This is a genomic window from Ruegeria sp. CF4, assembly GCF_056537345.1.
In genome coordinates this window covers 171,574-354,203 of sequence record NZ_JBQFRJ010000003.1, presented here as the reverse complement: position 1 = coordinate 354,203, position 182,630 = coordinate 171,574, and the positions used below count along the sequence as shown (strand labels likewise).

Genomic DNA, 182,630 nt, shown 5'->3' with positions numbered 1-182,630 from the left:
GTCGCCTTGATTTCCACCAAAACCTCGCCCGCCTTGGGGCCTTCAAGGTTCACATCCATAACTTCCAAAGGTTTGCCAGCCTGAACGGCAACGGCGGCACGCGTACGCATGGTGCTTATCTCCCTGTCTAATTTGACCCGACCCTGCGTCAAATACAGGGTGTTTTCAACTGCGCTTTCGTGACAGGTTGGCTAAATCTTTGATATTGCAGAAACGACATTGCCGAAAGAGGAACGCCAATGCGCCGATTTATTCCGATCCTGTGCCTTCTGAGCGCCTGTGCTGAGACCGCCCCAGTTGAAGACATCATTCCGACAGCCGACACCTCGCCGGTCGATCTGGCCTTTTGCAAAGGTGAGCCGTTTGCTGATGCAATCGGCCAGCCGGTTTCAGACATTCAGGCCCAACTGCCCGAGCGGTCTCGCGTGCTGGGTCCGGATGATATAGCGACACAGGATTATCGCATCGATCGGCTGAATGTTTATGTTAATGGTGCTGGCGTGATCCAGAGGCTCACCTGCGGCTGACCTCATTTCCCGCGATAGACCAAGATATCCGGCAGGTAGTCGATCAGGCGCACAACCCATGAAAAGGGTGCCGGGAAATCAGTGCGAAAGCGGCGGCGCGACATGGCGCGCAGGACGCGATCGGCTGCGTCCTCGGGCGTCATCAACATCGGCATCCTGAAGCTGTTTTTATCGGTTAGACGGGTCTTGATAAAGCCAGGATTGACGATGCGCACCGTCACACCAGAGCCCGCCAGATCGTGCCGCATTGTTTCGGCCAGTGAAATCAGCGCCGCCTTACTGGCTCCGTATGAGATTGCGTTGGGCAAGCCATGATATCCGGCCAGAGACCCGATCAGAGTGACATCTCCGCTGCCATCACGCACAAATTCAGGCACCGTTTCCCCCAGCACCCGTAAAGCCCCGGAATAGTTGACGTCACTGATGGCAAGTGAGGCCTCGGTATCCCAGTTCTCTGTGCGGATCGGCTCATAGACCCCAGCGTTATAAACCAGCGCATCTACTGCTCCGGCCTCGGCCACAGCCCGGCGCACAGTATTGAGGTCGGTCACATCCATCTGAATAGCGCGCGCGTTGGGCAGCGTGTTGCAAATCTCGGTCAGCCGCCCCACGTTACGGGCAGACAGGATTAGATGCGCGCCTTCGCGGCTCAACTTTTCGGCCAAGACGCGACCCAATCCTTCGCTGGCGCCGATGATCCAGTAGGTTTTTCCGTCGAAACTGCTCATATCCGGGCCATTTGAGTTCTGTTGGGAAGTGTACGACCCAGTGACAATGTTGGATCACGCAGCCCCTGTGTTACGGTGCAGCATGTAACCAGACATCACAACATAGTGCGGCAGCGAAAAACTTCTAATCTGACTGATCCAGTGCCCCATATCCTGCGTATCTCATTGTAAAATGCCGAATAACGAGGATAGAATGTTCGACGAAACCCGGGGTGTACGTAAGAAAATCGCAGTCATAGGCGCAGGCATTTCAGGTCTCTCCGCAGCTTATTACCTTTCTGAAAACCACGATATCACCGTGTTCGAGGCCGAGCCTCGACTGGGCGGCCATGCCCGTACGGTCTTGGCCGGCCGCAATGGCGATCAGCCCGTCGACACCGGGTTCATCGTCTTCAACTATGTCACCTACCCCTATCTGACCCGGTTGTTCGATGAACTGAACGTGCCGGTCACCAAAAGCGAAATGAGTTTCGGGGCCACCATCGATAACGGCCGAATCGAATACGGGCTGAACAACCTGCGCACTCTGACCGCGCAGAAACGCAATCTAGCCCGTCCAGCCTATTACAAAATGATCGCCGACATCCTGCGCTTTGGCAAAGAGGCCCCCGAAGCCGCGCAGGACGATGACACCACGATCGGAGAGTTGGTGGATCAGCTGCGCCTCGGCCATTGGTTCCGGCATAATTATCTGATGCCCATGTGCGGCGCGATCTGGTCAACGCCGGTTGAGTTCGTCGATCAGTTCCCTGCCCGCTCGCTGGTACAGTTCTTTCGCAACCACGCACTGCTGGCCTCGGGCCGGGCCAATCAGCACCAATGGTACACGGTGAAGGGCGGCAGCATCGAATATGTGCGCCGGATCGATGCCGCGTTGCGCGCACGTGGCTGTGACATTCGTCTGGCCTCGCCCGTTCAGCGGATCGAACGGCATGATCTGGGCGTTACCGTTCATGCAGGCGGCGAGGCCGATCTGTTTGACGAGATCATTCTGGCCACCCATTCCGATCAATCGCTCGCCATTCTTGGTGATGCGGCGACCGAAGATGAGAAAGCGGCGTTGGGTGCGATCAGATATCAACCAAACAAAGCCATCCTTCACTGCGATCCCCGTCAGATGCCTCGTCGGCGCGCCTGCTGGTCCAGTTGGACCTACAGGTCGCAAAAGGGCAATGTTGGGGTCACATATTGGATGAATCGGCTTCAAAACATCCCCGACAGCGACCCGCTGTTTGTGACGCTGAACGCCGCCTCAGATATTCCTGCGGACAAAATCTATGATGAAGTCGAATTCGCCCATCCGGTGTTCGACAAAGCCGCCCTGCGAGCTCAAGCACAAATCCGCGGGATGCAGGGACAGAACCGAACCTGGTTTGCCGGGGCGTATAACCGGCACGGTTTTCACGAAGACGGGATTGCCAGTGCGATGTATGTCGTTGAGCGCATCACCGGCATTCCACAGATTATCGGAGCTGACAATGGCGTTTCTGAGAATGATCAGGCCGTTCCTGCCTCGGCTTAACGCTGGCGCGGCGCTGGTATCGCTGATGCTGCTGATACCCGGAGGGCTGGCAGCCTCGCCCGTGTTTGGCGTTCTCAACAATGCCGAGTTGCGTGGCACGGCAACCTACCGCTATCTGGGTTTCCCGCTTTATGATGCGCAGCTGTTTACGCAAGGCGGTGCACCTTTGAACTGGAATCAGGATTTCGGACTGGAGCTGCGCTATCGCCGAAATGTGACCAAGAAGGCGCTAATCAACTCGACACTGGACGAGATGAAGCGGATCGGGCGCGCTGCCCCGATACGTGATCAGCTTGAGACCTGCTTTGCCCCTGTTTCAAAGGGTGATCGTTTTCTGGCGGTGTCGGACGGTCCGAACAAGGTCGAGTTCTGGCTGAATGGTCGCAAAACCTGCTCCATGTCCTATCCGGACATCAAACGCAGCTTTATGTCGATCTTTCTGGGCGAAAACACCCGCTCTGCAGCCTTTACGCAGGCGTTACGAGGGAACTGATGCTGTATCCGAGGGTCAGCCTCTACGCGCTGATGCTTGCTGCGGCGGGTATCCCGCTTTACATTCATCTGCCGCGTTTTGCCGCGGTCAATCTGGGTATCGGGCTGGGCGTGATCGGCACTGTCCTGCTGGTGATCCGGCTGATTGATCTGGTGCAGGACCCGCTGATCGGCTGGGCGATAGACCGCTGGCCCGATGGGCAGATGCTGTTTGCCGCCGCCGCCGCGCTCGGCTTGGCGATCGGGTTTCCCTTGTTGTTCGGCCTGCCTGAAGGGGCCAGTATTTCCGCATTAGTGTCTATTCTGGTCCTGTTATTCTCAGCCTACAGCCTAGGAACCATCCTGCTTTATGGACGCAGCGCAACGCTTGCGAAGCAGGCCACCTCAAAAGAGCTGATGCGACTGGCCGCCTTCCGCGAAGGCGGGCAACTGACTGGCGTCGTCATCGCCGCCGCCGCGCCCGCCTTATTCGTTGCGCTTGGTGCTGGGGCGCAAGGGTACCCGGCCTTCGGGCTATTCCTTGGAGTTCTGGCCGTGGTGACTCTGGCGGTGACTTTGCCGATGTGGCGGCGAAGGCCGATCACCGGGCAGGCGCTGTCATTTGCCGGGCTGGGACAAGCGGGGGCGCTGCGGTTGCTGGCTCTGGCGCTGGTCAACAGCCTGCCAGTGGCGATCACCTCGACCCTGTTTCTGTTCTTTGTCGAGGACCGACTTCAACTGCCGGGCAAGGCCGGGCCACTGCTGATCCTGTTCTTCCTCAGCGCGGGACTTAGCGTGCCGTTCTGGGCAAAGCTAAGCAACCGAATTGGCCCGAAACAAACTCTGATAATCGCGATGCCGCTGGCCATTCTCGGCTTTGTCGGCGCCGCCCTTTTGGCCCCAGGAAATCTGACTGGATTCGCAATCATCTGCCTTGCATCCGGCGCCGCTTTGGGTGCGGACATGGTTGTCCTACCCGCCATGTTCTCGGTCGTTCTGACACGGGCCGGGCTGAACGCCTCTGCCGCCTTCGGCATTTGGTCCTTTGCAGGCAAGCTGGGCCTAGCTCTGGCTGCCTTTTTCACCCTGCCACTGCTGGAACGCAGCGGCTTTACACCCGGACAGGCCAATTCGGCTGAGGCATTGAATACACTCACCCTCGCCTATGCTGTGCTGCCCTGCATTTTGAAACTCGGAGCGTTTGGCTTGGTCCTGACACTCCCGACAGAGGTCTCTGCCGAATGAAAACGCTCCTGTTCTGTCTGCTCGCCATATTTGCGGTGTTCGCTGTGAAGAATCGCTTCCTCAGTTTCCGCTCGCAATCACCGTCCGACTACAGCGGGACCGGGCCTGAGTTTTCGCTGAAGAAGAACCTGAATGGAGAGATCCTGTCCGAAGGGCTGATCTATGGCCCGAATGGCAAGATGTCGAACAGCTTTGTCGCGCGCATGGTCGGCGAATGGGACGGCAATACCGGGACGCTGTCCGAGTATTTCACCTATTCCAACGGCAAGCAAGTGACCCGCAAATGGTATCTGACCTTGGGCACGGGCAACACGTTTACCGCGACAGCGGATGATATCGTGGGCGAGGGCAAAGGCGTGATCTCGGGCGCAACCGTAAAACTGACCTATCGCATCATCCTGCCCGAAGATGCGGGCGGACATACACTGGATGTAACCGACTGGATGTATCTGACGGAAAACGGGGTGATCATGAACCGGTCCGAGATGCGTAAGTTCGGGATCAAGGTTGCCGAGCTGGTCGCCACGATGCGCCCCGCGCCCAAGGTGAAGTCGGCCCATCTGCATGGCGCAAACGGTCACGATGCAGACTCTGAGCTGAGGGTTTTACAATGATCGCTCGCCGAACCCTTGTCGCGGTCGTCGCGATCGCGGGGCTGGCGATGCTCACCGCATGCTCGGCCAAACCACGTATACCAAAAACGTTTCTGTCAGATCGCCAGTTGAACCTTGAAGAGTTCTTCGAAGGTAAGACCGTCGCTTATGGTCAGTTTCAGGATGTGCTGGGTAATGTCCCGCGTCGCTTTCAGGTCGACATTGACGGCACATGGGACGGAGAGACTCTGACGCTAGTTGAAGATTTCGTCTATGACGACGGTGCGACCGAGCAACGGATCTGGACCCTCACCAAGACCGGCGAAGACACCTGGACGGGCACCGCTCCCGGTGTGCTGGGCACAGCCAGCGGAGTCGAAAGGGGCGATACGTTTAACTGGAAGTACAAAATCGACCTGCCCGTCAAAGATGGCACCATGCGAGTCAATTTCGATGACTGGATGTGGCTGTTATCCGATGATCGGCTGCTGAACCGAGCCTATGTTTCGCGTTTTGGTGTAAGGCTGGGTGAGGTCATTTTGTACTTCGAGAAGAAGTAGTCACCCCGCCAGCGCAGCCAGCGGGGCGAAAGAGTATCAGACGGTTCCGCCCAGACTACCTTCAAGCTCGACCATCTCCTGACCACCGGCCATCAGGTCCTGCAGCTCTTCCGGGGTGATTTGACCTCGCTGCGCCGTACCCAGCGTCTGGCCGCGATTGAGAACCGTGAACCGGTCACCCACCGCCAGCGCATGGCGGACGTTATGGGTGATAAAGACCACCGCGATCCCCTGCTTACGCACCTTGTCGATGGTTGCCAACACATTGGCTGTTTGGCGCACACCAAGGGCCGAGGTCGGTTCGTCCAGAATCAGCACCTTGGCCCCGAAATGTACCGCCCGTGCGATGGCAACAGTCTGGCGTTCACCACCCGATAGCGTGCCAACCGCCTGATCGGGTCCGCGCAGGTTGATACCCATCTTCTTCATTTCTTCCATCGTGACATTGTTTGCATAGTCATGGTCGAAGAAATTGATCGGTCCAACTTTCTTCACCGGCTCATTGCCCATGAAGAAATTGCGCGAGACCGACATCAGAGGGATCATGGCAAGATGCTGGTGCACCGTCGCAATCCCGGCCTCAATCGCATCGCGCGGGTCGGTGAAGTGCATGGGTTTGCCTTCAAACAGGATCTCTCCATGCGTGGGTTGGTGAACACCCGACATGGTTTTGATGAAGGTCGACTTACCCGCGCCGTTGTCACCGAGAAGACAGTGGCATTCACCGGGGAACACATCGACCGAGACCCCCGCCAGCGCAATTACGCTGCCGAAATGCTTTTCGATATTCTTCATCTGGATGATGGGTGCATGTTCGGGATTCATATCAACGCTCCCCCGTGATGATGCGGCGGATATAGGTGTTGAGGATCACAGCCCCCAGCAGGATCACGCCCAGGAACACGCGGAATAGCGAGCTTTCGACGCCGGCAAAGAACAGACCCTGTTGCACCACGCCGAAGATCAACGCACCCAGCGCCGCACCCAATACCGAGCCGTAACCGCCGGTCAGAAGCGCGCCGCCGATGACCACGGCGATGATCGCCTCAAACTCTTTCAGCAGGCCCCGGTCGGCACCGGCCGATCCGAACTCCATCACCTGACAGACAGCGAAGACCGTGGCGCAGAAGGCGGTGAACATGAACATCAGGATCTTGACCCGGTTCACAGGCACACCCGAGTTACGAGCGGCCTCGGCATCGCCGCCCGACGCGAAGATCCAGTTCCCGAACCGGGTCTTGGTCAGCAGCACATGGCCAAAGATGATCAATGCGATGGCCCAAACAATCAGCATTGGCACGCCGTCCACCACCGGCTGACCCTGTCGCGTGCCACGTTCGAACACCGCTATGATCCCAGCGTCGCCCAGCCACTGGAACAGGCCCTGCAGGATTTTGCCACCGAAGATCGGAGCCAGCCAGTCGCCCTCGGCTGCGTCTTTGACGCCGCCAATGATGGTTTTGCGCTCGATTACCTGCGGCAGGAAGATGGTGAAACCGCGCAAGATGAACAGGAAAGCCAACGTCACGATAAAGCTGGGCAAACCGGTCCGGATCACGATCCAGCCGTTAAGCGCTCCGATCGCGACGGCCATGGCGAAGGTGACAAGGATGGCCATCCAGACCGGCCAGCTGAGCGTGACCGAGAAGATGGCGATCATCATACCGGAGAAGCCGATCATCGAGCCGACGGACAGGTCAAACTCACCAGCGATCATCAGAAGGCACGCGCCCACGGCGATGATCATGAACTGTGCTGAGACAACCGACCAGTTCATCATGCCTTGTGCGTTGAACATGCCGCTGTCGAAAGCGAACAGCAGGAAGAAGGTGAATACGGCAACGGTGCCGACCATCCCGCCAAGCTCGGGCCGGATCAAGGCCTTGCGCAGCGGAGAGATCTCTTTGATCCGTTCGTCGGTTAAAGTGGTGTTTTGAGCAGACTCGCCCATGAGAGCGCTCCTCCGATAAAAACAGTGATTTTGAGTCAGAAAGCTGTCGGCGGGCGCCCTGCGTCAGGACGTCCGCGCTTCAAGAATTAGCGGTACTCGCCAGCGAATTCTTCGATCTTGGTCAGGCCATCAGCGGTTACGAAACCGGGACCCGAGTTGATGTTGTTGCCAGGCAGAACGCCGTAACGGTGGTAATTTGTCATGACAACAACCGGCAGATAGGCCTGCAGGAAGGGTTGCTGATCAATGCCCCACTGGATCACGCCGGATTTGATGCCTTTGACGATCTCACCACCCAGATCGAAGGTGCCGAAATAGATGTCACCGGCCATGCCGTTTTCTTCCAGAGCCAGAATCGTCGGATCAGCCGAGGTCGGACCCAGTGTCAGAACCGCATCCGTATCCGGGTTTGCCGACAGATAGGCCAGCACACGGTTTTTGATCTCAGCAGGGTCCTGACCAGCGTCGATCATCTGATCCCCCAGTTCGATCCCCAGACCATCCGCAAAGCCCTGGCAACGTTCCTGGCTGGAGGGCTGAACGATATAGTGGTTCACGCACAGGAATGATCCGATGCCATCGCCCTTGGCCCGCTGGCCTGCTGCGAATCCGGCATCATATTCAGGCTGACCCACATACATCAGAGCACCAACTTCACGAGCCTGATCCGGAGTACCGGTGTTCATGATGATCACGTCAACACCTGCATCCACGGCTGATTTGATCGGGCCGCTCAGCACATCATAGTCCGCCAGCGTGGTGATGATCCCGTTTGGACCCGAAGCCGCCGCCTGATCGATGATCCGCGCCATGTCAGCCAGATCGCCAGTGGGCGGGTTGCGGTATTCAACCTCAACACCCATTTGTTCGCCCGCCAGCGCGATGCCGTTCTTGATGGTGTTCCACCAGCTGTCGCTGTCCGGTGCGTGGCTGACCAGAATGTATTTCTCACCTTCCGCCGCAGCGCTTGTGGCTGCGATCAGCGGCGTCGCAGCAACCACGGCCGCCAGCGCCAGCTTCTTCGTCAGTGAAGTCATGATGTCCTCCCAAAACTCATATTATCGCGGATTGAGGCTGTCCTTCGCACCTCTCCGAGTCGTGTTAGAACATATCTGCTTAAATTTTGCAACCGGTTGCAAACAGCATCTGAAGTGTTTCATACTGTATCTGCCAGAGAATACAGGTAAAAGGACTGCCACTAAACGCAGGAAGGTCGGACGGGTCATGGCTGTCACATTGAAAGAGGTTGCAGAACGCGCGGGCGTATCACGCTCGGCTGTGTCGCGCACTTTCACCGATGGGGCCTCGGTTTCCGACAAGATGCGCCGCAAGGTCGAGAAGGCCGCGCGAGAGCTGGGATACAGCCCAAATGCGCTGGCCTCATCGCTGACAACGGGACGGACCAAGTTGATCGGGCTGGTGTCGAATAACTTCCACAACCCGATCTTTCTTGAAGTTTTCGACCTCTTTACCCGCGGTTTGCAGGACCGCGGCTTACGCCCGCTGCTGGTGAACCTGACCGACGAAGTTGAACCCGAGAATTCGGTACGAATGCTGCGCCAATACTCAGTCGATGGCGTTGTTGTTGCGTCGTCGACATTGCCGCCGGGCTTTGCCAAAGCGTTTCGCGATGCGGGCGTGCCAGTGGTGCACAGCTTTGGCCGATCCTCCTCTTCGCCACAGGTTCATGTGGTCGGGATCGACAACGTGGAATGCGGACGCATGGCGGCCCGCCAGCTGGTCGCGCGTGGTTATAAAACAGTGGCCTTTCTCGGCGGGCCTGAGGCGGCGACCTCGACCCAGGATCGCCATGCGGGATTCATGTCGGAAATGGCGTTGCACCCGCAGATCGACGTGACCTGTTCGTTTGCCGAGGCCTACTCGTTCGATGCAGGCCGCAAGGAAATGCTGTGCCTGTTGAAATCAAAACGGGCCGAGGCCTATTTCTGCGGCGACGACGTTTTGTCCATCGGGGCCCTGTCGGCGATTTTAGACAGTGGCCTGAAGGTACCCGAAGATATCGGTGTCATCGGCCTGAACGATATGGAGATGGCGCGATGGGAGAATATCGATCTCACCACCATCCATCAGCCGATCCGGCAAATCGTCAGTTCTTCGATCGAGCTGATGGTGGCAACGCTGAACGAACCCGACCGGTATCCCGAGGCACGGATATTCCCATGCTCGGTGGTGGAACGGGGCACATTGCGCCCCGTATCTGAGAGTTAACGGAACATCGGCGGTCGCGCGTCCATCCAAGCACTGCCCTGCTTTGCGGACTCGACCGCTGTATGCACCGCCGCCATCGATCGCACACCGTCTGCCGCATTGGGCAGCCCGTCGCGGGTTTCCCCGGCAATGGCGTCCGCCAGATCGCAATAGATGTTCGCTACCGCCAGCGGGAACCCTTCGGGATGCGCAATCGCCACACGGCTGAGGCGTTGCGCATCTTCGTGCAGCCCACCCTCGCCTTTTTCGATGATCTGCAAGCGCCCACCAACGGGTGTATAGATCAGCTGGTTCGGTTGCTCGGACGCCCAGCGCAGGCCGCCGGTTTCTCCGAAAACCTGAATATCGAACCCGTGCTGGCGACCGATGGCCACCGAAGACGTCCATAGCCGGCCAACGGCGCCTTTGGCCGTGCGGAAGTTGACCATGGCATCATCTTCAAGCTCACGGCTGCCAATGGTTGAGGCAAAATCTGCGGACAGGGTCTCAACCTCGTCATCCGCAATGAACCCGGCCATGTGCATCGCGTGAATCCCGCAATCAGCGAACTGGCCGGAAACACCCGCCATCGCCGGGTCATAGCGCCAGCGGACGCGAGGATTGTCGGCGTCTGTCGCGTCTCCGTGATGGCCGTGACTGAAGTTGGTGACGACCAGACGGACCTTGCCGATCTCACCTGCACGCACCATAGCGCGGGCCTGCCGCACCATGGGATAAGCGGAATAGCAGTAGTTGACCGCGCAAATCTTGCCGGATTTCTCAGCGACATTGACGATCTCTTCACCCTCTTCCACCGTCATGGTCATGGGCTTTTCGCACAGCACATTGAACCCGGCCTCAAGGAACGCTTTGGTGATCTCGAAATGCGTCGCATTCGGCGTGGCCACCGTGACCAGATCAATCCGGTCGTCGCGGCCGCGTTCACCTTGCAGCATCTCGGTCCAGTCGCCATAGGCCCGGTCCGCCGCGATGCCCAGCTTTTGCGCGTATTCGCGACCAACATCGGGCCGGTGATCCAACGCCCCGGCAGTGAATTGGAAATGCCCATCTGCCAGCGCTCCCAATCGGTGCGCTGGTCCGATCTGGCTGCCTTCGCCGCCGCCGATCATGCCCCATTTCAGCTTGGTCATGGTCTCGACCTCCTTAACTGAAACCAATGGATTCGAGATATTCGCGGTTCTTCCGCGCGTCGCCTACAGGGTCGGGATCAAGAGTCGGATCGCAATCCTGCTCAACCGTGCACCAGCCGGTAAAGCCTGCATCCAACAGCACTTGGCGAACCGTAGGAAAGTCCACGTCGCCTTCACCCAGATTGCAGAAGATCCCCTGCCCGCAGGCATCATAGAAGCCCGTCCGGTTGGCGATCACATCTGCCTTCACGTTCGGCGAGATATCCTTGAAGTGCATGTATGAGATCCGGTCAACGTAGCGCTGCATGAAGCCGACAGGATCGAACCCGGCATAAGAGTGATGGCCGGTGTCGAAACAGATTTTCAGAAGGTTTTCATCAACCTCATTCAGCAGGCGTTCCAGCTCGGGCTCAAAATCCATGAAGCCCGCAGCATGGGCGTGCATTCCGACGGTCAGCCCGTATTCCTCAGACCCGATCCGCGCGCTTTCAGCAAGGCGATCCCGAAACGCTGCCCACTCGGACTTGTCCATCTGCTCAGCCTCATCGGCGCGACCAGCGGTTGGTGCGCGACGGGGAGAGATCGCGTCAATCAGCACCAAATGCTGCGCCCCATGCGCCTTCAAAGCGCGGGCGGTGCGATGGGTGGCATCGAGCACATCCTCCCAGGCGTCGGGGTCATGGTAATTACGGAACACCACGCCGCCGATCAGTTCCAGATCATGCTCAGCCAGCGCATCGGCCAGTACTGCAGGGTCTTCGGGCATGAAGCCCACCGGGCCCAATTCGATGCCTTTATACCCGGCCTCGGCACACTCGCTGAGAACAGTTTTCCAATGCGGGTTGCGCGGATCCTGCGCAAATTCCACGCCCCAGGAACAGGGCGCATTGCCAATTCTGATGCTCATCTTGTCTTGTCTCCGATGCTCAGAAATCTTCGATATTTTTCCAGCTTTCATCCGCTGACGATGCCAATGCCGCAGCGACGACCCGGTTGACCTCATGCCCGTCGTGGAAGGTTGGCCAGACCGGTTTACCTGTCTCGATCGCGCGCAGGAAATCTCGCGCCTCGATGATGATCTGATCCTGATAGCCCGTGCCATGACCCGGCCCCTGACAGAACGGCTCATAATCCGGATGAGCGGGGCCGGTCAGAATCTTGCAAAATCCACGCTCAGCCTCGGGGCCATCCATGCGATAAAGCCACAATGCGTTCTGATCCTCCTGATCAAAACGTATCGCACCTTTGGTGCCGCTGACCTCATATGCGTAACCCATCTTACGCCCGGTCGCGATACGGCTGAAATACATCGATCCCATCGCGCCGTTCGAAAAGCGCACCATCATCTGAGCGTGGTCGTCGTTATCAACCTCACCACCCGGGCGGCTTTTGTGCACGGTTTCGACCTCTGCCATCACGCGCTTAATAGGCCCAATCAGCGCCAACGCCGCGTTGATCATATGAGGCGCCAGATCGCCAATCGTTCCGTTCGACATTCCCGTCGTGCGCCATGTCGCCGAGGCCTGCGGGTCGGCATAGAAATCTTCGGTATGCTCGCCCCTAAACCATGTTACGTCACCAATCTCTCCATCGGCGATCAACTGGCGGGCATATTGGCTGGCGGGGGTGCGAATATAGTTGAAACCAACCATGTTGGCCATGCCCGAGACCTCGGCCGCTGCTGACATCGCGGCGCCATCTTCCATCGACGCGCCCAATGGTTTTTCACACAGCACCGACTTGCCTAACGCAAAGGCCGCCAGAGCAATTTCGCGATGCGTTTCCTGAGGGGTGGCAATCACGATGGCCTCGACCTTCGGGTCATTCACAAGCACACGCCAGTCATCCGTCGCGCGTGCGAACCCATAGGCCTGACGATACCGTTCAGCGCTTTCTGGCGAGGATGCACACACCATCTCCAGCCGTGGACGCAAGGCCGTGTTGAACACCGCCCCGACCGAGGACATGGCGACCGCATGGGCCTTACCCATATATCCGCCGCCCAGAATGCCAATGCCGATTTCTGCCATTCCGACGCCCTCCCTCGCTTTTTCTTGAAAACCATTTGCAACCGGTTGCAAAACTTGTATCGTGAGAATAGGACTCTCGCAAGCTGCATTCGGCACTGCATCTCAATTTTCCTAAAGGAGCCCGCAGACATGTCCGCGCAACACGACACTGTTTACCTGACAACGGCGCAGGCGATCATTCGCTGGCTGTCGAACCAGTTCATCGAGATCGATGGTCAGGAATATCGCCTATGTGGCGGGGGTTTCGGGATTTTCGGCCATGGCAATGTGACCTGTCTGGGCGAGGCGCTGAATACGGTGCGGGATGAGCTGCCGCTCTATCGTGGACAGAACGAACAGAGCATGGGATTCGCCGCCGCCGGATATGCCAAACAGTGGCTGCGTCAGCGATTCATGTTCTGCACCGCCAGCGCAGGACCCGGCACTGCGAATCTGCTGACCGCCGCCGGACTGGCCCATGCCAACCGTCTGCCGATGCTAATGCTGTGTGGAGATACCTTCATCACGCGCCTACCTGACCCGGTTCTTCAACAGATGGAGAACTACTACGACCCGACTTTCGGCGTGAATGACGCTTTCAAGCCGGTCAGCCGCTATTGGGATCGCATCACACATCCGGCGCAGGTCATTCAATCTCTGCCCGCCGCCATTGCGACGATGCTGGACCCGGGCGATTGCGGGCCTGCGTTCCTCGGGTTACCGCAAGACGTGCAAGGGTGGACCTATGATTACCCGGTGAAGTTCTTCGAGAAAAAAGTGCATCGCATTCGCCGGCAAGCGCCTGATGCGGATGAAATTGCAGACGCGGCAAGTGCTCTGGCTGGGGCGAAACGCCCGATGATCATTGCAGGTGGTGGCGTTCAGTATTCCAAAGCTGTGGCCGAGCTGACCGATTTTGCCGTGAAACATCAGATTCCAGTGGTCGAAACCATCGCGGGCCGTGCCAATATGCTGGCAACCCATCCGCTGAACATTGGCCCGATCGGTGTCACCGGTTCGGACAGCGCCAACGCAATTGCGGAACAGGCGGATGTGATCGTTGCCATCGGAACCCGGCTACAGGATTTCACAACTGGATCTTGGACGGCCTTTGCGAAGGACGCTCAGTTCATCTCAATCAATGCCGCACGACATGATGCGGGCAAACATATGTCTTTGCCGATTGTTGGAGATGCCAAGTTGTCGATTCAAGCTCTAACGCAAGCAGTTGACTATGCGGCCTCATCCGATTGGGTCTCGCTCGCGCAGGAGGAACGGCGCAAGTGGGACGCCTATGTGGCCGAGAATGTGTCTTACGGGAACCGTCAGAACTCTTACGCGCAAGCCATCGGTGTAGTGAACGAATTGTGTGACACGCGCGACCGCGTGGTCGCCGCCGCCGGGGGCCTGCCGGCAGAAGTCACCGCCAACTGGCGTACATTGGATATCGGCACGGTCGATGTGGAATTCGGCTTTTCCTGCATGGGCTATGAGATCGCAGGCGCCTGGGGCGCGCGCATTGCCCAATCCGAGCGGGAGCCGGAGAAGGACACCATCACCTTCTGCGGTGACGGCTCTTATCTGATGCTGAATTCGGACATCTATTCTTCGGTTCTAAGCCGTAAGAAGATGATCGTTCTGGTGCTCGACAATGGCGGCTTTGCGGTCATCAACAAGCTGCAGAACAATACCGGCAATGAAAGCTTCAACAACCTACTGGAAGATTGCCCGACGATCCCCGAAGCCTTCGGCGTCGATTTCGTGGCCCACGCGGCCTCGATGGGGGCAACCAGCGAAAAGGTTGCGAACCCGGCAGAACTATCTGAGGCCTTCAAGCGCGCCAAGGCCAGCGACAAAACCTATGTGATCGTGATGGATGTGGACGCCTATGAAGGCTGGACCACTGAAGGCCACGCATGGTGGGAAGTTGGTACACCCCATACCTCGTCGGATGAGAGAGTTCGCGATGCGCATGTCGAGTGGGAATCCACCCGCGAAAAACAACGCAAGGGCATCTGATGAAACGGTTCACGGCAGAAACATCTAATCCTGAGGTCATCGTCGATGAGCTGCTGAATGGTGGCGGAGCTGTTACCATCTCGGGCCTGTTCACGCCCGAGGAAGTCGCCGAAGCCCGCGCGATCATCATGGAACATTCGGAAGCTGCGGCTGAGAAGGTGACCCACTTTCAGGGGGCAGCCGAAGAAGATGGCAAGCTGAACCTACAACGAAGGGTTTGGAATCTGTTGGCCAAGGGTGACGTATTTTCCCGCATGGCCGCACATCCGGTTCTGATGGATATCCTCCGCAAATTTCTGGGAACAGAGTTCATCATGGGCTCGATCGCTGCCAATCGCATCCTGCCGGGCGGGCCGGGGCAGGAGCCGCATGTCGACTATCCCTATTGGGACTTTCACAGCCCCGAAACGCATCCCGTCGGTCTGAATGGTTCATTTCCAATGAATGCACAGGTCTCGGTTTTGCTGGACCCGTTCACCAAAGAAAGCGGCGCGACGGGCTATGTGCCGGGATCGCAGAAAGAGCTGCGGTATCCCACGCCCGAAGACAAGTTCTATGACAAATGCGAGCAGATGACCGGTGAGCCTGGCGATGTTGCTCTGTTCTATGGCGTGACGTGGCATTGCGCGATGCCGAACAAAGCGGATCACGACCGCAGCGCGATTCTGATCCAATACCTGCCCAAATGGGTCAAACCGATGGAAGATATGCCCGCTGCGCTACCGCAGGATTTCCTCGATCAGGCAAGTCCCGATATGCGGCAGTTGCTGGGTCTGCACTATCCCTACCCCGAGGTGCTTGATGCCGCCCGGGCAGGCAATACTGAGGGACGCACGTGACTCTGATCGAAGGGATAAAAGGCAATCGCTTTGCCGTGTTTGGCCGAGCCGGGATGGACATGTTCGCAGATCCGGTCGGGACCAAAAGCGAAGATGCTAAGGTCTTTCGCGCCGATCTGGGCGGTTCGAGCGCCAACATTTGTGCGGGACTGGTTAAACTGGGATCGCAAGCGGCGCTGGTCACATCAGTCTCGGATGACGCAGTGGGGCGGTTCTGCGTGAACCGTCTGCAGGACTATGGCGTAGAAACGCGATATGTCCGCGCTGTGGGTGGCGAGGCGCGCACCTCTCTGGCTGTTTACGAAAGCTGCATCGAGGATTTCCAGAACGTCATCTATCGCAACGGTGCCGCCGATTTCCAAGTGACCGAGGCGGATATGGATGAGGTGGACTACAGCGCCTTCTCAGCCCTGATCACGGCGGGCACGGTGTTTGCGGCGGAGCCTTCACGCTCGGCCACGTTCCGCGCGTTTGAAAACGCGCGCACCGCAGGTCTGCCAGTGATCTTCGACATCGATTACCGGCCTTATAGCTGGCCGTCGCCGGAAGTGGCCTCGGAGGTTCTGACCCGCGCAGGTAGCGAAAGCGATCTGATCGTCGGAAATGACGAAGAGTTCGGCTTTATGGCGGGCGGCATCGAAAAGAGCCTCGACAAAGCCCGCGAGCTGGCCGCCAATGGAAAAACGGTGATCTACAAGATGGGTCACGAAGGGGCCATCACGCTGACCGATGGGCAGGAGATTCGTACCGGTATCTATCCGGTCACCGCGGTGAAACCCAACGGCGCAGGCGACAGTTTTCTGGCCGGCCTGCTGGCCTCAATCGCGGCGGGGCATGACCTGCGCGAAGCTGTGCTGCGCGGTTCGGCCTGTGCCTCGATCGTGGTCTCGCAGCCCGGCTGCGCCGGGGCCATGCCCACCACGCCCCAGCTTGACGATTTTCTGGCCCAGCACCCGGGCCCCACGGATACCTGAAAGGAGACGCAGATGCATATCGCGCCCCATGACAACCAGAACAAACCCATCGTTGATGCCGACCATGATCTGGTGCCGCTGAACTATTTCAACATCGTCAAACTGAAAAAGGGCGAGGTGTTCGAATATGCCGTACCGGGCTATGAGACCTGCATCGTGCCCGCCACCGGCACCGTGGATGTCGATGTGGATGGGGCAGTGTTTACCAATCTGGGCAACCGCACCATCGACGTCTGGGATGGTGAACCCGAAGGCGTCTATGTTCCCGTCGGCGCAAAGGTGCGTATCACCTGCGTGACGAATGAAACCGAAACTTTCATCGCGGGCGCAAAATTCGACCGTGTGCTTGAACCTTTTGACGTCCGCGTGCCCGAGCTGGATCTGGTACAATACGGCTCGGACGACACCAAAACCCACCGCAAGATCAAACATATCCTTGGGGCAAACCATCACGACAAGGTGGGCCGCCTGCTGGTGTCCGAGCTTTACACCGTCGGTCAGGGCGGCTGGTCCGGATTTCCCAGCCACAAGCACGACACCGACCGCAAAGGCGACGATGGCGATATGATCGAGACTCGCCATGACGAGACGTATAACTTCCGCTTCCGTCCGAACTATGGCTCGGGTGTTCAGATGCTGCAGCGCGAGGATAACAAGCCGGGTGATGCTTATCACATCATGGATGGCTCAACGATCCTACTGGACAAGGGCTATCACCCCTGCGCGGTTCTGCCGGGGTACGAGATGTATTATTTCACCATCCTCGGCGGGCTTAGCCAGCGCTCGCTAAAGCAGTATTTCCAGCCGACCCATGCGGATCAGTTGCACACGATCCCGGGTATCATGGACATGGTGGCCAAGTTCAAATGAGCCTCGTGACATTATCGGACGTGCTGCAACCCGCGCTGCGTGACGGATATGCCGTGGCCGGTTTGGTAACGCTGGGTTGGGAGGATATGCGTGCCTATGTAGCCGCGGCCGAAGCCGAAGGCGTGCCCATCATCCTGCAAGCCGGACCATCCTGCCGCGAACACACGCCGCTGCCAGTTCTGGGCAAAATGTTCCGCCATCTGGCCGAAGGAGCCAGCGTTCCTGTCGTGGCCCATCTGGACCATGGCTACACTCATGAGGAGTGCCGCGTCGCCATCGACAGCGGCTTCACCTCTGTCATGTTCGATGGCTCGCGCAAGCCTTTGGAACAGAATATCGCTGAAACCGCTGCGATTGCCGAGATCGCCCATACCGCTGGTGTCTCCTGCGAGGGGGAAATCGGTTTTGTCGGCTATTCGGGTGGTGAAGGTTCGGACGGGACCACTCCGGAGGAAGCCGCGCAATTCGCCCGAGAGACCGGCGTGGATGCAATGGCGATCTCGGTTGGAAATGTCCATCTGCAGCAAAACAAGGAAGGCGGTCTGGACGAAGCCCGTATCCGCGCGATAGAAGCCGTGACCGAGATACCTCTGGTGATCCATGGCGGCTCGGGCGTGCCGGTTGCGCAACGTGCTGCACTGGCACGTGGATCGAAAATCTGCAAATTCAACATCGGAACCGAATTGCGGATGGCCTTTGGGAATGCCCTGCGCGCTGCCGTAAACGCCGACCCGGACAGGTTCGACCGAGTTCTTATTCTTAAAGACACACATGAGCCGGTTGTCGAGGCGACCCGCCGGGTTCTGCAAGCGTTCAAAGGGGCATGACATGCTGAATATCGGGCTATTGGGGTGCGGACGCATCGGGCAAGTCCATGCACGCTCAATCGGGCAGATCGACGGAGCTCGGGTCAGCGCTGTGGCAGACGCATTTGCGGAGCCGGCCCGGATGCTGGCCGACAAATCCGGCGCACAGGTTCTGCCGGCAGAAGACCTGATCGAAAGCGCTGATGTCGATGCGGTGATCATCGGAACCCCAACCGACACGCATTACGAACTGATCCATCAGGCCGCGCGTGCAGGCAAGGCGATCTTCTGTGAGAAGCCTGTGGAAATGTCCGCCGACCGTATCCGCGACTGCATCAAGGTGGTCGAGACCGCAGGCGTTCCCTTCATGACCGCCTTCAACCGCCGCTTTGACCCAAATTTCGCCAATATTCAGTCCCGAATCGCTGCTGGTGAGATTGGTGACGTCGAAATCGTGACCATTCTGTCCCGCGACCCCTCGCCGCCGCCGATCAGCTATATCGAAAGCTCGGGCGGGTTGTTCCGCGACATGATGATCCACGACCTGGACATGGCGCGCTTCCTGCTGGGCGAGGAACCCGTCAGCGTCTATGCGGTCGGCTCTTCTCTGGTCGACCCCGAGATCGGCAAGGCCGGAGACGTCGACACTGCCGCCGTCACCCTGACCACCGCCAGCGGCAAGATCTGCCAGATATCCAACTCGCGCCGCGCCAGCTATGGCTATGACCAGCGGATCGAGGTGCATGGCGAAAAAGGCATGTTGCGGGCTGAAAACATGTTAGAAAACACGGTCGAGAGCGCCACTCCGGCAGGCTTCCGAAAAGCGCCCGCGCAGCATTTCTTTCTTGAGCGCTATGAGGCTGCGTATCGCCACGAGATGGCTCATTTCATCGCCGCAGTAGGCGGAGCTGAAACGCTATCACCCGGAATCATTGACGGCTTGCGTGCTCAGATACTGGCCGACGCAGCAGACGCATCTTTGAAACAGGGAACAGTAGTGAGCCTCACCTGAGACACCAACCATGCCGTCAGGTTTAAAGGTACGGCGCGCCAAAACTCGTACCCCCTCAAGAAATCGTCAGACATCTTCTCGACGCGCCGCAGTTGCTTGGTATCTGCATGAGATGTCCGGAATGTGTCTGACAGATTAAATTTCTTGAAGACGCGAAGTGTATTTGATTGTTGGTGCGCATTGCATATGGAGCAACGCTATCGTACCAAACTGGGTGCATGAGGTACCTGTCACACTCTCAGCATGTTCAATGGAAGACCGTTGAGCGGAACCTCTGCAAGAGCGGTGACAACAGGCTTACGACCCTGCATCGTACGATCATGAAACTCTATATGCAGGCCACCATCAGGACTGATGCAAAATTCGAGAGCGTGACTTGACTTTGAAACCTATATCCGGGCTTTGGGTTGGCGGACCTCTTACGTATCTCGAGAAGCTGTGTCTGAAATCATTCCTCACTGCTGGACATGAGTTTCACCTTTATACTTACGGGCCGGTTTCAGGTGTGCCGGACGGCGTAGAGATCAAAGATGCCAAGGCGATCCTGCGGCTCGAAAGCGATCCTGCCGACTATACCTATAACCAAATTGAGGTTCTTGCGGATCGATTTAAATATCAGCTACTGTTGCAGGCTGCGACGATCTGGGCGGATCTGGATATGTATTGCCTCAAGCCCTGGGATTTTCCATCGGGGCTGATTTGCGCCTGGCAGAAGAGTGAGAGGGTCGTCGGCGCTGCAGTTTTAGGTTCAGACAAAGAGAGCACCCTAATCTCTGAACTTAATCGATTTGCGCAACAAGAGGCTCCCACTCCTCCTTGGATGAATGAGCACGACATCCAGGATATCAGAGAACGGCGCGTGAGCGGGCAAAAGGTCGATGCCGCCGATCTGAAACGCGGTTCGCTCGGCGTTCATGCATTGAGTTACTTCGTCAAGAAACTGAGCCTTACACAAGAAGTGATGGCGAGGAACAGCTTTTACCCGGTCGAATTCAGCGACCGCGGTCTTCTCACCCAACCCGAAGACACCCTGACCGATTTGCTTGGCGAAGAAGTTTATGGCGTACACCTTTGGGGCAGACGGCTTAGGCGTAGTATTTCTTCAGGTGAGATGCGAATCCCGCCAGCGACGTCTTTCGTCGGAAAACAGCTTGAAAACCACCAGATCAGCGTAGATGAGGCGACGACCGATAACGCGACCGATGCGGGATTGATCAAGCAGAATACTGATGTAAGCGCGCTTGATATCATCGAGCTAAAGCGCTCGATGGCGGAGCTGGAGAAGAAGGCCGCTCGGAAATTCCCAAAGCTTGCGCCGCCCGAGCAGATACCGAAAGCTGATCCGGAGATTCTTGTGATCTCATCGATGAAGAACGAAGGTCCATTCATCCTGGAATGGATCGCCTATCATCTGTCCGTCGGCGTGACTAAATTCCTGATCTACACGAACGACTGTAGTGACGGAACAGATCAAATTCTTGATCGCTTGCAAGCGCTTGGCATCGTTGTTCACCTGCCGAATCCCTATAAGAAGGACAAAGGGCAAAAACCGCAGCGCGGTGCCTTGAATGATGCCGTTCTGCAACCCTGTTACGCCCAGGCGGACTGGACGGTCTGCATAGATGTTGATGAGTTCATCAATATTCATACCGGCGATGGCACGATCCCGGAACTGATCGAAGCTTCGGGTTATCCAAATGTTATTTCAATGACGTGGCGGTTCTTTGGCAACCAGAACGTCCCGAAGTATATGGATGAATTCATAACCGAGCAGTTTACAAGATGCGCCCCGGAGTATCTGCCAAAGCCCCGATTGGGTTGGGGGTTCAAAACGTTGATCTCGAAAGGGGCGCCCTATCAGAAACTGGGTGTTCATCGTCCTTTGCAGATCGAGCCGAACAGCGTCGAAAAAGTCCGGTGGACCAACGGCTCTGGCCGTGTCATGCCCGAGATGCTGCTGACTGGTAACGGTTGGAGATCAACCAAGCGGTCGATCGGCTATGACCTCGTGACGCTGAATCACTATGTCCTTCGCTCTGCTGAGAGCTTTCTCGTGAAACGTGAACGCGGCAGGATCAATCATGTAGATCAAGACCAAGGACTCGAATATTGGCGCGCCCGAAACTACGTCACGGATTTTGATGATCGAATTATTTCCCGGTTACCGAAAGCAAAAGAGACTTGGCGTCAGTTGATGGAAGACTCTGAGCTGGCTGCGCTTCACGATGCCGCAACCGCGTGGCACGCAAACAGGATAGCGGACTTGCTTCAACAACCGGACTATCAAACCTTGTTCGATGCTATTGCTTCAGACAACTCAGGCGCACCCGAATCTGAGATGGGCTAAGTCACTAAATGTACCGAGTTACCAACAGAGACACTTGCTCCCCAACCAATACCACGATGCGGGAGTAGTCGAATTCTCTACTCTTTATCATCAACAACGTAGGGAAGAGATAGAATTGGAGCGAAGCTCACTGCAATCGCGACCACTTTGGGAATCCGAATACAACGAACGGTTCAATGAAACACTGCGACGGGAGTTCTTGAATACCCTGTGGTTTGCAACGACGCAACAAGCTCAGATCGTCATCAATCGCTGGATCAAGCAGTATAGTCACACCCATCCGCACCAGGCGCTCAACCTGTTCGTGACTGTGGGACAGATTAGCGATTACATCGGGCATGGGCATTGTTGAATAGCCTGCTGGATGTAGAGCGGTTACATGGGGATCGCGGCTATAACGCGGATTGGTTCAGAGAAGCATCAGGCGGCAAAGGTATGTGCGCGTGATCCCTCGTAGCAAACAGCCCAAGGCACCGGTGACGCACGAAAAGCGCAGTTGTAAATGGCGCAACTGGATTGAGATCATGTTCAGCAGGTTCAAGGATTGGAGGCATGTCGCAATCCGCTACGACAGGTGCATTAAAGTGCTCCTGCCCGCCCTCATCATTTTCTAGTTACGGGTTGTGAGCCCGGGCATTCTATTTTTCAAATTTGCTTTTAATTGGAAAGTAGGACTCTAAGAATGAGCTCACCATTTGGTCAACTTTGTCTTTCCTTTCTTCGGGCACAGCCGCATCATTCAGGCATATATATTTTTTACGTTTTTCTACCTTCATTTGCTCACTAAGAGAGAGTTCCAATTTTGGCGAAAAGAGTGGTATATAGCAATGATCAGCCTCACAACAAACAGCCCGCCCAGTCATCAGTGCATAGTGGGAATAAAGGAAAGAGATTGGTGGTATATCACTTGGTTCTCTAAATTTGTTTGACGAAGTCACCGCAAACTCTTCCACATATCGCTGCTGCAATTCGTACATAACAGAGCGCTGAGTAGCATAAGGTACATGCTTAATCATGGAGGAAGGAGAAACACCAAAGTCTCTCCGGAAAATCTTTACGACTTTGGCACTCGCCTTGATGAAGCTGTGATCCCTATCTTCGAGGAGTTCTGGGATCACAAACATGTTATCCGTATAAACCTTCGCAATCCCATTCGGATCAAAAAAATCATCTTGCGAAGCTAGCTTTCCAGCCATCATGTCGTCATTAAAGTAGATAAAGTGCTCCGAAAGATCTTCAATCTCATGGAGATGAGATTCAATACTATGGGAGTTAAAAGTTGGAAGGTGATCTATATCGGAGAAGATCTCTTCGTGGTTAACCAGCCTGACACGATTATAATTCGTGTCTAACCAATCTGGTGTCTGCCCTGCAGTGACAATAAATACTTTCCGCACAAATGGCATAAACATCTCGATTGACCGAAGTGCGTATCGAAGCTCATCGCGACTTTTGAACCTCTCGCCTATTGCCCCCGGATGAGCACCGTGCTGAGCGGCATACTCTGCCTTTTGTTTCCTCCATTCACTATCGTCTCCATCCACCCACGTAAATACGACATCTACCGGGAAGTTAGGTTTAGTCGTATCGGTAAACTCGCTATTGATATTATCAATCGTGTCCAAACCCTTGAACAAACCAAAATGTGGAACGCGGGAGACAACGCTAGAAGGTCGATTTACTGAGAGAAATTTTCGTCCATATCGCTCCATCTCGCGCCAGATTGCAATTTCAACCAATGAAACATAGTCGTGCAAATCGTCGGAATACCTAATAATCGCGACATCATATGCCACCCGCATCCCGCGTTTTCTTAGTTTACGGCCTGAAATGGGTTTGTTTTCTTTGTATAAAAATCGAATACTCTCATCATCCGCACAGTCTTTCAAAACCACTGCTAGGAATTTTTCGGCCTCACTCTCTGGTATATTTATTCTAGAGACACCTTCCTCCACAGCCCCACCCAAAATCGGGTTTAGATTCCGCACTCGCGCGAGACCAACTAATCTTTCGGCCATGTTCTTATTTTGCTCGGAGTCAGCTATTACTACCACAGGTTTATTTTTATTGAATATTCTTAATTTAGGTGGTTTCATGAGGATAAAAATCTTTGTGCAGATTAAATCGGTCAAGCGCACCGAGTTGGCGACTTTGCGGCTTCGCCCTATTTGACGTATCCGCCTGTGAAGTTCAAGCCAAAGCATGAGGGGTGTCGAACGGATATGAAACCTAGAATGTAGATATGTACGGACTCTCGGGAGCTTCCGATAACATCCCAGTTTTGGGAAGGAGGGAGTTTTCATGACAGGCGATCAACTAGAGATTCAGCGTAAGCTTCGTGTTCTGCAGTGTGTCTAAAAGATCAGATGTGTGAGCAAGACCTGCCGGTATTTTGGCATTGGTCAATCCAGCTTTTATCGATAGCGTGCGACATACCGAGAATTTGGAGAAGAAGGGTTGAAGAGTGGCAAAACCATTCCGAAGTATCCTGTCAATCAAACACCGCCAGAAATTGTTGAGAAGGTTCTTCACCTGCGGCGGAACTACCATCTGGGACCAATTCACATCGTTTGGTACCTGGCTCGTTATCACGGCATCAAGATCTTCGATGCAGGCGTCTATCGCTTTCTCCGGCGCTATGACCTGAACCGGCTTCCACAAAGAACTAGGGGACGCGTTTCGGTGGGCTCTGCACTTCTGGCCACACAAGGTCTCGGATCTTTCCCTCTGATACCAATCTGAGCGTGAAACTCAACATCTCAGGTGCCCTGCGCTACAGATGACGTAAGTTTGACTATTCGCGTGGGTCAAACTGCAGCCATTTGATGTTTTGTCTTCCGACAATGGCTCTGGGCTAACCCCACGGCTTGCGAAGCCTTTGCATAGTAGATGGCTATTGATGAGGGAGTAAAATCAAAACGAACGTCAAAAAACTGACCACTGAGTTATTGACTCCAACAGAAAATAGAGCAAACGAATGTGCTCCTGCAGGCACACTTCAAACTTTGTCACAGTGCTTCCGGTAAGCTACACGTCATGAAGCGCACTCTACACATGAATTCTCAAACAATTGTTTTCATTGAAAAAAGTGGTGAGCCGTGCAGGATTCGAACCTGCGACCCACTGATTAAAAGTCAGTTGCTCTACCAACTGAGCTAACGGCCCACTCTTTTGTTCGGATCTTAATGATCCGTGGCGCTCTGTAAGGCATTTTCCCAACCGGGTTCAAGACCTTATTTGCACCGCGTTTCGCCGGTTTCCTAGACAGGATCGGCGTCCCGATAGGCGGCCTAATTAGGCAGGTGGCGCAGGGGGGTCAACCCCTTTTTTCAGGAATCTGCGCGATAGGGTGGATTCATCTTCTGACCGGGGTTATATGCCCGCCATGCAACGTATTAACGACACCGGTTTGCCCTTCATGAAGATGCACGGGCTGGGCAATGACTTTGTCATTGTGGATGCGCGCGCGCAGGCGGTTTCGATCACTCCTGCACAGGTTGAGGGAATCGGGCATCGTCAATTCGGTGTCGGCTTTGATCAGCTGGCCGTGATTGAAAACGGCCAGGCCGATGCGCATCTGGTGTTCTACAATTCCGATGGCTCGACCTCGGCCGCCTGCGGAAACGCGACCCGGTGCATTGCACGGTTCCTGATGGATGAGACAGGCAAATCCGAGTTGACCCTGACGACCGAGCGTGGAACGCTCTATGCGCGGGATGCAGGCGACGGCCTGACCTCGGTCAATATGGGACATCCGCAAACGGACTGGCAGGACATTCCCTTGGCCGAGGATGTGGATACGCTGGAATTGCCCATCGAAGGCGGCCCGACCGCCACAGGTATGGGTAACCCGCATTGTACCTTCTTCGTTGAAAATGCCGAAGCGATCCCGCTGGCCGAATTTGGCGCGCGGTATGAATATCATCCGCTTTATCCCGAGCGGACCAATGTGCAGGTCGCGCAGGTAATCGGCCCGGACCATATCCGCATGCGTGTCTGGGAACGCGGCGTTGGAATTACGCTCGCCTCCGGCTCGTCCTCTTGTGCCACTGCGGTGGCGGCTGCACGGCGGGGTCTAACCGGGCGGAAGGTGCAGATCGATCTGGATGGCGGCACCATCTGGATTGACTGGCGCGAGGATGGTGTTTGGATGACCGGACCAACGGCTCATGTCTTCTCGGGCACGCTGACGCCGGAGTTTCTGGGGTCGCTGGGATGAACCCGCCAAAGTTTGCCACTCTGGGCTGCCGCCTGAACGCCTACGAGACCGAGGCGATGAAAGAGCTGTCGCAGCAAGCCGGCTTGACGGATGCAGTTGTCGTCAACACCTGTGCCGTGACCGCCGAGGCGGTCCGCAAGGCCCGTCAGGAGATCCGCAAGCTGAGGCGCGAGAATCCCAATGCACGACTGATCGTCACGGGGTGCGCCGCACAGACCGAACCTCAGACCTTTGCCGAAATGGATGAGGTTGACGCAGTTATTGGCAACACCGAAAAGATGCAGCCTGAGACCTGGAAGGGCATGGCCGCGGACTTCATCGGCGAGACCGAGACGGTACAGGTCGACGACATCATGTCCGTCACGGAAACGGCGGGCCACCTGATCGATGGCTTTGGCACACGCTCCCGCGCTTATGTACAGGTCCAGAACGGATGTGACCACCGCTGCACGTTCTGCATCATTCCATATGGCCGAGGAAACTCGCGCAGCGTCCCTGCGGGCGTCGTGGTGGATCAGATCAAACGGCTGGTGGACAAGGGTTACAACGAAGTGGTCCTGACCGGCGTGGACCTGACCTCCTGGGGTGCCGATCTGCCCGCGCAACCCAGACTGGGCGATCTGGTGATGCGGATCCTTAAGCTGGTGCCCGACCTGCCGCGCCTGCGTATCAGCTCGATCGACTCGATCGAAGTGGATGAGAACCTGATGCAGGCCATCGCGACCGAGTCCCGACTGATGCCCCATCTGCACTTGTCCCTGCAACATGGCGATGATTTGATCCTGAAACGGATGAAACGCCGCCATCTGCGCGACGATGCGATCCACTTTGCCGAAGAGGTCCGCAAGCTGCGCCCCGATATGACCTTCGGTGCCGATATCATTGCAGGCTTCCCCACTGAAACGGACGCACATTTTGAGAACTCGCTGAAACTCGTCAAAGAGTGCGACCTGACCTGGTTGCATGTCTTCCCGTATTCGAAACGCGAAGGCACCCCAGCGGCCCGCATACCGCAGCAGGTCAACGGAAACATCATCAAAGAGCGCGCCGCCCGCCTGCGCGCCGCCGGAGAATCTCAGGTTACCAAGCATCTGTCCGCCCAGATCGGCAAAACCCACAACATCCTGATGGAGAACCCGATGATGGGCCGCACTGAACAATTCACCGAAGTGACCTTCGACACGGCCCAACCCGAAGGCCAGATCATAACCGCCACGATCCAGGGGCACACGACCACGCAATTACGAGCCTGATCCGCCCTTCATTTGGCTAAAAATATCTCGGGGTTGAATTGGCCGCAGGCCAAGAAGGGGCTGGCCCCTTCAGCATCGCCGCAACAAAAAAACCCCCGCCACCCAAAGGGCGCGGGGGTAATCAGCTTAAATTTCCTGAACTCAGTCCAGACGCTTACCCTTTACAGGTGCCCACAGACGCTTGTTCACAAGGTACAGCAGCACCGACAGAACGGTCAGGAACAGAACACCTACGAAACCGGCATTCTTACGCTCCATCATCTTCGGTTCGGCAGTCCACATCAGGAAGGCCGCGATGTCCTCGGACATGGCTTCAACCGTGGCCGGGTGACCATCGGCGAACTCAACCTGATCCTCAGACAGCGGCGGAGCCATCGAAATCCAGCCTCCCGGGAAGGCCGTGTTTTCGTACAGGATGGTACCTGCTTCTTCCTTTTCCTTACCGGTATAGCCATCCATCAACGAGGCGATGTATTCCGCCCCGCCCATGCCTTTGACCAACTGGTTGATGCCCAGACCATAGGGACCGTGGAAGCCCGCACGAGCCTTGGCCATCAGGCTCAGGTCCGGTGCGCCAACACCGTCATTGGCCGGGAAGTGGTCAGTTGGAATCGCCGGGCGGAAATCGTCCTGCTCGGAGTCGAACACTTCGAAGTTGCCGGCCGCATAAGCGATCACTTCTTCTTCCGAATACCCCAGCGCTTCCAGATCGCGCAGCGGCACATATTTCAAGCCGTGGCAAGCTGCACAGACTTCGGTGTAAACCTGAAGGCCGCGCTGAAGCTGGTTCTGATCCCAGGTGCCAAAAGGCCCTTCGAACGAAAACTGAAAGTCTTCGATGTGCTGCTCATATGCGCCTGCCGCCTGTGATGCGGCAGGAGCGATAGCCAAAGCAAGGGCGGCACCGATTGCAAGTTTCTTGAACATGTTTCCGGTCCCTCTTCTTACTCGGCCGGCGTGGCGTCGGCGTCAGCCTTGCCATAATGCGCGTTGAAGTCTTCTTCGATGGTTTCCGGCTGCGCCTCGGGTTTTTCTATGACACCCAGGATCGGCAGGATCACGAAGAAATAGGCGAACCAGTAGGCGGACGCGATCAGCGAGAAAGTCGCATAAGGCTCTTCCGCGGGCATCGCACCCAGCCACATCAGGGCAAAGAAGTCGATGATCAGCAGGTAGAACCACCACTTGAACATCGGACGGTATTTGCCCGAGCGCACGCTCGAGGTGTCCAGCCAGGGCGCCAGAGCCATGGCCAGGATCGCACCGAACATCGCAATCACACCAAAGAACTTGGCGTCGACGATGCCGCCGGTGATGAAGCTGGCGAACTGCACGACCCAGACCTCACCGGTGAAGGCACGCAGGATCGCATAGAACGGCAGGAAGTACCATTCGGGCACGATATGTGCGGGCGTAACCAGCGGGTTGGCTTCAATATAGTTGTCCGGGTGGCCCAGATAGTTCGGCATGAAGCCGACAACCGCCCAGAACACCACCAGGATCACGGCCAGTGCGAACAGGTCCTTGATCACGAAGTAGGGCCAGAAGGGCAGCGTGTCTTTCTCGGCCTCGGCTTTCGAACCACGGCGCACTTCAACACCTGTCGGGTTGTTGTTGCCGGTGGTGTGGAAGGCCCAGATGTGCACGATCACCAGCGCCGCGATGACAAACGGCAGCAGATAGTGCAGCGAGAAGAAACGGTTCAGCGTCGCGTTGTCCACTGCAGGTCCGCCCAGCAGCCAGGTCTGGATCGCTTCACCCACAAACGGGATTGCGCCAAACAGGCCGGTGATCACGGTCGCACCCCAGAAAGACATCTGACCCCAGGGCAGAACATAGCCCATGAAGGCGGTGCCCATCATCATCAGGTAGATCAGCATCCCGATGATCCACGTGATTTCACGCGGGGCTTTGTACGAGCCGTAGAAAAGGCCGCGGAAGATGTGAATGTAGACCGCAACAAAGAACAGCGATGCGCCGTTCATGTGCAGGTAGCGCAGCATATAGCCGCCATTCACGTTGCGCATGATGTGTTCGATGCTGGCGAAAGCCAGATCAACATGCGGGGTGTAGTGCATCACCAGAACGATACCGGTGACGATTTGCAGCGCCAGGCAGAACGCCAGGACGATGCCCCAGATCCACCACCAGTTCAGGTTCTTGGGGGTGGGGATCATGATGGTGTCGTAAATCAGGCCGACGATGGGCAGACGGCTGTTCAGCCACTTCTCGCCGTTTGTCTTCGGCTCGTAATGATCGTGGGGAATTCCGGACATACGTGGGGTCTCCCTTAGCCGAGTTTAATGGTTGTTGCGTCGACCCATTCGGCGGGCGGAACAGGCAGGTTTTCAGGCGCGGGTCCTTTGCGGATCCGACCAGCCAGATCGTAGTGCGACCCGTGGCAAGGGCAGAACCAGCCACCAAAGTCGCCAGCATCGCCCAGCGGCACGCAGCCGAGGTGTGTACAAACGCCCATCTGAACGATCCATGCACCCGCCGCTTCGCCTTCGGGTGAAGGCATCACGCGGTTTGCATCCGTTGCCGGCGCGTCTGCGTTGATGTTGAAGTTGCGAGCGAGCGGGTCAGGCAGGTTGCCCACCGCTTCTTCGTCCTGCTGCTGCGCTTCGGCAATCTCGGCGCCGGTGCGGTGACGGATAAAGACCGGTTTACCCAGCCACTTAACGGTCAGCTGCGTTCCTGGCTCTACCCCGCTCACGTCGGTGCGGATCGAGGACAGCGCCTGAACGTCTGCCGACGGGTTCATTTGGTTGATCAGGGGCCATACGGCTGCACCGGTCGCAACAACACCTGCGCCGCCAGCGACGTAATACAGGAAATCTCTGCGGGTGCCTTCGTGGTCTTCTGCGTGGGACACGAGGTTTTCTCCGATTGTCTGGCGCCCGCGGACGGGCAAATAGCTCGCGCACCGCACGAATGCGGTGTCTTAACCGCGCTGTCTATCGGGGAGATTAGTGTTCGTCTAGCGGTCATAAACGCGCAATACGCCGCATCTGGGTTTTTTATCACAGCGCACCTGACATTTTTGATGTTTCAGCGCCGCATCTTTTCCCGAGCCTTCGAATCGAAAGGTTTGATTCGGGCGTCGGCGTAATGCCCAAGCAGAATCAGGGCTGAGGGCGTTCAGATGGCATCCGTTGCACTGGATTGACGCGGAACCGTGCAAAATCCAGGGCACAGAATCGATTTTGTTCACCCGTAAATGACAGGTCTGAAATAGATCATTATTTCCGGAAGGTATTAAGCCATTTCCTGTTGCACTTTTTACGCGAATGCCGGAAATCGCGGCGCGCGCGAACGTTGAACAGGAGATCCCGATGTCAAAGACCCCCTTGGCCGCCGTTCTGTTAACAATTGCACTGTCCACGCAGGTCGCCGCCGCCGGAGACCCTGCCAAAGGCAAACAGCTTTATAACCGCTGCTCATCTTGCCACGCGATCATCAAAGATGGCGAGGTTCTGGTAAAAGGCGGCATTACCGGGCCGAATCTCTATGGCGTGGTCGGTCGCATTGCCGGAACGGAGTACGACTACCTGAACGGCAGTGAACGCCTGCCTATCGGGATGTTCACGGATGATATGATCCGCGCCGGGCAAGAAGGTCTTGTCTGGACCGAAGAAAATGTCGCCAGCTATTCCGAAGATCCTGTCGGGTTCATTCAGGATTATCTGGGCGACGAAACTGCGCGCCCGAACATGAGCGTCAAACTGAAAAAAGGGGCAGCGGATATTGCGGCCTACCTGGCCACTTTCAGCACGCCATAAGCACCACGCAGGCTCAGCCTGGTGGCCGCGTCGCTATCATGCTGGGCCGTTCACTGAAGGCGGTATACCAAGTCGCCAGCGCATCATTGCCTCTGCGCCACCCTCGCGCGTCGTGGCGCAAGTCGAGATAGCCCAGCGCGCACCCAACCGCGATCTGACCCATATCCAACGGGCCTGAAAGATGCGCCATCCAGCGCTGGTTCAGCGTAGCGCAGGCGCGTTCGATCTTGCTCCACTGCGCGTCGACCCATTCGTCCCACTGCTTGTCCTCGGGCCGCAAACTGCTTTCATAAGTCATCAGCAGCGCCGCATCGAGAATTCCATCCGCCAGCGCCTCAAGCGTCAGCACATCCCAATGCCGGGATCCCTCGGGATAGAGCCCCGCTTGCGCCCGCGCATCCAGAAAAGCGCAGATCACCCGGCTGTCGAACAGCGTTGGCCCATCGGGACGCTCAAGCGCGGGGACCTTGGTCAACGGGGCTTTTCCGATCAGCGGCTCAGCCGGAGAGACAGGCGTGCTCGCAACAGTTTCCAACATGACATCCTCAATCTGGCCAGTCTCATGCAACAGCACCGTGACTTTGCGCACGTAAGGTGAGGTCGGGCTGTGGTAAAGCTTCATGTCCTGTCTCCTTGTTTGCGGTGCAGACTACAGAAGCCAGATCAAACAAAACCCGTCAGAATTCGGCTTCGCCCTTCATCAAATCCCTCAGCGCGTGCAGTTCAGCCCCAAGCCCATCCTCGGCAATACGGTCTGCTGCGCTCAGGCGGGCCGCATCAGGCTTGTTCTGGTTCAGCTTCCACGTCCCGTGGATCTCGCTGATCCGCAACCGACAAGGCACGATCATCCTCAGGAACCGCTCCATCACATCGTCGGACAGTTTCGAGACTAACCAAGGTGGTTTCGGCAGCAACCGGTTCTCAAAGAACGCACTCTGTCGATCCAATAGATCCCGCAACTCCTCCTGCGAGCGCAGCTCAAGCTCACCTGTCAAATGAACCGCCACATAATTCCATGTCGGCACCTGATCTTCGATCCCGTACCAGTCAGGTGAGACATACCCATCCGGCCCGGAAACCGCGATCCGCGCCGCTTGCGGCTGTTTCAGCGCCCGCACGATTGGGTTCGAACGGACCAGATGCAGCTCAACCCAGGACGCATCCGCACTTAGCAGAAACGGCACATGGCTCATGAGCGGGGCGGAATCGGTCGATACTGCCAACACCCCGAAGGAACGGTCGCGGGCAAAGGCAATGTGACGCTCAGCGGCTTCGGCCCGAAAGGCGGGATTGGGGTGCATGATGATCCTCCTGCCAATTTCTCTTGCAGAAGCGACGCGCCCTTGGCAAGGTCCGCGTTGTTCTCAGGGCGGGGCGAAATTCCCCACCGGCGGTATGCGGGCCACGACCCGTAAGCCCGCGAGCGGCTCGGCCGTGTCCACGATCCGAAGAGCGGGAAGCGGTTTTCGGACAAATTGTGGAACCACGTACGAGTGACAGCAGATCTGGTGAGAGGCCAGAGCCGACGGTTACAGTCCGGATGGAAGAGAACGTGCAGCGTGCCGCAAGCCGGTGCGCCTGCTCGTGATCGCCTTGGGTGACGTGTCATGCCGGGCTGGCAGCGAAAAGTGGGAACCGGTTTTCGCGATTGCCAGCAGGCCACCAAACTGAAAGGAGATCATGATGACACACACCCGCTATGCTTTTATCAAAGCCAACTGGCATTCCGATATCGTTGATCGCGCGCTGGACGGGTTTCTGGAGCTTATCCCCGCCGAGCAGGTTGATGTGTTAGACGTGCCCGGTGCATTTGAGATGCCCCTGCTGGCGCACGACCTGGCCCAGACCGGACGCTATGCCGCCGTGGCCTGCGCTGCCTTCGTTGTGGATGGGGGCATCTATAGACATGATTTCGTGGCCCAAGCCGTGGTCGATGGCCTGATGCGCGCCAGTCTCGATACTGGCGTTCCGGTCCTGTCAGTCTCACTGACGCCGCATCAGTACCAGGAGACCGAGCATCACAACGCGATCTACCGCACCCATTTCGTGGAAAAGGGGCGCGAAGCTGCACGCGCCGCGCTGAAAATCATCGAGACCCGCACGACACTGAGCCGTGCAGCGTAAGCACAACAGGTTGGGGCACCCCTGCCCCAACCGCAAATCCGCTTGAGACTGCGGCCCTTGCCCGCTAATCACATCGCGCAAAGGAGCACGCCCCATGTCGATGAACAGCTTTGGACACCTCTTCCGCGTCACCACCTGGGGCGAAAGCCACGGGCCTGCATTGGGTGCCACCGTCGACGGCTGCCCTCCGGGCGTGACGATTGACGAGGGCATGATCCAGCACTGGCTGGACAAGCGCAAACCGGGGCAGAACAAGTTCACGACCCAGCGGCGCGAACCCGATCAGGTGAAAATCCTTTCGGGCGTGTTCGAGGGCCAGACCACTGGCACCCCCGTGCAACTGATGATCGAGAACACCGATCAGCGTTCGAAAGACTACGGCGATATCATGGACAAGTTCCGCCCGGGTCATGCCGATATCACCTATTGGCAGAAATACGGCATCCGTGATTATCGCGGCGGCGGGCGCAGCTCGGCCCGGGAAACCGCCTCGCGTGTCGCGGCAGGCGGGCTGGCACGCGAGGCCATCAAACAGATCGCACCGAATGTGCAGATCACCGGCTATATGACCCAGATCGGCCCGCACAAAATCGACCGCGGTAATTTCGATTGGTCGCAGATCGAACAGAACCCGTTCTGGACCCCGGATGCGCAAGCTGCCGAGGGCTGGGCCACTTACCTGGATGACCTACGCAAGTCCGGGAACTCGGTCGGCGCCGTGGTTGAGGTCGTCGCACGCGGCGTTCCTGCTGGGCTTGGTGCTCCTGTATATGCCAAGTTAGACACTGATCTGGCTGCCGCAATGATGTCGATTAACGCTGTCAAAGGCGTTGAGATCGGCGAAGGGATGGCCGCCGCTGAACTGACCGGCGAAGCCAACGCGGACGAGATCTTCATGGGGCAGGACGGCCCCCAATACAGCTCCAACCACGCGGGCGGCATTCTGGGCGGCATTTCGACCGGGCAAGACGTCGTGGTACGGTTCGCGGTCAAGCCGACCTCGTCGATCCTGACCACGCGCAAAACCATCACCAAATCCGGTGAAGAGACCGAGATCATCACTAAGGGCCGTCACGACCCCTGTGTTGGTATCCGTGCCGTCCCGGTGGGTGAGGCAATGATGGCCTGCGTGATCCTCGATCACCTGCTGCTGCATCGCGGTCAGATTGGCGAGAACCGTGGACATATCGGCTGATCTGCGCACGCGGCTGCGCAGCATCGTCGCGCAGCATATGCAGACCGACCCGGCGCATGATCTGGCCCATCTGGATCGCGTCTGGGTGAACGCGCAAGCCATGGCGGACGAACAGACCGACAGATCGGTGCTGCTGGCCGCCTGCTATCTGCACGATCTGGTCAACCTGCCCAAGGATTCGCCTGATCGGCATCTGGCGTCGCGCCAATCCGCTGCTGAATCAGAGTCTATTCTTCAGGATTTGGGCTTCAACCCAACCAAGATCAGTGCCACACAACACGCCATCGCAGCGCATAGCTATTCGGCCAACATCCCGCCCGAAACGTCCGAGGCACGGATACTGCGCGATGCCGACCGGCTGGATGCGCTTGGTGCGATCGGCATCGCACGCACATTCTCGGTGTCGGGCGCATTGGGCCGGGTTCTTTACGATCCGGCCGATCCCTTTGCGGATGCGCGGCCCCTGGACGATCTGCGGTTCTCGCTGGACCACTGGAAGGTTAAGCTGCTGAACCTGCCAGATGAGATGCTGACAGACACGGGCCGCCAGATCGCGCGACAACGCGCTGACCGCATGATCCGGTTTCTGGAAGAGTTTGGCGACGAGATCGGTCACAAGCTGCCCGGCCACTGGAAATCGACCTGATTGGTACAATCCTGTCGTTGATCTTTTGCCGCCAAAGGCGCAGGGTCGCGGCCAATGGCAAAATCGTTAACATCGCATCGACCCGTACTGGCCGTGGGTCTGAAACTCAGCGCGCTGATGTTGTTCACATCAATGTCCGCGCTGGTCAAAGCGTTGTCGACCGATTTTCCTCCGGGCGAGCTGGTGTTTTTCCGGTCGCTCTTCGCCATTCCGGTGATCATCGCGTGGCTCGTCTGGCGTGGTGAACTGGCACAAGGCTTTGTGGTCAAGAAACCGATGGGTCATTTCTGGCGCGGCGTATTGGGCACCAGCGCCATGGGGCTGACCTTTACAGGCCTCAGCCTGCTCCCCCTGCCTGAGGTTACTGCCATTGGCTATGCCACGCCGATCTTCACCCTGATTCTGGCAGCGGTGATCTTGGGCGAACGCATTCGCATGATCCGAATCGGAGCGGTGGCATTGGGTTTGCTCGGGGTGCTGATCATGATCTGGCCACGGCTCGGCAGCACGCAGATGGAAGTGGCGGCGACCATGGGTGCATTATGCGTGCTCGCAGCGACCTTCGCCCGCGCCTTTGTTCAGATCCATATCCGGCAGTTGGTCAAGGTCGACCACCCCGCCGCAATCGTTTTCTATTTCTCAATGACTGCTACCTTGCTTTCAAGCCTGACGGCATTCTGGGGGTGGACAATACCCACGATAAATCAGGCTCTAATACTGGTCACTATGGGGTTGATTGGTGGAATCGCGCAGATACTCGTCACCTCGTCTTATCGCTTCGGGCAGGCCTCGATGTTGGCGCCTTATGACTATTCGACCATGCTGTTTGCAATTGTCATTGGCTATGTCTGGTTCGACGAACTGCCGACGGTGGCGATCCTGATCGGGGCGGTGCTGGTGATCGCGGGCAATGTTGTCGTGATCTGGCGCGAGCATCAGTTGGGGCTGGAACGAGGCAAGGCGCGCGCCGTCACCGATCCCAAAGCCTGACCTTTACCTTTCGCAGACTTCGCCTAGGTTGGGCCGGGCAATGAAAGAGGTTTCCAGATGAGCGACGCGCAGGATCACAAGGAAAAGATGCAGAAGGTGCAGGCCCAGCACCGCAAGAAAGTGTCCGAGGCCGTTGACCCGGGTCGCGGTCTGGTGCTGATCAACACCGGCAAGGGCAAGGGCAAATCATCTGCCGCCTTTGGTGTGGTGATCCGCGCATTGGGTTGGGGTCAAAAGGTTGCCGTAGTCCAGTTCATCAAGGGCAAGTGGAAAACCGGCGAGCGGCGTTTCTTTGAAGAGCGGGATCTGGTCACCTGGCACACGATGGGTGAGGGCTTCACCTGGGACACCCAAGACCGCGAGCGCGACATTGCAGCGGCCACCTCGGCCTTTGGCAAGGCCTGTGATCTGATGGCCAGTGGTGAGTATGATCTGGTCGTTCTCGACGAAATCAATATCGCCCTGCGTTATGAATATCTTTCTGTAGAGAGTGTTATCGAAGGTCTGAAAGCCCGATCGGACAAGACCAGCGTATTCTTGACGGGCCGCGATGCGCCGCAAGCGCTGCGCGATTATGCCGATCTGGTAACGGAAATGACCGAAGAAAAACACCCGTTCCAAGCCGGGATCAAGGCCCAGCGCGGCGTGGATTTCTAACGCTGAAAACTGTTTTCATTCAGGCTGCGTGTCGATACGCGGCCTGCCAGTGTCGTCGGGGTTTGCAAGTCGAGCCTCCGGCACCTCTCCGCATCGCAGGTTTTGCGATCGAGATAGACCTCAACCTCTGAGCTCAGCGCGTCGCAATCACAAGAAGCGCAGCAAGGATCTGACATCAGCTCTTCGAATCGAGTGCGCATGGGACCTCCGCTGATCGTTTCCAGGACGGCGGCGGGTCTTCACTGTGTTGCTTGCAGAGCCACAGGTCGCCCCGGAACCTAGTGTCTAATATTGTCATCCGGCGTTACTATTATCTGAGTTTTTTCATTAGTCTTTTCAAGCCTGAAAACACTCACCACATCTAGCTTGAACTGCTGATACATAAAACATTGCCTAACAAAGGGAAAACCGCGCGAAATCGCGCGGCTTGATTCTTTCAGGCGACAGAAATAATCAGGCGGTCGCGGTCTGCTCGGGTGCGCTGAGCGAGATCACAGCTACCACCGCAGCACCATTCAGCCAGTAGAACCACGCATCAATCCCCGAGAATCCAAGCAGGCTGGGGGCCAGCAGGAAGGTGATGCCGACGATCAGGTCCACGGCCAGATGAAACTTGTAAGGCAGAACCCGCCAAATGCCCAAGTGATGGTCGGTCAGAACCGTCAGAACAAAAGCTGCGACGCCGGTGACAACCGACAACCAGAGCGCCAGCGGATTGGATTGACCCAATCCCAAAACAAAGGGCAGCACCATCAACGCAATGGCGACCGGATAGTCGAGATACGCATGAACAGTGCGGGTGACGAAACGCAGGGACATCTGAACTTCCTTTCCTCAATCAGTGATGGACTAAGGATAGGTGTCCGACTGCGAACGTAGCAGCCCAGATCGTTTACGAGATATTGCAGATCGTTCAGAAGTTAGGGTGGATCAGTGCATGGCCCTGTAAGCAGCGGGCGACACGCCAACCTGCTTCTTGAATACACGCGAGAACGCGGCTTCTGAGGCGTATCCAACCTCAGCCGCGGCATCGGCCACATTCCAACGGCTTTCAGTTAGACCGTGGCAGGCAATCTGCATGCGCCAATCTGTCAGGTATTGCATCGGGGTGGTGCCCATCTTCTCGGCAAAGAGCTGGGCAAAGGCCGTGCGCGACATGGCCGCCTCGCGCGCAAGGGTCGCGACGCTCCATTCCTGTGCCGGAGACTGGTGGAACGCTGTCAACGCGCGTGAGATGCGTGAGTCGGCAAATCCGGCAAGGGCGGCTTCATCAGGGCTTTGGTGTTCCAGATAGGCACGGATCGCCTGCGCAAACAGAACCTCGGACAATTTCAGGGCAATCAGATCACCGCCGATCCGAGCGCCTGACACTTCCGAGCCAATCATGCGCAGCGTGGCCTCGATCCACGATCCCGCCTCTTCCCCATAGTTCTGAATCAGGATGTAAGGCGGCAGCCGATCAATCAGCATATGCCCCGTGCCACCCCGGCCAGCGGGGCCAATGAATGAGAAATGACCGCAGATCAGCTGCGTATCCCGCTCCTCATCCGCACCGCCATAGACCAATACGCCATCGCCCCGATATCCCGCGATCTCAAGCACCTGTTCCAGTGGCAGCGCATCAAACGGCTGAACTTCAGCGCACAGCAACGCATGCGGCGCTCCATGTGGGATCAGAATCAGATCGCCTTGTTTCAGGCGCAGAGTGTCACCCGTCGTCGGAATATGCACCTTCAACTCGCCGCGCTGGACGAAGTGAAACCGGGCGACGTTTTCGAATCCGGGCACCTGAACGCCAAAGGGCGGGGTAAAGGACGTGCGGAAATAGAAAGTACCGCGCAAAGACAGGCGGGTGAGGATATCGCTGAGAAGGTCCAACATCGTGCAAAGATATCGAGCGGTTCAGACAAGTCCACAGGTTGGAACGATCTGCACAAAGAATTGCACGTTCTGCAACAAAAACCCCCGCCGAAGCGAGGGTTTCAGAAGCTTCTGATTACGAGCGGACCAGTTTCTCATAATCCTCGGCGATCTCGCGGGTCAGGTCGCCAACTTCGAATGTGTATTCGCCGATCTGCCCAACGGGCGTCACTTCGGCGGCGGTGCCGGTCAGCCAGCATTGTTCGAAATCGGCCATCTCTTCGGGCTTGATGCGGCGCTCATGAACGGTGATGCCCTTGTCTTTCAGCATCTTGATCACGGTCTGGCGGGTGATGCCGTTCAGAAAGCAATCGGCCAGCGGAGTATGCACCTCACCATCCTTGACAAAGAACACGTTTGCACCGGTCGCTTCGGCCACATAACCGCGCCAGTCCATGAACAGGGCATCCGAACACCCCTTGGCCTCGGCCTTGTGTTTCGAGATGGTGCAGATCATGTATAAACCTGCCGCCTTGGCGTGAACCGGGATGGTTTCGGGGCTGGGGCGTTTCCATTCCGCGATATCCAGCTTGGCCCCCTGCATCTTTGCATCGCCATAGTAGGCACCCCAGGGCCAAACCGCGACGGCCATACGAACCGGGTTCTTGGCCGAGGCAACACCCATGTCCTCGCCCGAACCACGCCAGACGAGCACGCGTACATAGGCATCTTTCAAGCCGCTGGCTTTCAGCGTCTCTTCCTTGGCCGCTTCGATGTCATCCACCGAGTAGGGCATCGGCATGTCCAAAGCCTCGGCCGACGCTATCAAACGCTTGGAATGTTCGCGGCTTTTGAAGATCTTGCCGTTATAGGCGCGCTCACCCTCAAACACAGACGAGGCATAGTGCATCGCGTGGGTCAGGATGTGCACATTCGCTTCACGCCAGGGCACCAGTTTACCGTCTAGCCAGATGGTACCATCACGATCATCATACCCCGCCATGCGAAACCTCCTGAACCGGGTCAATTTTCCGAATATTGCGCCAGATAGGTCCGCATCGGACACATTGTTGCGCAAAAACTGCGATTCGATACCTGTGCGCTCTTGGAATGTCAATAAGGCTGACATAAACTCGAACCGTATTGCGAATGAGGCCCGTTATGTCCGAAATCCGTCCTGCCCCGGTCTTTGGCGGAGAAAGCCTGTTATTTCTGACGGATGAGCAGTTGCGGCAAGGTATCGAAGCGATGTTCTTTGCCTATCGCGGCTTCACCGCCGATCCCGACCGCATCCTGTCCGAAATGGCCTATGGCCGCGCCCATCACCGGGCGGTTCACTTCATCAATCGCGCGCCCGGCACGACGGTAAACAACCTTCTGGGCATCCTGGGGGTAACAAAACAGTCTCTAAATAGGGTTCTGCGCACCCTGATCGAGGACGGTTTGGTGGAAAGCCGTGTGGGAAAGGTGGACAAACGCGAACGCCACCTATTTCTAACAGACAAGGGCAAGGCGTTGGAGGCTACGCTGTCCGATGCGCAGCGAGCCCGGATGCGCGCGGCATTCAAGGATGCAGGCCCCGAAGCGGTGGCCGGTTTTCGCAAAGTGCTTGAAGCGATGATGGATGCTGATATGCGTCGTGCATATACGAAACTGCGGGATACAACTTCATGAGCGATATGGACGCCCATCTTCTGATCGTCGACGACGACGAACGCATTCGCGATCTGCTCAAGAAATTCCTGATGCGAAACGGGTTTCTGGTAACCGCAGCGCGAGACGCAGCGCATGCAAGGCGGGTGCTGTCGGGGCTGGATTTCGATCTGATCGTGCTGGATGTCATGATGCCGGGCGAGGATGGGGTAAGCCTGACCAAGGCGCTGCGCGAGACCCATACAACACCGATCCTGCTGCTGACCGCAAAAGGCGAAACCGAGCATCGCATCGCGGGGCTCGAAGCCGGTGCCGATGATTACCTCGCCAAGCCTTTTGAGCCGAAAGAACTGCTGCTGAGGATCAACGCCATCTTGCGCCGCATGCCCGAAGCCCCCGCGCAGGAGACAGCCGCGAAATTCCTGACACTCGGCCCGATCCGCTATGACATCGAGCGTGGCGAGATGTGGCAGGGAGAAGATCCCGTGCGTCTGACCGCGACCGAAAGCCAGTTGATGAAGATCTTCTCGGCCCAGCCGGGAGAGCCGATCAGCCGGGCCAAACTGGTTGAGGATCTGGGGCGCGACAAGGGACAAGCGCAGGAACGCGCGGTAGACGTGCAGATCACGCGCTTGCGGCGCAAGATTGAGCAAGATCCGAAGCAGCCCCGGTATCTGCAGACTGTGCGGGGTGCGGGGTATATGTTGGCCCCCGACTGATTTGCCGTTGTGCGGCGACTTTGCCTTCGGCGAAGGTATCTATAGCCAGATGAAGATAGGACCCCGATGACGACTGCCCTTTTGACCCATGCCGATTGTTTAGGCCATGTGACACCTGACGGGCATCCGGAGCGGGTGGCGCGATTGGAGCATGTTTTACATGCGCTGGAAGGCCTGGATCTGAAACGGGTCACTGCTCCGATGGCCGCAGATGATGATCTGTTGCGGGTTCACCCATCCAGTCACATCGATGATATCCGAAGCAGCAAGCCCTCTGAAGGGTTTCGACAAATCGATGGGGACACGTTCATGTCTCCGGGGTCGGTCGATGCTGCTTATCGCGCAGCGGGGGCGGCGGTACGGGCGGTTGATCTGGTTTTGAGCGGTGAGGCCTCGAACGCGTTCTGCGCCATCCGCCCGCCAGGGCATCATGCGGAATCCGAGACAGCGATGGGGTTTTGTCTGTTCGGCAACGCGGCGCTGGCGGCGAAGCATGCGCTGGATCATCACGGGTTGAACCGCGTGGCGGTGGTGGATTTCGATGTACATCATGGCAATGGCACGCAGGATCTGCTGTGGGATGAGCCACGGGCGCTGGTGATTACCAGCCAGCAGATGCCGTTGTGGCCCGGAACAGGGCGCGCGGATGAAACCGGCGCCTATGAGACGGTGCTGAATATTCCATTAGCCCCCGGCACGGGCGGGGCCGAGATGCGCGCTGCCTACGAGGCGCAGGCCTTTCCGCGGCTGCGCGCATTCAAGCCGGAACTGATCATCATTTCGGCGGGATTCGATGCGCATCAGGATGACCTACTGGCCAACCTCAACTGGTCCACGGGTGATTTCGCCTGGATCACAGCCGAGCTGTGCAAGATCGCCGATGAGGTCTGTGCAGGCCGTATCGTCTCGACTCTGGAAGGCGGGTATGATCTGAACGCACTGGCCGAGGCGACACGAGCCCATGTGGAAGAACTGATAAAGGCAGCACGATGACCGATACTCCAGTCGAACAGATGACGTTTGAACAGGCGATGAAAGAGCTTGAGGCGGTAGTGGGCCAGCTGGAACGCGGGGATGTGGCCTTGGATCAGTCGATTGCTCTCTATGAACGCGGCGCGGCTTTGAAGAAGCGTTGCGAAGATGAGTTGAAGCGGGCCGAAGAAAAAGTCGCAGCGATCACTCTGGATGCGAGTGGACAACCGACCGGGACAACGCCTGTCGAAAGTCAGTAAATGTTTCGTGAAAAGCTGGCGCAGGATGCGGCGCTGATTCAGAGCCATTTCGATCTGGTTCTGGGGGCGTTGGACGATCTGGATGTGACACGGGCGATGGCCTATGCCACCGAAGGCGGCAAGCGGCTGCGTGGGTTTCTGGTTTTGGAAAGCGCGCGGTTGCATGGCGTTGACGCGACGCAAGCGATCTGGCCAGCGACCGCGATTGAGGCGCTGCATGCATACTCGCTTGTTCATGATGACCTGCCCTGCATGGATGACGATGATTTGCGGCGCGGGCGCCCGACTGTGCATGTGAAATGGGATGAGGGCACCGCTGTCCTCGCGGGCGATGCGTTGCAGACGCTGGCATTTGAACTTTGCACGCGACCCGAGGCCGGGAGCGCGGAAATTCGCGCAGATTTGGGTCTAACACTGGCAAAAGCGAGCGGCGCACAGGGTATGGTTTTGGGCCAGGCGCTGGATATCGCGGCGGAAACAGCGGCAGAGCCCTTGACGCTGGATCAGATCACGCAGCTGCAAGCGGGTAAAACCGGTGCGTTGATCGAATGGTCCGCTTGCGCGGGCGCACGATTGGCACAGGCCGATCCCGAACCCTTGCGCCAATATGCCCAAGCCCTTGGCCTTGCTTTTCAAATCGCCGATGACATCTTGGATGTCGAAGGAGATGCCGAAAAGGCCGGAAAGCGGCTGCAGAAGGATGCTGAGGCGGGCAAGGCAACCTTTGTCTCGCTGCTGGGTCTGGAGGCCGCGAAATCCCGTGCTGCCGCGTTGGCGGATCAGGCCTGCGCAGCACTGGACGGGTATGGCCCTAAAGCTGAAACCTTGAAGCAAGCTGCCCGCTTCGTTATTGCCCGGGACAGCTAAGCCAGGAACGCCATATGTCTGACCGCCCGAATACGCCTCTGTTGGACCTTGTGAACCGCCCTGCGGATCTCAAGCAATTCTCGGATGCGCAACTACATCAGGTCGCACATGAATTGCGGTCCGAGACGATCTCGGCCGTTTCTGTGACTGGGGGACATCTGGGTGCGGGTCTTGGCGTAGTCGAACTGACCACGGCGCTGCATGCGGTGTTCGATACTCCGCGCGACAAGATCATCTGGGACGTGGGGCACCAGTGCTACCCGCACAAGATCCTGACCGAGCGCCGCGACCGTATCCGCACCTTGCGCATGAAGGATGGCCTGAGCGGCTTCACCAAGCGCAGCGAAAGCCCCTATGACCCGTTTGGCGCGGCGCATTCGAGCACCTCGATCAGCGCCGCACTTGGGTTTGCCGTGGCGCGTTATCTGGGTGGTGTGACACCCGAGGGGCTGGGCGATGCAATTGCGGTGATCGGCGATGGCTCGATGTCTGCGGGCATGGCCTTTGAGGCGATGAACAACGCGGGTCATCTAAAAAAACGCCTGATCGTCATCCTCAACGACAATGAAATGAGCATTGCGCCGCCCGTCGGGGCCTTGTCCAACTACCTGTCGCGCATCTATGCCGAGGAACCGTTCCACGACCTGAAAGCTGCCGCCAAAGGCGCGGTATCGCTGCTGCCCGAACCGTTCCGCGAAGGGGCAAAGCGCGCCAAGGATATGCTGAAAGGCATGGCCATGGGCGGGACGCTGTTTGAAGAGCTGGGCTTTTCCTACCTCGGCCCCATCGACGGGCATGATCTGGATCAGTTGCTGCCGGTTCTGCGTGCGGTCAAGGCGAAGGCAAGCGGGCCGATTCTGATCCACGTGCTGACCAAGAAGGGTAAGGGCTATGCCCCTGCCGAACAGGCCCGCGACAAAGGTCACGCAACCGCCAAGTTCGATGTGGTGACGGGCGAGCAGAAAAAGGCGCCTTCGAACGCGCCATCCTATACCTCGGTCTTTGGCAAGACACTGGTCGATGAAGCAGCGCGGGATGACAAGATCGTAGCCGTCACTGCCGCGATGCCGGATGGTACCGGGCTCAACCTGTTTGCCGAGCGCTATCCGTCGCGCTGTTTCGATGTGGCGATTGCCGAACAGCATGGCGTGACCTTCTCGGCCGCGCTGGCGGCGGGCGGGATGAAGCCATTCTGCGCCATGTATTCGACCTTCCTGCAGCGTGGGTATGATCAGGTGGTGCATGATGTGGCGATCCAGCGCCTGCCGGTACGCTTTGCCATCGATCGCGCGGGTCTGGTGGGCGCAGATGGCGCGACCCATGCTGGATCGTTCGATATCGCCTACCTGGCCAACCTGCCCGGCATGGTCGTCATGGCCGCCGCAGACGAGGCTGAACTGATGCACATGGTTGCCACTGCAGTGGCCCATGACGATGGCCCTATCGCCTTCCGCTATCCGCGCGGCGAAGGGGTGGGTGTTGACCTGCCCGAGCGCGGCGAAGCGCTGGAGATCGGCAAGGGTCGACTGATCCAAAAAGGTGCCCGCGTGGCGCTGCTGTCCTTCGGCACGCGGCTCGCCGAAGTGCAGAAGGCGGCAGAGGCCCTGTCTGCGCGCGGGATCACGCCCACCATCGCGGATGCGCGCTTTGCCAAGCCGCTCGACCAGGACCTGATCCTTGACCTCGCCGCGAACCACGAGGCGCTGATCACCATCGAAGAAGGGGCCGTGGGTGGCTTTGGCAGCCACGTGGCGCAACTGCTGGCGGATGAGGGTGTGTTTGATGAAGGGCTGAAGTATCGCTCGATGGTGCTGCCGGACATCTTCATCGACCAGGCCAGCCCGGCCGATATGTACGCCGTCGCAGGGATGAACGCAGAACAGATCGAGGCCAAGGTGCTTTCGGTTCTCGGCGTACCCTCAATCGGCGAGAAACGTGCCTGATATTTTTGCAGCCTTCAGTCTGAACATCGGAAAAATAAGCAAATTTAAAATGACATAGGTCAAATCCTTACGCACTGTGATACGCTAACACCCGAGTCAGGCAGACCAACTCCTGCCGGACACTCGAGGGTCGCAAGCGAATGAACAAGCTAGCAAGCCGACGCGCTTTCTTGCGTGGCAAGATGCTGCAAGGGGATAGATCAGCCATCCGCCCGCCGGGCGCGGAGGCGGAGTTTCTTGAACTGTGTACACAGTGCGACGAATGCCAGGTGGCCTGCCCCGAAGACATCATCCGTTTTGACGCACAAGGCTGGCCCGTGGTTCAGTTGGACGTTGGTCCCTGCACCCTTTGCGGCGATTGCGCCAACGCCTGCCCGACTGGAGCGCTGAATCCTGAACGCGTAGCCGACTGGCCTTGGCGCGCTGCAATATCTGCATCATGCCTGTCGATGAACGGCGTCAGTTGCCGGATCTGTCAGGACGTCTGTGACCACAGCGCGATCCGCTTCAAACTGCAACCCGGTGGTCGCGCCGAACCCCAACTCGATATCGACAAATGTACCGGCTGCGGAGCTTGCGCCAGCGCCTGCCCCGCCGGTTCCATCAGTTTTGAACGCCACACCCCGCCCACTCAGGAGGTTGCCTTATGAACATCTGTGGTTGCCTCGTCCATGTAAGCCCGGAAACCACCCAAAGCGCGCAGGACGCGATTGCGCGCACAGACGGGGCCGAGGTTCACGCGGCGGCCGAAGATGGCCGTCTTGTTGTTGTGGTCGAGGATACGCCGGAAAAACTGGCGTCCGAGACGATCATGGATCTGCATCAGATCCCGGGTGTGATCTCTCTGACCCTGACCTATCACCATTTCGAAGACCTCGCGGAGACCCGTCCGCACCTTAACGCTTCTCGCCAGATATAAAGCCGGAGACCCATGTCATGACCATCTCTGAATCCCGCCGGACCTTTCTGAAATCAACCGCCGCCGCTGCGACTGCATCAGCCGCAGGTCTGCCATTGGCGACCGGACAAGCCAACGCTCAGGCCGCCACCCCGGACATCCGCTGGGACAAAGCCGCCTGCCGGTTCTGTGGCACTGGCTGCTCGGTCCTGGTTGGCACCAAAGACGGGCGCGTAGTTGCCACGCAGGGCGACCCGGACGCGCCGGTGAACCGCGGCCTGAACTGCATCAAAGGTTATTTCCTGTCCAAGATCATGTACGGCAAAGACCGTCTGACCACGCCGATGCTGCGCAAAACCAACGGCGAATACGACAAGAACGGTGAATTCGAGCCCGTCAGCTGGGACGAAGCCTTCGACGTCATGGCTGCCAAGTGGAAAGAGGCCCTAGCCAAGAAAGGGCCAACCAGCGTCGGTATGTTCGGCTCGGGCCAGTGGACCGTTTGGGAAGGCTATGCCGCTGCCAAGATGATGAAAGCCGGTTTCCGGTCCAACAACATCGACCCCAACGCGCGCCACTGCATGGCCTCGGCGGTTGTCGGCTTCATGCGCACATTTGGCATTGATGAGCCGATGGGCTGCTATGACGATTTCGAGCACGCAGACACTTTCGTGCTCTGGGGCTCGAACATGGCCGAGATGCACCCGATCCTGTGGTCACGCCTGACCGATACGCGCCTGACCAAGCCGGGATCTGAAGTGCATGTGCTGTCGACTTATGAACACCGCTCGTTCGAGCTGGCCGATAACGGCATGGTCTTCGCGCCACAAACCGATCTGGCGATCCTGAACTACATCGCCAATTTCATCATCCAGAACGGCGCTGTGAACGAAGACTTCGTCCGGAACCATGTGAACATCACCAAGACCGCCACCGATATCGGCTATGGCCTGCGTGACAACAACCCGTTGCAGCAAGAGGCTGAAAACCCGAACTCGGGAAAATTGGAACCGATCAGTTTCGAGGAATATGCCGAAGCCGTTTCGGAATACACGCTGGAATATACCTCTGAACTGTCCGGCGTTCCTGCCTCTCAGCTCGAACGTCTGGCGCAGCAATATGCAGACCCCAATCGCAAAGTGATGAGCCTGTGGACCATGGGCTTCAACCAGCACACACGCGGATCGTGGGTGAACTCGCTGATGTACAATGTGCACCTGCTGGTGGGTAAGATTTCCGAGCCCGGCAACTCGCCCTTCTCGCTTACCGGTCAGCCCTCGGCCTGTGGCACAGCGCGTGAGGTCGGTACCTTCGCTCACCGTCTGCCCGCCGATATGGTCGTGGCAAACGACAAGCACCGCGAGATTTGTGAGAGTGCATGGAAAATTCCTGCGGGCACCATCCCGCCCAAACCCGGCTTCCACGCCGTATTGCAGCACCGCAAGCTGAAGGACGGTGATCTGAACGCCTATTGGGTGCAATGCACCAACAACATGCAGGCCGCGCCCAATATCAACGAAGAAGGCTATCCCGGCTATCGCAACCCGGAGAACTTCATTGCCGTATCCGATCCCTACCCGACCGTAACGGCTCTGTCCGCTGACCTGATCCTGCCCACCGCCATGTGGGTCGAGAAGGAAGGCGCCTATGGCAACGCCGAGCGTCGCACGCAATTCTGGCGGCAACAGGTTAAGGCTCCGGGAGAGGCGAAATCGGACCTCTGGCAGCTGATGGAATTCTCAAAACGCTTCACCGTGGAAGAGGTTTGGGGCGAAGAACTGCTGGCCACCATGCCCGAACATCGCGGCAAGACCATGTATGACGTGCTGTTCGCCAATGGCACGATCGACCAATTCCCGCTGTCGGAAACTGCGGAAGGGTTCGACAACGACGAGTCCGAGCACTTTGGCTACTACGTACAGAAGGGCTTGTTCGAGGAATATGCCGAGTTCGGTCGCGGACATGCGCACGATCTGGCACCGTTCGAAACTTACCATCAGGCCCGCGGCCTTCGCTGGCCGGTCGTGGACGGCAAAGAGACGCTTTATCGCTTCCGTGAAGGCTATGATCCTTACGTGCCCGAAGGTGCAGATGTGAAGTTCTATGGCCATAAGGATGGCAAGGCCAAGATCATCTTTGCCCCATATGAACCCGCTGCCGAGGAACCGGATGCGGAATTCGATTTGTGGCTCTGCACCGGTCGCGTGCTGGAACATTGGCACTCGGGCTCTATGACCCGCCGCGTGCCCGAACTGCACCGCGCCTATCCGGCCGCAGTGGTCTACATGCATCCCGAAGACGCGCGTGACCGTGGTCTGCGCCGCGGGCAGGAGATCATTCTGTCCACTCGTCGCGGCGAAGTCACCAGCCGGGTCGAGACCCGGGGTCGGAACAAAGTGCCGCGCGGTCTGGTCTTCATGCCATGGTTTGACGAAGGCCAGCTGACCAACAAGCTGACGCTGGACGCGACTTGCCCGCTGTCGAAAGAGACCGACTTCAAGAAATGCGCCTGTAAGATCGAGCGCGCATAACGGGCTGGCAAGGCAAAGGTAAGACCCATGTCTCGTGTTGGCTCCCCCTTATCGCCGCAGCGGCGCCGGTTCCTGCAGGACTCGGCGCGCGCGGCGGGCGGCTGCGTCGCCGCCGGGTCCTTGCTGGCCTGGCTGGCGCGGGACGCACGGGCGTTGCCGGCCGAAGCATTACGACCCCCCGGAGCCTTGCCGGAAAAAGACTTCTTGTCGGCCTGTATCCGCTGTGGATTGTGCGTGCGGGACTGTCCCTATGACACGCTGAAACTGGCCGAGCTGGGTGTCGATGCCGTGGCCACCGGCACGCCCTATTTCACCGCCCGCGATGTGCCTTGCGAGATGTGTGACGACATCCCCTGCGTCGCAGCCTGCCCGACCGGGGCGTTAGATCCTGCGCTGGAAAATATCGACGACGCCGAAATGGGCGTGGCCGTTCTGGTCGATCAGGAGAATTGCCTGAATTTCCTCGGCCTGCGCTGCGATGTTTGCTATCGCGTCTGCCCCGTCATCGACGAAGCCATCACGCTGGAAACTGAACACAATGCCCGCTCAGGCAGTCATGCAATCTTCATTCCAACCGTTCATGCCGATCACTGCACCGGCTGTGGCATGTGCGAGAAGAGCTGCGTTCTGCCCGAAGCCGCGATCAAGGTTCTTCCCGCCCGGCTAGCCCGTGGCAGCAGCGCCGATCACTACCGCAAGGGCTGGGAAGAGAAAGAGGCAAAGGGCGCGCCGGTCGTAGAAGGCATCATCGACTTGCCCGACCGTCTGCCGGGACCGGGCACAGATAACCTCGCCGCGCCGGGCGGGTTTGAGCCTAGCTTCAAATTGCCGGAGGTCACCCCATGACCGCCCGCACACATATGCCACTGGGGCAAGAGGCCATCGCCACCAAAGGCTGGCTGGGTGCCCATAAATACCTGCTGCTGCGTCGCGTCAGCCAGCTGTTTTTTCTGGTCCTGTTCCTGCTGGGCCCTTGGTTCGGGATCTGGATCGTGCAGGGCACACTGGCCGGGTCGCTGACGTTGGGCGTGCTGCCCCTGACCGACCCGTTTGTCTTTCTGCAAAGCCTGATCGCCGGGCACTGGCCCGAGCTGATCGCCGCCATCGGTGCCGCCATCGTTCTAGTTGCTTACGCCCTGATCGGAGGTCGCGTCTATTGTTCCTGGGTTTGCCCGATCAATCCGGTCACCGACGGCGCGCATTGGTTGCACCGCAAGCTGGGCCTGCAAAAGGGCTGGCAGCCCAAGCGCCGCACACGGTTGTGGATCATGGCAACCGTTCTGATCGTGACCGGCCTGACCGGCACAATCGCGTGGGAGCTGGTTAACCCGATCACCATGCTGCATCGCGGGCTGATCTTTGGCATGGGCTTCGTCTGGGCGATGATCGCCGCGATCTTCCTGTTCGATCTGTTTGTCTCACGCCATGGATGGTGCGGCCATGTTTGTCCCGTTGGCGCGTTCTACGGACTGGTGGGCAATAAAGCGATGCTGCGGGTCAGCGCCACCAATCGCGCCGCCTGTGACGACTGTATGGATTGCTACGCGGTCTGCCCGGAAAACCAAGTCATCTCTCCGGCGCTGAAAGGCAAAGACACCCCGCTGATCCTGTCGCCCGACTGCACCAATTGCGGTCGCTGCATCGATGTCTGCGCCGAAGACGTATTCAAATTCACCCATCGGTTCGACGACCTGACCGTCGCACCACCGGAACCAACCGCCGCGCCGCAGCCGCGCGCCTCAAGACCTTTTTGAAGGAGTGAGAAGATGAAAAAGCCGATCCTAGTGGGCCTTGCCCTGATCCCGCCGCTACTCCTCGGTGGCCTGGCCCTTGCGCAGTCTGCCGGGGTCAACAGCCTGCGCGGTGCCGAGGTTGATGAACCTGCTGTTCTAGATCAGGTTCACCGCACGGTCGAAGGCCGCATGCAGCGAAACTATCGCCAGCAGCCACCGCTGATCCCACATTCGATCGAACAGTACCAGATCGACCTGCGCACCAACCAGTGCCTGTCCTGCCATGACTGGACCAAAGCAGGTGAGCGCAACGCACCAACATTGTCGATGACCCACTATCTGGACCGCGAAGGCCGCGAGTTGGATCAGATCGCAGGTACCCGGTATTTCTGCAACCAGTGTCACGTGCCGCAAGCGGATGCGTTGCCACTGGTCGACAACACTTTTGAACCTTCCTCCGGCAACTGAACTCAGGTCAAAAAGGAGAGCGCGATATGTCCGACTCCCAAGAAAAACAAGGGCTCATCCGACGCCTCTGGACCTGGTTCTGGAGCCCGATCGCCGTCCTCAGCGTTGGTTTCACTTTGCTGGCCGGGTTTCTGGCGGGCATCCTGTTCTGGGGTGGCTTCCACTGGGCACTGGAGCTGACGAATACCGAAGAATTCTGCACCTCGTGCCACACGATGGAGGTTAATCTCGGCGAATACCGTGAAACGATCCACTACAACAACCACTCAGGCGTCCGTGCGATCTGTTCGGACTGTCACGTCCCGGACGAGTGGAACCACAAGATCAAAGCCAAGATCATGGCGGTGAAGGATGTCTATCACGAGCTGGCAGGCACGATCAGCACACCCGAGAAATACGAGGATCATCGTCTCGCCATGGCGACGGCCGTTTGGAAGAAGATGAAAGCATCCGACAGCCGCGAATGCCGCAACTGTCACAACTTCGACTATATGGATTTCACGATTCAGGAAACCCGTGCTGCTAGCGAACACCAGCGCGCAATTGATACCGGCATGACCTGCATTGATTGCCACCAGGGTATCGCGCACAGCCTGCCGCCCAACTATCTGGAAGCATATCAGGAGATCGCGGACGCGGTGGATGGCGAAGTTCTGCAGAAACACGCAGCGGCGTCAGGGGACGATATCCGCTCGTTCCTGAACAAAAGCTCGGATTAAGGCGGGGACAGAGATGTTAGAGATACTTGGAACCATCGGCGGCAACGTATTGGGCCTGCCCGGCATTCTGGGCCTGGCACTGGGCATGATGACCCGCCAGTTGTGGCTTGGCGCCCTGCTGGGTGGCGTAGTTGGCCTGATCGCGCCCCTGCTTTTTGCCGGGTGGCAGTTTTCCCATGTCGGGACGATGGCGCTCGTGATTGCGATTATTGTCGGGGTCTGCGCCGGCAGCCTCGGCACCGCCATTCGCCGCAAAGGCGCAACAGTCTGAGCGACCTGACCCGGCAGCAATGCCGGGTTACCGCCCCCAGTTCTCCGCCGGATCGCTCTCGGCGTAATCCCGCAGCAGTGCGATATCTGAAATCTCGGCATGGTTGCGGTTGATCTTTACGCCCACTGCTTTGAGCCGTGAGAATGCCCGACTCAGGCTTTCGGGCTTCATCCCCAGACGACCCGCGATCAGCATCTTGTCGTAAGGCAGGGACACTTCGCACTCGCCTGCATCGCTGTCACAGAGGTTCAGCAGAAACTCGGCCACGCGCTGCGCGCCGGTTTGCGCCTTGAGTTGCTCAAGCTGAGCGACCAGAGAATGCAGATGGGTAAATGTCGCGGCCAGGATCGAGATCCCGATTTCCGGGTCTTCCTTCATCAAAGAGATCAGGATCGGGCTGGGAATGTGCATCACTTCGCAGGCCGATACAGCCTCGGCTGAGACGGGATAGGGCACGTTGCGCAGTGCCACCGCCTCGCCAAAGCTATCGCCGCGCTTGAAGACGCTTACCACGGCCTCGGCTCCAGTGGGTGTCATGCGGAAGAGTTTAACCCAGCCTTCCAGTACCACGTGAACGGCCTGCGCCTCTTCTTCCTGCAGGAAGATCGTCTCGCCCCGATCGTACCGACGCCAGATCGCGTGGCTCAGCAATGTCTCGACATGCTGATCCGGCAGACTGCGCAGCAACAGCGACTGACGCGCGATTGCCTTTTGTGTTTCATGAGACATGAAAACACCCCCGTTTATTCCTGCCGACACGTTGGTTCGGTCGGTCCATCCCAACCCCACGCTATGCCAAAGCCCGTCAGCTTGCACCATCCTTTTTTACCGGTACGAACTTGACAATAGTCATGTCTGAGGCACCGAGGCTGCCATAAACTCAGCCCATAGCCAGTATGCCGGGGAGCAAGCAAGATGAATTACGAGCGTTTCTTCAGCCAAAGCCTTGAGGACCTTCAGAACGAAGGGAATTATCGTGTTTTCATCGACTTGCAACGTCGCTGCGGGTCTTTCCCCAACGCGCGTCAAACAGACGGCCCTGTGCAGCGGGACGTGCGGATCTGGTGTTCAAACGACTATCTCGGCATGGGTCAACACCCATCAGTTATCGGTGCGATGCACGACGCATTGGACCGCTGCGGCGCGGGGGCCGGGGGGACGCGGAACATATCAGGCACCACTCACGACCACGTGCTGCTTGAGGCCGAACTGGCCGATCTGCACGGAAAAGAAGCCGCGCTTCTCTTTACTTCCGGATATGTTTCGAATTGGGCGGCCCTTGGCACCCTCGCCGCAAAAATTCCTGGCCTGATCGTATTTTCTGATGCCCTGAACCACGCCTCGATGATCGAAGGCATCCGCCACTCGCGGGCGCAGAAGGTGATCTGGAAGCACAACGATCTGGAAGATCTTGAGGCGAAACTGGCCGCAGCCGATCCCGATGCGCCCAAGTTGATAGCATTCGAGTCGGTCTATTCGATGGACGGTGACATCGCCCCCATCAAAGAAATCTGCGATCTGGCCGACAAATACGGTGCGATGACTTATCTGGATGAGGTCCACGCCGTTGGTCTTTATGGCCCGCGCGGCGGCGGCATCGCTGAGCGTGAAGGCCTGATGGATCGCCTGACGGTGATCGAAGGGACGCTTGGCAAAGCCTTTGGTGTGGTCGGAGGCTACATCGCTGCCTCAGCCGCGCTGTGCGATTTCGTGCGCAGCTTTGCCAGTGGCTTCATATTTACCACCGCCCTGCCGCCTTCGATTGCCGCCGGTGCTGCAGCTTCGATCCGGCATCTGAAACAGTCCAATGCCGAGCGCGACCTGCAAAAGGCCCGCGTGGCGCAGGTGCGCGCGCGCTTGGATGCGGAAGGTATTCCCCATATCCCCAACCCTAGCCACATCATCCCGGTGATGGTCGGCGATCCGGTGAAATGCAAGTTCATCTCGGACACGCTGCTGGAGGAGTTCGGCATCTACATCCAGCCGATCAACTACCCCACTGTTCCGAAAGGGACCGAGCGCCTGCGGATCACGCCGTCTCCGGTTCATACCGATGAGGATATCGACCATCTGGTCAGCGCGCTGTCGGCCCTGTGGCAACGCTGCCAGATCGCGCGGATGCCGATGGCGGCCCAGTAATCAAAAAGCGCCCCCTTGCGTGATACCTCGCCGTCTCTCCGGAGGCGGCGTTTTTTCAGATCAAGTAGAGGGCAAAGATGACGACCGCAAAGCCGGTCAGCACCATCGTGAAGCCGCGCAGCCATGTCGGGCTGGTTGCAAGGTCCAGATAGCGGGAAAGAATGACCCGGGATTTTGCAAGCGCAAAAACAAGGATGCCGCCGCCCAACAGCGCGGGTGGGATGGGCAGCACCGTCAGTATCGCGGATGTGACGCTGAGCGCCAAAAGAGCGAGCCAGGCACGTGTGAGCGCGTTCAAGCGCGCTCGGCGGGAGATTCTGGGAAAAGATGAAGGTGCAGGCATCGTCATCATCCCAGCAGGTAGATCACAGGGAAGAGCATGATCCAGACCAGATCAACCATGTGCCAGAACTGTGCGCCTGCCTCGATATTGCGTGGGTCATCGCGCCAGGCGACCAGCAACAGGACGCCGACGCCTGCGAGAACATGCGCGGCATGAAATCCGGTCAACAGGTAGTAGAACAGGAAGAACGGGTGGGTCTCGTAGGTGATCCCCTGCGCGGCTTTACCTGCATATTCCACACCTTTAATGATCAGAAACACGACGCCCAGCGCGGCGGCGGCGATCATCGCTATTCGAGCCGCAGTGCGACGCGCGACCTTCCGCCAATGCAACGCCTGCGCCGCCAGATAACCTGAGGTGACCAGCACCGCCGTATTAAGCGCCGCTCCGGTGCGGTAGAGATGCGATTGCGCTTCGGCAAATCCGGCGGGATCGGTCAGGCGCACACCCATGAAGGCAATCAAGCCTGCGCCGAACACCAGCAGTTCCGAGATGATCAGCACCCACATCAGCAACTCGCCCGGAAGCTCGTCGATCAGAGAGGTCTCGCTCATGCGCCGACCAGCTGGCGGTAGATCTGCGGCAGGGCCATGGTCAGACGGTGCGGATCGGGGATGACAGCGAAGCCACCCTGGCCGAACATGCGCGGAAACCAGCTTTTGCCGGTTTTGTCGATGGTGACGCCGAATACCGATTGCCCTGCGCGGCGCGCCTCGCGGATGGCTTGCCGTGTGTCTTCGATGCCGTGGCGACCCTCATAGTGGTCCAGATCGTTGGGCTTGCCATCGGTGATGACTAGCAACAACCGGCGTTTGCGCGATTGACCGGCCAGATCGGCCGAGCAATGCCGGATCGCAGCGCCGAGTCTGGTATAGTGACCGGGGCGCAGGGACGCGATGCGTTGTTCGACCAATCCCCCCATCGGCTCATCGAACCGTTTGCACCGCTGCACATAAACACGGTGGCGTTTCAGCGAGCTGAAGGCGTGAATGGCGAAATCGTCGCCGCAGGCATTCAGACCCCAGGCGAGCGCGGCCAGCGCCTCGCGTTCGATGTCGATCACGGCGCGGCCTGTGACTGCGCTTTCGGTCGAGCGACTGACATCCAGCAGGATCGATACCGCCAGATCGCGCGCCTCGGGGCGGGATTGCATCCAGATGCGTTCGGTGCCTTCGCCATTGGCGCAGCGATCCACCTGCGCCCGGACGGCGGCCTCGATGTCCAGCTGATCGCCATCCAGATGGCCGCGCGTCATCACACGGCCCGGACGCAACGCCTCGAACTGGCGTTTCACGGCGCGGATGCGGCGGGCAGTGGCGGGGTCCTTGCCAAACTCTGCAGAATCTTCGCGGATGTCGGCATCCGAAGTCAGAACGTTGACATGATCGGGAAGGTATTGCCCTGTGCGCACATCCCATTCGGGATAGAGAACCCGGCCGGACAGACGCTCTCGGTTCACATCCTCCGGAGCCAGGTCCAGATGCAGTTTCAGCTTGGTCGGCGGCGCCTTCGAGATCTGCCCAAGGCCAATCTCTTCCTGATCGTCGGCCGCTTTCTTGGCATTGTCGGGGTCGTCGTCGTCGATGCGGCGGTTGATATTCAGAAACTCGGCCCAGCTGAGGATCGCTTCGAACTTGTGCAGAATGAAACTGTCGCTGCGGGAAGCCTGATCCGATTTGCGGCGGCGGGCGCGATGGGTTTTCTCTCCGGTTTCCTCGGGCGGGCCTTCTGTGTCGGGGTTTTCGACCTCGTTATGTTCGGAAAGTCCGACGGGGCGCAGCGCGGGCCACAACGGGATAGGGCGGAAATGCTGATATCCGCGCGGGGCGGAAAGGTCGTCATCCAGTGTCAGAAGCTGCTCGGCCTGCGATGACAGGGGTGCAGGATCGCCCAGCAAGTGGCGAATGATCTCTTCAACTGCCGCCTCCACGGGTGGCAAACCGGGGATGTCGCGGTAATGCAGAACGCCTTTGCAGAGTTCGGTGTAAAGCGCGCGCAAACCAGGGGCATTGTCTAATGTCGCCTCGACCATGCGTCGGGCGGCGATCAACGCGTGCAAATCGGCGCGCAGCGGGTCGTCTTCGTCGATGCGGGTGCTGGCATGGGCCGCGGCGGCGGCCAGCCAGACGTAAAGCGCACCATTTGCTTCACGTGCAGGAAAAACGGCCAGCCGGTCGGGCAGGCGCAATACTTCGCCATCGAACGACGCACGCGGCATCAGCTCGACTTCGGTCGCCAGACGGCGGCGCCACCCCAGACGGTGGCGTGAAACCTCGGGTGAGACCGGGCGCAATTCTACGCCCGGACTACCCCCAAGCCCTCGGAAGAGGACAGCCAGCCGCCCCGCGACCTCTGAGAGGTCGACCGCGGCTCCATCATGCACCTCAGGTGCATCGAGGCGGCTGGCAAGGGTGTGCCACAGTTTCCCGATCGTTTCTTCGGGTTCCCATGGCTCAAAATCGATCCTGACCATCGGCCGGCCTCACCCAAAGACAGCCGTGACAAGATCGAGGAGCCCGCGTTTGATATCCTCGTCATCGGTCAGAGGTTCGATCATAGCGGCAAGGATGGCGCGGTCGGTGGACATGCCCTGTGCGATCAATGTCGCGGCATAGACGACCAGACGGGTGGAAACGCCTTCCTCAAGGTCCTGACCCTTGAGCCCGCGCAGCTTGTTCGCCAGCCGGATCAGCGGCTTGCAGCGCTCCAGCGGCAGTCCGCTTTCCTGGGCGACAACTTCGGCCTCCATTTCAGGTGACGGGAAGTCGAACTCCAGCGAGATGAACCGCTGCCGGGTCGAGGGTTTCAGGGTTTTCAGGATATTCTGATATCCGGGGTTATATGAAGCGACCAGCATGAAGCCGGGCGCAGCCTCAAGTTCTTCACCCGTGCGGTCGATCGGTAAGATGCGCCGGTCATCTGTCAGCGGGTGCAGCACGACGGTGACATCCTTGCGGGCCTCGACCACCTCGTCGAGATAGCAGATCGCACCTTCACGCACAGCGCGAGTCAGAGGGCCATCGACCCAAACAGTCTCGCCGCCCTTCAGCAGGTAACGCCCGATCAGGTCAGCGGCGGCCAGGTCATCGTGGCAGGCCACGGTATAAAGCGGGCGGCCAAGACGCGCAGCCATATGGGCCACAAATCGGGTCTTGCCGCAGCCTGTCGGGCCTTTCAGCAGAACCGGCAGATCATTGTTGTAAGCGGCGCAGAACACATCGCATTCATCGCCCTGGGCGAGGTAGAAGGGGGCGTTTGCCGCCCCCTCGTTCAGTTTCATGGAGCCATCCATATTCATCACTCCGCAGGGGTTTCGATCTTGCCGGGTTCAATCACCTCTTTCCGGGGCACCCAGATCGAGTAGATGAACAACAGCGCGCCAAGCACCACGACGACACCCGAACCGAAGCGCATCCAGTAGAAGATGGCGATCTGGTCCTGCACGTCCATGTAGTAGTCGCCCACCACACGCTGCATGTGCGTCTGCACGGTTCCGGCAAAGGTCAGCACGAAGGTCATGAACACCATGCCGCCGGTCATCAGCCAGAACGAAGCCATGTTCAGCACCTGATTATACGGATCGCGGTTTTTCAGGATCGGCATGGCATAGCTGAAGATGGCGCAGTTCAGGGCGACATAAGCACCGTAGAAGGCCAGGTGACCGTGAGCCGCTGTGATCTGCGTACCGTGGGTATAGTAGTTCACCCCATGCAGCGTGTGCAGGAAGCCCCAGACGCCGGCACCGAAGAAGGCGAGCGTGGCACAGCCCAGCGACCACAACAGAGCGGCCTTGTTGGGATGGTCACGACGGCCTTTCCAGACCATGACGAAGGCAAAGGCCATCATTGCGAAGAACGGGATCACCTCGAGGCTTGAGAAGATCGAGCCGATCCACTGCCAATACGCAGGCGTACCGATCCAGTAGTAGTGGTGACCTGTACCAAGGATGCCCGAGAACAGCGCGGCGGCGACAATGACATAGAGCCATTTCTCGACGATCTCGCGGTCCACACCCGTCAGCTTCAGCATCAGATAGGCCAGGATCGAGGCCATGATCAGCTCCCACACGCCTTCGACCCACAGGTGGACGACATACCACCAGTATTGCTTGTCCAGAGACAGGTTGCCCGGGTTGTAGAAGGCGAACAGGAACAGCAGCGCCAGACCCCAGAGGCCCAGAACAAGGATATTCGAAATCGCGGTTTTCTTACCCTTCAGCACCGTCATCGAGATGTTGTAAAGGAAGATCAGCGCCGCCACGACAATGCCCGCCTTGACCCATTTGGGCTGTTCAAGGAACTCGCGCCCCTCTTTACCCAGCAGCCAGTTACCTTCGAACAGGTTGAAGGTATAAGTCAGCACCGCACCCAGCGTACCGACCACAAGGATCAGCAGCTGCAGATAAGCCAGCTTGGTCGAGTGGATCTCGCGTTCGGTTTCTTCCGGAACCAGAAAATAGGCCGCTCCAAAGAAGCCTGTGATCAGCCAGACGATCAGCGCGTTGGTGTGCAACATGCGGATGATGTTGAACGGCAACAACTCGCTGAGCGTGTTGGGCATGACATAGACCCAGCCCGCCAGCAGTCCGCCCAGCACCTGGATCGCAAACAGCGCCATGGCCACGGCAAAGTAGGCCAGCGCAATTTTTTGGGATTCGTATTTCATTGCTCTGTTCCTTCCTTAACCGGCTTCGTTCGGTGGCCAGTCCTGAGCATCGATATTGTCGGTCCAGATCAGGAAGTTGGTCAGGTCGCGAAGCTCTTCGTCGCTGAGGTTGAAATTGGGCATCTGCCGACGGCCGGGAATGCCGGTGGGTTGCGCCTCCATCCAGCCCTTGAGCGATTCAAAGGCTGATTCCGGGTCGTCGAGGACGCCCCAGCGGGTCATTACATTGCCGACTTCGGGGGCGAAATAGGCACCTTCACCCAGGATCGAGTGACAGTTGATACAGGCGTGTTTTTCCCAGATGTGCTTACCGCGGACCACACTCTCATCCAGTTTCGCCGAATTCTCGGAATTGACGATGTACCAGTGCGAATGGGCCGACAGGGCCAGGAAAATGAGGATGAAGAACAGTGACCCGCCATAGAATATGTTGCGAGCCATGCTCTTTGTCATGACTTCTCGCATTGCGCTCTCCTTTGCGCAGATTAGCTAGTGTGACGACAATGGCGGCTGGGTGGCTGAGCTGCCTTAACGAAAGTCAAGACAGTCCGCAGGAAAGAGTAAGCTATTTGAATAACTTTATTTTTCAGGCCGCGCGCGGACCTGTCAGTGCCGACCACATGGCGATCAGATAGAGCGCAAACGCTCCGATCCATAGCCCATCGACAACCAGCATCGCCGTCAGGTAGCCGGTGCTCAGATCCGATCCAACCCATCTGAGGATCGCGGCCAGCGCCATCAACCCGTAGGCCACCGCCATCGGCGTCGGCGCAACCAACGCCCGACCGCTATGACCAAGCGCGGCGCGGCTCATGACCGCCAGTGTCATGCCACCGACACAGCCGATGCCCAGCACATGCAGCGCCGCAATCTCATTGCCGATGCCCAACAGGGACAGGCCCCACAAGATCAGGCCAAGCGCAAGCATTCCAAGCCCAACATGCAAGGCTATGAGAATCGGCTGCCGCATGGCCCAGAGCGACCGCCAGCGCGCCATGCGAAGGATCTGCACAACGCCAAGGATCAGCGCCACCAGCCCGGTCACCATGCTGATCCCAATGATCAGCGCACTGATTGGCAGGAGCAAAGCGACGACCATGCCTGCCTTATCGAGTGCGGCAACAGAAACCGGCCACGCCTCTTCCGGCGCACCCTCGCGCTTCATCGCGTTACGGGTGAAAGCCGGCGTGATCCGCCCCCCCAGAATCGCGATCATGGAACATAAGGTCAGCAGCCCAACACGCAGGCCGGTATCGAGCGTGTCATTGGTGATCCCGATCCATTGCAAGTGAGTCAGCAGGTTGGCGATCCAGATCAAGCTGAGCAGCAGCAGAAACACCATGTTCTGCGGTTTAGGACGTCGGATCAGCTGAGTCGCGATCTTCGCGGCCAGGATCGGCACAAAGGCGAGATCAAGCACGGCAACCAGAACAGGCGACAGCGCAGCCGAATACCACATGGCCAGACGCCCCAGAAGCCAAAGACCCGCCGCCAGCATTATGAACCGCGCTCGCGCGTCGGGTGCGCCGGTCCAGTTCGGCACGGCGGTCAGAAAGAACCCGCCCAGCGCGGCGGTGGCATAGCCGAAAATCATCTCATGCGCGTGCCACATCGGTGGGGTCATCGCATAGCTCGTGCCCGAATAAGAAACTGCGCCGGTCTGGACCATCAACCAGACACCCCAGACACCGCCAACGAACAGACCGTATAAACCGGCTGACAGGAAAAAGACCCGAAATCCTTCGCCAAAAACCCGCGCGATGACTGCCGACATGTCTGCTCTCCTCGGCTCTGATGCCCTCTGGGTGAGAACCTAGCGAGCTTCAGTTCCAGCTCACTTAACAGAAATCAAGCAGGCGAAAAGATGCCTCCGAAACCCTTATTTTATTGGCGGAAATATTGCCTTTGGACGCAGTTTGCAGGCCTTCCGTTGACTTTCGTCAAGGATAACAAACGCGTGATGTCTCACCCTTGGACCTGCCTCACCAGCAAATGGAGAGTGATCATGTCACTTGGAATCAGCTACAACAGAACTGGCCGCGCCTTCGGGGTCGGTTTGGCGATGCTGCTGGGCAGCGTCGCTGCGCCAGCCTTTGCAGAAGAGCCAACCCTGAGCAAGGAAGCCTTTGAATCATCAAAACAACTTTACTTTGAACGCTGCGCCGGTTGCCACGGCGTGCTGCGCAAAGGGGCGACAGGCAAAAGCCTTGAGCCTTTGGTTGAAACAAAGAACGACGATGGCACCGTGACCGAGTCCGGCACCCTGAAACTGGGACAGGACCGGCTTGAGAAGATCATCGCATGGGGCACCGAGGGCGGTATGAACAACTTCTCGGATGTGATGTCCGAAGAAGAAATCCGCGATATGGCGACCTACATCCAGATGGAGCCGCCCAAGCCGCCGGAGATGTCGCTTGAGCAGATGATGGCGACCCGCAAGGTCTATGTCGAACCGCAGGATTACCCGACCGAGCCGCTGCATGGCCGCAACTGGGAAAACTTCTTCGTGGTCATCGAACGTGACGTGGGTAAGGTGGCCGTGATCGACGGCGACACCAAGGAAGTGCTGGCGCATATCCCGACCGGTTATGCCGTGCACGTCCTGAAAGCGTCCGAGCACCATAAACTGGAAGAGCCGGAGAATCCGGGCCGCTTCTGGTACACTATGGGCCGCGACGGCAAGATGACCAAGATCGACCTGTGGCAGAACCCCGAGAACATGCTCGTGGCCGAGGTCACCATTGGTTATGACGCCCGCGACGTGGCCGTTTCGGGTGACGGTAAATACGTGATCGGTGGGGCTTATTGGCCGCCGCACTTCGCCATCGTCGACGCCGAAACCATGGAGCCGAAAAAGGTCGTCTCGACCCGCGGTTACAACGTGGACGGGGATTATGTGGAAGAGGCTCGCGTGGCCGCCATCTACACCACTCCGAACGAGCCCACATGGATCGTGGCCGTCAAAGAACTCGGTCAGCTCTGGCAGGTGGACTACTCCGATCTGGACAACCTGCGGATCGACAAGATCGACAGCGCCAAGTTCCTGCATGACGGGTTCTTTGATCCGACCGGTCGTTACTTCCAGATCGCCGCGAACGCGTCGAACAAGATGGTCGTGGTCGATACCGAGACCCACAAGCTGGAAGCTCTGATCGACACCGCGCCGCTGCCGCACCCCGGCCCGGGCGCCAACTGGGATGACCCGAATTGCGGTCCTGTTGCCGGTACAACCCACCTGGGCGAAGGCACGGTCACCGTTTGGGGCAACGACCCCGAAGGTCGCCCGGACGATGCCTGGAAGGTCTGCTATGAGGTGGAAACCGACGGACCCGGCCTGTTCATTCGGACGCACCCGGAATCGGATTACATCTGGGCCGACCAGACCAAGCATCCCGAGCCTGAGATTCAGCAATCGGTGCAGGTCATCGACAAGGCAACCGGTGAGATCGTGAAAACGATCCAGATCACCGAAGAGGAAGGCAATGTCGCCGTCCACTTCGAGTTCAACCAGGACGGCTCCGAGGTTTGGGTTTCCAAGTGGAACCGCTCGACCTCGAAAGAGGCCAATGGTGAGATCGTGATCTTCGACGCCAAGACGCTGGAAGAGATCGGTCGTGTGAAAGGTCTGTTTGCCCCGACCGGTAAGTTCAACGTCTACAACCGGTCGAACCACATCACCTGACGGGTTTGTACTCAGCACCGGAAAGGGCGGGCCCCTCGCCCGCCCTTTCCTCGTTTGACTCATCAGCCAAATCCACAGGCCTGACATCCAGGGCCAGAGAAAGAAGCCAAAACGGAGACCGGATATGACCTCCGAACCGGAAAAGAAAAAACCAATCTGGCGCCGGTATTTCCTGTGGGGAATGCCCGTGGCCGGGATCGCTGCGGCCTTTGCCGCCGGCATCATCTTCTGGGGCGGGTTCAACACCGCCATGGAAGCCACCAACACCAAGGAATTCTGCGTCTCGTGCCACGAGATGCGTGATTTCGTCTATGAAGAATACACCGGCACGATCCACGACGTGAACCGTTCGGGCGTGGGCGCGGTCTGTTCGGACTGCCACGTGCCCAAGGACTGGACCCACAAGATCATCCGCAAGATCAAGGCGTCCAAAGAGCTGTATGGCAAGATGGTCGGCACCATCAACACACGCGAAAAATTCGAAGCCAAGCGCGTGCATCTGGCCATGAACGAATGGGAGCGGATGAAGGCCACCGACTCCCGCGAGTGCCGCAACTGCCATGACTTCGAGTCGATGATGCCCGAGTTCCAGAAACCCCGCGCCCGTCAGCAGCACCTGAACGCGATGACCGTTGGTCAGACCTGTATTGACTGCCACAAGGGGATCGCACACTCGGATGCCCGCGACCGGGCCGATGAAGAATATCTGGAAAAACTTGAAGCGCCGAATCCCGATTTCATTCGCGAAATCCCTACCGAATATCTGGCCAGTCTGGAGCGGATCGAAGCTAAGGAAGCCGCCGATGCTGAGGCTGAGAAAGCCGCGCGTGTTGCCCAGCAAGAGGCCGTACAGGCCCAGATCGCAGCGGCAGTTGACGCAGCTGTCGCGGAAGAGCGTGCCAAAGCCTCTGGCGAAGAAGCTGCAGCCGCTGCAGGTGGCGGAAGCGATGTTGGCACAAATATCGATTGGGCCGCTGTCCCAGGTGCAGATATGAAACTGTTCTACCCCGGTCAGGCCTCGTTCGAGTGGGTTCAGAACGGCAGATCCCACGGTGGTGCGCGTCCGTTGACCAAGGGCGGAGACCAATGCACGACCTGTCACGCTGCCGAACTGGATGCGATCGGCAACAAAATCGTGGCTGGCGGTGATCTGGAACCCACCCCAATCCCGGGCAAACGCGGTGTGATCGATGCATCCGTGCAGGCCGCTCATGATGATGAGAACCTGTACATCCGCCTGCAATGGCCGGATGCGGGCCACAACCCCGCCCCCTTCGTCGATGGCGGCAAGATGGACCCCGACAACCAGATCAAGGTGGCCATGATGATCACTGGCACAGGGATCGAATTGGGTGATCAAGTGGGTTGCTGGGCCTCGTGCCACGCGGACAACTCCTATATGCCCTTTGATCCGGGTGCCGATGCGATTGCCGCGAATGGCGATGTCTCTGGCCGTCTGAGCACGCAAGATACGGTGACCAAATACATCAGCGAAAGCCGGACCGAAGTCGAAATCAAAGGCCGTCGCGGCAAGGCGCTGGGTGGCTGGGACAAGCTGCACGCCGCCGATCAGATCGAGCAGTATCTGGCTGACGGCACCTATCTGGATCTGATGCGTGTCTATGCGGACGGCAGCGCCACCAACGGCTATCTGCTGGAACAGCGCGTGGTCAATGACGGTGAAATCGCTGCCTCGGCCAGCCTGGATGCGGGCATGTGGACCGTGGTCTTCACCCGCCCGCTGAACTCGGGCGCAGCCGGCGATGTGCCGCTTGAGGTAGGTCAGACCTATACCGTCGGCTTTGCCATCCACGATGACTTTGCCGCCGCACGGTTCCACCATGTGACGCTGGATACCAGCCTGGCGCTGGACGACGACAGTGCCTTCATCAACGTGGTCAAACAATAAGGGACAGGGGCCGGGCGATCCGGCCCCTTCCGCTTAGAAGAGGAGACTTGGACGATGAAATCCCAACACCTTCTTCCCGCGCTGCTGCTTCTGGCCACACCCGCCTGGGCGGACGAAACCGCCGAGCTGTGTGCGGAAGCAGAAGAGCGCTATGTCGAGCTGTTTGGTGAGCCCTCATCCGCCGTTGAGGATGCCGAGGTTGTTCTGATGTACAAATACACGTTCTGCCCGGTCGAATTGACCGTGAAACCGGGCACAACAGTGCGCTGGGTGAACGTGGACAAACGCACCAGTCACTCGGTCCTGCTGAAAGACGGCAGCGAACCCGAAAGCGACCGGCTGTTTCCTGAGGAGTCGGTTGACCTGACCTTCCTCGCCCCCGGCCCGCAGGAATACCTGTGCGGGCCACATTGGGAGACACAGAACATGATCGGCATGATCACCGTCGAACCCTGAGCCGAGGCAATCATACAGGCAAGCAAAAAGGAGCGCGGGGCAATTCCCGCGCTCCTTAACTTTAGTCAAGGAGGTTCCTTTTCGATTGCGGCAGTCTGGCCCCATGACACGCCCGGCTCACCCAGCAACGTCACCTGATCGCGCAGGAACTCCGGGTTCCGAAGACATTCAGACCAAGCGAGTTTGCACATGAGCGGTAAGGTTTTTCTGATTGGCGCAGGCCCCGGCGACCCTGAACTGATGACCCTGCGCGCACTGCGGATGCTGCAAGAGGCAGATGTGGTGGTTTATGACCGCCTGGTCTCGGCCGATATTCTCAATCTGCACGCTGATGGCGCACGGCTGATCCCGGTTGGGAAGGCCCCCAAGTGTCATACCGTGCCGCAGGATCGCATCAACGAAATCCTTGTCGAAGAAGCCCGCGCCGGTCACACCGTAGCGCGCCTGAAGGGCGGCGACCCGATGATCTTCGGACGCGGCTCGGAAGAGGCGGCGCATCTGATGGCAAACGGCATCCCGGTCGAATACGCGCCGGGCATCACTGCCGCACAGGGCGCGTCCTGTTCCACCGGCGTGCCGCTGACCCATCGTGGGCTGGCAACCTCGGTACAATATGTCACCGGGCATCGGCAGGCCGACAAGGTGCTGGACCTGGATTGGAAACGTCTGGCCGATCCAGACTCGACGCTGGTCGTCTATATGGGCGTCGCCAATATCGGCCAGATTGCCATGGGGCTAATGACCGAAAACCTGCCCGGCTCGACCCCCGTTCTGGCGGTTGGCAAAGCGACCACGTCGGACGAGCGCCGCATGGTATCCCGACTGGATCGGCTGGCGGCGGATGTCCGCGAGGCAGAGCTGAGCGCGCCAACGCTGTTTATCATCGGCAAGGTTGTATCGCTTTACGCCGAACGGCCCCTGGCTGAATTGCTGGAGCAGGCGCATGGCTAAGCTGGGTTCCAGAAGGCCTACGCGGCGACCGTCTGCGGGAGGGCGCAAGGGTTGGACTGCGCGTGCTGTACTATCCACGGCTGTCCTTGTGGCCACCACGGCTTTCGCCGCCGACACGCTCGATCCAAGCGCGCTGAAGCGTCTTGTCCATCAGGACTGCGGCTCATGCCATGGCCTGTCATTGAAAGGCGGCCTTGGCCCCGATCTGCGGTCCGAAACGCTGGACCACTACGACGCAGAGGTTCTGACCGGCGTGATCCTCGACGGCATCCCCGACACCGCGATGCCCCCCTGGCGGCCTCTGATCAGTGAAGAAGAGGCCGAATGGATCGCACGTTACCTGCTGGCACAGGAGGCACAATGAAACAGCTCGTCCTTACCCTTGCCGCCACCCTGTTGATGACCACCGCGCAGGCTGAGCCCACCGCGACCGGAGACCTCGGTCTCGTGATCGAACGAGCCAAAGGCTCGGTCCTGCTGGTGGATCAATCCGAGCGTGCCGCGCTGGCCCGGATCGAAGGGCTCGGCGATCTCTCCCATGCCTCATTGGTCTATTCCCCCGATGAACGCTTTGCCTATGTCTTCGGGCGCGATGGAGGGCTGACCAAGGTCGATATCGTCACACGCCAGATCGTGAACCGCGTCGTGCAGGCGGGCAACGCCATCGGTGGCGCAATCTCGGATGATGGCAAACTGGTCGCGGTGTCGAACTATGAACCCGGCGGGGTGCGGGTCTTTAATGCGGACACGCTTGAGATGGTGGCCGACATTCCCACCGACAGCAAAACCATCGGTCTGGTCGATGCGCCGGGTCGTCGGTTTGTCTTTACCATGTGGGACACGGGCGAGACCTGGATTGCCGATTTCACCAAAGGCGATCCCGCGATCACCAAGATCCCCGACATGGGCAAAAACCCCTATGACGCGCTGATTACTGCCAATGGCCGCACCTATATCACCGGTCTGTTTGGTGAAGACGGCCTGACCGCGCTGGACCTGTGGGCTGAGACGCCCGAACCCATCCGCGTGCTGCCTGATTACGGGCGCGGGCAAGAGGAAATGCCGGTCTACAAAATGCCTCACCTCGAAGGCTGGGCGTTGACGGGTCGTGAGTTCGTTCTGCCCGCCGTCGGCCATCACGAGGTTCTGTGGATCGACGCCGACACCCTGATTGAGACCGGGCGCACCCAAACCCATGGCCAACCGGTCTTTGCCATGGCCCGGCCAGACGGGCGGCAGGTCTGGGTGAACTTTGCCCATCCGCTGAACGATACGATTCAGGTCATCGACAGCGTCAGTAAGGAAATCATCCACGAATTCAAACCCGGTCCCGCGGTTCTGCATATGGAATTCACCCCGCGCGGGCATGAGGTCTGGATCAGCGTGCGCGACGCGAACAAGGTCATGGTCTACGACACGCAAACGTTTGAAAAGCTGCGTGAGATTGAGGCCGACAGCCCATCCGGCATCTTCTTCACCGCCCGTGCGCACAGAACGGGGCTTTGACATGCAGCACATCACCGATCCCATCGACCGCCGTCTGCTGGACGAGTTTCAGCGCGATTTTCCCATAACCGAGCGCCCGTTTCAGGTTCTGGCGGACGCGCTGGGTCTGGACGAGGCCGAAGTGCTCGACCGTCTGGCCCGGATGCGCAAGACCGGGCGTATCACGCGGGTTGGCGCAACGATTGCACCCGGCGCGGTTTCGGCCAGCACTCTGGCCGCCGTCGCCGCCCCCGAGGCGCGATTGGAAGAGGTTGCGGCCCTGATCGATTCAGAGCCCGGCGTGAACCACAATTACCAGCGCGAGGATGACTGGAACCTTTGGTTTGTGGCCACCGGTCCAGACCGGGCGCATGTGAACGACACCCTCGCAAGGATCTCGCAGCGCTCGGGACTGCGAGTTCTGGATTTGCGGCTGGTTCGACCGTTCAACATTGATCTGGGCTTTCGTATGTCAGGCGAGACCCGCAATACTCTTGGCCCTCGGAAAGTTGATCGTTCGGCCATGCGTGAAGGCGACCGGCCGCTGTTACAAGCCTTAAGTTCCGGGCTGTCGCTGGTTGCTGAGCCTTATGCTGCTCTGGCCCGGACCCTGAACCGCAGCCCAGATGACGTAATGGAACGCATCGCTGCTTTGCACCAAGCCGGGATCATCTCGCGCCTCGGCGTCATTGTGCGCCACCGCGCCCTGGGTTGGTCCGCCAATGCGATGGTGGTCTGGGACATGCCGCCAGAGCAGGTCGACACTGCCGGGCCAGCGCTGGCGGCCCATCCAGGCGTGACGCTTTGCTATGAGCGCAATCCGGTCGAGGATGTCTGGCCCTATCGCCTCTATTCGATGATCCACGCACGCTCGCGCCCCGAGGCGATGGAGGTCCTGGCCGGGGCCGCCGCCCTGCCTGAACTTTTTGGTGCGCAGCGCAAAGTATTGTTCTCGACCCGCTGCTTCAAACAGACCGGTGCATTGATCCAACCGAAGGAGGCCGCCGCATGACGCTGGACGACACCGACCGCGCGATCCTGAACCGGATGCAGGATGATCTGCCTTTGAACTCGCACCCCTACGCGGCGATTGCCGAGGACTTGGGGATCACGGAATCCGACCTGTTGAGCCGTCTGGCACGGATGAAGGACGCACGCGTCATCACCCGCTTTGGCCCCTTCTTCGACGCAGCTGCAATGGGGGGTGCCTTCTGCCTGTGTGCCATGGCCGTGCCGCCCGAGGATTTTGAAACCGTCCTGACCAAAGTCAATGCGCATCCAGAGGTCGCGCATAATTATGAACGCACGCATCGACTGAACATGTGGTTCGTTCTGGCAACCGAAACGCCCGAGGGCATCGCAACCACAGCCGAGGCGATCGAACGGGAAACCGGGATCGCGGTCCTGCAGTTTCCCAAACTTCAGGAATTCTTCATCGGCTTCCGGGTAGCGGCATGATCGACGCAAAGGACAGAGAGATTATCGAGGCGTTGCAAGGCGGCCTGCCGCTAGTGCCCGCCCCTTATGCGCAGGTTGCTAACGAACTGGGCCTGGATGAAGAGACCCTGCTGTTCCGTCTGGCCGACATGAAATCGCGTGGTGTCATCCGGCGCATTGCTGCGGCCCCCAACCACTACAAACTGGGGATGACCTCGAACGGCATGACCGTCTGGGATGTCGCCGACAACCGCGTGGCCGAGCTGGGGGCTCGGATAGGTGCTCTGCCCTTCGTCACCCACTGCTACGAGCGTCCGCGCGCCCTGCCCGACTGGCCTTACAACCTGTTCGCCATGGTTCATGGTGCAGATCGCGAGGAGGTCGAGGAGAAACGCGCCGAGATCGCGGCCATTCTGGGTGAGGCCTGCGGGGCCAAAGACATCCTCTATTCAACACGCATCCTGAAAAAGACCGGGCTGCGCCTGAAAAAGAAAGGCTGAGATATGTTCCGCCTGACTGAATACATGCACCAACTGGTCAAACCGACCCCGATGCGCAAGCGTCGACCCGGACCGGTGAAACCTGTGGTGATCTGGAACCTGACGCGACGCTGCAATCTGAAATGCCGCCATTGTTATACCGTATCGGCGGATGTCGCGTTCCCCGGTGAGCTCAGCCACGAGCAAGCCATGGTAACCCTCGAGGATCTGGGCCAATTTCGCGTCCCGGCCCTGATCCTCTCGGGTGGGGAACCATTGGACCGGTTCGATTTCTTCGACATCGCCAAACGTGCGCGCGATCTGGTGCCGATGCTGGCACTGTCGACCAACGGCACGCGGATTTACGACGAAACCGCCGATATGATTGCAGACGTGGGCTTCAACTATGTCGGCATCTCGCTGGACGGAATCGGGGCCACGAATGACTGGTTCCGAGGTGTCGAAGGCGCCTTTGCCGACGCCCTGCGCGGTGTGCGCGAATGCAAGAAACGCGGCATCAAGGTCGGCTTGCGGTTCTGCCTGACCGAAGGCACGCAACATCACCTGCCTGATCTGTTACAGCTATGTGATGATGAGGGGGTCGACAAGTTCTACCTGTCTCACCTTGTTTACGCCGGGCGCGGCGATAAAAACCGGGGCGAGGATGCCGAGCATCTGCGCACCCGTAACGGTCTGGATCTGTTGCTGGAACGCGCTTGGGAGGCTGCGTCTGGCGGTCGCCCTCTGGACATCGTGACCGGCAACAACGACGCTGATGCGGGGTACTTCCTGAACTGGGTCCGGGCACATTTCGACGATGCCAAAGCCGCGCACGTGCGGGAGCATCTGGCTGCCTGGGGTGGCAACTCCAGCGGGTTGGGTGTGGCCAATATCGACAATCTGGGGCGGGTGCATCCCGACACCTATTGGTCCGACTACACGGTCGGCAACGTGAAGACCAAATCGTTCTCGGACCTCTGGACCGGCGACGACCCAATGCTCGCCATGCTGCGCACTCGTCCACGCCCGTTGAAAGGGCGTTGCGGTGCCTGTCAGTTAAAGGATGTCTGCGGTGGCAACACCCGCATTCGTGCTCTGCAGCTTACCGGAGATCCGTGGGCCGAAGACCCGGCCTGCTACCTGTCAAACCAAGAAATCGGCGTGCAGGACGCAGGTGAGCGTCTGCAGGTCACACCGTTCCGAGGGAAAAGCCATGATCCGGCGCATCAGTTCTTTTGACACCCTGAGAATCGGAACCCTCTGTTCGCTGCTACTGGCCAGCGCCGCTTGGGCGGACGCCCCTTCGGATTATGCCGAGCACTGCGCCTCATGTCATGGCGAGAACCGTCTGGGCGGGGTTGGTCCGGCCCTGATCCCCGAGACCCTGAAACGGATGCGTGGGCCACGCGTTGCGGCGGTGATTGCCGAGGGGCGCACGGCCACACAGATGCCCGCTTTTTCGCATGAGCTCGATGCGTTGCAGATCGAGGAACTGGCAGGTTGGCTGAAATCTCCGCTGGAGACCAACCCCAAATGGGGCGAGGCCGATATCATGGCCAGCCGTACTCTGGACGAGGATTACGCGCCTGTGGACGCGCCTGTCTGGGACAGCGACCCGATGAACATCACGCTGGTGGTGGAAACCGGAGATCATCATGTGAGCGTTCTGGATGGCGATACGTTCGAGGTTCTGGACCGGTTCGAGACGCCCTTTGCCGTGCATGGCGGGCCGAAATTCAGCCCCGATGGGCGCTATGTCTTCATCATGTCGCGTGATGGTTGGGTGCAGAAATACGATATCTGGGCGCTGAAACAGGTGGGTCGCGTGCGTGCGGGGCTGAACAGCCGTAACATCGCCATGTCAGGGGATGGCAAATGGGTGGCGGTGGCGAACTACCTGCCGAACTCTTTAACGTTGCTTTCGACCGAGGACCTGTCGGTGGCGAAAGTCATTGAAGTCAAAAGTAAAAAAGGCGTTCCCAGCCGCGTCTCAGCCGTATATCAGGCGCCGCCGCGCGAAAGCTTCGTGCTGGCGCTGAAAGACGTTCCCGAGATTTGGGAGGTCTTCTACGGGGCCAACCCGCCGCAATTCGGGCTGGGGCATGATTTCCGCATTGAGGGCCAGTTCAAGAACCCTGATCCTTTCCCGGTGCGCAAGATCACAACACCCGACTATCTGGACGATTTCTTTTTCGACCAGAGCTATGAATACGTCATGGGAGCCTCGCGCGATGGCAAGGGCGGGCAGGTGATCGATCTGGTGATCGGGCATAAAGTGGCTGATCTAGACCTGCCGGGGATGCCTCACTTAGGTTCGGGTATCACGTGGAAACGCGGCGATACAACCGTGATGGCGACGCCGCATCTGACCGATGGTACCGTGTCGGTGATCGACATGGAAAGCTGGGAAACCGTCAAGCGGATCAAGACCGAAGGACCTGGCTTTTTCATGCGCAGCCATGAGAATTCACCTTACGTCTGGGCCGATGTGTTCTTTGGACCGAACAAGGATGCGATGCATGTGATTGACAAGCAAAGCCTTGAAATCGTGAAGACTTTGCGCCCTGCACCGGGCAAGACCGTGGCCCATGTGGAGTTCACCAAGGATGGCAGCCACGCGTTGGTTTCGATCTGGGAGGATGACGGCGCGGTGATCGTCTATGACGCGCAAACGCTGGAAGAGGTCCGCCGCCTGCCGATGCGCAAACCGTCTGGAAAGTACAATGTCTGGAACAAAATCACCTTCTCGGAAGGCACCAGCCACTGAGGGCAAATGGCCGGTCTGGAAACTGGCCATCCTGCTTTATCCGGCCACGGCTTTGACCGTGGCCATCAACCTGTTTCTGGCCGGATTGATCCTGCACAGCGCAGGATTCAGCGCCATTGCACCGGTGCCTGCGATCCTTTGGTCGATCCCTCTGGGCATACCGGCGGCGTGGCTGGCCGGACGTTGGGTGCGCGGTCTGATGGATGAGGCAGACAGTTGATTTTTATAGTGAAAATCAGAAATTCACTACACCTAACCTAAGTCAAGTATCGCCCAAACCGAATCCCCTAGAAATCAGGCTCAGCTTCCCGAGTCGGAGTCTCCATGCCTGCCCTGACCCCATTGCACAATCTCCCTGCCCGCGCGGTTCGCGCGGCGGTTGGGTTGGCGGGCATATTCCTTCTGTTGTTGCAGACCTTTGCGCCGGCGCTGGCGAGTCCCGGTGAAAGTGTCTGGGTGGAGATCTGCTCGGAAGGCGGCGCGGTCTGGGTCGAGGTTGATCTTGAGGAGGACACCGAAGACCCGACCGCGTACTGCCCGAAATGCGCCGATTGCGCGCTGTGCGCCGTCACCGGCTCTGCACCTGTGCCTGAGCTGCCGGAGCTGCGGCAAACCGGTTTTGTTCGTGTTGTACGTTGCGAACAGGGCCCATCTTTCGAGTTGTACAACTCGAATTGGCTCTGGCCCGAAACCCGCGGACCCCCGCGCCCGGCCCAAGAAATAACCGAACGCGCCCCGCGCGCGTCCATGGCGTTTACCCTAAGTATCGGAGGTGCGCCGTGGTCGTAAGTCGCGCATTCCACTTTATGCTGGCCCTTGCTCTGTCCTGCCTGATGGCGATCAGTGCCCATGCCGACAGCCTTGCCAGCTTCCTGCCTGAAATTGAGCCCGCCGATCTGGCCCCCGGTGCCGATGCCTTTGGCCCGGTGCGCGAGGACGTGCCCGTTGCGCCCGTCCTGAAGGGGGGCGAAACCGTCGCCTGGGCATTCCTGACCTCCGACTTTGTCGGCACGACCGGTTATTCCGGCAAGCCGATCCATGTGGTCGCCGCGATTGATGGTGATGCGGTGCTGACCGGTGTGCAGCTGGTCAAACACTCGGAACCCATCGTGCTGATCGGCATCCCCAATTCGCGCATGGTCGAGTTGACCGAAGGCTACACAGGTCTGGACCTGAAAGTTGAGGCCGAGACCGGGGGTGAGGGGCATGACCTCGACATCATCTCAGGGGCCACTGTCACGATCATGGTGATTGACGACAGCCTTGTGCGCGGCGGCATCAAAGTGGCGCGGGCATTGGGGCTGGGGGGGTTGTCTCCGCTGCAGGCCGGTGGACCAAAGCGCGAAGTCGATATGGCGCAGGATGCGGTCTATGACTGGACCACCTTGTCGGGCGACGGATCAATTCGGCGGCTGACGCTGGACGTCGGACAGGTCAACGCCGCGTTTGAGGCCACCGGCGATCAGCGCGCGATCAAGCGGCCAGAGCCGGGTGAGCCCGATGACACCTTCATTGACATGCACATGGCGCTGGTCTCGGTGCCGTCCATCGGCAAGTCACTGCTGGGTGAGGCCGAATACCAGAATCTGGTCAACTGGCTGGATGAGGGCGAACAGGCCATTCTGGTGCTGGGTCGTGGCGCTTACAGCTTCAAGGGCTCGGGCTATGTTCGCGGCGGCATCTTTGACCGGATACAGCTGATCCAGGGCGACAGTTCGGTGCGGTTCTTCGACAAACAACAGCGCCGTCTGGGCACGGTTGCCGCGTCAGATGCGCCAAGCTTCACCGAGCTGGATATCTTCAAAATCCCCGCCGATGCCGAATTCGACCCGGCCGAACCCTTCCGCCTGCAGCTGCTGGTGCAGCGTGCGGTGGGCGCGGTTGAGAAGACCTTCCTGACCTTCGATCTGGGCTACAAACTGCCCGAGCGCTATTTGCTGCCGATTGCCGCCCCTGTGGTGGTCGATGATGCAACTGGCGAGGCCGCTGCAAAGGCCGCGCTGTGGCAGCGAATCTGGAAAGACCGTGTGGTCGAGATCGCGGTTCTGGGTGCCATGCTGCTGGTGCTGACAGCCACCTTCTTCTTCCAGTTCCACGCCACGATGAACGCGCGCGTCTTCTACTGGTTCCGCATCGGGTTCCTGACCATGACGCTGTTCTTCATTGGCTGGTACGCCAATGCACAGCTGAGCGTGGTGAACCTGATGGCCTTGGCCGGCAGCCTGCGCACAGGTTTTTCATGGGATGCGTTCCTGCTGGATCCGCTGGTCTTTATCCAATGGTTCGCCGTCGCCGCCGCGCTGCTGTTCTGGGGCCGGGGTGCCTATTGCGGCTGGCTGTGCCCGTTTGGCGCGCTGCAGGAGCTGACCAACAAGATCGCGCGGGCGTTCAAGGTGCCGCAATGGACTCTGCCCTGGGGTCTGAACGAGCGCCTGTGGCCTGCGAAATACATGATCTTCCTCGTGCTGTTCGGGATCAGCTTTGTCTCGATCCCGCTGGCCGAGAAATATGCCGAGGTCGAGCCGTTCAAGACCGCGATCATCCTGAAATTCATGCGCGACTGGCCCTTCGTGGTCTTTGCGCTGGCCCTGCTGGGGATCGGGCTGTTCGTCGAACGGTTCTATTGCCGCTACCTCTGCCCGCTGGGCGGGGCGCTGGCGATCCCGGCCCGAATTCGCATGTTCGACTGGCTGCGCCGCTACAAGGATTGCGGCACGCCCTGTCAGACCTGCGCCAATGAATGCCCCGTTCAGGCGATCCACCCCACCGGTGAGATCAATCCGAACGAGTGCGTCACCTGCCTGCATTGTCAGGTGCTCTACCAGTCCGAGGACAAATGTCCCGTCGTTATCCGCCAGCTGAAGCGGCGGGCCAAGACCGGGTCGGTCAATCCCAAGACCCCCCTCGGACAGCCACCGGCGAACCATCCGAACGCCAAACCGCAAACCGTTTCCTAAAAGGAGGAACGATCATGTCGGAACATGACAAGAAACTGAACGTCACACGCCGCGGCATGCTGGGTGCAACCGCAACCGGCGCCGTGCTGGCCGGGACCGGTCTGGGCTCGACCCTGATGACCGCGAAAGAAGCCAGCGCTGCGGCCAATGCCAACCTGCAGCCCGGTGAGCTGGACGAATACTACGGCTTCTGGTCCTCGGGTCAGACCGGCGAGCTGCGCATTCTGGGCTTCCCGTCCATGCGCGAGCTGATGCGGGTGCCGGTGTTCAACCGCTGCTCGGCCACCGGCTGGGGCCAGACCAACGAGTCGCTAAAGATCATGACCGACGGTCTGCTGCCGGAAACCAAGGAATTCCTCGCCAAGCGCGGCATGAAAACCTATGACAACGGCGACCTTCACCACCCGCATATGTCGTTCACTGACGGCACCTATGACGGCCGTTACCTGTTCATGAACGACAAGGCCAACACCCGCGTTGCTCGTGTGCGCTGCGATGTGATGAAATGCGACAAGATCACCGAGATCCCGAATGCCAAGGCGATCCACGGCCTGCGTCCGCAGAAATTCCCGCGCACTGGCTATGTCTTTGCCAACGGCGAAGATGAAACTCCGCTGGTCAATGACGGCTCCGTGCTGGACGATCCGTCGCAATACGTGAACATCTTCACCGCGCTGGACGGCGACACCATGGAAGTGGCATGGCAGGTGATCGTGTCGGGTAACCTCGACAACACCGACTGCGACTATCAGGGCAAATACGCCTATTCGACCTCGTACAACTCGGAAATGGGTATGAACCTGGCCGAGATGACCGAGAACGAGCTGGACCACGTTGTTGTCTTCAACCTCGCGGAAATCGAAAAGGGCATCGAGGCTGGCGACTATCAGGAACTGAAAGGCGTCAAAGTTCTGGACGGACGTAAGGGTCAGAACAAGAAATACACCCGCTACATCCCGATCCCGAACTCGCCGCACGGCATCAACACCGCGCCTGACGGCAAGCACGTCTGCATCAACGGTAAGCTGTCGCCCACCGTATCGATCATGGATGTGACCAAGCTGGACGCGCTGTTCGAAAGCGATGCCGATCCGCGATCCTGCATCGTGGGTGAGCCGCAGCTGGGTCTTGGCCCGCTTCACACCGCGTATGACGGTCAGGGCAACGCGTTCACCACGCTGTTCCTCGACAGTCAGATCGTGAAGTGGAACATGGACAAGGCGATCCGCGCCTATGCGGGTGAGGATGTCGATCCGATCATCTCGAAGGTCGATGTGCATTATCAGCCGGGCCACAACTCGACTTCGATGGGTGAGACCAAGGATGCCGATGGCAAGTGGCTGATTTCGATGAACAAGTTCTCGAAAGACCGGTTCCTGAATGTGGGTCCGCTGAAGCCTGAAAACGAACAGCTGATCGATATCTCGTCGGATGAGATGAAGGTGGTTCACGACGGGCCGACCTTTGCCGAGCCGCATGACTCGATCATCGTTCGCAGTGACATCGTCAACCCGGTCAACGTGTGGGACCGCAACGACGTCACTTGGGAAGACGCCCGCAAACAGGCCGAAGCCGATGGCATCGATCTGGAAGAAGGCGCAGAAGAGCCCATCCGGGATGGCAACAAGGTGCGGGTCTACATGACCTCGCAGGCGCCGACATTCAGCCTTGAGAAGTTCACCGTCAAACAGGGTGACGAGGTGACAATCTTCGTCACCAACCTGGATGACGTGGATGACGTGACCCACGGCTTCTGCCTGGGCAACTACGGCATCGCCTTCGAGATCGGACCGATGGCAACCGCGTCGATCACCTTCACTGCCGACCGTCCGGGCGTCCATTGGTTCTATTGCCAGTGGTTCTGCCACGCGCTGCACATGGAAATGCGCGGCCGGATGCTGGTCGAGCCGCAGGGAGCATAACCCATGCGTTGGTCCCTGCTCATACCGCTCCTGCTCGGCTCGCCCCTTTGGGCGGCGGACTGGGATGTGCCCAACCGGGCGGGGGCCATCAATGAAACATTGGCGCAGGCGGCGGATGGGGACACCCTCCGCCTGAGCCCCGGTGTTTATACCGAAACACTTGTGCTGGACCGGCCCGTCACTATCGACGGGCTGGGACAGGCCACGATTGACGGACAAGGGGCGGGCAGTGTCATCACCGTAACTGGGCCCGGCGTGACCGTGCGCGGTCTGACGGTGATCGGCTCGGGCTCAAGCCATGAGGGGATCGATAGTGGCATCCAACTGACCAAAACAGCCAAAGCGCCGGTGGTCGAGGATAACGTGCTGCTGGGCAACCTCTATGGCGTCGACATTCACGGGTCCAAGGACAGCATCGTGCGTGGCAACCGGATCGAAGGCCGTTTGGACCAGCGGATGAATGACCGTGGCAATGGTGTCTATGTCTGGAACGCGCCGGGTGCGCGGGTTGAAGACAACGATATCCGCTATGGCCGCGACGGGATCTTTGTGAACTCGTCGAAAAAGAACACCTTCACCGGCAACCTGTTCCGCGATTTGCGCTTTGCGGTGCATTATATGTACGCCGATGACTCGGTCGTCAGCGACAACGTCTCAATCGGCAACGATCTGGGTTATGCGGTGATGTTCACGACCAATGTGACCGTGGCCAACAATGTCTCGATTGGTGACCGCGCACATGGCGTAATGCTAAACTACGCCAACAAAAGCACTATCACCGGAAACGTGGTGAAAGGTGCCAAGGAAAAATGCACTTTCCTCTATAATTCGAATAAGAACGAATTCACCGACAACTGGTTCCAGGGATGCGGCATCGGCATCCACTTTACGGCCGGGTCCGAGCGTAACCGGATCGTCGGCAACTCTTTCATCGGTAACCGAACGCAGGTGAAATATGTCTCGACCAAATGGGTCGAGTGGTCCGAGGACGGGCGCGGCAACTATTGGTCCGATTTTGCCGCCTATGATGTGGATGGCAACGGCATTGCCGATGCCCCCTATCGCCCCAATGACAGTATGGACCATGTGCTGTGGACCCAACCCGCAGCCAAATTGTTGCTCGGCTCCCCTGCCGTGCAGCTGGTGCGCTGGTCGCAATCGGCCTTCCCGGCGCTGTTGCCGGGCGGTGTGATGGACAGCAACCCATTGATGCAAGCCCCTGAACCTCCAGCTATGAAAAAGGTGCCTCATGACGGATAAGGCCCTGTCAATCGACCATGTTCTCAAGGACCGAGGGAAAACCCGCGTTCTTGATGATATCAGCCTGTCTCTTGCCCCCGGTCAGCGCGTGGCGCTGCTGGGCCATAACGGTGCGGGCAAGTCGACCCTGATCAAATCCATCCTCGGCCTGACGCCGATCCATGGCGGAGCCATTCGGATCGGGAGCGCCACCCCCGGTAGTGCTCAGGCACGGCGCGAGACGGCCTATCTGCCCGAGGCGGTGTCGTTCCATCCCGCGCTGACAGGCCGTGAGCAGTTGACCCTGTTCGCGCAGCTTTCAGGCGCGAAAGCCGATGTGCCCGGTCTGCTGGATCGTGTCGGCCTGAGCGATGCTCTGGACCGTCGGATCAGCACCTATTCCAAAGGCATGCGGCAACGTCTGGGTCTGGCGCAGGTTCTGCTGGGTCAGCCGAAAGTGGCTTTGCTGGATGAGCCGACGAGCGGGCTGGACCCGATTTCACGGCAGGACCTTTATGCCATCATCGACGAACTGGCTGCCCAAGGCACCGCCGTTCTGATTGCCTCACATGCGCTGACCGAGGTCGAGGCCCGCACCGACCGTATCGCTATCATGCGCAAGGGTCAGATGGTGGCTGATGACACGCTGAACAATCTGTCGGCTCTAGCCGGTCTACCGATCCGCCTGAAGGTGCGTGCAAGTGCCAATGCCGATGCTTTGGCCGCTGAACTGGGCGGCAGCCGGATCAATGGGGCATCCGTTGAATTGCTCTGCACGCCCGAAGACAAGATGGAGGCGCTGCGCCGGATCGCCGGACTGGGCGATGCGGTAGCGGATGTGGAAATGACCCCGCCCAAGCTGGAAGACCTTTATCGCCATTACGCACAGGAGGATTTGCAATGACCCGCTTCCTCGCCATCACCCGCACTGAAATGCTGATCCTGCGCCGCAACCGCTGGCTGCTGGTCGCCACGCTGATCATGGTACTGTTCGCCTTGGCGCTGACCTTTGCGGGCAGCGCCCCCACCGGCACTTTGGGCGTCGATATGCTGACTGTCTCGGTCGCGTCGATGACCACGTTGTCGGTTTACCTCGCGCCGCTCTTGGCGCTGATGATTGCCTTTGACGCCATCGCAGGCGACGTGGATCGCGGCAGCCTGTCATTACTGCTGTCTTACCCGGCAGGGCGCGGAGAAATCCTGTTGGGCAAGTTTACCGCCCATCTGGCCGCGCTGGCCTTTGCCATGACCATCGGTTTCGGCACCGCGGGCGCGGTGGCCGCGTTCTTTGGCGGCGCGGGGCCGGAAAGTCTGATGGCGCTGGTGCGCCTGATCCTCACCTCGATCCTGTTGGGCGCCGTGTTTCTGGCGCTGGGATACCTGCTGTCCGCTTTGGCAAAGGGGGCCACGGCGGCGGCGGGGATGTCGGCCGGGCTCTGGCTGGTTTTTGTCGTCCTCTATGATCTGGGCCTGTTGGGGGCCGTCGTCATGGATAAGGGCGGCAGCTTCACCCAATCCGTCTTTCCATGGGTGATGGTGGCCAACCCGGCCGACGCGTTCCGTCTGTGGAACATCGCGGCGACTGAAGGCGTTGCCATGGCATCCGGCATGACCGGAGCGGCGCAGGCGCTGCCGGTCTGGGCTGCGCCTGCCTCGCTGCTGATCTGGCCGGTGCTGAGCTTCGCCCTCGCCCGCCTCGCTTTCCGGAGGGTCGAGCCATGAAACGCCTCGCCCTGATCGCACTGGTCACGTTGGCCGCCTGCAAGGAAGAGGTGGCCGAAGCCCCCGATCCGGTGGACCTGACCCCGGATGCGCTGAGCTTTTTCTGCCAGATGAACATCGCGGAACATGGCGGACCCAAGGGTCAGATCCATCTGGAAGGCTACCCTGCACCGCTGTTCTTTGCACAGGTGCGCGACATGGTGGCCTATCTGAAAAGCCCCGAGCGCGATGCCAAGATTACGGCGGTTTATGTCAGCGACATGAGCGTCGCGCCCAGTTGGCAGCAACCGGGGGTTTCCAACTGGATAGATGCAGATGGCGCCAGCTTTGTCGTCGGGGCCAATGTCGCTGGTGGCATGGGCGCGCGCGAAGTCGTGCCCTTTGGCGACCCCACCGCGGCAGAGGCGTTCATCGCCGAATATGGCGGCGCGGCTCTGCCTCTGTCCGACATACCCGATACCGAGGTTCTGGGCCCTGTTGATCTGGGCCTCGCGCTGGAGACACCCGCATGACCATTCTGACCCGCCGCCATTTCCTGACCATCTCGGCCGCCTGCGCCGCCATGCCCGCAGCCGCCGGGAGCTTTGCCCAATGGCGCGGCATCGCGCTGGGTGCACCGGCCAGCCTGCGGCTTGATGGCCTGACGGATACGCAAGCTGCACCGATCTTTGCCGCGGTTGAGGCTGAACTGAACCGGCTTGAGGATATCTTCAGCCTTTATCGCACGCAGTCACAGATCAGCCAATTGAACCGCACGGGTCATCTGAACGCCCCCGCGCCCGAGCTGCTGGAGGTGCTGAGCCTGTGTTCGACACTTCACGACGCCTCGGGCGGTGCGTTTGATCCGACGATTCAGCCTTTGTGGCTGGCGTTTGCCAGCGGTGCGGCACAGCCGATTGTAGAACACGCGCGGCAGGTGATTGGCTGGGACAAGGTTCATGTCGGCGCGGATGAGATCCGGCTACCACATCCCGGACGCTCGGCGATCACCTTGAACGGAATTGCGCAAGGGGCGATTACGGACCGGATTGCAGTGTTGTTGCAGTCATTCGACCTGCGCGATGTGCTGGTGGATATGGGCGAGGTTGCTGCCTTGGGTCGGCACAGGACAGGCGAGCCTTGGCGCGTCGGGCTGGCCGGGCCGAATGGAACGGTCGCCAAACGGATCACCCTGCAAGACCGAGCCGTTGCCACCTCGGCCCCGGACGGCACGCGGCTGAACGCTGAATTGGGCCATATCCTGAACCCATTGGGCGCGGGACCGACGCATCAGACGGTATCCGTCTCGGCCCCGAAGGCGGTCCTTGCGGACGGGCTGTCGACGGCGCTGTGCGTGATGCCTACAAGTGACATCCCGCAAGCTCTGACCCGTTTCCCGGACGCGCGGGTTGAGATGGTGATCTGAGCCGGGTCTTTGGGATGAGCCCACGGCGGTAGAAGGTGGGGCCATCAGCCCCACCCGTTTTCTTACGCCCCGATGATGTTGTGGCCGGGACCATAGGGGAAGCCGGTGATGTTCTCGGCCCCGTCTTCGCCCACCACGAGGATATCGTGCTCGCGATAGCCGCCCGCGCCGGGCTGGCCTTCGGGGATCCACAGCATCGGCTCGATCGAGACGACCATGCCGGGTTCCAGCACCGTGTCGATATCTTCGCGCAGTTCCAGACCGGCCTCGCGCCCGTAGTAGTGGCTGAGGATGCCGAAGGAATGGCCGTATCCGAACGAGCGGTATTGAAGCAGGCCCTCATCCGCGAAGAAGCGGTTGATCTCAGCCGTGATGCCGGAACAGGTCGCGCCGGGTTTGATCAGGCTCAGGCCCAGCTCATGCGCGGCAACGTTGGCCTTCCACAGGCGCAGGCTGTCTGCGTCGGGCTCGCCCAGGAACAGGGTGCGTTCCAGCGCGGTGTAATAGCCCGAGATCATCGGGAAGGTGTTCAGCGACAGGATATCGCCCTTTTGCAGCGCGCGTTTGGTGACAGGGTTATGGGCGCCATCGGTGTTAAGCGCCGACTGGAACCAGACCCATGTGTCGCGGTATTCGGCATCCGGGTAGGCGCGGGCGATTTCCTCTTCCATCGCATCGCGCCCGGCCATGGCGATCTCGATCTCGGTGGCGCCTTCACGGATCGCTGCGTGAATGGCGGCCCCACCCACGTCAGCGGTGCGCGCGCCGCCTTTGATCAGCTCGATCTCTTCTGCGGATTTCACCATGCGAGCGAACATCGTGTCCGGTGCGATATCGATCAGCTCCGGTCCGCCCAGCATGTCCAGCGCCGTGTTACGCGCCGCCAGTGTCATGTGGTCGCCTTCGATCCCGATCCGCTTTGCCCCGCCGATCAGGCTGGCCACGGCGCGCCAGTAATTGTCGCGCTTCCAGTCGGTATAGATGACGTTATCCTCGACCGAGCGGCGCCAGGGCTGGCCTGCGTCGATATTGGCCGAGACGGTGGTGCAGGCGTCCTGCGTGACGACGCAGCCATAGGGCCGACCGAAAGAGCAGTACAGAAAGCCGGAATAATAGGCGATGTTCTGCATCGAGGTCAGCAGGACGGCGGGGATGTCATGCTTGGCCATGATAGCGCGCAGGGCGCCAAGGCGGCGGTCGTATTCACCCTTGCTGAACGGCAGGGGCGCTTTGTCGCCATTGTGGCAGGTGAAGAATTCTGGGCGTTTTGTTGTGTCTGTCATGACTAGGTCTCTCATCTTTGCCGGGCGGCAAACCCGGCCACTTGTCCCGGCGTTCAGGACAGGCGGTCTCGGGGTCCGAGAGCCGAACATCCCAGTGCGTCCGCGACGCCATCGCGGCTGGGATGAACGGATAGATCGTTAGATCAGACCTGCGCTTGCGTCAAGCGGGGGAGAGACCCCGCAGACGCTCGGACCGGCGGCGCAGCAGCTCGACCGTGGTCAGCAGCGCGATGGAGATCACCACGAGGATCGTGGCCACCGCCAGAATGGTCGGGCTGATCTGTTCGCGCAGGCCGGTGAACATCTGCCATGGCAGGGTCTTCTGGCTGGCCGAGCCGACGAACAGCACCACAACCACCTCGTCAAACGAGGTGATGAAGGCAAACAGGCCACCCGAGATCACGCCCGGCAGGATCAGAGGCATCTGGATCTTGAAGAACGTCCGCACCGGACCCGCGCCCATATTCGCCGCCGCCCGCGTCAGCGAGCGGTCAAAGCCCACCAGCGTCGCGGTCACGGTGATGATGACGAAGGGAATGCCCAGAACCGCGTGCGCCAGGATGACTTTCACATAGCCCACGAAATTCTTGTTCATGCCCAGCGTGCCTTCCATGAAGCGACCAATGTCGCTGTAGAAGAAGAACATGCCGGTGGCCGAGATGATCAGCGGCACGATCATGGGCGAGATCAGGATGCCCATGATGGCGCGGCGGCCGGGAACGTGACTCTGGCTGAGGCCGATGGCCGCCAGCGTGCCCAGCGAGACCGAGATGATCGTCGCAATCGGCGCGATGATCAGCGAGTTCTTGAAGCTGCGCTGCCATTCATTGTTGGTGAAGAAGTCGCGGTAGTGCTTCAGCGAGTACCCTTCCGGATCGAGCCGCAGCATTTCCGGCGTGAAGGTAAAGAAGTCCTGCGCGTTGAACGAGAGCGGCAGAACCACGAGGATCGGGGTGATCAGGAACACGAAGATCGCGCCGCAGATCACCCGGAACAGGTAGTGATAAAACACCTGCTTTGCGGTCAGATAGGGCAGCAGTTTCCGGCGATAGCGGCCTTCATAAAGCCAGTAGATGAACCAGACAAAGAACCACCCGCCCAGCAGGCCCAGCACGCCGCCCATCGGGCCGGCGACCAGAAAGCCCACGACGCCGAAGCCTGCGATGTTGATCCAGCGGGCCAGTTTCTCGTTCTTGACGACCGTGATGTAGACCCAGGCCAGAGCGGCGATCAGGGCAGCCCCGGCAATGATGCCAAGAAAGACCGAGCCGTTGCCCGCGCCGACAAAGATACCGGCGAAGGCACCTGCCAGCGCGACGCTTGGCAGGACCATGGACAGGGGTTTGCGGGATATCGGAGTAAGTGCGGCCATGTCGATTATCCCAGCTTCACGTTATCAATGCCCACGATCTTGTCGTAGACCCAGTAGAGCAACAGAACGACGCCCAGCAGGATCGTCCCCAGTGCCGCGGCCAGTCCCCAGTTCAGCGAGGACGAGATGTGATAGGCGATCCGGTTCGAGATGAAGACACCCTTGGTGCCGCCGACGATCTCGGGCGTGATGTAATAGCCGATCGCCAGAATGAACACGAGGATCGAGCCCGCGCCGATGCCCGGAATGGATTGCGGGAAATAGATGCGCCAGAAGGTCGTCCAGTTGGTCGCGCCCATGGATTTCGCGGCACGGGTGTAGGACGGCGGGATGGTCTGCATCACCGAATACATCGGCAGGATCATGAACGGCAGCAGGATATGCGTCATCGCAACGATGGTACCGATCTGGTTGTTGATGATCACCAGTCGGGCGTCATCGGCCACCAGCCCCAGCCAGACCAGCGTTTCGTTGATCACCCCCTGTTGCTGCAGCATCACCTTCCACGCGGAGGTGCGCACCAGCAGCGATGTCCAGAAGGGCAGGAGAACCAATATCATCAGCAGGTTCGACACCCGCATCGGCAGTGTCGCCAGCAGATAGCTGATCGGATAGGCCAGCAAGATACAGGCCCCGGTGATGACCAGCGACATGAACAGGGTGCGCCCGAACAGCTTGATCAGGATTTGCTTGTCTTCGGGTTGAGACTGCGCCCCTTCGGGCGTGCGGCGCATGTCGATCGCGTTCAGGAAGTAACCGTTGGTGACGGCGGGCGCGTGGGTTTTGATGACCGCCCATGTCTTGGGGTCGCCCCAGCCATCGTGAATCTCGATGACCTGATCCTTGAACGGACCGTCTGTTTCGGGATCCAGCTTTTTGATCTGACGGCCGGACCGGCGGAACATCGAAGACATACCGGTTTCTTCGTAGTTCAAACGCGAGCCCAGACGGGTATGGGTCTTGTTGTCGATGGCGACAATCATGTCGCGGACAAAGGCGTCATAGACGGCCTCATCCGGCAATTCACCGCTCGCCTCGTCCCAGCTTTGCAGGGCTTGCACCGTCTGAGGCAGCGTGTCTTGCACGATGCTATTTTCCACCGACCGGAACAGCATCGCGGCAATGGGCACGATGAAAGAGAACATCACGAACAGCAGCAACGGGGCCACCAGCATCAGCGCCCGCAGCTTTTGCCGTCGCAGTGACCGCGCCAGTGATTGCTTGAGCGGCGTTCCGTCAGCGGCCAGCATCGGGCCGGAATTTTGTTGGGTGGCGTCAGTCATCGGTGCCCCTTGGGTACTTTTGGGGCCGGGGGCGAGTGGCCGCCCCCGACGATCTCAGGAAATCAGACGCTTATTGCGCCAGCCACGCCTGGAATTTGGCGTCGATGTCGTCGCGGTAGTCCGCCCAGAACTCGTAGTTATACAGGAACGTGTTCTTGGCGTTTTCCGGATCGGTCGGCATGTGCGGTGCCATGTCGATGCCCAGATCGGCGTGCTGACCCACCAGCGGAGCCGACGAGGCACGGGCCGGACCGTAGGAGATGTACTTGGCCTGATCCGCCAGACGCTGCGTGTCGGTTGCGAACATGATGTAGTCCAGCGCGCGCTGCTTACGCTCTTCGCTCAGACCGGCGGGAATGATCCAACCGTCCAGGTCGAACACCTGCGCGTCCCACAGCATGCCAACGGGCTGGTTCTGCTCTTCGATCAGGCTGAACAGTCGACCGTTATAGGTCGAACCCATTACAACTTCGCCATCAGCCAGTAGCTGCGGCGTGTCGGCACCTGCGGACCACCAGACAACGCTGTCCTTGATGGTGCCCAGCTTGGCCAACGCCTGATCCTGACCTTCTGCGGTGGCCAGAACGTCATAGACGTCATCCTTGGCAACGCCGTCACAGATCAGCGCCCATTCCATGTTGTTGATCGGGCGTTTTTCCAGCGAACGCTTGCCAGGATAGGCTTCCAGATCGAACACGGCGCAGACATCGCTGGGCGGTGTGTCACCGACCAGATCAGTGCGATAGCCAAAGGTGGTCGAATACACGATCTGCGGGATGAAGCAATCGCTGACCAGCAGATCGCCGAAGTCATCCGCTGCCGATGTGCCATCCGGCGCCGGAGCCAGCATGGTGTCAGGGTCGATTTCCATCGCCAGACCTTCGTCGCACAGACGAATCGCGTCCGAGGCAACAACGTCGACCACATCCCATGTGATGTTGCCCGCTTCGTTCATCGCGCGCAGCTTTGCAACCGCTTCGGCCGAGCTGTCGTCGTTCAGGATGGTGATGCCGGTCTTCTCCGAATAGGGCTCGTGATACGCTTTCAATTGCGATTTGGAATAGGCGCCGCCCCACGAGACGATGGTCATCTCTTGCGCGGACACGCCACCAGCCGCGGTCGCCAGAGCAGCAGCGGTCAGTAGTGTTTTGGTTGGTTTCATGTGTTACTCCCAGTACTTCCCGTTTGTTGTATGGTCAGCTGGCGCACGGGTTTTCACCAGCCGGTCCCTCAATAAAGCCGCACTTGTACCGCGCAGCTTGGTCTATGCGTCGAGCGCACGACAATCTTTTGCCAGCCAGCCAATATCGATCTCTTGGCCGGGTTGCAGACGGATGGCATCGGGGGCGTTACGTGTCTTGACGATGAATTCGTCATTGCCCGCGACCGACATGCGGAAGCGGAACACATCGCCCATATAGATGAACTCCTTGACCGTGGCCTTCAGCGTATGCGCATCGGCATGCAGGCGGTCCTTGTTGAACTCGACCCGCTCGGGCCGGATCGAAACCTTGGTGCGTTCGCCCGGATTGTGCACGTTGATCGGCACCGCGTCGATTTCCGAACCATCATCCAGCTGCACCAGACAGGTATCCCCGTCGATGGATTTCACGACACCTTCCAGCGTGTTGTTCTCGCCGATGAATTGCGCAACGAAGCTGTTCTCGGGCTCTTCATACAGCTGATCCGGCGGCGCCAGCTGCTGGATGCGGCCATCGTCGAACACCGCAACACGGTCGGACATGGTCAATGCCTCGGTTTGGTCGTGGGTCACGTAGACAGTGGTAATGCCCAGCTCATGCGCCAGTCGGGTGATTTCGAACTGCATGTGTTCGCGCAGCTGCTTGTCGAGCGCGCCCAGCGGTTCGTCCATCAACACCAGCTCGGGCTCGAACACCAGCGCGCGGGCCAGCGCGATCCGCTGCTGCTGACCGCCCGAAAGCTGCGCCGGGCGGCGATTGCCGAAGGCGCCCATCTGAACCATGTCCAGCGCGCGTTTGACTTTCTCCTCGCGCTCTGACTTGCCCAGCTTGCGGACTTCCAGCGGGAACGACAGGTTCTCGGCCACAGTCATATGCGGGAAAAGGGCGTAGTTCTGGAACACCATCCCGATGCCACGTTTATGCGGAGGGATGTTGTTGATGGGTTTCCCATCCAACAAAATTTCACCGTGAGTGGCTGTTTCGAATCCGGCGAGCATCATCAGACAGGTTGTCTTGCCTGATCCGGACGGTCCGAGCATGGTCAGGAATTCGCCCTTTGGCATCGCCAAGTTGAGATCTTTGACAACGAGATTCTCGCCATCATAAGATTTTTGAACGCGTTCAAATTCGACAAACGCGGCGTCAGTATTTGTGTCGGTCACAAGACCCCCTGTTGCGTCAAATGATTACCCGGTTGGTCCGGATTTCATTGATCTTCTCGTGCAATGAAGCCGAGGCTAACAAATGGTCGCAAGCCCGTAAAGCAAATGAACCCGCTATTACGTCACTTTTGCCTAAATTTGCGACACATTCAGGTGATTCATGTGCCAAGCCAGGCTTTGATTGCTTGACAGAACCGGCTTTCCGATCTGCGCCTCGATCCGGGGGATGGCGGCCAGTGTGCGCAGGTTCGTACAGCTGAGAAACACCGCTTCAACAGCCCTGTCAGCGCCCAGACGTATGGCCGCATTAACCACGGAATCGGCCGAAATACGTACAACCTTGGCCTCTTCCGCCTCGCCAAAGGTGCCGAACACATCCATCGAAATACCTTGTTCCGCAAAGGCCCTTCGCAGCGGTGTGTTCACCTCTTCGATATAGGGCGAAAGCAGCGCGAATTTCGACACGCCCCGATCTGCGGCGCAGGCTGCGGCGGCGCGCAACGGGTTGGTCACGGTCTGAACATCGCAGGTCCGTTTCACCATCTGTTCAACCCGATCCGAACCGATCACCGAGCTGGCCGAGGTGCAGCCATAGCCCACCACCTTATAGGGCCGCGCTTTGGGCAGCAGGTCGGCGGCGGCGGGCAGATCGGTTTCCATCTGCGCCAGCGTATCAGTGTTGACTTCGGCCCCGCTGGGGATGCGGCTGATATAGAGAGGGCTGGGATCATCGGCGAAAAGGCGACGGAACTCGGGCTCGATGGTCTCATCAGTTTGCAGAACGATCAGACCCATCGGCGCGGCGGCGGGATCGTCGGGGTCGAGCGAATAGGGCAGTGTCGTCATAGCGTCGGTATCTCCGGTCCGATACGCGGGCTCAGGAATTCGGGCGCGCCCTCGGTGATCAGGATGTTTTCCTCATGTACAAGGATCTTGCCATCGACGGCGATACCCGGTTCCAGCGTCAGCACCATGCCGGGCTGCAGCTCGGTGTGATCACCGGGGATGAGCGAGGGCCATTCGGTCAGCGACATCCCCAGCCCGTGGCCCAGCCGCCCGGCATCCGTGCCTTCGCCACCATCCGTCAGCACCGCGCTCATGGTGTGAAACAGCTGCGCTGCGGTGGTGCCGGGCCGGGCCTGCTCAAAGGCGGCATCCGAGGCCTCGATCAGCCGCGCATGGGCGGCGCGGACCGGGGTGCTGGCGGGCCCGACCGACCAGTTGCGGTCATAGTCGCAGAAATACCCGTCGCGAACGAGGCCGGTATCCAGCATCAGAACATCGCCCTGCGCAAGAGGGGTCTGCGTTGCCGGTGAGATCACATCCGTGTACCCGCCCTGCTCGGCCGCTCCGGCCAGATAGGGCACCCAATCGGCCCCTTCCTCAAGGCAGAGCATCTGGAACCGTCGGAAGACCTGATCGAGCGGCGTTCCGGCTGCGGCGATTTCCGGCACACGCGCAAAGGCGCGGGCACCGATCTGACAGGCGGTGCGAATCTTGGCGACCTCGGCCTCGGACTTCACCATGCGCAGGGCGCGCAGGATGCCGTGATCACCGGTCAGTCGACGAGCGCCGAGCCCGTCCTGAAGGCGTCTGAAATCGGCCAGAGGCATCCTGATATGTGTCTCATGCCCATCCGGACAACCGATCGCGGACCCGTCCGACGTCAGCTCGGTCAACGTATCGGCCAACAGCGAAACGCCGTCATCTTCCAGATCCGGTGCGCTCCAAGTGCGAATGTCGTCGATCCATGTCTGCGCCATCAGGGCCGCCCCGATCGAGGGGATCACGGCCACCGGCTTGCCCGAGGCGGGCACGATCAGGAACCAGGGGCGCGTCGGGCTTTCCCAGAACCGGGTCAGATAGCCGGTGAAATAACGCAGCTCAGGTTCGGTGGTCAGCAGCAGGGCTGAAAGACCTGTTTCGGCCATTCGCGCTTGTGCGCGGGAAACCCGTGCCTCGAATTCCTGTGGCGCAAAGCCGGTCATGCGGGCTGCTCGCTCAACATGCAGAGGACACGGGATTGCGGCCCGATTCCCATGGCCTGACGTGCCGCCTCATTCATCACCGCCGCAATGCCTGCCCCGCCCGAAGCGCTGGTCTCTAACCCGGCTTCGGCCATCGCGGGCAATTGCGCGGCAACCTCATCATCGCTGATCGTCAGAAACAGATCCGCATCCCGCGCCAATCCATTCAGGGCGATCAGTGAAGGCTCCTTACAATCGAGCCGCCCCATGATGCTGTCCGGGCCATCTGCGAAAACGCAGTGGCCAGCCTCGATACTTGCTTGCAAGGCCGGGGCCGCGTCAGGCTCGACCACGACGATCTGCGGCGCGTCCCCCCAGACCTCGCGCGCATAGGCAGCCACCGCTCCCGCCATACCGCCAACACCAGCCTGCAGCAGGATGTGTGTCGGCGTTTCGGGGCATTGCTCCGCCGCCTCCAACGCCATTTGCAGGTAGCCTTCCATCAGCAAATGGGGCAGGTCGGTATACCCGTCCCACGAACTGTCTGACAGCAAGGTCCAGCCATTTTGCTGCGCCGCCTGCGCGGCGGCCTCCATGCTGGCAGCATAGTCGACCCCTTCTCGCACCACTCGCGCATCTTGCGCCCGCAGACGGTCGGCAAAGCTTTCAGGCACAGTCTCGGCGATATAGACAACCGCATCGGCCCCGAAGACGCGCGCGCCTGCAGCCATGCTCATCCCGTGATTGCCCGCACTGGCGGTGACAAATGTACGTCCCTTGAGGTTCGCATCGGGCGCTTCATCGGCCTGACAGGCAATGACATAGGCCGCGCCCAGCGCCTTGAAGGACCCAAGCCCCATCCGGGGCCGTTCATCCTTGATCCAGAGCTTTGCAACCGGCGCCAGAGTCGTTGCATCCACCAGCGGAGTTTCCTTGAAATCGGGGCAAAACAGACGATGTCGCCCAAGGCCAGATATGTCGACCGACGGATATGGCGCCTGATCCGCGAGCTTTGCCCCATTCCGATACGGGTTTTTGACCGTCTTCATCGCACGCTCCCTTTCTTGATGCGCCGACGTGACCGAAACCGGAAAGCACTGTCAAGCGTGTCCTGCTTTCCCTTTCGCTGCAGCTCATCTGAATGAGCGTCTTTTCAATCCAAATGGTTGGCTGTAAGTGTGTGGCGATCCTGTTGGTTTCGGCCTTACCTGCCGCGCAAACAGGTCTGCGGGCGTGATGGAATGGTAGACATATCGGACTTAAAATCCGAAGGCCTTAGTGCCGTGTGGGTTCGAGTCCCACCGCCCGTACCATTTCCTGACAGTTACAATAGAATACCGGGCATCTGTACCCGACGAATCCGGCGATACTTGGTTGGATTGAGAAGAGTGGTGCCTCAAGAGGGACTCGAACCCCCGACCTTGTCCTTACGAAGGACCTGCTCTACCAGCTGAGCTATTGAGGCATGCGACAGATCGTTTAGCCGCAGGTCGCGACCCTTGCAAGAGGCAGTTCACACACCCCTGCGGTTGACCGGTTCGCATTCCTCGCCCATCCTGCGCGCGGGCGGACCGGAGCCTGCGGGTTCGGGTGGATTATCAGATATTTGGCAAGGTCATTTGAATGTCCGGGATTTCACAGAAGACTTATGTGCTGGACACGCATCGCCTGCGGGACCCTGAGCAGACACTTGCCATCGTCAAACCGTTCCTCAAACAGATGGGGATCACGCGCATTGCCAATCTGACCGGGCTCGACCGGGTCGGGCTGCCGACGGTGATGGTGACGCGACCCAATTCGCGTTCGGTCGCGGTGTCACTGGGCAAGGGATTGTCGCTGAGCGCGGCGCAGGCCTCGGGCGTGATGGAAGCGATCGAGTCGTGGCATGCGGAACGGATCGAATTGCCGCTGCGGCTGTGCAGCCATGCCGATCTGGCACAGGATCACGTGGTGGATGTCTATCGTCTGCCGCGCGTGACCGGCGGGCAGTTTGACCCGCATGGCGCGATGCTGTGGGTGCAGGGGCGTAATCTGAACGCCGATGCCGCCTGTTGGGTGCCCTATGAGATGGTGGATACGGATTACACGACCTCTCCGGTCGCCGGGCAAAGGGCGTTTCCGCGCACAACGAATGGTCTGGCATCGGGCAACGACGTGACTGAGGCCAGTTGCCACGCGATTTGCGAGTTGATCGAACGGGACGCCACGACGTTGTGGCATCACCGGGGTGCGACGCCGCGCGTTGATCCGGACACGGTGGACGATCCGCGTTGCCGTCAAGCGATGGACCAGATTGCAGCGGCGGGGCTGGATCTGGGGATTTGGGACACCACTTCGGATATCGGCATTGCCAGCTTTCGCTGTGTGATCTGCGAGGCCGGAGAGGCCACGGGCCATATCGGCATCGGCGATGGCTGTCACCCCGACCGCGCCATTGCGCTGCTGCGGGCGCTGACCGAGGCGGCGCAGACGCGGCTGACCTATATCTCGGGCGCGCGCGATGATCTGGACCCCGAAGAGTTCTCGGACGAGGCCCGCACGTGGCGCAGCCGATATATCCGTGAGTTGATTGATGGCGCAGCGGCGACCGGGCGTTTCACCGATTGCCCGTCGCATGTCACGGGGTCGTTTACGGAAGACCTTGAGCTGCTGCTGAGTTGTCTGTCGGTGGTCGGTATGGGTCAGGTGGTGACGGTCGATCTGTCCCGGCCTGAATTCGATATCGCTGTGGTCCGCGCGGTTATTCCGGGGCTGGAAGCGCCGCATGACGATCCCGATTACATTACAGGTCCACGTGCACGGGCGGTGACGGCATGAGCGTGGTGGTGTTCGTCGGCCCCACCCTGCGGTCCGAGGCGGTGCAGGAGCATCTGGACGCGACCATTCTGCCCCCGGTCCGGCAGGGGGATGTGTATCGCGTTGCGCGGGACGGGCCGCGCGCCATTGGCATCATCGATGGGTATTTCGATGGCGTGCCCTCGGTCTGGCACAAGGAAATCCTGTGGGCGCTGGAACAAGGCATCCCGGTTTTCGGCAGCGCCAGCATGGGCGCGTTGCGGGCAGCGGAACTTTCCGATTTCGGGATGATCGGCGTCGGACGGGTGTTCGAGGATTACCTCAGCGGCGCGATCATGGATGACGACGAGGTGGCGGTGCTGCATGGCCCTGCCGAGCTTGGGTTTCCCGCATTGAGCGAGCCGATGGTGTCGATCCGCGCCACGCTGGACATGGCGCAGACGGCCGGGGTGCTGTCGCCACAGGATGCCCGGACCTTGTTGGACGCTGCCAAGGCTCTGCACTATCGCGACCGGGTTTGGTACAAGGTGATTGCAGCGGCGGGCACAACCTCCGGTCTGGAAAGCTTTCAGAACTGGCTGCCCGAGGGGCAGGTCGATGCCAAGGGCGAAGATGCCCGTGAGATGCTGGAGCATATGGCACGGTATCTGGAGGCGGACACCGACACCCCCGCCGCGCCGCGCGTCGAACGTACCCTGGCCTGGCGCGAGTTGCGGGCGCGGGTCGATGCCGAGACCGCCTCGCAAGACACCGATGCGCGGGCATTGGTGGATGAGCTACGGCTGGACCCTGCCCTCTATGCCGAGCTGCGTGATCGCGCCGCGCTGAACCTGCTGGCGCGGGACGAGGCGCATCGGGTCGATCACCAGCCGGACCGTGAGATATTACGAAAGCACATGACCGCGCACAGGCGCGCGGCGCGCCTGCCCCGTCAGGCCGATCTGATGGAATGGCTGCAGGACAATGACCTGACCCCCGCGCAATACGAGGCGATGCTGGCTGACCGCGCCCGCAAGGATGCGGCCATCGCAGCGCGGGCGGATGATCTGGATGCCGCCGTGCTGGCCGAGCTGCGCCACGATGGCCATTATGCAGCGTTGCGTGACCGGGCGCGGCGCAAGGCTGACCGTATCGAGGCGCTGGATCGGGTGAATGGCCGCACGAACCGAACGCAGTCGCTGATCTGGTATTTTGAAACACGTCTTGACCAAGCGGTACCGGATGATCTTGAATCCTATGCAATCGCGCTGGGCCTTGAAGGGCGCGAGGCGTTTCTTGATCTGATTGAAGCCGAATTCATCTTTTGCCACGCCGGTGGCGACCCCGAGGATCAGCAGCCCGATACGCGGGCCTAAGGTTAGCCGGGACGATAACGGGAGGGGACATTGACGATCTGGCCCGATTACTCGGAAAACGAAACTCCGGGCACGCGGTTCCTGTTGTATCCGCAATCGCCCTATTTAGAGCCGAATTCGAAACCTGAACTGGTCGAGATCTCGGCCCCGCAGGGCTCGATCGGGCCCGGCCCTTCTGGGCCGCGCATGTATGCGATGTACCCGGTCGACAAGACGACCCCTTATGGTGCGATGATTGAAGGCGAGGACGGCCCCGAGATGTATCTGCCCGCCTGGGACGGCTATATCCTGCCACCGCCTGAACCCGATGAGTTCGGCAATTTCATCCATATCGATCCCGACGATCCGGCCTTTGAAGCCGCCCACCTGTTTGGCGCAGCCCATTTCACCATGGATGTCTGGGAGGGTTATTTCGGCCGCCCGATCCCCTGGCATTTCGAGCGTGATTTCGAGCGGCTGGAACTGTCGCTGCTGCCCAGCCTTGATAACGCGCATATCGGTTGGGGGTTTCTGGAGACCGGCGGCACCCGCGAACATGGGGACGAATACCGCCCCTACAGCCTGAACTTCGACGTGGTGGCGCATGAAATCGGCCATGCCATCATCTACAGCGTCATCGGTCTGCCCTCGGAAGACGACGCAACGGGCGAGTATTACGGGTTCCACGAATCGGCGGCGGATATGGTGGCGCTGCTGGCGTCTCTGCATTTCGGCTCGGTCGTGGATGAGGTGCTGAAGAACACGCGCGGTAATCTCTATACCTATAACCGGCTCAGCCGCTTTGCCGAGCTGTCGCAGAACGCGCAGATCCGCATTGCGGCCAATGACCGGACGCTGTCCGAGTTCTCGCATGGCTGGTCCAGTGAACACGCGCTGTCGGAGCCGCTGACCGGTGCGATGTTCGATATTCTGGTCGATATCTATCACGAACGGCTGGTCGCCCATGACGTGATCGATCCGGAAATGGAGGAGCTTTCGGACGAGCTGGAGGGCACCGATGAATACAACGCGATCATGCAGGACCTGTTCGACGAACATTACGCTGCCGATCCCGAAGGCTTCCGCGTCGCGCTAATCGAGGCGCGGGATTTGCTGGGGTCCTACCTTGCCGACGCCTGGGAAATGCTGGATGCCGATATGCTGAGCTATTTCGGGGTCGAGCGCGCGCTGGTCGTTGTCGATCAGGAGATTACCGGCGGCGCTTTCCGCCAAATTATCGAGGGCAATTTCCGCATGCGTGACATCGGGCTGACACGGCCCGGCCCACGTCTGACCAAGCCGGATGGGTCCAGCCACGCCGCGTCCGTTCGCACGTTGTCACCCGAGATTAAAGAACCTTAAAGTCTTTGTTTTTGCCCCGGTTTTATGGCAGGTTGTGCGCACGGGGTGATAATTTGACAATCGACGTGCAGTGAAATGCGCAAACTGGGACAGGCGCGGCCCGAGGCCCCGTCGACCCCCGATAGGGAGAAAGTGATATGTCTGAGTCGTTACTCAGTTTTTCCGAGGTATTACTGTTCGGACGAGAATTAAGTGATCTTAAACTGAGACAGAAGTCAGTCCGGCTCGCAATTGAGGTGGCGACGGGTTATGATTTTACGCAGGAGATCACCAAAATTGATGGTGTGGCTGTGCGGGAAGATGACCGGATCCTTGTGCAGGCTGGAGACAGTGCAAACGACGAGTCAGGGATCTACAAGATCTACAAGGACAAGAACGACGGGAACAAACTGAAGCTGGGTAAGCGCAAGAAAGTCCCGTTTGAATCATTTGTCTACATTCGCCGGGGTCGCGTTTTCAAACACACGTTCTGGCAGCAGACGGCTGACAGGCATAGCGAGCAGCTATTCATCGAACAAGATGATCGCAGAAGGGGTCGTGGCGTCAACAACTTCATCGGGGACCAGTTCGGAGGCGATGCCCGGCTGGCCCGGATCTATGGCTTCGCATATGATGGCACCTACTACGAGATGCCCGAACCGACGATCTTCCTGGTCCATGGCGAAGGCGACAGCGCCACCGGCGGCAACTTGCCTTACGGCTTCAAGCTTGAAGACCCCGGGAAAGACACGACGCGGCAGGCCGCACGTGCGCCGCTTGATCCATCCAAATCCGGCGTTGCAGCGGCGGATTACCAGATGGCGAATGATATCCGCGTCTGGAACTATGATCAGGCCGATTACACCATCCGTATGGATATCGCAGCCGGTCAGATCGAAGAGGTCCTGCTGGACGTCTATTTCGAATACGACGCCCCGATGATGGCCGGAGCCAAGGTGAGTGGCGCGAAGGTCAGCGGTGCCAAGGTCTCTGGCGCCAAAGTCAGTGGCGCCAAGGTGAGCGGTGCCAAAGTCAGCGGTGCCAAGGTCAGCGGCGCGAAGGCACGCGGCGAATAACAGCTGATATATCCGAGAATGGGGCGCGTCGATCACGCGCCCTTTTTCTTGCTCAGAACCCGGCCTTCTTGAGGCCTTCGAGGAAGTGCTGCGTGTCATCTTCCAACAGATCCGGCTGAACCTTGGCCCAGCGCGCCAGGGAAAAGTTGGGATGCGCCGCCCGGTGCTTGTCAGCAATCTGGCGCGCCATATCCATATCGCCCTTATGCGCATAACTCGCGGCCAGAACCCGTTGCCCTTCGGTCGGGTTGTTCATCTTGTTGACCGCAGAAATCACATCGTCATAGCGTTTGAGATTGTAATACGCGCCGCCCAGATGCCAGAGATACTGATCCGGGAAATAGGGGTTCAGGCGCATCGCTTGCTGAAGGTGTTCGATCGCTGTCTCGTTATCCCCTGAATGTGCCAACGCATCGGCATAATCCGAATGCATGTCGGCATCATTGGGGTTCAGCGACAGCGCGCGTTTGTAGGATTCAAGCGCGGTCGCATGTTCCTTGCGATAAAGCTGCACATAGCCCAGTTCGCCAAAGCCTCGCGCATCGGTCGGGTCCAGTTCGACCGCACGCAAAGCCAGAGACAGGGCTTTGTCGAGCGCGCCGCCTGGATCTTCGGTCCAGGAATAGCGCCAGTCGATATTGAGCGTCCGCGACAGGGCGGCTGCCGCGCGGGCATATCCTCCGTCCCGTTCGAGCGCCGATTCATAACAATGCTGCGCCTTCCGGTTGTCGTTGCGCGTATATTTGAAGATGTGATGCTGGCCCTGCAGAACCGAGCCATAGGCGCGAAGGTCTGACGGAATGGCCTGCACCATCCGCTGCTTTTCATGCGATTCAATCATCACCGCCATGGCCGCGACGATGCATTCCGTGACGTCGTCCAGAATGTCGAAAATATCGTCGAGCTTGCGGTCGAACCGCTCGCCCCAGATGGTCCGTTCGGTATTGGCGTCCAGCAACTCGGCAGTGACGCGGATGCGGCTGGAGGAACGGCGGACGCTGCCGCGTGCCACATAGCGCACGTTCAACCGGCGCGCGGCCTCGTGCGGGGACATCGACTGCGTCTTGAAGAAAAAGGACGAGTTGCGGGCAATGACAAAAAGGTTTCTGAACTTCGACAGGTTCATGATGATGTCATCGGTCAGCCCTTCGGCGACCCAGCTGTCATCCTCATCCCCACCCTGGCTGGCAAAGGGCAGTACAGCAACCGAAGGGATATCGGGCCGCTCCAGCACTTCAAGATGCATATCGGGCCGCAGGGTCGCGGCCATGGTCGCGCCCTCAACCTCGCTGCGGACGCAATAGGTTGCCACCGGCGACATGATGTTCTTGAGCTGCTTGGGTCCAAGAAATTCATAGCCATAGCGCAGGCGATTGCGGATCTGCTCATAGACCGCGGCGCTGACATAGACCCGCTCCGGTTCCGCAATTTCCTGCAGGCGGGCGGCGATGTTGACGTTATCGCCATGGATGCCGCGATCATCCTGCAGCACCTCGCCCATATGGACACCGGCGCGGAACTTGATCTGTTCATGTGCCATCCGCGCCTGATTGTGCTGCGCAGCAATCCGATGCAGTTCGATGCTGAACTCAACCGCGCTGGTGGCGGTTTCAAACAACGCCAGAATGCCATCGCCGCGTACTTCGATCACCCGGCCCTGATACTGCTGGCAAATCGTCTCAAGCTGAGACAGCAAAGATTTCAACGCGTTATACGTATCCATCTCGTTCTCGCTCATCAGACGGGAATAGCCCACAACGTCGGCAAAAAGCACCGCGCCGAGCTTCTGTCTGAGTGAGGGGTCTGAACCGGTTGTATTCACTGGCAATACTCGAATGTCGTGTCGCGTCGAATCCGACGAGTGTACTCTAGCAAAATCTGCCTCGATACAGGCGTTATTTCAGTCATCGCAATCCGCCCGAGGCGGCCAGCTCCAATCGGCCGAACCGAAACTGACCACAGTATCGGAATGCAATTCCTGCGCCAGAACCTGTCGCCGTGTGGTCCAGTCCTGCTGCAACATACCAACAACCACCATGTCGTGGAACTGTCCGTCTGCGAACCACGCCTGTCGCATTGTGCCCTCGATCTGGCAGCCCACCTGACTGATCAGATCGCGGCTGCTGTGATTATCGGCCCGGTAATACGACGTGATCCGGTTGAGCCCCAACTGCCGGAACGCAAAATCCAGCAGCAGCGCAATCGCCCGGACAGCGACGCCATGGCGGCGCACGGATTTGTCGATGAAGATCGGGATCACGGCGTCGCGGTTGACCTGTGAAATCGCTTCGAGCCCGATCATACCCACCGCGTCACCGCCTTCGGATTCGATGATGAACCAGCACTTCCTGCAATCGGGCGCGGAGCTGAGCGCCTCTTCCCACATCTGTTCAGTTTGCATCAGATTCAGCGGAACGCGTGACGTCCGGTCAAACAGTGCAAGGTCATGCACATCCTGAAACCAGCGCGCAGCCGTTTCCATGTCCGACTTCTCGAGCGGACGCAGCCGGAACAACCGGGGTGTAGCATTGGGCAAAGGCAAAGCCTCCGAATACAAATACAAAAATCTATCCGCGCGATACTAGCACAGATGATTCAAAAACGAGAAATAACTTGTTCACACAAGGATTCAGATAAGCCGAGACCCGCTGAGTGGGCCGGTTTCTCAACAACGTGCGCGAGGTCCTAGCGGTTTTCAGCCCGGATCAGGAAAATGTTGCGCAGATAGATCGACAGGCCCATCGACTGACCGAGAATGAAGACGGGATCACGGCGATAGATCGCATAGCTGAGCAGGATCAGCCCGCCGCCGATGGACAGATACCAGAAGGCCATCGGAATGACCGACTTCTTGGCCCGTTCCGAAGTGATCCACTGAACGATGAACCGGGCGCTGAACATCAGCTGACCCGCAAGGCCGATGAAAACCCACAACGCTTCGGTCGGGCTGTCGACATGCAGGATTTCGAGGATGGTTTCAATCACGAGCGACCCGCCTCTTTTGCCGAGACCGATTTGGCGCGGCGCATCAGCCAGACGACGCCGAACAGATCCCAGATGCCGACCATCGCACGGCCGAAATTGGTATATTTAGATTGCCCCGACAGACGCTGCTGATGTGCGACATCGACCAGCGCGACCTGCCAGCCGTAGGCTTTGAAAAGCGCGGGCAGATAGCGGTGCATGTGATCGAAATAGGGCAGGTTCAGAAACGCCTGCCTGCGGAAGGCCTTGAACCCGCATCCGGTATCGCGGGTGCCGTCCTTCAGCATCCATCCCCGCAGCGCATTCGCCGCGCGCGAGGCCAGTTTTTTCGAAACGGTGTCCTTCCGCCCCAGCCGCTGCCCGGCCACAAGACCGATCTGCCCGCTGTCATCCGCCAACAGCGGAGACCAGATCTTTGGCAGCTCCTCGGGCGGGTTCTGGCCGTCACCGTCAAGCGTACAGCAAATCTCGGCCCGCGCGGCCTGGACGCCCGAATGAACAGCGGCGCTTTGCCCTCCGGCAGGTTTGTGCTGCAGGATACGCAGTTGCGGGCAGGATTGTTGGAACGTCTTCAGCGCCTCATAGGTGCCGTCTGTCGAGCCGTCATCGACAGCGATGATCTCGAACGCCGGCAAATCCGCAGCGGCAGCACAGATGCCTTGCAGCAGATCAGCCGCGGCGCCTTGCTCATTATGCATGGGGATGACAACAGACACGGTGGGTCGGCTATCGGACTGAGGCTGAGTATCGCTGGGCATGACGAATTTGTGTTCTTGATTCAGACACCATGGCTTGTGATTGATCAGGAGCGTAAATTCAAGTAGCCAGCCAGCCGAAAAGCGGGTTTCAGCACAACTGATCGAAAGGTGGGCGTGGTGAACGTCAAATCGACCGAACGCCTTCTGGCGCATGACTGGGCGCCTTACATCGTGACGGGCATCGTCATCGCGATTCTGTGGTGTTGGTACACGATCGGGCTGGGACAGGACGGGCTGTCGAAGATCGATGAGTTCTTCACCTATGACCGCAGCCTCGGCTTTGCCCGCAACGGCGATTGGTTCACGGTCTTTTCACAGAACGAACCCAGCCTGAAGAAACCTCCGCTGCAATACTGGATGACGGCGGCGATGATCGAGATGGGCCTGTCACATATGACAGCACTGCACCTGCCTTCGATGCTGTTTGCGCTGGGCACGTTGATCGCGACCGCTTGGCTCGCACGGGTCATGGTGCCGGATCATCCCTGGCTGATGCTGCCTGCGGTGCTGCTGGTCTCCAGCTCTCAGAATTTCTGGGGTCACGCCACTTCGGCCATGCTGGACAATGGCGCGATGTTCTTCTCGACCCTTGGCGTCGCCATCATGCTGGCCGCTTTTGAGCGTCCGCGCCTGTGGCCCTGGTTCGCCGTTACGGTGTTTCTGTCCGGGATGCAGAAAAGCCCGACACCGCTGGCCTTTCTGGCGATCGCTTTGCTGACCTTGATCCTGACGCAGCGTTGGCAGGACCGTCCCACAAGTGAGATCTGGAAAAACCGGACATTCCTGTGGAGCATGGCGGCCTGTCTGCTGCTAGCTTTCTTCTGGCCACTGTTTCAATATCTGCGCTTTGGCTTCGGGGCCGAGTTTCAGGGCAGTGTGCGTACCGAGATGCTGGACCGTTTTGCACCCAGCGTTTCCGACCGTAGCCTGAAGAAACTCTCGGAGATCATTCTGGGCAACGCGCCGGGATTGCGGCTGGTGGGATTGATCGGGCTGTTCTTCCTGCCCTTCAAATTTGGACGCCCCCGCCTGCTGGCCGCAACCGGGATTGCCGTGGTTTTCTTCCTGGGCATGTGGATGGCATCGGGGAAGGTCTATGACCGCTATACGCTGCTGATCTTGCCGATGCTGATGGTTGGTGCCGCGGGCGGTATCATGCTGATCTCGAAACGGCTTTGGGTGCGCGTGCTGCTCATCGCTGTGCTTTGTCTGTCCGAAAAAGGCCCACTGAAACGATCCGTCGACTATAGCCACCCCAACACGGCCGAACAGTTCGGCATTGACCTGCAGGACCTGCTTGAACCGCTGCAATCCATGGTTCAGCCCGGCGAAACACTGGTGGTATGCGGCTTTGACAACCGGCACCGTCTGCCGCTGGGGGCAGCCTCGGTCTACGCGTCACCCGATCAGCGTTTCGTTTATATCAGGCGCCCTGATCTGCGCGGTTATCTGGATCGGTTTGGCTATGTTTCCGGCCCGTTGCGCGGTGTTTGCCGCGCGAAAGAGCTTGATCAAATTGCCGATGACCTAGACGGTCTCGCCCGGCAGCCTGTTAACGGGACAAAATTTGTCTATTGGACAGCGGACAACTTGATCAACCAATAGGACCTTGACCGTAATGGCTGTATCGCCTCGGGGCTTTGCAACCCTAGACTGGGCCTTCGATTCTTCCAGGCATTCCTGAACATCGCCTCTGGCAGCGTTGGGTATATTTTATTTTTTCGTTGCCGAAACCGGTTTCGGTACGAATTAATAGGGAATGATAACGAATCCAACACTGCAAAGGCGTCAGTCTTCACCGCATCGCCTCTCGTCCCCCAAAAGGGTAAAGCTGGACGAGCTGGCAAAGCATCTCGGGCTTTCCAAGAGCACCGTGTCGCGCGCCTTGAACGGGTATCCGGATATTTCTGAGGCCACGCGAAAGCGCGTTGAAGTCACAGCGCGTAAGATGGGGTATCGTCCGCTCAGCCATGCGCAGGCCATCCGAACCGGGCGGGTGCGCGCCATTGCAATGGTGATCAACAGCGAAGAACCAGACCGGCATAATCCGTTTCTTCAGGATTTTCTGGCAGGCGCGTGCGAAGCGGCGAGCGCGTTAGATTGGACAATGACAATCTCCACGGCGAAGTCCGAGAAAGACATGCTTGAAGTACTGGGGCGGCTTGTCGAAGAACGCAAGGCCGATGGGTTCATCCTACCCCGGACCGAGGTCGACGACCCGCGCGTGAAATACCTCAGAGAGCTGGGAGTTCCGTTTATCCTTTATGGACGTACCGGATACGGGCAAGCGGGCGCGCAGCATGACACATCCTGGTTCGATATCTCCGGTGAAACGGCGATCCGGGATGCGGTTGATCGACTCGTCCGCTTTGGCCATACGCGCATCGGCTATGTCGGCAGCGATCCGAAATTCAACTACAGCCATCTGCGCCGCGACGGGTATCTCGAAGGTCTCAAGGCCGCAGGTCTGCCCGCCAATCCTGAGCTGATCCGGGAAGGCGCGCGCACGCGCGAAGAAGGTGCTGTTGAGGCGCGCGCGCTTTTGACATTAGGTCGCCCGCCAACAGCGATCGTGTTTGCAACGGATCTGGCCGCGCTGGGGTGTTATCCGGTCTGCACAGAACTGGGCCTTGAGATCGGGCGCGACGTTTCAATCCTGGGATATGACGGCATACCCGAATGCCAATATGTCAGTCCCGGGCTGACTACCTTCAGCGTGGACTCTCAGCGTGCCGGTGAACGCCTTGCAACCATGTTGATCCGCCAGACTCGCGGTGAAGCACCCGCTGATCTGCGCGAGCTGAGCGAGGCTGTGCTGATCGAGCGCGAATCCGACGGGCCACCGCGGCTGACCCCCGAGGAGCTGGCCCGGAAAATCCAACTTTAGAACGTTCATAACCGGGGAGGAGACCGACTATGAAAATTGCACCTGCAGCATCGCGAATGATGCTTGGAACATCGCTTGCGCTGATACTTACGGCGGCGTCGGCACATGCGGATACGATCCGCTTCTGGACCACCGAAGAACAGCCCGAGCGGCTGGCCAAGCAACAGGAAATGGCCGATCAGTTCAAGGCTGAAACCGGCACCACGGTCGAGGTGATTCCGGTCACCGAAACTGATCTGGGTACCCGCGCCACAGCCGCCTTTGCCGCTGGCGATCTGCCGGATGTGGTCTATCACCCGCTGCAATACGCCCTGCCATGGGCCGAGGCAGGCATTCTGGACACCGAAGCCGCGACCGAAGTGATCGAAGAGCTGGGCGCTGACACATTCGCCCCCGGCGCGCTTGGCATGGCGGCGTTCAACGGTGAAACCGCATCGGTGCCGGTCGATGGTTGGACCCAGATGGTTGTGTATCGCAAGGACCTGTTTGATGAGGCCGGACTTGAGGCCCCGAATTCCTTCGCTAATGTCCTTGCCGCGCTGGAGCAGTTGCACAACCCGCCCGAGTTGTATGGCTTTGTCGCCGCCACCAAGGTGGACGAAAACTTCATGAGCCAGGTGCTGGAGCATGTGTTCCTCGCCAATGGCGTGACGCCGGTGGGTGCGGATGGTTTCCAGCCACTGGATGAGGCCGAAACGACCGAGGTTCTGGATTTCTACAAGGCAATCTCGAAAGCCTCGCCTCCGGGTGAGCTGTTCTGGAAGCAGTCGCGCGAACTGTATTTCGATGGCAAGGCCGCGATGATCATCTGGTCTCCGTTCATTCTGGATGAACTGGCCGGTCTGCGTGACAGCGCCCCGCCCACCATCAACGATGATCCGACCTCGCGCGATCTTGCGTCGAAAACCGGTATCGTGACCAACTTCGCTGGCCCGTCCAATCCGGATGGCGCGGCTTGGGGTGACGTTCGTTACTTTGGCATCACCAACGACGCGGATACCGACGCGGCGATGGAGTTTGTGAAATACGCCATGGATCAGGGCTATACCCAGACGCTGGCCATCGCGCCCGAGGGTAAGTTCCCGGTCCGTCGCGGCAATGCTGACAACCCAACCGCCTTCTCCGAAGCCTGGGCCGAATTGCCCGTCGGTGTCGATCGCAAGGCGCCGTTGGGCGAGCTGTACGATCAGGCGATGATCGACGAGATCGTTGGTGGTCTGGACGTGGCGCAGCGCTGGGGCGTCGCCGAGGGTCAGCTGGCGTTGGCGTCCAAAATGATCAATAGCCAGGCCATCAACCGGGTCGTGCGTCAGTATATCGATGATGAAATTGATGCAGCCGCTGCGGTGGCCGCGATGAACGACGAACTCGCCAAGGTTCAGTAACCTTGTGACATCTGCAGCGGCGAATGCGCCGCTGCACCCAACCCTTCGAGGTATCCCATGACTTCGGCCACCCCACCGACAGGAACCGGGGCGTTAGCCAAACGCGAGGCGCGTCTGGCCTGGACGCTGCTGGCTCCGACCGTGATCAGTGTATCGCTTGTGGTGATCCTGCCCTTGCTGGCGATCATCTGGATCAGCTTCAAACCGTTCACCCTGTCTGACCTGCGCCCGCCTGCACCGGTCGTTCGTGAAAGTCTGCGCGGATCCGGCGACGATCTGCGGATCGAATACCGTCTGCGCAACTCAAGCCAGGAGATCGCCGTTGGCGGCGTCACCCTGACCGATGTTCTGCCAGACGGCGTAACGGCGCGCGAGGTGACAAGCCCCTGCGTTCTGGACGGGCAAAACCTGTTCTGTGATTTTGGAACTCTGGAAGGCGGGCAGCGCGAACGTATCCGCATCCCCGTTACAGTGGACGGTGATCCAGACGCGTTTGAGGACCTGATCGAAGGCTCCGAACCCGACCTGACCGGCAGCGGGCCCAGCGTGCTTACCAACTTTGAATTCAGCCTGGAAAACTTCGCCCGTGTCTTTGACGGTGACGAGTTCTGGGGCGTTCTATGGGTCACGTTGTTCTACACCGTTGTCGGCACCATCGGGGCTTTGGTGATGGGCCTGTTTGCAGCCTTGTTGCTGAACAAAAGCTTCAAAGGACAAGGGTTCATACGCGGCCTCTATCTGTTCCCCTATGTGGCGCCAGTCATCGCTGTGGCCTTCACATGGGTCACCTTGTTCGACCCGTTCTCAGGTTCTGCCAACGCATTGTTGGTGCAGATGGGACTAAGCAGTGAACCGATCAACTTCTTCGGGGAACGCCCTTTGGCGCTGATCATGGTGACAGTGTTCGAGATCTGGCGCTATTTCCCGCTGTCCTTCCTGTTCATTCTGGCGCGGATGCAATCCATCGACTCTAGCATGTATGAAGCAGCGGATATGGATGGAGCCTCACCATTCCAGAAGTTCTGGCTGCTGAGCATCCCGCAACTGCTGGGCATCCTGTCGGTACTATTCCTGCTGCGCTTCATCTGGACGTTCAACAAGTTCGACGACATCTTCCTGCTGACCGGCGGCAACGCGGGTACCCGCACGCTGACGGTGAATGTCTATGAACAGGCCTTTGCGATTTCAAACATCGGCGCAGGCGCGGCGGTGGCTGTAGTAATCCTGCTCTGCCTGATCGCATTCAGCTTCGTCTTCTTCCGCTTCATCAGCCGTGAGGAGGGTTTGTGATGCGCAAAGGGTATATAACCGCGCCGTTGTTGGGCGCGCTCTGGCTGGTGGTGATCGCCACAACTGTCGCCATCACCATGTCATTTTCAACCGGGGCAGCGTTCCGACCTCAGGTCCTGCTCTGCCTGATCTGGGGGGCTCTGGCCGGTCTGATCTATGTCCGCTTCCCGGCGCAGCGCGCACCGGCTCGTCTGGGTATATCCGCGCTGCTGGGCCTGTCCTGCCTGACCGGGTTCGGGCCGGTTCTGATCGGGTCGGACACATCGCTGCAGGCGGTCTTGGTCACCGTGATCGCGATGGCTGTCGTGATGCACCTGTCCATGGCAGCAATCCTGCAAGAGACGCCGTTCGGAGAACTCACGCGTCATGAATACGAAGCGGCGGTGATCCGGTTCTGCACGGGTTTCGGCTATATCTTCTTCACCGCGATTGTGATCATCCCGTTCTATGTGATGGTAATGACCAGCCTGAAATCGCAGCAGGCCCTGTTGCAGAACCCGCTGGATTTCTCGGTCGATCTATCGCAAGGCACCGCGCTGTTTCGCAGCTATACCGAGCTGTTTCGGGATTTCAACTTCGGCACCTATCTGTGGACCTCGCTTTATGTCTCAGTCCTGACGGTGTTCATCACGTTGTTGTTCAGCGTCCCCGGCGCCTATGCGGTGGCACGGTTCCGGTTCCAAGGGCAAAAGGCGTTCTCACGCTCGATCCTGCTGATCTACATGGTGCCAATGATTGTTCTGGCATTGCCGATCTATATCGCATTCTCACTGACCGGGCTGCGCAACTCGATCCTTGGCATCGTCATGATCTACCCGGTCACCACGATCCCGGTCGCGCTGTATATGCTGCAAGGCTATTTCCGTGGCCTGCCGACGGAGGTGGAAGAGGCCGGTCTGATGGATGGGCTGTCGCGGCTGGCGGTGATCTGGAAGATCACCCTGCCACTCAGCTTGCCTGCGCTGGCTTCGGTGTCGCTCTATGTCTTCATGATCGCGTGGAATGAGTTCCTGCTGGCCTTCATGCTGCTGGACGACCCGTCGAAATTCACCCTGACCCGAGGCGTCACGATGCTGAATTCCTCGGAAATTCCCCGACAGCATCTGATGGCCGGTGCGGTGATCGCCACCGTTCCGATCATGGCGCTGTTCCTGGGACTTGAACGTTTCATGACCAAGGGCCTGACTGCGGGGTCCGTCAAAGGATGACTGAGATGAACCAACATACAAACCCCGACCGCGAGGCGCGCAACATACTGGTTGCCAATGATCGCGGCGGCTACACCATCCCGACCGAGGGGCTGTACCCCTATCAATGGAACTGGGACAGCGCGATTGCGGCGCTTGGCTTTGCCGAGTTCGACATAGACCGGGCATGGGTCGAACTGGAAACACTGTTCTCAGGCCAGTGGGACGATGGACTGGTGCCGCACATCCTGTTCCACAAACAGGATGACGGATATTTCCCTGGTCCGGATGTCTGGGGCGGCCATGGGCCGATCCCGTCCTCTGGCATCATTCAGCCCCCAGTGGCTGCAACTGTGGCGCGGAAGATCTGGGAAAAAGATGGCGATGCGGGCGCGGACCACGTTCGTGCTCTCTTCCAGTCTCTGCTGGCGTGGCATCGCTGGATCATGAGATGGCGACTCGACGAACACGGCGCGGTTTGCACCACACATCCGTGGGAAGCTGGCCGGGATAACGCGCCCGACTGGGACAAGGCGATGAAAGGCGTCGACCCCACAGGCGTTGGAGACTATCAGCGGCGTGACACAAGCCACGTCAACAGCGCCGATCGACCGACCAAGTACGACTATGATCGGTATATCAAACTGGTTCAGATCGGGTGCCAGGTCGGCTGGGATCAGCAGAAACTGCTGGGCCTGAACCCATTCCGGGTCGCCGATCCCACTATGACGTTCATCACCCTGCGCGCCGCGCGCGATCTGCTCGTGATCAGCGAAAGGCTTGGTATTGCGGCGGATGGGCTAAGCGATGACATTCAGAAGCTCAACGCCGGCGCTCGATCATTGTGGAACGAAACGCTGAACTCGTTCGACTCGCGCGATGCGCTGACTGGTGAATGGGCAGGAAGCGTCTCTAACGCGTCGTATCTTTGCTGGTATGCGGGCCTCGATTCACAGCCCATGCTGGAACGGTTGCAGGCGGCGCTTGCGAATGTGCCATATCCGGTTCCCAGCTATGACCCAGCGATGCCCAACTTCGACCAGCGCAGGTATTGGAGAGGCCCAACATGGGGTTTCATGAACATGCTGATTGGGTTCGGACTGGCTGACATGGGGCACCTGTCAGAAGCCGAAGCACTACGTCTGAAAACCGCGCAGCTGATCGCAACGAACGGCTTCGCGGAATATTACGATCCACTCACCGGTAGCCCCGCCGGAGGAAATTCATTCACCTGGACTGCGGCTGTCTGGCTGCACTGGGCAGGGAGGAACTAATGGGCAGCATCGAACTAAAATCAGTCGAAAAATGGTTCGGCACGGCTCAGGTCATCAAAGGTGTCGACCTTAAGATCGAAGAGGGCGAGTTCATTGTCTTCGTGGGCCCGTCCGGCTGCGGAAAATCCACGCTGCTGCGCATGATTGGCGGGCTTGAAGACATCTCGCGTGGCTCGCTTTTGATCAATGACAGCGACGTCACGGACCATCCGCCGTCCAAGCGGGGGCTGACAATGGTCTTTCAATCCTACGCGCTTTATCCGCACCTTACGGTCGCTGAAAACATGGGCTTCTCGCTAAAGGTGGCCGGGGTCCCGAAGGCTGAGATCGCTGAGCAGGTCAACAAAGCCGCCGAAGTACTGAAGCTGGGCCCCTTCCTGGAACGTCGGCCCAAGGACTTGTCCGGCGGTCAGCGTCAACGCGTCGCCATTGGCCGGTCCATCGTACGTGATCCGACGGCGTTTCTGTTCGACGAGCCTCTCTCAAACCTCGACGCAGCCCTTCGGGTCGAAATGCGGTATGAGATTGCAAAGCTCCACCAAAACCTGAAGCGGACGATGATCTATGTGACGCACGATCAGGTCGAAGCGATGACCTTAGCTGATCGCATCGTCGTGCTGGAATACGGTAAAATCGCGCAAGTCGGCACCCCGCGAGAGCTTTATGAACGCCCGGCCAATCTGTTTGTGGCGCAGTTCATCGGCAGTCCGAAAATGAACATACTACCCTGCACTGCTCAAGACGGTAGCTACACTCTGGACCGTGGCAGAGGTGGCAGTTTTTCTGGGTCTGGAATTGCCAACAGGCTTGGCATCCGACCCGAACACATCGAAGTGGTCGCGGCAGGAGACGGCCAAAGCGATGGCGTCATAGAAGTGATCGAATACCTCGGGGCAGACACGTTCCTGATCGTGGATTGCGGTACGGAAGAGAAAGTGACCGTTCGCCTGAACGGGGACACAGACCTCAAACCGGGGGCAAATATTGGCCTGCAATTCCCGACTGATATGTTGCACTTCTTCGACGAAAACGGCGACGCGCTGAGTCTGGAATAAATTCGGCTGACCTTCTGCTTGAAGCTGTTCAGTCAGTTCAAATGAATGGGTCACACCTCGACCGTAATGAAAAGCCGAGATGCCCCTGAACCACAACAATTGCTGGCCCACACCCTGTGCGGCCAGCACCCTCGCAACATTTTCCTAATGATATCAGTCAGGCTGGCGACCCCGGCAGGATTCGAACCTGCAACCTGCCCCTTAGGAGGGATGCGTTCATAGCGCTATTCCTTTTGTGATTTCTTACTGTTGGGTGCTTGTACAGTGTCATCCTGTACGTGGTTTGTACGAAAACGGGCCCTAATGTCGGCCTCATCGGTCTCTGCGTGGGCATAAATCCGCATGGGCAAATTGGGGTCTGACCAACGTCCAGCCTTGGCTGCTGTGACGGGATCGACGCCCTGACGGACAACAAGCTCCGTGAAGAACCCGTGCCGCCCTGCCGGGTGGGCTGAAAGGTACGAGATGCCCGCGCGTTTGCAGATCGTCTTCCAGCGCGTGTTGTAACCGGTGGAGCTCCCATAGCCGAAGATGCGCGCCTTCATGAGCTTGCCGGTCTTGCGGTTCTTGGGACGTTTGGGAGGCAGCGCGAGTAGCTCGTCCATCATCTGAGGCGAAACGGTGATCCAGCTTTCCGGATGCCCCTTCTGAGCTTTCACGCGGACTTTGTTTTCGTGCGGCCTTAGGTCATCGGGCTCCAAGGACACGGCTTGATCAATCCTTGCAGCCGTCTCAAACATAAAACGCACCAGTGCGGCATTGTATGGGTCGGCGGCACGACAAAATGCCTCGATCCATTCCTTATCAGCTGGTGTGCGCTCGACGCGGCTGAGCTTCCCTCGCCGCTTGTCCTGAGCGATCCGCTCGAACTTGTCGTAGGGTTTCACGCGGATCAGCGGCGTGCCTTCCAGCTCATGCGCGTTGTTGATCACCGCACTCGCGGGCGTCACGATCTCGCGCCACCAGGTATCCGTCGACGCTTTGGGTTTCAGCTTCGGCCCAAGGCTTTTCAGTAACGCGCCAGATATCGCACCTAACGACAGGTCGCCGATCACTTCGACAATCGGGATCAACTGCTTCGCCGCCTTCGGGGACGCGTTGTAGAGCATGATTGCATCAGAGAACGTCTTGCTCGGTTCGTCGCCCACGACATAGCGACGGATCTGACGTTCGGTCTCATGGTTTATCCAGTCCCGTGCGCCCTCTTCTGTAGATGCCTTAGTGCTTCGCCGGTATGGGCCGGCGATTGGCCTGCCGTTGTATTCGATCCACCCCTTGGCCCAGTAGACACGGCCCCTCTTGTAAATTTGGAGCGGCATGACTGGCCTCCTTCAAAAATCGTATCAATCTGCGCGGGCGTGATCAGCATGGTTCGCCCAAGGCGATAAAATGCACCCGTCTCATTGGCGCGTTCACGCAACGTGCGTTCTGAAATATCGATCCCCATCCCGGCCATAACTTCGACCCACTGCGCGGGTGTTTTCCCGAGCCCCAGGATCTGCGAGCTGTCTGAATAGTTGGTCTCTGCCATTTCACTCGTCCTTGTCCACTTAAGTTGAGTCAGCGACACGCATGGAATCGCTTGTTCTGCACCTTCTGACGTGGTCAGATGTGATTAACTGTAAATGTTCGTCATTTTTTGCAAAGTTCGCGAATTTCGACGAAGTAGTCAATTGGAAAATTCAGATGCCGCAGAAACATGCTGATCTTTTTGCTGCAATGGGTGCTCGTCTCACCATTGCTCGCAATGAAATCGGCTTCTCACAAGCGGCCATGGCGGAAGCTATCGGTGTCTCACCGCGCGCGTATCACAGCTACGAAAAGGGCCAGCGCGGAATGCCTGTAGAGGCCTTGGTCGCGATGGGTGAGCGGTTCGAGGTGGACGTGCCCTGGCTACTTCTGGGCACCAAATCCATTCGGGCGGGGCATGACTTCGAAGCCCTCAAACACATTGAAAGCTCGCTGGATCAGCACCTCACCGATGAGGGCATAAGAATCAAAAGTGAAAAGCGCGGGGCCATCGTCACCCGTTGGTATCAATCGCATGTCGAAGGTCGCGAAGTGACGGATGACGACGTGCACACATGGATCGAGCTGGTAAGGGAGTAATCTGGTGAACAAGGCAAGCAAACGCTGGAACATGTTGCGGCACTCAGTCTTGGAGCGTACCCGCCGAGAGGTGATCGAACCCTTTGGGCCGCTTTACATAATCTTGCTTGGAACCAGCGTCTTCTATTTGATTGGTTTGGGCCAACTATCGTTGGCGCAACAGCCTGCCGAATACTCGGTGTTTGCTGCCATCCTGATTTTTGCGATCGCCGCAGCTGGCTTGGCGCTTCCATTTTTGACAGGTGCGGTACTGACCCTACGCGCGGCCGATCGAAAACTGGAACGTCTTCAACGCGGGTGATGCGATGGCCTTCGGTATCTTCATCCATCGCAGCGACTCGGTCTACGAAGACATTCCCTCGGAGCGGTATCAATTTCCAAAGCAATACCTCTCGCGTGCCCAACAGTGCGAAGGGGACTGGATCGTCTACCTGGAGCCAAGCAAGGTCAAAGAGACCAAAGGCTATTTTGCTGTCGCTAAGGTCCAGGAGATCATTCCGGATCCTAGGAAACCGGAAATGTTCTTGGCGGTGATTAAGCCGGGGACCTATCTTGATTTCGGCGACCCTGTTTCATTCCGAGACGAGAATTCAGTCATCGAAAGCGGATTGCTGAACGATCAAGGCAAGATATCTGGACGCGCGCAAGCTGCGGTAAGAACCCTTTCAGCTGAAGACTTTGCCCGAATTGTCGAACGTGGTCTTGGACGGGACGAGGACATCCTGCCTCGCGTTGGTGACTCGATGCAGCTGCCAGGTTTTCAAGACGCGCAAACACCTTTCCGACACATGCCCGCACGGGAACGCGTCAACCAACTGACCAACCGGGCGGTTCGCGATCGTAATTTCAGAAAGAACGTCCTGCGCGCCTACGGCGAGCGCTGCGCCATCACTGGTTTACGTCTGATAAATGGCGGTGGCCGAGCTGAAGTGGAAGCCGCTCACATCAGACCTGTAGAGCATGACGGACCCGACATCGTCAGCAACGGGCTCGCCCTGTCCGGAACCGCGCACTGGATGTTTGATCGCGGTCTCGTTGGTTTAGCTGACGACGTGACAATTCTGGTTTCCCGTCAGAGCAACGACATCGAAGCCGTGACGTCGATGATTAACTCGTCCGGCAAGATCTTGGTGCCGGACCGCCTCGCCAACCGGCCAAGGGCAGAGTTTGTAACCTGGCACAGAGAGAACTGTTTCAAGCATTAACGATACTCAGTGCGGACCTTGGTGCAAAACGCAGCTAACGGCCGGAAAGAGCCCAAACTCACCAATGCTGCGGCCAGGATCAAGGGACGTGAACTGGTGTGAAGCTGCCATTCGAACTTGCTGGCCATGGGTGGGTGAGCGAGAGATTGCGGTCCGTTTAATCCCATAAAAGCTTCTCTCGGCGGCAATCAACTTGGGGCAGGAAAAGCCTGCCTTCGATACCATTCGCCCAAAATCGAAGCGAGATGGACGCAGAGCATAAGGGCGAAATACGACGTTTCGCTCGGCTCTGAGGCTCCGAAAGCGTGGGGTTTGACTCCTGCGCTGTCAAAAGAATCCTTGACCAGTTCCAGTATCAGCACTAGTTGAAATGAAATGACGTTTTGTCTAATGAAACGTTAAGGCAAAAGATGATGGGATCGCCCATGTCGCGGACCCGCAAGCCAACCAACAGTTAGGGAGGAGCCTGACATGACGAAAGATAACGGAAAATTGACGCTCACTGCGGGTCTCGTAGCCGGTAGTCTGGTCATTGCCACGTCTGCCTTCGCCGAAGGCGAGGTGGTGTTTTCGTCCTGGGGAGGTTCATTCCAAGATGCGCTTCGGGAGTCCATGCTGGACCCAGCGGCGAAAAAGCTGGGTCTTACCATCAAAGAAGACACGACAAACGGCATTCAAGACGTGCGTGCGCAGATCACTGCGGGTGCGGTTGCTTGGGACATTACCGAACAGGCGTTGTCCGACTGTGCCCGTTTGAAGCAGGAGGGGGCGCTGGAACCCATCGACTATGGCGTGGTCTCGACCGATGGCATGCCGTCCAGCCTTGTGGACAGCGAGTGGGTTGGCATGCTGACCTATTCACTGGTCATCGGCTGGCAAGCAGAGAAGTTTGGTGAGAACGGCCCACAGTCCTGGGCGGATTTCTGGAACACCGAAGCCTACCCTGGGACACGCGCGATGTTCAACTCGGTGTCGCATGCGCTGGAGGCGGCATTGATGGCGGATGGTGTCGACCCGGCGGATGTAAACACCGCTCTGCGGAGTGAAGGCGGCGTAGACCGGGCCTTTGCCAAGCTTGAGGAGATCGCGCCCGATATCACGGTCTGGTATCGGGGAGGCTCGCAAGCGGCGCAGTTGATGGCAGATGAAGAGATTGACTTCATTCATATCGGCAACGGCCGCGCAGAAGCGCTGAATGCCGATGCAATAACGGTTGGGTATACCTGGAACCAGGCCACGACCGACGCGGATTGCCTGTTGGTACCCAAGGGCGCGCCAAATCGCGAAAACGCCATGCGGGTTCTCAATGAGATGCTGTCGGCCGAAGCGCAGGCGCGCATGGCGGTGGCCATCTCCTACGGCCCTGTCAATGCGCATGCATTTGAAACCGGGCTGATCTCGCCCGAACTGGCAGCCAAAAACAATGCCGCCCCTGACAATATGAAGACCCAGGTGGTTATTGACGCAAGCTTCTACGTCGAAAACTTCGCAGAACTGCAAGAGCGGTTTGACACTCTGGTTCAGCAGTAGGCCCAAATTGATGCGCTCCAGTCCTTCATCCGATCCGGCAGAACCTTTGAACGTCCTTTTCGTTCATGGCTGGGCGTGCGGGTGGCAGGATTGGAGCGGTGTCTCCCCGCTCCTTCCAGACAGTGCCCACATTGGGCTTGCGAAGCTTCCGGGATGCCCCGATGCCGTGCCGCTGGGGGGAGCGATCAGTCTCAGCGACTGCGCGGCCCATGTGATTGCCCAGGCAAATGATCTGGGTTTTGATCGCTTTGCCCTTGTCGGGCACAGCATGGGTGCCCGGATTGCCATCGAACTGGCTGCGACTTGGCCAGGACGCGTCTCTCATCTTCTTTTGCTGGATGGCAGCAACGTTCCTGAAGACCCCGAAGAAGCCGTTGCGCGTCTGGCAGAGCAGCTTGCGCAGCTTGGTCAGAAAGGATGGGCGGAGGCGGCAGTCGGTGGGATGATGGTCAACAACCTCGATCCAGATCAAAAACGTGATATTGTGAACCGGGCTGCGCAATATCCGGCAGACGTTTTGAAGGCGTATTACCATGCGATGGCTGCATGGGATCGCGATAAATTTGTTCCGGCCATCGACCGGCTCACCTGCCCGGTCACAATCCTGCAATCAACGTCGCTGGACGAACACGAAGTTCGCCGATCGGCGACGACCCACCCCGCATCGCTTTGGCTGGATGCCTTGCGCGCGCGGGTTCCCGGGGCGGTGATCAAGTTGGTGCCGAATACCGGCCATTTCATCATGTACGAACGGCCGCAACTGATCGCCGACTGGGTGGAAGAGACATTGCAAGTCAACCACGGCGTTCACCACGAAAAACCCAACCAAATAACGAGAGAATATCAAGGGAGAAACTGACATGAAAAAAGTAGAGAGAAAACTGTCGCTTGCGACCAGCCTCGTTGCCGGCAGCCTGGCAATGGCTGCGCCAGCCTTCGCCGAGGGCGAGGTGGTGTTTGCATCCTGGGGCGGGTCCTTTCAGGACGCATTGCGCAGCGCCATGCTGGAACCTGCCGCCGGCGCGCTGAATGTCACGGTCAAGGAAGATACCACAAACGGTATTCAGGACGTGCGCGCACAGATCACAGCGGGTGCCGTCGCCTGGGATGTGACCGAGCAGGACTTGCCCTCGTGTGAAACACTCAGCCGTGAGGGCAGCCTTGAGCCGATTGATTACTCGATTGTCGACACAACGGGCATCCCCGAAGAGCTGATCCACGAAAACTATATCGGCTTCATCAACTTCACCAAGGTGATTGCGTATCGCAAGGATGCCTTTGGCGACAATGGTCCGTCCAACTGGGCAGAGTTTTGGGATCTGGAAAACTTCCCAGGCAAGCGCGGCATGCACGGCAAGGTGAACTACAACCTTGAGGCCGCCCTTATGGCCGACGGTGTGCCGATGGCCGATATCTACGACACATTGGCCACGGACGAAGGCAAAGCGCGCGCCTGGGCCAAACTGGGAGAGATCGCACCAGAGGTCACCGTTTGGTATCGTGGCGGGTCGCAGTCCGCGCAGCTGCTGCGTGATGGAGAGGTGGACGTGATCCACATGGGCCATAACCGCGTGGAAAGCGTGATCGCATCCGGCATTGAAGTCGCCTATGCCTTCGATGGAGGGACGATGGATGTCGACTGTCTGCTGGTGCCCAAAGGTGCCCCGAACAAAGACAACGCCATGCGCCTGATCAATGAGCTGCTGAGTGCCGAAGCGCAGGCACGGCTGGCGGTCACGATGCCGCTGGGCCCGGTGAACACCGGTGCGTTTGACACTGGTATTATCTCGGGAGAAATGGCGGTTAAGGTCAACACCCATCCCGACAACTACGGCAAGCAGCTTCTGGTCGATCCGAACTTCTACATCGGCCAGCTGGGTGAGTTGACTGAAGAGTTCGACACTCTGATCCAGCAATAATCCATCTGGGCGCAGCGCATTTGGCACTGCGCCCACTTTTCAAGTCAGGAGCTAGCATGTCCTCTGCCACCCAATCCCTTCCCATCGACATATCCAGCCTGTGCAAAGCCTACGGATCAGTCAAAGCGCTCGATGATGTATCGCTGAATATCGCTGCAGGCGAATTTCTGACACTGCTTGGGCCGTCGGGCTCCGGCAAAACGACGCTCCTGATGGCGCTGGCCGGATTTGTGCGTCCTGATGGCGGGTCGATTCGGTTTGGCGAACGCGAAATGATTGCAACGCCGCCGCACAAACGCGGCCTTGGCATGGTTTTTCAAAGCTATGCGTTGTTTCCATTCATGACGGTGGCTGAAAACGTAGCCTATCCGTTGAAAATCCGCGGAGTTTCCAAAAGCGATCAAAAGACCCGCGCCGAGCGTGCGCTGGATACCGTACAGCTGGGCGGCTATGGGGATCGGCGCATCACCCAATTGTCCGGCGGCCAAAGACAGCGTGTGGCTCTGGCCCGCGCCATGGTTTTCGAGCCGCAGATCATCCTGATGGATGAACCCCTGTCCGCGCTCGACAAAAAGCTGCGCGAGCACATGCAGATTGAATTGAAGGCGCTCCATCAAAAATTGGATGCAACCATTGTCTATGTAACCCATGACCAGCGCGAAGCCCTGACGATGTCGGATCGCATTGCGGTGGTCAATCATGGGCGGATCGAGCAGGTCGAGACCCCTGAGCGGCTGTATCGCCAGCCTCACAGCTTCTTTGTGGCGGATTTTATCGGTGAATCCATTTCGGCGCCGGTGAACGTGGCCAATAATACGGCGCATCTTGGCGAACGCGTGCTGAAATCCGATTTGCCTATTGCTCCGGGGAGCGGCGGCCATCGCCTGGTGATCCGGCCTGAGCTGCTGGAGGTCACCTCAGGTGCTGTGCCTGAAACAGCCAATGATTTGTCCGGCCGGGTCGACGCCATCATTTATCAAGGCGACAGCGTGCTGGTTATCGTTCAGCACGACAGCGCAGGCCAGATCAATGTGCGCGTCCCTGCCAATCGCGCGGGCCAGACGGGTCTGCCTTCCAAGGGAGAGAAAATTGGCCTGGCCCTGCATCCCGAAGACACGATCATCGTACCGGAGAATGTATCATGAGCATCGCCGAGTCCTTTGGGGCCGCTCAGACGCTTCGGAACGCAAGCACGCTCAAATCCGAAGAGCGCCGTGAACGCCTGACGTTTTTGGGGCTTTCGATGCCCGCGGTTCTCGCAATTCTGATTGTCGTGTTTCTGCCGATTTTCTGGCTGTCTTCGCTCTCATTTTACAATGCGGCGGGTGAGTTGAGCACGGAAAACTATGCGCGTATCTTTGAAAGTGCTTTGTATCGGCGGACCTTTGTTGTCACCTTTCAGATCAGCATCGCCGTGACGGTGATTTGTGTCCTGCTCGGATATCCGCTGTGTTACTGGCTGACCAGGATGCCGAACAGAACGGCTGCCATTTTAATGGTTTTCGTGCTGGTCCCGTTCTGGACGTCGGTTCTGGTGCGGACCTACGCCTGGCTGGTGCTGTTGCAGCGCAATGGCATCATCAATTCGTCGCTGATGTCGCTTGGCATCATCGAGGAACCGCTGCAACTGGCGCACAACCTCACGGGATCAATCATTGGCATGGTACATATCATGCTGCCGTTTCTGGTTTTGCCGCTTTACGCCACCATGCGCAACATCGACACCGACCTGGTTCGGGCCGCCGTTGGGCTTGGCTCCAGCCCGCGCGGCGCATTCTGGCGGGTGTTTTTCCCGATGTCCTTGCCGGGCCTTTTTGCCGGCATCGTGCTGGTCTTCATCCTGTCACTTGGGTTCTTCGTCACACCTGCTTTGCTGGGCGGTGGCCGGGTGCAGATGCTGGCGCAGCGGATCGAAAGCACGATCACAGTCTATTCCAATTGGGGGGCTGCATCCGCCCTGGGCGTTGTCCTGTTGCTGCTGGCACTGGCGATGATCTGGCTGATGAACCGTGTGTTCGGTCTCGACAAACTCTTCATGCGCTAAGGATCTGAGAATGGAACAAGTCGGACAACGTAAAATTGACGGTCTGTGGCTGACGGTGGTCGGTATCGCGGTGCTGTTCTTTCTGATCCTGCCCACGCTGATCGTGATCCCGATGTCGTTTTCGGGGGCCTCATTTCTGGAGTTCCCGCCGACGTCGTTCTCGTTCCGCTGGTACACGGCCTATTTCACCTCTGCGGAATGGATGAGCGCCACGAAGACCTCTCTGATCGCGGCAGTGTTGACCACGGCGATCGCGACGCCTTTAGGCTCTCTTTGTGCCTATGGGCTGCATTGCTCCACCCCACGGATCAGGAACACTGCGCAGATCCTCGTGATCATGCCCATTGTCGTGCCGGTGATCCTGATCGCCGTCGGCGTGTTCAGCCTTTATGCCAAGCTGGGGCTCAATTACACACTGACCGGTATTGTGATCGCCCATACCGCGCTGGCCCTGCCGTTTGTAATCGTGACCGTGATGTCGGGCTTGCAGAACTATGACTTCGATCAGGAACTGGCGGCGCGCAGCCTGGGTGCGTCCCGAGCTTACGCGCTGTGGACAATAACAGTACCCCAAGTCAAATTCTCGATCCAGACCGGGGCCTTTCTGGCCTTCATCACATCGCTGGATGAGGTGGTGATTTCGATGCTGGTCTCGGGCGGGGAAAATGCCACAATTACCCGCCGCATGTTCAATTCACTGCGCGATCAGCTTGATCCGACCATTGCCGCGATTTCCACCTGCCTGATTTTCGTATCAATCACGGCGCTCATCGGCGTTCAGTTGATTGGCCGCAACAAGAATGCTGACAAATGATGGGCTCTTTATATCACACCAATCTCGGCCCGGATCTGGCGGGCGGCATCAAGCACCGCAGCGCGATAGCCTTCGACAGCGGTTTCATTGAAGCGAACGCGCAGACCCGACAGGCTGACGGCACCCAGCAGCTCGCCCTCAGGCCCAAGAACCGGAACAGACAACCCGGCAACGTCCGGATCACGTTCACCAAGGCTGAGATAATACCCGGCCTTGCGGATGCTGCTGGCCTTTTTGCCATGCCCGATGGAATAGGCATCCAGCACCCGGCCCGACGAGCCAGTGCTCAGCGGAATTATCTCGCCCTCCTGGATATGATCCCGCGCAAGCCTGGGCGAATTGACACGGTAGAGGCAAACGCCGGAGTTGCCGCGTTGCACGTAAAACGACGCGCTTTCCCCCGTCGCATTCACCAGGTTCGCCAGCACCGGGCGCACAATAGGCCCCATGCGCAGATTCTGGCGAAATACGGATCCAAGACGCCACAAAGACGGCCCCAGATGAAACAGCCCTTCGGCGTCGCGCGTGATATGGCCAAATTTCTCAAGCGAGACGCTCAGACGCAGGATTGTCGCTTTGTTGACACCACTGCGGTCCGCGACCTCTTTCAGAGAAAGCCCCGCATCTCCGGGCTCAAAGCTGTCCAGAACACGCAATGCACGTTCAACCGCTTCGACACCACCATTCGTGTCGGGGGTTCGGGGCTTGTCGGGCATGGGCAGACCTTTCGACGCAAATCCGTCACTTTTTATAGCTGGTTTGAACGCAATTGGAAATCGCAAATAATGAAGGCATCTGGCAATGCATAGCGCGCAGAAACAAATGATAACAACTGGTTATGCTGGCCTGCCATTTGGCGAGATTTCGCAATGCGATGCAGGATCTGTCGGGCTTTTGGGTGTTCCAAGCGAAGTCGATAGCGGGCCACGTTCCGGCGCCTCCTTGGCACCGGATGCGCTGCGCAAGATGACCGGACAGCTTGGAACTAGCCTGCCTGTAAATGGTCGGGATCTGGGTAATCTGGACCTGTCGGGCGATTGGTCCGGCGTATTGAAACAGCTTGTGGCGCAAATGGTGGATCGCGGCATTGTGCCCGTCGTTCTGGGTGGCGCGTCTGATGTCGCCTCTGCTGTACTGGGGGCCTTGCCTGATCTGCCGGTTGTCGCGGCCATGCCACTGGCTCGGCGTGATCTTACAGAACGACCATCAAACACGATTTGGGTGGGTTTGAATGGCGGGCAACCTGCCGATGTTTGGGATCAGATCGCTCAGCGCACGATGGATTGGCGTACCGCCCGGTGGTTGGATGAAGGGCACGCAGACTTTTCTGACACGCCCGAGCGCGCTGTTCTCTGGATCGACATATCGGTCGTTGATCTGGGGCATGCAGCCGGTGCTATCGGCCTTAACCCAGGCGGAATGAAACCCGAAACCTTGGTTTCTGTCATTGGGGCAATGTCCTGCCGCTGGCAGGCGATTGTGATCACTGGCCTTGCGCCTGCCCGCGACACGCGTGGCATGTCGGAATTGGCGGCCATTGAAACCCTGAACGCGGCTTTGCGTCATGGGTGATGCGGCGCAAATACAGTTTGACGGGATCCCCAGTTTTCTGGGCATGCCTGTTGGCGATCTGGAAGACCTCGTGCCTGGGCAAGTCGCGGTAGCAGGATATTTTTGTGACAATCTCGACCGACCAGCAGCAGAGCAACGCTACCTCGCAAGGCAATTACGATACGCCTCCCAACCCGGAAAGGCCCCCGCGAATGCCATTGACCTAGGGGACGTGAATGTATTTCCGCTTGAGCCGGATAAGCATTTTTCTGCAGTTGTCTCGCAATGCGAGGCGGTTCTGAAAACCGGCGCGCGGATGGTGCTGGTTGGCGGAGATTCCAGCGGACTGAAGGCGCTTGGAATCGCGACACAAAAAGTCACAGGTGCTGATGTTCCTGTCATTCAGGTCACAGGGGGCGTTGCAGGCCAATTGTCTCACGCTCAACCGGTCATCCTTTCTGTGGATTTACAAGAGCTTGCGGGCAAATGGGTGTCGCACCCACGTCGCCTGACCGGGATGTCACCTGCACAGATGATCGCGCAAATTGACACTACCCCAGGCAATGTCACCGCCGCAGCAGTTTTCGGACTTGCCCCGGCATTAGACGATCGTGGCAGAACGGAATCCTGCGCCGCGCTGGCGATCTTGCAGGCAGTGACTGAGCGTCTAGAGAAAGGAGCTGGCTGATGCCTTTACGATCGGCCCCATTGCCGCGCATGGCAGGGCAACTGTCGTTTATGCGCGCACAAACCAAAGCAATTGAAGATGTCAGGCCCGGTGATCTGGCAGTGCTGGGCGTCCCGTTTGAAGACACCAGCGCGCCGCATGCCGGGCAGTCCCTGGCGCCGCGTGCGTTGCGCGAAACCTCGGTCTATTTCGGTTGGCACGCAAACCCACAATTCAGTCACCCGGTAGATGTCGATGCACGTCAGGACATCAGTACCGACGGTCTGCACGAGCGGCTCTGTGACCTCGGAGATATAGCGGCAGGATCTGAGGACGCGATCCACGCGGCATTGAAGGCCGCGACGCGTCAGATCAGCCGCAATGGTGCCTGCGCCATAATATTGGGTGGGTCAGATTGCCTGTCCAAGACAGTGCAGAGCGAGCTGCCTGAGTGTCAGACTGTGCAGCTTGGCGGTACGCCAGATGATGCGCGCGACTTTCATGTATCGCCCCTGCCAAACGGGGGTGGCACGACCTGCAGCCAAAACACTGCCGCGCAGCTTGCCGCGTTTTCCAGGTGGCGGGATGTATCAAAGCCGCTGTTTGTGCAGTTTGATCTGTCCGTGTTTGAAACATCGCTCAGCGCGCTTTGTGATCGGCCCCGTTTGGGAGGCTGCGACCTTGATACAGTGGTGCAATGGCTCAGCGCCCTGGGACAGCACGAGGTCAGTGCCATCATGTTGACCGGTCTGAACCCGAGCAGGCCCGGAATGGGTGTGGTGAAGGTTGGCCAACGACTGATGGTCACGGCTCTTTTGGCATTCATCTATGCGCGCCTCGGTTTTGGGATTGACCGACCGGTGCGCCCAATTCCCAAGGAAAATGTACTGACATGACTGCAGCTAATACCACATTTCACCCGCCTCTGTCACAACCGGGATATCGGCTGTTTGATGGGCCTTTGCGCGACGTGGCCGAGGTCGGTCCCGATAAGATCGGCGTGGTCGGCATGCCGAGCGACTGGACACATTCCAGCCGCCTTGGCACAAGGTTCGGCCCCGAAGCATTGCGCAGGGCGACAAGTCTTCTGCAATCTTTGCGTCCGCAGGGAGCCAGCTTTGATCCCGATACAAGCCGCCGTACTGTGCCTGCAACCGATTGGCTGATCGATTGCGGCGACGCAGAGATCACAGCGCAGGACGTTGACGCAACAACCGAAGCCATCGCTGCAATGACCGAAACGCTGACCGTTGCAGGGGCAATCCCACTGGCACTGGGTGGTGATCACTATAACAGCTTCCCGGCCTGTCTGGGCTATTCCCGTGGGCTGACCAAACGTTCGCCAAACGCGCGCTTCGGATATATCCAAATCGATGGTCATCTCGATTTCTCCGACCGGCTGGGGGCGTGGGGCAGCCACAACCATGCAACCAACGCGCGCCGGATTTCCGAACTGCCCAACATCGATGTCTCCAATATGGTCTGGATCGGCATCACGGGCTGGGTCGATGGCGGCGATCTCGCGCTCATTGAAGAGCAGGGCGGACGGGTATTTTCATCTGGCGAGGTGCAAAAACTCGGCGCGGCCGAGGTGATGCGTCAGGCCCTTGCGCATGCCATGCAGGGGTGCGACGAGCTATATCTGTCGATTGACATTGATGCGATGGACGCCGGCTACCTTCCCGGCACGGGTTCCATCGTGCACAGCGGCATTACACCGCGTCAGTACTACGACCTGCTGGATGGATTGGCCGAGGCCCCCTTGGGCGGGTTGGATATTGTCGAGGTCTCACCTCCGCTTGATCCTTCAGAACGCACGGAGTTCCTGGCGGCGGAAATGCTGTTCCGGGTCCTGCGGCGCTTCCGCACGCGACCGGTGTAAGAGCTATGATGAAATATATCGGAACCCGGCAATTGGGTGGGCTATCACATGCAGGACAGATCCTTGCCCCGGCAACCCGGCCCTGGATCACGGATCTTGCAGCGCTTTGCCCCTACGAGGGTCTGCAACCCGGTAACCTCCCGGAATTTGAACGTGACCCGGATTGGGACAACTGGGCGCTCACTGACAGCCCCAAAGACCCGACCAAACGCCTGAACTGGCATGTGTTTCAACAGGGAGGCACCCGGTATCTGGTGGCCGACCGGATGCTAATGAGCCGCGTTAGCTGGCAGGATCTGGACGATGCCGGGTATGTCTATGGCACAGAGGTGTCCATCGATGGCACTACGTTTCGATGCCGGTTGCTGACCGGTGGTGATACGCCCCGAAATGACCCCTATCAGGGTGCGACTGGGCCCAATGAATGGGATGCGTTGGTGGGCGGTGCCGCCGTGTCAAACGCGCCCCAACCGGACCCAGCCAATGGTGCAGCCCCGCTTCGCCCGGATCACCTGACCTCACCTCATAACCGTTTGTGGAATTGGTTCGGGGCGGTCAGCTGGACCGCCGAACCTGTCGCCAACCGTGCCGATGGGCGGGTATGCCGGGGCTATCACGGCCCGACCTATTTTTATGTGAACACTGTAGACCACCGGCATGAAGATATCGGGTGGCGACCAGTTCTTGAGGAAGTACTATGACCGCAGATCCCTTTTCCAACTATATCGCCGGAACATGGGCCGCTGGCAGTGGTGCAGTTCCAAACATCAACCCATCTGACCTGAACGACACAATCGGGGATTATGCGCAGGCCAGTGCCGCGCAGACTGCCGATGCGATCGAGGCCGCGGCTGCCGCTTTTCCGAAATGGCGCGCAACATCGCCACTGGTCCGGTTCGAAGTGCTGGACCGGATCGGGTCGGAAATCCTCGCCCGTGTGGACGAGCTGGGCGACATGCTGGCCCGCGAAGAGGGCAAAACCCTACCTGAGGCCAAGGCCGAAGCACATCGCGCCGGGCATTTGTTCAAATACTTCGCGGCCGAAGCCTATCGTGCCACCGGCGACGCTTACCAATCACTGCGCGAAGGTGTGTCGCTTAAGGTTCTGCGCGAACCCATTGGCGTCGTGGGCGTAATCACGCCCTGGAATTTCCCGCTGGCGATCCCGGCATGGAAAATTGCGCCCGCTCTGGCCTATGGCAATACGGTCGTGTTCAAACCTGCCGAACTGGTGCCCGGTTCTGCGTGGATGTTGTCCGACATCATTGCCCGTGCGGGGCTGCCCGAGGGTGTGTTCAACCTTGTGATGGGCAAAGGCCGTGAGGTCGGGGAGGCAATCGTGTTACACCCCAAGGTTTCCGGGGTCACGTTCACCGGCTCCACACCAGTCGGTCGCAATATGGGGGCTGCGCTGTTCGCCCGCGGGGCAAAAATGCAGCTTGAAATGGGGGGCAAGAACCCGCTGGTTGTGCTGGATGACGCGGATCTGGATCTGGCAGTTCACTGCGCCATACAGGGCAGTTTCTTCTCAACTGGCCAACGCTGCACAGCGTCTTCGCGGCTGATTGTTGAAGACGGAATTCATGATCAATTTGTCAGCGCGATGACCGCGGCGATGAAAAAGCTTCGGATCGGGGATGCGCGTGCGCCTGACACCGATATTGGCCCGGTTGCGAGCGCCGACCAATTGCGGATTGACCTTGATTATATTGCGAGAGGGCAGGCCGAAGGCGCGGAGCTCATCAGCGGTGACCAAATTACTCTGAACACGCCGGGGCACTATTTGGAGCCAGCCTTGTTCGTGGGGGCCGAGCCGCAAATGGATATCTCTCGGCATGAAATTTTCGGGCCAATCGCCGCTGTGTTGCGCGTGCCGGACTATGAGGCCGCCCTTGCCAGCGCCAACGACTGTGAGTTCGGCCTGTCAGCGGGCATCATCTCGCGGGATGCGGCCAAGATCGACCATTTCTCGCAGAACGCCGAGGCAGGCATGGTACAAGTCAATCTTCCCACGGCAGGCATGGATTTTCACGCGCCATTCACGGGCCGAAAAGGATCATCCTATGGCGCGCCGGAAAAAGGCAGCTATTGCCGCGAGTTTTTCACAGTAGCCAAGGTTGTACACGAGGGGCGCGGACAATGACGCAGGCACCTTTGAAGGGCATTCGCATTCTTGATCTGACCAATGTGCTGGCCGGTCCGTTCTGCTGTCATCAGCTGGCCCATATGGGGGCCGACGTGATCAAGGTCGAAACCCCGGGCACCGGTGATCTTGCGCGCCAGCTGGGGGCTGATCCCGCGCGCAACGCCGACCTTATGGGCGTTTCCTTTCTGGCGCAAAATCCGGGCAAACGGTCGATCACCTTGAACCTGAAATCGGCATCCGGAAAACGCATCCTGAAGGAGCTGGTGCAAAAGGCCGATGCCCTAGTCGAAAACTTCCGCCCCGGGGTGATGGCGCGCTTGAACCTTGACTATGAGACGCTCCGTCAGGAAAACCCGCGCCTTGTTTATTGTGCGATCTCCGGATTCGGCCAAGATGGCCCGCTGGCGAAACTGCCCGCTTATGACCAGATCGTGCAGGGGATGAGCGGCGTGATGTCGATCACCGGCGATGCCGACACCGCGCCCTACCGGGTGGGCTACCCGATGGCCGACACCATCGGAGGGATGACGGCCGCCTTCGCCGTCGCCGCTGCGCTTGCTAACAAGGCCGAAGACCGCGGCACGTTCATTGACGTCTCGATGCTCGAGGCCGTCATTGCGACAATGGGCTGGGTGGTGTCAAACCATCTGATCGCCGGGAAGGCACCCACTCCAAACGGCAACGATAATTTCACCGCCAGCCCATCCGGCACCTTCAGAACCGCCGATGGCGTGATGAATATCGCCGCCAACAAGCAAGAACAGTTCGAGGCCCTGTGCGGGATCCTCGACAACCCGGCCCTTGCGCAGGACCCACGCTTTGCCGACCGAAAGAACCGACTGGCCAATCGGCCCGCCCTGACCGCCGAACTGGAAGCGGCCTTTGCCACGGCCCCCACCCATGAGTGGGTCGACAAGCTGACAGCACAGGGCGTTCCCGCAGGGCCTGTCTGGTCGGTGCCTGAGGCGTTGACGCATCCGCAGCTTGCCGATCGGGGCCTGCTGCAAACCCACCGTATAGGATCTGAGGATCTGCAACTGGTCGGGATCGGCGCCAAGCTTGATGGCACGGCCCCTGGTGTCGATTCGCCGCCCCCGACCTTGGGTGCACATACAGCCGATATCCTGAGCGAACTTGGCTATAACAATGCCCAGATCTCGGACCTGAAAAAGGAAGACGCGATATGACGGCCCCCTCAGAACGCAAAGAGGTCGATGACATGCGCCACTGGTGGCGCACCGCAATCATCGACATGGCTCCAGGGCGGATCGCCTTTCGCGGCCACCCGATCCAGGACCTTATAGGTTCTGTTAGCTTTGCTCAGATGATCTGGCTCATGGTGCGGGGCGATATGCCCACGCCAGAACAGGCGGCGCTTTTCGAATGTGCGCTGGTGGCGGGCGTGGATCATGGTCCGCAAGCGCCTTCGATTGCCGCCGCCCGTATGGCCGCGACCTGCGGGCTGGGGCTCAACAACGTCATGGCAACCGGGGTCAATATGCTGGGTGACGTGCATGGCGGCGCCGGTGAACAATGCGCAGAACTTTATTTCGACATCGCCAAACGGATCGATGACGGCGCTGAACATGAAAGTGCCGTCCGCGACGGTATCGCCGCCTGGCGTGAGGAAAATGGCAAAATTGTCTCGGGCTTTGGCCACCGCTTCCACAAGCCCGTCGATCCCCGCGCACCAAGGTTGATGGCGTTGGTACGCGAGGCCGCGAAGTCCGGTACGGTGGATGGGCGGTTTGCCGACATTGGCGAGGCTATTCAGGCGGAAATCGGACGCAAGCGCGGCACTGAGATCGCAATGAATATCGATGGGGCCACGGCTGTTATCTTTTGCGAGCTGGGCTTTCCGCCCCCACTCTCTCGTGGTCTGTTCTGTCTCTCCCGCTCGGTAGGCGTCTTGTCTCATGGCTGGGAACAGATGCAGCAGGGCGGCCGGAACAAAGGGCCAATGCCACCGCGCTATCTGCCGGAATACATTGGTGTTAAATCGGAGAGCTAAACCGACGAAACCTCTTAAGGCCGGAGCTATCGTTTGCGGCTGCATCAGCGGCATCTATTTCAAAACACTGGAAAAATATGACGCAATTGAGGTTATGGCCTGTGCCAGACTCGCACCGCAGATCGAGGGGTATTTGTCAGATATCAAAAGTCGCGCAATCCCGATGAACATCGATGGCGCGACCGCCGCAGTTTACGTCGAGCTTGGCTTTAAAGCCTCACTCGCGAGTGGACTGTTCTGCCTTTCTAGGTCAGTGGGCATCCTGGCACACGCCTGGGAGCAGACCCAACAAGGCGGTCGTAACAAAGGTCCATTACCTAAAGATCGTCTTTGGACATATCTCACCCCAAGTGAGAAATGATACGAATTTCACACTTGTTCTGACGTCAGCGAAGAGCAATCAAGCGGCCATTGGTGCAAGCGCCGCGAACTTGCACTTTGTCCGGATAGTGTTGAAAAAGTCGACGTTGGAACTGCCGATGAGCGATGGCAAAAGCCGCTTGGGATGTTCCTCTCAGCCTGTTGGTTCTGGTTGCGGGGCTAGTTTTGCGAGTTTCCTTAGGTTTTGAGCTGTGGCTGCGAGTTGGAACTGCTCATATGCACCTTTGGGTCCTCGAAGTCGCATCATCGGCACGCCGATGTATCGCTTCAGGTGGGCAAACAGCATCTCGACTTTCCGTCTTTGAATGAACGAGGTCATGTAGGCGTCTGTTTTTCGGATATCGCGGGCGGCGTCGCGTGCTGCTTCGTGGACGGAGCGAAGCACGTTTCGAGCTGGCTGTTTTGGACAGCAATTTGCCTTCAATGGGCATGCGTCGCAGTCGTGCTTTGACGCTCGATATTTGATGAACCCGTCTTTGCCGCCGTTCGGCTTTCGCGGTTTGGAGAAGTTCCGGCGATATGTTCGCAGCTCCTTGTTGCCAGGGCATGAGTAGCTGTCGGTCGCGGGGTCGTAGATGAAGTCTTCGCGTGAGAATGTGCCGTCCGTCCGTTTGGATTTATCCCAGACCGGGATGTGCGGGGCGATGCCGCGTTCTTCGACCAGCCAGCCCAGCATCTCTGCCGATCCGTAGCCTGTATCGCCAACCAACTTGTCTGGCGTCATGTCAAAGCGATCCGTGATGCGGTCGATCATCCGTCGCGCGGCAAAGGCCTCCGCGGTTCGGATCGGTACGGATGGTTCCACATCCACGATGACTGCATTGTCCAAATCCACCATGTAGTTGGTGGAATATGCAAAGAATGCGGCCCCTCCATCGGCGCCTGTCCAGCGCGCCGCAGGGTCCACCGGCGAGATGTATTTGGGGACGACTTTGGTGGACGCGCCGAATGCGGCGTCATCCAGCGTTTCGAGATATTCCTCAACCACGCGGGTGGTCAGTTCGGGGGGCAGACCTTCCTTGCTTTCAATCCCGCGTGTCTGGTTGGCATTCGCCGGGATCAGGCTGGCATCGACACCAAAACTCTCGCCGCCAACCAAACCCTCATCAATACAGCGTCTCAGAACGGTTTCGAAGAGATGTCGGAACAAACCGCTCTCCCGGAAACGCCCATGCCGGTTCTTCGAGAAAGTTGAATGGTCAGGCACCGGGTCAGTCAGGTCGAGCCTGCAAAACCATCTGTACGCCAGATTGACATGCACCTCTTCGCAAAGGCGGCGCTCGGACCTGATGCCTTGGCAGTAGCCCAACAACAGCATCCGGATCATCAACTCAGGGTCAATCGAAGGACGACCATGCGCGCTATAAGACGGTGCCAGAAGCGGTCGAACGTCTGACAGGTCAAGGAAACGATCAATGCCGCGTAGAGAGTGATCGGCAGGAACAAACTCGTCAATCGAGAACTCATAAAACAGCGCACCCTGCGCCACCTGCCTCGGTCCCATCATTGCTAAGTCCTCCACTCTCAAAACGAGTGAATCAGCGCCAGACCAACCAATCAACCGACTTTTTCAACACTATCTCCGCATTGCAGACCTTGATGTGGCGTGCGGCGAAGGTCCGCTGAGCGGAGAGGCTGTGTGGAAACGGGCTAGGTTCGTGCAGCTTTCCCCGGGGTTGGGTGTTGGAGCGTATTTTTTCGATTTGTCCTCTTTGATCTTTCAGATTTGGCCAGAGTGCCGTTTCTGAGGCCATCGGGACGATTTAGCTTCTTCGGGATGCTGTTTTTTGGCCAAGGAGGCGCCTTTTAGGCTTTCATCGCGGCAACCAAAGCCGGGATGCCGATGATCTTCATGACACGGGTCAAGTTGTAGGCAAGAACGTGCAGGGCCATCTCCGTGGCAACGTTTTTCAACCGTCTCATCTTGAAGTGTGTAGCTCCCATCCACGATTTTATCGTGCCGTAGGGGTGCTCGACGGTCATGCTGCGAACAGCCAGTTGGGTGGGGTCCTGGTCCAGCCGATGCTGTACGCGTTCCAGCACGTCTTCATGTTCCCACCTGCGAATGCGGCGCTGTTTGCTAGTGGTGCACTTGTCCTTGATGACACAGCTTTCGCAATTGCTCGACCAGTAGACCCTGATAGCTTTGCCGTCCTGTGGCCCCGTGAACCGGTAGCTCAGTTGCTCGCCAGCGGGGCAGATATAAACGTCGTTCTCCGCATCATAGGCAAAGTCGGCTTTGTCGAACTGGCCCCGGGCTCCGGCATTCGAGGTTTGAGGCTTGGGAACGACGACAGAGATACCGGCTTCTTCGCAAGCAAGGATTTCCTCGCTCTTGTAATACCCCTTGTCGGCTATGGCCTCGATCCGATCCAAGGCCATCGCATCGCGCGCAGCCGCCGCCATCATCGACAAGGCATCCCTGTCATATCCATGCATGGTGACTTCATGCGCGACGATCAGGTGGTTCTCGGCTTCAACCGCCGTCTGTACGTTGTAGCCAACGACGCGGGGCATGCGGGGCGTTGTGGCCATGGATCGCGCGTCAGGATCGCTCAGAGACACCTGCGTTTCGCCGGTTTCATCCATGCGTCTCTCGATTGATCTGTAGCGCGCCGCTTCCTTTTGCAGATGTTCCAGCTTTCTCAGCGTGCGTTCCATTCGTGCCGCGGGCAACACGGTGCCGGTCTGTTCAAACACCTCGTCCGCGCGATCCAGTTCACCCAGATAGCGCTCAATGGCCTTGTCGATCTCACCCAGCTTCTGGCGCAGCTTGCCGCGCGTGTAGTTCTTGGCCTTGGCATTCACCGCCTTGAACCGGCTGCCATCGATGGCGACCAGGTTTCCATCCAGCAGATTGATGTCACGGCATAGAGCGACGAACTGTTGGCATACCTTGCGGATCGCCGGACCGTTATCCTTGCGGAAGTCGGCAATCGTCTTGAAGTCGGGCTTCAATCGGCCCGTCAGCCAAATGAGTTCCAGGTTGCGGCCGCACTCCCGCTCTAGCCGCCGCGAAGACTGAATTTGGTTCAAGTATCCGTAGAGATAGACCCGCAGCATAAGTCCAGGATGATAACCAGGCCGACCGGTCGCGGCTGGTGAGGTTTGGAAACCCAAATCCGCCAAGCTGAGCATATCGATGAATGCATCAATCGCTCGGACGGCGCTGTCTTCGTCAACATAATCGTCCAGACATTCGGGCAACAACATCGCCTGATGTCGATCCACGCCTTCGATAAACTGCCCCATGGAATGCCTCCACATCCAATGCCGAAAGCATACCATCTCTCCGGCAACAGCGGGAGTTTTCACACAGCCTCCGGACAAAGCTGACCTACGTACAGTTTTGGTGCATGGCTGCTCTCAGAGACTTCATTGAAAACACTTTTTTGCTAACACAGAAAAAAATGACGCCAGATGCCCATTTCGCCCGGCGCCCAAGCCAAATTATCAGTCGGAAATATTCTCCACATCTCCAAGCATCCAGCCAGTTTCCATCCAGCCCGGCGTCGGGCTGTAAAGACGGAAGAGCAGGAAGTAGCTTTCTGTCGTCGGGATCCAGTTGCTTTCTTTGCCCTCCGGCGCTTCGGGGCCGAAATAGATGTCATAAGAACCATCATCATTGACCTGCATCGTGTCTTCATTTCGCGACGACAAACCGACAGGATCAACATTGCGGATAAAGCTCTTCGTCTCCATTGAGTAAACAATGACTGACCACAGGTTGTCCGCAGGCGTATCCGCAGGAACGTTCAGCTTGTAGGTCTTGTTATGGTCGTACATCTCGCCGTCGCTGTCGCGCAGACCCGTAAGGTAGAAGGTTCCGCCACCCAGTTGTTTGGGCAGGTATGTGATCCAGAAATAGGTACCACCAGCCCGGTCATCGACCAAAACCTCGGTGTCTGTCTCATACGGGAAACCTGCCTGTGGTTGCCCTTCTGCAAAATCCCAGACCAACCACTGGTTCTTGAGCGAGCCATCCTCGTTCTTCCACAACGGGATAGTTGCAAGGCCAGGCTCGACAAAATACCGCTGCATAGAGGCATAGGCCAGAACCAAACCTTCGTTCATCGCCTTCATCTGACGCTCCGTCGGCTCGAACGGCTTGCCCTTTTCGATGCCCAGATCCTTCAGGAAATTGATCATGATCTTGTCCTGCGGACGGATCGGGTTGTTCTGAACATAGTCGTTCAGATCCTGAAAGTAGGTCTCGTTGTAATAGGGCAGTGAGTCATAAGGCACTTCAGATGCCTCGTGATAAGTAGTCGGAGGCGGGTTGTCGGCCTCGGACAGGTAGTAGATTTTGATGGTCTGGGCATATTCCGCCGCATCAAGATCCGTGGCCCCGTTGTAAAGGCGTGGACGAAAGGAGAAGCCGGATTCAAAGGTGTCCGTCTCAAACGGGAAGTAGCCAGCAGCTTCCAGCTCTTCCAAGGACTTCTCGTTATATCCCGGGGGCAGCAGCAAGTATTTGCCGCCCTTACCCTTGTCGAACCCATCTGGCCCAACATCAGCAATAGGCTGATCCCATGCATTTACGATAGACCCGAAATAGTCGACCTTGTCGTTGGCTGCAGGAACCTCGATCACCAGCGGACCGGGCGCGGACGTCATTGAAGCCCATGAATAGGCCGTCACGTCGTTGGCGGTTAAGAAACCATGTCTGGAATCAAATGGTTTGTTCAAATAGACAACATCATTGTAATCGCCGCCGAGGTCGCGCCTGATCCCTTTCAGGAAGTCAATCATACCCGCCGCTGGCATTCCCCAAAGGGCAGTCTGCGTCGCACGCTGAACCATGATCTGATATTCGATATCTTCGACCTGTGCAGATCTCGCAAGAATATCACCTGTATCATCAAATGTCTGTTGAGCGTTGACACTCGGGACCACGGCGCCAGAGCCCAGTAGACCGGCAAGGGCCGCAGAACGTACAAAGGTTTTTATTGGCTTGAACACGGTTGTGTCTCCTCAGATTAGGGGGCGCAGAACCCCAAAAGAATTGGGTATCACCGGCATTCCTTTCCGATAGGGATTGCCAGGTGGATTCTCATATTGTCGAATTAGTTTTCGAACACCTCGAGCAAAATCTTACCACCAGCCCCCGTCGGGGCCTTGATCCCCAGATATGCAGCAATGGTAGGGGCAAGATCGACGGTTTCGACGCGGCGAACCACACGCTGAGCTTCGATGTTTGGGCCAGAAACGATGATGGGCACATAAGAGTCATACGGCCAGGGCGCACCGTGCGAGCCGGCGACAATCAGTCCATCCAGATCGGCAACGAACCAGTGCGGTTCAAAAACGATATAGATATCGCCGGACCGATCAGGGTGGAAATTCGCCTCGACCGCCCGGTTTACAAGTGTATCGCCGACCAGTCCGTTGCGCAGTTCGGTTGCGCCGACAGCAAAGGCAATCCCTCGGATCTTTACCAGCTCTTCGGCAACAGCACGCTCAACTTCCAGCTCATTCAACCCGCGCTCTCTGATCAGTTCCTTGTTCAGGTACAGATAAGGCTGTGAGAAGTTTGCGATCAGTTCCTTGGAAACACCAAATTGTTCCTTCAGCCGGTTAAAGCCCGGTTCTCTATCAATTGCGTTAAAATCGAAATACTCCGCTTCAATCCCGATTTCGGCCAAGGAACCCGGAGTTTCCGACGCGCCGTGATCCGCAGACAAAACGATCAGCACATTATCCAGACCAATCGTCTCATCAACATAGGTCAGGAAAGCGCCCAGTTCCTTGTCGAGATGTTTCAGATTGTCCTCGGATTCAAGGCTGGAGGGGCCAAAGATATGGCCCACGTAATCCGTCGAAGACAGGCTGACTGCCAGATAGTCGGGCACATCATCCTGACCGATGTCTTCCGCTTCGATCAGGGCCTTGGCAAAGTCCAACGTCAGCGCGTCCCCCGCTGGGCTGATTGTCAGCAATGTTGTGTAATAATCTCCGTCAGCCGGTCCAAACGAATGGGGGAAAACACGGCCGAACTCGCCCATGATGGTTTCCCATTCCTGATTGTCCCGGTTCGCAAAGAGATAGTTTTCTTCTGGCAACAGCAGGTTCCAGTCGCGGAACTCATAAGAGCGGACCTTCCCGGAATCGTTCCACTCTTCGACCCAATCAGGATAATCTTCCCGGTAGTAGGTGGAGGTTACAAAGCCATAGTCAGATTTCGAAAACCAATAGGCCTGCCCCGCATGCCCTGCCATCGAAATCGCGCCGCGGTCCTTGACCGACACACCAAAGATCTTGGCCTCTGGCCCGTAATGCAGCGCGATTTCGTCGCTGATGGTCGAGGTAATAATCGAGCGCGGCGACCGGCCATCGGTGGTGGCTGCACGTTGCGTCGGGTCGATCTCGCTGTCCTTGTCAACGCCACTGGCACCAACAAGCGGGTAATCGGCATCCTGCACGTTATAGAATTGCTGCCCGGTCACCCGATCAAACCAAAGATTGGCCACCATACCATGCACCGAGGGGTCCGCCCCGGTTGCGAGTGTCGTGTGGCCGACGATGGTTTCCGTGTTCGCGTGGCGATGATGGGCATCTGCATAGTGAACGCCCTCGTTAATCAGCCGAAAGAAGCCATCTTCGCCCATACCCTTGCTGTAGCGTTGAATCAGATCACCGCGAAGCTGGTCAACCGTAAGCTGAAGTATGAGCTTGGGCGCCTCCTGTGCAAGAGCAGGTGCCGTAATGGTCATCGAAAGAGTTATTAACCAGAACCGCAACATGACTTTTCCTCCTGATGGTTCACGCGCGCTACGTTGCGCAGTTAAAGTTCGCCCACCTTGTAGTTGATAGCGCATTCATGCTGAATGCGAGTGTCATTTCACGACAGGTTTCGCAGGAGCTCGATTTGTCACTGCCGCCCATGATCGCCGCCAAAGCTCTTGGCCCCATGCCAGACTTTGTTCTGGAGCAATTTGGCGCGCGCACTCTTGGAAAGGCCCTTGCTGCCTCTGCCCTTACCCAAGAGTTAATTGATCACAAGAAGGGCTATCTGCCGGAAATGTCCTTCGCGAACTTTGTTGCCAGGATCTGTCAGGAAGTTGGCGGCAAGAATGTTGGTCTGATGTGGGCACCCAACCTAACCGTTCGGGACTATGGCTTATGGGGCGAATACGTCCTCTCGGCACCGACTTTAGGACAAGCATTACAACGGGCAGGTTCGATAATGCCGCTGCACTCTTCTGCCGACCGAACCACACTTCGGTATAATGGAAACCTTGCTTGCTATGGGTACAGGTTTGGTCTGCGCCAGCATCACGTGTATCCAGAGATTGCTTATTCAGCACTTGGTTCCATGCTCAGCATCTTTCGCCACTATCTTGGGCGTAAGTGGACTCCGAGTGCAATCAAATGCGATTTTCCGAAACCGAGAGTTGCCGATGATGCAGAAATCACATTCGGCTGCCAGGTGAGCTGGAACACAGGACGTCTGGAAATCTGCTTCCCAAAAGTTGACATGGCGACGTCTTCAGGGCCGTGTCCGGGGAAACCGATCACAGTTTACGATCTACATCGCGAAATCGCACCAATTGCGCCTAAAAGCTACGCGGACGTTGTCATTGCCGTTTTGAGGCAGCATCTCGATTCCCAAAAAGTGTCGCTGGACCGCACGGCACTGGCGCTCGACATAGGACCTCGCACTCTACAACGCCGGCTGCTTGCCGAGGGGGAGAGCTTTCGGTCGGTGGTGAACCGAGCCAAAGTTGACCGAGCGAAAGAAATACTGGCTACCAAACAGTTCACCGTTCAAGAAGCCGCCTTTGAGCTCGGGTACGAAAACCCTCAGAATTTTTCCCGTGCTTTCAAAAATCAAACCGGCATCACGCCGAGTCAGTATTCGAGGGTCAAGGGAAACTGAGCCAGCTTAGAGAAGAAAAATCTGTTCATTTCTTCTCAGCTATAAAGCGCAAAAGGATGTTCGCGGGTCGTTTCATCAGCTCTATCTAACCACTGCCAGACATGCTGCCCGAAGCCGGCTATTCAGCAATTCCTGCCATTTGTGCAAATTGCAGCATCTGTCGTACTAGGCTCTTTCGAGCTCTTCGCTGCATTCTACATGAAGTTCCGGTTTATCCGCATACGCACCCAGCAAAGAAATCGCAGACGTGTGGTGAATTGCTGCAGAACGAATCTAAGATTCCCACTGCAGACCCTCGAACCACGCCAACATTTGCAGTTAGATCAAAGCGAATGTCCGGCGCTGCGGTGGCTATCTCTCGCGTCTAGCTCTCGGTCAACCGCTTCTCGGCGTCTTTCGCTAGTTTCCAGCTGGTCTCTAACCCCGCCTGCAGCGTCGCGTAATTCTGCTCCTCGCGCAGCAAGTCGGCCAATGTGGTGACGGACGTGAGATGTGATTTCATCAATAGCGCCACGCAATGCGCCAAGCCATTCACCTTGCTTTCGATCCTGCTGGTCGAGCGCTTCTCCAAGGCGTGCAATTCCTTGGCTGAACTCTCGCAGGCCGTCACCAACCGCTCGACGGATGCGAGCAATTCGCGTTCCAATGCTGTCAGGGTCTGTGTCATCTAGGGTTCCTTGATCTCGATACAGATGACCGGCGTCCCGGCCATGGTGCAGGTCTTCAATTCGGTCCGGTCGGGGTCCAGCGTCACCCATGTCTGCCCAGCCTGTTCGATCCGTGTCAGGCCAAGCCTCGTCATCTCCGAGCGCGTGATCAAACCCGTCCAAAACCAACTCGCGATCAGCACTGTCGCGATCCAGGATGAGACCATCACCACGATCACCCAGGGTGAGATCGTCAACCAGCGCCTGATCGTCTCGCTCCGCCTCTCCAACTCGCTCCTGCTGTCGCTCAGAAAGAACCTGATATCGGTCTCGATTGTATGCAGCGCGCTGGTCGCAATGCTGCTGAAATCGCTCCTGAAGCTCTCCAGTTGAGATGCCATCAAGGCGGCGTGGTCGCTGCGTACTGTCTCCAGGTCCGCGTTCAATTTCTCGGCGAGGCGGTTCGGCTTGCCAGTCGTCATGGAAAATCTCTCCTTTCAAACGCCAGCGCTCGCCGGTGTCAGGGTCTTTGGCGGTGATGTAATTCTTGCTGGCACGGGGGATATCAAAGCCTGCATCGGCCAAAGCATCGATCATGCTGGCGCGGTCGGTGATGGTGCCGACGCTGATCTGATCGAGGATCCAATCGTGCAGCGCTTCGCGACCTTGCGCGCGCGTCGGCGCTTCAATCGTCGCCCTCACTTCGCGAGTGCGATCTGGCTCCAAAGGGTCTGCCCAACCGTGCGTCTTGTTCATCAAATCACGCAGGCTGGAAAAGGCGTTTTCATGGCCTGGCGGTGCGATGTTCAACGCCTTGCCCGTGCTCAGCTCAAGGCGTGGCGTGCAGAAGTGCAGCTCGACATTGCCTTCATGCGAGTGGCGCACCCAGAGACAATCGTATTGATCCCTGTCCAGCCCAGCAAAGGCCAGAGCCTCAAATAGCTCAATGGCCTCTTGCTGGGCGGCGGGACTGGGATCGTCGCTGTCGGCAAAGCTGATCACACCTGCCGTGTAGCTCCATTTGTTGGAGCTCGCATCGATAAGGTCGCGGGTTTGGTCGGGGTTACCGTGCAGCACCTCAGGCAACGGGTCGCGGATCTTGGTTTGCGGTTTACTGGTGTCGTCGCGGATGAGGTGGCGGTTCTCGTCATAGGCAAGAACTTCACGCGCTGTCAGGTAGTCGACGGGTGCGGCTCCGCCGCCTGTGCCGGTGGAAAAGAACGAGATGATCATTCGCCACCGCCCGTGTGTGCCGCCACGATCTGCGCCATCTGCCGTTCGATGGCCACTAGCTGCACCGCGACCTTGAGCGCGTCGATCTGGCTCGCGCGGCCGGATTTGACCGCGCCGTTGATCCAGCGGGAGAGCTGATTGAGGTTGCCGCCGACGCGGGCAATCGCAAAAGTCAGCTTCGGGTCAACTCGCGGGACGGGCTTGCGCCGACGTGCCTCGGTTAGCCCCAAGGCCTCACGCATCAGCGTGGCATTGGGCAGGCCAGCCGCGCGCGCCTTGGCCACAAGCGCTGCCTTTTCCGACGGTGTGCATCGAAAGATCACGCTCTCGGAAAGGCCCTCTTTGACGCCGCTTGCGTGCGTCTGGTTGGGGTTTGAAGGGGAGGCTTGCCGCCCCTCACAAGACCCGCCGATGTAATCGGTGGGTAACCTTGCTCTCTGCTCTTTGTGGGGGTCTGTCGCACTCATGCTCTGAGCCCCGCCGCTTCGATTTCAGCTGAGCTGACTAGGTTCGCGGCTAGCAAAGCGGTCACTTGGCCGGGTGTTATGTGGCGGCAAAGGGGATGCTTGTCCGTGACCCAGTCGGCCAAACCTTTCAGCAATTCCACCTCTTTGGCTTTGCCCGCTTCTCGCGCCTCCTCAACCTCCTGAAGGTATTTCAACCAACGGCCAGAGGAGAACCAATTGTCGGAGAAGCACACCTTGGAGCGGGTGAAGCCTTCGCTCTCGGTCGCATAGGTCCGCACGGCGTCCTCGAGGTCTTTGGCGTCCACTCCGTCGGCCAGCGCTTGGCGGATCTGCGAGTTACAAACCGCTTTGCCGCGAACGCGATCCTCGGGATAGGCGGACAAAATCTTTTCTGAAACCTCATCCTCCACCGCTACCTTCGCGTGCGAAGGATTTGGTTTTTGATATGGTTTATATCTGTTCTTATAGGATTTGCCCTCTGGGGCAGATGGCTTGCCCTCAGGGGCAAATGCATCATTTTCCCTTTCGGTCGGATCGATTTGCCCATTTGGGCAAATGGAGTTGCCCAGGGCATACCAACAGGTCCGGTCATAGCGATCATCGCTGAAATTGCCCTTGATGATCAGCTCTGCACTGACCAGCTTTTCGAGCGCTGTTCGGATCTGCTTTTCGCTCAGATAGGGGAACAACTCACTAAAGGCCGAGATCGAATTGTAAGTCCAATACCGCCCGTCTCGATGGTTGCGGCGATTGGCTTGGTTCTTCTCGATCCAGAAGGTGATGTTCTGGAAAATCACCGCCGCGTTCAGGCCAACACGTCCCGCGATTTCGGGATCAAAGCTATGGCGGCTCATGATTGGCCCCCGAAATACGCACAAACGTGCGAATTTTGTACAGGTTTTGTACGAGAAATCGGTCGTTTCAGTCGATTACGGCCCGAAAGCTGACGGGACTTTTTGCAGTCTTCCGCACAACGTCCTGTAAATAAGCCATATTTTTCAGGTGGTTTTGGCGACCCCGGCAGGATTCGAACCTGCAACCTGCCCCTTAGGAGGGGGCTGCTCTATCCAGTTGAGCCACGGGGCCGCGCGACGTTTTCTGTAGCGGGGTTTTTTTGGATTGTCATGGGCTTTGCACAAGTGTTGAACAGATTGCCCTGTTCACGCTACCATCGGCGAAACAACAATGCAGGTATCCCGGTGACAACAGAAACTAAACGCCCGCTTACCCTTCGTGATGTGTCAGAAGCGTCCGGAGTGTCTGAAATGACGGTCAGCCGGGTGCTGCGCAATCGAGGGGATGTCTCGGACGCCACCAGAACCCGTGTTCTGGCCGCCGCGAAAGAGCTTGGGTATGTGCCCAACAAGATCGCAGGCGCGCTGGCGTCCAGCCGGGTGAATCTGGTGGCGGTGATCATCCCGTCTCTGTCCAACATGGTCTTCCCAGAGGTGCTGACTGGTATAAATCAAGTGCTGGAGGATACCGAGCTGCAGCCAGTGGTCGGCGTCACCGACTATCTGCCCGAGAAGGAAGAGAAAGTACTGTACGAGATGCTCTCGTGGCGGCCTTCGGGCGTGATCATTGCCGGGCTGGAGCACACCGAAGCCGCGCGCGCCATGCTGGATTCGGCCGGCATTCCGGTGGTCGAGATCATGGACACCGATGGCAAGCCCGTAGACGCGATGGTGGGGATTTCGCATCGACGCGCCGGGCGCGAAATGGCGCAGGCGATCCTGAAGGCCGGATATGAGCATATCGGCTTTATGGGCACCAAGATGCCTCTGGACCACCGCGCCCGGAAACGGTTCGAGGGTTTCACCGAGGTTCTGGGCAAGCACGGGGTCGAGATCGAAGATCGCGAGTTCTACTCGGGTGGCTCGGCGTTGGCCAAGGGGCGCGAGATGACGCAAGCCATGCTGGAACGCTCACCCGAATTGGATTTTCTGTATTATTCCAACGACATGATCGGCGCAGGCGGGCTGCTGTATCTGCTGGATCAGGGGATAGATGTTCCTGGTCAGATCGGCCTTGCCGGTTTCAACAATGTGGAGCTGTTGCAGGGTCTGCCGCGCAAGCTGGCCACTATGGATGCCTGCCGGACCGAGATCGGGCGTACCGCTGCCCAGATCATCGCGGCAAAGCTGGCTGATCCGGAGGCAGAGGTCGAAACCCGCGTCACCCTGACCCCCAAGATCAGCTATGGTGATACGCTGAAACGGCGCTAAGACGTCATGGCGCTGCAACGACTGGACAATCGGGCGGCGCGTGCCCTGTTCATGGACCGCCATGCGCTGCTGGAGCAACCCGCAGGCGGCTCCAAGGGCGAGGATTTGTTGCAACTGATCCATCGGTTAGGGTTCGTTCAGTTGGATAGCATCAACACCGTCGCCCGCGCCCATGACATGATCCTATATGCGCGCAGACCCAGCTATCGCGCGCGTCACCTCAAGCGGCTTTATGAACGCGACCGGGCGTTGTTCGAGCATTGGACACATGACGCCGCGGTGATTCCGATGGAGTTTTATCGTCATTGGCATCTGAGATTTCTGCGCGATGCCGACATGCTGAAAGCGCGTTGGAAGAACTGGCGGCGCGACGGGTTTGAGCAGAAGTTCGAAACGGTCCTGCAACATATCCGCGATCATGGCCCGGTTGGGTCCTCTGATGTTGGAAAGGACGAGAAAAAGGGCTCGGGCGGTTGGTGGGACTGGCATCCGTCCAAGACCGCGCTGGAATATCTTTGGCGGTCGGGCGCACTGACGGTTGTGGGCCGGGACGGGTTTCAGAAACGCTATGACCTGACCGAGCGCGTGATCGACACTCATCTCTGCCCCGGAGGCTCATGCGATGCCGAAGCCACGGTGGATTGGTTGTGCAACGCAGCACTCGACCGATTGGGATTCGCGACATCCGGTGAGCTGGCAGCCTTTTGGGATACGGTCAGCGCCGCCGAGGCCAAAACATGGTGTGAACAGGCTCTAACACAGGGTCATATCGAGGAAATAGCTATCACTTGCGCAGACGGGAATGCGCGGAAGGTTTTTGCACGCCCCGGCCTTTGCGATGAAGCCGCTGCTTTGGAGCCTGCCCCTGGTCGGATCCGGGTGCTCAGCCCGTTTGATCCAATGTTGCGCGACCGGAACCGCGCCGAGCGGCTATTCGGTTTTCATTACCGGATCGAGGTTTTCGTACCCGAGCCCAAACGCGTCTACGGTTATTACGTATTTCCGTTGCTGGAGGGCGACCGGCTGATTGGGCGGGTCGACATGAAGGCGCAGCGGGATCGGGACCTGCTGCATGTCCGGGCAGTGTGGCCCGAGCGCAAGCTGCGCTGGTCAGATGCGCGCACCCGACGGCTGCAGGCCGAGCTGGACCGGGTACGCCGATTTGCAGCGCTCGGGGATGTGGAATTTGCGGAGAACTGGCTGAAAGACCCTAAATAGGGTCTATTTAGTCCAGAAAACCCTGCTGCTTGATCAATTGTTGAAGTTCCGACAGCGAAACCTCAACCGATCGGCCCGAGGTATCCATCTGAGCATCCGCACGACCATAAAGCGCCTCACGGCTGGCCAGGATACACTTCAACTGTTCCATCGCTTCCGGGTTTCCTGCCATGGGGCGTTCATCGCCCTGCGCACGTACCCGATCCATATGCTCGGACGGTGAGGTGCGCAGCCAGACCGTATGAAACCGATTGAGCAGGTTCGTATAGGTCGCGGGTTCGGACACGATCCCTCCGGCCACTGCCAGAACCAGCCTGTCATATGAGTTGATCACCCTGTCCAGCGCCTGCGCTTCGAGGTTGCGATACCCATCCTGACCGAAAAAGGCCATGACCTCGGGCAAAGGCATGCCTGCCATCTCTTCGATCCTGGTCGTCAACTCGACAAAGGGCAGGTCGAGTTCAGCCCCCAACAACGCACCCAAAGTCGACTTTCCAGCCCCTCGCAACCCGATCAGGCAGATCCGTTGCGCCTGTGCGTTCCAGTCTGGTTGCGGGCGCAAGGCCTTCATTACGACTTCTTTGACGTCGTCGCTGGCTTCGCGATACAGCTCGGTCATCTGCAACGCGTCCGAATCCCAAGGATCATCCTCTCCGACCAGCCATTCGACCTTGTAGTCCAGGGCCTTGGCAACGCGCTGCAACAATCCGATTGAGATATTGCCCTCGCCCGCTTCAAGCTGCGCAAGATAGCGGGGCGAAACTTCGGAGCTTTCGGACAGAACCCGGCGCGGAATGCCACGCATCTGCCGCGCGCGCCTGACACGAGCGCCGACGCGGGCGCTCAGATCCTGGGGGTCGGTCTCATTTTCCGCATTTGGCGGCGTGGAGGCATCCATTCCGGTCAAACCGTTTGTGTAATATAATGCACAGGCTACGACGCGATATCCAAACGGGCAACGATTTTGGTAAATTCACCGGCCCTTGAGCAAATTTTATCAGAGAATTTCATCCGAGGTTTATTCCGAAAACCCTTGAATAGAGCCTTTTTTACATGCCTTGGCTACGGGTCCAGATCATACAACTCACCCAGCAGGTCCAGCAGCATCTCGTGCCGGTCTTCACCCAAAAGCTTGCGCATATGTGCCGCCTGTTCGAGGATTGCGGTCAGATTGGCCTGGATAATCGCCAGCCCTTCGTCGCTGATTTCAACAATCTGGCGGCGACGATCCTTAAGGTCCTGGCGCCTGACGATCAGCTTCTTATCTTCCAGCTTCTTCAGAATCCGGGTCAGGCTGGGCAACAACAGACAAGCCCGCTCCGCGATCAGAGTAGGCTCTTGCGGGCCTTCTTCCTGCAAGACGCGCAACACACGCCATTGCTGTTCCGTCACGCCTGCATGGGCCAGAACCCCACGAATGGGCCCCATTACCTTTTCCCGCGCACGAAGCAGCGCAATCGGCAAGGAACGAGAAGTCAGGGGTAAGTCGTCAGCCATAAGGAATTTTGGCGCAATTTCAGATATTTCGCAAGGGATCGCCGACTATGACCAATCATGTGGTCTGGACTTTACTTAACTTGTTTAGTATATGAACGTTGAAACGCTGACAGAAGAACATCCGAAGGGGATCATGATGAAGTGGAATGAATTCTCCGACTGGGGCAAGAAGGTTGCTGAATGGACGCAGGATTATCACCTGACGGTCGGAGACAAGCCCGTGCGCGCCCGGACCGAGCCCGGCGATATCCTGAACGCTCTGCCTGCTCATCCGCCCGAGAATAGTGAGCCGGTCGAGGATATCTTTCGCGATTTCGAAGACATCGTGATGCCCGGCATCACCCATTGGCAACATCCCCGGTTCTTCGCCTACTTCAACTCGAACGCCTCGGCCCCATCGGTTCTGGCCGAGTTCCTAGCCAGCGCCATCGCGCCGCAATGCATGCTGTGGCAGACCTCGCCCGCCGCGACCGAGATGGAAACGCGGATGATGGAGTGGCTGCGCGAGGCGCTGGACCTGCCGGAAGGGTTTGCTGGGGTCATTCAGGATTCGGCATCATCCGCGACGCTGGCCGCTGTGCTGACCATGCGCGAGAAGGCGATGAATTGGCAGGGCAACAGCCAGGGTCTGTTTAGTCAAAAACCACTGCGCATTTATTGTTCGTCCGAGGTCCATACCTCAATCGACCGCGCCATCTGGGTTGCCGGGATCGGACAGGATAATCTGGTGCGCATCCCGGTTCAGGGAGATTGGCGCGGCATGGATCCCGAGGCGTTGGATGCAATGATTCAGTCTGATTTAGAGTCTGGATTTCAGCCAACAGGCGTCATTCTGTCCGTGGGCGGCACTAGTATCGGGGGCACCGACCCGGTCGAGCGTTGCCTGAAGGTGGCGCAGAAACATGGGCTTTATTCCCATGTCGATGCGGCCTGGGCAGGCTCGGCGATGATTTGCCCTGAATACCGCCATTACTGGGAGGGCGTCGAACAGGCCGACAGTATCGTGTTCAATCCGCACAAGTGGTTGGGTGTTCAGTTCGATTGCTGCGCGCATTTCCTGAAAAACCCCGATGATCTGGTGCGCACATTGGCAATCAGCCCTGAATTCCTGAAAACCCATGGCAAGGACGGGATCATCAACTATTCGGAATGGTCCGTGCCACTGGGCCGACGGTTTCGGGCGCTGAAGCTGTGGTTCGTCATTCGGACCTATGGGCTGGAAGGGCTGCGCGCACGGCTGCGCAATCACGTCAACTGGTCTGTGGCGCTGCATGACCGGCTGGCAGCAGAACCGGATTTTCGGATCGTGACGCCGCCGATGTGGTCACTGTGGACCTTCCAATATGCACCACAAGGGGCAACCGATCTGGACGATCTGAACCTGCGACTGGTGAATGCAATCAATGATGACGGGCGGATCTACCTGACCCAGACCCGTGTGGACGGCGATCTGGTCATCCGCTTTCAGGCCGGCCAGTTCGAAACCACCGAGCAGGACGTGATGATGGCCTATGACGTCATCACCGAGGTCGCGCGCGGGCTTTAAGCCCGCATGTCGGCTGCGGCCTGGGCATAGCCGCCCGAGGCTCCGTCAACGAAATGAACATGATCGTCGCGCATGGCCGAGGGCACAAAGCAGGTCATCATCGCCTCTTGCTGGGCATGCAGACCGTATCGGATTTTGCCCTGCGCTTGCGCGTCTTCCAGCATCCGGGTGATCTGCTCCAACGTGGCCGGGTCACAATCCAGCGTCATCTTCAGCCCGTCATCGAACTTGCGGAAATCGGCGTTGCGGCTCACCATCTCTTTGTAGTGGTTGGGTTCGAACTGCCCCAATCGCATGCCAGTTTTGAACAGCAGCCCGATCATCATATTCCCAATCGTCAGCCGTATCTTCTGCAACAACAAATTGCGCCCGGCGCGTGAGACATGGGCATCGATATCGACACCGGGCGGAGGGAAACTCATTGGTGGTCCCTTGGGGGGAACCGGGTGTCCGGCGCGCTCCAACCCTTCGGCGAGGGATAAAACGGATTGGGTGAGGGCGGCGAAATCTGCCTCATTAGACTCTAATGTGGGTTGAATAACGACTGAAACGATCTGCCCATGCCGCGCCGGGCTATTGGACCATCGGCAGGACAGGCCGGTCAGGTCAGGCGAGGCATCTGGCCCCGCTGGTTGAATGGCGAAGTGCCCGGATTTCATCTGTGCCTCGGCCCAGGCCAGACCACCGCCCGAGAACATCGCATAATCGACACCGGTCGAGGGTGCATAGCGGGCCACGCGCAGATCGCGCCCAGCGGTGCGAAGATCGGCAACAGCGACCAGCGCCGTACGCAGTGTGATGGCGAATTCAGCCTCAGCCCAGCTTTGCAATGCTGCCAGTGTTACCCGCGCGGTTTCGGCATCCTCACCCGGCACGGCGAACCCGGCCCCATCGCCACCGAAGACATATGGAAAGACACGACCGTCCAGTGCATTGATCATGCCTGAAATCACCGCGGCCCCAACCATGTTGACGGTCTTGTACCGGCCCCGCGCGATCTCGCCGGTCGAATCCACGATGTCGGCAACGCCCAGAAACCAGGTGTCGGGCACCGGTGTGAACCGCGCGGGATCGCTGAGGCTCAGGAAACTTTCTGAAATGGGAACTGAATCATAAAATACAGGGTCTGAGGGGGCCATGGTGCTCTCTGAAAATCTTAAAGCTGATCTGAACATAGCCCAAAAGTGAAGAATGTCCGCCCCTGATGGGACGTCGCGCATGCTTGTGCAGGCCAGCATGACGTGCCAAGCATCGCTGCAAAGCATTCAGGCGAAGGGGCAGTAGATGCAGGCAGGATTGATCGTTTTGTGTCTGGCTTATGTCCTGAGCCAGTTTTTTCGCGCATTCCTCGCCGTCCTGACCACCGATCTGGGCCGGGATATCGGGGCCACGCCCGAGGACCTCGCCTTTGCCTCGGGCCTTTGGTTTCTGATCTTTGCCGCGATGCAGATACCCGTCGGCTGGGCGCTGGATCGTGTCGGTCCAAGGCGCAGTTCCGCGGCGTTGTTGCTGATCGGAGGCGCAGGCGGGGCTGGCCTGTTCGCTGTCGCCACCACTCCGTTCCATGTGGCACTCGCCATGGCGCTAATCGGGGTTGGATGTTCGCCTGTCCTGATGGCGTCCTACTACATCTTCGCCCGAGAGTTTCCGCCCGCCAAATTCGCCACGCTTGCCGCAGTGATGCTGGGGGTGGGGTCTGTCGGCAATCTTGTGGCCTCTTACCCGACCGCATTGGCGGTCGAGCTGATGGGCTGGCGCGCCACGCTGGCAGGGCTCGCGATCATCTCAGGTGTGGTGGCCGCGGGGATCTGGCTGACGGTGCATGATCCCAAAAAGGTCGAAACCGAGCAAAAAGGATCGGTTCTGGACCTGCTGAAAGAACCTGCGCTGTGGGCCATTCTGCCGCTCATGCTTGTGGCCTATGCGCCCTCGGGGGCGACCCGAGGGCTCTGGGCCGGTCCGTATCTGAATGACGTGTTCGGGCTGAGTACTTCTCAGATCGGGACGGCAACCCTGATCATGGGGGCCGCGATGATTGCGGGCACTTTCGCCTATGGGCCGCTGGACCGTATCCTGGGCACCCGGAAATGGGTGATCCTGGGCGGAAACCTGATGGGAGCCACGGCGCTGGGTCTGCTGTGCCTGTGGATCGACCGCGGCGTATGGACCTCAGTTCTGTTGCTCGCCGTGATCGGCTTCATGGGCGCCAGCTTTCCGGTGATCATGGCCCATGGCCGGGCTTTTGTACCCCCGCATCTGGTCGGGCGGGGCGTCACGCTGCTGAACCTCTTTGGCGTCGGCGGCGTTGGGCTGGCGCAGTTTGCCACCGGACGCATCCATGCGGCCAGCGCCGGGATCAGCCCAGCCGCGCCCTATACCGCGATCTTCGGCTTTTTCGCCGCCGCCCTTGCCATTGGCTGCATGATCTATCTATTCAGTCGGGACAGCGTGGACTGAAACCGGAGACCGCCCGTGCAGGACATTGAGGTGATTGCGCCCAATCTGAAGCATTCCCTGTCGGGCGTGACAACCACGGTGATCCGGCTGCTGCCAATCCAGCAGAAGATGATCAGCATCCGCGCCACCGGGCCCGGCCTGCCTGATGATTTGCCCCATATCAGACTCTGGAAACTGCTGTTTCTGCGTAATCGCAAACGGGTCTGGCATGCGCGCCGCAACACCGAGATGCTGATGGGTCTGGCCCTGCGCACTGTGCTTCGGCGCAATTACAAGCTGCTGTTCACATCGGCCGCGCAACGGGATCATTCCGGGTTCACCAAGCGGCTGATCTCGAAGATGGATGCGCTGATTGCGACGACCCCTCAGGCGGCCTCGTTTCTGGAACATCCCGCAACCGTCATCATGCATGGTGTGAATACCGAACTGTTCCATCCCGCCGAGGATAAGCACGCCCTGCGTCAGAAGCTTGGCCTGCCAGACGGGCTGTTGATCGGCTGCTTTGGCCGTATTCGCCCTCAGAAAGGGGTCGATCTGCTGGTTGAGGCCGCCCTGCAGGTCCTGCCCAATCACGCGGACGCCCATGTGATCTTCACCGGGCGCGCCACCAAGGAATTCGAAGCGTTTCAGGCTGAACAGGAACAAAAGCTGCAGGATGCCGGGCTTGGCGACCGCGTGCATTTTCTGGGTGAACGCCCCTGGGATGAGATTGTCGAGACCTACCGTGCGCTCGACCTGTTCGTCGCCCCTGCGCGACACGAAGGTTTCGGCCTTACGCCGCTGGAGGCGATGGCCTCGGGTGTTCCTGCCGTTGCCTGCCATGGGGTTGGCGCGTTCAGCGCGCAGATCAAGGATGGTGAGACCGGACGGCTGGTCGAAAAGGACAATGCCCGAGCGCTGGCTGAGGCGCTGGAGGATATGCTGCAGGATCGCACTGCGCTCGCTGCTGCAGGGAAGGCCGCGCGAACCCATGTCGAACAGAATTTTCGAATCGAAGGCGAGGCTCAGGCCATCGTCGAGGTTTACCGAACGTTGCTGAAACAGGACTGAATCGCTCTGAACTGCGTCAAATCGCTGTGGCAGAGTGAAATAAGCCGAAACCCCTCTTTTTTCTTTGCCGCAACGCGGCTATGAACGCGCGTCCTTAACTTTGGAGACATGAAATGGGCTATCGCGTCGTAGTCGTCGGCGCCACGGGCAACGTGGGCCGCGAAATGCTGAACATCCTGGCGGAACGCCAGTTCCCCGTCGATGAACTTGCCGCCCTGGCAAGCCGTCGTTCGCTGGGCACTGAGGTGACTTTTGGCGACAAGACGCTCACTACCAAAGATCTGGACACATTCGATTTCACTGGCTGGGACATGGCGCTGTTTGCTGTGGGTTCCGAGGCTACCAAGGTCTACGCCCCTAAGGCGGCGGCAGCTGGCTGCGTGGTGATCGATAACTCGTCGCTGTATCGCTATGACCCGGAGATTCCGCTGATCGTGCCGGAATGTAACCCCGAGGCGATCCACGACTACAAGAACAAGAATATCATCGCCAACCCCAACTGCTCGACCGCGCAGATGGTTGTCGCGCTGAAGCCGCTGCATGACCGTGCGAAGATCAAGCGCGTTGTGGTGTCGACTTATCAGTCGGTTTCCGGTGCCGGTAAGGAAGGCATGGATGAGCTTTGGGATCAGACCAAGGCCATCTACAACCCGACCACTGAGGTTGAGCCGAAGAAATTCCAGAAGCAGATTGCCTTCAACGTCATTCCGCAGATCGACGTCTTCATGGAAGACGGCTCAACCAAGGAAGAGTGGAAGATGGTTGTCGAGACCAAAAAGATCGTCGATCCGTCGATCAAGGTCACCGCGACCTGCGTGCGCGTTCCCGTGTTTGTCGGCCATTCCGAGGCCGTGAATATCGAGTTCGAGGAATTCCTGGACGAAGACGAAGCCCGCGACATCCTGCGTGAAGCACCGGGCATCATGGTCATCGACAAGCGCGAAGCCGGTGGCTACGTCTCGCCCATCGAATGCGCGGGCGATTTCGCCACCTTCATCAGCCGCATCCGTCAGGATTCGACCATCGAGAACGGCCTGAACCTGTGGTGTGTATCCGACAACCTGCGCAAAGGTGCGGCTTTGAATGCGGTACAGATCGCCGAACTGCTGGGCCGTGAGGTTCTGAAAAAGGGCTGAGCCGTTTCAACAACTTGAATGCGAAGAGGTCGTATCGAAAGATGCGGCCTCTTTTCTTTATTGAGGCTTGTCAGAGGCTGAATTGCCTGCAACCCTTGCGGGAAGATGACACCGTTTCTTTTGCGAGATTTCATGCGACAGCTTCTATATCTTCTGGCCCTCGCCCCAACTCTTGCTCAGGCCGACACCTTTGCAATCGACACCAAGGTCAGTGAGGTCACTGTTTACCCTGAAGGGGCCGAGGTGATCCGAACCGGGTTGCTGGATATTCCGGCCGGGCGTCACCGATTGGTCTTGTTGGGGGTCCCGGCCAACGATACCGACACTCAGCTTGCGACGATGCAGGTCCATGCTGAGGGTCTGACACAGACCGCGCTGGTGGTGCGCGGAGATGATGTACCGTGGCACGATTACGCAAGCGACGATATCAAACAGGCCGAGCAGCGCATCGAGGATATCAAAGACAAGATTATTGAAGTGCAGGATCGTGCTGATGCGGCGTTGCTAAAGGCTGATGCCGCGCGGCACAAAATTGCGTTCCTGGCCAATCTGGGCAGCAACGAAGGGTTGGCCGGATCAGATGCCAACAGCCTGCGCGAGATCGCCCGCATGGTCGGTGACGAAGGACTGTCTGCTGAAGAAACCGTTCAGTCCGCCGAAATCGAAGCACGGACAATCCGCAAAGAGCTGGGTGATCTGAAGCTCGAACTTGAAGCCGCCCAAGATGATCTGGCCGCTTTGGTTCCCGAAACCGAGGAGCGTCTGTTTCTGGCCGTCGATGTGGTCGCAGACAGCGCCATCAACAGCACCGTATCGGTGTCTTATCTGGACTTTTATTCGGCCAACTGGGTACCGGGTTATGAGTTCGACCTGACCACCGGCGACGCGCCCGAAGTCACAATCAGCCGGCAGATTCGGGTCAATCAGAGCACCGGAGAGAACTGGAAGGACATCACCTTGCATGTCTCGACGCTGCAGCCGGTGGGCCAAAACAGCGCCTCACCGCTTTATCCGCAGCGCAGATCGATCCGGGAAGAACCAAAGGCCCAGGACAGATTTGCGAGCCTGGCAGAAGGCGTGGTTGAAGCGCCCGTGGTCGTCGAAGAGACCTCTCAATGGGCCCCCAGCGCTGCGTCGGTGCAGGGCACCGGGATTACCTATACGCTGCCGCAACCGGTCTCGATCGCCAGTGATCATGAACTGGCCGAATTCGAACTGGACAGCATGACGCAATCCGCCGAGGTCTATGCCCTCGCGATACCGTTGCGGGATAAAACAGCCTTTCGTACGGCCCGCTTCACCAACCCTTACAAGCAGAACCTGCTGACGGCACCCTTGGCGCGGTGGCGTGTGAATGGCGTATTGGTGGCCACTGAATATTCTCCTGAAATTGGGCCATCCGAGCAAGTGGAGATGGGTTTTGGCCCGCTCTATGGCGTGACCGTTGACCGCCGAATTCTGGATCGCAGCAGCGGTGACACCGGCCTGATTTCCCGCTCGAACCAGCGTGTGGAACGGGCACAGATCACTGTGGAAAACCTGACAGATCGCGCCTGGCCTTTGCGGCTTGTTGATCGCGTGCCTTATTCCGAACAGGAAGATCTTGAGATCAGCTGGACCGCAAATCCCCGACCGACCGAAGAAAACGTCGACGACAAGCGCGGTATTCTTGCGTGGGATATGGATCTGGCGCCGGGTCAGCCCGAAATCATTCTGCTGGATCAGGAAATCAACTGGCCTGAAGGGATGGTGCTGGACTGATTATCCCTGCCCCGTCAGACCGGGCTGCTGCGGCATTGGAACCGACTATAATGATGATTGATCTAGTGCTGCATTAGCATCGGAGGCAATCCCCCAAGTGCCACAGGTGTCGCAGAGACCCCGTCTGCAACCTTGAAAAAATCATAGACCCGGCTGCCGTCCGGGGCGAAGAACTGATCTTGCCATTGCGCCTGCAGTCCAGGGCCACATTCCCTGAATCCATCGCGGACACAATCCGCCATGATCTGCGCGGATTCTTCTGTCCATCCGGCAACATAATCAGCATGCGCGGACATGCCCTTGGGCACATTGTGCATTTGGTCAGATGAGAAAGACCAGCCCGAGTCGAATGGCACGCCAGCCCAGTTCACATTCTGAGTCAGCTGCGGGATCGTATAAGGATGCGAGAGCGGGCAATCGCCGTGTGAATAGGCCATGTGGTCAGTTCCGCCCGGACTGGACAGAACCGGGTCCCCATTTTCATCAACGGCGATACAGTCGGGGAAGATCACCTCGAGCGTGAGCCCATCAGTCGGGGAAATTCGGATGGATGCTGTCCATCGTTCCTCGTCAATCTTGCTGATAGCGATCCCGCCCGAGCCCTCTACGTCTGCATTGGTCAAAATCTCAAGGCCCGCCGGAATTGGTTTGATTTTACTCCGATCATTCACCCAGCTTTTATAGTAGTTGTTGATCAGGGTCGGCAGCACAACTTCTCCGTCTTCGTTATAGAGCGCCGGTATCCAATAGGCCGATCGGTTGGTGATCCCCCCGTCGCAGGTCGTTCGCCCTGAATTGGCGATTTGATCACCGGTCGAATGAGCGTCGACCTCTGTGTTTCCAAAGAACATATGCAGATGCGCTGCCCCTTCCTGACCCGGAAAGACAACCGGATCGTGATAGGAATAATGCGACGGGACGCAGAAGAAGCGAAAACCGTGGTGGTCCAGAACATCATTGCCACCTTGCGGTGCCGGCATAGAGCTTTTCTCGGTTCCGCGCGTCACCACATAGTTGAATTCTGGCGCGACGTGCTGTGCGTGCGCCGATTGTGCTGTGCCATCAATTACAACACCGAATGTCGAGACCAGACACCACGTCAGCACCGATCGCCCTCCGCGCGATTGAGCCGGGGTGCCCGGGTACCGGAAGCAAGCCGTCTGAGAAATCCGTTGTGTCATCTGCGCTTCTTCTTTCACCTATCCGAGTGCTAGGTCGAAGTGGTGCGGCGTCGAATTGATTTAACCAACACCTGATCCAGCTGTCAAAAGCCTGAGCGCAGATGTGATCAAGCAGATGCTTCCAACCGTCGGATACTTGGCAAGCGGTCCGAAGACCGGATGCGACAGGTTCATACCTTCGTCTTACGTAGTGGGCGCGTTATCCTCAATCAATCAGCTCTGCCCTTCGACCAGCGCCTTCAGGTTATCCAAGCCGCGCTCATAGTCGCTACCGACCCAGTGATCCATCATCAACCCCATCCAGCGAGTCATCGGGTTCATACCCAAATCGGAGGTGAACCCCCAGGTAACCTCGGTTCCCGCCCCTTCGGGCTGCAGCACAAATGACGCCGAGGCCGTGCCCATCGGCCCGAAATCGAGCGAAGTTCTGACCTTCTGGTTTTCGACACTTTCGACGATTTCCTGCGACCCGGAGCCAACCTGCGGATGCTCCGAGCTCCAGTTCAGGGTGTTACCAACCCCGGTTTCGGGCCCGCTGTAGGTCAGCTTTGTTTCAGGGTCGCGTGACAGCCACGGAGACCATTTCTCGGTCTCCTGCATCGAATTCACATAAGGAAAGATCGCTTCGGGTGGGGCATCTACCGTGATGCTGCGCGACACTTCGGCCTTGCCGGGCAACAGATAAGATACCCCGGCGAGGGCCACAACAATCACGATCAGAGTGACGATAATACGTTTCAGCAATCGCATGAGAATGATCCAATTCGTAAAGCTACGTTAGGATCATATCAAAAAATGGCGGTAGATCAGAGGCTGATCTACGCTGCCCTGCGTTTTGCCCGGTCAAACGGTAACGAACTGCTTCTCATGCGGATCGTAACATTCCAGCCCACCTTCACCGATATCGGTCCACAACCCATGTAAGCTGAGCGCGCCTTCTTCAACGGCCGAGGACACGAAAGGGAAGGTCATCAGGTTCTCGAGCGAGGCCACTACCGCATAGCGTTCAAACTGACGTGCCTGATCGGCGCTGTCTTCGATATCGGCAACCAGATCGAATTTCGGCTTCAGGATTTCCATCCAACGCCCCACAAAGCTTTCCTTGGCTTCCAGTTGTGGTGCCTGCCCCTTGCACATGTCGATGCAGCCCTGCACCCCACCGCACTGCGAATGCCCCAGCACAATGAGATGCGCCACTTTCAACGCGGTGACCGCATATTCGATGGCCGCGCTGGTGCCGTGGTGATCGCCATCCGGCAGGTAGGGCGGCACAAGGTTTGCGATATTGCGGTGGATGAAGAAATCGCCCTGATCCGCCCCGAACATCGAAGTGACATGCACCCGGCTGTCACAACATGAAATCACCATCGCCCGTGGACGCTGACCTTCGGTCGCGAGCCGTCGGTACCAAACCTGATTTTCCGAGTAGGTTGTCGCTTTCCAACCATGATACCGTTTGACCAGATAGCTCGGCAAAGGTTTGGCAAGTTTCATTCTGATATTCCTGTGGTCTGACTGTTCTGCTCTCTAACCCAAATTCGCACAAAATTCGAGACATTATCCCGATACAGCGCAACGATTTGCAAAGGTATGTGATGACAGGGTGACCCTATGCCGTGGGGGCATGAAATTAGGGGTGAATGTGGTGGAAAAGATAATCACGCTTGAACAGAAGGAATCCGTGCGTCTGGACCCGGACCGGCTGAGCAGCCTGTATCATCAGCTGGGCGACGCCAACGCGCTGGACGTGCTGTGCCGCACAGTCGAGGAACTGGCGGTGCGTCTGTCGAATTGCCAACGCTTCTGGCGGCAGCGGGACTGGGCGGCATTGCGCAAATGCGCAAGGTCACTGGTGGCAATCGCGGGTCAGATCGGGATGACGGCGCTGGCCCGCGTCGCGGGCGATGTTGCGCATGCGGTCGATACCGGCGATGTGGTGGCCACAGGGGCGACGCTGGGACGTCTGATCCGAGTCGGCGAACGCTCGCTGACTGCGGTCTGGGATCAGCAGGACCTTTCCGTCTGAGGGGGGTTGCGGGCGGATCGCAGGCGGCTAGTCTGGGCGCAACAAGATCCAGTCGAGACACCTATGACCCTTTGCTTTGCCCCGCCTTCCGATCCTGCGCTTCCGCTCTACGTACTCGACCAGTCCGAGCTTGATGGATGGCTATCGGATCAACCCAGCCCGGTGCAGAATTGGGTGGCGGCGAATGGCTTTTCCGCTGCTTTGGGGCAGACCTTGTTGATCCCGGGACCAGAGGGCGCACCAGAGGTTGCACTGGCGGGCTACGGCAACGCAGCCAAGCGGGCGCGCAAGCGCTTTCCGCTGGCAGCAACGGCCGAGGCTTTGCCCGAAGGCACCTATCGCATCGCGTCCGGTGTACCGGCCGACGTGCTGGAGGCCGAATGCTTCGGCTGGCTAATGACCGGCTATGTTTTCGATCGATACGCCCCGAGCAGCCCGGCCAAGGCCAAACTGGTCGCCCCTGAAGGCATCGATACAGCGCGGATCGAAACTCTGGCCAATGCCGAGCTTCTGATCCGACATCTGGTGAATACGCCAGCCTCGGATATGGGGCCTGAGCAGTTGCAGATTGCGGCAGAAGTTCTTGCCGAGGAATGTGGCGCGCGCTGTTCGGTCATCACGGGCGATGCTCTGCTGGAACAGGATTTCCCGATGATCCACACGGTCGGTCGTGCCGCCGCACAAGCGCCGCGCCTGATCGAGCTGAACTGGGGCAGAAGTGGGCCAAAGCTGACGCTGGTCGGCAAAGGGGTTTGTTTCGACACTGGAGGACTGAATCTGAAGCCCGGCGCCTCCATGGGCCTGATGAAAAAGGATATGGGCGGTGCCGCCAATGTGTTGGGGCTGGCGCAGATGATCATGAAGCTGGGGTTGGATGTGCAGCTGCGCGTGCTGATCCCGGCGGTTGAGAACGCGGTTGCGGGCAACGCCTTCCGGCCCGGAGATATCCTGACCGCGCGCAACGGGTTGACCGTCGAGATCAACAACACCGATGCCGAAGGGCGACTGGTGCTGGCCGATGCTCTGGCACTGGCCGAGGAGGGAGAGCCTGATCTGGTGATTTCGATGGCAACACTGACAGGCGCGGCGCGGGTGGCCGTGGGGGCCGATCTGGCCCCGTTTTATACCGATGATGATGGGGCCGCAGAGGCTCTGGCGCGCGCAGGCCGTGCCGCTGCTGATCCGGTCTGGCGAATGCCGTTTCACGAACCTTACGAGGTGTTGATCGAACCGGGAATTGCCGATCTGGACAATGCGCCATCTGGCGGATTTGCAGGCTCGATCACCGCCGCGCTGTTCCTGCGTCGTTTTGTGGGTAACAGCCGGTACATGCATTTCGACATCTATGCATGGCAACGCGGCAAGGAACCGGGGCGCAACAAAGGCGGATTGGGTCAAGGTCCCCGCGCCCTGCTGACCGCTCTGCCTGAGATTCTCGATCTATGAGTGAAGCCCGCATTATCCGACCGGTCGTCGATCTGCTGCGTCAGCCCGAGGGGCCACGCGACCGGCAATTGTTGTTTGGAGACACCGTATCCGTCGTCGAAGAGCAGGACGGTTGGAGCAGGATCATATCGGCAAAGGACGGCTACCCCGGCTGGGTCGTGACAGACAATCTAGGCCCGATTGAACCACAGACGCATTGGATCGTTGCCGCCGCGACCCATGCCTATGCCGCGCCGGATATGAAAAGCCTCGATCAGATATCGCTGAGTTTTGGAAGCAAAATCAGGGTTCTGTCAGAACAGGATGGATTTTTGGAAACGGCGCTGGGGTTCATCCCCAAGGCTCACGCGGTGCCCGCCTATTCCCGCCTTACCGATCCGGTCGCTGCCGCGCAGCTGTTTCTGGGCACGCCATATCTATGGGGTGGCAACAGCCGGTTCGGGCTGGATTGTTCAGGTCTGGTGCAAGCCGCCCTTCTGGCCTGCGGCATTCCCTGTCCCGGAGACAGCGGCGATCAGGTACATGCCGTTGGTGAACCCGTGCCCGAAGGCACCCCCCCAAAACGCGGAGATCTGTTGTTCTGGAAAGGCCATGTCGCATGGGTCGCCGCCGAGAACCTTCTGCTGCATGCCAACGCCTATCACATGGCGGTTGCGCTGGAACCGATGGATCAGGCGATTGCCCGCATTGCACAACAGGGCGATGGGCCAGTCACGGCGCATAAAAGGCTCTAATCCGGGTCAACAGCCCGGATCAGTTTGCGCTCCAGCACCCGCAGAACAGCACGCAGATCATGTCCGCGCTTCAGGATGCGCCCGTCCATACCAACCACCGAATACATCCCCTGCCGCAGCCGCAGACGGGGGTGTTTCTCGACCCGATAGATCGGATGCTCGGCCGTCCGGCGAAAGATTGAAAACACCGCCGTATCGCGCAGGTTCGAAATCCCGTAATCGCGCCATTCTCCGGCGGCGACCATTCGGCCATAGACTGACAGGATTTGAGACATCTCGCGCCGGTCAAACGCGACCGGCATCTGGGCAGAGCCGGACCCGAACCGGCTGGGAGGCTGCATGTTCATGCCACAAGCCTTGCCGGAAATTGCATTTGAATCAAGCCCAGCGCAAAACGGGTGTTGTATTTTTGAAGCGTCGTGTGCGGTTACCGACGCCCGACCTGACGGCAAATCAGGATCACCGGCAGCAGCCCGACGGCCAGAATGACTAGCGACGGCACCGCCGCGCCCTCAAGCCGTTCGTCCGAGGCCAAACGATACGCCTGAACCGCCAGCGTGTCGAAATTGAAGGGCCGCATGATCAGGGTTGCGGGCAGCTCTTTCATCACGTCGACGAAAACGATCAGCAGCGCGGTTAGCAGCGACGGCGTCAGGATCGGCAGATGCACCCGGCGCAGGGTACCCAGAGGACTCTGTCCCAGCGACCGCGCGGCAGCGTCCATATTGGCGTGCACCGTGCTCTGGCCGCCTTCATAAGCGCTGAGCGCGGCGGCCAGAAAGCGCACCATATAAGCGGCAATAAGTAACCATATGGACCCGGTGACCAGCAGCCCTGTCGAAATATCAAAGGTTTGGCGCATCCACGCATCCAGCGCGTTGTCAAATCCAGCAAAGGGCACGATCAGTCCAACGGCGATCACCCCGCCCGGCACCGCATAACCCAACCGTGCTATGTAAGCTGCCGAAGCCGCCCCGCGCCCCGGGCGCAGACGTTGGAAGAACCCCACCGAAATTGCCGCGCAAACCGTGATCACCGCTGCAGTACCGGCCAGCGTCAGTGAGTTTTGTATGAAACCGATATAGCGGCGTGAAAGCAGGTTCTGCTCGGATTCCAGACCCATCTGCACAAGGATCACTACGGGCAGGAGGAACCCGAACAAGACCGGAATCGCGCAGAGCAAAAACGCCGCGAGCGATTGCCAACCCTTCAACTGTGCCGCTGGCAGCACCGCATGACGTTTGCCCGCCTGATAATATTTGGCCTTACCCCGTTGCGTACGCTCAGCCACGGCCATGACCAGTGCAAAGCCCAGCAGACACAGGGCAAGCTGCGCCGCAGCGGCGCGGTCGGCCATGGAAAACCAGCTGGTATAGATGCCGGTGGCAAAGGTCTGCACACCGAAATAAGCGACGGTGCCGAAATCGGCGATGGTCTCCATCACCGCCAGCAACACACCTCCGGCAATCGCGGGGCGTGCCATCGGCAGAGAGACGCGCCAGAAGGCATGCCACGGGCCATTGCCCAGTGCCCGAGCCGCCAGAAAGGCCGTGGCACTTTGCTGCAAGAACGCCGCGCGGGCCAGCAAGTAGACGTAAGGGTAGAGCACGAGGATCAGCATCACTGCTGCGCCCTCGGTCGAGCGGATTTCGGGGAACCAGTAGTCGCGCGGGCCCCAGCCGGTGACCTCGCGCAGTGTCGTTTGTACGATTCCGGGGTGATCCAGAATAAAGGTGTAGGCATAAGCCAGCACATAGGCCGGAAAGGCCAGCGGCAGGACCAGGGCGATCTCCAACACGCGCACGCCGGGGAAGCGTGTCATCGTAACCAGCCAGGCAGCTCCGACGCCAATCGAGAACGTACCCGCCGCGACCAGCACCACGAGGATCGCTGTGGTCAGGGCGTAGCCGGGCAAAACAGTCTCTAACAAATGGGAAATCGTGTCAGTGCCGCCGGTCATCGCCGCCAGAACAACGGCTACCATCGGCAATAGGCAGGCTGCGGCCACCGCGTACGCAATACCGCCTACCAATCGCGTGCCCAAGGCTCCGCGATTGTGCGTTCCGTGTTCTGAATATTCGACTTCGGCCATGGCGTCTGACTGAGAATCCCGCAGGGTCTGCCTTTAATCGACCAAAACGCTAAGAAACACCAGTGGGCGGGCCAACAAATCTGCGGCAGATCGCTATTCGTAGACGCGCTGATCCTCGATCACCAACCCGTCCTTGGGCAAAGAGCCGGGGGCCACGACCTCGATCGCGCCTTTCAGTTTCAGCACCTCGACCACCGATTTGGCATAGGCCCCATCATTCTCGCAGGGGCTTTCGATCTGGACGGTCATGGTATCCATCTCGCCTTGGCGGGCGGCGATAACGCGGGCCTTGACGATCTCATCATGCTTGTCGACCAGCGCCGCAACCTGCTCGGGGCGGACAAACATGCCCTTGATCTTGGTGGTCTGATCGGCCCGACCCATCCAGCCCTTGATCCGCAAGTTTGTGCGTCCGCAAGGGGATTCTCCGGGCATGATCGCCGATAGATCGCCCGTGGCAAAGCGGATCAACGGGTAGTCGGGGTTGAGCGTCGTCACCACCACCTCACCAACCTCTCCGGGTGCGACCGGCGTACCGGTGCCGGGGGTGACGATCTCAACAATCACATGTTCGTCGATGATCATGCCTTCCATGGCGGGGCTTTCATAGGCGATGTTGCCCAGATCAGCTGTCGCATAGCATTGTAGACAGGCAATGCCCCGATCCGCATATTCCTGACGCAGAGATGGGAACAGCGCACCGCCACCCACAGCGGCCTTCGAGAATTGCAGAGCGACCCCCATCTCATCAGCTTTGTCGAGGATGATCTTCAGATAATCCGGCGTGCCCGCGTAAGCGGTGCAACCTATGTCCCGCGCTGCGGTCACCTGCAGCTCTGTTTGCCCGGTTCCTGCGGGCAGCACGGCAGCTCCAACGGCTTGTGCGCCGCTTTCAAAGATCATCCCGGCAGGTGTCAGGTGATAACCGAAGCAGTTCTGAACGATATCGCCCGGGCCAACCCCGGCGGCATTCAGGAACCGGCCCATCCGCCACCAGTCATGGTCGGTGCTGCCCGGTTCATAAATCGGGCCCGGCGACTGAAACACATGCTGGAAATGACGCGCGGGTTTGACAGTAAAGCCACCAAACGGGGGGCGGGAGCCCTGCGCCTGTATTAGATCCGACTTGCGCAGCACCGGCAAACTGGCCAGTGCCTCGGCGCTGGTCACGGCGTTCGCGTCGATCCCGGCAAGTATATCCGCATAGCCGGGGGCCGATTTTGCGCGCGCGATCTGTTCAGGCAAAGCGCGCGCGTGATCGGCGTTGCGTTCATCGGCGGATCGGGTTTCAAGCTTGTCGAAATAGGTCATCGAAATATCCTCCACCCGCTTACAGCCATCTCTTGCGGCGGCGGTATGAGCGCACATCGCGAAAGCTTTTGCGGCCTTCATCCGACATGCCGAGGTAGAATTCCTTCACATCCGGGTTTTCGCGCAGTTCCGCGGCGGGGCCGTCCATCACCACGCGACCGGATTCCAGAATATACCCGTAATGCGCAAACCTTAGAGCCACATTTGTGTTCTGTTCGGCCAGCAGGAAGGACACGCCTTCTTTCTCGTTCAGGTCCTTCACGATGCCGAAAATCTCTTCAACCAGCTGTGGGGCCAGACCCATCGACGGTTCATCCAGCAGGATGGTCTCGGGGCGCGACATCAGCGCCCGGCCCATCGCCACCATCTGCTGCTCTCCACCCGAAGTATAACCGGCCTGGCTGCGGCGGCGTTCCTTGAGGCGCGGGAAGTAATTGTAAACCAATTCCAGATCCTGCTGGATCGCAGCCGAGCCATCCTTGCGGGTATAAGCGCCGGTCAGCAGATTTTCCTCGACCGTGAGGTGTTCAAAACAATGGCGGCCCTCCATCACCTGAATGACGCCCTTTTCCACCAGATCGGCGGGATCACTTTCGTGAACGCTCTCGCCGCGGTACTTGATCGAGCCTTTGGTGACCTCTCCACGTTCTGAATGCAGCAGGTTCGATACCGCCTTCAGCGTCGTGGTTTTGCCCGCGCCATTGCCGCCCAGCAAGGCCGTGATGCCGCCTTTGGGCACAGTCAGGCTGACGCCTTTCAGCACGAGGATCACATGGTTGTAGATCACCTCGATATTGTTGACCTCAAGCAGGGTTTCCGCCTGCACGTCGGTGGTTTGTGCCGCATCCAGCATCAGCGCGTGTCCTCATGCCTGCCCCTCAGGGGCGGTTCGTGAGGAGCGGCAGGCAACCCGCCGCTCCGATTGTCTATGCGCCCCAGATCGTTCGGGGCGCAGCGTTGTTTATTCGCAGCGTGCCGAAATGTTGTTTTCAGTCGCGTAAGCGCCCGAGTCTTCTTCGATCAGCGCGTTGATGACCTCGACATCGGTTGGCTTGAAGTCCTGAACCGGGTTCCAGGTGCCGGCTGCTGCATCCCACTGGACGACGCCGACCAGTCCGGGGCCACCGTGGTTTTCACAGGAAACCGAGAACTCGGGTCCGAAACCGGCCATGCCCAGACCTTCCATCTTGGCATTGGTGATCTCCAGCGCTTCCATGCCATCGCGCATCATCGATGCGTCGATGTCTGCAGTGCCGTGCATGTCCTGTGCGGTCTTTACGGCTTCGGCCGCCAGCATCGCAGCATAGAGACCGCGGTTGTACTGAACCGTGCCCAGCTGATCACCCGAGCCTGCAGCTTTGCCCGCGTCCACAACATATTTCTGCAGATCGTCATAGACCGGATAGTCTTTGCCGAGACCGGTGAAGGTCAGCGCCTTATAGCCGGTGGCTTTGTCGCCTGCAGGCTCAACGTCGAATTCTGCGCCGGACCACCAGACACCGATGAAGTTCTCCATCGGGAAGCGGATGTTGGCAGCTTCCTGAACCGCAACCTGGTTCATGACGCCCCAGCCCCACATGATCACATAGTCGGGCTTTTCACGGCGGATCTGCAGCCACTGCGACTTCTGCTCCTGACCGGGGTGGTCAACGGGCAGCAAGGTCAGCTCATAGCCATGCTTTTCTGCCAGCGTTTCCAGCGTGCGGATCGGCTCTTTGCCGTAGGCCGAGTTGTGATAGACCAGCGCGATTTTCTTGCCGCTCAGGTCACCACCGTTTTCATCAAGCAGATAGTTGATCGAACCCGATGCACCGTTCCAATAGTTGGCCGGATAGTTGAACACATGGCTGAACACTTTGCCGTTCGCGGCAGAGGTCCGACCATAACCCATCGTGTGCAGCGGGATGCCATCTGCTGTCACTTTGGGGATCAGCTGATAGGTGATACCGGTCGACAGCGGCTGATAGACCAGAGCACCTTCGCCCTTGGTCGATTCATAGCATTCCACACCTTTTTCAGTGTTATAGCCGGTTTCACATTCGATCACCTTGGCCGGAACACCTCCGATGCCGCCATCGCGTTCGTTCAGCAGGGTGAAATAGTCGGCGTAACCGTCTGCAAACGGGATACCGCCTGCCGCGTAAGGGCCAGTCCGGTAGCTGAGCGACGGGAACACAAGGTCGGCCATGACCGGGCCTGCGGCCATCACGGCGCCCAGCGCCAGGGTTGCCAGTTTCTTGTTCATCGGGTGTCTCCTCCCTTGATTGATCCGATGTTGGGTTTCGGGTTTCACACCCGTCTTTTCGTTGGGCAGACCCCTTAGTGCGGGAACGGCCAGAGTCTGAGTTTTTCTTTCGCCACACGCCACAGCTGCGCCAGCCCGTGCGGTTCGAGGATCAGGAACATGATGATCAGCGCGCCCACGATCACGAGGTTGAGATGCGCGACGATATCCGTGGGCCAGCCCAGCAGATCGACGCCGAGCAGCTTCAGTACAACCGGCAGCAGAACCAGAAAGGCTGCCCCGGCGAAGGACCCGAAAATCGAGCCTAGCCCGCCAATAATGACCATGAACAGCACCAGGAATGACTTCTGGATACCGAACACCTCGCCCACTTCGACCGCGCCCAGATAGACCGCAAAGAACAGTGCACCCGAGATACCGACAAAGAACGAACTGACGGCAAAGGCGGTCAGCTTGGCCTTGAGCGGGTTCACCCCGATGATCTCGGCCGCGATGTCCATGTCGCGGATCGCCATCCAGGTCCGGCCCGTGGTACCGCGCGTCAGATTGCGGGCAATGATGGCGCAGACCGTCAGGAAGATCAGGCAGAACAGATAGGTGGCCCAGGCCGGCGCGTTCGGGCCAGTGATGATAATGCCGAACACATCCCGCTCGGGCGCGTTGATCTGACCCGAGGCCGAGTAGTTGTAGAACCACGGCACCCGGTTGAAGAGCCACACAAGGAAGAACTGCGCCGCCAGTGTGGCCACCGCCAGATAGAACCCTTTGATCCGCAGTGACGGCAGGCCGAACAACACGCCAACCAGCGCCGTGACACCTCCGGCAAGGATCACATGGATGAACATGCTGACATCAGGAAAGGCCGTCATCAGCTTGTAGCAGGCATAGGCCCCCACAGCCATGAACCCACCGGTCCCCAGCGAGACCTGCCCGCAATAACCAACCAGAATGTTCAGCCCGATCGCTGCAATGGCGTAGATCAGGAAGGGCAGAAGCAGCGCATTCGCCCAATAGTCGTTGATGATGAACGGAATGATCCCGAACGCCACCGCCAGCACGACATAATACCGATACCGGTCAAACTTGATCGGGAAAGTCTGGCTGTCGGCGATGTAAGAGGTTTTGAAATCCCCGGCCTCACGATAAAACATATCTTACTTTCCCCATTCTTCCTGCGCCCGGTTCCGGGCTGCGGAGTCCAATTGGTTGGTGCCTTTGGCATATCCGGTTGCCTCAGAGGCGCGCACCAGTTTCATGTAAGCCAGAACACCCATGACCAGCCCGGCAAAGGCCAGAATCGCGGCAATCACCAGTTGACCTTCGCTCAGGTCATCGGAGGTCAGAGCGATATATCCGAAGGCCCAGAACCCTGCCCATGCGATCACGTTGATGATGGCGATCAGCTTGGTCATCGCTACACCCTCTCGATGATCTTTTCGCCGAACAGACCCTGCGGCCGGAACACCAGAAAGATCAGCGCCAGAACATAGGCAAACCAGTTCTCGGTCGCGCCACCCAGCGCGGGGCCGAGTGCGAACTCGAACAGCTTCTCGCCCACGCCGATGATCAGCCCACCGACGATGGCGCCGGGGATCGAAGTGAACCCGCCCAGCATCAGTACCGGCAGCGCCTTGAGCGCGATCAGAGACAGCGAGAACTGCACACCTGATTTGGTGCCCCACATGATGCCTGCGACCAGCGCCACAAACCCGGCCACCGACCAGACCATGACCCAGATGAAGTTCAGCGAGATTCCCACCGACAGCGCCGCCTGATGGTCATCCGCCACCGCGCGCATCGCCCGGCCCTGCTTGGTGTACTGGCTGAATGCGACCAGAGCCGCCACTAGAAGTGCAGCGATGATCGTCGCCACGATGTCCAGATTGTCGATAAAGAAGCCGTAATCAAAGATGTTGAAGGTCGTCTCATCGATCCACAGGTTGATGCCTTGCGGCAAGCCTACATCCAGCGTCTTGATCTCGGATCCCCACATCAGGTCAGCCACACCCTCTAGGAAATAGGCCAGACCGATGGTTGCCATGAACAGGATGATCGGTTCCTGCCCGACCAGATGGCGCATCACGAACCGCTGCACCGCCCAGGCCAGCAACACCATTACGGCCATGGTCAAAAGGATCGCCAGCAGCGCAGGCACGTTCCAACCGAAATTATAGACATGCGTGCCGAAGGTCGCATTGATCAGATGCGCAAAGGGCACCTGACCATTCATGATCCCAACCAGCGTCATCGCTGCGAACAGGGCCATAACCCCTTGGGCGTAATTGAAAATGCCGGATGCCTTGTAGATAAGCACAAACCCCAGCGCGACCAGAGCGTAGAGGACCCCGGCCATCAGACCGTTGAGGATGACCTCCATCGCAAATACGAGTTGTTCAGGCATCAGAGGGTCCTCCGATCAAATGTTGTCGGGTACAGGGCAGGAGAAAATTCGGCGAATTTTCTTGGCGCGGCTCGAAGGTCAGTCATGGCTGACCCCCAGATAGGCGTCGATGACCTCTTGGTTGTTGCGCACCTCGTCCGGCGTGCCATCACCAATTTTCTTGCCATAATCCATCACGACCACTCGGTCGCTCAGGTCCATTACAACGCCCATGTCATGTTCGATCAGGGCAATCGTTGTGCCAAACTCATCATTCACGTCGAGGATAAAGCGGCTCATGTCCTCTTTCTCTTCAACGTTCATCCCGGCCATCGGTTCGTCCAGCAACAGTAGCTTGGGCTCTGCCGCCAGCGCACGTGCCAGTTCGACGCGCTTTTTCAAACCATAGGGCAAGCGCGACACAGGTGTCTTGCGGATGTGCTGAATTTCAAGGAAGTCGATGATCTTCTCGACGGCCTCGCGGTTTTCAGTCTCTTCCGCTTCGGCCTTACCCTTCCACCAAGCTTGCTGAAAAATGTTGGTCTTCATGTAACCCAAGCGCCCGGTCATGACGTTGTCCAGAACGCTCATTCCTTCGAACAGAGCGATGTTTTGAAACGTCCGCGCAATCCCTTGCTGCGCCACCTCAAAGGGCCGCATCGGCGGGCGCTTAGACCCGTGGAACCAGACCTCACCTTCCTGCGGGACATAAAACCCCGAGATCACGTTCAGCATCGAGGACTTGCCCGCCCCGTTCGGCCCAATGATCGCGCGGATTTCGCCTTCGCGAATATCGAACGAGATATCCTTGATCGCCACCACACCGCCAAAACGCAGGGTGATGTTCTTCATCTCCATCACCACGCCGCCGATCTTGCGGCCGTCTTCGGTGACATATCCTTCGGAATTATCCAGCATCAGCCTCTCCCAGACTTACGCAAAAACGGGACGGCGGGCGGGGCGATGACCGCAGGTCGAGCGGCGCGCGCCAGGCCCATCATTCCGCCGCCACCTTATGCTGTGCGACCGGCACCACCGGTGCGTCGACAATCTCCAGCGTCGCAGAAATCGAACCCTTGCGACCATCCTCATAGGTCACTTCGGTGGTAGTCGACACACTCTCGGACCCGTCATAAAGCGCTGCGATGATGTCGTGGAACTTCTCCTCGACAAAGCCACGGCGCACCTTGCGGGTCCGGGTCATCTCACCATCATCCGCATCCAGTTCCTTGTGCAGAACCACAAAGCGATGCACCTGACAGCCCGACAGCATCTCATCCGCCGCGACCGACTTGTTCACTTCTTCGACGTGGCTTCGAATCGTCTCTAACACACGGGGATGTCCCGCCAGTTCCTGATAAGAGGCATAGGCCACGTTGTTACGCTCCGCCCAGTTTCCTACCGCCGTCAGGTCAATATTGATGAAAGCCACGCAACGGTCCTTGCCATTGCCGAACAGCACGACCTCAAGAATATCGGGATAGAACTTCAGTTTGTTCTCGACATATTTCGGCGCGAACATCGACCCGTCGGCCATTTTGCCCACGTCCTTTGCGCGGTCGATGATCCGCAAATGGCCCGAGGTTTCCTCGATGAATCCGGCATCCCCGGTGGCCACCCAGCCTTCGGCATCTTTGGTCGAAGCCGTGGAATCCGGGTTGTTGTAATACTCCACAAACACACCCGGCGAGCGATAGTGAATCTCGCCGCTGTCATCGATCTTCAGCTCAACCGCAGGGGCCGGTACGCCAACCGTATCCGCGCGCACCTCGCCATCGGGTTGCTGTGTGATGAACACGGTCGCTTCGGTCTGGCCATAAAGCTGCTTCAGGTTGATCCCCAAAGAACGATAGAAATCAAAGATTTCCGGCCCAATCGCCTCGCCCGCCGTATAACCCACACGGAAACGGCCATAGCCCAACGTATCCTTGAGCGGCCCATAAACCAGCATATTGCCCAGCGCGTATTTCATCTTGTCGCCAAACCCGACGGGCTTCCCGTCCAGCAACTGGCCACCAACCTTCTTGGCGTGCGCCATGAAGTGGTGGAACATGCGCTGCTTCAGCTTGCCTGCATCCTCCATCCGGATCATCACATTGGTCAGCTGGGTTTCGAACACGCGCGGCGGAGCGAAGAAATAGGTCGGCCCGATCTCGCGCAGGTCAGTCATCATCGTGTCGGCGCTTTCTGGGCAGTTCACGCAGAAGCCGCACCAATAGGCCTGACCGATGGAGAAGATGAAGTCGCCCACCCAAGCCATCGGCAGATAGGACAGGATGTCCTCATTCCGGGTCAGGTGGTCGAATTCAGCAGAATTCTTGGCGCTTTCAATGACATTCCGGTTCGACAGCACAACACCCTTGGGCTTGCCCGTTGTTCCGCTGGTATAGAGCATCACGCAGGTATCGTCATAGGTGATCGCTGCGATGCGCTTGTCCAGCTCGGCATCAAACCGCGCGTGACCGGCGTTGCCCTCGGCCATGATGTCCTCGAGCGCGTTCATTTGGGAGTGGTCATACTTCCGCATCCCGCGCTTGTCGGTATAGAGTATGTGTTTGACCTGATGGAGGTTTTCCTGAATCTCGATGACCTTGTCGACCTGCTCCTGATCACCGCAGACGACATATTTCGCGCCACAATGTTCCAGCACATAGGCCATCTCTTCGGCGACCGAGTCCTGATACAGAGGCACCGGAACCGCACCCACCATCTGCGCCGCGACCATCGACCAGTAATGTGCAGGACGGTTGCGGCCTATGACGGCGATATGGTCGCCAGGTTCAACACCGATTTCCAGAAACCCCAACGCAATAGCGCGGATTTCTTTCGCGGCCTCTGCCCAGCTCCAGCATTGCCAGATGCCGAATTCTTTTTCACGGTAGGCCGGGGCATCCCCGAACTGCATGACATTGCGGTGTAACAGCGCCGGAAGAGATTGCATCCCTTCAGCGCCCGACTGCGTCTGAGCCAATCTTTTTCTCCTCCCCACCCGACCCCTCCTCCGGGACGGAAATGGCGGCTCCGGGTCAGGCCCGAACGCCAATGCCCCGATTAGGGACAGGCGGAGGATCAGCGTCAAGTTTTGCCTGATGTTTTCTCAATTCTTACGAATTGTAACAGCGTCAGAGGGGTGATCTTCCGAGTTGTACAAGATGTACAAAATGAAAAACCGGGACAAGTCACGCTGCAACCGACGACAATAGATACAGTTGGACGAAACAGACGGCATACCCAAAGAAAGACTCCAATGCGAGTTGAGTTGGTTTGCAAGCCACAGTGTTTCGCCCCTGGCAATTGCGAATGAAGAAGCAATTGCAGTCGTGCCGGAGCTCTGACAAAACTCTCGCAGTGTCGTTCAACTGCCGCATGAAAGAATACCCTTAATGACCGAAAACTCACTTGGGCTGGTCCCGCCTGAAGATCGACACGCATTCTGGAACAGCTTTTATACCCGCTCAGCAGAGTCGTGGGAGCTGTCGCTGCCGTCACAGTTTGCCGCGTTTGTGGCCAATGAAATTGATCGGAAAGCACACGTCATTGATATCGGGTGCGGAAATGCACGTGATAGTTTTTTCTTTTCACGTCATGGATTTAAAGTAACCGGATTGGATGCATCAGAGGCCGCCGTCGAGTCAGCGCAGAAACACGCAGGATTGCAGGGCGGAGATGGCCTCGAGTTTGTCAGAACCAATCTTAAGGATGGACGGGTTCGACAGGTGCTGTCTGAGCGGCGCGCCGAAACCGTGTGCGTTTACGCGCGTTTCTTTTTGCACGCGATTACAGACGACGAGGAAGATGCGCTGATTGATGCGCTCCATAACGGATGTGAACCCGGAGATATTGTTGCATTCGAATACCGGACATTGGCAGATCGAAACACCGAAAAAGTCGCCGCTCCGCATTTCCGGCGCTACCTGAGCGCGGCTGAACTGGATGAAAAAATGGAACGGTGCCAGTTCATGAAATGCTACGGAATCGAAGGTATCGGTTTTGCCAAATACAAGTCAGAAGACGCAATCGTGGCCCGAGCAATCTATGAAAAACAGCCATGAATGAAGCAAAGGTCCTGAGGCGCGTCGCAGCACTGCGCACCAAAGTGTTTGAGCATGCTTCAACCCGAACCGCACTGCCGCGACCACGCAGAACGCGTCTGGCGTTGGAATCGCTGGCAGATCATGTTCGGAGGTTGGGAAATCCGACACTGCATGACGATTGGGAGGAAACCTATATTCTGTTTTCCTGCCATACGCGGATCAGGCCTGCACGAATACATGGTCGGCTAAAGCAGATGGAAATACGTTATGCAAAAAAGGGTCAGGAGGCCCGATTCACGGCCTTTTTTGCACTTATCAGACAAACTCTGCATCCAGATTTCATCACACCGCATGGCTACAACAGAACATTCGGTGAAATGGCGGATAATGACATATTCTCGAAACTCGACGCTGAGCTGGCACCCGTAGTTCAGCTGGGAAAACCGATAATACTCTATGCCGGGGCATTGTTGGGGCATATCCGGGAAGGCCGGCTGATCGCGCATGACGATGATGTCGATTTTGCCGTGCATCTAGGCGAGTGCACGCTTGAAGGCGTTTCTGAAAAATGGTCGCAATACCAAAAGGTCTTGTTGGATAGCGGCTGTCTGGACATCTCTTCTTCAGCTGGGAACTCTATCATATTCAAGGTGAAGAACAGCTTGGGTATCGATATCGACCTGTTTCCGGCATGGACAGAAAACGGACGCTTCAGCGTCTATCCCTACGCGCTCAACGACCTGCCGGAGAGTGCGATATTCCCGCTAAAGCCATTGAATGAAGGGGTTATCATGCTGCCCCAAGACGCACCCGCCTTACTGGCACAAAGCTATGGTGAAAACTGGCGCGTGCCCGATCCTCTTTTTCATTTCGACTGGCCTGCCGCACGCCGTAGATTTGCGCCCCTGTTGCAGCGGGATGTCGACCCCGGGTGACGAGACCACTTGTCAGCGTCGTCCTACGATTGCCTTTCGCATGGAACCATAACGGCCAAGACGCAAGCGGCGCTGGCTTCGCAATTTGATACGCAGACGCCGTGCTTAATCCTGATCTGGCAGGAAGGTGAGGCCTTACAACCAATCCCGCAAAATCGGAATCAGCGGCACGTCCGCCGCTGGCATTGGATAGTTCCGCAGATCATTTGCACGCACCCATTTCAGCGCCTGACCTTCTTTAGACTGCGGGATGCCCTCCCATTTGCGACAGGCGAACAGCGGCATCAGCAGGTGGAAATCGTCATAGCTGTGGCTGGCGAAGGTCAGGGGGGCGAGGCAGGAGGCCCAGGTGTCGATGCCCAGTTCCTCGTGCAATTCGCGGATCAGGGCGGCCTCGGGGGTTTCGCCGGGTTCGATCTTACCGCCGGGGAACTCCCAGAGACCGGCCATGGATTTACCCTCGGGGCGTTGGGCCAGCAGAACGCGGCCCTCGATGTCGATCAGGGCGACCGCGGACACCAATACTGTCTTCACGAGCGATAATCCGCGTTGATCTCGATATATCCGTGGGTCAGGTCGCAGGTCCAGACTGTGGATTTGCCCTCGCCAAGTCCCAGATCGACGGCGATCACAAGGTCCTGGCCCTTCATATAAGCGGCGGCGGCGTCTTCGCTGTAGTCGGGGCTAACCCAACCTTTTTCGGCGACGAGGATATCTCCGAAGGAAATGCTCAGATGGTCGCGATCGGCGGCGGCGCCGGATTTGCCGATGGCCATGACGATGCGGCCCCAGTTGGGGTCTTCGCCCGCGACGGCGGTTTTGACGAGCGGCGAGTTGGCGATGGCCAGTCCGTGGGTTTTGGCGTCAGCATCCGTTTCCGCTCCGGTCACACGAATTTCTACGAATTTCGTGGCCCCTTCACCGTCGCGCACCACCTGCTGCGCTAGGTCCAGCATCACCGTTTCCAGAGCGTCCGCAAAGGCGGTATTACCGGTTGTATCGACGCCCGACGCTCCGGTCGCGCATAGAAGCAGGCTGTCTGAGGTCGAGGTATCGCTGTCGACAGTGATGCAGTTGAAGGTGCGGTCGGTCTGCGCACCCAGCATCACTTGCAGGGCGGATTGGTCGACCTGAGCATCTGTGAAGATATAGACCAGCATCGTCGCCATATCGGGCGCGATCATGCCGGAGCCCTTCGCAATCCCCGCAATAGAGACTGTTTTGCCGTCAATCTCGACCTGAGCGGAGGCCCCTTTGGGGAAGGTATCGGTGGTCATGATCGCCTGTGCCGCGTCCTTGATCGCGTGGCGGCTGAGGCCTGCTTTCAGCGTCTCAAGCTGTGCGACGATGCGGTCATGGGGCAACGGTTCGCCGATCACTCCGGTGGAGGAGGTAAAGACCCGCTCTACCGCGACACCCGTGGCTTTGGCGACCGCTTCGGTCACCTCGGCTACCGAGGTCTGGCCGTAGTGGCCGGTAAAGGCGTTGGCATTGCCTGAGTTCACCAGGATCGCCGCTGGCCCGTCAGACGGGCCGCCGATCTTGTTCTGACAATCCAGAACCGGCGCTGCGCGGGTGGCTGAGCGGGTGAAAACCCCGGCCACCGAGGTGCCCGGATCGAGCACCGCCAGCATCACATCGGTACGGCCCTGATAGCGCACGCCTGCCTCAACGGTGGCAAAACGCACACCGTCGATGGCGGGCAGTTCGGGAAAGCCCGCCGGAGCCAGCGGAGAGACCTTGGTAATCGTCGCCACGGGAAGCTTACTCCTGAACCAGTTCGAGCTGACGCACGACCTCGGGGCCGGCACCGTCGAGCGCGGGGCGTTCGATCTGAGCGCTCTGGGTCAGCTCGTCGATCTTGGCCTGAATCGCCTCTTGCCGGATGGTCTGGGCCAGATCGCCGCGCACCGCGTCAAGCGTGGGGGCCTCCGATTTGCGCTTGTCGTTCAATGCAACCACGTGCCAGCCGAACTGCGTCTGTACCGGGTCCGAGATCTGACCTTTTTCCAGAGCAACAACAGCGTTTTCGAATTCCGGCACCATCTGGCCTTTGCCAAACCATCCCAGCGAACCGCCATTGGGGCCCGAAGGACCCGTGGATTTCTCTTTCGCCAGTTCGGCGAAATCGGCCCCGTCATCGAGTTGCGTCTTGATCCCGTTCGCCTCTTCCTCGGTCTCGACAAGGATGTGGCTGGCGTTGAACTCATCTTCGCCTTTGAACTCGGCGAATTGCGCGTCATAGGCAGACTGGATCGCTTCGTCTGTCACTTCGGCGGCGGTGATCGCCTCGACCGTCTGCACCGCGCGCAGCGAACGGGTTTCGTTTTCCAGCCGCAAGGCGTTCAGGGTGTTCAGTTCGCCTTGCTGCTGGCTCAGCAAGTGCTGCTGGATCAGTTGTTCAAGGATGAAGTCATACAGAACGTCGTCTTCCAGCTGCTGATACTGCGCGGGCAGAGCCGATGCGGTAGCGATGACGTGACCCAATGTGATTTCGTCGTCATTGACGCGTGCTACAACAGTTGACGCATCCGGTGCGGTTTGGGCGGCCAGCGGCAGAGCCATCACGGTAGCAAGCGCCAGCGATGGCAGAAAAGTGAGGCCTTTGGGCATGGAATCATCCTATTTCTTTGCCGCGACAGGGCGCAGCGTTGACACTTCAGAACCTGCCGCTTACATCGCTTTGAAGCCTTGGACAGGGCCGCCTTTCACCCCCCGTATCTATGGGTTGCGCGCAAGGTGGGCAAGCCTGTCGCAACCACGATAAGAACAGATCCGCTGGAGTGAACATGCTGGGACTCGGAACGCTCGCCAAAAAGGTGTTCGGAACACCGAACGACCGCAAGATCAAGGCGACCCGCCCCCTGATCGAAAAGATCAACGCGCTGGAACCCGAGTTTGAGAAACTGTCCGATGAAGGCCTGATCGAAAAGACCGCCGAGCTGCGCCAACGCGCGCTGGATGGAGAGAATCTGGACGCCCTTTTGCCCGAGGCTTTTGCCAACGTGCGCGAAGGGGCCAAGCGGGCATTGGGTCTGCGGGCGTTTGACGTGCAGCTGATGGGCGGTGCCTTCCTGCATCAGGGCAATATCTCGGAGATGAAAACAGGTGAGGGCAAGACACTGGTCGCCACCTTCCCCGCTTATCTGAATGCGCTGACCGGCAAGGGCGTGCATGTGGTCACGGTGAACGAATACCTGGCCAAGCGTGACTCGGAATGGATGGGCAAGGTGTTCGCCGCCGTGGGCATGACCACCGGCGTGATCTGGTCGGGCCAGCCCGATGCCGAGAAGATGGCCGCGTATAAATGCGACATCACCTATGCCACCAATAACGAGCTGGGCTTCGACTATCTGCGCGACAACATGAAGGCGGATCTGGAGCAGGTCTATCAGAAGCACCACAATTTCGCGATTGTCGACGAGGTGGATTCGATCCTGATTGATGAGGCACGTACGCCACTGATCATCTCGGGCCCGTCGCAGGACCGCTCGGATCTGTACACCGCCATAGATGCGCTGATCCCGTCGCTGAGCGACGATCATTTCACGCTGGACGAGAAGTCCCGCAACGTGACTTTCACCGATGAGGGCAACGAGTTTCTTGAGCAGCAGCTGATCGCTGCGAGTCTGATCCCCGAGGGGCATTCGCTGTACGATCCGGAAAGCACGACCGTGGTGCACCACGTCAATCAGGGCCTGCGCGCCCATAAGCTGTTCCAGCGCGACAAGGATTACATTGTTCGTGATGGCAACGTGGTGCTGATCGATGAATTCACCGGCCGCATGATGCCGGGCCGCCGCCTGTCCGAAGGTCTGCACCAGGCCATCGAGGCCAAGGAAGGCGTGCAAATCCAGCCCGAGAACGTGACGCTGGCCAGCGTGACCTTCCAGAACTATTTCCGCCTGTATGACAAGCTGGGCGGCATGACCGGTACGGCCCTGACCGAAGCCGAGGAATTTGCCGAAATCTATGGTCTGGGTGTGGTCGAAGTGCCGACCAACAAACCCATTGCGCGTCTTGACGAAGACGATCAGGTCTATCGCACCGCCGGTGAGAAATACGGCGCGATGATTGAGGAAACCAAGAAGGCTCAGGAAACGGGCCAGCCGGTCTTGCTGGGTACAACGTCTATCGAAAAATCCGAAGTGCTGAGCCAGATGCTGCAGAAGGAAGGCATCGCGCACAACGTTCTGAACGCCCGCCAGCACGAGCAGGAAGCGCAGATCGTGGCCGATGCGGGCAGATTGGGCGCAGTGACCATCGCCACCAACATGGCCGGTCGCGGCACTGACATTCAGCTCGGCGGCAATGTCGAGATGAAGGTGCTGCAGGCGCTGGCCGAGAACCCCGAGGCCGACCCGGCCCAGCTGCGCGCAGCCGAAGAGGCCCGCCACGCGGAAGAAAAGGAAAAGGTTCTGACAGCCGGTGGTCTCTATGTGATGGCGTCCGAGCGTCACGAAAGCCGCCGCATCGACAACCAGTTGCGGGGTCGTTCGGGCCGTCAGGGTGACCCGGGCCGCACCGTGTTCTACCTGAGCCTCGAAGATGACCTGATGCGCATCTTCGGCTCGGAACGGTTGGATAAGGTTCTGACCACGCTGGGCATGAAAGAAGGCGAGGCGATCATTCACCCCTGGGTGAACAAATCGCTGGAACGGGCGCAGTCCAAGGTCGAAGGCCGTAACTTCGACATGCGCAAAAACGTTTTGAAATTTGATGATGTGATGAACGACCAGCGGAAGGTGGTGTTCAGCCAGCGCCGCGAGATCATGTCCTCGGATGACCTGTCGGAAATCGTCTCGGACATGCGCGAACAGGTGATCGACGATCTGATCGACGAATACATGCCACCGAAATCCTACGCCGATCAATGGGACACGGACGGGCTGCATGAGGCGATCAAGGACAAGCTGACCATTGACGCGCCGGTTCAGGACTGGGCCGCCGAGGAAGGCGTGGATGATGAACAGGTGCGCGAGCGTCTGATCAACGCCGCCGATGAGATGATGGCGCAGAAGGCGGCTGCTTTTGGCCCCGAGAACATGCGCAACATCGAGAAGCAGGTTCTGCTGCAGACCATCGACGGAAAATGGCGCGAGCACCTGCTGACGCTGGAACATCTGCGCTCGGTCGTTGGCTTCCGGGGTTACGCCCAGCGCGATCCGCTGAACGAATACAAGAACGAAAGCTTCCAGCTGTTCGAAGGTATGCTCGACAGCCTGCGTGAGACGGTGACACAGCAATTGTCGCGCGTCCGCCCACTGACCGAAGAAGAGCAGAAAGAGATGCTGGCGCAGATGCAGGCACAGCAAGCGCAGGCACAACAGGCAGTGGATCAGGCGGCAGATCAGGCCGAAGCGGTTGCCGAAGCCGAAGCTTCGGGCGATGCACGACCGGGGTTTGTCGAAGATGATCCTTCAACCTGGGGTAACCCCTCGCGCAATGACAGATGCCCCTGTGGATCGGGCAAGAAATTCAAGCATTGTCATGGTAGGCTGACCTAAGGTCACCTTCTATCCGACACAATGAGTCCGCCTCGCGGCCACATATTGGCCGTGATTGAGGGTCAAATTGCGACTCGCTCCTTCAACTGGGGAGGGTGTCTTGTTTGTAATAAAGAACTACGTGACCACGGGCGGAACCGTTGCCTGCGCCCTGGCTATCGGATACTTGATGCAGAGCGAATCCGCTCAGCACCCCGCGCCTGATGCGGGCTCGGAACGTGTTGCTTCGATCGCGCAGCAATCGGTGGGCCTGTCAGGGCTCGAAGCTGTTGTGCTGACCTCATCGACCCCGACCGCCGCACGTAAAGATGTATCACCCGACGCCCCTCTGACATCGCGTGTTCAGCCACGCTTCCCCTCGAACTGTGACCTGAGCGCGCGTGCAATGGCCGTACCCGGCGCGAATGTCCGGCTTCGGGTCAAAGCGCCTTGTCATATGGATCAACCGATCGAGATTCACCACAGCGGGTTGGTGTTTTCGACCCGCACGGATGCGCTTGGCCGGCTGGACCTGACGGTACCGGCGATGGCGGAATACGCCATTTTCCTGATTTCCTTCTCTGATCAGAAAGGCACCGTGGCCACGACCCACGTGCCCGAGATCAAGACTTATAACCGCGTTGCGCTGCAATGGGAGGGCGAGACCGACCTTCAACTGCATGCGCTCGAATTCGGTGCCAGCTATGGCGAAAACGGCCATGTCTGGTCCGGTTCCGAGGCCGGTGGCGCGGGTTCCGTGATCCATCTGGGCCAGGGCGATTCGGAGAAGGCGCACAGTATCGAGGTCTATTCATTCCCGACCAATACCGGGATCGAGGCCGGATCGATCGCGCTGTCGGTCGAAGCCGAAGTGACGGAAGCCAATTGCGGTGCAGATCTGCATGTGCAATCGTTGGAATGGCGCGCCGATCAACGTCTGCGCTCGCGCGATCTGACGCTGGAAATACCCGGCTGTGACGCGACTGGTGATTTTCTGGTGTTGAATAATCTGTTCTCAGACCTGACAATCGCTGCAAAATAAACAGCTGGCAGGTCGACACTTCCTCATGACATTTTTTCGTGCGGCGATAGCTGCGCTATTTGTCTTGCCCGGCGCAACGGGTGCAATCGCGCAGGACATCACCCTGACCTCACATGACGGCAAGGTTGAGGTGGTGGGCACTTTGCTGGGCTATGATGGCGAATTCTACCGGGTCGACACCCAGTTCGGAGAGCTGACGGTCGACGGCTCGGGTGTAACATGTGACGGCCCCGCCTGCCCCAACCTGACCGATTTCGTGGCCGAGATTCGCATGTCCGGCGCATCTGTCATGGCCGAAACGCTGCTGCCTGCGCTGATTCGGGGCTTTGCCGCGCAAGAAGCGCTTGAGGTTGCGCATTCACAGGATGGAACCACCTATGCGCTGCACCAGCCGGATCGGCAGGCCCCGCTGGCCCGCTTGATCCTGCGCGCAACCGATACCGGGCAAGGCTTTGTCGATCTGGTCGAAAACACCACGGATATCGTTCTGGCCCAACGCGAGATACGGGATACCGAGCAGGACCTGACACGTGAGGCAGGGCTGGGTGACCTGACCCATCCGCGCAGATCCCGCGTTCTGGCGCTGGACGCAATGGTGCCGGTTGTGTCTGCGGATAATCCGGTACAGCAGATCTCGGCCGCTGATCTGGCGCGGGTATTTGCGGGTGAGATCATCAACTGGGCTGATCTGGGCGGGCCGGACGCGCCGATTGCGCTGAACCTTACGGTGCCCGGATCGGGGCTGGCACAAGCGGTGGACGATCTGCTTATGAAGCCAGTGGATGCCACGCTGGCCGAGGCAATCACGCGTCATCCCCGCAACAGCGATCTGGTGCGCGTGGTCTCGGACGACCCATTTGCCATTGGTATTGCCAGCCTTGCCGAGACCGGTATTGCGCGCGTGTTGCCGCTGGCCGGCGGATGTGGTCATGCCATCATGGCGACGCGCCAATCGGTAAAGACCGAAGATTACCCGCTGACCGCGCCGATGTTCCTGTATCTGCCACAACACCGCCTGCCCAAACTCGCGCGGCAGTTTTTGTCCTATACGCAAAGCCCCGAGGCGCAGTTGGTGATCCGGCAGGCCGGATTTGTCGATCAGTCGCCCGAAGCCATCCGCCTTGGCCTGCAGGGCGACCGGCTGGCCAACGCCATCGCAACCGGCGGCACCGAGGTCGGTCTGGACGCGCTGCAACGCATGATCGAGGTCTTGCGCCCGATGACCCGACTGTCGCTGTCCTTCCGGTTCGAGCCGGGGTCATCCCGCCCTGATGCCCAGTCACGCTCGAACATTCTGCAATTGGCCCAGGCATTGGAAAGCGGCGCTCTGGACGTGCGCAAGCTGAGCTTTGTCGGGTTCAGTGACGGGGTGGGCGGTGCCGACGCAAATACGAGGATCGCCCTGCGGCGTGCCCAGACCGTTCGCAATTTGGTACTGGCTGCGGTTGAAACCAGCATGCCCGATAGTGTCGAGATCACGACCGAGGGCTTTGGCGAAGCCATGCCAATGGCCTGCGATGACACCGAATGGGGCCGCAAGGTAAACCGCCGAGTCGAGGTCTGGGTGCAGTAACCGTCACAGATACCCTTGCGAGCGGAAGCTCAGCTCGGTCGATTTTCCGATGATCAGATGATCATGCAGGGTTAGTCCCAGCGCCGAGCAGGCATCCTGTATCCGGTTGGTCATATCAATATCCGATTGCGAGGGCGTCGGATCGCCTGACGGATGATTGTGAACCAGGATCAAGGCCGAAGCGTTGAGCTCCAGCGCGCGTTTGGCCACCTCGCGCGGGTAGACCGGAACGTGATCGACGGTGCCTTTGGCCTGTTCCTCATCCCCGATCAGCGCATTCTTGCGATCCAGATAAAACACGCGAAACTGCTCAATCTCGCGATGCGCCATCGTCGTGTGGCAATAGTCCAACAGGGCGTCCCAACCCGAGATCACGTGCTTCTGCATCACCCTTGCGCGGGCCATGCGATGCGCGCAGGCCTCAAGGATTTTCAGATCGGTGATCACGGTGTCCCCGACGCCCTTGATCTGGCGCAGCCGTTCTTCGGGCGCAGTCAGCACCCGGTTGAAATCGCCGAATGCATCCATCAGCAGCCGGGCCAGCGGTTTCACATCCTGCCGGGGGATGGACCGGAACAGGACCAGCTCCAACAGTTCATAATCCGGCATCGCAGACGAGCCGCCCGACATGAACCGTTCGCGCAGCCGCTTGCGGTGGTCTTTGATGTAGGAGGGTAACCGACCACCGGGCAGCGGCTGCGCCGGCGCTTCGTCTGTGTCGAACAGCATGGGGGCTTCGGCAAAGGCGTCCTGTGTCATGGGCCTACCCTGACGCAGAATCAGTTTCCGAATGGTTAACGCATCTCGCCCGCCATGCGCGCCGTGGCGCGGCGGACAACCATGTGCAGCACAATCGAAAACACGCCCAATGTCAGCATCGCGGCAAACATCAGGTCGGTCTTTGCACGACCATTGGCCAGCAGCATCAGATAACCCAGCCCCTGCGAGGAGCCGACCCACTCGCCGATCACCGCCCCGATGGGCGCATAAACCGCCGCCAACCGCATCCCCGAGGCCAGCGACGGCAGGGCGGCAGGGATACGAATGTGCCAAAGAACCGACCGCTTGCTGGCCTGCATCGTTCGGGCCAGATCCAGATAGCCCGGCGGCGTCCGCATCAGCCCGTCAAAGAAAGATGAGGTGATCGGGAAATAAATGATCAGCACCGCCATCGCCACCTTCGACCAGAGGCCGTAGCCCAGCCACAGCGTCAGTAGCGGGGCCAATGCAAAGACCGGCAGCGCCTGCGTGAACACCAGCATCGGCTGCACCAACACGCGCGCCGCCCGCGAATTGGCCAGCTGCAGCGCTGTGACCACACCCAGAAGCGTGCCACAGGCCAGACCGATCAGCACTTCGATGGCCGTGATCCAGGTGTGTTCGGCAATCAGCCAGCGGTTCTGCCACCAGGTCTCGGCAACGACGGCAGGTCCGGGCAGGATGAATTTGGGCAACCCGGTGATCGAGACGATGCCTTGCCAGATGGCAAGGGCAAACAGGGTCGCGGCGAGGGCAGAGAGGTACTTCATACCGCCCCCTCACGCAGCAGCCGTAGCAAAGCGCCTTGGGTTTCAAGCGTTTCAAGATCGTCCACGTGGCGCGGGGCCGGAGCTTTCGGGGGGTCGCAGGGCGTCAGACCCTGCTGCGTCATCACGGTGATCGATTGGCCCAGACGCGCGGCTTCTGCCGGGTCATGGGTGACAAGCAGAACGGTCCGGCCCTGCAGCACCTCGGCGGCCAGATCCTGCATATCAGCGCGGGTGCGGGCATCGAGTGCCGAGAATGGTTCGTCCAGCAACACGATGGGGCGGTCTTCCATCAGCGTGCGGGCAAGGGCCACGCGCTGACGCTGGCCGCCTGACAGCTCGGCGGGCTTCTTGGTCATATGATCTTGCAGGCGCATCCGCGCGATCAGGCGCTCACGACGGTCCAGATCGATCGCCTCACCCCGCAGGCGCGCGCCCAGAGAGACATTCTGCGCCACCGTCGCCCAAGGCAGCAGCAGATCGTCCTGCGCCATATAGGCCACCCGATCCGGGACCGGTTGCCCATCGCTGGCAGTGATCTGGCCGAAGAATTCGGCCCCGGTCTCCAGCCCGGCAATCAGCCGTAAAACGGTGGTTTTTCCTACGCCCGATCCACCCAGCAGGCAGGTCCACGCCCCGGCCCCAAGGGTCAGGGTCAGCGGAGCGAATAGCGTCGCCCCGTCGATGGTGGCCGTGCCGCTGATGGACAGATCGGGCGTCGGGGTCATGGGGTCAGGCCCATCTGCCAGAAATTGACCTCCAACTCGGTCGCGGTGCGGAAGGTCTGGCAGAGGCGTTCCCAGCGCGGTGAGGCCTCAAAATCTGCCCCAATACGCCTTGTTAGAGCCTCATCCAGCAGCGCGCCAACCGCTTTGCACGCGCCCTGGTAGTCTTCACCGGCATAGGTGCTGATCCAGTCGCGATAGGTCTCGGACGTCGCCTCGGCCGCCAGTCGCTTGCCGATCTCGCCATAGCCCATGACGCAGGGCGCAAGCGCCGCCAGAAGGTCGAGCAGATCGCCACTGTACCCGGCCTCTAGCACAAAGCGGGTATAGGCGAGATTTTCGGCGCGTTCGGGGGTGGCGAACAACTCCTCCTGCGAGATCCCGGCTGCTTCGCAAATGCCGATATGCAGCTGCATTTCTTCGGCGACCAGCGCATTTACGGTGCCCACGGCAGTCAGCATCTCGGAATGCGTTTCCGATTTCACCACCGCCAGCGCCCAGGCGCGGGAGAAGTGGATCAGAAACACGTAATCCTGCCGCAGGTAATGCAGGAACGCCTCGCGCGGCAGCGTCCCGTCTTTCATCCCTTCGACAAAAGCGTGGCGGGTGTAGTCCCGCCACGGCCCTTGCGCCGCATCACGCATCAGCGTGAAGGCTTTGCCATAATCGCTCATTGCGCGGTCACGTCGATGGCGATGTCGCTGACAGGGTTGATGCTGTCGATCATGCCGCTGTCCTTCAGGAAGGCTTCGAACCGCGCATAGCGACCAGCCTCAAGGCCCGCAGGACGCAGCGCAAAGCGAGGCAGCGTGTCGACCCAGGCGCGGGCGTTCAGCTCGTCCTGCAATTCGGGCGAGGTGCCCGAGAAGATCTCCCAGCTTTTTTCGGGGTTGTTGACGATATATTGCGTCGCCTTCTCGGTTGCGGCGAGGAAGCGGGTCACCTTGTCGATATCCATAGTCTCGGGGTTGGCCACATAGATCAGCTCGTCATAGGGCGGCACGCCTTCTTCCTCGATATAGAAACAGGTGCCGGGGACACCTTCGATATCCATCTGGTTCAGTTCGAAATTGCGATAGGCACCGATGACGGCATCAACCTGACCGGTCATCAGCGATGGCGAAAGCGAGAAATTCACGTTGATCAGCTCAACCTCATCCAGCGCCACGCCATATTTGCCGAGAACCGTGCTCAGAACAGCCTCTTCCACACCCGCGACCGAAAAGCCGATTTTCTTGCCTTTGAGGTCGGCGGGCGATTTAATCGGGCCGTCTTCCAGCACCAGCAAGCAGTTGAGCGGGGTTGCAACCAGCGTGCCGACGCGTTTCAGGGGCAGGCCCTCATGGATCTGCAGATGCAGTTGCGGCTGGTAAGACACGGCCAAATCGGCCTGCCCGGCGGCCACCAGACGCGGCGGGGCGGACGGGTCGGCGGGCGGGACGATTTCGACCTCAAGACCCTGTTCGGCGAAATAGCCGTTTTCCTGCGCTACGATGATGGGGCCGTGGTCGGGATTGATAAACCAGTCCAGCAGGACGGTCATCTTGTCCTCGGCCCAGGCGGGCGCGGCGGCCAGCAGGGCGATTGCAGCGATCAGTTTCTTCATATCTCGCGTTTCCTTTTCATTCACGAGGTTGAGGCCGCGACGAGGACAATCTCGCCAGGCCAATCCGGTTGAATCTTTTCAGCCGCGCGCCATGCACGCAGGCCGGTTGCACAGCACAGTGCAAGCCGTTTGCCATTATTAGGGTCTATTTCATACAGTTTATCCGGCGAAACGCGCGCCGCGCCGGGATGCACGGGGATGGGCGCTTCGTCGTGACTGCGCAGGTCAACAATCTGGTCATCTGTCGTCAGTTGGTCGGCCGAAAGGAAGCGAAAACAGCTGTTCGGCTCGGGCGCGTCGTCGAACCGGAAACTGCTGCTGCGCAGGGTACGGCCATCATATTGCACCATCTGACCCAGCGGCGATGGCTGGATGCCAAGGATCAGGTTCAGCGTCATCTGCGCCTGCATCGCACCGATGATGCCCACGACCGGACCCAGAACCCCAGCGGTCGCGCAGCTGGCCCCACTGTCCGGTGCGTCCGGGAACAAGGCACGCAACGACGGGGCACCGCCGCAAAACCCGCCAACATAGCCAGACAGGCCCAGCACCGAGGCGCTGATCAGCGGTTTACCCTGGGCCAGACAGGTGTCCGACAGGATATAGCTGGCCGCATAGCTATCTGCGCAGTCGAGGATCACATCCGCCTGCGCCACCATGGAAGCGGCATTCACGCTTGTTAGAGCCTGTTTTTGACCGGCAAGCTCGATCTCGCCATTCAGCGCCCGGCAACGATCAGCCGCGACATCCGCTTTGAAGCGCCCGCAGTCCGCCTCAGTAAACAAGGTTTGACGATGCAGGTTCGACAGATCAACGGTATCGCCATCGACGATCGTAATCTGCCCGATCCCGGCCCCGGTAAGCAAAGGAAGCGCCGGAGCAGCCAGACCACCCGCGCCGATGACCAGCACATGAGCCGACGCGAGGCGGGCCTGCCCCTCGGCCCCTGCTTCGGGCAGCAAGGTCTGGCGGGCGTAGCGGCTCATCTGGTGACCTCGATCCACTGACGCACGCGCGCCTCGGGGTCGGTGTTCAGGGTGATATCCGTGACAACCGAGACGATGTCTGCCCCAGCATCCAGCACACCCGGCGCACGTTCAACGCTCATCCCGCCGATACCGACCAAGGGAATGTCCCCGACGCGTGCCTTCCATTCGGTCACGCGCGGCAAGCCTTGCTGATGCCACTTCATCTTTTTCAGGATGGTCGGATAGACCGGCCCCAGCGCGACATAGTCCGGGTCCATGGCCAGAACACGCTCAAGCTCATCATCGTCATGGGTTGAAACGCCCAGTTTCAGGCCGGCTTTTCGGATAGCGGTAAGGTCGGCATCGTCCAGATCCTCCTGCCCCAGATGAATCCAGTCACAGCCCAGATCGATGGCCATTTGCCAATAGTCATTCACCACCAGAACAGCACCCTGAGCACGGCAAAGGTCTCGTGCGAGTGCGATCTGCTCGCGCACCACCGCATCGGGCTGGTCCTTCACTCGCAGCTGCACCAGCTTCACGCCCAAAGGCAGCATCCGCTGCAGCCAGTCCACGTGATCAAAGATCGGATAGAAACGGTCCAGTGTCATGACAGGAAGGCCTTTCCAATCACGGGGGTCGAGGGTTCCGCCATATCGCGCGCCTCAATCGGGTCGGCCTGATGGGCCATTTGCCCGGCCTCAATCGCGCGCATCATGGCGCGGGCCATCATCCCCGGATCACCGGCGCGAGCCACGGCGGTGTTCAGCAGAACGGCGTCATAACCCAGCTCCATCGCGTGCGCAGCGTGGCTGGGCAGTCCAATACCCGCGTCGATCACCAGCGGCACATCGGGGAATTCCGCCCGCATCGCACGCAGAGCGTATTCATTGTTCAGCCCGCGACCCGAGCCGATGGGTGCACCCCAGGGCATCAGCACCTCGCACCCGGCCTCAAGCAGGCGTTCGCCCACAATCAGATCATCGGTGGTGTAGGGGAAAACCTGAAACCCGTCCTCGGTCAGGATGCGCGCAGCCTCGACCAGTTGGAACACATCCGGTTGCAGGCTGTCAGTGTGACCGATCAGTTCCAGCTTGATCCAGTTGGTGTCGAAGACTTCGCGCGCCATCTGGGCGGTAGTCACCGCCTCTTTCACT

General features: G+C 58.7%; 174 protein-coding genes, 4 tRNA genes, 4 pseudogenes and 1 riboswitch (1 of these 183 running past the window's edge). Of the genes and pseudogenes, 106 read left to right on the top strand and 76 right to left on the bottom strand.

Going from position 1 to position 182,630, the window contains the following annotated elements; translation table 11 throughout:
* Positions 1-110 (bottom strand): annotated as a pseudogene (locus ACR0NF_RS10620) (S-(hydroxymethyl)glutathione dehydrogenase); the annotation flags it as partial.
* Between the two features lie 129 nt (positions 111-239).
* On the opposite strand from ACR0NF_RS10620, the gene ACR0NF_RS10615 reads away from it, so the two are divergent.
* The gene (locus ACR0NF_RS10615; protein WP_480471509.1) at positions 240-527 is read left to right on the top strand and encodes an I78 family peptidase inhibitor; all 288 of its coding nucleotides are present in this window, start codon (positions 240-242) and stop codon (positions 525-527) included.
* A gap of 2 nt (positions 528-529) precedes the next feature.
* On the opposite strand, the gene ACR0NF_RS10610 is transcribed toward ACR0NF_RS10615, so the two are convergent.
* On the bottom strand, positions 530-1,255 hold the full coding sequence (locus ACR0NF_RS10610; protein WP_480667803.1) for an SDR family NAD(P)-dependent oxidoreductase: 726 nt from the start codon (positions 1,253-1,255) through the stop codon (positions 530-532).
* A gap of 193 nt (positions 1,256-1,448) precedes the next feature.
* On the opposite strand from ACR0NF_RS10610, the gene ACR0NF_RS10605 reads away from it, so the two are divergent.
* The 5 genes from ACR0NF_RS10605 to ACR0NF_RS10585 are packed head-to-tail and all read left to right on the top strand — an operon-like array spanning position 1,449 to position 5,646.
* Positions 1,449-2,777: an NAD(P)/FAD-dependent oxidoreductase gene (locus ACR0NF_RS10605; RefSeq protein ID WP_480659983.1), complete on the top strand. Its 1,329-nt coding sequence runs from the start codon at positions 1,449-1,451 to the stop codon at positions 2,775-2,777.
* Positions 2,734-3,270 (top strand): chalcone isomerase family protein, encoded by a 537-nt coding sequence (locus ACR0NF_RS10600; protein WP_480659984.1) that lies wholly within the window; start codon positions 2,734-2,736, stop codon positions 3,268-3,270. The genes ACR0NF_RS10605 and ACR0NF_RS10600 overlap by 44 nt, the downstream gene beginning before the upstream one ends.
* Positions 3,270-4,493, top strand: coding sequence for an MFS transporter (locus ACR0NF_RS10595; protein WP_480778214.1), 1,224 nt, complete (start codon positions 3,270-3,272; stop codon positions 4,491-4,493). Before ACR0NF_RS10600 ends, ACR0NF_RS10595 begins: the two co-directional genes overlap by 1 nt.
* Complete coding sequence (locus tag ACR0NF_RS10590) at positions 4,490-5,107, top strand: DUF3833 domain-containing protein (protein WP_480778213.1); 618 nt, start codon at positions 4,490-4,492, stop codon at positions 5,105-5,107. The genes ACR0NF_RS10595 and ACR0NF_RS10590 overlap by 4 nt, the downstream gene beginning before the upstream one ends.
* Entirely contained in the window at positions 5,104-5,646 is a 543-nt protein-coding gene (locus ACR0NF_RS10585; RefSeq protein WP_480471503.1) for a DUF3833 domain-containing protein, read from the top strand. The genes ACR0NF_RS10590 and ACR0NF_RS10585 overlap by 4 nt, the downstream gene beginning before the upstream one ends.
* Positions 5,647-5,682: 36 nt before the next feature.
* Here the strand turns inward: ACR0NF_RS10585 and ACR0NF_RS10580 are convergent, their stop codons facing one another.
* The 3 genes from ACR0NF_RS10580 to ACR0NF_RS10570 all read right to left on the bottom strand — a co-directional run bounded on the left by ACR0NF_RS10580 (position 5,683) and on the right by ACR0NF_RS10570 (position 8,634).
* A complete protein-coding gene (locus ACR0NF_RS10580; RefSeq protein WP_480471502.1) occupies positions 5,683-6,471 on the bottom strand; it encodes an ATP-binding cassette domain-containing protein in 789 nt (262 codons plus the stop codon).
* A gap of 1 nt (position 6,472) precedes the next feature.
* A complete protein-coding gene (locus ACR0NF_RS10575; protein ID WP_480471501.1) occupies positions 6,473-7,597 on the bottom strand; it encodes an ABC transporter permease in 1,125 nt (374 codons plus the stop codon).
* 86 nt (positions 7,598-7,683) lie between these two features.
* The gene (locus ACR0NF_RS10570; RefSeq protein ID WP_480471500.1) at positions 7,684-8,634 is read right to left on the bottom strand and encodes a sugar ABC transporter substrate-binding protein; all 951 of its coding nucleotides are present in this window, start codon (positions 8,632-8,634) and stop codon (positions 7,684-7,686) included.
* Positions 8,635-8,821: 187 nt separating this feature from the next.
* On the opposite strand from ACR0NF_RS10570, the gene ACR0NF_RS10565 reads away from it, so the two are divergent.
* A complete protein-coding gene (locus tag ACR0NF_RS10565; protein ID WP_480471499.1) occupies positions 8,822-9,826 on the top strand; it encodes a LacI family DNA-binding transcriptional regulator in 1,005 nt (334 codons plus the stop codon).
* Here ACR0NF_RS10565 and ACR0NF_RS10560 read toward each other — a convergent pair.
* Genes ACR0NF_RS10560 through ACR0NF_RS10550 form a run of 3 tightly spaced genes read right to left on the bottom strand, consistent with a single transcriptional unit; the run spans position 9,823 to position 12,986 of the window.
* Complete coding sequence (locus ACR0NF_RS10560) at positions 9,823-10,956, bottom strand: Gfo/Idh/MocA family protein (RefSeq protein ID WP_480667800.1); 1,134 nt, start codon at positions 10,954-10,956, stop codon at positions 9,823-9,825. The genes ACR0NF_RS10565 and ACR0NF_RS10560 overlap by 4 nt on opposite strands.
* Positions 10,957-10,969: 13 nt before the next feature.
* The gene (locus ACR0NF_RS10555; protein ID WP_480667799.1) at positions 10,970-11,863 is read right to left on the bottom strand and encodes a TIM barrel protein; all 894 of its coding nucleotides are present in this window, start codon (positions 11,861-11,863) and stop codon (positions 10,970-10,972) included.
* Between the two features lie 19 nt (positions 11,864-11,882).
* Positions 11,883-12,986 carry a Gfo/Idh/MocA family protein gene (locus ACR0NF_RS10550; protein ID WP_480667798.1) on the bottom strand — a complete coding sequence of 368 codons (1,104 nt, stop codon included), beginning with the start codon at positions 12,984-12,986 and terminating at the stop codon, positions 11,883-11,885.
* 129 nt (positions 12,987-13,115) lie between these two features.
* On the opposite strand from ACR0NF_RS10550, the gene iolD reads away from it, so the two are divergent.
* The 9 genes and pseudogenes from iolD to ACR0NF_RS10505 all read left to right on the top strand — a co-directional run.
* The gene (gene iolD / locus ACR0NF_RS10545) at positions 13,116-14,984 is read left to right on the top strand and encodes a 3D-(3,5/4)-trihydroxycyclohexane-1,2-dione acylhydrolase (decyclizing) (RefSeq protein ID WP_480471495.1); all 1,869 of its coding nucleotides are present in this window, start codon (positions 13,116-13,118) and stop codon (positions 14,982-14,984) included.
* Complete coding sequence (locus ACR0NF_RS10540) at positions 14,984-15,823, top strand: phytanoyl-CoA dioxygenase family protein (protein WP_480471494.1); 840 nt, start codon at positions 14,984-14,986, stop codon at positions 15,821-15,823. The genes iolD and ACR0NF_RS10540 overlap by 1 nt, the downstream gene beginning before the upstream one ends.
* Positions 15,820-16,797, top strand: a complete 978-nt coding sequence (iolC, locus tag ACR0NF_RS10535; protein ID WP_480667796.1) for a 5-dehydro-2-deoxygluconokinase — start codon at positions 15,820-15,822, stop codon at positions 16,795-16,797. Before ACR0NF_RS10540 ends, iolC begins: the two co-directional genes overlap by 4 nt.
* 12 nt (positions 16,798-16,809) lie before the next feature.
* Positions 16,810-17,667 carry a 5-deoxy-glucuronate isomerase gene (locus tag ACR0NF_RS10530; protein ID WP_480778212.1) on the top strand — a complete coding sequence of 286 codons (858 nt, stop codon included), beginning with the start codon at positions 16,810-16,812 and terminating at the stop codon, positions 17,665-17,667.
* Positions 17,664-18,494 (top strand): class II fructose-bisphosphate aldolase, encoded by an 831-nt coding sequence (locus tag ACR0NF_RS10525; RefSeq protein ID WP_480667795.1) that lies wholly within the window; start codon positions 17,664-17,666, stop codon positions 18,492-18,494. The genes ACR0NF_RS10530 and ACR0NF_RS10525 overlap by 4 nt, the downstream gene beginning before the upstream one ends.
* Before the next feature lies 1 nt (position 18,495).
* Complete coding sequence (iolG, locus tag ACR0NF_RS10520) at positions 18,496-19,485, top strand: inositol 2-dehydrogenase (protein ID WP_480667794.1); 990 nt, start codon at positions 18,496-18,498, stop codon at positions 19,483-19,485.
* A 376-nt stretch (positions 19,486-19,861) separates the two neighbouring features.
* On the top strand, positions 19,862-21,832 hold the full coding sequence (locus ACR0NF_RS10515; RefSeq protein WP_480778211.1) for a glycosyltransferase family 2 protein: 1,971 nt from the start codon (positions 19,862-19,864) through the stop codon (positions 21,830-21,832).
* Positions 21,783-22,070, top strand: a pseudogene (locus tag ACR0NF_RS10510) (integrase core domain-containing protein); the annotation flags it as partial. The gene ACR0NF_RS10515 and the pseudogene ACR0NF_RS10510, both read left to right, overlap by 50 nt.
* A gap of 54 nt (positions 22,071-22,124) precedes the next feature.
* A pseudogene (locus ACR0NF_RS10505) lies at positions 22,125-22,446 on the top strand (transposase family protein); the annotation flags it as partial.
* A gap of 24 nt (positions 22,447-22,470) precedes the next feature.
* Here the strand turns inward: ACR0NF_RS10505 and ACR0NF_RS10500 are convergent.
* Complete coding sequence (locus ACR0NF_RS10500) at positions 22,471-23,928, bottom strand: stealth family protein (RefSeq protein WP_480471488.1); 1,458 nt, start codon at positions 23,926-23,928, stop codon at positions 22,471-22,473.
* Positions 23,929-24,193: 265 nt separating this feature from the next.
* Here ACR0NF_RS10500 and ACR0NF_RS10495 point away from each other — a divergent pair.
* Positions 24,194-24,508, top strand: a pseudogene (locus ACR0NF_RS10495) (transposase family protein); the annotation flags it as partial.
* A gap of 413 nt (positions 24,509-24,921) precedes the next feature.
* Here ACR0NF_RS10495 and ACR0NF_RS10490 read toward each other — a convergent pair.
* Positions 24,922-24,997: transfer RNA gene (locus ACR0NF_RS10490), tRNA-Lys, on the bottom strand.
* A 211-nt stretch (positions 24,998-25,208) separates the two neighbouring features.
* On the opposite strand from ACR0NF_RS10490, the gene dapF reads away from it, so the two are divergent.
* Both dapF and mtaB read left to right on the top strand, forming a co-directional pair.
* Positions 25,209-26,051: a diaminopimelate epimerase gene (gene dapF / locus ACR0NF_RS10485; RefSeq protein ID WP_480471941.1), complete on the top strand. Its 843-nt coding sequence runs from the start codon at positions 25,209-25,211 to the stop codon at positions 26,049-26,051.
* Entirely contained in the window at positions 26,048-27,304 is a 1,257-nt protein-coding gene (gene mtaB / locus ACR0NF_RS10480) for a tRNA (N(6)-L-threonylcarbamoyladenosine(37)-C(2))-methylthiotransferase MtaB (protein ID WP_480660693.1), read from the top strand. The genes dapF and mtaB overlap by 4 nt, the downstream gene beginning before the upstream one ends.
* A gap of 141 nt (positions 27,305-27,445) precedes the next feature.
* Here the strand turns inward: mtaB and ACR0NF_RS10475 are convergent, their stop codons facing one another.
* Genes ACR0NF_RS10475 through petA form a run of 3 tightly spaced genes read right to left on the bottom strand, consistent with a single transcriptional unit; the run spans position 27,446 to position 30,179 of the window.
* Complete coding sequence (locus tag ACR0NF_RS10475; protein WP_480471486.1) at positions 27,446-28,231, bottom strand: cytochrome c1; 786 nt, start codon at positions 28,229-28,231, stop codon at positions 27,446-27,448.
* Between the two features lie 17 nt (positions 28,232-28,248).
* Positions 28,249-29,580 carry a cytochrome b gene (gene petB / locus ACR0NF_RS10470; protein ID WP_480471485.1) on the bottom strand — a complete coding sequence of 444 codons (1,332 nt, stop codon included), beginning with the start codon at positions 29,578-29,580 and terminating at the stop codon, positions 28,249-28,251.
* A gap of 14 nt (positions 29,581-29,594) precedes the next feature.
* Entirely contained in the window at positions 29,595-30,179 is a 585-nt protein-coding gene (petA, locus tag ACR0NF_RS10465) for a ubiquinol-cytochrome c reductase iron-sulfur subunit (RefSeq protein WP_480471484.1), read from the bottom strand.
* A gap of 460 nt (positions 30,180-30,639) precedes the next feature.
* Here petA and ACR0NF_RS10460 point away from each other — a divergent pair, with 460 nt between their 5' ends.
* Positions 30,640-31,086, top strand: a complete 447-nt coding sequence (locus ACR0NF_RS10460; RefSeq protein WP_480778210.1) for a c-type cytochrome — start codon at positions 30,640-30,642, stop codon at positions 31,084-31,086.
* Positions 31,087-31,099: 13 nt separating this feature from the next.
* Here the strand turns inward: ACR0NF_RS10460 and ACR0NF_RS10455 are convergent, their stop codons facing one another.
* Positions 31,100-31,708 carry a glutathione S-transferase gene (locus ACR0NF_RS10455; protein WP_480778209.1) on the bottom strand — a complete coding sequence of 203 codons (609 nt, stop codon included), beginning with the start codon at positions 31,706-31,708 and terminating at the stop codon, positions 31,100-31,102.
* 55 nt (positions 31,709-31,763) lie between these two features.
* Positions 31,764-32,387, bottom strand: coding sequence for an FMN-binding negative transcriptional regulator (locus ACR0NF_RS10450; protein ID WP_480778208.1), 624 nt, complete (start codon positions 32,385-32,387; stop codon positions 31,764-31,766).
* A gap of 55 nt (positions 32,388-32,442) precedes the next feature.
* Positions 32,443-32,642, top strand: a riboswitch (FMN riboswitch).
* Positions 32,643-32,769: 127 nt separating this feature from the next.
* Here ACR0NF_RS10450 and ACR0NF_RS10445 point away from each other — a divergent pair.
* The 5 genes from ACR0NF_RS10445 to cobO all read left to right on the top strand — a co-directional run bounded on the left by ACR0NF_RS10445 (position 32,770) and on the right by cobO (position 36,698).
* A complete protein-coding gene (locus ACR0NF_RS10445; protein WP_480471480.1) occupies positions 32,770-33,210 on the top strand; it encodes a 6,7-dimethyl-8-ribityllumazine synthase in 441 nt (146 codons plus the stop codon).
* A 94-nt stretch (positions 33,211-33,304) separates the two neighbouring features.
* Positions 33,305-34,405 carry a chorismate synthase gene (gene aroC / locus ACR0NF_RS10440; protein ID WP_480667790.1) on the top strand — a complete coding sequence of 367 codons (1,101 nt, stop codon included), beginning with the start codon at positions 33,305-33,307 and terminating at the stop codon, positions 34,403-34,405.
* Positions 34,389-35,051 (top strand): HD domain-containing protein, encoded by a 663-nt coding sequence (locus tag ACR0NF_RS10435; RefSeq protein WP_480667789.1) that lies wholly within the window; start codon positions 34,389-34,391, stop codon positions 35,049-35,051. Before aroC ends, ACR0NF_RS10435 begins: the two co-directional genes overlap by 17 nt.
* A 54-nt stretch (positions 35,052-35,105) precedes the next feature.
* Positions 35,106-36,041: a DMT family transporter gene (locus ACR0NF_RS10430; protein ID WP_480778207.1), complete on the top strand. Its 936-nt coding sequence runs from the start codon at positions 35,106-35,108 to the stop codon at positions 36,039-36,041.
* 57 nt (positions 36,042-36,098) lie between these two features.
* Positions 36,099-36,698: a cob(I)yrinic acid a,c-diamide adenosyltransferase gene (cobO, locus tag ACR0NF_RS10425; protein WP_480471476.1), complete on the top strand. Its 600-nt coding sequence runs from the start codon at positions 36,099-36,101 to the stop codon at positions 36,696-36,698.
* 453 nt (positions 36,699-37,151) lie between these two features.
* Here the strand turns inward: cobO and ACR0NF_RS10420 are convergent, their stop codons facing one another.
* The 3 genes from ACR0NF_RS10420 to ACR0NF_RS10410 all read right to left on the bottom strand — a co-directional run bounded on the left by ACR0NF_RS10420 (position 37,152) and on the right by ACR0NF_RS10410 (position 39,561).
* The gene (locus ACR0NF_RS10420; protein WP_480471475.1) at positions 37,152-37,517 is read right to left on the bottom strand and encodes an SPW repeat domain-containing protein; all 366 of its coding nucleotides are present in this window, start codon (positions 37,515-37,517) and stop codon (positions 37,152-37,154) included.
* 111 nt (positions 37,518-37,628) lie between these two features.
* Positions 37,629-38,579, bottom strand: coding sequence for an AraC family transcriptional regulator (locus tag ACR0NF_RS10415; RefSeq protein WP_480667788.1), 951 nt, complete (start codon positions 38,577-38,579; stop codon positions 37,629-37,631).
* A 115-nt stretch (positions 38,580-38,694) separates the two neighbouring features.
* Positions 38,695-39,561 carry a branched-chain amino acid aminotransferase gene (locus ACR0NF_RS10410; protein WP_480471473.1) on the bottom strand — a complete coding sequence of 289 codons (867 nt, stop codon included), beginning with the start codon at positions 39,559-39,561 and terminating at the stop codon, positions 38,695-38,697.
* Positions 39,562-39,719: 158 nt separating this feature from the next.
* On the opposite strand from ACR0NF_RS10410, the gene ACR0NF_RS10405 reads away from it, so the two are divergent.
* From ACR0NF_RS10405 to ACR0NF_RS10340, 14 genes are all read left to right on the top strand, one after another.
* Positions 39,720-40,232: a MarR family winged helix-turn-helix transcriptional regulator gene (locus ACR0NF_RS10405; protein WP_480471472.1), complete on the top strand. Its 513-nt coding sequence runs from the start codon at positions 39,720-39,722 to the stop codon at positions 40,230-40,232.
* On the top strand, positions 40,229-40,930 hold the full coding sequence (locus ACR0NF_RS10400) for a response regulator (protein ID WP_480667787.1): 702 nt from the start codon (positions 40,229-40,231) through the stop codon (positions 40,928-40,930). The genes ACR0NF_RS10405 and ACR0NF_RS10400 overlap by 4 nt, the downstream gene beginning before the upstream one ends.
* A gap of 66 nt (positions 40,931-40,996) precedes the next feature.
* The gene (locus ACR0NF_RS10395) at positions 40,997-41,923 is read left to right on the top strand and encodes a histone deacetylase family protein (protein ID WP_480778206.1); all 927 of its coding nucleotides are present in this window, start codon (positions 40,997-40,999) and stop codon (positions 41,921-41,923) included.
* Positions 41,920-42,162 (top strand): exodeoxyribonuclease VII small subunit, encoded by a 243-nt coding sequence (locus tag ACR0NF_RS10390; protein ID WP_480778205.1) that lies wholly within the window; start codon positions 41,920-41,922, stop codon positions 42,160-42,162. The genes ACR0NF_RS10395 and ACR0NF_RS10390 overlap by 4 nt, the downstream gene beginning before the upstream one ends.
* Positions 42,163-43,029: a polyprenyl synthetase family protein gene (locus ACR0NF_RS10385; RefSeq protein ID WP_480471469.1), complete on the top strand. Its 867-nt coding sequence runs from the start codon at positions 42,163-42,165 to the stop codon at positions 43,027-43,029. It abuts the gene before it with no gap.
* A 14-nt stretch (positions 43,030-43,043) separates the two neighbouring features.
* A complete protein-coding gene (gene dxs, locus ACR0NF_RS10380) occupies positions 43,044-44,972 on the top strand; it encodes a 1-deoxy-D-xylulose-5-phosphate synthase (RefSeq protein ID WP_480778204.1) in 1,929 nt (642 codons plus the stop codon).
* Positions 44,973-45,112: 140 nt separating this feature from the next.
* Positions 45,113-45,622 carry a ferredoxin-type protein NapF gene (napF, locus tag ACR0NF_RS10375; protein ID WP_480667785.1) on the top strand — a complete coding sequence of 170 codons (510 nt, stop codon included), beginning with the start codon at positions 45,113-45,115 and terminating at the stop codon, positions 45,620-45,622.
* Positions 45,619-45,891 carry a chaperone NapD gene (locus ACR0NF_RS10370; RefSeq protein WP_480778203.1) on the top strand — a complete coding sequence of 91 codons (273 nt, stop codon included), beginning with the start codon at positions 45,619-45,621 and terminating at the stop codon, positions 45,889-45,891. Before napF ends, ACR0NF_RS10370 begins: the two co-directional genes overlap by 4 nt.
* 17 nt (positions 45,892-45,908) lie before the next feature.
* Positions 45,909-48,401, top strand: coding sequence for a nitrate reductase catalytic subunit NapA (napA, locus tag ACR0NF_RS10365; RefSeq protein ID WP_480778202.1), 2,493 nt, complete (start codon positions 45,909-45,911; stop codon positions 48,399-48,401).
* A gap of 27 nt (positions 48,402-48,428) precedes the next feature.
* A complete protein-coding gene (gene napG, locus ACR0NF_RS10360) occupies positions 48,429-49,247 on the top strand; it encodes a ferredoxin-type protein NapG (RefSeq protein WP_480660734.1) in 819 nt (272 codons plus the stop codon).
* On the top strand, positions 49,244-50,155 hold the full coding sequence (gene napH / locus ACR0NF_RS10355; protein ID WP_480471463.1) for a quinol dehydrogenase ferredoxin subunit NapH: 912 nt from the start codon (positions 49,244-49,246) through the stop codon (positions 50,153-50,155). The genes napG and napH overlap by 4 nt, the downstream gene beginning before the upstream one ends.
* 12 nt (positions 50,156-50,167) lie before the next feature.
* The gene (locus ACR0NF_RS10350; protein ID WP_170398181.1) at positions 50,168-50,602 is read left to right on the top strand and encodes a nitrate reductase cytochrome c-type subunit; all 435 of its coding nucleotides are present in this window, start codon (positions 50,168-50,170) and stop codon (positions 50,600-50,602) included.
* 26 nt (positions 50,603-50,628) lie between these two features.
* A complete protein-coding gene (locus ACR0NF_RS10345; RefSeq protein WP_480471462.1) occupies positions 50,629-51,321 on the top strand; it encodes a NapC/NirT family cytochrome c in 693 nt (230 codons plus the stop codon).
* A gap of 13 nt (positions 51,322-51,334) precedes the next feature.
* Positions 51,335-51,592, top strand: coding sequence for a hypothetical protein (locus ACR0NF_RS10340; RefSeq protein ID WP_480660738.1), 258 nt, complete (start codon positions 51,335-51,337; stop codon positions 51,590-51,592).
* 27 nt (positions 51,593-51,619) lie between these two features.
* Here ACR0NF_RS10340 and ACR0NF_RS10335 read toward each other — a convergent pair whose 3' ends face one another.
* Positions 51,620-52,321, bottom strand: a complete 702-nt coding sequence (locus ACR0NF_RS10335) for a Crp/Fnr family transcriptional regulator (protein WP_480471460.1) — start codon at positions 52,319-52,321, stop codon at positions 51,620-51,622.
* A 186-nt stretch (positions 52,322-52,507) separates the two neighbouring features.
* On the opposite strand from ACR0NF_RS10335, the gene hemA reads away from it, so the two are divergent.
* Positions 52,508-53,731, top strand: a complete 1,224-nt coding sequence (gene hemA, locus ACR0NF_RS10330) for a 5-aminolevulinate synthase (RefSeq protein ID WP_480778201.1) — start codon at positions 52,508-52,510, stop codon at positions 53,729-53,731.
* A 55-nt stretch (positions 53,732-53,786) separates the two neighbouring features.
* Here the strand turns inward: hemA and ACR0NF_RS10325 are convergent, their stop codons facing one another.
* The 7 genes from ACR0NF_RS10325 to ACR0NF_RS10295 all read right to left on the bottom strand — a co-directional run bounded on the left by ACR0NF_RS10325 (position 53,787) and on the right by ACR0NF_RS10295 (position 60,513).
* On the bottom strand, positions 53,787-54,029 hold the full coding sequence (locus ACR0NF_RS10325; protein ID WP_480778200.1) for a cytochrome C oxidase subunit IV family protein: 243 nt from the start codon (positions 54,027-54,029) through the stop codon (positions 53,787-53,789).
* Between the two features lie 50 nt (positions 54,030-54,079).
* Positions 54,080-54,628 (bottom strand): cytochrome c oxidase subunit 3, encoded by a 549-nt coding sequence (locus tag ACR0NF_RS10320; protein WP_480778199.1) that lies wholly within the window; start codon positions 54,626-54,628, stop codon positions 54,080-54,082.
* Positions 54,625-56,547: a nitric oxide reductase activation protein NorD gene (locus ACR0NF_RS10315; protein ID WP_480778198.1), complete on the bottom strand. Its 1,923-nt coding sequence runs from the start codon at positions 56,545-56,547 to the stop codon at positions 54,625-54,627. The genes ACR0NF_RS10320 and ACR0NF_RS10315 overlap by 4 nt, the downstream gene beginning before the upstream one ends.
* 9 nt (positions 56,548-56,556) lie before the next feature.
* Positions 56,557-57,372: an AAA family ATPase gene (locus ACR0NF_RS10310; protein WP_480778197.1), complete on the bottom strand. Its 816-nt coding sequence runs from the start codon at positions 57,370-57,372 to the stop codon at positions 56,557-56,559.
* A complete protein-coding gene (locus ACR0NF_RS10305; protein ID WP_480471454.1) occupies positions 57,372-58,739 on the bottom strand; it encodes a cbb3-type cytochrome c oxidase subunit I in 1,368 nt (455 codons plus the stop codon). The genes ACR0NF_RS10310 and ACR0NF_RS10305 overlap by 1 nt, the downstream gene beginning before the upstream one ends.
* Before the next feature lie 15 nt (positions 58,740-58,754).
* Complete coding sequence (locus ACR0NF_RS10300; protein WP_480471453.1) at positions 58,755-59,204, bottom strand: c-type cytochrome; 450 nt, start codon at positions 59,202-59,204, stop codon at positions 58,755-58,757.
* Between the two features lie 121 nt (positions 59,205-59,325).
* The gene (locus ACR0NF_RS10295; RefSeq protein ID WP_480778196.1) at positions 59,326-60,513 is read right to left on the bottom strand and encodes an NnrS family protein; all 1,188 of its coding nucleotides are present in this window, start codon (positions 60,511-60,513) and stop codon (positions 59,326-59,328) included.
* Between the two features lie 231 nt (positions 60,514-60,744).
* On the opposite strand from ACR0NF_RS10295, the gene ACR0NF_RS10290 reads away from it, so the two are divergent.
* The 20 genes from ACR0NF_RS10290 (at position 60,745) to ACR0NF_RS10195 (ending at position 81,150) form a co-directional block, all read left to right on the top strand.
* A complete protein-coding gene (locus tag ACR0NF_RS10290) occupies positions 60,745-62,421 on the top strand; it encodes a cytochrome D1 domain-containing protein (protein WP_480778195.1) in 1,677 nt (558 codons plus the stop codon).
* 124 nt (positions 62,422-62,545) lie between these two features.
* A complete protein-coding gene (locus ACR0NF_RS10285) occupies positions 62,546-64,330 on the top strand; it encodes a NapC/NirT family cytochrome c (RefSeq protein ID WP_480778194.1) in 1,785 nt (594 codons plus the stop codon).
* A gap of 54 nt (positions 64,331-64,384) precedes the next feature.
* Positions 64,385-64,786 carry a cupredoxin domain-containing protein gene (locus ACR0NF_RS10280; RefSeq protein ID WP_480778193.1) on the top strand — a complete coding sequence of 134 codons (402 nt, stop codon included), beginning with the start codon at positions 64,385-64,387 and terminating at the stop codon, positions 64,784-64,786.
* A 189-nt stretch (positions 64,787-64,975) separates the two neighbouring features.
* Positions 64,976-65,737 (top strand): uroporphyrinogen-III C-methyltransferase, encoded by a 762-nt coding sequence (cobA, locus tag ACR0NF_RS10275; protein ID WP_480778192.1) that lies wholly within the window; start codon positions 64,976-64,978, stop codon positions 65,735-65,737.
* Complete coding sequence (locus ACR0NF_RS10270; RefSeq protein ID WP_480667780.1) at positions 65,730-66,101, top strand: c-type cytochrome; 372 nt, start codon at positions 65,730-65,732, stop codon at positions 66,099-66,101. The genes cobA and ACR0NF_RS10270 overlap by 8 nt, the downstream gene beginning before the upstream one ends.
* Positions 66,098-67,243, top strand: a complete 1,146-nt coding sequence (locus ACR0NF_RS10265) for a cytochrome D1 domain-containing protein (protein WP_480778191.1) — start codon at positions 66,098-66,100, stop codon at positions 67,241-67,243. Before ACR0NF_RS10270 ends, ACR0NF_RS10265 begins: the two co-directional genes overlap by 4 nt.
* A 1-nt stretch (position 67,244) precedes the next feature.
* Complete coding sequence (ahbB, locus tag ACR0NF_RS10260) at positions 67,245-68,234, top strand: siroheme decarboxylase subunit beta (RefSeq protein ID WP_480660760.1); 990 nt, start codon at positions 67,245-67,247, stop codon at positions 68,232-68,234.
* Positions 68,231-68,680: an Lrp/AsnC family transcriptional regulator gene (locus ACR0NF_RS10255; protein WP_480660762.1), complete on the top strand. Its 450-nt coding sequence runs from the start codon at positions 68,231-68,233 to the stop codon at positions 68,678-68,680. The genes ahbB (ACR0NF_RS10260) and ACR0NF_RS10255 overlap by 4 nt, the downstream gene beginning before the upstream one ends.
* Positions 68,677-69,159: a siroheme decarboxylase subunit beta gene (gene ahbB / locus ACR0NF_RS10250; protein ID WP_480471443.1), complete on the top strand. Its 483-nt coding sequence runs from the start codon at positions 68,677-68,679 to the stop codon at positions 69,157-69,159. The genes ACR0NF_RS10255 and ahbB (ACR0NF_RS10250) overlap by 4 nt, the downstream gene beginning before the upstream one ends.
* A 3-nt stretch (positions 69,160-69,162) precedes the next feature.
* Positions 69,163-70,377 carry a heme d1 biosynthesis radical SAM protein NirJ gene (gene nirJ, locus ACR0NF_RS10245; RefSeq protein WP_480667777.1) on the top strand — a complete coding sequence of 405 codons (1,215 nt, stop codon included), beginning with the start codon at positions 69,163-69,165 and terminating at the stop codon, positions 70,375-70,377.
* A complete protein-coding gene (locus tag ACR0NF_RS10240; RefSeq protein WP_480667776.1) occupies positions 70,352-71,905 on the top strand; it encodes a cytochrome D1 domain-containing protein in 1,554 nt (517 codons plus the stop codon). The genes nirJ and ACR0NF_RS10240 overlap by 26 nt, the downstream gene beginning before the upstream one ends.
* Positions 71,862-72,125 (top strand): hypothetical protein, encoded by a 264-nt coding sequence (locus ACR0NF_RS10235; protein WP_480471440.1) that lies wholly within the window; start codon positions 71,862-71,864, stop codon positions 72,123-72,125. The genes ACR0NF_RS10240 and ACR0NF_RS10235 overlap by 44 nt, the downstream gene beginning before the upstream one ends.
* Before the next feature lie 104 nt (positions 72,126-72,229).
* Positions 72,230-72,694, top strand: a complete 465-nt coding sequence (locus ACR0NF_RS10230; protein WP_480471439.1) for a DUF2946 family protein — start codon at positions 72,230-72,232, stop codon at positions 72,692-72,694.
* 44 nt (positions 72,695-72,738) lie between these two features.
* Entirely contained in the window at positions 72,739-74,862 is a 2,124-nt protein-coding gene (locus tag ACR0NF_RS10225; RefSeq protein WP_480778217.1) for a 4Fe-4S binding protein, read from the top strand.
* A 14-nt stretch (positions 74,863-74,876) separates the two neighbouring features.
* A complete protein-coding gene (gene nosZ, locus ACR0NF_RS10220) occupies positions 74,877-76,784 on the top strand; it encodes a TAT-dependent nitrous-oxide reductase (RefSeq protein WP_480667774.1) in 1,908 nt (635 codons plus the stop codon).
* A gap of 3 nt (positions 76,785-76,787) precedes the next feature.
* The gene (locus ACR0NF_RS10215; protein WP_480471437.1) at positions 76,788-78,044 is read left to right on the top strand and encodes a nitrous oxide reductase family maturation protein NosD; all 1,257 of its coding nucleotides are present in this window, start codon (positions 76,788-76,790) and stop codon (positions 78,042-78,044) included.
* A complete protein-coding gene (locus ACR0NF_RS10210; RefSeq protein ID WP_480778190.1) occupies positions 78,034-78,927 on the top strand; it encodes an ABC transporter ATP-binding protein in 894 nt (297 codons plus the stop codon). The genes ACR0NF_RS10215 and ACR0NF_RS10210 overlap by 11 nt, the downstream gene beginning before the upstream one ends.
* Entirely contained in the window at positions 78,924-79,745 is an 822-nt protein-coding gene (locus ACR0NF_RS10205) for an ABC transporter permease (protein WP_480778189.1), read from the top strand. The genes ACR0NF_RS10210 and ACR0NF_RS10205 overlap by 4 nt, the downstream gene beginning before the upstream one ends.
* A complete protein-coding gene (locus tag ACR0NF_RS10200; RefSeq protein ID WP_480778188.1) occupies positions 79,742-80,257 on the top strand; it encodes a nitrous oxide reductase accessory protein NosL in 516 nt (171 codons plus the stop codon). The genes ACR0NF_RS10205 and ACR0NF_RS10200 overlap by 4 nt, the downstream gene beginning before the upstream one ends.
* Positions 80,254-81,150, top strand: coding sequence for an FAD:protein FMN transferase (locus ACR0NF_RS10195; RefSeq protein ID WP_480778187.1), 897 nt, complete (start codon positions 80,254-80,256; stop codon positions 81,148-81,150). Before ACR0NF_RS10200 ends, ACR0NF_RS10195 begins: the two co-directional genes overlap by 4 nt.
* 62 nt (positions 81,151-81,212) lie before the next feature.
* Here the strand turns inward: ACR0NF_RS10195 and ACR0NF_RS10190 are convergent, their stop codons facing one another.
* The 8 genes from ACR0NF_RS10190 to ACR0NF_RS10155 form a co-directional block, all read right to left on the bottom strand.
* Positions 81,213-82,433: an aminopeptidase P family protein gene (locus ACR0NF_RS10190; protein WP_170692788.1), complete on the bottom strand. Its 1,221-nt coding sequence runs from the start codon at positions 82,431-82,433 to the stop codon at positions 81,213-81,215.
* Between the two features lie 160 nt (positions 82,434-82,593).
* The gene (locus tag ACR0NF_RS10185) at positions 82,594-83,805 is read right to left on the bottom strand and encodes an ABC transporter permease (protein WP_480471432.1); all 1,212 of its coding nucleotides are present in this window, start codon (positions 83,803-83,805) and stop codon (positions 82,594-82,596) included.
* A 5-nt stretch (positions 83,806-83,810) separates the two neighbouring features.
* On the bottom strand, positions 83,811-85,088 hold the full coding sequence (locus ACR0NF_RS10180) for an ABC transporter permease (RefSeq protein WP_480778186.1): 1,278 nt from the start codon (positions 85,086-85,088) through the stop codon (positions 83,811-83,813).
* A 70-nt stretch (positions 85,089-85,158) separates the two neighbouring features.
* Positions 85,159-86,250, bottom strand: a complete 1,092-nt coding sequence (locus tag ACR0NF_RS10175) for an extracellular solute-binding protein (RefSeq protein ID WP_480471430.1) — start codon at positions 86,248-86,250, stop codon at positions 85,159-85,161.
* Between the two features lie 102 nt (positions 86,251-86,352).
* Positions 86,353-87,453 carry an ABC transporter ATP-binding protein gene (locus tag ACR0NF_RS10170; protein ID WP_480778185.1) on the bottom strand — a complete coding sequence of 367 codons (1,101 nt, stop codon included), beginning with the start codon at positions 87,451-87,453 and terminating at the stop codon, positions 86,353-86,355.
* 132 nt (positions 87,454-87,585) lie between these two features.
* A complete protein-coding gene (locus ACR0NF_RS10165; protein ID WP_480471428.1) occupies positions 87,586-88,299 on the bottom strand; it encodes a maleate cis-trans isomerase family protein in 714 nt (237 codons plus the stop codon).
* Positions 88,296-89,441: a M24 family metallopeptidase gene (locus ACR0NF_RS10160; RefSeq protein WP_480471427.1), complete on the bottom strand. Its 1,146-nt coding sequence runs from the start codon at positions 89,439-89,441 to the stop codon at positions 88,296-88,298. The genes ACR0NF_RS10165 and ACR0NF_RS10160 overlap by 4 nt, the downstream gene beginning before the upstream one ends.
* Positions 89,438-90,469, bottom strand: coding sequence for a pyridoxal-phosphate dependent enzyme (locus ACR0NF_RS10155; RefSeq protein ID WP_480778184.1), 1,032 nt, complete (start codon positions 90,467-90,469; stop codon positions 89,438-89,440). The genes ACR0NF_RS10160 and ACR0NF_RS10155 overlap by 4 nt, the downstream gene beginning before the upstream one ends.
* Positions 90,470-90,647: 178 nt before the next feature.
* On the opposite strand from ACR0NF_RS10155, the gene ACR0NF_RS10150 reads away from it, so the two are divergent.
* A tRNA-Leu gene (locus tag ACR0NF_RS10150) sits at positions 90,648-90,733 on the top strand.
* Between the two features lie 76 nt (positions 90,734-90,809).
* Here ACR0NF_RS10150 and ACR0NF_RS10145 read toward each other — a convergent pair.
* Positions 90,810-90,885 (bottom strand) — tRNA-Thr (locus ACR0NF_RS10145).
* 158 nt (positions 90,886-91,043) lie between these two features.
* Between ACR0NF_RS10145 and ACR0NF_RS10140 the strand changes: the two genes are divergently transcribed.
* From ACR0NF_RS10140 to ACR0NF_RS10125, 4 genes are all read left to right on the top strand, one after another.
* Complete coding sequence (locus ACR0NF_RS10140) at positions 91,044-92,237, top strand: YcaO-like family protein (RefSeq protein WP_480667764.1); 1,194 nt, start codon at positions 91,044-91,046, stop codon at positions 92,235-92,237.
* On the top strand, positions 92,234-93,571 hold the full coding sequence (locus tag ACR0NF_RS10135) for a TfuA-like protein (protein ID WP_480667763.1): 1,338 nt from the start codon (positions 92,234-92,236) through the stop codon (positions 93,569-93,571). Before ACR0NF_RS10140 ends, ACR0NF_RS10135 begins: the two co-directional genes overlap by 4 nt.
* Before the next feature lie 30 nt (positions 93,572-93,601).
* A complete protein-coding gene (locus ACR0NF_RS10130) occupies positions 93,602-94,912 on the top strand; it encodes a gluzincin family metallopeptidase (protein ID WP_480471423.1) in 1,311 nt (436 codons plus the stop codon).
* A gap of 137 nt (positions 94,913-95,049) precedes the next feature.
* A complete protein-coding gene (locus ACR0NF_RS10125; RefSeq protein WP_480471422.1) occupies positions 95,050-95,967 on the top strand; it encodes a pentapeptide repeat-containing protein in 918 nt (305 codons plus the stop codon).
* Between the two features lie 52 nt (positions 95,968-96,019).
* Here ACR0NF_RS10125 and ACR0NF_RS10120 read toward each other — a convergent pair whose 3' ends face one another.
* From ACR0NF_RS10120 to ACR0NF_RS10105, 4 genes are all read right to left on the bottom strand, one after another.
* Complete coding sequence (locus tag ACR0NF_RS10120; protein ID WP_480667762.1) at positions 96,020-97,741, bottom strand: adenylate/guanylate cyclase domain-containing protein; 1,722 nt, start codon at positions 97,739-97,741, stop codon at positions 96,020-96,022.
* A gap of 126 nt (positions 97,742-97,867) precedes the next feature.
* Entirely contained in the window at positions 97,868-98,503 is a 636-nt protein-coding gene (locus ACR0NF_RS10115; RefSeq protein WP_480778183.1) for a GNAT family N-acetyltransferase, read from the bottom strand.
* Positions 98,504-98,652: 149 nt separating this feature from the next.
* Positions 98,653-98,952: a lipid-A-disaccharide synthase N-terminal domain-containing protein gene (locus tag ACR0NF_RS10110; RefSeq protein WP_480660193.1), complete on the bottom strand. Its 300-nt coding sequence runs from the start codon at positions 98,950-98,952 to the stop codon at positions 98,653-98,655.
* Entirely contained in the window at positions 98,949-99,710 is a 762-nt protein-coding gene (locus ACR0NF_RS10105) for a glycosyltransferase family 2 protein (protein WP_480471418.1), read from the bottom strand. Before ACR0NF_RS10105 ends, ACR0NF_RS10110 begins: the two co-directional genes overlap by 4 nt.
* Before the next feature lie 117 nt (positions 99,711-99,827).
* Here ACR0NF_RS10105 and ACR0NF_RS10100 point away from each other — a divergent pair, with 117 nt between their 5' ends.
* The 7 genes from ACR0NF_RS10100 (at position 99,828) to ACR0NF_RS10070 (ending at position 108,788) form a co-directional block, all read left to right on the top strand.
* Positions 99,828-101,315 carry an ArnT family glycosyltransferase gene (locus ACR0NF_RS10100; protein WP_480778182.1) on the top strand — a complete coding sequence of 496 codons (1,488 nt, stop codon included), beginning with the start codon at positions 99,828-99,830 and terminating at the stop codon, positions 101,313-101,315.
* Between the two features lie 154 nt (positions 101,316-101,469).
* Positions 101,470-102,597: a LacI family DNA-binding transcriptional regulator gene (locus ACR0NF_RS10095; RefSeq protein ID WP_480778181.1), complete on the top strand. Its 1,128-nt coding sequence runs from the start codon at positions 101,470-101,472 to the stop codon at positions 102,595-102,597.
* A gap of 29 nt (positions 102,598-102,626) precedes the next feature.
* Positions 102,627-103,982 (top strand): ABC transporter substrate-binding protein, encoded by a 1,356-nt coding sequence (locus tag ACR0NF_RS10090; protein ID WP_480778180.1) that lies wholly within the window; start codon positions 102,627-102,629, stop codon positions 103,980-103,982.
* Between the two features lie 57 nt (positions 103,983-104,039).
* Positions 104,040-105,272 (top strand): carbohydrate ABC transporter permease, encoded by a 1,233-nt coding sequence (locus tag ACR0NF_RS10085; protein WP_480660189.1) that lies wholly within the window; start codon positions 104,040-104,042, stop codon positions 105,270-105,272.
* The gene (locus ACR0NF_RS10080) at positions 105,272-106,480 is read left to right on the top strand and encodes a carbohydrate ABC transporter permease (protein WP_480778179.1); all 1,209 of its coding nucleotides are present in this window, start codon (positions 105,272-105,274) and stop codon (positions 106,478-106,480) included. Before ACR0NF_RS10085 ends, ACR0NF_RS10080 begins: the two co-directional genes overlap by 1 nt.
* A 5-nt stretch (positions 106,481-106,485) precedes the next feature.
* Positions 106,486-107,733 carry an MGH1-like glycoside hydrolase domain-containing protein gene (locus tag ACR0NF_RS10075; protein ID WP_480778178.1) on the top strand — a complete coding sequence of 416 codons (1,248 nt, stop codon included), beginning with the start codon at positions 106,486-106,488 and terminating at the stop codon, positions 107,731-107,733.
* On the top strand, positions 107,733-108,788 hold the full coding sequence (locus ACR0NF_RS10070) for an ABC transporter ATP-binding protein (RefSeq protein WP_480471411.1): 1,056 nt from the start codon (positions 107,733-107,735) through the stop codon (positions 108,786-108,788). The genes ACR0NF_RS10075 and ACR0NF_RS10070 overlap by 1 nt, the downstream gene beginning before the upstream one ends.
* A gap of 224 nt (positions 108,789-109,012) precedes the next feature.
* Here ACR0NF_RS10070 and ACR0NF_RS10065 read toward each other — a convergent pair whose 3' ends face one another.
* Positions 109,013-110,107, bottom strand: coding sequence for a tyrosine-type recombinase/integrase (locus tag ACR0NF_RS10065; RefSeq protein ID WP_170361263.1), 1,095 nt, complete (start codon positions 110,105-110,107; stop codon positions 109,013-109,015).
* 367 nt (positions 110,108-110,474) lie between these two features.
* Here ACR0NF_RS10065 and ACR0NF_RS10060 point away from each other — a divergent pair, with 367 nt between their 5' ends.
* From ACR0NF_RS10060 to ACR0NF_RS10020, 9 genes are all read left to right on the top strand, one after another.
* Positions 110,475-110,897: a helix-turn-helix domain-containing protein gene (locus ACR0NF_RS10060; RefSeq protein ID WP_170361359.1), complete on the top strand. Its 423-nt coding sequence runs from the start codon at positions 110,475-110,477 to the stop codon at positions 110,895-110,897.
* A gap of 70 nt (positions 110,898-110,967) precedes the next feature.
* Positions 110,968-111,198: a hypothetical protein gene (locus ACR0NF_RS10055; protein WP_170433635.1), complete on the top strand. Its 231-nt coding sequence runs from the start codon at positions 110,968-110,970 to the stop codon at positions 111,196-111,198.
* Between the two features lie 4 nt (positions 111,199-111,202).
* The gene (locus ACR0NF_RS10050) at positions 111,203-112,102 is read left to right on the top strand and encodes an HNH endonuclease (protein WP_170361259.1); all 900 of its coding nucleotides are present in this window, start codon (positions 111,203-111,205) and stop codon (positions 112,100-112,102) included.
* 471 nt (positions 112,103-112,573) lie between these two features.
* Positions 112,574-113,632: an ABC transporter substrate-binding protein gene (locus ACR0NF_RS10045; RefSeq protein WP_170361257.1), complete on the top strand. Its 1,059-nt coding sequence runs from the start codon at positions 112,574-112,576 to the stop codon at positions 113,630-113,632.
* Between the two features lie 10 nt (positions 113,633-113,642).
* Positions 113,643-114,491 carry an alpha/beta fold hydrolase gene (locus ACR0NF_RS10040; RefSeq protein ID WP_170361255.1) on the top strand — a complete coding sequence of 283 codons (849 nt, stop codon included), beginning with the start codon at positions 113,643-113,645 and terminating at the stop codon, positions 114,489-114,491.
* Between the two features lies 1 nt (position 114,492).
* Positions 114,493-115,551, top strand: a complete 1,059-nt coding sequence (locus ACR0NF_RS10035; protein WP_170361253.1) for an ABC transporter substrate-binding protein — start codon at positions 114,493-114,495, stop codon at positions 115,549-115,551.
* 56 nt (positions 115,552-115,607) lie between these two features.
* Positions 115,608-116,696, top strand: coding sequence for an ABC transporter ATP-binding protein (locus tag ACR0NF_RS10030; RefSeq protein ID WP_170361251.1), 1,089 nt, complete (start codon positions 115,608-115,610; stop codon positions 116,694-116,696).
* A complete protein-coding gene (locus tag ACR0NF_RS10025) occupies positions 116,693-117,595 on the top strand; it encodes an ABC transporter permease (RefSeq protein ID WP_170361249.1) in 903 nt (300 codons plus the stop codon). Before ACR0NF_RS10030 ends, ACR0NF_RS10025 begins: the two co-directional genes overlap by 4 nt.
* A gap of 10 nt (positions 117,596-117,605) precedes the next feature.
* On the top strand, positions 117,606-118,409 hold the full coding sequence (locus ACR0NF_RS10020) for an ABC transporter permease (protein ID WP_170361248.1): 804 nt from the start codon (positions 117,606-117,608) through the stop codon (positions 118,407-118,409).
* Between the two features lie 8 nt (positions 118,410-118,417).
* On the opposite strand, the gene ACR0NF_RS10015 is transcribed toward ACR0NF_RS10020, so the two are convergent.
* Entirely contained in the window at positions 118,418-119,125 is a 708-nt protein-coding gene (locus ACR0NF_RS10015) for an IclR family transcriptional regulator (protein WP_170361245.1), read from the bottom strand.
* A gap of 106 nt (positions 119,126-119,231) precedes the next feature.
* On the opposite strand from ACR0NF_RS10015, the gene ACR0NF_RS10010 reads away from it, so the two are divergent.
* Genes ACR0NF_RS10010 through ACR0NF_RS09970 form a run of 9 tightly spaced genes read left to right on the top strand, consistent with a single transcriptional unit; the run spans position 119,232 to position 127,027 of the window.
* Positions 119,232-119,981: an arginase family protein gene (locus ACR0NF_RS10010; protein ID WP_170361244.1), complete on the top strand. Its 750-nt coding sequence runs from the start codon at positions 119,232-119,234 to the stop codon at positions 119,979-119,981.
* The gene (locus ACR0NF_RS10005) at positions 119,974-120,648 is read left to right on the top strand and encodes an arginase family protein (protein WP_170361242.1); all 675 of its coding nucleotides are present in this window, start codon (positions 119,974-119,976) and stop codon (positions 120,646-120,648) included. The genes ACR0NF_RS10010 and ACR0NF_RS10005 overlap by 8 nt, the downstream gene beginning before the upstream one ends.
* Positions 120,648-121,523, top strand: coding sequence for an arginase family protein (locus tag ACR0NF_RS10000; RefSeq protein WP_170782105.1), 876 nt, complete (start codon positions 120,648-120,650; stop codon positions 121,521-121,523). Before ACR0NF_RS10005 ends, ACR0NF_RS10000 begins: the two co-directional genes overlap by 1 nt.
* Complete coding sequence (locus ACR0NF_RS09995) at positions 121,520-122,509, top strand: agmatinase family protein (protein WP_171186054.1); 990 nt, start codon at positions 121,520-121,522, stop codon at positions 122,507-122,509. Before ACR0NF_RS10000 ends, ACR0NF_RS09995 begins: the two co-directional genes overlap by 4 nt.
* Positions 122,510-122,517: 8 nt before the next feature.
* The gene (locus ACR0NF_RS09990) at positions 122,518-123,210 is read left to right on the top strand and encodes a hypothetical protein (RefSeq protein WP_170361236.1); all 693 of its coding nucleotides are present in this window, start codon (positions 122,518-122,520) and stop codon (positions 123,208-123,210) included.
* Positions 123,207-124,652 (top strand): aldehyde dehydrogenase family protein, encoded by a 1,446-nt coding sequence (locus ACR0NF_RS09985; protein ID WP_170361234.1) that lies wholly within the window; start codon positions 123,207-123,209, stop codon positions 124,650-124,652. The genes ACR0NF_RS09990 and ACR0NF_RS09985 overlap by 4 nt, the downstream gene beginning before the upstream one ends.
* Positions 124,649-125,842: a CaiB/BaiF CoA transferase family protein gene (locus ACR0NF_RS09980; RefSeq protein ID WP_170361232.1), complete on the top strand. Its 1,194-nt coding sequence runs from the start codon at positions 124,649-124,651 to the stop codon at positions 125,840-125,842. The genes ACR0NF_RS09985 and ACR0NF_RS09980 overlap by 4 nt, the downstream gene beginning before the upstream one ends.
* A complete protein-coding gene (locus ACR0NF_RS09975) occupies positions 125,839-126,666 on the top strand; it encodes a citryl-CoA lyase (RefSeq protein WP_170361230.1) in 828 nt (275 codons plus the stop codon). The genes ACR0NF_RS09980 and ACR0NF_RS09975 overlap by 4 nt, the downstream gene beginning before the upstream one ends.
* On the top strand, positions 126,647-127,027 hold the full coding sequence (locus tag ACR0NF_RS09970) for a citrate/2-methylcitrate synthase (protein ID WP_437438583.1): 381 nt from the start codon (positions 126,647-126,649) through the stop codon (positions 127,025-127,027). The genes ACR0NF_RS09975 and ACR0NF_RS09970 overlap by 20 nt, the downstream gene beginning before the upstream one ends.
* 153 nt (positions 127,028-127,180) lie before the next feature.
* On the opposite strand, the gene ACR0NF_RS09965 is transcribed toward ACR0NF_RS09970, so the two are convergent.
* The 4 genes from ACR0NF_RS09965 to ACR0NF_RS09950 all read right to left on the bottom strand — a co-directional run bounded on the left by ACR0NF_RS09965 (position 127,181) and on the right by ACR0NF_RS09950 (position 133,790).
* Positions 127,181-128,554: a transposase gene (locus ACR0NF_RS09965; protein ID WP_170361228.1), complete on the bottom strand. Its 1,374-nt coding sequence runs from the start codon at positions 128,552-128,554 to the stop codon at positions 127,181-127,183.
* Positions 128,555-128,853: 299 nt separating this feature from the next.
* Complete coding sequence (locus ACR0NF_RS09960; RefSeq protein ID WP_170361226.1) at positions 128,854-130,299, bottom strand: IS1182 family transposase; 1,446 nt, start codon at positions 130,297-130,299, stop codon at positions 128,854-128,856.
* Positions 130,300-130,500: 201 nt separating this feature from the next.
* Positions 130,501-132,009, bottom strand: a complete 1,509-nt coding sequence (locus tag ACR0NF_RS09955; protein WP_216602361.1) for a DUF1214 domain-containing protein — start codon at positions 132,007-132,009, stop codon at positions 130,501-130,503.
* Positions 132,010-132,113: 104 nt separating this feature from the next.
* Positions 132,114-133,790, bottom strand: coding sequence for an alkaline phosphatase family protein (locus ACR0NF_RS09950; protein ID WP_170361224.1), 1,677 nt, complete (start codon positions 133,788-133,790; stop codon positions 132,114-132,116).
* Between the two features lie 14 nt (positions 133,791-133,804).
* Here ACR0NF_RS09950 and ACR0NF_RS09945 point away from each other — a divergent pair, with 14 nt between their 5' ends.
* Positions 133,805-134,926: a helix-turn-helix transcriptional regulator gene (locus ACR0NF_RS09945; protein WP_170361222.1), complete on the top strand. Its 1,122-nt coding sequence runs from the start codon at positions 133,805-133,807 to the stop codon at positions 134,924-134,926.
* 323 nt (positions 134,927-135,249) lie between these two features.
* Here the strand turns inward: ACR0NF_RS09945 and ACR0NF_RS09940 are convergent, their stop codons facing one another.
* From ACR0NF_RS09940 to ACR0NF_RS09925, 4 genes are all read right to left on the bottom strand, one after another.
* Positions 135,250-136,806 carry a relaxase family protein gene (locus ACR0NF_RS09940; protein WP_170361220.1) on the bottom strand — a complete coding sequence of 519 codons (1,557 nt, stop codon included), beginning with the start codon at positions 136,804-136,806 and terminating at the stop codon, positions 135,250-135,252.
* Entirely contained in the window at positions 136,803-137,273 is a 471-nt protein-coding gene (locus ACR0NF_RS09935) for a plasmid mobilization protein (RefSeq protein WP_226689051.1), read from the bottom strand. The genes ACR0NF_RS09940 and ACR0NF_RS09935 overlap by 4 nt, the downstream gene beginning before the upstream one ends.
* A complete protein-coding gene (locus ACR0NF_RS09930) occupies positions 137,270-138,127 on the bottom strand; it encodes a hypothetical protein (protein ID WP_170361218.1) in 858 nt (285 codons plus the stop codon). Before ACR0NF_RS09930 ends, ACR0NF_RS09935 begins: the two co-directional genes overlap by 4 nt.
* 155 nt (positions 138,128-138,282) lie before the next feature.
* Positions 138,283-138,359: transfer RNA gene (locus ACR0NF_RS09925), tRNA-Arg, on the bottom strand.
* A 38-nt stretch (positions 138,360-138,397) separates the two neighbouring features.
* Here ACR0NF_RS09925 and ACR0NF_RS09920 point away from each other — a divergent pair.
* Both ACR0NF_RS09920 and ACR0NF_RS09915 read left to right on the top strand, forming a co-directional pair.
* Positions 138,398-139,498 carry a LacI family DNA-binding transcriptional regulator gene (locus tag ACR0NF_RS09920; RefSeq protein ID WP_480471410.1) on the top strand — a complete coding sequence of 367 codons (1,101 nt, stop codon included), beginning with the start codon at positions 138,398-138,400 and terminating at the stop codon, positions 139,496-139,498.
* Between the two features lie 6 nt (positions 139,499-139,504).
* Positions 139,505-140,716 (top strand): winged helix-turn-helix domain-containing protein, encoded by a 1,212-nt coding sequence (locus tag ACR0NF_RS09915; RefSeq protein WP_480667755.1) that lies wholly within the window; start codon positions 139,505-139,507, stop codon positions 140,714-140,716.
* A gap of 7 nt (positions 140,717-140,723) precedes the next feature.
* On the opposite strand, the gene ACR0NF_RS09910 is transcribed toward ACR0NF_RS09915, so the two are convergent.
* A complete protein-coding gene (locus ACR0NF_RS09910) occupies positions 140,724-141,614 on the bottom strand; it encodes a helix-turn-helix transcriptional regulator (RefSeq protein WP_480471408.1) in 891 nt (296 codons plus the stop codon).
* Positions 141,615-141,778: 164 nt separating this feature from the next.
* Positions 141,779-142,213 carry a homoprotocatechuate degradation operon regulator HpaR gene (gene hpaR, locus ACR0NF_RS09905; protein WP_480471407.1) on the bottom strand — a complete coding sequence of 145 codons (435 nt, stop codon included), beginning with the start codon at positions 142,211-142,213 and terminating at the stop codon, positions 141,779-141,781.
* 136 nt (positions 142,214-142,349) lie between these two features.
* On the opposite strand from hpaR, the gene ACR0NF_RS09900 reads away from it, so the two are divergent.
* Entirely contained in the window at positions 142,350-143,759 is a 1,410-nt protein-coding gene (locus tag ACR0NF_RS09900; RefSeq protein ID WP_480778177.1) for a pyridoxal phosphate-dependent decarboxylase family protein, read from the top strand.
* Here ACR0NF_RS09900 and ACR0NF_RS09895 read toward each other — a convergent pair.
* Complete coding sequence (locus tag ACR0NF_RS09895; protein WP_480778176.1) at positions 143,756-144,898, bottom strand: DUF3095 domain-containing protein; 1,143 nt, start codon at positions 144,896-144,898, stop codon at positions 143,756-143,758. The genes ACR0NF_RS09900 and ACR0NF_RS09895 overlap by 4 nt on opposite strands.
* A 145-nt stretch (positions 144,899-145,043) precedes the next feature.
* On the opposite strand from ACR0NF_RS09895, the gene ACR0NF_RS09890 reads away from it, so the two are divergent.
* The 4 genes from ACR0NF_RS09890 to ACR0NF_RS09875 all read left to right on the top strand — a co-directional run bounded on the left by ACR0NF_RS09890 (position 145,044) and on the right by ACR0NF_RS09875 (position 150,163).
* The gene (locus ACR0NF_RS09890; protein ID WP_480471404.1) at positions 145,044-146,216 is read left to right on the top strand and encodes an MFS transporter; all 1,173 of its coding nucleotides are present in this window, start codon (positions 145,044-145,046) and stop codon (positions 146,214-146,216) included.
* A 15-nt stretch (positions 146,217-146,231) separates the two neighbouring features.
* Positions 146,232-147,266, top strand: coding sequence for a glycosyltransferase family 4 protein (locus tag ACR0NF_RS09885; RefSeq protein ID WP_480471403.1), 1,035 nt, complete (start codon positions 146,232-146,234; stop codon positions 147,264-147,266).
* A 113-nt stretch (positions 147,267-147,379) separates the two neighbouring features.
* Entirely contained in the window at positions 147,380-148,402 is a 1,023-nt protein-coding gene (locus ACR0NF_RS09880; RefSeq protein WP_480667753.1) for an aspartate-semialdehyde dehydrogenase, read from the top strand.
* Between the two features lie 132 nt (positions 148,403-148,534).
* Positions 148,535-150,163, top strand: a complete 1,629-nt coding sequence (locus ACR0NF_RS09875) for a DUF4139 domain-containing protein (protein ID WP_480667752.1) — start codon at positions 148,535-148,537, stop codon at positions 150,161-150,163.
* A gap of 62 nt (positions 150,164-150,225) precedes the next feature.
* Here ACR0NF_RS09875 and ACR0NF_RS09870 read toward each other — a convergent pair whose 3' ends face one another.
* The 3 genes from ACR0NF_RS09870 to ACR0NF_RS09860 all read right to left on the bottom strand — a co-directional run bounded on the left by ACR0NF_RS09870 (position 150,226) and on the right by ACR0NF_RS09860 (position 152,838).
* Entirely contained in the window at positions 150,226-151,344 is a 1,119-nt protein-coding gene (locus tag ACR0NF_RS09870) for a DUF1996 domain-containing protein (protein ID WP_480471400.1), read from the bottom strand.
* 213 nt (positions 151,345-151,557) lie between these two features.
* The gene (locus tag ACR0NF_RS09865; RefSeq protein WP_480778175.1) at positions 151,558-152,094 is read right to left on the bottom strand and encodes an SRPBCC family protein; all 537 of its coding nucleotides are present in this window, start codon (positions 152,092-152,094) and stop codon (positions 151,558-151,560) included.
* 93 nt (positions 152,095-152,187) lie between these two features.
* On the bottom strand, positions 152,188-152,838 hold the full coding sequence (locus tag ACR0NF_RS09860; RefSeq protein WP_480471398.1) for a carbonic anhydrase: 651 nt from the start codon (positions 152,836-152,838) through the stop codon (positions 152,188-152,190).
* Between the two features lie 142 nt (positions 152,839-152,980).
* Here ACR0NF_RS09860 and ACR0NF_RS09855 point away from each other — a divergent pair, with 142 nt between their 5' ends.
* The 3 genes from ACR0NF_RS09855 to ACR0NF_RS09845 all read left to right on the top strand — a co-directional run bounded on the left by ACR0NF_RS09855 (position 152,981) and on the right by ACR0NF_RS09845 (position 155,550).
* Complete coding sequence (locus ACR0NF_RS09855; protein ID WP_480667807.1) at positions 152,981-153,370, top strand: hypothetical protein; 390 nt, start codon at positions 152,981-152,983, stop codon at positions 153,368-153,370.
* 63 nt (positions 153,371-153,433) lie between these two features.
* Entirely contained in the window at positions 153,434-154,816 is a 1,383-nt protein-coding gene (locus ACR0NF_RS09850; protein WP_480471396.1) for a leucyl aminopeptidase family protein, read from the top strand.
* A complete protein-coding gene (locus ACR0NF_RS09845) occupies positions 154,813-155,550 on the top strand; it encodes a C40 family peptidase (RefSeq protein WP_480471395.1) in 738 nt (245 codons plus the stop codon). Before ACR0NF_RS09850 ends, ACR0NF_RS09845 begins: the two co-directional genes overlap by 4 nt.
* On the opposite strand, the gene ACR0NF_RS09840 is transcribed toward ACR0NF_RS09845, so the two are convergent.
* The 10 genes from ACR0NF_RS09840 to ACR0NF_RS09795 all read right to left on the bottom strand — a co-directional run bounded on the left by ACR0NF_RS09840 (position 155,547) and on the right by ACR0NF_RS09795 (position 166,519).
* Positions 155,547-155,897 (bottom strand): DUF2794 domain-containing protein, encoded by a 351-nt coding sequence (locus tag ACR0NF_RS09840; protein WP_480471394.1) that lies wholly within the window; start codon positions 155,895-155,897, stop codon positions 155,547-155,549. The genes ACR0NF_RS09845 and ACR0NF_RS09840 overlap by 4 nt on opposite strands.
* Positions 155,898-155,977: 80 nt before the next feature.
* A complete protein-coding gene (locus ACR0NF_RS09835) occupies positions 155,978-157,642 on the bottom strand; it encodes an ABC transporter permease (protein WP_480778174.1) in 1,665 nt (554 codons plus the stop codon).
* Between the two features lie 93 nt (positions 157,643-157,735).
* Positions 157,736-158,953 carry a phenylacetate--CoA ligase family protein gene (locus ACR0NF_RS09830; RefSeq protein WP_480471392.1) on the bottom strand — a complete coding sequence of 406 codons (1,218 nt, stop codon included), beginning with the start codon at positions 158,951-158,953 and terminating at the stop codon, positions 157,736-157,738.
* Between the two features lie 19 nt (positions 158,954-158,972).
* A complete protein-coding gene (locus ACR0NF_RS09825) occupies positions 158,973-159,806 on the bottom strand; it encodes an ABC transporter ATP-binding protein (protein ID WP_480471391.1) in 834 nt (277 codons plus the stop codon).
* A 108-nt stretch (positions 159,807-159,914) separates the two neighbouring features.
* Complete coding sequence (locus tag ACR0NF_RS09820) at positions 159,915-161,198, bottom strand: ABC transporter substrate-binding protein (RefSeq protein WP_480471390.1); 1,284 nt, start codon at positions 161,196-161,198, stop codon at positions 159,915-159,917.
* A gap of 74 nt (positions 161,199-161,272) precedes the next feature.
* The gene (locus ACR0NF_RS09815) at positions 161,273-162,349 is read right to left on the bottom strand and encodes a branched-chain amino acid ABC transporter permease (protein WP_480471389.1); all 1,077 of its coding nucleotides are present in this window, start codon (positions 162,347-162,349) and stop codon (positions 161,273-161,275) included.
* A gap of 3 nt (positions 162,350-162,352) precedes the next feature.
* On the bottom strand, positions 162,353-162,610 hold the full coding sequence (locus tag ACR0NF_RS09810; protein ID WP_480471388.1) for a hypothetical protein: 258 nt from the start codon (positions 162,608-162,610) through the stop codon (positions 162,353-162,355).
* 2 nt (positions 162,611-162,612) lie between these two features.
* A complete protein-coding gene (locus ACR0NF_RS09805; protein WP_480471387.1) occupies positions 162,613-163,599 on the bottom strand; it encodes a branched-chain amino acid ABC transporter permease in 987 nt (328 codons plus the stop codon).
* Positions 163,600-163,677: 78 nt separating this feature from the next.
* Positions 163,678-164,496: an ABC transporter ATP-binding protein gene (locus ACR0NF_RS09800; RefSeq protein WP_170694891.1), complete on the bottom strand. Its 819-nt coding sequence runs from the start codon at positions 164,494-164,496 to the stop codon at positions 163,678-163,680.
* A 79-nt stretch (positions 164,497-164,575) separates the two neighbouring features.
* Complete coding sequence (locus ACR0NF_RS09795) at positions 164,576-166,519, bottom strand: AMP-binding protein (protein ID WP_480471939.1); 1,944 nt, start codon at positions 166,517-166,519, stop codon at positions 164,576-164,578.
* 442 nt (positions 166,520-166,961) lie between these two features.
* Between ACR0NF_RS09795 and ACR0NF_RS09790 the strand changes: the two genes are divergently transcribed.
* Together ACR0NF_RS09790 and ACR0NF_RS09785 are read left to right on the top strand one after the other, a co-directional pair.
* Entirely contained in the window at positions 166,962-167,630 is a 669-nt protein-coding gene (locus ACR0NF_RS09790; protein WP_480660172.1) for a class I SAM-dependent methyltransferase, read from the top strand.
* A 236-nt stretch (positions 167,631-167,866) separates the two neighbouring features.
* On the top strand, positions 167,867-168,547 hold the full coding sequence (locus ACR0NF_RS09785; protein ID WP_480778173.1) for a hypothetical protein: 681 nt from the start codon (positions 167,867-167,869) through the stop codon (positions 168,545-168,547).
* A 135-nt stretch (positions 168,548-168,682) separates the two neighbouring features.
* Here the strand turns inward: ACR0NF_RS09785 and mutT are convergent, their stop codons facing one another.
* From mutT to ACR0NF_RS09770, 3 genes are read right to left on the bottom strand one after another with little or no spacing between them, the layout of a single operon-like run.
* Positions 168,683-169,081: an 8-oxo-dGTP diphosphatase MutT gene (gene mutT / locus ACR0NF_RS09780; RefSeq protein ID WP_170334201.1), complete on the bottom strand. Its 399-nt coding sequence runs from the start codon at positions 169,079-169,081 to the stop codon at positions 168,683-168,685.
* Complete coding sequence (gene argJ, locus ACR0NF_RS09775) at positions 169,078-170,304, bottom strand: bifunctional glutamate N-acetyltransferase/amino-acid acetyltransferase ArgJ (protein ID WP_480778172.1); 1,227 nt, start codon at positions 170,302-170,304, stop codon at positions 169,078-169,080. The genes mutT and argJ overlap by 4 nt, the downstream gene beginning before the upstream one ends.
* A gap of 7 nt (positions 170,305-170,311) precedes the next feature.
* Positions 170,312-171,160, bottom strand: a complete 849-nt coding sequence (locus ACR0NF_RS09770; RefSeq protein WP_480778171.1) for a peptidylprolyl isomerase — start codon at positions 171,158-171,160, stop codon at positions 170,312-170,314.
* A gap of 176 nt (positions 171,161-171,336) precedes the next feature.
* Here ACR0NF_RS09770 and secA point away from each other — a divergent pair, with 176 nt between their 5' ends.
* The 3 genes from secA to ACR0NF_RS09755 all read left to right on the top strand — a co-directional run bounded on the left by secA (position 171,337) and on the right by ACR0NF_RS09755 (position 176,648).
* Positions 171,337-174,054: a preprotein translocase subunit SecA gene (secA, locus tag ACR0NF_RS09765; RefSeq protein WP_480667745.1), complete on the top strand. Its 2,718-nt coding sequence runs from the start codon at positions 171,337-171,339 to the stop codon at positions 174,052-174,054.
* Positions 174,055-174,154: 100 nt separating this feature from the next.
* Positions 174,155-175,075, top strand: coding sequence for a hypothetical protein (locus ACR0NF_RS09760; protein WP_480778170.1), 921 nt, complete (start codon positions 174,155-174,157; stop codon positions 175,073-175,075).
* A 25-nt stretch (positions 175,076-175,100) separates the two neighbouring features.
* A complete protein-coding gene (locus tag ACR0NF_RS09755; protein ID WP_480778169.1) occupies positions 175,101-176,648 on the top strand; it encodes a phosphate ABC transporter substrate-binding/OmpA family protein in 1,548 nt (515 codons plus the stop codon).
* A 3-nt stretch (positions 176,649-176,651) separates the two neighbouring features.
* Here ACR0NF_RS09755 and radC read toward each other — a convergent pair whose 3' ends face one another.
* The 8 genes in view from radC to ACR0NF_RS09715 are tightly spaced (at most 35 nt apart) and all read right to left on the bottom strand, a layout consistent with a single transcriptional unit that may run on beyond the window.
* A complete protein-coding gene (radC, locus tag ACR0NF_RS09750; RefSeq protein ID WP_480471379.1) occupies positions 176,652-177,407 on the bottom strand; it encodes a RadC family protein in 756 nt (251 codons plus the stop codon).
* A gap of 35 nt (positions 177,408-177,442) precedes the next feature.
* Entirely contained in the window at positions 177,443-178,177 is a 735-nt protein-coding gene (locus ACR0NF_RS09745) for an ABC transporter permease (RefSeq protein WP_480471378.1), read from the bottom strand.
* Positions 178,174-178,902, bottom strand: coding sequence for an ABC transporter ATP-binding protein (locus tag ACR0NF_RS09740; protein WP_480778168.1), 729 nt, complete (start codon positions 178,900-178,902; stop codon positions 178,174-178,176). Before ACR0NF_RS09740 ends, ACR0NF_RS09745 begins: the two co-directional genes overlap by 4 nt.
* Positions 178,899-179,573 carry a thiaminase II gene (gene tenA, locus ACR0NF_RS09735; protein ID WP_480778167.1) on the bottom strand — a complete coding sequence of 225 codons (675 nt, stop codon included), beginning with the start codon at positions 179,571-179,573 and terminating at the stop codon, positions 178,899-178,901. The genes ACR0NF_RS09740 and tenA overlap by 4 nt, the downstream gene beginning before the upstream one ends.
* Positions 179,570-180,505, bottom strand: coding sequence for an ABC transporter substrate-binding protein (locus ACR0NF_RS09730; protein ID WP_480471375.1), 936 nt, complete (start codon positions 180,503-180,505; stop codon positions 179,570-179,572). Before ACR0NF_RS09730 ends, tenA begins: the two co-directional genes overlap by 4 nt.
* A gap of 20 nt (positions 180,506-180,525) precedes the next feature.
* Positions 180,526-181,491: a ThiF family adenylyltransferase gene (locus ACR0NF_RS09725; protein WP_480778166.1), complete on the bottom strand. Its 966-nt coding sequence runs from the start codon at positions 181,489-181,491 to the stop codon at positions 180,526-180,528.
* A complete protein-coding gene (locus tag ACR0NF_RS09720; RefSeq protein WP_480471373.1) occupies positions 181,488-182,084 on the bottom strand; it encodes a thiamine phosphate synthase in 597 nt (198 codons plus the stop codon). The genes ACR0NF_RS09725 and ACR0NF_RS09720 overlap by 4 nt, the downstream gene beginning before the upstream one ends.
* Positions 182,081-182,630 carry the 3' portion of a thiazole synthase gene (locus ACR0NF_RS09715; protein ID WP_480471372.1) on the bottom strand. 215 nt of this gene lie beyond the right edge of the window, so only the last 550 of its 765 coding nucleotides appear in the window; the start codon falls outside the window, past its right edge; the stop codon is at positions 182,081-182,083. Before ACR0NF_RS09715 ends, ACR0NF_RS09720 begins: the two co-directional genes overlap by 4 nt.

Excerpts from the sequence above, each read along its gene's own strand:
- ACR0NF_RS10615 (WP_480471509.1), top strand. The coding sequence starts at position 240 with ATGCGCCGATTTATTCCGATCCTGTGCCTTCTGAGCGCCTGTGCTGAG.
- ACR0NF_RS10610 (WP_480667803.1), bottom strand. The coding sequence starts at position 1,255 with ATGAGCAGTTTCGACGGAAAAACCTACTGGATCATCGGCGCCAGCGAA.
- ACR0NF_RS10605 (WP_480659983.1), top strand. The coding sequence starts at position 1,449 with ATGTTCGACGAAACCCGGGGTGTACGTAAGAAAATCGCAGTCATAGGC.
- ACR0NF_RS10600 (WP_480659984.1), top strand. The coding sequence starts at position 2,734 with ATGGCGTTTCTGAGAATGATCAGGCCGTTCCTGCCTCGGCTTAACGCT.
- ACR0NF_RS10595 (WP_480778214.1), top strand. The coding sequence starts at position 3,270 with ATGCTGTATCCGAGGGTCAGCCTCTACGCGCTGATGCTTGCTGCGGCG.
- ACR0NF_RS10590 (WP_480778213.1), top strand. The coding sequence starts at position 4,490 with ATGAAAACGCTCCTGTTCTGTCTGCTCGCCATATTTGCGGTGTTCGCT.
- ACR0NF_RS10585 (WP_480471503.1), top strand. The coding sequence starts at position 5,104 with ATGATCGCTCGCCGAACCCTTGTCGCGGTCGTCGCGATCGCGGGGCTG.
- ACR0NF_RS10580 (WP_480471502.1), bottom strand. The coding sequence starts at position 6,471 with ATGAATCCCGAACATGCACCCATCATCCAGATGAAGAATATCGAAAAG.
- ACR0NF_RS10575 (WP_480471501.1), bottom strand. The coding sequence starts at position 7,597 with ATGGGCGAGTCTGCTCAAAACACCACTTTAACCGACGAACGGATCAAA.
- ACR0NF_RS10570 (WP_480471500.1), bottom strand. The coding sequence starts at position 8,634 with ATGACTTCACTGACGAAGAAGCTGGCGCTGGCGGCCGTGGTTGCTGCG.
- ACR0NF_RS10565 (WP_480471499.1), top strand. The coding sequence starts at position 8,822 with ATGGCTGTCACATTGAAAGAGGTTGCAGAACGCGCGGGCGTATCACGC.
- ACR0NF_RS10560 (WP_480667800.1), bottom strand. The coding sequence starts at position 10,956 with ATGACCAAGCTGAAATGGGGCATGATCGGCGGCGGCGAAGGCAGCCAG.
- ACR0NF_RS10555 (WP_480667799.1), bottom strand. The coding sequence starts at position 11,863 with ATGAGCATCAGAATTGGCAATGCGCCCTGTTCCTGGGGCGTGGAATTT.
- ACR0NF_RS10550 (WP_480667798.1), bottom strand. The coding sequence starts at position 12,986 with ATGGCAGAAATCGGCATTGGCATTCTGGGCGGCGGATATATGGGTAAG.
- iolD (WP_480471495.1), top strand. The coding sequence starts at position 13,116 with ATGTCCGCGCAACACGACACTGTTTACCTGACAACGGCGCAGGCGATC.
- ACR0NF_RS10540 (WP_480471494.1), top strand. The coding sequence starts at position 14,984 with ATGAAACGGTTCACGGCAGAAACATCTAATCCTGAGGTCATCGTCGAT.
- ACR0NF_RS10530 (WP_480778212.1), top strand. The coding sequence starts at position 16,810 with ATGCATATCGCGCCCCATGACAACCAGAACAAACCCATCGTTGATGCC.
- ACR0NF_RS10525 (WP_480667795.1), top strand. The coding sequence starts at position 17,664 with ATGAGCCTCGTGACATTATCGGACGTGCTGCAACCCGCGCTGCGTGAC.
- iolG (WP_480667794.1), top strand. The coding sequence starts at position 18,496 with ATGCTGAATATCGGGCTATTGGGGTGCGGACGCATCGGGCAAGTCCAT.
- ACR0NF_RS10500 (WP_480471488.1), bottom strand. The coding sequence starts at position 23,928 with ATGAAACCACCTAAATTAAGAATATTCAATAAAAATAAACCTGTGGTA.
- dapF (WP_480471941.1), top strand. The coding sequence starts at position 25,209 with ATGCCCGCCATGCAACGTATTAACGACACCGGTTTGCCCTTCATGAAG.
- mtaB (WP_480660693.1), top strand. The coding sequence starts at position 26,048 with ATGAACCCGCCAAAGTTTGCCACTCTGGGCTGCCGCCTGAACGCCTAC.
- ACR0NF_RS10475 (WP_480471486.1), bottom strand. The coding sequence starts at position 28,231 with ATGTTCAAGAAACTTGCAATCGGTGCCGCCCTTGCTTTGGCTATCGCT.
- petB (WP_480471485.1), bottom strand. The coding sequence starts at position 29,580 with ATGTCCGGAATTCCCCACGATCATTACGAGCCGAAGACAAACGGCGAG.
- ACR0NF_RS10460 (WP_480778210.1), top strand. The coding sequence starts at position 30,640 with ATGTCAAAGACCCCCTTGGCCGCCGTTCTGTTAACAATTGCACTGTCC.
- ACR0NF_RS10455 (WP_480778209.1), bottom strand. The coding sequence starts at position 31,708 with ATGAAGCTTTACCACAGCCCGACCTCACCTTACGTGCGCAAAGTCACG.
- ACR0NF_RS10450 (WP_480778208.1), bottom strand. The coding sequence starts at position 32,387 with ATGCACCCCAATCCCGCCTTTCGGGCCGAAGCCGCTGAGCGTCACATT.
- ACR0NF_RS10445 (WP_480471480.1), top strand. The coding sequence starts at position 32,770 with ATGACACACACCCGCTATGCTTTTATCAAAGCCAACTGGCATTCCGAT.
- aroC (WP_480667790.1), top strand. The coding sequence starts at position 33,305 with ATGTCGATGAACAGCTTTGGACACCTCTTCCGCGTCACCACCTGGGGC.
- ACR0NF_RS10430 (WP_480778207.1), top strand. The coding sequence starts at position 35,106 with ATGGCAAAATCGTTAACATCGCATCGACCCGTACTGGCCGTGGGTCTG.
- cobO (WP_480471476.1), top strand. The coding sequence starts at position 36,099 with ATGAGCGACGCGCAGGATCACAAGGAAAAGATGCAGAAGGTGCAGGCC.
- ACR0NF_RS10420 (WP_480471475.1), bottom strand. The coding sequence starts at position 37,517 with ATGTCCCTGCGTTTCGTCACCCGCACTGTTCATGCGTATCTCGACTAT.
- ACR0NF_RS10415 (WP_480667788.1), bottom strand. The coding sequence starts at position 38,579 with ATGTTGGACCTTCTCAGCGATATCCTCACCCGCCTGTCTTTGCGCGGT.
- ACR0NF_RS10410 (WP_480471473.1), bottom strand. The coding sequence starts at position 39,561 with ATGGCGGGGTATGATGATCGTGATGGTACCATCTGGCTAGACGGTAAA.
- ACR0NF_RS10405 (WP_480471472.1), top strand. The coding sequence starts at position 39,720 with ATGTCCGAAATCCGTCCTGCCCCGGTCTTTGGCGGAGAAAGCCTGTTA.
- ACR0NF_RS10400 (WP_480667787.1), top strand. The coding sequence starts at position 40,229 with ATGAGCGATATGGACGCCCATCTTCTGATCGTCGACGACGACGAACGC.
- ACR0NF_RS10395 (WP_480778206.1), top strand. The coding sequence starts at position 40,997 with ATGACGACTGCCCTTTTGACCCATGCCGATTGTTTAGGCCATGTGACA.
- ACR0NF_RS10390 (WP_480778205.1), top strand. The coding sequence starts at position 41,920 with ATGACCGATACTCCAGTCGAACAGATGACGTTTGAACAGGCGATGAAA.
- ACR0NF_RS10385 (WP_480471469.1), top strand. The coding sequence starts at position 42,163 with ATGTTTCGTGAAAAGCTGGCGCAGGATGCGGCGCTGATTCAGAGCCAT.
- dxs (WP_480778204.1), top strand. The coding sequence starts at position 43,044 with ATGTCTGACCGCCCGAATACGCCTCTGTTGGACCTTGTGAACCGCCCT.
- napF (WP_480667785.1), top strand. The coding sequence starts at position 45,113 with ATGAACAAGCTAGCAAGCCGACGCGCTTTCTTGCGTGGCAAGATGCTG.
- ACR0NF_RS10370 (WP_480778203.1), top strand. The coding sequence starts at position 45,619 with ATGAACATCTGTGGTTGCCTCGTCCATGTAAGCCCGGAAACCACCCAA.
- napA (WP_480778202.1), top strand. The coding sequence starts at position 45,909 with ATGACCATCTCTGAATCCCGCCGGACCTTTCTGAAATCAACCGCCGCC.
- napG (WP_480660734.1), top strand. The coding sequence starts at position 48,429 with ATGTCTCGTGTTGGCTCCCCCTTATCGCCGCAGCGGCGCCGGTTCCTG.
- napH (WP_480471463.1), top strand. The coding sequence starts at position 49,244 with ATGACCGCCCGCACACATATGCCACTGGGGCAAGAGGCCATCGCCACC.
- ACR0NF_RS10350 (WP_170398181.1), top strand. The coding sequence starts at position 50,168 with ATGAAAAAGCCGATCCTAGTGGGCCTTGCCCTGATCCCGCCGCTACTC.
- ACR0NF_RS10345 (WP_480471462.1), top strand. The coding sequence starts at position 50,629 with ATGTCCGACTCCCAAGAAAAACAAGGGCTCATCCGACGCCTCTGGACC.
- ACR0NF_RS10340 (WP_480660738.1), top strand. The coding sequence starts at position 51,335 with ATGTTAGAGATACTTGGAACCATCGGCGGCAACGTATTGGGCCTGCCC.
- ACR0NF_RS10335 (WP_480471460.1), bottom strand. The coding sequence starts at position 52,321 with ATGTCTCATGAAACACAAAAGGCAATCGCGCGTCAGTCGCTGTTGCTG.
- hemA (WP_480778201.1), top strand. The coding sequence starts at position 52,508 with ATGAATTACGAGCGTTTCTTCAGCCAAAGCCTTGAGGACCTTCAGAAC.
- ACR0NF_RS10320 (WP_480778199.1), bottom strand. The coding sequence starts at position 54,628 with ATGAGCGAGACCTCTCTGATCGACGAGCTTCCGGGCGAGTTGCTGATG.
- ACR0NF_RS10315 (WP_480778198.1), bottom strand. The coding sequence starts at position 56,547 with ATGGTCAGGATCGATTTTGAGCCATGGGAACCCGAAGAAACGATCGGG.
- ACR0NF_RS10310 (WP_480778197.1), bottom strand. The coding sequence starts at position 57,372 with ATGAATATGGATGGCTCCATGAAACTGAACGAGGGGGCGGCAAACGCC.
- ACR0NF_RS10305 (WP_480471454.1), bottom strand. The coding sequence starts at position 58,739 with ATGAAATACGAATCCCAAAAAATTGCGCTGGCCTACTTTGCCGTGGCC.
- ACR0NF_RS10300 (WP_480471453.1), bottom strand. The coding sequence starts at position 59,204 with ATGCGAGAAGTCATGACAAAGAGCATGGCTCGCAACATATTCTATGGC.
- ACR0NF_RS10295 (WP_480778196.1), bottom strand. The coding sequence starts at position 60,513 with ATGTCGGCAGTCATCGCGCGGGTTTTTGGCGAAGGATTTCGGGTCTTT.
- ACR0NF_RS10290 (WP_480778195.1), top strand. The coding sequence starts at position 60,745 with ATGTCACTTGGAATCAGCTACAACAGAACTGGCCGCGCCTTCGGGGTC.
- ACR0NF_RS10285 (WP_480778194.1), top strand. The coding sequence starts at position 62,546 with ATGACCTCCGAACCGGAAAAGAAAAAACCAATCTGGCGCCGGTATTTC.
- ACR0NF_RS10280 (WP_480778193.1), top strand. The coding sequence starts at position 64,385 with ATGAAATCCCAACACCTTCTTCCCGCGCTGCTGCTTCTGGCCACACCC.
- cobA (WP_480778192.1), top strand. The coding sequence starts at position 64,976 with ATGAGCGGTAAGGTTTTTCTGATTGGCGCAGGCCCCGGCGACCCTGAA.
- ACR0NF_RS10270 (WP_480667780.1), top strand. The coding sequence starts at position 65,730 with ATGGCTAAGCTGGGTTCCAGAAGGCCTACGCGGCGACCGTCTGCGGGA.
- ACR0NF_RS10265 (WP_480778191.1), top strand. The coding sequence starts at position 66,098 with ATGAAACAGCTCGTCCTTACCCTTGCCGCCACCCTGTTGATGACCACC.
- ahbB (WP_480660760.1), top strand. The coding sequence starts at position 67,245 with ATGCAGCACATCACCGATCCCATCGACCGCCGTCTGCTGGACGAGTTT.
- ACR0NF_RS10255 (WP_480660762.1), top strand. The coding sequence starts at position 68,231 with ATGACGCTGGACGACACCGACCGCGCGATCCTGAACCGGATGCAGGAT.
- ahbB (WP_480471443.1), top strand. The coding sequence starts at position 68,677 with ATGATCGACGCAAAGGACAGAGAGATTATCGAGGCGTTGCAAGGCGGC.
- nirJ (WP_480667777.1), top strand. The coding sequence starts at position 69,163 with ATGTTCCGCCTGACTGAATACATGCACCAACTGGTCAAACCGACCCCG.
- ACR0NF_RS10240 (WP_480667776.1), top strand. The coding sequence starts at position 70,352 with ATGATCCGGCGCATCAGTTCTTTTGACACCCTGAGAATCGGAACCCTC.
- ACR0NF_RS10235 (WP_480471440.1), top strand. The coding sequence starts at position 71,862 with ATGTCTGGAACAAAATCACCTTCTCGGAAGGCACCAGCCACTGAGGGC.
- ACR0NF_RS10230 (WP_480471439.1), top strand. The coding sequence starts at position 72,230 with ATGCCTGCCCTGACCCCATTGCACAATCTCCCTGCCCGCGCGGTTCGC.
- ACR0NF_RS10225 (WP_480778217.1), top strand. The coding sequence starts at position 72,739 with ATGGCGATCAGTGCCCATGCCGACAGCCTTGCCAGCTTCCTGCCTGAA.
- nosZ (WP_480667774.1), top strand. The coding sequence starts at position 74,877 with ATGTCGGAACATGACAAGAAACTGAACGTCACACGCCGCGGCATGCTG.
- ACR0NF_RS10215 (WP_480471437.1), top strand. The coding sequence starts at position 76,788 with ATGCGTTGGTCCCTGCTCATACCGCTCCTGCTCGGCTCGCCCCTTTGG.
- ACR0NF_RS10210 (WP_480778190.1), top strand. The coding sequence starts at position 78,034 with ATGACGGATAAGGCCCTGTCAATCGACCATGTTCTCAAGGACCGAGGG.
- ACR0NF_RS10205 (WP_480778189.1), top strand. The coding sequence starts at position 78,924 with ATGACCCGCTTCCTCGCCATCACCCGCACTGAAATGCTGATCCTGCGC.
- ACR0NF_RS10200 (WP_480778188.1), top strand. The coding sequence starts at position 79,742 with ATGAAACGCCTCGCCCTGATCGCACTGGTCACGTTGGCCGCCTGCAAG.
- ACR0NF_RS10195 (WP_480778187.1), top strand. The coding sequence starts at position 80,254 with ATGACCATTCTGACCCGCCGCCATTTCCTGACCATCTCGGCCGCCTGC.
- ACR0NF_RS10190 (WP_170692788.1), bottom strand. The coding sequence starts at position 82,433 with ATGACAGACACAACAAAACGCCCAGAATTCTTCACCTGCCACAATGGC.
- ACR0NF_RS10185 (WP_480471432.1), bottom strand. The coding sequence starts at position 83,805 with ATGGCCGCACTTACTCCGATATCCCGCAAACCCCTGTCCATGGTCCTG.
- ACR0NF_RS10180 (WP_480778186.1), bottom strand. The coding sequence starts at position 85,088 with ATGACTGACGCCACCCAACAAAATTCCGGCCCGATGCTGGCCGCTGAC.
- ACR0NF_RS10175 (WP_480471430.1), bottom strand. The coding sequence starts at position 86,250 with ATGAAACCAACCAAAACACTACTGACCGCTGCTGCTCTGGCGACCGCG.
- ACR0NF_RS10165 (WP_480471428.1), bottom strand. The coding sequence starts at position 88,299 with ATGACGACACTGCCCTATTCGCTCGACCCCGACGATCCCGCCGCCGCG.
- ACR0NF_RS10160 (WP_480471427.1), bottom strand. The coding sequence starts at position 89,441 with ATGACCGGCTTTGCGCCACAGGAATTCGAGGCACGGGTTTCCCGCGCA.
- ACR0NF_RS10155 (WP_480778184.1), bottom strand. The coding sequence starts at position 90,469 with ATGAAGACGGTCAAAAACCCGTATCGGAATGGGGCAAAGCTCGCGGAT.
- ACR0NF_RS10140 (WP_480667764.1), top strand. The coding sequence starts at position 91,044 with ATGTCCGGGATTTCACAGAAGACTTATGTGCTGGACACGCATCGCCTG.
- ACR0NF_RS10135 (WP_480667763.1), top strand. The coding sequence starts at position 92,234 with ATGAGCGTGGTGGTGTTCGTCGGCCCCACCCTGCGGTCCGAGGCGGTG.
- ACR0NF_RS10125 (WP_480471422.1), top strand. The coding sequence starts at position 95,050 with ATGTCTGAGTCGTTACTCAGTTTTTCCGAGGTATTACTGTTCGGACGA.
- ACR0NF_RS10105 (WP_480471418.1), bottom strand. The coding sequence starts at position 99,710 with ATGCCCAGCGATACTCAGCCTCAGTCCGATAGCCGACCCACCGTGTCT.
- ACR0NF_RS10095 (WP_480778181.1), top strand. The coding sequence starts at position 101,470 with ATGATAACGAATCCAACACTGCAAAGGCGTCAGTCTTCACCGCATCGC.
- ACR0NF_RS10090 (WP_480778180.1), top strand. The coding sequence starts at position 102,627 with ATGAAAATTGCACCTGCAGCATCGCGAATGATGCTTGGAACATCGCTT.
- ACR0NF_RS10085 (WP_480660189.1), top strand. The coding sequence starts at position 104,040 with ATGACTTCGGCCACCCCACCGACAGGAACCGGGGCGTTAGCCAAACGC.
- ACR0NF_RS10080 (WP_480778179.1), top strand. The coding sequence starts at position 105,272 with ATGCGCAAAGGGTATATAACCGCGCCGTTGTTGGGCGCGCTCTGGCTG.
- ACR0NF_RS10075 (WP_480778178.1), top strand. The coding sequence starts at position 106,486 with ATGAACCAACATACAAACCCCGACCGCGAGGCGCGCAACATACTGGTT.
- ACR0NF_RS10070 (WP_480471411.1), top strand. The coding sequence starts at position 107,733 with ATGGGCAGCATCGAACTAAAATCAGTCGAAAAATGGTTCGGCACGGCT.
- ACR0NF_RS10065 (WP_170361263.1), bottom strand. The coding sequence starts at position 110,107 with ATGCCGCTCCAAATTTACAAGAGGGGCCGTGTCTACTGGGCCAAGGGG.
- ACR0NF_RS10060 (WP_170361359.1), top strand. The coding sequence starts at position 110,475 with ATGCCGCAGAAACATGCTGATCTTTTTGCTGCAATGGGTGCTCGTCTC.
- ACR0NF_RS10050 (WP_170361259.1), top strand. The coding sequence starts at position 111,203 with ATGGCCTTCGGTATCTTCATCCATCGCAGCGACTCGGTCTACGAAGAC.
- ACR0NF_RS10045 (WP_170361257.1), top strand. The coding sequence starts at position 112,574 with ATGACGAAAGATAACGGAAAATTGACGCTCACTGCGGGTCTCGTAGCC.
- ACR0NF_RS10040 (WP_170361255.1), top strand. The coding sequence starts at position 113,643 with ATGCGCTCCAGTCCTTCATCCGATCCGGCAGAACCTTTGAACGTCCTT.
- ACR0NF_RS10035 (WP_170361253.1), top strand. The coding sequence starts at position 114,493 with ATGAAAAAAGTAGAGAGAAAACTGTCGCTTGCGACCAGCCTCGTTGCC.
- ACR0NF_RS10030 (WP_170361251.1), top strand. The coding sequence starts at position 115,608 with ATGTCCTCTGCCACCCAATCCCTTCCCATCGACATATCCAGCCTGTGC.
- ACR0NF_RS10025 (WP_170361249.1), top strand. The coding sequence starts at position 116,693 with ATGAGCATCGCCGAGTCCTTTGGGGCCGCTCAGACGCTTCGGAACGCA.
- ACR0NF_RS10020 (WP_170361248.1), top strand. The coding sequence starts at position 117,606 with ATGGAACAAGTCGGACAACGTAAAATTGACGGTCTGTGGCTGACGGTG.
- ACR0NF_RS10015 (WP_170361245.1), bottom strand. The coding sequence starts at position 119,125 with ATGCCCGACAAGCCCCGAACCCCCGACACGAATGGTGGTGTCGAAGCG.
- ACR0NF_RS10010 (WP_170361244.1), top strand. The coding sequence starts at position 119,232 with ATGATAACAACTGGTTATGCTGGCCTGCCATTTGGCGAGATTTCGCAA.
- ACR0NF_RS10005 (WP_170361242.1), top strand. The coding sequence starts at position 119,974 with ATGGGTGATGCGGCGCAAATACAGTTTGACGGGATCCCCAGTTTTCTG.
- ACR0NF_RS10000 (WP_170782105.1), top strand. The coding sequence starts at position 120,648 with ATGCCTTTACGATCGGCCCCATTGCCGCGCATGGCAGGGCAACTGTCG.
- ACR0NF_RS09995 (WP_171186054.1), top strand. The coding sequence starts at position 121,520 with ATGACTGCAGCTAATACCACATTTCACCCGCCTCTGTCACAACCGGGA.
- ACR0NF_RS09990 (WP_170361236.1), top strand. The coding sequence starts at position 122,518 with ATGAAATATATCGGAACCCGGCAATTGGGTGGGCTATCACATGCAGGA.
- ACR0NF_RS09985 (WP_170361234.1), top strand. The coding sequence starts at position 123,207 with ATGACCGCAGATCCCTTTTCCAACTATATCGCCGGAACATGGGCCGCT.
- ACR0NF_RS09980 (WP_170361232.1), top strand. The coding sequence starts at position 124,649 with ATGACGCAGGCACCTTTGAAGGGCATTCGCATTCTTGATCTGACCAAT.
- ACR0NF_RS09975 (WP_170361230.1), top strand. The coding sequence starts at position 125,839 with ATGACGGCCCCCTCAGAACGCAAAGAGGTCGATGACATGCGCCACTGG.
- ACR0NF_RS09965 (WP_170361228.1), bottom strand. The coding sequence starts at position 128,554 with ATGATGGGACCGAGGCAGGTGGCGCAGGGTGCGCTGTTTTATGAGTTC.
- ACR0NF_RS09960 (WP_170361226.1), bottom strand. The coding sequence starts at position 130,299 with ATGGGGCAGTTTATCGAAGGCGTGGATCGACATCAGGCGATGTTGTTG.
- ACR0NF_RS09950 (WP_170361224.1), bottom strand. The coding sequence starts at position 133,790 with ATGTTGCGGTTCTGGTTAATAACTCTTTCGATGACCATTACGGCACCT.
- ACR0NF_RS09945 (WP_170361222.1), top strand. The coding sequence starts at position 133,805 with ATGGTTCACGCGCGCTACGTTGCGCAGTTAAAGTTCGCCCACCTTGTA.
- ACR0NF_RS09940 (WP_170361220.1), bottom strand. The coding sequence starts at position 136,806 with ATGATCATCTCGTTCTTTTCCACCGGCACAGGCGGCGGAGCCGCACCC.
- ACR0NF_RS09935 (WP_226689051.1), bottom strand. The coding sequence starts at position 137,273 with ATGAGTGCGACAGACCCCCACAAAGAGCAGAGAGCAAGGTTACCCACC.
- ACR0NF_RS09930 (WP_170361218.1), bottom strand. The coding sequence starts at position 138,127 with ATGAGCCGCCATAGCTTTGATCCCGAAATCGCGGGACGTGTTGGCCTG.
- ACR0NF_RS09920 (WP_480471410.1), top strand. The coding sequence starts at position 138,398 with ATGGGCTTTGCACAAGTGTTGAACAGATTGCCCTGTTCACGCTACCAT.
- ACR0NF_RS09915 (WP_480667755.1), top strand. The coding sequence starts at position 139,505 with ATGGCGCTGCAACGACTGGACAATCGGGCGGCGCGTGCCCTGTTCATG.
- ACR0NF_RS09910 (WP_480471408.1), bottom strand. The coding sequence starts at position 141,614 with ATGGATGCCTCCACGCCGCCAAATGCGGAAAATGAGACCGACCCCCAG.
- hpaR (WP_480471407.1), bottom strand. The coding sequence starts at position 142,213 with ATGGCTGACGACTTACCCCTGACTTCTCGTTCCTTGCCGATTGCGCTG.
- ACR0NF_RS09900 (WP_480778177.1), top strand. The coding sequence starts at position 142,350 with ATGAAGTGGAATGAATTCTCCGACTGGGGCAAGAAGGTTGCTGAATGG.
- ACR0NF_RS09895 (WP_480778176.1), bottom strand. The coding sequence starts at position 144,898 with ATGGCCCCCTCAGACCCTGTATTTTATGATTCAGTTCCCATTTCAGAA.
- ACR0NF_RS09890 (WP_480471404.1), top strand. The coding sequence starts at position 145,044 with ATGCAGGCAGGATTGATCGTTTTGTGTCTGGCTTATGTCCTGAGCCAG.
- ACR0NF_RS09880 (WP_480667753.1), top strand. The coding sequence starts at position 147,380 with ATGGGCTATCGCGTCGTAGTCGTCGGCGCCACGGGCAACGTGGGCCGC.
- ACR0NF_RS09875 (WP_480667752.1), top strand. The coding sequence starts at position 148,535 with ATGCGACAGCTTCTATATCTTCTGGCCCTCGCCCCAACTCTTGCTCAG.
- ACR0NF_RS09870 (WP_480471400.1), bottom strand. The coding sequence starts at position 151,344 with ATGACACAACGGATTTCTCAGACGGCTTGCTTCCGGTACCCGGGCACC.
- ACR0NF_RS09865 (WP_480778175.1), bottom strand. The coding sequence starts at position 152,094 with ATGCGATTGCTGAAACGTATTATCGTCACTCTGATCGTGATTGTTGTG.
- ACR0NF_RS09860 (WP_480471398.1), bottom strand. The coding sequence starts at position 152,838 with ATGAAACTTGCCAAACCTTTGCCGAGCTATCTGGTCAAACGGTATCAT.
- ACR0NF_RS09850 (WP_480471396.1), top strand. The coding sequence starts at position 153,434 with ATGACCCTTTGCTTTGCCCCGCCTTCCGATCCTGCGCTTCCGCTCTAC.
- ACR0NF_RS09845 (WP_480471395.1), top strand. The coding sequence starts at position 154,813 with ATGAGTGAAGCCCGCATTATCCGACCGGTCGTCGATCTGCTGCGTCAG.
- ACR0NF_RS09840 (WP_480471394.1), bottom strand. The coding sequence starts at position 155,897 with ATGAACATGCAGCCTCCCAGCCGGTTCGGGTCCGGCTCTGCCCAGATG.
- ACR0NF_RS09835 (WP_480778174.1), bottom strand. The coding sequence starts at position 157,642 with ATGGCCGAAGTCGAATATTCAGAACACGGAACGCACAATCGCGGAGCC.
- ACR0NF_RS09830 (WP_480471392.1), bottom strand. The coding sequence starts at position 158,953 with ATGACCTATTTCGACAAGCTTGAAACCCGATCCGCCGATGAACGCAAC.
- ACR0NF_RS09825 (WP_480471391.1), bottom strand. The coding sequence starts at position 159,806 with ATGCTGGATGCGGCACAAACCACCGACGTGCAGGCGGAAACCCTGCTT.
- ACR0NF_RS09820 (WP_480471390.1), bottom strand. The coding sequence starts at position 161,198 with ATGAACAAGAAACTGGCAACCCTGGCGCTGGGCGCCGTGATGGCCGCA.
- ACR0NF_RS09815 (WP_480471389.1), bottom strand. The coding sequence starts at position 162,349 with ATGTTTTATCGTGAGGCCGGGGATTTCAAAACCTCTTACATCGCCGAC.
- ACR0NF_RS09810 (WP_480471388.1), bottom strand. The coding sequence starts at position 162,610 with ATGACCAAGCTGATCGCCATCATCAACGTGATCGCATGGGCAGGGTTC.
- ACR0NF_RS09805 (WP_480471387.1), bottom strand. The coding sequence starts at position 163,599 with ATGCCTGAACAACTCGTATTTGCGATGGAGGTCATCCTCAACGGTCTG.
- ACR0NF_RS09800 (WP_170694891.1), bottom strand. The coding sequence starts at position 164,496 with ATGCTGGATAATTCCGAAGGATATGTCACCGAAGACGGCCGCAAGATC.
- ACR0NF_RS09795 (WP_480471939.1), bottom strand. The coding sequence starts at position 166,519 with ATGCAATCTCTTCCGGCGCTGTTACACCGCAATGTCATGCAGTTCGGG.
- ACR0NF_RS09790 (WP_480660172.1), top strand. The coding sequence starts at position 166,962 with ATGACCGAAAACTCACTTGGGCTGGTCCCGCCTGAAGATCGACACGCA.
- ACR0NF_RS09785 (WP_480778173.1), top strand. The coding sequence starts at position 167,867 with ATGGAAATACGTTATGCAAAAAAGGGTCAGGAGGCCCGATTCACGGCC.
- ACR0NF_RS09770 (WP_480778171.1), bottom strand. The coding sequence starts at position 171,160 with ATGCCCAAAGGCCTCACTTTTCTGCCATCGCTGGCGCTTGCTACCGTG.
- secA (WP_480667745.1), top strand. The coding sequence starts at position 171,337 with ATGCTGGGACTCGGAACGCTCGCCAAAAAGGTGTTCGGAACACCGAAC.
- ACR0NF_RS09755 (WP_480778169.1), top strand. The coding sequence starts at position 175,101 with ATGACATTTTTTCGTGCGGCGATAGCTGCGCTATTTGTCTTGCCCGGC.
- radC (WP_480471379.1), bottom strand. The coding sequence starts at position 177,407 with ATGACACAGGACGCCTTTGCCGAAGCCCCCATGCTGTTCGACACAGAC.
- ACR0NF_RS09745 (WP_480471378.1), bottom strand. The coding sequence starts at position 178,177 with ATGAAGTACCTCTCTGCCCTCGCCGCGACCCTGTTTGCCCTTGCCATC.
- ACR0NF_RS09740 (WP_480778168.1), bottom strand. The coding sequence starts at position 178,902 with ATGACCCCGACGCCCGATCTGTCCATCAGCGGCACGGCCACCATCGAC.
- tenA (WP_480778167.1), bottom strand. The coding sequence starts at position 179,573 with ATGAGCGATTATGGCAAAGCCTTCACGCTGATGCGTGATGCGGCGCAA.
- ACR0NF_RS09730 (WP_480471375.1), bottom strand. The coding sequence starts at position 180,505 with ATGAAGAAACTGATCGCTGCAATCGCCCTGCTGGCCGCCGCGCCCGCC.
- ACR0NF_RS09725 (WP_480778166.1), bottom strand. The coding sequence starts at position 181,491 with ATGAGCCGCTACGCCCGCCAGACCTTGCTGCCCGAAGCAGGGGCCGAG.
- ACR0NF_RS09720 (WP_480471373.1), bottom strand. The coding sequence starts at position 182,084 with ATGACACTGGACCGTTTCTATCCGATCTTTGATCACGTGGACTGGCTG.